This window comes from Streptoverticillium reticulum (genome assembly GCF_047456005.1).
GTDB classification, from domain to species: domain Bacteria; phylum Actinomycetota; class Actinomycetes; order Streptomycetales; family Streptomycetaceae; genus Streptomyces; species Streptomyces reticulum.
In genome coordinates this window covers 918,444-1,142,144 of sequence record NZ_CP179755.1, presented here as the reverse complement: position 1 = coordinate 1,142,144, position 223,701 = coordinate 918,444, and the positions used below count along the sequence as shown (strand labels likewise).

The window sequence follows — 223,701 nt, the reverse complement described above, 5'->3', positions numbered from 1 at the left end:
GTGGACGGGGCTGTGCAGGTGGCCCACGCTCTGACCACCCACGGCACCGACGTGGAGGTCGACTACTTCGCCGCGGTCGACGACATCACCGCCGATTGGCGCGACACCACCGGCAGCGCCCACATGGGCAGCACGGAGTTCAGCGCCGGCGTCTTCTACCGCTACGCCACGATCGACCTCGACGACCTCGTACGTAACATCGGCGGCGACCGTGCCGCGGCCCGCACTCTGGTCACCGCTTTCATCGAGGCGTTCCTGCTCTCGTTGCCCGAGGCCAAGAAGACCGCCACCGCCCCGCACACCATCCCCGACCTGGTCCACCTCAGCGTGCGCTCCGACCGCCCGGTCTCCTACGCCGCCGCGTTCGAAAAGCCGGTCACCGCAGGCAATCTGGGCGGTTACGCCGAGCCCTCACGCCGCGCGCTGGCCGACTACGCCACGGCCGCCACCCGCCTGCTCGGCACTCGCGGCGTGGTCACGGCCGGCTGGGCAGGCCTGGACGAAAAGGACCTGTCCGGCCTGGGCACCCGCACCGACTCCTTCGACGACCTCATCACCGCCTCCGTCGCAGCGGCACTCGGCGAGGACGGCGCAGCATGAGCACTGCTGAATCCTCTGCCCCGGGCCTGCTGCTGCACCTCTCCGGCCCGCTGCAGTCCTGGGGCACCCACAGCCGGTTCAACGAGCGTGACACCGCCCGGTTCCCGACCCGGTCCGGCATCATCGGGCTCCTCGCCGCCTGCCTGGGCCGGCGACGCGGTGAGCCCATGGACGATCTGGCCCGGCTGTCCCTGACCACCCGCACCGACCGCCCCGGCATCCTCCTGCGCGACCTGCACACCGTCGGCGGAGGCCTCCCCGCCAAAGCGACGGTGACCACGGCCGAGGGCAAGAAACGCCCCCCGGCACAAGGCACGCTGCTCTCACACCGCTACTACCTCGCCGACGCTGCCTTCACCGCCGCCCTCACCGGTGACAACCAGGCCCTGCTCACCGAGTGCGCCCAGGCCCTGAACTGCCCCCACTGGCCCCCCTACCTGGGCCGCCGCTCCTGCCCGCCCGAAGGCCCCCTGCTCATCGGCCTCCTCCCCAGCCCCCTGCACCACCTGCTGGCTCTCCCCCTCGCCCGCAGCCCCCACCGCAACGCCATAAGCGTCGACTTCCACTCCGACACCCCCCTGGACCACCTCCCTGGAGTGCCGTCCACGGCAGACGGCTCCGCAACGGCGAATGGTGCCGCGCCCGTCAGCGAAGTCACCGACGACCCCGTCGAGTTGTCACCCAACCGCCGCACCTACCGCGCCCGCCCCCTGTTCCGGCGCACCTTGGCCTTGCCGGCCACGCAATGCCAGGGGCTCGGCGCCGACTACCTGGGGGCCCTTGCCGACTACCTCGCCACTCACCGCACCGAAGGAGCGGCGCTATGACCGTCTGGCTCACCCGCATCCAACTCAACCTGCGCCACCGCGATGCCCGCCGGGACGTAACCAGCGCGGTCGGTCTGCACCACCGGTTGATGATGCTCTTCCCCGACAACGCGGGAGAGACCGCGCGCCAGAACATGGGCGTGCTCTTCCGCCTCGAAGACGCCACCAACACCGGCCCCCAGAGCCCCTACATCCTCATCCAGAGCCAGGTACAACCCGATCTGAACCGCCTGCCGAACGGCTACGGCACCACCGCGTCGAAAAACCTCACACCCCTGATCGACGCGCTCCGCGACGGACTTCCCGTGCACTACCGCATCGCAGCCAGCGCCGTACGCAAGTCAGGCCCCACCACCCGAGCCGCCGGCGCCAAAGCCATCATCGCCCTGCACGGCACCGAGGCCGACCAATGGTGGCAACGCCAAGCCGAACACAAAGCAGGGCTGACACTCACCACTACCCACTCCACGCCCCTCGACGCAGCCCGCGGCACACGAGTCCAGGACAAACACCACGTCAAACACCCCCGCACCCGCTTCGAAGGCACCGCCGTCATCACCGACACCGACGCCCTGCGCCAAACCCTCCTGTCCGGCGTAGGACGCGGCAAAGCCTACGGCTGCGGACTTCTCAGCATCGCCCCCGCCGCCCGGAAGCCTCGATGAACTCACACACGGACGCACGGCGCAGACTGGCTGCTCCTACCGTCGCCATGCTCCCGCGCATCGGCGACAGCCTCTCTTTCCTGTACCTGGACATCGTCCGCGTTCAGCAGGACGACACCGGTGTCTGCGCCGTCGTCACCTCCGAACAACGCGGCACCGAGCTCGTCTACCTTCCAACCGCCGCCCTCAGCTGTCTCCTCCTCGGGCCCGGCACCAGCATCACCGCCCGCGCCATGGCCACCCTCGCACGCCATGGCACCACGGTCGTCACCACCGGTTCCGGAGGCGTCCGCACCTACGCCGGCGTCACACCCGACTCCCTCAGCACCCGCTGGCTCGAGCGCCAGGCCCGCGCATGGGCCGACGACACCGAACGCCTCGCCGTCGCAACGCGCATGTACGAACAACGCTTCGGCGAAGGAACCGTCCCCCCAGACACCTCCCTGGCACAGCTGCGCGGCCTGGAAGGCCAGCGCGTCAAAGCCCTCTACAAAATCCTCGCCCAGCAACACCGCATTGGCAGATTCAAACGCGTCTACGACCCCAAAGCCTGGGACACCCAGGACCCGGTCAACCTCGCACTGTCCTCCGCCAACACCTGCCTGTACGGCATCGTCCACGCCGCCGTGCTCGCCATGGGCTGCTCACCCGCGCTCGGATTCGTCCACAGCGGCAACCAGCAGGCGTTCGTCTACGACATAGCCGACCTGTACAAGGCAGAGCTCACCGTCCCTCTCGCCTTCACACTGCACAACTCACCCCACCCCGAACAAGCAGCCCGGCGTAGCTTCCGCGAGCACCTACGCCTGTTCCGCCTCATGCCCCGCATCGTCACCGACATCCAGCGCCTCCTCGACCCCACCACCGTCGTAGAGGACATCGAGCTGGAAGAAGAACTGGTGGACCTGTGGGATCCCGTCTCCGGGCCGCTGCCTGCTGGCGTCAACTATGCAGGAGACCAAGGATGAACCCAGCCCAGAAAGACACACCGTGGCCTCGATGATCACCCTTGCCGCCACAGCCGTTCCCGACCACCTGCGCGGCGCCCTCACACGCTGGCTCCTCGAAGTCACACCGGAGTTGTATGTCGGCACCGTCTCAGCGAAGGTGCGCGACGAACTCTGGAACGCAGTCAGCAAGTGCACCGGCGACGGCATCGCAGTCCTCACCTACCCGGCACCCAACGAACAAGGCTTCCAAGTACGAACCGCAGGACACCGCCGACGCCGTCCCATCGACTTCGACGGCCTCACCCTCATCGCCTTCACCAGTCCGCCCACACTTGACGAAAGCGATAATGAATTGGCAAAGCCCATCTAACACCGCAGGTCGTGAAGGGTCCGCTCCGCGCAGGCGGAGGTGTCCCGTAGATCGAGGGGAACATGACGTCGGGCGCGCAGTCCGCTCCGCGCAGGCGGAGGTGTCCCGTCCGCGAGGAGGCGACGGTGCAGGGCATGGCCGTCCGCTCCGCGCAGGCGGAGGTGTCCCGCCCCGGCGCTGCGGGGCGGACGGGCGTGGCGTGTCCGCTCCGCGCAGGCGGAGGTGTCCCGGCGTTGCAAATGATTAGTCATGGCCACCGCCTGTCCGCTCGGCGCAGGCGGAGGTGTCCCGGAGGGCCAGGAGGAACAGCCCGATAAGGGTGGGTCCGCTCCGCGCAGGCGGAGGTGTCCCGTTCTGGTTCGTGCTCGCCTGGGTGACCGTGATGTCCGCTCCGCGCAGGCGGAGGTGTCCCGCACGGGATCGCCCGAGCAACCGCCTGCAAGGTGTCCGCTCCGCGCAGGCGGAGGTGTCCCGGAGTACGACCATGCCCAAGAATGTCCCTCCGTGTCCGCTCCGCGCAGGCGGAGGTGTCCCGCTGAACACGGTCATCGACGCCACGAACGTCGAGTCCGCTCCGCGCAGGCGGAGGTGTCCCGCACGTGACGGTCGACACGGATCCGCTCCTGGAGTCCGCTCCGCGCAGGCGGAGGTGTCCCGAGCTCAGCGGTGACGAGGAGGAGAAGGCGGCGGTCCGCTCCGCGCAGGCGGAGGTGTCCCGCCTCCATCGCGGCCTATGCCGGACGCTGGCACGTCCGCTCCGCGCAGGCGGAGGTGTCCCGGCCCGGCGTCGCGCCGGACGTTGGCGCCCCTTGTCCGCTCCGCGCAGGCGGAGGTGTCCCGGCTGCCGTGAATGATGTCACCGGTGCAGCCCTGTCCGCTCCGCGCAGGCGGAGGTGTCCCGGAACGGAGACCAGCATGCCCAGGAACTGGCTGGTCCGCTCCGCGCAGGCGGAGGTGTCCCGCTGGGATACGCCGAGACGCCGCGATGGGAACCATCCGCTCCGCGCAGGCGGAGGTGTTCCGTGGAACCGCGTCTCGGTGCCCAGGTTGATCAGGTCCGCTCCGCGCAGGCGGAGGTGTCCCGCTCACCAACGCCTCACTGGAGGACGCCACGCAGGAGCTGCCGAAGGAATCTACGACTTGCTCAAGTCAGTGCCCCGGTCCGGAGGGACCAGGGCACTGACTTTTCTGCCGCGCGTACCGACCGCGGAGCGGTACGAGCCGGTGCGTGACCATGCAGTCAGGGCAGGCGTAGACGGCGTGGGCCACCTGGTCGCCTTCGACGATGTCGATTGTTGTGGCCTTGGGTACGGGCGCCTTGCACCACGAGCAGAACCTGATCACCCCGTCCGGCCCTGGCGCTCTCGGGCCTTGCCGATGAGCGTGCGGATCTTCGCTGGGTCGCACAGCATGCGGTCGTCTTCCGGTGCGGGCAGGAGCCAGTACGCGCCTGGTGGTTCCCGGCGTGTGGGGACGGGCACACCGAGGTAGTTGACGGGGTGGTCGATGCCGATGCACTTGGTGCCTGGTTCCTTCCAGTTCTGGGAGGTGCCTGGTGGCACGAGCAGGCTGTAGGCGGTTTGTGAGCGGGAGGCGATGACGGCGCTGGTGATGCCGACCGCGCGGAAGTGGTTCTCGATGCCGTCCCGGTCTCTGATGCCGTGGATGCCTCGTTCCACGGTACCGGAGGGGAGTTGGACGACGTCGAAGTGCAGGCCGACCTTGAGTGTGGCGGTCATGCCTCTCGCCCACGACTCGCGGGCATCGCTCGGGCGCACTTCTCTCGATACGAGCCAGAGAGCCGCCTCGCAGTTGAGCGCAGTGGCCCTTTGACCGTGTTCTCCCATGACTGTTCCCTGCCTGGTCGGTGGGGCATTGGCACAGTGATGGTGATCGACGGCCAGGGCGGAAAGTACCCCTGTGAGGGGTAGTTGGGATCAGCCGATGGCGTGGCACCACTCGGCGAAGGCTGTGAGGGATTCGGCGTCGGTCCGCTTGAGGCGGCGCAAGGTGGCTGCGTCCTCTCGAACCCACTTGTGCTCTCGGGTGTGCTGAGGCGCAATGCGGCGGGCTGTCTTGAGAGACTCGAAGGCGTCGTCAGGGTGTCCGGACCAGAGCTGGGCGCGAGCGAGCTCGATATAGAAGCCGGATCGGCGTTCAGTCGGCAGATCCTGCGGGGGCGCCCACTCCTGGGCGAGGGCCAGCGCACGGCTGATATGGCCGTTACCGAGACTGACCGCCACAGAGACTTCATGGATGCGCACGGAGGAGGGACCGAACACTGTTCCGTGATAGACGCCTTCAGGGACGTAGTCTCCGAGCTTTCGGGCTTCGCCGAGGTGCATCCCGGCAGCTGTGGCGTCGCCCGCGCGGCCGGCGATGACGGCAGCCCGCATGTGCAGGGCACCCCTCGCAGCAACGGTTGCCCGACTGGTCGGGGGCGGGGTGGCATCGAGTGCGTCGACCAGGGTCCGCAGCCCGGTTGCGTGGGCTTTGGCGGCGAAGTAGGTCTCAGTGCGGACATAGGCGACGGAGGCATCGAGGAGCCGGTCGTCGGCGTGCCGGGCTGCCCAGCGCATGAGCTCGATCAGGCGGGCGGACAGATCGCGGGCACCGTATTTGTAGGCGATGGAGTCGGCGGCACGGTAGGCGGAGACGAGGAGTTGGGCAACTTGTGCTTGCTCAGATGCTCGTGCCGAGTGGAGTGCCCTGGAGAGCTCGTCGAGGAGCAATGGCACGTTGCGGCTGATGCGCACGTACTGTGCGCTGAGGCGCCATTGGGTTGCTTCAGCGACAGCTTGTTGAAGTTCTGAGACAGGGCGGACTGGGCCGTCAGGAGGCATGTCGTGGGTGGCGATGACTGCGGAGAGCTGAGGCATGGCCTGGTGTACGCGGTCGTTTGCGCGGTCTCGCTGTGAGAGGAGTTTGGCGGGGTCGATGCCGAGTGTTGCGGCGATGGCCTCGAGTACGGTTTCGCTTGCGCCGCGTTCACCGCGCTCGAGCTTCCGGATGGTGCCGAGGGAAACGCAGGCGGCGGTGGCGAGTTGTTGCTGAGTGAGTCGTGCGAGGCTTCGCTGGTAGGCGATACGGCGCCCTGTTTCTTGGTCTGATGGCGCTGGCATGCGTGCTCCGTTCGAGGCGTCGCTTCAAACGGTATCCGTTCCGTAACGGGGCGGATGCGGAGCTGTAGAACTGCCTTGTCCGAGGCTGGGTAAGGCAGTTCACGGCGGCAGTCGCTCGGCTATGCCGTCAGCAGTGCCGGGAGGTCGGTGAGTGCGTCGATGCGCCAGTCGGCGGCCCGCGCTTCGGCGGTGTCAGCCCAGAGGTGGCCGTAGGGCCCGCGTCTGAGGTGTGCGGTGCGAAGACCGACTGCTGCGGCGGGCGTGATGTCGTTCTGGGGATGGTCGCCGACGTAAACGGTGCGATGGGGCGCCGTACCTGCAAGGGTGATCACGTTGGCGAAGAATCGGGGGTCGGGCTTGGCGACACCCCACTCGCCAGAGGTCGCGATGGCGTCAGCGGGCAGGTCGAGGTCCCCAAGCAGTCCGCCCGCGCGGACAGTTTGGTTTCCGGCGATCACGACGCGCAGTCCGGCCTGTTGCAGTGCTGACAGGGCAGGTCTCACGTCGGGGTAGAGGTCGGTTTCGTCGAGGTGCTCGCCGCAGCCGACGGCTTCTCGGGCTTGATACTCGGCGCCGATGTCGATGCCGGGCCGAGCTAGGCGCAGGGCATCGGCGTTGTCCCGGCCCTGCGCGACGACGGCACCGACAAGGGCGGAGAGGGTATGTCTTGGAATCTTGAGCCAGTCTGCCCAGGCGCCCCATCCGCGATCGTCCTTGACGAGGGTCTCGCCGACATCGAAAACCACTGCCTCGATCATGAGTTCAGCCTAGAGGCGGCGAACAACTTCCGTTGCGCCGTGCACTCGCCCGTCCTGGCACTTCTCGCAGGTCGACCGAGCCCCGGCGGTGGAACGCGGGCGCAGCGGACGGAGAACCCGCTGCCGACGAAGTTCGACTGACCGGTGACGCCGGAGCCGCCGCGGGCGGCTGCTGCGCAGTGGCCTGTGGCTTCCACTGCCCTTTCCCTGGCGGCCGGTTCTTCAGAGCCGGTCGTTGAGAGACAGCAGGAGTTTGCGCAGCAAGGTGCCGAGAACGGCTTGTTCGTCCGGGGTCAGCCCCCCGATGAGGCTGAGTTCGTTGGCGATGTGCCCCTCGATGAGATCGTCGGCCAGGCGGCGCCCTTCCGTGGTGAGGGTGACGCGGACGAGGCGACGGTTGCCGGGGTCGGTGGCGCGGGTGACCAGTCCCTTGGCGGCGAGGCGGTCGATCCGGTTGGTCAGTGCACCGGGGCTGACCATCGCCGCTCCGGCCAGGTCGCCCATCCGCAGGGTGCTGCTGTCGCCGGCCCGCAGCAGGGTCGCGAGTACGTCGTACTCCCATGACTCCAGGCCGTGGGCCTCGAAGTAGCCCTTGATGCCTTGTTCGAGCAGACGGGAGGCGCGGAAGACCCTAAGCACCACGCCGATCGGCGTGGTGTCGAGGTCGGGCCGGATGGCGCCCCACCGCCCGATGATTTCGTCCACCGCGTCGTTCATGGTGCCAACCTAGCAGGAATCTTCGACGTCGAACTGTTTGACGTCGACGCCGGAGCGGCATAGCGTGAGCCTCGACGATCGCTTCGACGTCAAAAGATTCGTCATTGAAGGGTTGGCTCATGCCTCTGCACTACGTGATCATCACCCGCACCGACGACACTCCGGACAGCGCCCTTGTGCCCTACCTGGCCAACGTCGGCGCGACCCTGGAGCCCTACCGGGGACGGCTGTTGGCCTTCGGGCAGCCGCAACGACTTGAGGGCACCGGAAAGTTGACCCGGACGGCGATCCTGGAATTTCCGTCCGAGGACGCGTCCCGTGGCTGGTACGAGTCGGCCGCCTATCAGGAGCTGGCGGCCTGGCGCATCGAGACCATGGGCGGTCCGGTCGAGTTCAACCTGGTGAGCGGTATGGCGGCCTAGCTGCGGCTGTGACGACGGCGACGATCGGGCCGAGTGTGTCGGTGTCGACGGCCCGCACCGCCTCGCAGCGGAGGTCCGACCGGCCGCCGTGGCCGCAAATCGAGGTTTCTGCTGCCGGAAGCGCAAGAGCCAGGTCTTTTGCCCTCTTTCGGTCGGTATGCTGCCCGTCGATTGCCGGAATAGATCACTCCGGCAGCAGAAACCCTGAATCCGGCCTGCAAAGGTGCCGCTCGGCCGGCATGCCGCGTCGGCCTCAGTGGACGGAGAACCCGCCGTCGACGAAGATCGACTGACCGGTGACGTAGCCGGATGCGCCGCTGGCCAGGAACACGGCCGCTCCCGCGAAGTCCTCGGCCAGGCCGTTGCGTCCGACCAGGGTGCGTGCGGCCAGCGCCGCCACCTTCTCCGGGTCGGACGACAGCCGCTCATTGAGCGGCGTCATGACGAAGCCGGGCACCAGCGTGTTGCAGGTGACGCCGTGCGACGACCACGCCTCGGCCTGGGAACGGGCCAGCGACTCCAGGGCTCCCTTGGAGACTCCGTAGGCGCCGCTCTGGACGAACGCCCGGTGCGCCTGCTGGGAGGTGATGTGGATGATCCGCCCGAAGCCCCGCTCGGCCATGCCGGGTCCGAAGCGCCGGCCCAGCAGGAACGGCGCCTCCAGGTTCACCGCCATCGTGGTGTCCCACACCTCGTCGCTCAGCTCACCCATCGGCGGCCGCAGGTTGATCCCGGCGCTGTTGACGAGAATGTCGGGCTCGCCGAACACCGCGGCCGCCTGCTCCGCCGCCGCGCGCACCCCGTCGCGGGTGCCCAGGTCGGCGCTCACCCAGGCCGCCCGGCAGCCGTCCGCCGTCAACTCCTCGACCGTGGCGACGAGGTCCGGCTCCTTGCGTGCCACGATCACCACGCTCGCCCCCGCACGCGCGAGCGCCCCGGCGATGGCCCGGCCGATGCCGGAGCTGCCGCCCGTCACCACGGCGACCCGGCCGTCGAGCGAGAACAGGTCGGAGAGGTAGCTGTCTGAGCTCATGCCCGCACCCTAGACGGCGTGTCCGCGGTGGCGGCGACCGGGGTGGAACACGTGCTCAGGCGACCTGACGCCCGGTGATGTAGCCGAGCAGCGGGGCCGTGGAGTGGATCCGGACCTTGTCCACGTTCGCGCCGGCCGGGAGTTGCAGGACGAGCTTGCTGCCGGTGCGGGACACGGTGACGGCCGCGGCGGGGGCGTCCCAGTCGCCTCTTTCGTGGTGCAAGGTGGTGACCACTTGGCCGTCGGCGCCCTGCGGAGCCAGACAGATCCACAGCGGGCCGTTGTTGGTGCCGCCTTGGGGGGAGGCCAGGGTCCCCGCGGGTTCGACCGGTATGTCGACGGTCGTGTTCGCGGGGATCGGAGGCAGGTACGCGAGCATGTCGTCCTCCGCGTAGCGAGGGGTGGGGGGTGCGGGCTGCTGCTGGAAGGACAGTGACCAGTCCCGGAGGGCCGCTCTGCTGCCGAGGTGGCAGTAGTCGCGGTCGACGCCGTCGTCGCTGTACTGGTGGAAGAGCCAGGGGGCCTGTATGCCGGGGCTGCCGGCGGGACGGCCGGCGGTGGCGATCCAGAGGAAGTCGCCGCAGTTCGAGGTGGTGTCGACGTGCAGCCAGTAGTCGAGGTTGCAGTACATGCCGACTGCGTGATCGGCCATCCGGGACTTGACGTAGCTCAGCCAGTCGTCCCGGTAGGCGACTTGGCGGGCCTTGGAGACGCCGCTGTTGGCGTCGTCGTAGCCTTCCCAGTCGAGGACGACGATGTCACCCGGCTGCCAGGCGACCTGGGCGAGGAAGAAGTCGGCTTCATCGGCCGGACTGTTGGCCATGTGGGGGTAGTGGTAGGCGCCCCAGACCAGGCCGTGTGCCTTGGCATGGTCCCGCTGGGACGCCCACTTGGGGTTGATGTACGACAGGCCCTCGCTCACTTTGACGAACGCGAACGACAGGCCGCCGGTGTCCGGGGTTGACGACTGGTAACTGGCCCAGTCCTGGCCGTAGATCCCCATGCGGATCATTCCCTTCGGCCTCGGCGGTGCGCTTAGCAATTGCCCGGTCGGAGACGTTGTCAAGCGGGGGAGTGCCCATAGTTGAATGAGATGGGACGGGAACGGCAGGAACAGGGACGGATTTTGGCCGGATTTGATTCATCAGGCTCCGGGAGGCGGGGCGCCGGCCGTCCCGTGCTTCCATGGCTCCATGGTGTCCGGCGCCCGCATCCTGGCCTTCGCGGCCATGTCGTTCCTGGTCATCGTGATACCCGGACCGAGCGTGCTGTTCGTGATCGGTCGGGCGCTGGCGCAGGGGCGTCGTGCCGCCCTGACGTCCGTCGCGGGGAACATGCTCGGCGCCCAAGTGCTCATCGTGGCCGTGGCGTTCGGGGTCGGGTCCGTCGTGGAACGCTCGGTCCTCGTCTTCACCGCGGTGAAACTGGCCGGTGCCGTATACCTGGTGTGCCTCGGGATGCAGGCATGGCGGCAACGCCGGTCGTTGCAGGCCGCGTTCACCGGAGGAAGGTCCTCGCGAGGGGGTCTGCGCTCGGTGTGGGAGGGGTTCGCGGTGGGCGTGGCCAACCCGAAGACGATCGTGTACTTCACGGCGATGCTGCCGCAGTTCGTCGACCGCGAACGAGGACATGCCGCGGCTCAAATGCTGCTGCTCGGGCTGGTGTTCACCGGCATCGGTGTGGTGTCCGACAGCGTGTGGGGACTGGCGGCGGCCACCGCGCGGGACTGGTTCGCCCGTTCGCCGCGGCGGCTCGCCCTGGTCGGCGGCCTGGGCGGGCTCACGATGATCGGCCTTGGCGTCGGTGTCGCGGTGGCGGGGCGGAAGGACTGACAGGCTGACGGGGGGATCCCCCGGCCGTCGTTGCTTTCGGTTATCTTCTGTTGCCCCTTGACTGGTTGTGTTGGTTTTGGTTCGATCCCCCCGCGCTCAACGCAAGGCATCAGACCATGTTGTCCCTGACGCCACAGGAGAACCGATGCGAAGAACGTGGGCTGCTCTCATCGCTGTCGCGCTGGCAGCGGCACCCCTGGCGGCGCTGCCCGTCGCCGCCACCCCGGCCGCCGCCCTCGACAACGGTCTGGCCCGGACCCCGCCCATGGGCTGGAACGACTGGAACACCTTCGGCTGCAACGTGAACGAGAAGCTCGTCGAGGAGACCGCCGACAAGATCGTCACCAGCGGGCTGCGGGACGCCGGGTACACGTACGTCAACATCGACGACTGCTGGATGGCGGGCTCCCGCGGGGCCGACGGCCAACTCGTCCCGGACCCGGTCAAGTTCCCGCACGGCATCGCGGGCGTGGCCCGCTACGTGCACGACAAGGGCCTCAAGCTCGGCATCTACGAGAGCGCCGGCACGCTGACCTGCGCCGGCTACCCCGGCAGCCTCGGCCATGAGCAGCGCGACGCCGACTCCTTCGCCGCCTGGGGCGTCGACTACCTGAAGTACGACAACTGCCACAACCTCGGCGTCCCGTCCCGGACGCGCTACCGTGCCATGGGCGATGCCCTGGCCAGGACCCGTCGCCCGATCGTCTACAGCCTCTGCAACTGGGGCGAGGAGTCCGTGACGAGCTGGGCCCGTCCCGTCGGCAACCTCTGGCGCACCACCGGTGACATCGACGCGTCCTACGGCCGGATGCTGTCGATCTTCCACGAGAACGTGAAGCTCGCCGACGCGGCCGGGCCGGGAGCCTGGAACGACCCCGACATGCTGGAGGTCGGCAACGGCATGACCCCGGCCGAGGACCGCACCGAGTTCTCGCTCTGGGCCGAGATGGCCGCCCCGCTGATCTCCGGCGCCGACCTGCGCTCGGCACGGCCCGACACCCTGGCCGTCTACGGCAACAAGGAGGTCGTCGCCGTCGACCAGGACCGGCTCGGCAGGCAGGGCCGGCCGGTGAGCATGAAGAACGGTCTGGACGTGCTCGCCAAGCCGCTCGCCGACGGAAGCGTCGCGGTGACGCTGTTCAACGAGAACACCGCACCCGCCGTGATCTCCACCAGCGCCCGGGCCATCGGGCTGGGCCCCGCGCGCGGCTATGCCCTGCGGGACCTGTGGGAGCACCGCACCACCGAGAGCGCCGGCGCCATCAGCGCAGCCGTGCCCGGCCACGGCACCGTGATGTACCGCGTGTCGCCCACCGCCGCGCCGGGCCGGTACGCGCCGCACCTGGTGCTGGACACCACCGTGCCCGGCTGGACGGCCGGCAGCTCCGACACGGTGACCGCCACCCTGACCAACGAGGGCACACGGACCGCCACCGGCGTGCAGCTCGGCGTCGGGGCGCCCGCCGGGTGGACCGCGACCCCGCTCACGCCCATCCGGTTCAGTCAACTCGCCGGTGGGCAGCAGGCGGTGGCCAGGTTCCGTGTGACCGCCCCGGTCGTCCTCCCCGCGCCGATCACCCACGCCACGGTCAGTGGCACCGCATCCGTCCGGGGGCCGGGCGGTTCCCGGACGATCACTGCGCCGCACGCCGTGGAGCTCGCAGCCCCGGTCCGGGCCCCGCTGAAGACCTTCACCGACAACACCGCCGTCTTCGGCGCGCAGGGAGACCGCCTCGCGATCGACGGTGCGGGTGCCGACCTGTGGTCCGGCGTCGACCAGTACAGCGCGATCTACCGGCCGGGCGCGGAGCACGACGGCTCCACGACCGTCGTCAAGCTGACGGCCCAGGCATCCACCAACGAATGGGCCAAGGCGGGGCTCATGGTGCGCAACGACATCACCGGGTCCGGTTCCTCACCGGGTTACGTCATCCTCGCCGAAGCCCCCGGCAAGGGCTACGTCCTGCAGTGGGACAGCACCGGCAGCGGCCGCCTGGACTCCAACAGTGCTCCGTCCAACGAGGGGAGCGGTACGGCCGCCTACCCGACCTGGCTGAAGCTGACGCGCTCGGGGTCGACCTTCACCGGGTACCGCTCGGAGGACGGCGTGACCTGGACCCGGGTCGGTGCGGCAACCCTCCCGCGGGTGAACCCCGTTCAGGACGTGGGGGTGTTCACCAGTTCGCACAGCGAGGGTGCCCGTGGCGAGGCGGATTTCGTGGACTTCCGCCAGAACTGACGTCCGGCGATCGCCGCGGGCGCTGCACGGCAACCGGTCGGCAGGCCGCCGCGTCTCATCGGACAGCCGGTGGTGGCGCGGCGGCCGTCCCGGCCGAAGGGGGCGAGGCGAACATGACGGATGCGCAGTGGCGCCACGCGGCGACGGTGATCGACGCCGTCTGCTGGCTCACCTTTCTGACCGTGTGGGCCCTCGGCGCGCTCTACAACGCCCGCCGGTCCCCGGCCGTACGCAAACGCGGACAGCCGCTCCAGCGGTGGAGCATCGCCGCCGGGATCGTCGTGGCGGTGACGGTCAACACGCTGCTGCCGCACGGCACATGGGACCCGCTCACCGTGCACGTGCAGTGGCTGCGTGCCGTCGGCGCCGTCGTGCTGATCGCCGCGACCGCCTTCGCGATCTGGGCCCGCATCCGCCTCGGCCTGATGTGGACCTCGGCCCCCGTGGCCAAGCAGGGCCACGAACTGCGCACCGACGGCCCCTACGCGATCGTCCGGCACCCCATCTACACCGGAATCTTCGGCATGTTCATCGGCACCGCACTGCTGATGCTGCTCGGCGGCTGGGTGGTGGCCGTGCTGCTGGCCTTCGGCCTGATGCAGTGGAAGATCAACGTCGAGGAGAAGCTGATGACCGAGGCGTTCCCGGGCGCGTACGAGGAGTACAAGCGGCGCGTCCCGCGGGTGATCCCGCGACTGCGACGTCGCGGACGTGCTCCGGTGGCATGAGGCGGTGCGCAGTCGGCTGCCGGGGCCCGGTACCTGGTACGCAGCCGGCCTCTTCGCGAAGTCGCTCGCGCAGTAATCGGCAACCGCAACCGGCAGCCATGTCGGGAGGCCCGGCGGATACCGCCGGGCCTCCACGCGCGCGCCCTGGTCGCGTGCCCTAATGCTGATGGCCCAGGTGCCAGCGGTGACCGTGCCCGGTGCTCGGCGCGGCAGGCCGGGAGGTCCGGCCCAGGCGGGCGCGGAGCTGGATGCCGTGGATCGCCTCGATCAGTCCGAGGGCGACGAGCATGATGCCGGTGACCAGGGTGAGCACGGTGATCGAGTGGAAGGGGGCGCTGACCATCACGATGCCGGCCAGGATGCTGACGACGCCGAGGAACACCTGCCAGCCCCGGGCGGGCAGGGCCGCGGTGGACAGGGCCACCCCCGTCAGCATGACGCCCCGGAACAGCCAGCCGAAGCCGATCCAGAGTGCGAGCAGCAGGATCGACTGCGCCGGGCCGCGGAGGGCCACCAGGCCGAGCAGGACGCACAGGCCGCCGCTGATGAAGCCCAGGACGCGCAGGTGCCCGGGGATGTGGTCACCGAAGGCCCCTGCCAGCTGGAAGGCTCCGACGGCCAGCAGATAGATGCCGAAAAGGACGCCCACCACGGTGAGGCTGGCCTTCGGCCAGGCCAGGACGACGACGCCGAGGGCGACGGACGCCACGCCGGTGGTCAGCAGAATCTGCCAGCCGGCCCGGGCCAACGCTCCCGGGCCACCGCCGGGTTCGAAGCCCTGCGGCTCCGTGTCGTGGTGTTCGCCTGATGTATGCGGGGTTGCCATAGCACTCGCCTCTCCTGAAGCCGGGGAGAGCTCTTCAGCAGGCGGCCGACCGCTCCTTAATCCTCAGGCTTGCACAGGTCCCGGAGTCGCGGCAACCGGAGAAGTGTGCAGAGCTCTTTTGCGCCAGATCGCCGACCGGGCGGTTCAACGAAATCCGCTGAACCGAAGCGTATCGGTCCGTATCCGGAATCAACTGGCCAGTGGAGATCCTGCACCCGCGATGAAATGGGAATGAAATGCCGGGAAATGAAGTCGATCATTCCTCTGGCCGTTTCCGTGTGGCCCATGCACGGAGTGTCGGCAGGGCCGGGTCAACGAGCCTCTGCGGCGGCTATGTTGAGTGGCCGGGCAGGCCAGGTGACGGGCATGGATTTCCGGAAAGTGGGCGTACTCGTGGCGTACGACGATCGTGAATTCCCCGGTGAGGTCTCACTGTTTCCGGAGTGCGTCCAGGCTGCTCTTTCCCGTCACGGTGCAACGGAATGGCATGTCGGCCAGGGGGACTTCTGGTGTCATGTCGCGCCGCACGGCAGGCGCACCGGGATCCAGGGATGGAAGCTGCACCTTTCCGCGACCCCGCTGTCCGCGCCGCTCGTACTGGCACGGGCCGCAGACGTCCTGGTCGGCCGCCGTTGCCCGTTCAAGTTCGCCGGAACGCCGGCGATGGTGGCCGAACTGGTCTCCAAAGGTTACGACCGGGGCGGTGGCGGGAAATTCATCACCGCCTATCCCGACGGCGACGAGAGTCAACTCCGGGAACTGGCAGAAGAACTGCACCGGGTGACCCTGGGACTGCCCGGCCCCGGTATTCTCTCCGACCGTCCGTATCGCCCCGGCAGCCTGGTGCACTATCGCTTCGGTGTCCACGACGGAATTCCCGTCCTGGGCAACGACGGCTCCTACGAGGCCATGCTGCTGGCCCCGGACGGCACGCTGGCCCGGGACGAGCGCAACGCATGGTTCTCCCCGCCCCGTTGGGCACCCCGGGACCCGTTCGTCCCGCCGTCCGCCGCTCCCGACGGGACGATTGCCGGATCCGTACGGCTCGACGGCCGGTACACCGTACGGCAGGTGATCCGCCACGCCTTCACGGGCGGGGTGTACCGGGCAGTCGAGGACGACACCGGCCGCCTCGTCGTCATCAAGCAGGCCCGCCCGCACACCGGCGCCACCCTCACCGGACTGGACGTACGCGACGCACGGCGGCACGAAGCGGCGATGCTCGAACTGCTGGAACCGACGGGCATCACCCCGCGGCCGGTCGCCCTCTTCGAGCAGCAGGACGAGCTCTTCCTGGTCGAGGAGGAGCTGCCGGGCGTCACGCTCCGCAGATGGGTGACCGACAACATCACGCACGACGGCGCCACGTGGGGCCCGCCGACTGACGCCGTGGAACGGATCGCCCTGCGCCTGCTGGAACTCGTGGAGCACATCCACGGCAAGGGCCTCGTGCTGCGGGACTTCAACCCCGGCAACGTCATGGTGCTGCCGGACGAGGAACTCCGCCTGATCGATCTGGAACACCTCGCCCGCCGGGGCGATCCGGTCACCCGCGTGTACACGCCCGGCTTCGCCGCCCCCGAGCAGATCGCCTCCGCGTTCTTCGGCACGGCACCCGAGCCCACGGCCGACCTCTTCAGCCTGGGCGCCACCCTCTTCTACGCCGCCACCGGCGTCGACCCCCAACTGCCGCCCGACCGGCCGTCCGTACGCCCTCGGCACCGGCGGATCCGGGAGTGGCTCGGCGCCCTGAGCGCCGGCAACCCCGTCGCGCAACGCCTTGCCCCCGTCATCGTCGCCCTGATGCACGACGACCCCGCCCGGCGCCCCGCACCCGACGCCGTACCGGACCTCCTCCGCCGCGGCGCGCCCCCGCACAGGGCGGCTGCACCCCGGAGCCGGCCGGGCGACGCGGAGCCGAAGCAGATGATCGGCGACGCGTTGGACCACCTCCTCGCCACGATGGACCCGGCCGCGCCGCACCGCCTGTGGCCCGTCTCGCCGTTCGGCGCCACGACGGACCCGTGCAACGTCCAGCACGGGGCCGCGGGCATCCTGGGCGTACTGACCCGCGCGTACGCATCCGCCCCGGACCCCGCCCTGCGGGACGCCACCGCCAACGCGGCCCACTGGATCGGCCGCACGGCGGGGCGAGAACCCCGCGCGCTGCCCGGACTCCACTTCGGCCGTTCCGGCACGGCATGGGCGCTCCTCGCCGCCGGCAGGGCCCTCGGCGACGAGGAACTGGTGGCCCGTGCCCAGGAGTTCGCCGAGCGCGTACCGCTGCACTGGCCCAACCCCGACATCTGCCACGGCGCGGCCGGGGCGGGCATGACCCAGCTCCGCTTCTGGGAGGACTCGGGCAGCGACCGCTTCCTGAACAGGGCCCGTGAGGCGGCCGATGCGGTCGCGGCGGCACGCGAGCGCAAGGAGAACCTCTCCTACTGGCCGATTCCACGCGGTTGGGCGTCACGCCTGGCCGGCCTCGTCCACTACGGCTTCGCCCACGGCGTCGCCGGAGTCGGAGCGTTCCTGCTCGCCGCCGGCAGGGCCACCCACGACAGCAGCCACCTCGCCATGGCCGCCGACGCCGGGGAAACCCTCCTCGCGACGGCCCAGTCGAAGGACGGCGCCGCGTACTGGCCGGCCGGTCCCACCAGCCGGCCCCTCAAGACGCACTGGTGCAGCGGGTCATCGGGGATCGGCACCTTCCTGATACGCCTCTGGCAGGACACCTCGGACGACAGACTGCGCGAGGCCTGCCACCGGGCGGCCCTCGCCGTACGCCGCTCCCGGTGGCACGCCGGCACCTCGCAGTGCCACGGGCTGGCGGGCGACGGCGAGTTCCTGCTCGACCTCGCCGAGGCGACGGGCGAGGGCGAGTACCGCAGCTGGGCCGAGGAGCTCGCCGTGAGCATCCACGCCCGCCACGCCCTGCAGGACGGCCGCGTCCTCGCCCCGGACGAGACTGGCGCCGCCGTCTCCCCCGACTACAACACGGGGCTCGCCGGCGTCCTGGCCTTCCTGCTGCGCCTGCGGGACGGCGGCCCCCGCCTCTGGCTGCCCGACATTCTCACCGGCCCGCCCGGCGGCCGGTGACACCAAGCCCCTCCACCCCGGCCGCCCCCCGGTGTGGAGATCCACCGCATCCCGAGAGGAGGTGACCAAACATGGCGAACGACGTGAACGTGCTGCAGATGCTTCCGTCCGAGGAGGAGTTCGAGGAGAGCATCGACTGCCCGTCGAGCTGCTCGTGGAGCTGTTCGTGGAGCTGTTCCTGGACCAACATCTAGGCCGGTGAACAACGCTGGTCCGCCCCGTGGCCGTACGGGGCGGGCCGGCTTGCCGCTCGTGCCCCTTACGGGGCGCCGTGGTCCGATACTGGTGACATGCAACTGCGCATCGAAGGCCACACGTTGCCCGGCCGCCGCTGCGGGCCCGGGCCCGGTTTCCCCGGGGCCGCCGGGATCGAGGTCGCGGTCCAGCGCAAGGACCGCCCCGCCGAACTGCTCGACCCGCAGCCCGGCGACGCCCCGACGGTGACGTGGACGTTCCCCTGCACGTTCACCGCCGACGGCGAGCTGCGCGGCCCGTACGTGCAGAACCGGCTCGGCGGACGCTTCGTCTACCTCTCGTGGACCGGGAGGCAGCCGCAGGAGGAGACGCCCCGGATGTTCCGGCGCGCCAAGCTGATGCTGGCGGATGTTCCGCCCGAGGTGCTTGCCGAGGCGCGGCGGCGTGGTGCGCTGGTGGGTCGGCTCGCCCTCACCGACGCCGAGGGGTATCCGCTGTGCGGGCGGGTGGTGCCCCCGGTCGTCGAGTGGGCCGCGCACTAGCGCCCCGTAGGGGCGCGGGGAACTGCGCGACCAGCCCCCACCGGCCCGCAGCCGACGCACCACCCCGGGGGTCCGGGGCGAAGCCCCGAGAACCTCGGCCGCGGGCGCGTCGTGGCTGAGCGCGCCCACGCGGCGGAGCCGCATATGTCAACAGCCCCGCGCCCCTTACGGGGCGGCGGCGACCAACCGAGTGGCCGGGCCCCGCCGGACGGGCGACGTGGGCGGTGCGGGCGCTTGTCGGCGTGCACCCGTGCGCGGTGGCCTGGCCCGCGACCCCGTATCCCGTACCCGAGGAGATCCACCCATGTCCGTCTGCTCCGCCGCGGCCGCTGCGGCGACCGCCACCGCCCTGCTCGCCCTGCCGCTCGTCCCGGCATCGGCCGAGGAGCAGGAGGAGGGGCGGCTCCTGCTGACCGTCTCCGGTGCCGAGCACAGCTGGATCCGCGGTGTCCGGCTCGGCTGTCCCGGGGCGCACGGACCGCACCCGCACGGGGCCGAGGCCTGCCGGGACCTGATCGCGGCCGGCGGGCGGCCGGACGCGCTGCGCGGCGAGCCGCACGCGTGCACCCTCGAGGACGACCCGGTGATCGCCACCGCGAAGGGGGAGTGGCACGGGCAGGACGTCGACTGGCGGAAGGCCTTCGCCAACGCCTGTGCGCTCGACGCCGCCACCGGGCCCGTCTTCCGTTTCTGACCGGCCACAGCGCCCGCGGCGTCACGTTCTGCGGGCCACCGCGACGCCCACCGTCGCCAGCCCCAGCACCACCCACGTGAACCACAACCAGCCGTTGCTGCCGAGCGCGACGGAGTAGGCGGTCACCGCGATCAGCGCGCCCACCGTCAGTCCTGCCATCGCCTTTGTCGAGCCGGGCATCCCGCACCTCCTCAACTGCGGCCCGCCAGGCCGTACAAACGCGCGGACCGCGGCCAGGAGTCCATGGTCTCCTCGCCGCGGTCCGTCCGCCATAGGCCGGTGGCCTTCTCCTACTGCTGCTCGCGCGTCCTGAGCGAGGCCAGGTAGGCGTTGTACGCCGCCAGCTCCTTGTCACCGTCCCGGTCCGCGTTGCGGTCGATCCGCTTCGCCTGCCGCTGCTCGGAGCGGTACCACTGGTAGACCAGCGCGATCAGCACCACGACCGAGGGGATCTCGCTGAACGCCCAGGCGATGCCGCCCGCCGCCGTCTGGTCGGACAGGGGGTCGATGCCCAGCGAGGCCGGCGGGTGCATGTACGTGCCGATCATGGGCTGGGTCGCCATCATCAGCGCGATGCCGAAGAACGCGTGGAACGGCATGCCGGCGAACAGCTCCAGCATCCGCATCACATAGCCCGGCCGGTGCGGGCCCGGGTCCACGCCCATGATCGGCCAGAAGAACACCAGGCCCACGGCGAGGAAGTGGACCATCATCGCGATGTGTCCGGTCTTCGTCTCCATCAGGAAGTCGAAGAGCGGGGTGAAGTACAGCGCGTAGAGGCTCGCGATGAACATCGGGATCGTGAACGCCGCGTGCGTGATGACGCGCATGTAGCGGCTGTGCAGCAGGGCGACCAGCCACTCGCGCGGGCCCTTGCGGCCGCGGCCCGCCGCGGGCAGCGCGCGCAGCGTCAGCGTCATCGGCGCGCCCAGCAGGAGCAGGATGGGGGAGAGCATGCTGATGACCATGTGCTGGACCATGTGCACGCTGAACATGACCATGCCGTAGTCGTTGAGCTTGGTGCACATCACCAGGGCCACCGACAGCACGCCCAGGACCCACGCCACGGTCCGGCCGACCGGCCACCTGTCGCCGCGTCGCCGCAGCCGCACCACGGCCCAGCCGTAGAGTCCCAGCCCCAGCAGGCTGCCGATCATGAAGAACGGGTCGCCGCTGAACTCCAGGCCCCGTCCCAGCGTGAACGGCGGCATGTCCATCATCATCATGCCGTGATGCCCGCTGTGATCCATCCACTCTCTCCCAATTCGGACCAATGCGCCTCGACCAGAGTAGAGGCGCACTCGCGGGGGATCAGCCGCGGGGTCGGCTCACAGCACGCACTCGACCTCGGCGTACCGGTCCTCCGGCACCGTCTTCAACTGCTCGACCGCATCGGCCAGCGGCACCAGTGTGATGTCGTTGCCGCGCAACGCCGTCATCATGCCGAACTCCTTGCGGTGCGCGGCCTCCACGGCGTGCCAGCCGAAGCGCGTGGCCAGCACCCTGTCGTAGGCGCTGGGCGTGCCGCCGCGCTGCACGTGCCCGAGGATGACCGGGCGGGCCTCCTTGCCGAGCCGCTGCTCCAGCTCGACGGCCAACTGCCGTGCCACACCGGCGAACCGCTCGTGCCCGTAGACGTCCGTGCCGCCGGTCTCGAACGCCATCGTGCCCTCGCGGGGCTTGGCGCCCTCGGCCACCACGACGATCGCGAAGCGCTTGCCGTCGGCGAAGCGCTTGCCGACCACCTCGGTCAGCTCCTCGATGTCGAAGGGCCGCTCGGGCACGACGATGGCGTGAGCGCCCGCGGCCATACCGGAGTTGAGGGCGATCCAGCCGGTGTGCCGGCCCATCACCTCGACGATGAGGACGCGTTGGTGCGACTCGGCGGTGGTCTTGAGCCGGTCCAGGGCGTCGGTCGCCACCCCGACCGCGGTGTCGAAGCCGAAGGTCACATCGGTCGAGGTGATGTCGTTGTCTATCGTCTTGGGCACGCCGACGACGGGCAGCCCCGCGTCCGACAGCAGCCGGGCCGCCTTCAGGGTGCCCTCGCCGCCGATCGGGATCACGGCGTCGATGCCGAGGCCGACGACGTGCTCCTTGGCGCGCTCGACACCGTCCCGCAGCTGTGCGGGCTGCACCCGCGACGAGCCCAGGATCGTGCCGCCCGTGGCCAGGATGCCGGCCACGTCCTCCAGACCGAGCGGCCGGTGGTCGCCTTCGAGCAGGCCCCGCCAGCCGTCGCGGAAGCCGACGACCTCGTCACCGTGGTCGACGACCGCGCGGTGGACGACGGACCTGATGACGGCGTTGAGTCCGGGGCAGTCGCCGCCGGAGGTGAGTACACCGATGCGCATGACAGGGAACCTTCACAACAGGGCCGGAGACCGGACCCCGTCGTCCGGTTGGATCCCCGCCACCCTAAATCAGAAGGGGTGACGGGGACCGGGACCGTCCGTCATGCGGGCTGTGTCGCCGCCGCGATCCGCTCGTTGCGCAGCGCCTCGTACCAGCGGTCGTCCACCGGCGGCAGGGCGTTGACGTCCAGCGCCAGCTTGATCAGCAGGTCCGCGATGTGCGGGTTGCGGGCCATGACCGGGCCGTGCATGTACGTGCCGAAGACCGTGTCGTTGAACGCGCCCTCGGTGCCGTCGCCCGTGCCGTTGCCCTTGCCGAAGCGCACCCGGGCGAACGGGCGGGCCGACGGACCCAGGTGGGTGACGCCCTGGTGGTTCTCGAACCCGGTCAGCGGGGGCAGGCCCAGCTGCGGGTCGATGTCGGCGAGCACGTCGCCGACGCAGCGCTCGCCCTCGCCGCGGGTGCTGATCACGTCCAGCAGCCCCAGGCCCTGCTCGCGCTGGCCCAGGTCGTTGATGAACTCGTGGCCCAGGATCTGGTAGCCGGCGCAGACCGAGAAGACGATCGCGCCGTTGGCCACGGCCCGGTTGAGACCGCCGTCGCGGCGCAGCCGCTCGGCGGCCAGCCGCTGCGGGCGGTCCTCGCCGCCGCCGATCAGGTAGATGTCGCCCGAGGTGGGGATCTGCTGGTCGGAACGGACGTCCAGGCGCTGGACGTCCAGCCGGCGCTGCTGCGCCCGCCGCTCCAGGACCAGGGTGTTGCCCTGGTCGCCGTAGGTGCTGAGCAGGTCGGGGTAGACCCAGACCACGCGCAGACTGTTCTGGCTCATGCTCACAATCCTTCCGTGGTGGGTCTTCAGTTGCCGACGCGGCGGCGGACGTCCTGGAACGCCGTGTAGTTGGCGATCAGCTCGATCCGGCCGGGCGGCGCCGACTGCACGGCCTCGTCCACGGTCTCGCAGACCCGGAACTCCACGCCCGCGACCTCCAGGCGCACCGCCAGGTCGAGCTTGCGGTCGCCGATGACGAAGATCGGGTGCCCGGCGAGCCGGGTGTAGTCGACGTCCCACAGCCAGGAGGTGTCGGTGCCGTCCGCGCCGCGGGCGTTCACCGAGAGGATCACCGGGGCCGGGGGGCCGTCGATCAGGGAGAAGGTCTCCAGCCAGCCGGCCGGGTTCTTCGCCAGCAGCAGCCGGACGTCGCGGCCCAGGAAGCTCACGGTGTCGTACCGGCCGGCCACCGCCTGCACCTGGTACATCCGCTCCAGCGCCACCTGCGGCGGCACCCCGAAGGTGGCGGCCACGGCGGCGGAGGTGGTGGCGTTGGCCTTGTTGGCCCGGCCCGGCAGCTGCAGGTGGATCGGCCACGCCGAGCCGTGCGGGTCGAGCACGTAGTCGCCGGACAGCGCCCAGCTCGGGGTGGGCCGGCGGAAGCCGCACTCGCCGCAGAACCAGTCGTCGCCGGGGCGCTGCATCACGCCGCCGCACGACGGGCAGGACCAGGCGTCGTCCTTCCACTCCTGGCCGACCGCCACCCACACCACGTTCGGCGAGGAGGAGGCGGCCCACACGATCAGCGGGTCGTCCGCGTTGGCGATGATCACGGCCTTGCTGCCGGTCAGGCCCTCGCGCCACTTCTCGGCCAGCATGCGGGTCTCCGCGGCGCGGTCGAGCTGGTCGCGCGAGAGGTTCAGCAGCGCTATGGCCTTGGGGTTCACGTCACGCGCGACGCCCGCCAGGTACTTCTCGTCCACCTCGATCACGCCGTAGCGCGCATCCGAGCCGCCGGCCAGGGCGGAGGTGATGCCCGCGGGCATGTTCGCGCCCAGTGCGTTGGACACCACCGGTCCGCTGGCCCTCAGCGCCTCGGCGATCAGCCGGGTCGTCGTGGTCTTGCCGTTGGTGGCGGAGACCAGGACCACGTCCAGGTGGGTCGCCAGCCGGGCCAGCAGGTCGGGGTCGAGCTTGAGCGCGACCTTGCCGCCGATCACCGATCCGCTGCCGCGCCCCGCGGCCCGAGACACCGCCGCAGCAGCCTTGCCCGCCGTCACGGCCAGCTTGGCCCGCGGCGACAGTGGCCCCGTGTTGCCTGCCATCGTCCTAGATCCTCCTTGCATCCGCGCCGGGCCCGATCCTGGTCCGCCGGTGGAACGCTCCCCCCGTGCCGAATCGCCGGCCAGGAGGCCTCGGTCAAGGATCAGCCTATCGAGATCCCGGCGGGGGCCCGAACCGGCCGCCTGCAGGAACGTACTCTTGAGCCCATGCGCAGAGGCTCGATACCCGGCAGTTCCGGACAAGTCAGACCCATGAGGCTCCTCGGGGACCGAGGTCTGGGCACCTCCTGCGCCGAGGTCACAGAATTCGGCCCGGAGCTGACCCGGCTTGTCGAGGACATGTTCGCCACGATGTACGCGGCGAACGGGGTGGGGCTCGCCGCCAACCAGATCGGGGTCGGCCTGCGGGTCTTCGTCTACGACTGCCCCGATGACGAGGACGTGCGCCATGTCGGCCACATCGTGAACCCGCGGCTGGTCGAGACCGGGGGCATTACGGTGCGCGGGCCCGAGGGCTGTCTGTCGCTGCCGGGCCTCGAAGCGGGGACCGAGCGGTTCGACGAGGCCGTCGTGGAGGGCGTCACCGTCGACGGTGCGCCCGTGCACGTGCGCGGCACCGGGTTCTTCGCCCGGTGCCTGCAGCACGAGTGCGACCACCTGGAGGGTGGCCTGTACACGGACCGGCTGACGGGGTTGCGCCGGTGGCGCACCCTGCGCGCTGCGCGCAGGGCTCCGTGGGCGGGGCGTACGGAGCTGTTGCGGACTACGGCCTCGTAAGCGGCCCCGTAAGGGGCGCGGGGAACTGCGCGAGCAACCCAAGGCGGCCTGCAGCCGAACCGCACGCCCCCAAGGGGTGGCTCGTCGGCTGCGGGCCGTCGGTGGCTGGTCGCGCAGTTCCCCGCGCCCCTTACGGGGCCCGGTCAGAACCCCGGGCCCCCCGCCAGGTCGCCCGCCACCGCCAGGCGGCCCCACAGCAGATCGGCCAGGTGCCGTACGAGCCTCCCGCGAGGGAACGGCCGCTCGCGGAGCCACCAGTCGCCCGCGGCGTGCATCATTCCCACGATCCCGTGGCCCCAGGCGCGCGCCAGCTCCGCGCCGTCCGGGCCCAGGTCGACCCGTTCCGCTATCACCTCGGCCAGCTCCTCGCCGAGCCGCCGCAGCAGCGGTGCGGAGTGGCGTCCCACGTCGAAGCCCTGCTCCGTGGGCTGCTCCTCCTCCGCGGGGTGCATCAGGAAGCGGTACACCTGGGGTCGCGCCTCGATGGCCGCGAGATAGGTGTCGAGCGTCGACTCGACCCGCTCGCGCCGGCCGACGGGCGCGTCGAGCGCCGCGCGCAGCCCGTCCAGCAGCGCCTCGGTGTGCCGCGCGGCGAGCGCCCGGTAGAGCCCGCCCTTGTCGCCGAAGTGCCGGTAGAGGATCGGCTTGGTGATCCCCGCCTCGGCCGCGATGGCGTTCATGGACGCCCCCGGCCCGTCCCTCAGCACCACCCGGTCCGCGGCCTCCAGCAGCTCCCTGCGCCGCTGTTCCGCCGCCCGCTGCTGATCGTCCCGCTGGCTGGTCTCCATATGACGTGCCTCCCCGCCCCTGTGGTTCATGGCGTCACGACCCGTGGTGCATGACGCCTGCGCAACGTAACACCCGCTCCACGCAACGGATTCGAGGGGCGGGCGGAGGCAATGGCCTCTTGACGCCTCCTACCGACGGGTAACATACTCGTGTTACCGATGGTAACGATGGCTGGGAGGGGACATGGCCGAGTTCGCCCTGGAGCTGAACGACGATCAGAAAGCCGTCCGGGACTGGATCCACGGCTTCGCCGCCGATGTGATGCGGCCGGCTGCCGCCGAGTGGGACGAGCGCGAGGAGTTCCCCTGGCCCGTCGTGCAGGAGGCCGCCAAGATCGGCCTCTATTCGCTCGACTTCTACGCCCAGCAGTTCTTCGACCCCACGGGACTGGGCATCCCCATGGCCCTGGAGGAACTCTTCTGGGGCGACGCCGGCCTGGGCCTGGCGATCACCGGCACCGCCCTGGCGGCGGTCGGTGTCCTCTCCAACGGCACCGACGAGCAGATCGGCACCTGGATACCGCAGATGTACGGCGACGCCGACGACGTGAAGGTGGCCGCCTTCTGCTCGTCCGAGCCCGACGCCGGTTCGGACGTCGCGGCGATGCGCACCCGTGCCGTGTACGACGGGGCCAGGGACGAGTGGGTGATCGACGGCACCAAGACCTGGGCCACGAACGGCGGCATCGCCAATGTGCACGTGGTCGTCGCCGTCGTCGACCCGGAACTCGGCCCGCGCGGCCACGCCTCCTTCATCGTGCCGCCGGGCACGGCCGGGCTCTCCCAGGGGCAGAAGTTCAAGAAGCACGGCATCCGCGCCTCCCACACGGCCGAGGTCGTGCTGCGGGACGTCCGGGTGCCCGGCCACTGTCTGCTCGGCGGCAAGGAGAAGCTGGACGAGCGCCTGGCACGCGCCCGCGAACGCGCCGCCGCGGGCGGCGGCGAGCGCGTGAAGAACGCCGCCATGGCCACGTTCGAGGCCTCCCGCCCGGCTGTTGGCGCGCAGGCGGTCGGCATCGCCCGGGCCGCGTACGAAGTGGCCCTGGACTACGCGCAGACGAGGGTGCAGTTCGGTCGCCCGATCATCGACAACCAGGGCGTCGCCTTCCAACTCGCCGACATGCGCACGCGGATCGACGCGGCCCGGCTGCTCGTCTGGCGCGCGTCCTGGATGGCGACCGCGGGCAAACCCTTCACGGCGGCGGAGGGTTCGATGTCCAAGCTGTTCGCGGGGGAGACGGCGAAGTCCGTCACGGCGCAGGCGATGCAGATCCTGGGCGGCAACGGCTACACCCGCGAGTACCCCGTGGAGCGGATGCACCGGGATGCGGCCATTTACACGGTATTCGAGGGGACGAGCGAGATCCAGCGGCTCGTCATCGCTCGGGCGGTTTCCGGTGTGCCGATCCGTTAAGGCGGCTTTATCTCCCGGCAGTTGAACGCAACACGTTTCCAAATTGCCGTCGTTCAAAGGGGTTTGTAGTTACGCAGCAACGTTGCCTATCTCACACCTCCTCGTGAAGGTTTGATCTGAGCGTGTCAAGCCTGACAGGGTCGTGGGCACCCGGACGCGGATCATCCGCTGTTCCGGGTGTTGTTGCGCGTGCACCGCGCAATCCCCCACACAACCGCACGAGGAGGAACCCTCGTTATGGCAACCCACAAACGCACCGGGAAGCGGCGTCTCGTTCTGGCGATAGCCACCGCAACCGCCGCAACGGCCGGAGCCACGCTGCTGGTTCTGCCCGCCGGTGCATCGACGCCCAAGGAGGGCACCGTCTACGGGACGGAGTCCAAGGGCGCCGTCGACGGCAGCTACATCGTCATGCTGAAGGACGGCAAGGGCATGGCTGCCGCCCAGGCCACCGGCAAGGAGAGCAAGAACCTCGCCGAGCGGTACGGCGGCAAGGTCAACCGCACCTACAGCTCCGCGATCCACGGCTTCTCCGCCAGCGGGCTGGACCGGACCGCCGCCAAGCGGCTCGCCGCCGACCCGGCCGTCGCGAAGGTGGTCCAGAACCACCGCTTCACCATCAGCGCCACCCAGGAGAACCCGCCGTCCTGGGGCCTGGACCGGATCGACCAGGCCGACACCAAGGGCGACGGCAAGTACACCTACCCGGACAGCGCGGGCGACGGCGTCACCGCGTACGTCATCGACACCGGCGTGCGCATCAGCCACAAGGACTTCGGCGGACGCGCCTCCTACGGCTTCAACGCCATCGACAACAACGACAACGCGGACGACGGCAACGGCCACGGCACGCATGTCGCGGGCACCATCGCCGGCACCGAGCACGGCGTGGCCAAGAAGGCGAAGATCGTGGCGGTCCGGGTGCTGGACGCCCAGGGCTCCGGCTCCACCGAGCAGGTCGTCGCCGGCATCGACTGGGTCACCAAGAACCACAAGGGCCCCTCGGTGGCCAACATGAGCCTCGGCGGCGGCGCGGACGAGGCCCTCGACGCGGCCGTCTCCAAGGCCATCGCCTCGGGCGTCACCTTCGCCGTGGCGGCGGGCAACGAGTCCACCGACGCGGGCAACAGCTCTCCCGCCCGGGTGAAGGAGGCCATCACGGTCGCTTCGAGCACCAAGGACGACCAGCAGTCCGACTTCTCCAACTTCGGCAGCGTCGTCAAGCTGTACGCCCCCGGCACGGACATCACCTCCGACTGGAACGACAGCGACTCCGGCACCAAGACCATCTCCGGTACGTCCATGGCCACCCCGCACGTGACGGGCGCCGCCGCGGTCTACCTCGCCGAGCACAAGGACGCCACCCCGGCACAGGTCCAGTCGGCACTGGTCGCGGCCGCCACCCCCGACAAGATCTCCAACCCGGGTGCGGGCACGCCCAACAAGCTGCTGCGCGTCACCAAGTAGCACCCCGAGCAGTACCCCGGCCGGCCGCTGCGCCCCACCCCCACAAGGGCGCGGCGGCCGTGCCGTGCCGTACCCGGTGCACCGTCCGCTACGGTGTCACCACCCACGAACCGCCGACGTCTGGAGGACCGATGAGCACCGGCCAGCCGTGGACGATCGACAGGATCGGCCACGCCCTGCCGCACCCGGAGCTGCGGGCCACCTTCATGCGCGAGGTGTCCTTCACCGACGTGCGCGAGATCGGTGCCGTCCTCGACCGGTGGGTCGCCTTCGTCGAGGCCTTCGAGGCGGAACGGCCCCGCCTCGAGCAGCTGCGGGAGCTCGTCCACGAGAACGGCCGGCCGCCGGCCGCCTATACGGCGGGTCTCATCGACGTCGCGCCGGACGAGCTGCACTCCGCCGCCGACCGCAACAGCCGGGGTGCCGCGTGACCTACCGGCTCCGCATGGACCCGACGCTTCACCACTCCTACAAGGGCCTGCCCGACGAGCCGCGCCGCGACCTCGCCGTGTGTCTCCTGGACGCCCTGATCGACCCCGTCGCCCACTCCGCGCCGTACGGCGTGGACGACGGCATCATGCGGATCATTGCCCGTGGGCGGGTGGCGGGCGTCATTCTCATCGGTGCCGACACCATCACGTTGGTGCAGCTCACCCACGTCGGCTGAGGGGGGCTCCTTCCCGGGGCTTCGCCCCGGACCCCGGGTGGTGTGTCGGCTGCAGGCCGTTGGTGGCTGGTCGCGCAGTTCCCCGCGCCCCTTACGGGGCGCGGTCACCGGAGCGTCGGATTTATCGCGGACATGTCACAGAACGACGACAGGGCCCCCTCGTGGACGATCTTGGCTCGAAAGTGCCGTAAGAATTGAGCCCGTCACCAACGAACCACCCACGGGGGAAACATCATGCGCCGTCCGCTCGCAGCCGCTGCCGTCGTTCTCGCGATAGCAGTCTCGGCCACCGCCTGCGACGACAACACCAAGCCCGCCGACGACAAGGGCGCCAGCTCGCAGGCGCCGTCGAATCCGGCACAGGGGACCGGGGGCACCGCACAGGACCAGGGCAAGGGCGGCCAGTCCGGTGCCCTCGGGGTCAAGAAGACCATCAAGGGGACCAAGTCCGGCGAGCAGCTCGACGTGACGCTCAAGAACTGGGTGGATCCGGCCAAGAGCGACAACAAGTACACCCCGCCGAAGCCGGGCAAGAAGTACGTCGCCGCCCAGTTCGAGATCGTCAACACCGGCACGGCGCCCTACGCCGACAGCCCGACGAACAGCTCGCGGGTCATCGACGCCCAGAACGAGCGCTACAACGCCAGCGTGCTGTCCAGCATCGCCGAAGGGCCGTCCCTGGCCGCCGACCTGAAGCTGGCGACGGGTCAGAAGACCGAGGGCTGGGTCGTCTTCTCGGTGCCCGAGAACGCCACGGTGGCGTCCGTGGAGTTCTCGATGGACTCGGGGCTCTCCAAGGACGCCGCGCACTGGACCCTCAAGAAGTGACGCACAGCCCCTGCGGGCTCAGCCGCTTCACTTCGTAACGGCTGGTCAGCGGGCCGCGTACGGCGGCGGCCGCGTGGCCCGCACCGACCGGCACGTCGACGATGGTCCAGCCCGCGGGCCAAGGAGGTGTGCCGGGGCCGCCGTTGCCCAGGTAGTCGAGGTCGGGGGAGCGGCCGAGGCCGGTGCCCAGGCCCTTGAGGTAGGCCTCCTTGCGCACCCACAGCCGGGTGAAGACCGCCGGGCGGCGCACCGCGGGCGCGGCCATGACCTCGCGGTGCTCGGCGGGGTGGAGTGCCTGGGCCACCTGGTCGACGGTGCGCCCGGCGGCGAGCTGCTCGGTGTCGACGCCCACCGGGGCGGCGGCCACGCCGACGAGCACGAGGTTGCCGCCGTGGGACATCGAGAAGTGCGGTGCCCCGGCGGCCTGCACGGCGGGCCGCCCGTGCGGCTTGCCGCAGCACGGGCACGGCTCGCGGGTGAACTCCACCTCGCCGGGGGCGACGCCCAGATAGGCGCCCAGCACCCGGCGCAGCATGAGGTGTGCGGCCACGTACTTGGCGCGGTCGAGGTCGTGGACGAAGCCCTCGGCCCGTTCGCGTTCGTCCGCGTCCAGCGGGGAGCGGTCCGGGGCGGCGGAGCGCAGCCAGGCGTCGGGGGTGTGCAGCAGCCAGAGGTCCAGGGCCCCTTCGGCGGGCCGGGGCAGGGCCTCGGGCCAGGGCGCGACGGGGGAGGCGTCCGGACGGAGGGCGGCGGGGTCCAGGTGAAGCTGCACGGGTCGCTCCGGTGTTTCGGTGACGGTGCTTTCGGCGGCGGGGTCGTACCCGGCCGTGCGGGCAGAATGACGCAGCGTACCCGAGTCATATGTCCGGCGGATATCAGGTACGCCGAACACGAGTATTTTCGGGCTCAATTCGTCACGTCATGGTCACGTATGGACTCGGTGCAATCAGGGCACATCCCGGGCCCGGAGGGAACCTGGACGTCCGACTTCGGCCATAGGCCGTCTTTATTCTGGCTCAAACGTGGTGGGTGGCCACGAGTTCCCCTGTTACCGTCGTTTCCGATCTTGGTCGTGCAAGTCGGCTCTTTCGGGACCGACTTGCGGAACGTCGCCGGACAATCCGGCATCTTCCCCTACGACCAGGCGCCAGAGGTCGCGTGTGGCTTCATGAAAGAGGAAACACTGTGGCGGTCACTCACGAGACAGAACAGGTCTCTCCCCGGATCCCCGTAGGCCGCTCCACCGAACTGAACACCCTGCTGCGGCAGGCCGCCCGGGCCCGGGCGGGCTCCGCCCGCGCCGTCCTCGTCCGCGGCCCGGCCGGAATCGGCAGAACCAGTCTGCTGTCCGCCGTCGCCGACCGCCTGCAGGCGGACGGAGTGACCGTACGGCGCTTCGGCGGACGCCCCGACGACAACGACGGCACGGCACCCCGCCGCGCCGTCGACGTGCTTCTCGCCCCGCACTCCGACTCCGTCCCCGCCGACCCGCACGCCGACCGGCGCCGCCTCCACGGGCACCTCCTCGGCCTGCTGTCCGCCGGCCCGCTGGCCCTCGTCGTCGACGACGCCCAGTGGTGCGACGAAACCTCCCTGCGCTGCCTCGACTTCGTCCTGCGCCGGGCCGCCGCCCGCCCCCTGTTCGTCCTGCTCTCCCAGCGCACCGAGTGCGAGGGCCCCGGCGCGCCCGTCCTCGCCGAACTCCTCGCCCACGACCGCTGCGCGCTGCTCGAACTCGGCCCCCTGGACCGCTCCGAGGCGGCCCGCATGGTCGAGAGCGCCCTCGGCGGACCCGCCGACGACCTCTTCGTCCGGCGCTGCTCGGAGGTCAGCGGCGGCAACCCCCTCGTGCTCGGCCGGCTGCTCGCCGGGCTGCGCGGCGCCGGCGTCCGCCCCGACACCGCCGGACTGCGCCGGCTCGGGGCGGTGCGCGAGGGGATCCTCGCCTCGATGGTCCCCGACCTCCTGGCCGGACAGCCGCGCCACGTACGCCGGGTGGCGATCGCCCTGGCCGTCCTCGGCCGCGGCGAGGCCGACCTGCTCGGCGCGCTCTGCGGTGTGACCTGCACCCGCGTGGAGCCCGCCCTCGGCGACCTGCGCCGGGCCGAGGTCGTCCTGCCCGGCGCCCCCGCCGAGATGCGCGACGCCGTCCGCGAGGCCATCCTCGGCGGCATCGCCGCGCCCACGCTCCAGCAACTGCGCGTGCGCGCCGCCCGCGTCCTCAGCGACGCCGGACGGCCCGCCACCGAGGTCGCCGACCAACTCGTGCTCCTGGAGCGGCTCGACGAGCCCTGGATGCTCGCCGTGCTCCGCGACGCCATCGCCGAGTCCCCCAGCCGGGCCGCGACCCGGGCCGCCGTCCGCTGCCTGCGCCGCGCCCTGGAGTCGCGGCTGACGGCCGCCGAGCGCAAGGACGTCCACGTCGAACTGGCCCGGGCCTCCGTCCCGACGGCCCCCGCCACCGCCCTGTGGCACCTGCGCCAGGCCCTCGCCACCGCCGCCGGACCCCGCGAACAGGCGCCCATCGCCGTGGAGTACGGCATGGCGGCCCTGGGCACCCGCTGCGCCCCCGACGCCGTCCGCGCCCTCGGCCACGTCCTCGACGGCCTCACCGGCGAGATCGGCACCGCCCCCGCACCCGCCGACCGCGAGCTGCACACCACCCTCGCCTCCGCCCTGCTGGTGACCGCCGTCAACGACAGGACCGCGATGTCCGTGGCCCGCGAACGGGCCGCCTCCTGGCCCGTGCCGCAGGGGGACAGCCCCGCCGAACGCCAACTGCTCTCCGCCCTCAGCACGTTCGCCGCACTGGAGGGCCGCCCCGCCGAGCAGGCGGCCGCCCTCGCCCGGCGGTCCCTGCGGGTCGAGGAGGCCGCCCCCGCCGGGTGGTGGGTGCTGGGATCCTCCCTCGTCCTCTCCCTGGCCGACGCCGTCGACGAGGCCCATGCCGGCCTGGAGCGCTCGCTGACCAACGGCCAGGCGCGCTACGCGCCGTGGATGCAGGTCGCCGCCCTGGCCGGACGCTCGCACACCCTGCACGGCACCGGCGACGTCACCGGCGCGCTGCACGACGCACGGGCCGCCGTCGCGCTCGCCGAACAAAACGGGATGACCGGTTCGGTGCCCCTGGCCCACATCGCCCTGGGCAACGCCCTGCTCTCCCAGGGCGAGGCCGGCCCGGCCCGCACCGTCCTCGACCGGATCGCCCGCGCCGGCGACAACCTGGAGGCGCGCGTCTGGGAGTGGCACCAGTACCTCTACGCCCGCGGCCGGGTGCTGCGCGAACTCGGCGACCTGGACGGCGCGCTGGACGCCTGGCAGCGCTGCGGGGACAGCCTGGACGAGGCCGGGGTGGCCAACCCCGTGCTCGCCCCCTGGTGGCTGCCCGCCACCGACACCCTCGTCCGGACGGGCCGCACCGCGGAGGCCGCCGCCGTCGCCGAGCAGGCCCAGGTGCAGGCCCTGCGCTGGGGCACCCCGCGCGCCCTCGGCCTCGGCCTGCTCGCCGCAGCCGCCGTGGCCCGGGGCCGGGCCCGGCTGCAACTGCTCGGCGAGGGCGTCGACGCCCTCGCCGCCTCCCCGGCCCGCCTGGAACTCGCCAAGGCCGAGTACCTGCTGGGCCGCGAACTGCTCGGCCGCGACGACGCCCGCGGGGCCCGCCACCACCTGCGCCGGGCCATCGAACTGGCCACCCGCTGCGGCTACCACGTCCTCGCCGCGCTCGCCCGCGAACTGCTCGTCACCGCGGGCGGCCGGATGCCGCAGCTCGCCACCAGCCCGCTCGACTCCCTCACCGAGAGCGAACGCCGCGTCGCCGCCCTCGCCCAGGGCGGGGTCAGCAACAAGAAGATCGCGGAAGCGCTGTTCATCACCACCCGCACCGTGGAGATGCACCTGACCAACGTCTACCGCAAGCTGGCCGTCCGCGGCCGCGCCGACCTGCCCGGCGGCCTCGGCCTGGCCGCGGGCCACTGACCGTACGGGGGGACATGAGACGCACGACAGCGGCACCGCCGGGCGGCGTCCCGGACGGGAGGTCACCGCTCCCCGGACGCCGGGACGAAGAGGACCTGCTGCACTCCCTGCTGCAGGACCTGCGGCAGGGCCGGCCCGCCCTCGTCGGCGTGCAGGGCCCGCCGGGCATCGGCCGCAGCGCCCTGCTCGACCGCGCGGCCGTCCTCGCCGAACGGGCCGGCGTGCGGACCGTCGCGGCCCAGGCCTGCCGCGAGGAGACGGACCTGCCCCACGCCGTCGCCGAACAGCTGCACGCCGCCCTCGGCACCGGCCGGCAACCGGCCGAGCTCTGCGCGGCGTTGCTCGCAGCCGCCCGGGAACGGCCCCTGCTCGTCGTCGTCGACGACGTCCAGTGGGCCGACACACCCTCGCTGCACGCGCTCCAGGCCGTGGCCCGCCGGCTCGCCGGCACCTCCCTGATGCTGCTCACCGCCCGCAGCGACGCCCTGCCCCCGGGCCCGGACGACCGCATCGAACCCTGCCCGCTGGCCGACGGCCGCGCCGTCGCCCGGCACACCCTCGCCCTCGGCCCGCTCACCCAGGACGCCGTCGGCGAGGTCCTGGCCCGGGCCTGGAGCACGGTGGTGGACCCCGGCTTCCGGGAGGCGGCGGCACGAGCCGTCGGCGGCAACCCCGCCGTACTGCGCTCGGTCGTCCGCCGGTTCGGCCGGCACGGCTGGCGCCCGTGGATCGACCACCTGCCCCACCTGACCGACAGCGCCGCCGAGGCCGTCCGCGAACGCACGCTGCGCACCCTCGCCGTGCTCCCCGAGGAACTCCTGGACGTCCTGCGCGTCGTCGCCGTGGCCGGACAGGACTGCAGCACCGGCATGATCGCCTCCCTCGCCGAGCCCCGCACCACCGGCGCCGCCCGCGCCCTCACGCTGCTCTCCGGCACCGGCCTGCTCACCCCCGGCCCCCGGCCCGCCTTCCGCGAACCCAAGGCGGCCGAGGCCGTCCTGGGCCGGCTCAGCACCGAGCGGCGCGAGGAACTGCACGCCCGCGCCGCCGACTGGGCGCACCGGGTGGCCGTCCCCGACAGCGGCGTGGCGCGGATGCTGCTGGGCGCACGGGTGCTGGGCGCCGCCTGGGCGGTGGACGTCCTGCGCCGGGAGGCCGCCCGCTGCCGCATCGCCGGGCGGGGGACCGCCGCGGCCCGGCTGCTCCAGCGCGCCCTGCGCGAGCCGATGCCCCCGCCGCTGCGCGTGCGGCTGCTGACCGATCTGAGCGCGGCCGTCCTGCCCTCCGAGCCCGAGGCCGCCGACCGGCACCTGCGCCAGGCCCTGCTCGTCCCCGCCCACGCCGACGCCGGGCCCTCCTGGGTACGGGCCGCCGAACTCCTCGTGGCCCGCGGCGACGTCGTCGCCGCACAGCCGCTGATCGCCCAGTGCATCGGCCGGACGGAACCGGGCTCGGCGGACCGCGCCGCACTGCGCGCGCTGTACTGGCTCGCCGAGCAGAGCCAGCCCGAAGCCGTCCACGAACTGGACCGGCCCCCGGTCGACGAGCTCCCGGAGCTGCCCGAGCAGCCCGCCGAAGCGGCCGTGGCCGCCTGGCGCGCCGCCCTGCTCGGCCGCGACGTCACCCGCACCCGGCAGCTGGCCCGCGCCGCCCTCGCACCGGAGGCCCGGGCGGTCGTCCCGCCGACCCTCCAGGTGGCGGCCTGTCACGCGCTCGTGCTCAGCGGCGACTTCGCCGAGGCCCGCGCCGCCCTCGACCGGGTGCTGGTGTACGCGGAACACACCGACTCCCGCGCCGTCGCCGGGCTCGCCCTCCTCGTCGCGGGCCTCACCGAACTGCGCCGCGAGCGGCCCGACGCGGCGAGCGTCGCCCTGGACCGGGCCCAGGAGGTCATGCCCCCGCACTGCTGGCACCCGCTGATGACCCCGGGCCTCATCGCCCTCAAGGCCCTGCTGTTCCTGGAGCGCGGCGACCGGAGCGCGGCCGAACGGACCCTCGCCCTGGCCCGCCCGGCCGGCGCCGAGGGCGGCCTGGCCTGGGCCTACCTGCTCTACACCCGCGGCCGGGTGCGGCTGGCCGACGGGCAGCGCGAGCAGGCGCTCGCCGACCTGCTGGAGTGCGGGCGGCTGCTGCTCTCCCGCCAGGTCCTCAACCCGGCGCTGCTGCCCTGGCGTTCGGCCGCCGCCCTGGCCCACGGCCCGGAGCCGGACGGCCCGGCGGCCGCCGAACTGCTCGCCGACGAGCGCCGCCTCGCCCTCGTCTGGGGCGCCCCCGGCATCGTGACCGAGGCCCTGCTCGGCACCCTCACCGGCGGCCGGCTGCACCACCCGCACCCGGCCGCCGGGGCACCGGCCAGCTGGCAGTACCGGCAGGCGCTCGTCGCCCTGGGCACCGCACCCTTCTCCGGCCACCGCACCATCGACTCCCTGCTCGGCAGCGGAGCCACGGCCGCCCGCCCGGCCCCCGCCGCGGAACGGCCCGCCGCACCCGCGCCGGGCACGCCGCACGGGCTGACCGACGCCGAACTGCGCGTGGCCGCACTGGCCGCGGGCGGCCTGGCCAACCGCGCCATCGCCGCCGAACTCCAGGTCACCCTGCGCACCGTCGAACTCCACCTGACCAAGGCCTACCGCAAGCTGGGCATCCGGGGGCGCCTGCAGCTGGCCGTAGCGCTGGGCGACCCGGAGGGTGCCCGACGGGCCGGCACGGGCCCTGCGGCTCCCCCGGCCACCGCCGGGGGAGCCCCCGGCACGGCACCTCGCCACGCACAGACACAGCAGGGCCCGCACCGGCCCGTCGGGCACCCCCTACCCATGGAGACACCATGACCCCCCTGCTGTTCGACCGGCAGCACGAACTCGACCTGATCACCGCCGCGATGGAGGGCGCGGAGCGGGGCGCCGGATCCCTCGTCGTCGTCACCGGCGGCGTCGGCAACGGCAAGACCGCCCTGCTGCGCGCCCTGCCCGCGGCCGCCGAGCGGCGCGGGATGCAGGTCCTGACCGCCAGCGGCGCCGTGCTCGAACGGGACTTCCCGCTCGGCGTGGTGAGCCAGCTCCTGGACCCCCTGCTGACCGGAACGCCCGCCGACCCGCTCTGCGACCCCTCCGGCCCCGAGCGGCACGGCGAACTGCTCTCCCTGGTCGCCGAGCGCAGCGCACGCACCCCCCTGCTGATGCTCGTCGACGACCTCCAATGGGCCGACACGCCCTCGCTGCGCTGGCTCGGCCTGCTGGCCAAGCGGCTGGGCGGCCTGCACGTCGCCGTGGCCGCCACCGTGCGCGAGGGCGACCCCGGCGCCGACGAGCCCCGCGTCCACGACATCACCGACCGCGCCGCCCACGTCGTGCGCCCGGGCCCGCTGTCCCCGGCGAGCACCGCGGCCCTGGTCGCCGACCGCTTCGGACGGGCCGGCGACTTCGCCTATGTGACGGCCTGCCACGAGGCCACCGGCGGCAACCCGATGTTCCTCACCGCCACCCTGGCCGCCCTCGCCGGCACCGGCGAACCCGTGGCCGCCCGCGCGCACACCGTGCGCGAGCCCGGCCTGGCCTCCCTGCGCGAGCGGCTCGCCGTCGCCCTGCGCTCCCAGCCTGCGCCCGTGCGCGAACTCGCCAAGGCCCTCGCGGTCCTGGACGAGGCCGCCGACCCGGAGCTCGCCGGCCGCCTCGCCGGACTCGACGGCATCGGCCGCGAGGAGGCCGTCCGGGGGCTGCGCCGGCTCGGACTGCTGGCCGACGGGCCCGGCCTGCGCTTCGTCCACCGGGCCGTGCGCGACGCCGTCGAGGAGTCGATGACCCCCGCGGAACAGGAGGACATCCACGTCTACGCCGCGCTGCTCCTGCACAGCGCCGGCCACTCCGCCGAACTGGCAGCCACCCAGCTCCTCGCCGCCACCTCCTGCCACGACACCTGGGCCGTCGAGGTGCTCCGGGCCGGCGCCACGACCGCCGTACGGCGCGGCGCACCCCGGGACGCGGCCCGCTACCTGCGCCGCGCCCTGCTGGGCAGCGCACCCGCCGGGCCCGACCGGGCGGCCCTCCTGGTCGAACTGGCCACCGTGGAGCGCGCCTTCGACCCGCAGGCCGCCATGCGGCACCTCTCGCAGGCCCTCCTGCTGCTGCCCACCGCCGCCCAACGCGCCCTGGCGGCCGCCCGGATACCGCCCTCGCTGCTCGGCGGCTGCCCGCCGCCGGTCGTCGACGCGGTCGTCAAGCTGGCCGCGGAACTGGGCGACCCCGGGTCCCTGCGCGGCACCGAACGGCAGATGGCCCTGCGCATGGAGGCCAGGGCCCGCCACGTGGCCGTGGCCGGACCCGAGGAACTGGTCCTGAGCGCCGACCGGTTGCGCACCCTGGGCCCCGTACCCCGCCTGGACACCGCGGCCGAGCGGGAGCTCGTCACGGTGCTGCTGCACGGCGCCACCCTGACGCAGCGCATGACCGCGGCCGAGGTCGCCCCGCTGGCCAACCGCGTCCTGCAGTACGAGCCCGCCGCACCGGGCCACGTGCACACGGCCCTGCCGCTGCTCGCCCACGTGCTCGTCGCCGCCGACTCCGTCGAGGCCGTCGGCTCCTGGCTGGAGACCGCGCGCGAGCGCGCCCGCAGGGAGAACGCCACCGTCCCGCACGCCGTGATCTCCCTCGAACTGGCCCACGTCCTGCTCGCCCAGGGCCGGCTGGAGGAGGCCCGCGCCCGTGCCGAGGAGGCCCTCGACCTGGGCATCGCCGACTGGGCGACGCTCCAGGCCATGACCGCCGTCGTGCTGGTCACCCTGCAGACCCGGGACGCCGAGCTGGCGCGGCGGCTGCTCTCGCACCGCCGCGAGGGCGACGGGCACGGCTACCGGCCCTCCTCGCTCCAGCTCATCCGCGGCTCCAACGCGGCCGCCCGCGGCGACCTGCCCACCGCCCTGGAGTACTTCCTCGACTGGGGCCGCTCGGCGGAGCGCGCCGACTGGTGCAACCCCGCGGTCTTCCCCTGGCGTTCGTGGGCCGCCGGGCTGCACTACCGGCTGGGCCGGCAGGACCACGCCCACGACCTCGTGGACGAGGAGTACGAGCGCGCCGTGGCCTGGGGCACCCCCGTGGCCATCGGCCGCGCCCAGCGCGTCAAGGGCGCGGTCACCGAGGGGGAGCGCGGCATCGAGCTGCTGCGCGAGTCCGCCGCCACCCTGGAACATTCGGTCAACGCCATGGAACGGGCCCGCACCGCGCTGCTGCTCGGGCGGCGGCTGCAGACGGCGGACCGGCCCGCCGAGGCCGAGGTGCGGCTGCGCCAGGCCCGCGACCAGGCCCTCGCCTGCGGTGCGCCGTGGATCGTGGAACGGGCACGTCGCGAACTGCACGCCATGGCCTCCGGCCAGACCTCGCTGGCCGTCGAGGCCCTCACCCGCACCGAACGCCGGGTCGCCGGGCTCGCCGCCCACGGAGCGTCCAACAAGGACATCGCCGAGCAGCTGGAGGTCAGTTCACGGGCGGTGGAGAAGCACCTCACCCGCGCCTACCGCAAGCTCCAGGTGGCGGGCCGGGCGGAACTGGCCGCCGTCGCCCACCTGTTGCCCGGCCCGGCGGGGACGGCCCGAGGGTAGGGCCTGCCCCGGCCCCGGCGGTGCGGGACCGAACCGTACCGAAGCCCCGACCCACCGGTACCCCCGGTAACCGAACCCCGCGCCCGTTCCCGCAGGGTTAGCCTGCCGGGGACCGATCTCGTTGACAGTCCTCACATCGCCTTCATACGGTCATTTCGACGGCGCCGATCCATGGTCGTGCACCTCTGGAGCGCATGCACACAGGAAGAATGCCAACCCCGTGAAAGGGCCTACATGACCCAGGCCGCGCCGGTGACCTTCTCGACAGCCCGCGAGAAATACTTCGGTCCGCCGGCGGAAATGCAGTCACTGCGGCAGAAGGCCCCCCTCACGCGCATGGCATTCGCCGACGGCCGCCTCGGCTGGCTCGTCACCGGATATTCCGCCGCGCGCACGGTGTTATCCGATTCCCGTTTCAGCGCCCGCGGAGAACCTGACCACCCGCCCGTTCCCCGCGCCGCGACCCTGGAAGAACACCCGCACTGTCGCACGCTCCTCACCGGACAGTTCACCGCACCCCGGATGCGGCAGCTGACCGGGTGGACCGAGCGGATCACCCGCGAACACCTCGACGCCATGGAGACCATGGGCTCCCCGGCCGACCTCGTCGAGCACTTCGCCCTCCCCGTCACCTCGCTCGTCATCGCCGAACTCCTCGGCGTGCCCCGCGCCGACCGGGAGGAGTTCCAGCACGACGCCCGCCTGTGGAGCAGCTTCGGCCGGTCCACCGAGGAGGTCACCGCGGCCTTCGTCTCCCTCGGCGCCTACCTGCTCCGACTGGTGCGGCTCAAGCGCGCGGAGCCGGCCGACGACCTCCTCGGAGGCCTGGTCGCCGCCGACCCCGGGCTCACCGACGAGGAACTCGCCTCGATCGCCTTCCTGTTGCTGGTCGCCGGCCACCAGACCACCGCCCACCAGCTCGCCCTCGGCACCTTCCTGCTGCTCGAACACCCCGACCAGCTGGCCGCCCTGCGTGCCGACCCCTCCCTGGCGGAGAGCGCGGTGGAGGAGATGCTGCGCTACCTCAGCATCGTCCACCACGGTCCCACCCGGGCCGCGCTGGAGGACACCGAGATCGAGGGCACCCTCGTCAAGGAGGGCGAGGTCGTCGTGGTCTCGCTCAACGCCGCCAACCGCGACCCCGCACGCTTCGAGCGGGCCGAGGCCCTGGACGTCTCCCGTGCGGACACCGGCCACCTCGCCTTCGGGTACGGCATCCACCAGTGCCTCGGCCGGCAACTGGCCCGCATCGAACTGCGCGTCGGCCTCACCGCACTCCTCGAACGCTTCCCGCGACTGCGCCTGGCCTGCCCCGCGGAGGAGATCCCGCTCCGCCACGACATGCAGGTCTACGGCGTCGACCGGCTGCCGGTCGCCTGGTGACCGTCCCCGTCACCCCCCGAACCACCTTCCCCACCCCTGAAGTACCGTCTCGGAAAGGTCAGGTAGACCCCGCGTGACTGCACAACAGCACTTGTCCCGTCGCCGCATGCTCGGCATGGCCGCCTTCGGCGCCGCCGCCCTCGCCGGGGGCACCACCATCGCCACCCCGCGCGCGGCCGCCGCCGCCCGGTCCGCGGCCGACGACGGCGGATTCGTCCCCGCCGTCGTCATCGGCACCGGCTACGGCGCGGCCGTCTCCGCCCTGCGCCTCGGCGAGGCGGGCGTGCAGACGATGATGCTCGAGATGGGCCAGCTGTGGAACCAGCCCGGCCCCGACGGCAACATCTTCTGCGGCATGCTCAACCCGGACAAGCGCTCCAGCTGGTTCAAGAACCGCACCGAGGCCCCGCTCGGCAGCTTCCTCTGGCTCGACGTGGTCAACCGGAACATCGACCCCTACGCCGGTGTCCTGGACCGCGTGAACTACGACCAGATGTCGGTCTACGTGGGACGCGGCGTCGGCGGCGGCTCGCTCGTCAACGGCGGCATGGCCGTGGAGCCCAAGCGCTCCTACTTCGAGGAGATCCTCCCGCGGGTCGACTCCTCCGAGATGTACGACCGCTACTTCCCGCGCGCCAACTCCATGCTCCGCGTCAACCACATCGACACCAAGTGGTTCGAGGACACCGAGTGGTACAAGTTCGCCCGCGTCTCGCGCGAGCAGGCGGGCAAGGCCGGGCTGGGCACCGTCTTCGTCCCCAACGTCTACGACTTCGGCTACATGCAGCGCGAGGCCGCCGGCGAGGTGCCCAAGTCCGCCCTGGCCACCGAGGTCATCTACGGCAACAACCACGGCAAGCAGAGCCTGGACAAGACCTACCTGGCCGCCGCCCTCGGCACCGGCAAGGTCACCATCCAGACCCTGCACCAGGTCAAGCAGATCCGTCAGCAGAAGGACGGCAGCTACGTGCTGACCGTCGAGCAGAAGGACACCGGCGGCAAGCTGCTGGCCACCAAGCAGATCTCCTGCCGCTACCTGTTCCTGGGCGCCGGCAGCCTCGGCTCCACCGAACTGCTGGTGCGCGCCCGCGAGACCGGCACCCTGCCGAACCTCAACTCCGAGGTGGGCGCGGGCTGGGGCCCGAACGGCAACATCATGACCGCCCGGGCCAACCACATGTGGAACCCCACCGGCGCCCACCAGTCCTCGATCCCCGCCCTCGGCATCGACGCCTGGGACAACAGCGACTCCTCCGTCTTCGCGGAGATCGCCCCCATGCCGGCCGGTCTGGAGACCTGGGTCAGCCTCTACCTCGCGATCACCAAGAACCCCCAGCGCGGCACCTTCGTCTACGACGCCGCGTCGGACAGCGCGAAGCTCAACTGGACCCGTGAGCAGAACGCCCCCGCGGTCAACGCCGCCAAGGCACTGTTCGACAAGATCAACAAGGCGAACACGACGATCTACCGGTACGACCTCTTCGGCACCCAGCTGAAGGCCTTCGCCGACGACTTCTGCTACCACCCGCTCGGCGGCTGCGTCCTGGGCAAGGCGACGGACGACTACGGCCGCGTCGCCGGTTACCAGAACCTCTACGTGACCGACGGTTCGCTGATTCCGGGTTCCGTCGGCGTCAACCCGTTCGTCACCATCACGGCGCTGGCCGAACGGAACGTCGAGCGCATCATCAAGCAGGACGTCACGGCGTCGTAATTCCCGCCGACAGGCCAGGAATGCCGGGGGGTCACCCCGGCATTCCTGCATGCCCACCGCACCATCCCGGAAGGAACGCACCCATACCGTGAATGCCGACGACAACAGCCTGTGGATCCGCCGGTACCACCCGCGCCCGGACGCTGCCGTCCGGCTGGTCTGCCTGCCGCACGCGGGCGGTTCCGCGAGCTTCTACTTCCCCGTCTCGCGGTCGATGCCGGACTTCGCCGATGTGCTGTGCGTGCAGTACCCCGGCCGCCAGGACCGCCGCACCGAGCCGCTGATCGACAACATCCCCGACCTCGCCGACAAGGTGTACGCGGCCCTGCTGCCCTGGGCGGACCGCCCGCTGGCCCTGTTCGGCCACAGCATGGGCGCCATACTCGCCTTCGAGGTCGCCCGGCGCCTGGAGCGCGAGAAGGGCGTCGTCCCGGCCGCCCTCATCGCCTCCGGCCGCCGCGCCCCGTCCACACACCGCGACGAGACGGTGCACCTGCGCGACGACGAAGGCCTCATCGACGAGGTGAAGGAACTCAGCGGCACCGACACCCAACTGCTGGGCGACGAGGAGGTGCTGCGCATGATCCTGCCGTCCATCCGCGCCGACTACCGCGCCATCGAGACGTACGCCTACGAGCCGGGGGAGCCGCTGCGGTGCCCCGTGCTCGGCCTGATCGGCGACGACGACCCGAAGGCGACCGTGGAGGAGGCCGCAGCCTGGGAGCAGCACACCGAAGGCCCGTTCTCCCTGCAGGTCTTCCCCGGCGGGCACTTCTACCTCGCGCAGCACCAGGCGGAGGTCATCAAGGCGATGGCAGACGTGCTTCGGGCCCCGTAAGGGGCGCGGGGAACTGCGCGACCAGCCCAAGGCGGCCTGCAGCCGACCGACAAAGCCGTCAAGACGTCTGCAGGTCGCCGAGAGCCTTCCCGCTGAGGTCCACCCAGTCCCCGAACGCCACCGCTCCCGGGGCGCGGCCCCGAACGCTGCTGACCGTCCCGTCCAAGCCAAGTGCAACGGCAACGGTGCGCCCCTTGGCATCCTGGGCGAACCCGACGACACCCCGGTGAGGAACACCCGCGTCCTGCCAGGGACCCGGGCGCCCGGAGCCGGCCGAGAGCCGGACCAGCCCCTTGCCGTCGCGGGCGGCGAGCACGGTCGTCCGGCCCGCCTGCTCCAGCGCCACCCGGCCGTAGCCGCCGATCGCCTGGCACTGCGCGGTCACCCGCCAACTGCCGTTCTCCGGGCGGTCGGTGACGACCACGCGGGCGGTGAACGGCTCGCGCGAGGCCATCCGTACACCCCCGCCCGGCAGCGCGGCCAGGGTCAGCGGCCCGGTGGTGGCGGGCAGCCGGGTGGGCCCGGCGAGCCGCAGCGGGCCCCCGGACTCGTCGGACATCCAGTGCAGAACCGTCTTGGTGTCGGCGGCGACGAGATGGACGCGGCCCTTGGCGTCGAGCACCGCGTCGAGACCGTCCTCGACCTTCACGGGGGTGTCGTCCGTCTCCTGGTCGACCTGCTCCCAGTCGCTCCAGTCCCGGCCGTCCGCACCCCGGCGGGTGCTGATGCCGCCCGCGTAGTCCTTGACGAAGACGTGGACCGTGCCGTCCTTGGCCGCCACCGCGACGGGGTAGCCGACCTCCATCGACCGCTCGGGGTCGTCCTCGGGGGAGCCGAGGGACTCCCATGCGCCGAAGGCCGGGGTGCGGCCGGGGGAGACCGGGCCGGTCTGCCGGGAGGTGACGATCTCCCGGTGGTGCGGGGTGTCCTGCGCCGGCAGCACCGTCCGCACCGAGAACAGCTGCAGCGTGCCGTCGGAGTGGCGCAGGACCTGCACCTGGCCCTCCAGCATCGAGCCGTCGACCCGGGCGGGCCGGGACCAGACGCCGCTGCCGGCCCGGGTCTCGGTCCAGCACTGCGCCTGCCCGTCCAGCAGGGCGAAGGCGGCGAGCCGGCCGTCGGGGAGCGGCTGCACCCAGCGCTGGGTGCCGGTCGCCCGGTGGCGCAGGTTGTCCGACCAGCGGGTGTCCTTCGAGCGGTTGCCCACCTTGCGGTCGCCGCAGCCCGCCGGGTCGCCGCAGTCCTTGCCGTCCGCCCAGCCGTAGATGTCGAGGGCCTCCAGCTTGTGCCTGATCGCCGGCCGGTCGAGGTTGCTGGGCAGCAGGGAGACCTCGTAGCCCACGTAACTCTCCACGGCCGTGGGCCGGGAGTGCCTGCGTCCCCAGTACTGCGCCAGGGCGGCCTGGGTGAAGTAGGCGGACGTCGTGTGGTCCTGGTGGTCGTAGTGGGATATGCCCTGCAGGACCTGCGGCACGCCGGGAGGCAGGGCGCCGTGCGGCTGCTGCGCCCGGTGGGTGGGGTTGGGGTCCAGGGTGCGCACGACCGTGGGCCGGTAGCGCTCGAAGACGGCGGTGAGCGTGTCGACGACCTGCTGGCGGGTGTAGAGGTAGGGCCGGGTGACCGGGCTCGCGGTCGGCACGAGCGTCGTCAGCTTCGGGGTGGCCCCCAGCCACAGGCCGCGCAGGCTGTCCTTGCGCGGTGCCTTGATGAACCGCGCCTCGATCAGCTCCAGGAAGATCAGCTGGACCTGGGGCGCGGCTTTGAGGGTGTGCAACTCGGCCTGGAAGCCCGGCAGGAGGGTGGTCGCCTCCACGGTCCACGGGCTGAGCCAGTCGCCGGTGGCCATGTGGGCGGTGGCCTCGCGGAGTCCGTTGATGCGGGCGCGGACGAAGTCGGCGCGCTTCTCCGGGAGCCGGGCGTAACCGGGGCTGTGGGACAGGGCGTTGCGGCCGTCCGACTCACCGCCCGTCATGCAGACGGTCACCGTCGGCGCCCCGCTGGTGACGGCCTGCTCCAGCTCCGGGTTCATGAAGTACAGGGAGTCGTCCGCGTGCGCGATGACGTGCACGAAGGACTCCGTCGTCGCGGCCTTGGCAGGGCGTGCCGAGACCTCGTCGGCGCGGTGCGGCTTCCCGCTCCCGGGCGCCGGCCACTGCCAGACGCCCACTCCGCCCGCCGCCCCGAGGACGAGTCCTCCGCCGGTCACCTGCAGAACGCGTCGGCGCGCTATTCCCCCCGGCACAGGTGTCTCTCCCATCTCCTGCGCCAATTGAGCGCGGTAGTGCAATGAAAATGGACAATTAGCGCCAATCAGGTACCAATTGCCCGGCGGGCCATGCAGTCGATCCTATGATCCGCACCCTCCGGTTTTCCGACTGTTGTGTAACAGCCATGCGTCGGCAAGACATAGATTCCGAGGCGGTCGCGCGACGGGGCCCGGACACACACCGCCGGTGTCCGGGTCCCGTCGCACCGTGATCAGCCCGCCGGCTGCCGGTCGTTGAGGATGCGCTGGAAGAGGACGTGGTCCCGCCACTCCCCGTCGATGTGCAGGTACTGCCGTGCGTGGCCGATGAGTTCGAACCCGCACTTGGCCAGCACGCGCTGCGAGGCCGCATTGGCCGTCACCGTGCCGGCCTCGATCCGGTGCAGCCCCAGCCGCTCGTCCGCCGCCCGGCACACCGCCGTCACCGCCGCCGTCGCCAGCCCCCGGCCCGCGTGGCCGGCGGCGATCCAGTAGCCGAGGTTGCAGCTGCGCCAGGCCCCCTGGACGATGTTGTTCAGGTTGACCACCCCGACGATGCCGTCCTGCTCGTCGGCCACCACCCACGGCGCGACCCGCCCGGCACCGCGCATCGCCAGCAGCTCGCCCACCCGGGCGGCCTGGCCCTCCTCGGTGAAGAACGCCTCGTCCCGGCGCGGTTCCCACGGCCGCAGGTGGTCACGGTTGCGGCCGTAGGCGAGGGCCAGGGCCCCGGCGTCCTCGGCCGCGAGCGGGCGCAGCAGGACGCCGGGAGCCAGGGGGCAGGGCGGGATGTCGTACGCGTCAGCGATCATCCGCCCACCGTAGAGCGGCCGTCAGTCGAGTTCCTGCGGGGGCTTGTCCTTTCCGGGGACGTCGTTGGGCCCGAGGATGCGCGCATCCCCCGGGTAGGGGCGGCGCCAGCCGGTGGACTCGTACCAGTCGATCCTGTTCAACTGCGCCGGATTGACCTGGTCGAGCTGCGGCCGGTTGCCCCCGGTGGGCTGCTGGGCGCTCCACAGCTCCCACTGCCGTGCGACGGCCGCCATGCCGTGCGGGACGTCGAGCGGCTCCGCCGACGGGGCCGCCGCCTGCGCCTTCTTGAGCCCGTGGTCCAGCGGCACCTGGTTGGGCAGCGCGCTGAACGGGGCCGTGTCGGGACGGGCGGTGAAGGCGTCGGACATCGGCTCGGCGGCCCGGTCCAGCTGGTTCATCGGCGGGACGCCCAGGATCTGCTCGATCGTCCGGACCACGTTGAGCTGCGAGTAGTACGTGCTCACCACGGCCCCGCGCCGGGCGTAGGGGCTGGCGATCCACACCGGCGCCCGGTGCCCGTCGACGTGGTCGACGCCGTCCTGCGAGTCGTCCTCGACGACGAACACCGCCGAGGACTTCCAGAACCGGCTGTGCGAGACCGCGTCCACGAGCCGCCCGACCGCGAGGTCGTTGTCGGCCACCATGGCGGTCGGGTACGGGTCCTTGCCGCTGCTGCCCGCCGTGTGGTCCTGCGGCAGCGTCATCAGCGTCAGGTTCGGCAGCTTCCCGCTCTTCTCGGCCTGCCGGAAGTGCTGCAGCCACACGTCGACGCGGTACTGGTCGGGGATGTCGGTGTCGAAGGTCGGGAAGTCCGGCCGGTTGACCGCCGTCAGCGAGGGAATGTCCGAGGTGCTGGGGTACTTCCCGGTCGGCACCGGCAGTTGCCCGCTCTCCTTGCCCTCCAGGATGCGCGAGGTCCTGTACCAGTCGGACCAGGACGGCACCGCACCGGTCGCCGGCAGCTGGAGGTTGACGTACTCGCCGTAGTTCTCCACCGAGCGCCCAGCCCGCCGCGCGGCGTCCCACAGGAAGCCGTTGCGCTGGTACGCGAGCGCGTCCGCGCCCTGGGACGGGTAGCTGCGGTAGAAGGCGCCGAACTCCTTCTCGATGTAGTCGTTGGCGTCGGCCTGCGTCAGCCAGTTGTGGCCGTCGGCCGACAGCGTCCCCTCGTCGTAGAAGTTGTCGAACAGCCCGAACCGCTCGGCCAGCGCATGGTGGTTGGGCGTGACGCGCCTGCCGAACTGGGCGAGCGAGGGATCGCCGTCACCCTTGCCCATGTCGCCGAGCACCTGGTCGTAGGTCCGGTTCTCCTTGACGATCAGGAAGACGTGGTCGATCGTCGACCGCTCCCCGAGGCGGGCCGGCACCGGCACGGGCGGGGCCTTGCGGTCGGGGCCGCCGCCGCGCGCCAGCAGCTTCTCCCAGTCGTTGTCGGCGAACACCTGGTGGGTGAGCCTGCCGAGCTGCGCCCGGGTGGGCGGGGCGAAGGTGGTCAGGGTGCCGGTGTCGTCGTAGGTGTTGTGCCCGGTCGCGGGCTCGGTGTCGGGGCCGTCGTGGACGGTGGAGGCGGGGCCGCGCGCGCCGATGCCCCGGGCGTTGGTGACGACGACCTTGCGCACGGCCTTGTCGTACTGGACGGTGACCGGGTACCAGTCGGTGGGGATCAGCCCCTCGTAGTGGACGGGCGAACGCGGCCCGTCCCAGCGGTACTGGGCCAGCGCGTTGTCCCGGCCGAGGGAGACCAGCACGTGGTGCGCGTCCGGCATCGTCAGCCCGTTGGGGTGGCTGCCGACCTCGGAGCCGGGCAGCGGGTTGGTGTTGAACGTCTGGGTGACGCGCTGCCTGACGGTGTCGACGACCGAGACGGAGTCGTCGTTGCTGTTGGCCACGAGCAGCGAACTGCCGTTCAGATACAGGGCGGTGGGCTGCAGGCCCACCTTCACCGTCGCCGTCTCCTTCTCCGCTGCGAGGTCGACGACGGAGACGGTACCGGTGCTCGCGGCGCCCGTCGTGCGGTCGGCGACGAGCGGGGTCCCGTCGGAGAGGTTGGTGAAGTCCCGTGCCGTGGCCGGGCGTCCGCCCTCGTTGGAGACGAAGGCCTTGCCGCCGGAGAGGACGACCTGCCGGGGCGCATTGCCGACCTTGATCTCCTTCACCAGCTTGTTCGTCCTGGTGTCGACGACCCCCAGGGTGTTGCTCCCGTTGAGGGCGGCGTAGAGCCGGGAGCCGTCGGGGGAGAGGGCCATGCCGCCCGGCAGGGCACTGCCGTGCGCACCGGTGAGTTTGACGACCACCGGCTTCGAGACCGTGCCGTCGCGGCCGACGGTGAACCGCACCACGTCACTGGCCTGCGGGAACCACAGGGTGCGGCCGTCGGGCGAATACAGCGGCGCGTCGGTGCCGGCGGAGCCGTCGCCGAACCGCTGGTCCTTGCCCTGCCCGGTGCCCGTCTGCTGGACGACCTTGCCGGTGCGGGCGTCGAAGACGGTGAGGAAACCGGTGAAGCTCTTCCAAGTGACGGCGGCGATACGGGCGCCGTCCGGGCTGACGGTGCTCGACAACAGCCGCCCGCCGTCGATGCGGTGGCGAACGCCGAAGGGGGTGATGCGCTGGTTGGAGGGGAGCAGGATGCCCTTGGCGGTCTCGGTGCCGACCTTGTCCTTGCCGAATCCGCCGCTGATACCGACGGCGGTGGCGGCGGCCGTGGTGGCAAAGGCGGTGGCAACGGCGAGGGCGGCGACGGCGGTGGATCTGTGTCTTGTACGGGTGGCGCCCCGCAAGGGGCGCGAGGAACTGCGCGACCAGCCCAGGACGGCCCGCAGATGAAGAACTGCACTTCCAGCGGAGCGCTTCGTCATGGCGAAAACCGTACGGCGGCAACGTAGTTGACGGAAGTTAACGGGAGACGTCGAAACACCCGTCAAACGCATACAGCGGATTGGTATGCCGTTCGCCGTCGGCACCGACAACCCGCTGCTGCCCCACCAGCCCCGCCGGCCCCTGCGCCACGAAACAGCCGTTCGGCTTGACCTCCACCTCATAGCTGATCGGCCTGGTGATGCCGCCCCCGGAGGGCCACCGCACCACGCACACCCAGTCGTCGCCCGCACCGCGGTCCGCTGTGTCCGGCCCGCCCTTCTTGCAGCGGGCCCAGGCGTCTGGGGTGACCCCGTTGTGCTCGCTGTGCAGCACGGTCTGCTGCCGGACGTAGAGATTGCGGAACTCCGGCCCGACGGCGGCCTCCAGCCGGGCCGCGGTGATGTCGCCGTCACCGCAGCCGGCGGCCGTCAGGGCCAGGGCCGCCACGGCGGCCGCGGCCGCCCCGGTCCGTGCACGCCTGCTGCCCACTGCTCACCCCTTGCCGAAGTCGCGCCGCCGGAACAGGACATACGCGGCCGCCAGGCACGCCAGGGCGTAACCGGCGCTCACCGCGCACCCCTCCACCAGCGGCCCGTAGTACGGACGCGCCGTCGCCAGCCCGTGCCAGGCGTCGAACGGCGTGGTTAGCAGGGCGTGCCGGACCGCGTCCACCCCGTTGACGTACGAGGACAGCTGCATCAGCAGCCCCACGACCACCGGCCCCAGGATCCCGGCGGCGCTGTGCCGGGCCGCCACCGAGAACAGCACGCCCAGGGCGGTGAACCCCAGCACCGGGGGCAGGGCCGTCAGCCACGCCCACACCGCCAGCTCCGCGGCCCGGCCCGAGGTCAGTTGCGAGCCGTCCAGTGCCACCAGCGGCTGATGCCCGATCAGGAGCACCCCGGCCGCGAGCGAGGCCGCTCCCGCCAGTGCCACGACGACCAGCGCGAAGACCGCCGCCGCCAGCACCTTGCCGCCGAAGATCACCGCGCGCGACCGGGACCGGGTCAGGATCGTCTTCCACGTGCCGTGATGGTCCTCGGACGCGAAGATGTCGCCCGCCACCAGGCAGGTCAGCAGCGGAAACGCCCACTGTCCGGCGAAGCCGAGCACCACCAGCGGTACCGCGTACCCCGAGTCGTGCACCCACCGCCCGAAGAGCGTGTCCGAGGGAACCGCCGACTGGGACCGCAGGGCCAGCGCGAAGGCGAACGGGGCGAGCAGGCACACCGCGAGCACCGCGCGCACCCGCCACTGGGCGACGAGCTTCTCCAGCTCCCACAGGCCCACGGTTCTCATGCGTCCTCCGCGGGCACGTCTTCGGTGGGCGCGGCTTCGGTGAGCCGGAAGAACAGCGACTCCAGCGGGGTGGCCTCCAGCCGCAGCGCGCGCACCGCGACCCCGGCCCGTCCCAGCGCCACCGCGAAGGCGTCGAGGGCCGGTTGCTCCGCGTGCACCGTCAGCCCGCCCCCCGAGTGCGGCCCCACCCGTACTCCCGGCAGTCCGCCGGCCAGGGTGAGCGCTTCGGCGTCGTCGCTCGTGCGCAGCCGGTGCGCGGGGTCGGGGGCCCGGCCGCGCAGCTCCTCCACGGTGCCCGAGTACACCACCCGGCCCGAGCACATGATGGTCACGGTGTCGCACAACTCCTCGACCTCGGCCATGTGATGGCTGCTGAGCAGCACCGTCCGCCCGTCCCCGGCGAGTTCGCCGACGAGCGCGCGCATGGCGCGGATACCCGCGGGGTCGAGCCCGTCCGCCGGCTCGTCCAGGACCAGCAGCTGCGGCGCGCGCAGCAGCGCCGCCGCGATGCCCAGCCGCTGCCGCATGCCGTGCGAATAGCCCCCGGCCTTCTCCCTGCGGCGCTCGTCGAGCCCGACCCGCTGCAGGGCGCCGTCGATCCGGTCCGCCGCACCGCCGCCGTCCAGGTCGGCCAGGAGCGCGAGGTTCCGCTCGGCGCTGAGATACGGGTAGAAGCGCGGGCTCTCCGCGAACCCGGCCACGCTCTCGCGGACCCGCAGCGTCCCCGCGTCCGGGCGGACCAGGCCGAGGAGCATGCGCAGGAACGTGGTCTTCCCCGCGCCGTTGGGCCCCAGCAGACCGTGCACCCCGCCCGCGGGCACGACCAGGTCGATGCCGTCGGCCGCCACGACGTCCCCGTACTTCTTGGTCAGACCTCGCGCCTCGACCGCCGTCACGTCCGGCACCTCCTTCGCGCAGGGAGCATCCTCCTGCTGCGCCACGGGCGCAACACCGCCTGTGCGGGGACCGGACCGTGTTCAACTGCCGAGAAACCTTCGCGAAAATCTCTTTGCGAAGAACTCTTCGCAATCTAGGCTCCCGCCCATGACCACCGAACACCCGCGGCACAGCGCCCCGTTGCACCCGGACCCCGCAACGGACGTCGTCCTGGACGCCAAGGGCCTGCGCGCCCTCGCGCACCCCGTGCGCGTCCAGCTCGTCAGCCTCCTCCGCACCCACGGCCCCTCCACCGCCACCCGTCTCGCGGAGCGCCTCGGCGTCGGATCCGGCGTCACCAGCTATCACCTCCGCCAGCTGGGCGCAGCCGGCTTCGTCGAGGAGGACCCGGAGCGCGGCAACGCCCGCGAGCGCTGGTGGAAGGCGGCCCACCGGGCCACCTGGTTCAGCGACAAGGAGCTGATGGACCAGGAGCCCGAGGCCACCGCCGCCTACTTCGGCTCCATCGCCACCCTCCACGCGCTGCGCACCCAACTCGCCCTCAGCCAGATGCCGTTCATGCCCCGGCCGTGGCGTCACACCCTCGGCCTGGGCGACCACCGCCTGTTCCTCACCCCGGAGGAGACCGAGCGCCTCAAGACGGAGCTGCGCGAGGTGATATCCCGCTACCGCACCGAGGCGCCGGAGGACGCGGAACAGGTCCTGCTGGTGACGCACTTCCTCCCCGAGCCCAAGGCGCTCGACGAGGACCCGTCATGACGGTCGCCGAACGCGGGGCCGCGCCCGCGGCGCCCGGACGGCTGCGCAGAATCCGTCCGCTGGCCGGCGTGCTCGCCGCCATGACCGTCTCCCTCACCGGTACGCGGGTCTCGGCCATCGCCATCCCCTGGTTCGTCCTGGTCACCACCGGCAGCGCCACACAGACGGGCCTGGTGGCCTGCTGCGAGCTGGCGCCCTACGTGGTGGTCAAGACGCTCGTCGGCCCGCTGGTCGACCGTGTCGGACCGCGCCGGGTCTCCTCGGCCGCGGACTCGCTGAGCGCGGTCGCCGCCCTGCTCGTCCCGCTCTGCCACGCCCTGGGCGTGCTCCCTCTCTGGCTGCTGCTGGTCCTGGTCGCCCTCGTCGGCTCGGTGCGCGGGCCGGGCGACCTGGCCAAGGACGTCATGGTCCCGGAGGCGGCCGAACGCGCGGGCGTTCCGCTGGAGCGCGCCACCGGGTGCGCCGGGGTCATCGAGCAGCTCGCCGCCACGGTCGGCCCGGCCGTCGGCGGCGCGCTCGTCGCCCTGGCCGGCCCGCTCGGCGCGCTGTTCGTCAACGCGGCCTGTTTCGGCCTCGGTTCGCTGATCGTCGCCTGCTCGCTGCCACGCGGCATGGGACGCAAGGCGCCGGACGCGGAGGAGCGCGACGGCTACGGGCAGCAGCTGCGCCAGGGCTACGCCTTCCTGCGGGGCGAGCCCCTGCTGCTGACCATCGCCGTGGTCGTCGGCTGCACCAACATGCTGAACGCGGCCTTCTCCCAGGTGTTCATGCCCGTCTGGGCACGGGAGTCCGGCCACGGGCCGGCCGCGATCGGGCTCAACAACAGCATGTTCGGGGCCGCGGCGGTCTGCGGAAGTCTCATCGCGGCGGCGGTGGCCCACCGGTTGCGGCGCCGCCCGGTGTTCTTCGCCGGTTACGTGCTCTCGGGCCCGACGATGTTCGTCATCCTCTTCTCCGGAATGCCGTTGTGGGCGGTGGCGGCGCTCCTGGCGGTGGCGGGGTTCGGCGCGGGATTCCTCAATCCGATCCTGGGGGCGATCTCCTACGAGCGGGTGCCGCGGCCGATGCTGGGCCGCGTCAGGGCGCTGAGCGGCGGACTGGCCTGGGCGGGCATCCCGTTCGGGGGCCTGCTCGCGGGCGGGGCCGTCGCGGCCGTCGGACTCGGACCGGCCCTGCTCGCGGCTGGTGGTCTCTATTTGCTTACGATCTCTGTCGCCGGACTCCGCCCCGAATGGCGGGAGATGGACGAATAAACGGGTGCGGAGGCCGCCGCCCGACAATTGTTGATCTTGGTTCAGAGGCAGAACCGATTTGTATGATCGATGCCGTCTCCTATTGGATCTGCCGCGTGAGCAATTACCAGCAGCCTCCGCAAAACCCCTACGGCTACGGCCCCCCGCAGCCGCCCCAGTACCCCCAGGCCCCGCCGCCCGGCATGCCGCCGATGGGCGGCGGCTACCCGATGGGCCACCCCACGCAGGGCCCGCCCGAGCAGGCCCTCGCCAGCCAGGGCACCCGGCTCGGGGCGCGTCTCCTCGACGGCCTCATCATCATGGTGCCGCTGATCGTCGTCGGCGTGATCAACGGGATGGTGGCGTCGTCCAACAAGAGCGCGGGCATCGTCACCGCCATCGTCTTCTTCGTCGCCCTGATCGCGGCCCTCGTGTTCTACGAGCCGTACATGAACTCCCAGTACGGGGCCACCTTCGGCAAGCGCATCTGCGGCCTGCGCGTCGCCCGGCTCTCCGACGGGCAGAACCTGTCCTTCGGCGCCGCCCTGGGACGTGTGCTCATCACCTATGTCCTGATCTTCGTGCCCTTGGGCAACCTGCTGAACGTCCTGTGGTGCACCTGGGACAAGCCCTACCGCCAGTGCCTGCACGACAAGGTCGTCAGCAGCGTCGTGGTGAAGGCCTGACCCCGGCGTCCGCCCCTCAGAGGCGCCGCTCCACCAGGAACGCGGAGAGCTCTCCGAGCTCGGCGACCGCGCCCGGTGCGAGCGGCGCGCTCTCCAGGCACCGGCGCGCCGTCGCCACCGCGCGGCGCGCCTCCGCCAGCACCGCCTCCCGGCCCCCGGCCTCCTCCACCAGCCGTGCCGCGCCCGCCGCTTCGACGGCCGGCAGCGGGCCCCCGCCGAGGAGCCCGGCGAGCCGGTGACCCGCCTCCGTCCCCGAGGCCAGCGCCGTGAGCACCGGGAGTGTCTTCTTCCCCCGCAACAGGTCGCTGTGCACGGGCTTCCCGGTGACCTGCGGATCGCCCCAGATGCCCAGCAGGTCGTCCACGGCCTGGAAGGCCGCCCCCAACTGCCGCCCCGCCTCCGCCAGGGCCGCCGCCCGGCCCGGTGCGGCGCCCGCCAGTACGGGGCCGAGGGACAGGGCGCAGCTCAGCAACGACCCCGTCTTGCGCACCGCCATGTCCCGGTACTCGGCGGCGCCCACCGCCTCCGGGCCCGTCCACGGCCGGGTCTCGAAGAGCAGGTCGTCGGCCTGGCCGTGCACCAACTCGCCCAGCGCTCCGGACAGTTCGCGCACCGCTGCGGCGGTGTGCGCGCCCCCGGCCCCGGCCAGCGTCTCGACGGCGAGGGCGTACAGCGCGTCCCCGGCCAGCACCGCGGGGCCCGTGCCGAAGGCCTTCCACACGCTCTCGCGGTGCCGGCGCCGCTCGTCGCCGTCCATGATGTCGTCGTGCACCAGCGAGAACGCATGCACCAGCTCGACCGCGACCGCCGCCGTGACGCCGTCGGACGCGGGCGCGCCCACCGCCTCGGCGCCCAGCACCGCGAGGGCCTGCCGGACGCCCTTGCCGCCGCTGCCGCCGGCGGACGGGGTGCCGTCCGCGTCGCACCAGCCGAACGCGTAGGCGGCCATCCGCTGCGGCCAGGGGTGCAGCCGTGCCACGGCCGCGCGCAGGGCGGGTCCGACCGTGTCCCTGCTGCGGACCAGGGCCGGGGGAGGGGTGTGCGGGAGGGTGAAGACGGTCGTCATCTCAGGCCGCCGTCCTCGCATCGGCGGCCACGAGCCCCAGCTCGGCGCGCGCCTTGTCGACCATCTCCCGTGCGTGCTGCAGCCCGAACCCGCCGAGCGTGCGCGAGAGTTCGTCGAGCTCGGCCGCGGTCTCCGCACCGTCCCGGCCCAGCCGGGCGCGGGACTTGACCAGGCCGAGGCGGGCGAGGGCCTCGCCCCGCGGCTCGCCCATGGCCCGGAACTCCTCCAGCGCGCCGCCGTAGCAGTCGCGCGCCTCCTCGTAACGGCCCGCCCGGAAGAGCACGTTGCCGCGCATCTTGTGGTTGTAGGCCAGCGCACTGGCCAGCCGCATCTCCCGGCAGGTCCGCTCGGCGCGGGAGAGCAGCTCCAGCGCCCGCTCCGTCTCGCCGCGCAGGGACACCACGTCGGCTATGCCCCGCAGGGCCCAGGCGTGGCCGCGGGCGTCGTCCGCCCGTTCCGCTATGACGGCCGACTCCTCGAACATGGCCAGGGCGGTGTCGTACGAGCCGGTGTTGCGGTGCATCTGCGCGATGCCCTCCAGCGCCCACACGGTGTGCCGGGCCTCGCCGCGCCGCCGGGCCTCGGCGAGCAGCTTCTCGTGCAGTTCGCCGACGGCCTGGTAGTCGCCCTGGATGCGGCCGGTCTCGGCGAGTCCGGCCAGCGAGTAGCCGCGGGCCACGATGTCCCCGCCGCGCTCGGCCAGTTCGGCGGCCAGGGCGAGCAGGCGGCGGGCGAGGGCGAGGGCGCCCCGCTGCCGGGCCAGCGTGCCGCCGCTCCATACGGCCCACGCCATGGCGCCCTGGTCCCCGGCCCGGCGTGCCGCCCGGTAGCTCTCCCGCCAGGCGTCCTCGGCCTCCGTCACCCGGCCGAGCCGTCGGCTCGCCTCGGCCACGGCGAGTCCCGCGTGCGCCGACTCCAGGGCGTTGCCGTCCCGTTCGGCCCGGTCCCGTTGCTCCAGCGCCTTCTCCAGGACCTCCTCCAGCGAGGAGTTGACCGAGAGCTCGCCCAGAGCGCCGCGGTATTCGGGAGCGAATGCCTTGCCGTACATGCAGTTGCCTCTTTTCGTGACCGTTGATCACGAAGCTATGGCCAGGGATGTGGGCGGGTCATCCGTCTCCGAGGCCGTCCGCCGTCCCTCTGTGGACTGGTGCGGGAGCGGCATGTCATACGCGAGATGTACGGGTGATGGCCGGAATGTCGTGGCTGAAACTGGCGCATGGCAACCCGTAGCCGCGGAACATCACCTTCCGGCAAGATGATCAACCTATGGCCGTCTATGGCCGTAAACCATCAGGTTCCTATCAACTTCGTTCAAAAAGGAAGTATCTTGGTCCGCAACCGACTCCGCCGTCCTGGCCGTCCCGCGCTCCGCGTGACGGCCTCGGCCGTGGTCCTCGCCGTGCTGCCCGCAGCCCCCGCGTTCGCCGACGGTTCCGCCACCCCGCACCTCGACTCCATCGAGCAGACGCTGCGTCAGGTCTCGCCCGGTCTCGAGGGCACCGTGTGGGAGCGCACCGAGGGCAACAGGCTGGACGGCTCCGACGCGGACCCCGCGAGCTGGCTGCTGCAGACCCCCGAGTGCTGGGGCGACGCGTCGTGCGCCGACCGGCCGGGCACGAAGAGGCTGCTCGCCAAGATGACGGAGAACATCTCCAAGGCGAAGCGCACGGTGGACATCTCCACCCTCGCGCCCTTCCCCGACGGCGCCTTCCAGGACGCCATAGCCGCCGGCCTCAAGGCCTCGGTCGAGGCCGGGAACAAGCCCAAGGTCCGCGTGATGGTCGGCGCCGCCCCGGTCTACCACCTCAACGTGCTGCCCTCGTCCTACCGGGACGACCTCAAGAAGCGGCTCGGCAAGGCCGCCGACAGCATCACGCTCAACGTCGCGTCGATGACCACCTCGAAGACCGGCCTGTCCTGGAACCACTCCAAACTCCTCGTCACCGACGGGGAGTCGGTGATCGCCGGCGGCATCAACGGCTGGAAGGACGACTACATCGACACCGCCCACCCGGTGTCCGACGTCGACCTCGCCCTGAGCGGCCCCGGCGCCGCCTCGGCCGGCCGCTACCTGGACACGCTCTGGACGTGGACGTGCCAGAACAAGAGCAACGTGGCCAGTGTCTGGTTCGCGGGGTCCAACGGCGACTGCATGCCCACCATGGAGAAGGACGCCAACCCCGCCGCCCCCAAGCCGGCCGGAAACGTCCCCGTGATCGCCGTCGGCGGCCTGGGCGTCGGCATCAAGGACAAGGACGCCTCGTCGGCGTTCAGCCCCGACCTGCCCACCGCCTCGGACACCAAGTGCGTCGTCGGCGTGCACGACAGCACCAACGCCGACCGCGACTACGACACGGTCAACCCCGAGGAGAGCGCCCTGCGCGCCCTGGTGGCCAGCGCGACCGACCACGTCGAGATCTCGCAGCAGGACCTCAACGCCACCTGTCCGCCCATCGCCCGCTACGACATCCGCCTCTACGACGCCATCGCCGCCAAGATGGCCGCCGGCGTGAAGGTGCGGATCGTCGTCAGCGACCCCGCCAACCGCGGCGCGGTCGGCAGCGGCGGCTACTCGCAGATCAAGTCCCTCAGCGAGGTCAGCGACACCCTGCGCAACCGCCTGGCCCTCGTCACCGGGAGCCAGGACAAGGCCAAGGCGGCCATGTGTTCCACCCTCCAGCTCGGCACCTTCCGCAGTTCCGACAGCGCCAACTGGGCCGACGGCAAGGCCTATCGCCTGCACCACAAGCTGGTCTCCGTGGACGGCTCCGCCTTCTACGTCGGGTCCAAGAACCTCTACCCGTCGTGGCTGCAGGACTACGGCTACATCGTCGAGAACCAGGACGCGGCCAAGCAGCTGCAGAACAAGCTGCTCGACCCGGAGTGGACGTACGCCAAGGCGACGGCCACCTTCGACTACGAGCGCGGCGTCTGCCAGGGCTGAACCCCGCCGCACAGCACCGCAGATGCCCGTACCGCGAGGTGCGGGCATCTCCGCGTTCAGACGATCGTCTTTCACTCTTTAGTGGCCGTAATTTCTCCCCGACCGGCACCGGGTGCAACCATGCCGTCCCTCAACCCATGCCACGGCAACTCATGCCGCTGCACGAGGAATTCGGGAGAACCAATGGAACGACGTGGGGGAAGTGCGGTCCGCCGCTGGGGAGCGGCACTGACCGCGTCGACGGCAGTCGTCGCCGTCGCCCTCCCGACGGCCACCGCCGGGGCCGCGGACGGCCCGGCGGGGATCGACGCCAAGGGCGCGTACCTGCTGGACAGCAAGGCCGGACAACTGTGGGGCAAGGAGGCCGACACCGAGCGGCCGATGGCCAGCACCACCAAGATCATGACCGCGGTCGTGGTCCTCGACGACCACGCAGGGGAGCTGGACCGGCAGGTCACCATCCAGCAGTCCTACCGCGACTACGTCGCCCGCACCCAGGCGAGCACGGCCGACCTGCGCACCGGTGACAAGCTCACCGTGCGGCAACTGCTCTACGGCCTGATGCTGCCCTCCGGCTGCGACGCCGCCTACGCCCTCGCAGACACCTTCGGCACCGGCGACACCGAGGCGGAGCGCACCGAGTCGTTCATCGCGCGGATGAACGAGAAGGCGGGCGAACTGGGCCTGCACCACACCCGGTTCGACTCGTTCGACGGCAACTCCTCGCACGGCGGCAACGTCGCCTCCCCGCGGGACCTGGCCGTGCTCTCCCGGCACGCGCTCGGCAACCGGACCTTCACCGAGGTCGTGAAGTCCGTGCGCAGCGAACAGAAGGCGAAGAACGTCAACCGCCTCTACACCTGGTACAACACCAACAAGCTGCTCGGCTCCTACGACGGAGTGATCGGCGTCAAGACCGGCTCTACCCGCTCCGCGGGCCCCTGCCTGGTGTTCGCGGCGAAGCGCTCCGGCCGGGAGGTCGTCGGCGTCGTCCTGAACGACCGGACGAGCCGCTTCCCGGACGCCGCCAGGATGCTGGACTACGCCTTCCGCACCCGCACGGCGCTGAAGCTGCGCCGGCTGCCCGCCTCGGCGCACGAGGACTGACGCGCACGGGGAACCGGCGGAGCCCGGCCCTCACCAGGAGGGCCGGGCGCTCAACTGCCGTGCGAGGGACGGGGGGAGGGCAGCGTCCCGCCCGACTGCTGCCGCAGATACTCGACCGGGTGACAGTAGTCGAGACCGGCGAGGGACTCGCCGGAGAAAAAGCGGATCAGCAGATCCACGATCTCCGTGGGCCGTTCGAGATGGACGAGATGGTCCGCGTCCTTGAGCGTGGTGAACCGGGCGTCCGGGCACCGGGTTGCGGCCTCCCGGCTCAGCGCCGGAGTGGTCAGCGGATCGTGCTCGCCGGTTGCGACGAGCACCGGGGCGCGGACGGCATAGCCACGGGGGAGCTCCGCATGCATCAGCAGCCGCAGGGTGTTGTCCCGGTATTTGGCGACGTCGTCGGCGGTGAGCTCGTTGAGCGCACGGGTCAGGCACCGGACGACGGTGGGCCGGCGCAGCACCGTGGCCCGCGGCGAGAAGCACACCATCGTGTGCAGCACGCTGTTGACGAACTCCGTCCGGCTGCCGTGCTCCGCCAGCCGCAGCAGGTGCGACACCCGCGCCCGCGCATGGTCCGTCAGATGCGCCATGGTGCCCACGAGCGCCACCCGCTCGGCCCGCCCGGGGTGTTCGCACGCCCACTGGTGAGCCACCGCACTGCCGTACGAGGTGCCCAGGACGTTCACCGGGCCGGGAGCCACCTTGGACAACAGCTGGTCGAGCGCCTCGGCCAGGAAGTCGAATCCGTACCGCGCGGGCAGCCGGTCCGCACTGCCCCAGCCCGGCAGGTCCACGGTGATCACACTCGCCGCCTCCAGGAAGGCCCGCTCCACCCGGCCCCACCCGTTCTGGTGCTGGAAGGCCCCGCCCACCAGGACGATGGGCGCCACTCTGGCGTCCGGACGGTGGACGATGCGGCCGCTGTACGCGTAACCGTGGAGGGTGAGCGGGATGACCTCTTCCAAGAGTGCGGTACGCGTCGTCACGGCCGGTCTCCGTTCGTGGGGGGATTCACCAGGGGGAACGAGAGCCGGTGGCTTGACGTTACTGCCCATGTGCCGCCCGCAGCCCGGGTTTTCGGGGAACGGACGTCCGGCTCAGCCGCGCAGCGCATCGATCTCCTCCCGGATGAGACCGGGCAGCCGCGCCGCCAGGTGGCGGTGACCGTGATCGGTGACGACCGTCACCACCGCGGTCTCGTCGTGCAGCAGCATCGACATCGCGAGGGGGTGACCCGGGCTCAGCGGGGGCAGCCCCGCCAGCGCGGTGAACCGCGCGGGCCCGAGCGTCAGCTGTCCCGCATAGCTGGCCGCGCTGGTGCACAGCAGCGAGGAGAACAGCGGGGAGTCGGCATAGCGGCCGAGCAGGGCGTCGAAGCGGCCGTGCCGCTGCGGCCGGGAGGCCACCAGCCGCGCCTGGGCCTGCGCCCGCTGCTTGAGCGCCGCGCGCCGGGTGAAGCCGTCCACCGAGGCGAGCCGCTGCCGCGGACCCCCGCCCGCCGGGAGCGGCACCCGGACCGTCGCGTAGTGGTTGCCCAGCACCACCGGCCCGGAGCCGTCCCGGACGTCCACCGGCACCATCGCGCACACCCCCGGCAGCCGGGACACCCGCCCGGTCAGCCCCGCGGTGCGCAGGGCGCCCGCGGCCGCGGCCAGGAAGACCGCGTTGGCCGAGGCCCGCCCGGAGGCCAGGGCATCGCGGGCCGTGCTCAGTTCGGACACCGGCACCCGGCTCCACGACACCGCGCGCCGCGCGTCCACCGGACCGTGGAAGGGCAGGGGCCGCGCCCGCGGCAGCACGTCCAGCACCGCCCGCACCCGGTCCAGCCGGGACGGGACGGGGGGCGCCGCACCGCCCGGGGAGCGCGGCCGGGGCACCGCCGCCGGGGCGTCCAGCAGCGAGCGCAGCAGCGTGACCAGCGACACCCCGTCGAGCAGGGCGTGATGGGAGAGGAGGAAGAGGGCGAACCCGCTCTCGGCGGGCAGCAGATGCAGCTGCCAGGGCGGCCGGGCCGGGCCCAGGGGGTGGGCGAGCAGCTGGGCCGCGAGGGTCTCCAGCGCGGCGGGAGAGGTGTCGTGGGCGGCCACGTGGTGCGCGGGATCCCACTGCGGGCCCGGCACCCACTGCGGCCACGCGGGGGTCTCGACGGCCGTCAGGCGCAGCCGTTCGTGCACCGCCCAGCGCTGCCGCACCCGCGCCCGGAGTTCGTACAGCGTCGGCGGAGGGCCCTCGAACCAGGCCAGGACGGCAGCGGTCATGCAGATCGCGCCGCCGCTCTGATGCCGGAACAGCCAGGCGTCCAGCGGCGGCATGTCCACCGCGGCCTGCCGTGCGGCACCGGCTGCCACCAGGGCGGGCAGCTGGGTTGGGGATGTCACGGGTCTCCTCGTCTCGCGGTTCTCCGGCTGCCGCGCGACCGTGGGCCCGACAGCCCGTGCTCCGTCACCGGGCCGTCTCCGCGACGGCCCGGGCGACGGCTCCCGCCCCGTCCTCCCGGCCCAGCCGGCCGGCCAGCCCCACCGCCCGCCGGGCGAACCGGGGTTCGGCCGTCACCCGCCGCAGCGCCTCCGCCAGCCGGGCGGCCGTCAGCCGCTCGTACGGCAGCACCCCCGGGCTCACGCCCAGCCGGGTCAGCCGCGCGGCCCACCACGGCTGGTCCGTGAAGACCGGCACCGGGACCGCCGGCACCCCGGCCCGCAGGCCCGCCGCCGTGGTCCCGGCGCCCGCGTGGTGCACCACGGCGGCCGTGCGCGGCATCAGCCAGCCGTGCGGCAGCGCGCCGACGGTGAGGACGTCGTCCCCCTGCACCGAGAGCCCGGCCCAGCCGGACTGCACGATGCCCCGCAGCCCGGCCCGGCGCAGCGCGGCCGACGCGACGGCGCCGAGCCGCTCGGGATCGCCGGGCATCATGCTGCCGAAACCGATGAACACCGGGGGCGGGCCGGCCGCCAGGAAGTCCGCGACCTGCTGCGGGGGCTCCCAGCCCGGGCACTCGTGCGGCCACCAGTAGCCGGCGACCTTCAGCCCGGGCCGCCAGTCCGCGGGGCGGGGCACGACCGACGGGCTGTACCCGTGCCAGATGAGCCACCGGCTGCGCTCGCGCTCCTGCCGCAGCCGGTGACCGCTGCGGTGCGCCAGCCCGAGCCGGGCGTGCAGATTGCGGTGGGCGGCGGAATAGAGGGCGTCCAGCACGGCGTTGGCGGCGCGCCCGCGCAGCCGGTTGCCGTACCCCGGCGGCCGCCAGGGGCTCGTGCACGGCGGGAACGCGGCCGTGGGGACGTCGGGCTGCAGGAAGACGCCCATGCTCGGCACGGAGTGGTACTGGGCGACCACCCGGCCGATCGGCGCGGCCAGTGTCGACAGCAGGAACACGTCGGCCTTGGGGTCCGCCGCCGCGAGGATGCCGTCGACGAGCGCCAGCGCGGCCCGCTCGGTCGCCCGGGCGAGCCCGAGGACCGCGCCCGGTGAGCGCTGCGCACCCCGGAACCGGCTGTGCGCGCCGATCAGTTCCTCGAACGGGTCCGCCTCCAGGGCACGCATCCGCAGCCTGCCGCAGCACGTCACCATCGGCGCGAACTTCGGATGCGTGGCGATCTCCACGTCGTGCCCCTCGGCCACGAGCCGGTGGCCGAGGCCGGTGTACGGAGCGACGGATCCCGTGGTGCCCGCCGTGATGATCTGGATGCGCATGTCCGGCCCTCCCGCTGCCCTGACCAAGTCAACGAGGCGGCCCCGCACCGGATACGGTGCGGGGCCGCCTCGTCGGCGCCGGGCCCGGCTACTTCGCCGCTGCGCCCGCGGGAACGGGCAGCGGCTTGGTCTCACAGGTGGTGTCGTGCGCCGGGGCCTTGCCGTTGAGGAGGTAGTCGTCGACGATGCCGTCCACACAGGCGTTCTTGTTGAGGAACTGGCCGTGGTCGCCGCCGCCGGTGACCGTCACCAGACGGGAGTTGCGCAGCGCACGGTGGGCCCGCACCGCGCCCTCGTAGTAGGTGGCCGGGTCGTGCACCGAGTTGAGCATCAGCGTGGTGGGCAGCCCCTTGCCGGTGACCTTCACCTCGGGCGCGTGCGACGTGGGCCAGTACGCGCACACCGAGGCGAAGGTGAGCGAACGTGCGCCCATGAGCGGCAGGTTCTTCGTGTCCTTGGCGCTGCGGTCGACCCAGTACTGCATGTTCTTCGTCCACGGAGTGTCGTTGCAGGTCACCGAGAAGAACTCGGCGAGGAAGCCGGGGTTGAGGTACGAACCGAACAGCCGTCCCACCAGCTTCTGTTCGCCCGCGTTCGCGGTGTCCCAGTGGTCGAGGGCGGCGAGCGACGAGGCCAGCGCGGGGAAGCCGTCGTCGGCCGAGTACATCGCCTGGATCGTGCCGCTGTCGAACTGGTTGGCGCCCAGCGTCAGGGAGCCCACCGTCAGCGGGTGGTCGTGCAGCGCCTGCCGCCGCTGCTCCCACTTCGCCTTGGCCTCGGCTGCCGTCCGCCCGTAGTGGTACACGTTGTCGTACTTGGCCAGCCACGGCAGGAAGTCCTGCTCGAAGCGGCGCTGGAAGCTCGCGGGCTGGCCCTTCTCGAACTCCTCCCAAGTGCCCTGGAAGGCTATGTTGCTGTCCAGGACGGCGCGTTCGACGTGCTGCGGGTAGAGCGTCGCGTAGTAGGCGCCGATCATCGTGGCGTAGGAGGGCCCGTAGTAGGAGATCTTCTCCTCGCCGAGCAGGGAGCGGAAGAGGTCCATGTCGCGGGCCGTCTGCTCGGTGGTCAGGTAGGGCAGCAGCCCGTTGCTGCGCTGCTCGCAGTCGTTCACGAACTTGCGGGAGGAGTTCAGCACCCGCTGGACGTCGGCGGGGGAGCGGTCCCGGAAGTCGCCGGAGAAGAACTCCTTGAACTCCGCGTCCGTCTGGCAGGTCGCCTTGGTGCTCTCCCCGACGCCGCGCTGGTCGAAGCTCACCACGTCGTAGGCGGCGCCCAGGGCGGGCGCGCCCTTGACGAAGCCCGCGGGCCGCATCAGACCCGTGCCGCCGGGCCCGCCGGCCGCCATCATCAGCACGCCGCGCCGCTTGGCCGGGTCGTCCGCCCGGTGCCGGGAGACCTTGATGGTGAGGTCCGGGCCGGCGTCCGGGTGGTGCCAGTCGCGCGGGACGGCCATCGAGGCGCACTCCAGGCCCTGGTCGCAGGACTGCCAGTCCAGCTTCTGGGACGCGTAGCGGGAGGGCACGGAGGGGGCGGCGGGCGTGCGGGCGAGTGCGGCGGACGCCGGAAGGACGGCGGCCGCCACGGCCGCCGTGACCACGCCCGACACGGCGGCAGCGGTACGCCGGGACTTCCGGATCTTCAACATCGTTCCTCCTGGGACGGTTTCGGTTGCAACACCGATCCTTCCGTCCGGGGGACTCCCGATCGATCCCGCCAGTATCCGTTCCGGGGGTGGTACCAGTGCCACCCCTCAGCCGGTGTCAGGAGCGCTGCGCCCGGTCGTACACCTGACGGGCCGTCGCACCGAGGACCGGGCCGGACATGGTCGTGCTGTGCTCCAGCGCATCGCCGTGGCTGTTGACGGACACCAGCGTGCCGAGGCCGGACGCGGCGTCGAAGTCCGCCAGCCAGGGGCCGCCGCTGGAGCCGCCCGTCATGTCGCACGGGATGCTCATCTCGTCGTCCGGCGCGGCCTTGGTGTGGCCCGCGCAGTACAGCAGTTCCTCACCACGCTGCGGGGTCGAGGCCGGGTAGCCGAAGGCGGTGACGTCGCCGCCGGGCCTGTGGCCGAACGCCACCGGCCGGCCGCCGACCGCGTCCGTGAGCGCCTTGCCCTGCACCGGGTCCACGGCCAGTGCGGACACGTCGTTCACCGAATTCTGCGCCCACGAGGCGGGCGTCACCGTGGCCCGCACCGGGAACACCCCGTACGGCGCCTTCCCCTTGGCGTAGCCGGGGGCGAACACCAGGTTCATGTAGGTGTTGTACGGAGAGGACCCGAGGCGCACGCAGTGCCCGGCCGCCATGACGACCGAGCGGTTGCCGCTCTTGACGGCGGTGGCCGTGCACCAGGTGTCGGCGCCCTTGGCGTTGACGAAGAACAGCCGCCCGACGGTCTTCACCGGCGCCCCCTTCCAGGTCTTCGTCAACGGCCCGGTCGGCCCCAGGTCCACGGTGCCGCCGACCTCCTTCATCCGCTCCGGCGTCCAGTAGGAGAGAGCCTCCTGGCGTTCCTGCGCGGTGTAGGAGACCTCGGCGGTGACCGGCGCAGGGGACGGCGGGGCCGCTCCGAGCGTCATCGCGGCGGCGAGGGCCGGGGCGGACAGTCGACCGCATGTACGTATGGCGAGCATGGTGAACCAGTCCCTCCGAAAACGGTGTTGTCCGGTGCATTCTCGCCGCCGCCCCGAAACCTCCTGCGACCGGCGGCGCGTCGGGGTGCCCGCCCCCGTGGAGCACCCGGCATGGTCGGTGCATGGACATCGCCGCACTGCGCCGTGACACCCCCGGCTGCGCCCACCGCGTGCACCTCGACAACGCGGGCAGCGGCCTGCTCTCCCGCCCGACGCTGGAGACCGTGGTCTCCCACCTCGAACTCGAGGCCCGCATCGGCGGATACGAGGCCGCCGCACAGGAACGGCGGGCCGTCGAGGCGACGTACGAGGACATCGCGGCCCTCGTCGGCGGGCGCCCCGAGGAGGTCGCGCTCTTCGACAACGCCACCCACGCCTGGCAGGCCGCCTTCTGCGCGCTCTCCTTCGGCCCCGGCGACCGGATCCTCACCGGCCGCGCCGAATACGGCAGCAACGTCCTGGCCTACCTGCAGACCGCGCAGCGCACCGGGGCCGAGGTCGTGGTGGTCCCCAACGACTCCTCCGGCGCTCTGGACACCGCCGCGCTGGCCGCCCTCGTCGACGAGCGGGTGAAGCTCGTCGGCGTCACCCATGTGCCCGCAGGGGGAGGCCTGGTCAACCCGGTCGCCGAGATCGGGGCGATCACCCGCCGGGCCGGGGTGCCGTTCCTGCTGGACGCCACCCAGTCGGTGGGGCAGTTCCCCGTCGACGTCGGTGCGATCGGCTGCGACATGCTGGCCGCCACCGGCCGCAAGTTCCTCCGCGGCCCGCGCGGCACCGGCTTCCTGTGGGTGCGCACCGGCATGCTGGAGCACCTCGCCCCGCACGTCGCCGAGATCGGCTCCGCCACCTGGGACGGCGCCCGGGGCTTCAGCTGGCACCAGGGGGTCCGGCGTTTCGGCACCTGGGAGATGAGCCACGCGAACGTCCTCGGACTGGGCAGCGCGGTCCACCAGGCACTGCGGCTCGGGCCGGAGAACATCGGCCGGCGCACCGCCGCCCTCGGCGAGCACCTGCGCCGCCGCCTCGCCGCCGTGCCCCGGGTGACCACGCACGACCTGGGCAGCCGGCGCTGCGCCATCGTCACCGCCAAGGTCGACGGCATCCCCACCGAGGACGTCGCCACCGCACTGACCCGGCACGGCGTCAACGTGAGAACGACGGTGCCCGCTTCCGAGCCGTTCGACACCGAGGACCGCGGCGTGCACCCGCTGGTGCGGTTCTCACCGCACTACTACAACACCGAGGACGAACTCGACCGGGCCGTCGAGGTGTTGACGCTCTTCCTGGAGAAGGGTCAGCCCAGGTAGTCGATCTGATAGATATGCAGGGTCTTCGTCTGATGACCCAGATAGATGACGACGAAGACCTCGTCGAGGACGAGCATGCGCATGATCCCGTCGTCCTCGCCGTACGGGACGGTCGCGGTCAGCGGATCCGCACAGGCCGCGGCGAGACCGTCGTTCAGCTGCTCGCTCACGGCCTGCGGCAGCGCGTCCCAGACGGCAGCTATCGTCGCGTCGTACTTGAGCGCGTACACCGTCCCAGGGTGTCAGCCGCAGGCCGCTCCGCGGGAGCGAATCAGCGCAGCTTCCTCCTGCACCTTCCGGGTGATGTCGATCCACTCGCCCGGCACCTCGCGGCCCGCCGCCTCGGCCGCGGCGGCCTGCCGGCCGCGCTCGACCGCGACCAGGGTGCGCTCGGCGATGCCCTGCCACTTCGCGAACACGGCCAGTACCCGGTGCGCCGGGGCGCTGCCGATCTCGTCGGTGAAGCGCTGGGCGAGATCGGGGCTGCCGAGGGCCTCGCGGATGCGCTCGATGCTCCACGGCCGGCCAGTGCTCATGGGTCCCTCCCGCGTAGGCGGCTCGGCCGACCAGATTAGCGAAAGGGGTAGTGCGATTTCAGCGGAACGCGGTGCGGCCGCGCACGACCGGCGTGCGGTCCGCGCACCGGGCCACGAACATGACGCTGTGGAAGGTCTCGTACCCGTACCAGCGGGACGGGAAGTACACGGCGGCGCCGCGGCAGCCCTCCGTGTCGTAGAGGTAGGCGTCGTGGTCGGTCTCGTTGCCGGTGACGCCGGCCGCCTCGCCGACCGGGTAACACCGGCCGTCCACCGGGTCGGTGAGGGAATGCCGCTCCGTGCCCTGCTTCGTGGAGTAGACGAACGTGCCGCCGGCCGCGCGGGCGTCCGCAGGGGTGACGGCGGTGAGCAGGCCGGCGAGGGCCAGGGCCTCCAGGGCCCGGATGGGACGTCGCATGGCTCTCCTCGGCTGCCGCTCCGCTGCCCGGTCCGCCGCGACGCTACGGGCGGACGGCGGCCGGGCGGGGCCGTTCGGCGGGGGCTTCACCCGAACGACGGCGTGCGCCCGTCAATCGTCCAGGCCGTACAGGCGCCGGGCGTTGCCGCCGCCGGCCATGGCCGCCACCCGCTCGGCGTCGGCCGCGGACCAGGCGCCCTCGGCCGTCCACTCGGCCAGCAGGCCCGTCAGCCCCCGGCGGAAGAGCTCGGTGCCGACGACGAACAGTTCGGGCAGGCCGTGGGCGTCGGTGGAGAACAGCAGCTTGCCGAAGGGCGTCAGCTCCAGCGCCTCGGCCAGGACCGCGCGCGCCCGGGCCCCGGTGTAGCTGAGGGACAGCCCGACGTCGGCGTACACGTGCGGGTACACGTGGGCGAGGTATCCCGAGCTGCGCAGGTACGGGTAGCCGTGCAGGAGCACCACGGAGCAGCCCGTCGGGCGCACCGCCCGGATGAAGTCGGTGAGCAGCAGCGGGTCGCAGCGGTGCAGCCGCAGGTCCGGGTCGCCGAATCCGGTGTGCAGCTGGAGCGGCAGTCCGGTCTCCGCGGCCGACCACAGCAGGTGCCGCAGCAGGACGGGGTCGGTCAGGCGGCCGCCCGGCGCACGGCCGGCGAGCCAGCGGCCGGCCGCTGCGCGGACCTCGGCCCCGGACGGGGGAGCGGGGTCGAGGTCGAGGCCGTGGCGGTACGCGGCGATGGACTTGAAGCCGACGGCGGTGCGGGCCGCCTCCCGGACGACGCCGGCCAGGCCGTCGGCGAAGGCCTCGGCGCTGCCGGCCGTGTCGGCGGTGCGCTCCGCCAGGCTCTCCAGCCGGGCGATCTCGTGGACGGCGGCGCCGCCGGCCGCCGCGAACCCGGGCAGGTCCAGAAGACCGCCGTCCAGTCCCGTGTCTATCAAGTAGTCCGTGATCCCGGTGGACCCCAGCAGCCGGCGGTTGACCTCGTGGGCGCCCAACTCCCGCCTGCGGTCGAGGTAGTGGCCGGGCGGGCAGTGCGGTTCGAGACCGAGCAGCGGCGGGCACCAGCGGCGCACCGCGAAGCCGAGCTGGGTGTCGAGGTGGGTCGTGCCGGGCGCGGGAGGCGCGTCGGACTCGGTCAGGTACGCGGCGAAGGTGTCCGCGGTGGGGTCGTCGCGGAGCACGCTGTGGCAGTGCTGGTCCACCAGGGGGGACGGGTGCGGCGTGGTCATTCAGTACCGCCGGAGGACGGCGTCGGCGATGTCCTGCGGGGCGGCGCCGGCGTACTGTTCCGCCTCCGCCCGGCGCACGGCGAGGATGGCCTGGAACAGCGGTTCGCCGAGGGTCTCGCGCAGCAGTGACGAGCGTTCGAAGTGCTCCAGTGCCTCGTCCGGCGTGGCCGGCAGGCGCTGCTGCCCTTCGGCGGCGACGGGGTCGCCCGCGACGGGCGGCGGCAGGGTCAGTGCCGCGTCCATGCCGGCGAGCCCGGCGGCCGTCACGGCGCCGGCCACCAGGTACGGGTTGGCGGCCGCGTCGAAGCACTTGACCTCGGCGTTGGCGCCCGAGGCGTGGTCCGGGGCGCCGGTGATGAAGCGCAGGGCGGCCTCCCGGTTCTCCAGCCCCCAGCACTGGAACACCCCTGCCCAGCGCGAGGGTTCGAGCCGCAGGTGGCTGGCGGGCGACGGGGCTCCGAGGAGCATCAGGGCGGGCAGTTCGGCGAGCACGCCGGCCATGAAGGACTCGCACACCTTCGTCATGCCGTACGGGCCGTCCCCGCCCCGGCACAGGTTCCGGCCGTCCTCCCAGAGGCTGAAGTGCAGATGTGCGCCGTTGCCGACCTTGCCCACCTCGACCACGGGCGCGAAGCCGGCGTCCAGGCCGTGCCGGGCGGACACCGCCCGGATCGTCTCGCGGACGAGGACCACGAGGTCGGCCGCGCCCACCGGGTCGGCGGGGGCGACGGAGACCTCGAACTGCCCGGGGGAGTACTCGGGATGGAGCTGCAGCACGTCGATGCTCTGTGCCGCGAAGGTTTCGAGCAGGTCGCGCAGGTAGTCCGAGAGCTCCACCATACGCGCCATGCTGTAGGCGGGGCCGGTGCCCGCGTAGGCGGGCCCGGGGCCCGGTGCGCCGGCGCGGGTGACGACCCATTCGGTCTCGAAGCCCATGCTCAGCCGCAGTCCGCGCTCCGCCGCGCGGTCGGTCATCCGGCGCGCGAACTGCCGCTGGCACGCGGCGTACGGGCGGCCGTCCTGCTCGTACCGGTCGACGGGCGCCCAGGCCCAGCCCGGCTGCCCGGCCAGCAGGGTGAGCCGGTCCAGGTCGGGGAAGAGCCGCAGGTCCCCGTCGGGGCCGCCGATGTGGGGGCTCATGACGGAGGAGTCGTCGGTGAGGTAGACGTCGAAGACCGGTGACATGCCCACGCCCCACCGGGCGGTGTGCGCGAGCCGGGAGACGGGGACGGCCTTGACCCGCGTCAGGCCCGAGTTGTCGACCCAGGTGAGGGCGACACCGTGCACGTCCTGCGCGGTGAGCTGGGCGGCCTCCTGCCGTGCCGCCGACTCCGCCCGCTCCCGCTGTGCTCTCTGCATACCGGCTCCTCCGCAACACTCCGCCCAGAGATTCTGGACCGTCGCTCTTCCGATTACACATTGATCGGGCCGACGGGCGGTGTCTCCCGTCGGCCCGTGCCGCCCGTCGCCGGGGTCAGCGCAGTGCGGCGAGCCGGTTCAGGGCGCTGCGCGTCGCGCCCGCGTCGGCCGGTTTCGTCGTGCCGCAGTACTCGGCCAGGAGCATGCCGGTGGTGTCACCCGTCCAGTCGCCGTTGAAGTTGAACGCGGCGGTGTGGCGGCCGTCCGCGCTGGAGGCGGCCATGGAGGTCGAGCCGTGGATGCCGCCGCCGTGGAACCAGAGGACCTTTCCGCAGGGGAGCGTGGCGGAGGAGACGCCGAGCCCGTAGTGCCCGAGGTTCTTCTCGTCCGTGGGCACGGTGGTCGTCAGCTCCTGCTGCTGCTTCTCCGGCAGCAGCTTGCCGCCGAGCAGCGCGTGGTAGAAGCGGTTGAGGTCGCCGGTGGTGGAGATGATCTCGCCCGCGGACCCGCCCCAGGAGGGGTTGAGCTCGGTCACGTCGTAGATCTTCGCGTCGGGCTTCGGGTCCAGGAGCTTGCTGTAGGCCCGGCCGTGCGGGCCGGGCATCCGGGGCGAGGTGCCGGGGAGCGCGGTGCCGTTCAGGTGCAGGGGCCTGATGATGCGCTCGCGGATCTCGGTGGCGTAGGAGCGGCCGGTCACCTTCTCGACGATCATTCCGGCGAGGATGTAGTTGGTGTTGGAGTAGTGCCACTTCTCGCCGGGCGCGGCGTACGGCGCGTGGGCGACGGCGATGTCCACCAACTGCCGTGGCGTGTAGGTGTCGTAGCGGAGCTTGAGGAAGTCCTTCGAGATCCGGGTGAGCATGGCGGGATCCTCGGTGTAGTTGAAGATCCCGCTGGTGTGGTTGAGGACTTGGCGGACGGTGATGCGGCTGCCGTCGTTGCCGTTGCCGTCGACCACGCCCGGCAGCCACTGTTCGACGGTGTCGTCCAGGTCGATCCTGCCCTCGCTCTCCAATTGCAGCAGGACGGTCGAGGTGAAGGCCTTGCTGATGCTGCCGACCCGGAAGCGGTCCTGGGCGAGGCGCGGGCGGTGCGTGGTGAGGTCGGCGACGCCGGAGGAGCCGTGCCAGGCGTCCCGGCCGTTCCGGGTCTCCCCGAGGACTCCCGGCACACCGGCTGCGACCTGGGCGTCCATCGCGGCCTGGGTGGCGTCGTGCGAGCCGGCCGGCGCGGCCGAGGCCGTGGTGGTCAGGGTGGTGGCGGTCAGCGCTGCGGACACCACTGCTGCGGCCAGGGCTCGGCCTACGGTCTGTTTGCGCATCGATGCGGTCCTGCCTCTCCGATCGCGGTGACACATGGGTGTGCCGTTACAGCAGACACCGCCAACTGCCCGTGGGTTGAGCGGGATTCGGCGCGTGGGTGAGATCCGGCCACGGGTGCCGGACTCACCCGGACTCCGCTTCGGTGACTCACTCTTTCGGTGGAATGCACCCAAGGTGATCGGTCGACTACTCTGGGTGTGTGCGGCTCGGGGGTGCCGCAGACGACCCCAGGGGTGTTCCGCGTCCCGGGAGGGTGGGGGCGGCCGGCGGGCGGTGGGGTCCGCCCGCCGGCACGTACGCGGACATGCGGATGCGGACATGCAGATCCCGATATGTGCTCATAGGGTGGGCCTGCCCTCGTCACCCTCTTCGAGGAGGGGCACATGCCCACGCACACGCTCAAGGACAAGGTCGTCGTCATCGGCGGCGCATCGAGGAACCTCGGCAGTCTCATCGCGAAGGAAGTCGCGGCGGACGGCGCCAAGGTGGTCGTCCACTACAACAGCCCGTCCTCCAAAGACGGCGCGCAGCGCACCGCCGAGGCCGTCAAGGCGGCGGGTGGCGAAGCGATCGTCCACGAGGCCGACCTGACCAAGGTGTCCGAGGTCGAGGGGCTCTTCGAGGTGGCGGTCGGCGCCTTCGACAAGGTCGACTGCATGGTGAACACCGCCGGCATGGTGATCAAGAAGCCGATGACGGAGGTCACGGAGGAGGAGTACGACCGGATGTTCGCGGTCAACTCCAAGGCCGCGTACTTCATGATGCAGGAGGCGGCCAAGCGGATGGAGGACGGCGGCAAGATCGTCACCATCGTCACCTCGCTGCTCGCCGCCTACACCGGCCTCTACTCCGTGTACGCGGGCAGCAAGTCGCCCGTTGAGCACTTCACGCGCGCCCTGTCCAAGGAGCTGTTCGGCCGCAACATCTCGGTCAACAACATCGCGCCGGGCCCGATGGACACCTCGTTCTTCTACCCCGCCGAGAGCGACGACTCCGTCGCGTTCCACAAGTCCTCGTCCATGAACGGCGAACTGACGAAGATCGAGGACATCGTGCCGTACGTGAAGTTCCTGCTCACCGACGGCTGGTGGCTCAACGGACAGACCCTCTTCGTCAACGGCGGCTACACCACCCGCTGATCCCGCACATGGCGCGAACGCCGTATGGACACCGCGGTGCGCGGTGTCCAGGGTCGAGGCATGCGCCCTGCCGCAACTCGCCGACCCGACGCCCTTGATGTCGCCCTCGCCGTGCACGGGGGCGCGGGCACCGCCCTGCGTCGCGGGACCACCGACGCCCGGACCGAACGGGCCTACCGCACCGGGCTGGCCGACGCCCTGCAGGCAGGCTGGGCAGTGCTGCGCCGCGGCGGCAGCAGCGTGGACGCCGTCGAGGCGGCGGTGCGCGTGCTGGAGGACGACGAACTGTTCAACGCGGGCCGCGGCTCGGTGTTCACCGAGGACGCCGCGCACGAGCTCGACGCTTCCGTCATGCGCGGCACGGACCTGGCCGCCGGGGCGGTCGTGGGCGTGCGGCACGTGCGCAACCCCGTCTCCGCGGCCCGCCTGGTGATGGAGCGGACGAGACATGTGATGCTCGCGGGGCGCGGCGCCGACGAGTTCGCCGAGCGCAGCGGCCTGGCGCCCGTGACCCAGGACTACTTCAGGACGCAGAAGCGCTGGGACGAGCTGATGAGGGCGAAGGCGGGGGCGGCGGCGGACCGCAGCATCACCGGCACCGTGGGCGCCGTCGCCCTCGACGACGCACAGGGCCTCGCCGCGGCGACGTCCACCGGGGGCATGACCGGCAAGCAGGCCGGCCGCGTGGGGGATTCGCCCGTCATCGGAGCCGGAACGTACGCGCAGGACGGCACGGCCGCCGTGAGCGCCACCGGCAAGGGCGAGGGTTTCCTGCGTGGCGCGGCGGCCGTGGCCGTGGTGCACCTGGTGGAGTTCGGGGGCAGGGACGTGGCATCGGCCGCGTACGAGGTCGTCATGGAACGGCTGCCGCCGCTGGGCGGCACGGGCGGGGTCATCGCCCTGGACGCGCGCGGTGCGCTGGCGGCTCCGTACAGCAGTCAGGGCATGGTGCACGGCCATGTGACGCGGGACGGCACGGTCGTCACCCGGGTGTTCCCCGACGAGTCACCCATGTGACACAGGTCATCCGCCGAGGCGTGAAGTTACCGCCCCACCTGGTTATTTGAGTTCCGTGCAATCCTCGTTTGCCTACCTTGCACTGGAGTCATGCCTCCCCGCGGCCGAAGATGACCGCATGACCCCCAACACGCCGCACAACGGCACCACTTCCGCACCCGGACGCGACCTGCTGGCCGTCGTCAGCCAGACCGGACCGACCGTCACCTTCTTCGACGCCGTCACCCATCAGCGGCTGGACGTCGTCGAAGTGCCCTCCAACCCCCACGAGTTGTGCTTCGACCCGGACCAGCGCCTGCTCTACTGCGCCAGTACGTACGTCTCCGGCTACTACGGCGCCCATGAGGGCCGCGCCCGGCAGGTCAGCGTCATCGACGTCGCTACCCGCACGGTCGTGGACGTCCTGGACACCGCCCCCGACCACGCACCGCACGGCCTCGCCCTCGACCGCGCCCGCTGCCGGCTCTACGTCAGCGTCGAGGCGACCGCGGACGCCCCCGGCGGCGTGCTCGTCTTCGACACCCGCACCCGGCAGCGGATCGGCCGGATCCCGGTCATGGCCGACGGCCCGCACTGGTTCGCGGTCACCCCGGACGGGCGCCGGGGGTACGCGACGAACAAGGAGGCGCCGTTCGTCTCCGTCGTGGACCTGGAACGCGACGCCTTCGCCGGCCGGATCCCCGTGGCCGGAAGCGAGGGGCTGGACGTCTCCCGGGACGGCGCCCACGTCTACGTCGCCGCCCCCAAGGGCGACTTCGGCTCCCCGCCCGCCGTGCAGCCGGGCATCCGGGTCGTCGACACCGCCACCGCCGAGGTCGTCCGCACGATCCCCACCGAGGGCATCGTCTTCCCCGTCCACACCACGGCGACCGGCGCGCTCCTCGCGGGCGAGCTGCGCGTGGCACCCGGGAAGGGCGGCGTCCTGGGGGCGCAGACCGACGGCGTGCTCACCTGCTTCGCACCCGGCACCCTCGAGCCCGCCGGGCAGGTCCCCGTCGGCCGGTTCCCCCTCACGATCACCTCGTCCCCCGACGGCACCCGCGCCTACGTCTCCGCCGTGCTGTCCTCGACCGTGACCGTGGTCGACCTGGTGGACCTGCGCGTGCTCGCCACCCTCGACATCGACCGCAAGGGCGAGGCCGGGGCCCACGGCCTCGCGTACATCCCCGCCGCCGCGCCCCCCGGGACCGCTGCCTGACGATTCCGCTGTCTGACGATTTGTCGCCTTGTCACCCGACACGCCGAACAGGCCACCCGGGCGGCCCAGCGACGCACGGGCCCGCGGTTGCGCGGGGCGGCGGCTGCCGGGAGTGTGGGGGCGAAGATCACCCAATCTGCTCGGTGTGTCTGCCCGGGCACGGCGCCCCGTCCGTGCCCGGGCGCCCCGGGTGCGGTGCGGACCGAGCGCCTGGCGGTCCGTCACCCGTGAGGAGTCGCGCATGTCCGGATACCGTGCAGCCCTTCGGAGAGGCAGCGGACGGCACCGGCGCCGCCGGCGCCCGCCGGTGAAGTCGGCCGCCGCCTTCACCGTGCTGGTCACCTGCTCCGCGTTCGCGGCCACCTCGCTGGACGATCCGCCGCCCGAGTGCGGCAAGAAGGGCCCGGGAGCCGCCTGCACCGGGCGCAACGCCCAGCGGGCGGCCGGCATACGCAGGACGGGCGGTCCGGACGACGCCCCCCGCAACGGCTCGGACCAGAACGCCACGGAACCGGACGGCGTCTACGACCGCGAACGCTGCGGCAACACCTCCAACCGGATCCTGCTGACCCTGGACGACTGGGCCTACAACGACCCGGACCGCGCCGTGCGCGTCGGGGCGCAGCTGCAGTCGCAGGGCATCCGCGCCGCCTTCTTCCTGATCAACCAGTTCGCCGCCAGGTACCCGCAGATCGTCGCCACCCTGCGGCAGCAGGGGCACTGGGTGGCCAACCACTCCTTCTCGCACGCGAAGCTGACCTCGCTCTCCGACCAGGCGCTGAAGGACGAGATCACCGGCGGCCTGCCCAGCAACGTGCTCCGCCCGCCCTACGGGGACGCCGGGGAGCGGGAGCAGGACGTCGCCGCCGACATGGGCTACCGGATCTGCAACTGGACCATCGACACCCACGACTGGGAGAAGCCGGGCGGCAACTTCACGAGCGTGGACGCCATCCGGAACAACGTGCGCAACGCCACCCCAGAGGAGAAGCACAACGGCGTGATCCTCGGCCACCTCTTCAGCAACTTCCCCGACGCCCTCCCCGGCGTCATCGGGGACCTCCACGACCAGGGCTACCACCTGTGCCGCAACACGGGGCCGGTCGGAGACCGGGTGCCGTATCCGCTGCAGTGCTGAGGCGCCTCGTAGGGGCGCGGGGCTGTGACATTGTGCGGCTCCGCCGCGTGGGCGCGACCAGCCCCCACCGGCCTGCAGCCGACGCACGACCCAGGGGTCCGGGGCGAAGCCCCTGGGGGCACCTCCTGGGGGTACCCCCAGGAGGTGCCTGGGGGAGGTAGCTGGGAGACCTCGACTGCAGGCGCGTCGTGGCCGATCGCGCAGTTCCCCGCGCCCCTACGGGGCGCGAAGATCCGCCGGGCACGCCCTAACGGTCGGCCGCACGCCTGAGGAGCAGCAGCGCCGGTACGAGCCAGCAGGCGGCGAACAGCCAGCCCGCGGCCACGTCGGTGGGCCAGTGGACGCCCAGGTACACGCGCGTGGCCCCCACCCCGGCTGCCCACAGCCCGCAGCACACGGCGGCGGCCCGGCCCGCACTCCCCGGCAGCGCCCGGAGCACCGCCCAGGCCAGCAGCCCCGCGACGAGCGCGCTCGTCGCGGAGTGCCCGGAGGGGTAGGCCGCGCCGGAGGCCTGGGTGACCCAGTCGGCGGCGGCCGGCCGCGGCCGGGAGACCGCGTCCCGCGCGGCCATGCGGGCCAGCTGACCGAGCAGCAGCACCCCCAGCGCGGCGCACACCACCGGCACCCGGCGCCGCGCCGCAGTGTGCGGCCGGCACGCGATCCAGCCCGCAACCGCCGTCAGCAGGTACGGCACCGCGCCCGTGCCGGTCGAGGTGAGGGCCTTCGCCGCGGTGTTCACGGCGCCGCTGCGGTGGGCGAGCGCCGCACGGTGCAGGGCGGTGTCCACGGCCAAGGGGGCGCCGTGCGCGACGGCCACCGCCGCCGTCAGGGCGGCCAGACCCAGGGCCGCACATGCGAAGGCCACGGCAGCCGGGGCTGCCGTGGCCGGGGGACGCGTCACGCCGTGGCGGTCAGCAGAGGCCGCAGCGGTCCGCCGCGCGCCCGCTCGACCCAGGGCGCGGCCCGCGTCGCCAGCAGCGTCAGGATCGGCGCCAGGACGATGCCGACCAGCGCGCCGGCGACGACGTCGTGCGGGTAGTGGGCGCCCACCCACACCCGGGAGAAGCCCATCGCCACGGCCGCGAGCAGTCCGATCGCCCCGAGCCTGCGGTCGATCATCCACAGGGCCGCCGCCGCGGAGAAGGCGATCACCGAGTGGTTGCTGGGGAAGGACCAGTCACCCGGCGCGGGGCAGGCCTCCAGCGTGAAGCTGCCCGGCAGGGACCGGCACGGCCGGTCCTCCTGCACCAGCGACTTGAGCACCATGTCGACCCCGAACACGGCGACCACCACCACGGGCACCGCCAGCGCCCGGGCCATCACCGGGGCGTCCAGTCGCCGTGCGCGCCACCAGGCCAGGAGCATCAGCACGGCGAACAGGGCCAGGCCGTAGGAGGTCCAGGCGGAGATGACGTCGTTCAGTACCGCGGGGGCGTGCCGGGCCTCCTCGGTGACGTCCGTGTAGATGCTGCCGTCGATACCGGAGCCGTCGAAGGCAGGCGCAGTGCCCGCCGCCAAACCGATGCTTGTTGCAGTCATTCCCGTCATTTCTGTCGTTACTGTCCGTCCGTGCTCCCCGAGGCGGCCGACGCCGCCCCGGCTGCGGCCCGGCGACGGCCGCGCAACAGCTCGATGCCGACCGGCAGCAGTGACAGCAGCACTACAACGCCGACGACGGGGAGCAGGTAGCGGTCCACGTTCGGAATGGCCGAGCCCGCTGCGTAACCGCCCAGGACCAGCCCGACCGTCCAGACCGTACCTCCGGCCACCTGCCACAGGGCAAACGTCCGGGGGGCGATGCCGAGTGCCCCGGCCAGCGGATTGAGCACCGTGCGCACCACGGGCACGAAGCGCGCCAGCACGATCGCGCGGGCGTGTCCGTACCTGCCCAGCAGTTCCTCGGCCCGCTCCACGCCCTCGTGCAGGCGCTTGTTGCGGGAGCGGGAGAGCAGCGTCCGGCCGCCGCGCCGGCCGAGCACGTAACCGCACTGGGCACCGGCCAGCGCCCCGACGACGGCCGCGGCCAGCACCTGCACCAGGTCCAGGTGCGGTCCGGAGTGCGCTCCCGGCCGGCACAGCAGGCCGGCGGTGAACAGCAGCGAGTCGCCGGGCAGGAAGAAGCCGACGAGCAGCCCGGTCTCCGCGAAGAGGACGACGGCGATGCCGAGCGCCCCGAAGGCCGCCAGCAGCGAGGACGCATCGAGGACATTGACGGCCAAGGTGGCCACGGGGGGTGCGGGCACGAGCGCGAGGCCTCCCATAATCGAGGGCAGGGCCGAACGGCCCCGACTGTCTACAATCCCGTAGACGGTCTACGTGACTGTAGACGATTCCAGGGAGGGAGCGGTTCCCGTGACCGAGTCCATACGCCGCCCGGCGGGCGAACTCGAGGCCGCAGTGCTCTCCGCACTCTGGGCGGCCGACGGCCCGCTGACCCCGCCCGAGGTCCAGCTGGCGCTCGGCGGCCCGCTGGCCCGCACGACCGTGGCGACGATCCTGGCCCGGCTCCACGACAAGGGAACCGTGCGGCGCATCCGCAGCGGGCGCGCCTACGCGTACAGCCCGGCCGTCGAGGACCACGCGGCCCTCGCCGCCCACCGCATGCACAGCGAGCTGGACAAGGAGGCCGACCGGCCCGGCGTGCTCGCCCGCTTCGTCTCCCGGCTCTCCACCGACGACGAGGCGCTCCTGCGCGACCTGCTGCGCCGGGCCCACGGCTCCGGGGAGCCGGGATGATCTGGGCCGTCTGGGCGCCGCTGCTCGCGCCCTTCCTCGCGGTTCCCGCCGCCCGCAGGCTGGCGGGACTGCTGCCGCCGCGCGCCGCGGCCCTGCTGCTGGCCGCCTCCGCGGCCGCCCTGGGGGTGTTCGGCGCCGCGGCCCTGGCCCTGCTGACCGTGGCCGCGCTGCTGCACCTGCCGTTCGTGGCCGCGCTCGGCCACGTCAGGGCGGCCCTGCTGCCGCACGACCCCGCCTTCGCCGTCCCGCTCGGGCTGGCCGCGACCGCGGCCGCCATCGCCGTGGCCGTGGACACCGCCCGCACCCTCCTGCGCCACGTCCGGCAGCTGCTGCGCGCCGGGGCGGAGACGGCGGGCCGCTCCAGCGCGGGCGACCTGACGGTGCTGCCCGACGAGGCCGCGGACGCCTACGCCCTGCCCGGCCGGCCCGGCCGGGTCGTCGTCACCGCGGGGATGCTGCGCAGCCTGGACGCCGACGAGCGCGCGGTGCTGCTGGCCCACGAACGCGCCCACCTCGCGGGGCGGCACCATCTGCTGCTGCTCTGCGCGGAGCTCGCCGGGTGCCTGCATCCGGCCCTGCGTGCCCTGCGCGCGCCGCTGGCCTTCCAGCTGGAGCGCTGGGCGGACGAGGCGGCCGCCGCCGCGGTCGGCGACCGAAGCCTGGCCGCCCGCGCGGTCGGCCGCGCGGCCCTGGCCGCCTCCGCAGCCCCGTCCCGCCACCGCCCCGCGACGGCCCTGGCCGCGACGGCGGGCCCCGTGCCCCGCCGCGTCGCGGCCCTCCTGGCGGCTCCCGCCGCGACCCGCACCATCCCGGCGGGCCGCACGGCTCGGGCCGTGGCGCTCCTGCTGGCCGCCTGCCTCCTCGCCTCCGGCGCCGCGGCTGCGGATGCGACGCACGACCTGCACGACAACATCGAGTCGGCGCAGCACGCCGGTCCGCAGGGCACGTGAATAAGCAGGGCACATGAAACAGGGCACATGAAAAAAGGGGTCCGGGGTTCACACCCCGGACCCGTTCAGCCCTGTCCCCGCCGGAACCGGTCCCCGATCGCGCCCTGGTCGGTCTCCCACCACGGCCGCATCATCTCGGGCCCCGGCGCTGCCGCCTCGGCGGCCTCGGCGCCGGCATCCGCCGCCGCGGGCTGAGGGGCGGCCGCAGCGGCCAGTTCCTCGTCCAGCCTCCGGTCCAGCGCCGCCGTGGCGCCGCGTTCCGCGCGCACCCACTCCACGAACACCACGATCAGGAACGGCAGCCCCACCAGCTCCGCGATCGTGAGCATCAGCCCGCCCCCGATCGCCTGGTCCCGTTCGGCCCCCGGCCCCCACTCCGGCGCGTGCGCCCGGTACCAGCCGCCCGCGATCAGCGTGCTGCTGGTCATCACGACGATGCCCGGCACCGCGTCGACGAGCCCGTCGACGAAGACGAACAGCGCCCGCACCGGATGCCCGCACCACGAGGGCAGCATCTCCTCGTGCGAGAGCATCGGCAGCACGAAGAGGCACCCGGTCAGCACGAGCTGCAGGTACATCACCTGGTGCACGGCCTCGTGCCGCAGGGCGGCCTCGAAGTACGGGGTGAAGTAGATGCTCAGCTCGCTGGCCAGGACCAGCACCGTACTGAGCACCGGGAAGGTCAGCGTGCGCACCGGCCGGCTGCGCAGCGCCCGCTCCAGCCGCTCCCCGGACCGCGCGGGCAGCGCCCGCCGGGCCAGCGCCAGCGGGTCGCCGAGGGCCAGGCCCAGCGGGGCGATCAGATCGAGCAGGATGTTCTGCACGGCGGCGGGCCAGAACAGCACCCGGTCGTACACCGCGAGCGCGGACATGGTCGCGACGGCCGTCGTCCCCAGGCCCAGCAGCGCGAAGGCGAGCGTCCGGGCGACCGGCCAGCGCTCCCCGCGCCGCGTCACCCGGGCGACGCCCCACGCGTACAGCCCGCCCAGTACGACGACGGCCACGAGTCCGAACGGATCGGCCTGCCACGTCCCGAGCATGCGCCCGGGCGTGAGCTCAGGAAGGTTTGCCACTGCCACGGACGTTCAGCGTAGGGGCGGCGAAAAAGGATCACTCGGCGGGTTCGTTCTCTTTGCCAACGCACAAGAAAAGGCCGTATTCGGCCAAGTTCACGCCAAGGGGAAACCATGGAAACACCCTCTGGTGGTGAAGTTTGGTCAAGTCCCCTGACGGGCGCGGGAGCATGAGGCAGGGGTGCGACGCGGGGGCGTGCACCGGGAGGAGGACGACAGGTGACGCACGAGCAGGGACCGGTGCCCGCTCCGGGGGTACGGCACAAGAAGCGCCGGCTGCAGTACGAGCTGATCGGGTGCGGCCTGCACGGGCACAGCCTCGTCGGCACCGACGCCGCACAGGTGGGTCCCGAAGACGCGCTGCTGGTGCGTGAGACGGCCGACGGAATGCGCTGGCACCGCTGCCTGCGCTGCGACGCCTGGCTGCCGTTGCCGACCCCGGACCGCCCCGTGGCGCAGACCGTGCCGGAGCGGCACACGATCGAACTCCCGCTGCGCGGCCGTCCGCTGCGCGACCGCTACGTCCTGCGGCTCATCGCCATCGACCGGCTGGTGCACTTCCTGGTCCTCGGCGTGCTGGCCGTTGCCGTCTTCGCCTTCGCGCGCGAACGGGAGCGGCTGCGGGGCCCGTTCTACCGGATCATCGACGCCGTGCAGAACGGCGTCGGCGGCCCGAGCGGAACCGGCCGCCACGGCTTCCTGGGGGACCTGGACAAGGCCTTCGCCGCCCACACCTCCACGCTGTGGGTGATCGGCGCGGTCGTCGCGGCGTACGCGCTGCTCGAAGGGATCGAGGCGATCGGCCTCTGGCTGGCGAAGCGGTGGGCCGAGTACCTCACCTTCGTGGCGACGGCCGTGCTGCTCGCGCCCGAGATCTACGAGCTCACCGGGCACATCAGCGCCACGAAGATCCTCACCCTGCTGATCAACGTCGCGGTCCTGGTTTATCTGCTGTTCGCCAAGCGGCTGTTCGGGGTGCGCGGCGGCGGGCGCGCGGAGGAGGCCGCGCGGGAGCGCGACATGGGCTGGGAGGCCCTGGAAAGGGTCCACCCGGGCCCGGTGCGGAACGGCTCCTGAATGACGGTGCAGCGAGCGGAGAACCGTCCGGCGGACCTGCTGCGGCGGCTGCCTGCGACCACGGTGTACGTGGCCGTGCTGCTGGCCACCGCCGGCTGGATGGCCACCGAGTCCAGATCCGGGCAGGCGCGGTTCATACGGCACATCAGCAGCAATGTGCACCACCTGAAGGTGGGCAAGTGGTGGACCCTGCTCGCCAGCGGGCTCGTCGTGGACGGCGTCCCCGCGCTGCTGGGCATCGCCGCGGTGGCCGCGGCCGTGGGCCTGGCCGAGTGGCGCTGGGGAACACTGCGCGGGATGGGCATCTTCCTCTTCGGCCACCTCGTGGCGACCCTGCTCACCGAGGGTGCCATGTGGCTGATGCGCCTGGCCCACCTGCCGGGCGCCCTCAGCCGGGCCCGGGACGTGGGCATCAGCTACGGGCTGGTGGCCACCGTCGCCTGCCTGCTCGCCGTCGGCGGCGAACGGTCGCGGCGCTACGGGCTCGGCCTGCTCACCGCGGCGCTCACGATCGCCTGGACCGTCGACCACGAACTGGCCGACGCGGGCCACCTCGTAGCCCTCGGCCTCGGCGTCCTGGCCGCCCGCAGCCCCTGGCTGTCAGCGCACCCGGACCGTGGTGACGGGTGAGGTCCGCAGCACACTGGGGTGCCTGTCGTCGGGTCCGGCCATCTTGTACAGCACGCCACGGAACTGCACCGTCCCGCGCCGCTGCGGCGTGATGCGAGTGTCGACCCTGGCCCCCGCGCCCGAGCTCGCCGGGTTGCCGCACGACACGATGCGCCAGGCATCCTGGCCGCCGTCGCGCTCCTCGACGCAGGCCTGCAGATAGTGCGCAGCGTCGTCGTCGCCCGCACCGCTGACCCGCACGGCCTGACCGGAGCGCACGGTGTGCGCGGCGGCGCTGATCTCCATAGCGCCTTTGGCAGCGGCAGGCCCCGCAGCCAGCACCACCACCACGACGGCGACGAGTACGTGCCGCATGAGCGTTCCTTTCACCAGGCGCCGTACCAGGCGCCCCCGAAGGGGCGCGAGGCTGTACTGCATATGCGGCTCCGCCGCGTGGGCGCGACCAGCCACAACGAACCCGCACCCGAACAACCCCGAACCCCAGTGGAACGCTAACCGCTACGCGGCCGTCTGGAGTCGATCCGGATGGACTGCAGGAGTCCGACGGCCCCGCAGACGGCGAACATCGACGAGCCTCCGTAGGAGACGAACGGCAGCGGGATGCCGGCGACGGGCATGATGCCCAGCGTCATCCCGATGTTCTCGAAGGACTGGAACGCCAGCCAGCACACGACGCCGACGGCGAGCAGCATGGCGAACATGTCCCCGGCCCGGCGGGCGATGACGAGCGCGCGCCACAGCACCACGCCGACCAGGGCGATGATGGCGCCCGCACCGAGGAAGCCGAGTTCCTCGCCGGCGACGGTGAAGATGAAGTCGGTCTGCTGCTCGGGGACGAAACCGCCGTTGGTCTGGTTGCCGTGGAAGAGGCCCTGCCCCACCAGTCCGCCGGCCCCGATGGCGATCCGGGCCTGATGGGTGTTGTAGCCGACGCCGCCCGGGTCCAGCCCGGGGTCGGCGAAGGCGGCGAAGCGGTTCAACTGGTAGGCGCTGAGCAGGTGCAGGGAGAAGACGGCCGCGACCACGGTCGCCGCCACGCCTCCCAGCGCGGCCAGGTACCGGGCGGGGACGCCGGCGGCGAACAGTATCCCCGCCGTGACCGCAGCCAGCACCAGACTGGTGCCCAGTTCGTGGCTGGCCATGATGACCAGGGCGGGCACCCCGAACAGGGCCAGGGCCGCCAGCATGTGCCGCGGCCCCGGCGCGGGCGTGTCGCGCGCGTCCTTCGCCTCGGCCAGCAGTGCCGCCAGCATCACGACCAGGGCGAGCTTGACGAACTCCGAGGGCTGCAGGGAGAAGCCGCCGCCGATCACGATCCACGAGTGGGCGCCGTTGATGGTGCTCGCCAGCGGGGTGAGCACCGTGGCGAGGAAGAGCAGTGCGGCGCCGTAGAACACCGGGGCGTAGCCGCGCAGCCGGCGGTAGTCCACGATGCTGAGGGCGAGGCACAGGACGAGCCCGATGAGCAGGTTGAGCAGGTGCCGTTTGAGGTAGGTGTGCGGGTCCGTGCCCGTGACGTCCTCGCGGTGCATGGTGGCCGACCAGGTCAGCAGCCCGCCGATCGAGCCGAGCGTCACCACGGCGCCCAGCAGGATCCAGTCCAGGCGCCACAGCGGCGAGGCGCGGCCGAAGGCCCGCAGGGCGGGCCGACGGGCAGCGGCCTGTGCATGCACGAGCGAGGTTCTCACGGTCACGCCCTCCGGATTCGCCGCGGGGAACAGCCAAAGCGGTGGGGCAGACTCTACAGTTAACGACTTGCGCAACCGTTAAAACTATTGTCGTTCAAATGGGTCCGTTGCGTCCGTGCCGGTGAAGGGCGCGAAGGCGTGGCTGAAGTCCCAGGTGCCCTGCTGCAGTCCGGAGCAGGTGTCCGACCCCTTGGTGCCCGGGCAGCCGCCGTTGTCCCGCTGGAGCGCCCAGAACGACAGGGTGTTGACGCCGTGTGAGGCGGCCCAGTCCGCCACCTTGGCCGCGTTCTGGACGGTGAAGGTCTCGGCGGGCCCGTAGTCGTCGATGCCCGGCATCTCCGTCACGCCGGTCATGGCCCACAGTGCGTCCGAGGACTTGTCCGGGTAGAGCTGCGCCAGCTGGTCGTGCAGCCCGTCGGCCGCCGAGACGGTGTCGGCGGCCATGTCGTGCGTCGCACCGTCGTAGTAGTCGAAGGTCATGATGTTGACGACGTCGACGCGGGCGCCGTTGGCTACGGCGTTGTCGAGCACCGCGAGGCCGCTGTCGGCCAGGCCGTGCGTGGTTGTCGGCAGGGTGTAGGAGAACTGCACGGTGCGGCCCGTGCTCGCGGCCCAGTCCTGCACCTGCTTGACGGCCTTGTTGCGACGGTCGATTCCGGCCGTGTTGGTCAGGGAGTTGTCCTCGATGTCCAGGTCCAGGCGGGTCACCCCGTAGGTGGTGATCACGTTCTCGTAGGCCTGGGCGATCCTGTCGACGTCCGTGCAGCTGTCGGCGAGTTCGGTGCCGCCGTTGTCGGCGGCGTATCCGCCGAGGGACGGGATGACGTCGCCGCCGTTCGCGCGGATGGTGCTCACGTCGGAGCCGAACACGGCTTGTGACACGGGCTTGTTGGTGTCGCCGTTCCAGTACGGGGTGCACGAACCCCGGGCCTCGGTCTGCAGGAACGCCAGTGTCAGGTACTTCGCCCCCGACTGGGCGGAGAGCGCGGCGGGGCTTCCCGGCGTGTAGGTCTCGTAGTAGGGCGCGAAGACGTGCGGCGGCAGCGAAGGTGCGGCTGCCCGCGCCGTGCCGCTGCCGCCGCCCAGGACCAGACTTGCGGTTGCGGCCGTGGTGGCCACTGCGGCCGTCACGGTACGGAGGGATATGAGTCGTCTCACGGAGGCTCCCGGTGGCCGATGTCGTGCACTGAGGTGGGGGCTCTTGCGCGGGGAACATCGTTGGACCAGACCAATGCGGTGTCAAGATGGGGAACGCACCGCGTGCGCGGACGAGTTGAGTGCCGGACGGCATGGGGGTGAATCTCCGTGAGCGCAGAAGAATCCCCCCGCTCCGGGTGCCCGTACACCCGGAGCGGGGGGAATTCCGTCCGACTACTGCGATCGTCAGCCGTTGGCCGAGCCGTTGCCCGACAGGATCGGGATCTCGTCCAGGATGTGCGACAGCGCGTCGTCGCCGTCGTTGATCGTGGAGTTGTCGGTGCACTGCTGCTGCTGCTGCGAGGTGAGGATCGGGATGTCCTGGAGACCGATGTTGATGAGGCCGATGACCGACTGGATCTCGGCCTTGCCGATGGCGATGCAAGGCTTGTTGAGCGTGCCCTGGATCAGGCTCATCTGCGGGCTCTCCTGGCCCCCGGTCTTGGTGTTGCCGTAACCGGTCTTGGCGCCGTTCGCGTTGGCCACGTCGGTGTCGTTGCCAATGGCCATCGCCGGGGCGGCCATCGTGCCGACCGCGGTAGCCGTCAGGGCCGCCGTGGCGAGTACCTTCTTGAGCACTTCTCTAGCCTTTCGATCGATCGAGCGTTTCCCGCTGGGAAGTGATCTGAGTAACTCCGGGCAAATTAAGAAGTTCCGGACTTTCACTCATTCGACCCATTGCCCCTCGCGCCGGTTTGGCGCAGCGTGTCCCATCCGGCGTGTCCCGCCGGGCCGTTCGGCCACGGATCGCGACAAGAGACCGCGCGCTTCGCCATGCTGGGGCGTATTCCGGCCGAATCCGGTGGACCCGATGGAGGCGCACCCATGACCGTCGAATACGTCCGCTACCGCATTGCGGACCCCGAGCGCCGCACCGCCTTCGAGAAGGCGTACGCGGCCGCGGTGCAGCACCTGTACTCCGCGCCCCAGTGCCTGGGCTACGAACTCTCCCGCGGAGTGGAGGAACCCGAGCGTTACGTCCTGCGCATCGAATGGACCTCGGTGGAGGACCACGAGAACGGGTTCCGCCGCGGTCCGCACTTCCCGCCGTTCCTTGCGGAGATCCGGCCGTTCACCGGCGACATCGAGGAGATGAAGCACTACGAGCGGACGCTGGTGGTCGACAAGGGGAGGGGCTGACCGGGAGGTGTGACCTGTCCCACCCGTCCCGGGGGTTCGATCGCGGCGCGAACGTATTACCCTCAGGGATGTGAATACGCTCGTCAAGCGCCGCCACGTGGACTTCGTCCGCGTCACGACCATGTCCTGTCGCCGCTCCGCCTGACGCTTCACGCTGCCGCCCGGTACCTCTGCTGCCGTGGCCTCTTTGTGCTCTTCCTGTCTGCGTTTTTCTGCATTCCGAGCTCTGCCAGCTTTTGCTTTCCTAGCCGCTTCCCGGCCCCGCGCTTCCGCACACCTGCGGCGGCTTCGCGGGCCACCCGGTCACCACCGGGTGCGACCGGGCCTTCACGCTGTGGGACACCCCATGATCAACGAGCTTCCCGTCATCGACCTCTCCGCCGCCTCCGGTGGGCCCGACGCCCGCGCCCGCCTCCACGACGCGCTGCACACCGCCGCCCGCGACGTGGGCTTCTTCCACCTGACCGGCCATGGCATCACCCCCGCCGAGACCGATGCACTGATGAGCGCCCTGCGCGCCTTCTTCGCCCTGCCCGAGGCCGAGCGGCTGGCCATCAGCAACCTCAACTCCCCCCATTTCCGCGGCTACACGCGCATCGGCGACGAGCGCACCGGCGGCAGCCGGGACTGGCGCGACCAGCTCGACATAGGCGCCGAGCGGACCCCGCGCATACCCGCCGGCGACGAGCCCGGCTACTGGTGGCTGGAGGGCCCCAACCAGTGGCCCGCCTCGCTGCCCTCCCTGCGCGCCAGCGCCCTGCACTGGATCGACCGGCTGAGCTCCGTGGCCCGGCAGCTGCTCCACGAGCTGCTCACGTCGATCGGCGCCCCGGCGGACTTCTACGACGAGGCCTTCGCCGAGCGTCCCCACCTGCACCTCAAGCTGGTCCGCTACCCCGGCAGCGCCCCCGACGGCGCGGGGCAGGGCGTCGGCGCCCACAAGGACTACGGCTTCCTGACCCTGCTGCTGCAGGACCAGGTCGGCGGCCTCCAGGTGGAGAACCCGGACGGCACCTTCATCGACGTGCCGCCGCTGCCGGGCGCCTTCGTCGTCAACCTCGGCGAGCTGCTCGAAGTGGCCACCAACGGCTACCTCAAGGCCACCAACCACCGGGTGGTGAGCCCGCCCGGACAGCGGGAGCGCTTCTCGGTCCCGTTCTTCTACAACCCGCGGCTGGACGCCCGGATCGCGCCGGTGCCGTTCCCGCACGCCGACCGCGCCCCCGGCGTCACCCAGGACGCGGCCAACCCGCTGTTCGCCGAGTACGGTCGCAACGAGATCAAGGGCTGGCTCCGGGCGCACCCCGAGGTCGCGCGCCGCTACCACAGGGACCTGGTCGGGGCAGGGGCCGCCGCCTGACGGGAGGATCCCGGCGGAAGGACCTCGAAGCAAAGATCACACACGGATCCCGTTTCACCCCCTCGGTCAAGGGTTAGTAAAGTGCGGGGAGGGGAATCACTCTCCGTACAGGGCGCCGGGCGCCACGGGGGAGCACGAGGGGCGGGATCATGAAAGTGCTGGGGACGGGCATCGGCTGGCGGCCGCAGATCGCCGAAGCCGTCGAAGGGCTGCCGGGAGTCGACTGGGTGGAGGTCGTGGCGGAGAACATCTGCCCGGGCCACCTCCCCGACTCCCTCCGGCGGCTGCGCGAGCGCGGTACGCCCGTCGTCCCGCACGGTGTCTCCCTCGGCCTGGGCGGCGCCGACCGCCCCGACCTCGGCCGCCTGGTCGGGCTGGCCGAACGGGCCGAGGCGCTGGAAGCGCCGCTGGTCACCGAGCACATCGCCTTCGTCCGGGCCGGCACGCCGCGGGTGGAGGCCGGGCACCTGCTGCCGGTGCCCCGCACCCGCGACGCCCTGGACGTGCTCTGCGAGAACGTGCGCATCGCCCAGGACGTGCTCCCGGTCCCCCTGGCCCTGGAGAACGTCGCGGCCTTCCTGACATGGCCCGACGAGGAGTTCACCGAAGGACAGTTCCTGGCCGAACTGGTGGAGCGGACCGCCGTGCGGCTCCTCGTCGACGTCGCCAACCTCCATACCAACCACGTCAACCGCGGCGAGGATCCCGCGTCCGTCCTGGACGAACTGCCCGTCGAGGCCATCGCCTACGTCCACGTGGCAGGCGGCTTCGAGCGCGAGGGCCTGTGGCACGACAGCCACGCCCATCCGGTGCCGCGGCCCGTGCTGGACGTCCTGGCCGCACTGTGCGAACGGGCCACGCCCCCCGGCGTATTGCTGGAGCGGGACGACAACTTCCCCGAAGCGAGCGTGCTGTCGGCGGAACTCGACGCGATACGGTCCGTGGTGGCCGGGGGAGCGCCCCACCGTGTCTGACCCCGGCGCCACGGCGGCACGGCAACGGCTCGCCCAGGCGCAGTCCGCGCTGCTCTCCTCCCTGGTGGCCGGCGCCCCACCTCCGGCCGGCTTCGACCCCGGGCGGCTGGGAGCGCAGCGGCGTGCACTGCTCGACAAACGGGCCGGGGTGGCGGCCAGGACGGCCCCCGCGCTGCGGGAGATCCTGGGCCGGGACTTCCGGCGCCTGTTCCTCGCCCACACCCAGGGTCGGCCCATGGCCGACGGCTACCGCCGGGATGCGCTCGACTTCGCCCGCGCGCTGCTGAGCACGCCCGACGCCGTCCCCGAACCGGACCGGCGCCGCCGCCTCGCCACCTGGGTTGCGGAGCAGACGGCTCCGCCCCCGCCCCCCGGACTTCTTCGCCGCCTGGCCACGGCACTGCGCTTGAGCGCCTGACGCCTGCCGCGCGCTGAACGAAAGGCAACCGACCGATGATCTTTGCTGCCCTCGGGGCACTGCTGTGCCTGCTTCTCCCTTCCGCGTGGCTGCTGCGGATACGGCGGCAGGCGCGGGGAGCAGGCTTCCTCGACCCCGAACCGAACCTTGTGGAGGTGGCCTATCTGTGCGGCGGCGCGGGCAGGGTCGCCGACACCGTCATCACCAGGATGTACGCCGACAAACGCATCACGGTGAAGAACGACAAGGTCATGGTGGTCGAACCCGTCACCCACAACGCCATGGAGCGCGCGCTGTTGAAGCGCTGCTCCACCTGGAGTAACACCCTGCGCGGGGTGCGCAGGGCCATGCGGCGCGACCCTGCCCTGGAAGCCGTGCACGACGTGCTGGTGAAGCAAGGACTGTTGCTGACCGCGAGGGCATGGCGCATATGGCGCCGGGTCGTCGTCCTGCAGCGGGCAGGGCTCTTCGTCGCGGGCTTCATTACATTCGTGCTGCTGTTCAACACCCGTTCCTACCCGGCACCGTTGATCCTGCTGCCGCTGGTGGTCGCCGGGATCGTGGTGCAGATGACGTGCCGACCCGGCAAGGGCTGGATCCCGTACACCGATCGCGGTCGTGCCGTGGCCCAGGACCTGAGGAGGAAGGATCCCTGGCAGGAGAGCGACCCGGCAGTCCACCCCGAAGGCCTCGCCGGGGTCGTCGCCGTGCGGGGGTTCGGGGCCCTGACCGACGACGACCTGCGCAAGCAGTTCGAGAAGGCGGCGGAACAGAGCGAGGCCGCACGTCGTGCCGCCCGGAGCCGCCGGGCGAGCACCTACGGCTCCTCGTCCTCAGTCTCCTCATCCTCCTCCTGCTCGACGGTCGTCGTGGGGGCCTCCTGCGACGCCGGTGGCGGATCCGGCTTCGGCTGCGGTTCCGGCGACGGGGGCGGCTCCAGTTGTTCGAGCTCCTCCAGCTGCTCCACCAGCAGCTGTTCCTCCAGCAGTTGCTCCTCCTCCAGCTGCAGCAGCAGTAGCTGTTCCTGAGCCTCCCGCACCGCCGATCGCCCGCAGAGCCGGCGCCGCCAGGTGCCACCGCCGGGTCAGCAGGATCGCCGCGAGGGCCAGGTACAGGTACGTCAGGACCGGGCGGGCACTCTCGGACGGCAGGAGGAACTGGGTCACGAACAAGCCGAACAGGCCTGCCGCCTCCCACGCCCGGAAGCGGAGGTCGAGGAGGACGACCACGGCCAGGACGGTCTGCGCCGCCGTCAGGGCGACCTCGTCGACCTGGCGCTCGACGAGGGGGAGGCCGCCGGGGGAGCCCCCTCCGGCGAGGTAGGCGACGGGGAGCAGGCCGACCAGCAGGGTCCACTGGTTGACCTTGCTGCTCAGCAGTGCCCCGAGGCCGTCGTCGCCGCGCAGGCGCCATGCGAAGACGACGGCGACGAGGAGTTCGGGCGCCTCGGTCGCCAGTGGCGCCACCCACTGGACGAGGAGGAAGCGGTCGACGCCCAGCGAACTGCCCGCCCCGACGAGGGAGTTCGCAAAGGGCTCGGCCGAGGCGAAGACGGCCACGGCGGCCGCCGCGAAGAGCGCGGCCGTCACCGGCCGGCGCCGGGACGCGGGCAGTCCGGCCAGCCGGGCCGGGACGCCCACCGGCTCCTCGTCCGTGTCGGCGCCGCTGCGGCCGATGCGCCACAGGTAGAACCCGTACCACGGCACCAGGAACAGCGGTACGTACCAGGCGATCTGCCGCGTGAGCGGCATGACGAAGGCGAACACGGCGGCCACCGCGAGGAAGCCGATGTCGATCCGGCGGTGCGGGCCCAGCACCACGTCCGGCGGGACCCGCCGCCCGCGCCGGCCGGTGCGGCGCGCCGCGAGGAACCCCGCGAGGGCGACCAGCGGCCAGCCGACGCCGATGAGGAGCCGGTTGGCGCCGGTCATGTTGGCCGCGGCATAGGCGGCGTTGCCGGGCGTGCCGGCCGCGCTGTAGGCGAAGTACAGGTCGACGGCGTACTCGGGCAGCACGGCGACGAAGGCCAGCAGGGACAGGGCCAGCGCGCCGGGCATGTCGGCGCGGGCGGTCTCCGCCGCCCACATCAGCAGGACGGCCGCCGCGAGGACCCCGAGGCCGAAGACGAGCATGCCGCCGACGGCCCCGGGATCCGTATCGGTCAGCCGCAGGGCCAGGGCCGGGACGGTGGCGAGCAGGGCTGCCCCCAGGCGTCTGCGGACGGCCGCGGTGCCGGGCGGCACCGTTCCTGTCGTGGTGGCCATGGCGCTCTCCTCCCGTGCCTTCCGGATCTCCACTCTGCGGGGGCGGGTGAACGGTGTGCGAGGTATGTTCGGGCATGGCCATGGTCGAAAACGGACATACGGCGCCGATCGTCGACGTCGGCTACCGGAATCCGCACTGTCCGGCGCTCGGTATGGACGTCGGGACCCTTGCCGACGCCCGCCGCCGGGTGCCGCCGGGCGAGGAGGGCGCTCCGCAGCGGCTCGACTTCCATCTCCTCGTCCTGGTGACCCGCGGCCGGGGGACGCACATGATCGATTTCGTCGGGCACGACTGCCGGCCCGGCACGCTGCTGTGGATCCGTCCGGGCCAGGTCCACCGGTACGCCCCCGAGCCGGGGCTCCGGGCCCGTCTCGTCCTCTTCACCCCGGACTTCCCGTCGCCCTCGACGGCCCGGGGCCTGCTGGACGACCCCCACGGCCCCGCGCACTGGCGGCTGTCCGGGCCCGACCGGGCCGAACTCGCCCTGCACACCGACCTGATCGCCGCCGCCCACGCCGCGCACGAGCAGCAGCCGGCCACCGAGCTGCTGCGGCACCTGCTCACGGCCCTGCTGCTGAGGATCGCCCTGCTGCCCGGCCCCGAACGCGGGCCGGCCCCCGCCGGGGCAGCCGAGCTCTTCGCCCGTTTCCGGGCCGCGCTGGAGGAGACGTACGCCGACCACCGGTCCGTCGCCGCCCATGCCGCCGCCCTGGCCACGACGCCCAAGACCCTCACCAGGGCCTGTCACCGGGTGGCGGGGATGTCCGCGAAGGCCGTCGTCGACGCCCGGGTGGCGCTGGAGGCCAAGCGTCTGCTCGCGCACACGGATCTGTCCGCCGCCGCGATCGGGCGGCGCCTGGGCTTCACCGAGGCGGCCAACTTCGGCAAGTTCTTCACGCGCGCCACGGGGCAGTCGCCCGGGGACTTCCGGCGCGACCCCTTCGTCGCAGAGGCCGGCCCGGTGCCGTCGAGGATTGGGCCGTCCGGCTGAATATGGTCCGCGAGCGTTTGGCCTTCTGTGGGTTGCCGAGACCGGGCGGGACAACCACGGCAACGATACGTCCTGGACCAACAGGCGGACCGGCGAGGAGCGTCGTGAAAAGACTCGGGCAAGCGGTGAGCTTCACCGGGGCATGCGGTCTGGTGCTGTTCGGCAGCGGCATCGCGCAGGCACAGACCACCAATCCGTCCAGTCCGGGATCCCTGCTGGGCGCCGTGGCGGGCGCCGATCTCGGTACCGTTACGCAAATGGTGTCGGGAGTGGTCTGCAACAACCGCCTCGTCGAGTACAACTACTACTCGCCGAGGATCAAGTCGCCGCATCCTTGCATCAACGGTCCGGTCGACAGCGGAAACAACGAGAACTCCAACAATTTCCTCAACCACGGAAACCCGGTGGACAGCGGCAACATCAAGAACGCCGCCGGTTCCACCAACAGCCTCAACGAGGTCAACGGCCCGAGGTCCAACAGCAGCAACGACACCTCCCTGGGGCACCCGATCCTCCCCTGGTGATGATCCGGACGCTGCCCGGACCCCGAAACGCCTCGGCCCCCGGGTGACCGGGGGCCGAGGCGTTTGCGGATGCCGTGGCGTCGGCGTCGGTTCACGTGAACTGGCCGCCGCCCCCGCCGGTGTGGTCCAGGTGGTTGGAGCTGTGCGACGAGGAGCCAGTGGAGGACGAACCGGAGTTGACGGACCCGTTGCTGCTCGTGGGACTGCCGCTGCTGGTGGGAGTCCCGGTCAGCCGGACGTTCTGCGCGTTGTTGGTATTGCCGCTGTTCATGGGCCCGTTGATGCAGGTCCGGGCCGCCCTGCCCTCGCAGGAGAATCCGGCAGAGATATGGACGTACGTATTGCCGTCGTCGCCGTACCGCCCGTGACCCCAGGCCATGGCGGGCGACGCCGTGCCCCCGGCCAGCAGCAGGCCGAAAAGACCTGCGGCCGCCATCTTCGTGCGACTGGTTCTCTTCACTGTGTGGTCCTGACCCTCGCGGTTGGTGAATCCCGCAGCCTTGCTACCGGGAGCGCCGGTGCAGGCCAAGTCTGCAGAGCGCCCGGTTCGCCACGTTCACCCTCTCCGACCACCGCATTCACCGTGACGGCCCTTCTGCGGAAGGGACAACGGGGCCTTCAGGCCGCGGCCGCCTCCACGATCGAGGCGAAGCCAGGCGTGGGCAGAATGCGGACGGGGCGCAGTCCGGAGCGGGCGAAGAGGGCGTCGAGTTCGGCGGGGCTGCGGGTGCTGCCGCCGAGGGCGGTCATCATCAGGAGGTCGAGGTCCTTGCCCGGGTGCGGTGCGTTGCCCGGCGGCGGGACGGCGTCGACGACCAGGACCCGTCCGCCCGGGGCGAGGGCCCGCCGGCAGGACCGCAGGATGCGGACGCAGTCCTCGTCGCTCCAGTCGGGCAGGACGTGCTTGAGGAGGAGGACGTCGCCCTCCGGGACGGCGGCGAAGAAGTCCCCCGGTTCGGCCCGCCAGCGTCCGGACAACTCCTCTGTGGCGAGCAGCGGTTCGCGTACCGCCGCGGCCCGGTCGAACAGGACGCCCGACAGGCCGGGGTGGCGCAGCAGGACGGACCGGAGCAGCCCGCCCCGCCCGCCGCCGACGTCCACGACCGTGCCCCGCTCCGGGAACGGGTAAGCGGCCGCGACCACGTCGTCGAGCGGGCCGGAGAAGGCCGCCATCCCGGCGTCGAAGACCTCCCTCGCCGCGCCGTCGGTTTCGAGGTGCTGGAAGAAAGGGGTGCCGAAGACCCGGGGGAAGGCGGATTCCCCGGTGCGCACGGTCCCGGCGAGGTCGGCCGCGGAACGCTGGAACATGTCGTCGGTGAGCAGCAGCACGGCGGAGTGCAGTGAGCCCGGGACGTCGGTGCGCGGGGCGTACGCGGCGGGCGTCAGCCCGAACGCGCCTGCGTCGTCCTCCTGGAAGACGCCGCGCGATGCCAGGTGCCGCAGTAACCGTTGCAGTGCAGCGCCGTCGGTGCCGGTGTCCGCGGCGAGTTCGGCGGCGGTGCGCGGTCCGTCGGCGAGCCGGTCGGCGAGTCGGAGCGAGGCGGCGGTCCGCAGGGCGGCGGAATGGAGGAACCCGAAGGTCTCCTCCATCAGCCGCAGGGCTCCAGAGGCGTCGGGGGCGGCGGCCGGGTGACGGCTGGACGAGGGCTCCACGATGATCTCCCCGGGTCGGCTGGGGGTACGGACGATCAACCCTTCCAGCCGACGGCCGGGCCGCGGCACCGGCGCTGTGCGGATCTCCGGCTAGGACTTCCGTCCTACAGCCTTCCGTCCTACAGCCTTCCGTCCGACGGCGCTCACAGCAGCCGGTAGGCCGAGTCCCTCGCGTCGGTGATGAACATGTGCCCGGGCGCGTGGGTGACGGCGAACGGCGGGGCCGAGGCCATGAGGGCGGCCTGGGGCGTCACTCCGCAGGCCCAGAAGACGGGGACCTCGCCGCTGCGGATCTCGACCGGGTCGCCGAAGTCGGGGGCACCCAGGTCCTCGATGCCGATCGCGGCAGGGTCGCCGACGTGCACCGGTGCGCCGTGGACGGCGGGCATGAGGGCGGTCAGCCGGCGGGCCTCGGCCACCTGCCCCGCGGGGACGGGCCGCATGGAGACCACCAGCGGGCCGTGCAGCCGGCCGGCGGGCCGGCACGGGCGGTTGGTGACGTACATGGAGACGTTGCGGCCCTGTTCGATGTGGCGCAGCGGGATGCCCGCCGCGCTCAAGGTCGCCTCGAAGGTGAAGCTGCAGCCGATGAGGAACGCCACCAGGTCGTCGCGCCACAGACCGGTGACGTCGCCGGGTTCCGCCACGAGCCGGCCGTCCTCCCACACGCGGTACTTGGGCAGGTCGGTGCGCAGGTCGGCGCCGGGCGCGAGCGGTGTGCCGGGGATGCCGGGCTCGGTGACGTCGAGGACGGGGCAGGGCTGGGGGTTGCGCTGGGCGAACAGCAGGACGTCGTAGGCCCAGTCCTGCGGCACGGCGATCAGGTTGGCCTGGGTCCGGCCGTCGGCCCAGCCGGCGGTGGGCCCTGCCGTGCCGTCCCGGAAGGCCGCGCGGGCCTCGGCCGGGGTTGCGGACGCCTGCGGTCCGGGCAGGCGTGGGGCGATGGTTCCCATGCGCACCTCGCGGAGGTGAGGGTGGAGGGCGGCGAACGGCCGCCGGATACGGCAGCCTAGGGATTGTTGAACAAAATCACAAGGTCTCGTCGGTTCAACTCCCTTTGAAGCGAAGCTGGTTGGTGATCGGCTGCTCACAGTGCAGCGCGGACGACCTCCAGCGGATGCCAGGCCCGCCGCCCCGTCCCGTGGAGGATCTGCTGGCGGCACGAGGTCCCCGTGGCGACGATCACCGTGTCGTCGGGCTCGGCCCGTACCGCGGGGAAGAGCCGGTCCGCCCCCACGGTCATGGAGAGTGCGTAGTGCTCCGACTCGTAGCCGAACGAGCCCGCCATGCCGCAGCAGCCCGCGTCCGGCTCGACGACCTCGGTGCCGGGCACGGCCCCGAGCAGGGCGACGGTGGCCGCGGTGCCGACCTCGGCCTTCTGGTGGCAGTGGCCGTGGTGGAGCAGGCGCCGGCCGGCGGGCCAGGAGTCGGCGCGCAGGCGGAGCCGGCCGTCGGCAACCGCTTCCAGGAGCAGATCCTCGACCTGGCGGACCCGGCCCGCGAGGTCGGTGACGACGGGGTCGCCGGGGTGCAGGGCGAGGTGTTCGTCCCGCAGGGTCATCAGGCAGGAGGGTTCGCAGCCGACGACCGGTGAACCCGGGGGCGAGGAGGCCGCGATGCGGTGGGCGAGGGCGCGGGACTGCTCCTTGGCGGCGTCCACCAGGCCCTTGGAGAGCGCGGCGCGGCCGCAGCAGCCGCCGCTCTCCAGGCGGACCTCCCAGCCGCAGTGTTCCAGCAGCTCCACGGCGGCGCGGCCGATGCCCGGCTCGGTGTAGGTCGTGAACGAGTCGGCGAGGAAGGTGAGTTGACCTCGGGGCGCGGGATGTGCCGTGAGCCTCCGCCGCTGCGCCCAGCGGACGAGGTTGCCGCGGGCGAAGACGGGCAGCGGCCGGTGCGGGGTGATGCCCAGGGTCCGGTCGAGCAGGGTGCGCAGGAGGGGGATCCGGCCGGGGAGGTTGGACAGGGGAGCGGTGGCGGAGCCGAGCCGGTTGAGGGTGCGGGCGCCGGCGAAGAGGCGGGAGCGGGCCGGGACGCCGTACAGGTCGTGGCGGTGGGAGAGGGCCTCGGCCTTGAGGGTGGCCATGTCGACGCCGAGCGGGCATTCGCTCTTGCACGCCTTGCACATCAGGCACAGGTCGAGGATCTCGTGAAGGCGCTCGTCGCCCAGGGCGTGCCGGGGGTCGGGGGAGGAGAGCGCCTTGACCAGGGCGCCGGCGCGGCCGCGGGTGGAGTCGTGTTCCTCGCGGGTGGCCATGTAGGACGGGCACATGGTGCCGGTGCCGGTCTTGCGGCAGGCGCCGATGTTCATGCAGCGGTCGGCGGCGCCGCGCATGCCGTCGACGACGGGGAAGGAGAGCCGGGTGCGCAGCGGTGCGGCGGGGGCGAGGGCGGCGTCGCGCAGGTGGTCGGTCATGGCGGGGGCGTCGACGATCTTGCCGGGGTTGAACCGGTTGTCGGGGTCGAAGAGCCGTTTGACCTCGCGCATGGCCTCGTACAGACGCGGGCCGAAGACCTCCCGGTTGAACTCGCTGCGGGCCAGACCGTCGCCGTGCTCGCTGGAGTTGACGCCGCCGAACTCGCCCACCAGGTCCTTGATCTCCTCGGCGACGGCGCGCAGGATGCGGACCTGGGCGGGGTCGGCGAGGTCGACGAAGGGCCGGATGTGCAGGCAGCCGACGGAGCAGTGCCCGTAGAAGCCGGCGGTGAGGCCGTGCCGGTCGAGGACGGCGCGGAAGCGGCGGGTGTAGGCGGCGAGTTGCGAGGGGTGGACGGCGGTGTCCTCGACGAAGGCCAGGGGCCGTCGGGTGCCCTCGCCGGCGGCCATCAGCAGGCCGAGTCCCGCCTTGCGGACCTTGAGGAGCGCGGCCTGCCGGTCGGGGGTGAGGGCGTGCAGGGTGTGATAGCCGTGGCCGTGGCGGGCCCACAGGGCGGTGAGTGCGTCGAGGCGGCCGCGGAGTTCGTCCGCGTCGTCGCCCGTGAAGGCGACGAACAGCAGGGCGCCGGGGTCGCCTTCGAGGAGGGCGGACAGCGAGGCGTATGCGATCTTCTGCCGGGAGAGTTCGAGGATGGTGCGGTCCAGGAGCTCGACGGTCGCGGGGTCGCAGGCCAGGGCGTCCTCGGTGGCCGCGACGGCGGCGTCGACGGAGGTGAAGTGCCCGACGGCGATGACGGTCCGGGCAGGGGCGGGCACGAGGGCGACGTCGGCGCGGGTGGTGAGGGCGAGGGTGCCCTCGGAGCCGACGAGGAGCTGTGCGGGGTCGAAGGGGGAACTGTCGGCGAGCCGGTCGAGCCGGTAGCCGCAGGCGCGCCGCCAGAAGGCGGGGAAGTCCTCTGCGATCGTCCGGGAGTTGGCGGCGAGGAGGCGCGGGAGGTCGCGGTGGATGCGGCCTTCGAGGGTGGACGGGCCGGCGCGGCGGGCGCGTTCGGACTCGGTGACGGGTGCGAGGCGGGCGCAGGTCGCGTCGGAGAGGACGACGTCCAGTGCGCGGACGTGGTCGACGGTCATGCCGTGGCGCAGGGAGCCGCTGCCGGCGGAGTTGTTGCCGATCATGCCGCCGATGGTGGCCCGGTTGCTGGTGGAGGTGTCGGGCCCGAACATCAGCCCGTGCGCGGCGGCGGCCCGGTTGAGCTGGTCCTGGACTACTCCGGGCTCCACCACGGCGGTACGGGTCCGGGGGTCGAGGTCGACGATGCGGTGCATGTGGCGGGAGAGGTCGAGGACGAGCCCGGCGCCGACGGTCTGTCCGGCGAGGCTGGTGCCCGCGCCGCGTGCGGTGACGGACACGCCGTGCTCGGCGGCCGCGGCCACGGCCGCGCGGACGTCCTCGGCGTGGCGGGGGAAGGCGACGCCGAGCGGGGTGATGGCGTACATGCTGGCGTCGCGGGAGTACAGGTGGCGGGTGTAGTCGTCGAAGCGGGCCTCGCCGTCGAGGTCGCGGCGGAGCCGCCGGGCGAGGCCGTCGGCCGTGCTGCTGCCGGGAGCCGATGTCACGGGCGTCTCCGTTCAGGGGGCGCGGAGCAGGTCGAGGGCGGCGTCGAGTCCGCGCGGGTCGAGGGGCACGCCGGCGAGCTGGAGTCCCATCTGCACGCCGGCGAGGGTGCCGGCGAGCGTCAGGTCGCCGATCCGGCCGAGGTGTCCGATGCGCAGGACGCGGCCGGCGAGCCGGCCCAGCCCCGCGCCCAGGGACATCCCGAAGCGCTCCAGGATGACGGCACGTACGTGATCGGCGTCGTGGCCGTCGGGCAGGACGACCGCGGTGAGGGTGGCGGAGTACTCGCGTTCGTCGGCGCACAGGACGTCGAGTCCCCAGCCGCGCACGGCGGCCCGGGTGGCGGCGCCGTGCCGGGCGTGCCGGGCGAAGACCTGCGGCAGGCCCTCGGCGTGCAACAGGCGCAGGGCCTCCTCCAGCCCGTAGAGGAGGTTGGTGGCGGGGGTGCTGGGGAAGAGGCCGTGCCGGTTGGCCTCGATGACGGGGCGCCAGTCCCAGAAGGACTTGGGCAGCCGGGCGGTGCGGGCGGCGTCGAGCGCCTTGCGGCTGACGGCGTTGAAGCCCAGCCCGGGCGGAAGCATGAGGCCCTTCTGCGAGCCGGCCACCGTGACGTCGATGCCCCAGGCGTCGTGCCGGTAGTCGATCGAGGCGAGCGAGGAGACCACGTCGACGAGCAGTAGCGCGGGGTGCCCGGCGGCGTCGAGGGCCTGCCGGATCCCGGGAACGCGGCTGGTGACGCCGGTGGAGGTCTCGTTGTGCACGACGCACACCGCTTTGATCAACCGGCCGCTGTCGGCGTCGAGTTCGCGGCGCACGGCATCCGGGTCGGCGCCGTGGCGCCAGTCACCGGGCAGGACGACGACGTCGAGACCGAGGGAGCGGGCCATCTGCTGCCAGAGGGCGGCGAAGTGGCCGGTCTCGCAGAAGAGCACCCGGTCGCCGGGGCTGAGCGTGTTGACCAGGGCGGCCTCCCAGGCGCCGGTGCCGGAGGCGGGATGGATCACGACGGGACCGTCCGTGCCGAACACCGGCTTGAGGGCGTCGAGCAGCCGGAGGACGAGAGCGGCGAACTCGGGGCCCCGGTGGTCGATCGTCGGTGCCGCGATGGCGCGCAGCACCTGGTCGGGGACGTTGGTGGGGCCGGGGATCTGGAGGAAGTGCTGTCCGATGCGGGAGGCCATGAACGATCAACTCCCAAGCCGTTGTGCCGTGTTACGGCACGCCGTACCGTGAAGAGGCATGCCGGAGGGTAGGCGCGGCGAGCGGAAGGAGTCAACGGATGCAGAACGTCCTCAACGCCCTGCGGACCCTGGAGGAGGTCGCCGCCCGCCAGCCGGCCGGCGTGGCGGAGCTGGCCAGGGCGCTGGGCCTGCCGAAGAGTTCGGTGCAGCGCGCGCTGGTCACCCTGCACGGCGCGGGCTGGATCCGGCCCACCGGGGAGCTGGTCACCCGCTGGGCGGTCACCACCAAGGCGCTGCAGGTCGGCCGGAGCGCCACCGGCGAGCTCGGGCTGCGCGACGTTGCGCTCCCGGTGCTGGAGGAGCTGCGCCGGCGCACCGACGAGACCGTCCACCTGACGGTCCCGGAGGGCGGCAAGGTCGTGCTGATCGAGCGGCTGGAGACATCCCAACCCGTGCGTATCGTCCTGCCGTTGGGGCAGCAGCTGCCGCTCCACGCCTCCTCGAACGGCAAGGCCGTGCTCGCCGCGAGCCCGCCGGAGACGATCGAGCGCTACCTCGCCGAGGGCCTGCCCCGCTACACCGACACCACGATCACGGACCCGGAACGGCTGCGGGCGGAACTGGCCGTCATCCGGGCGCGGGGCTACGCGGTCAACGGCGGCGAGTGGCGCTCGGACGTCTCGGCGGTCGCGGCGGCGGTCGTCGCCGCCGGTTGCGGACCGCCGGTGGCCGGCATCAGCGTCAACGTCCCCACGAGCCGGATGAGCGAGACCTCGCGCACGGCGTTCGGCGCGCTGGTCGCGGAGGCGGCGAAGACACTGGGCGCGGCACTGGAGGGCCACTGAAAGGCCGCTGAAAGGCCGGGCGCGGCCGGGCACTTGACGCCGGGACACCGGCGCCCCATGCTGCCGACTACCGAAAGTGTGCTTCCGCATGGCGGAACTTTCTCGCGGCCAGACCGCCCCTCGGCACCGGAGAAAGCGAGACGCATCCGTGTTCCGGCAAGTCCCCGACCCCCTCGGGCACCCCGCCCTCAGCGCACTCCTCGCCTCCCTCCCCCTGCTGGTGCTCCTCACCCTGCTCGGCGTGCTGCGCACCGCCTCCCACCGCGCCGCACTCGGCGGCCTGGCCACCGCCGCCCTGATCGCCGCGACCGTCTACCGCATGCCGCTGCCCCAGGTCGTCGACGGCGCCGCCGAAGGAGCGGCCTTCGGACTGTTCCCCATCGTCTGGATCGTCCTCAACGCCGTCTGGATCAACCGGCTGCAGCGCGTCGGAGGCCACTTCGACATCGTGGGCAGGACGTTCTCCTCGCTCTCCGGCGACCTGCGCGTGCAGGCCGTCCTCATCGCCTACTGCTTCGGCGCCATGATCGAGTCCCTCTCCGGCTTCGGCACCCCGGTCGCGATCACGTCCCTGCTGCTGCTCTCCCTCGGTCTGGGGCCGCTCAGGGCGGCGACGGTCGCCACCTTCGCCAACACCGCACCCGCGGCCTTCGGTTCGGTCGGCAACCCGATCCAGACGCTGGCCAAGGTGACCGCGTACCCGGCGCACGACCTCGGCGCCATGGTCGGCCGGCAGTCCGCCGTCATCGCGGCACTCGTACCGTTCGTCCTGCTGCTCATGCTCGACGGCCGCAGGGGCCTGACGGAGGCGTGGCCCGCGGCGCTGACCGCCGGCGTGGGCTTCGGCGCGGGACAGTTCCTGTGCTCGAACTACTTCGCCTACCAACTCACCGACATCGTCGCGGCGTTGTGCTCGACGGCCGCGCTGATCGCGCTCTTACGGGTCTGGAAGCCGCGGGGCCGACTGCCCGCCCCCGACGCACCGGACACATCGGAAGACTCCCCGCCCCCCGACCGCCCGTCGGAGGTCGCCCGGGCCTTCTCCCCGTACGCGCTCCTGATCGCCCTGTTCGCCCTGACCTCGTACCACGGCCCCGTACAGCGCTTTCTCGCCTCCCAGGACGTGACCTTCTCCTGGCCCGGCCTCGACGTCCACGGCACGGACGGCCGCCCGGTCACCGTCACCGTCTTCGACTTCGCCTGGCTCGGCGCCTCCGGTACGCTGCTGCTGATCGCCGGAATCCTCACCGCCGTCATCCTGCGCGTACCGGCCCGCCGGGCGGTGCGCTGCTACGCGCAGACCGTGTACGGCCTGCGCCGGGCCGCCCTCACCATCGCCTGCGTCCTCGCCCTGTCCTACGTCATGAACCTCTCGGGCATGGCCGTCTCCCTGGGCACCTGGCTGGCCGGCCTCGGCCGCGCGTTCGCCCTGCTCTCCGGCTTCCTCGGCTGGTTCGGGGTGGCCCTGACCGGTTCGGACACATCCTCCAACGCCCTGTTCGGCGCCATGCAGGTCTCCGCCGCCCGGCAGGCGGGCCTGAACCCGCTGCTCATGGCCGCGACCAACAGCACCGGCGGCGTTCAGGGCAAGGCCGCCGCCATGCAGAACCTGGTGATCGCCGCGGGTGCACTGGGGATTTCGGGGCGCGAGGGCGAGATCCTCCGCAAGGTGATCGGCTGGAGCCTCGGCGTGCTCGCCGCGCTGTGCCTGCTCGCGTGGCTGCAGTCCACGTCGGTCCTGGGCTGGACGGTGCCGGGCGGGTGAACGGCCGCCGGGCACCGCCGTGTGACATGAGGTGTCAGTAGCTGGTGACCCAGCCCCGCTTCACCTCGGTGCCCGCCGGGCAGTACACCCACACCTCGCGGAAATTGGTCATGGGACCGGCGTTCTGGAAGCTGCCGTCCGAGCAGGCGGCGTTGGCGTACCAGGTCGCCTGCCCGATGACGCCGCACTGGACGTGGTAGAAGGGCTGGCCGTTGTTGAAGCCGATGTACTCGTTCACACAGTTGAGGTTCGGGGCCCCCGCAGTGGCGGCCTGAGCGGACGGAACGGCCCCGAACAGGGCTCCGGCAAGGGCGAGTCCGGCCACCAGGCCGCCCGTTATGCGTCGACGCATGTGCTGAATCCGATCTGTGATGGTCCAGGGGGATACGACGGCGTTGATCATTACAGGGGGATACGGCGGGGACGAGGGGGGTTCCGGTCACATGATCCGGAGTGTGGCCCGTTTCGGTGCCATGCCGTGTTCAGGACGGTAACTTCGGCTACGGGGCCGGGACTTTCGGCCCAACGCGTTATTTTTCGCGCCGTGGTAATTGGCGAATGCGGTGCGTGATCGCGCCCCAAAGGGGCGCGGGGCGATGACATATGCGGCTCCGCCGCGTGGGCGCGACCAGCCACGACGAGCCCGCAGTCGACGTACTGCCCATCCCGCGGGGCGCTCAGCCGAGTGCGAGAGGCAGCTGCGCATCCAATTCACCGAGTCCGACCTTCTCCGCATCGGTCGGGACCCGGCGCCCCGTGCCGATCAACAAGGCATCCTTGTCGGAGAACGACGCCGGGAACGCGGCCCCGGCAATCTCCTCCAGCATTGCGCGGGACCGGGACAGGCTCTCGGCGGGCGGCTCTGCCGCGTCCGGGAGATGGGCGATCAGGTCGAGATGGTGCAGCGTCCATTCCATGACGTACGCGCAGAGATAGTCGTCGACGGTGAGCACTTGGTCGCGGGTGCTCACCCGGGCGCCCGGATCCGCGAGTTCGGCAGCGCGCCCGGCGGCCGAACCGACGTCGTCGAAGTGGTGCTTGAGCAGCGCCGGGTCCTCGTACGCGGCGGCCAGCCGGACGGTCAGCGGGTCGAGCGGGTCGTCGCCGGTCGGGGGTTCGCCGACCTCCCAGTACGTGATCGCGTCCCTGGTCGGCTCCGTTGCCGCAGGGGTCACCAGGGTGATCAGGACGTCCTGCGCGTCGATGATCAGGTGGCACACCAGGTCCCGCACGAGCCAGCCGGTGCAGCCGGACGGCCGCTCGAAGTCGTCGTCCGCGAGCGCGGCGACCGCTGCGCGCAACGCCGTCCACGAACGCGAGAAGAGGTCCACTGCTGCACGCTAGCGTCCGCCTAGGAGGAGCGCCATGTCCCAACGGCCGGCCGGCCGGCGGCCGGTTGCGTAGGTGTGCAGGGCCAGCGCGTTGCCCGCGGCGCCGAGGAGGAAGCCGGGCTCGTCCTGGCGGCCGTGGGGGAGGCCGAGGTCGGTGCGGAAGCCGAAGGGGGCGGCCGGGTCGTACCGGTCCAGGAGGCGCTCGGCGAGAGTGTCGGCCAGGGCGGACAGTTCGGGCTCCGGGCTGTCCGGGTTGTCGACGCGCAGGACGATCTGGAGGAGTCCGGCCCAGCCGTGGCACAGGTGGGGTTCCGTCACGCGCGCCAGGTCGTCGGTGTTGCGGAAGGCGTCCAGGAGTACGGCCGTGGCGCGGCGGGCCCAGTCGTCCCGGCCGAGGGCCCGGGCCGCCTGGTGGAGGGCGGCGGCGACGCTGGCGCTGCCGTAGCACCAGCCCAGCAGGGTGGCCGGGTCGGTGGGGGCGGCCTGTCCCGTCGCGTCGATCTCGAGCAGTCGGGGCCAGGCGGGACGGCCCTGGCTGTCGTCCCTGAGCTGGGTGAGACACCATTCGGCCAGGCCTTCCACGGACCGGCTCAGCCCTGGGCGCTGCACACCGTGGAGGAGCGCGGTGGACAGCAGGGCCAAGGGGCCGGCCACACCGTGGGCGAGGCCCAGGCTCACGTAGCCGTGCGGGGACGCGGGTGTCCTCTGGCCCACGGTCCACGCGGGGATGGGGATGCCGTCGGCGTCCCGGGTGCCGTCGACGTGTCGCAGGGTGTCGAGGACGGAGTGGAGGGTGGCGTCGTCGGAGGATCCGGAGCCGGATTCGGATCCGGAGCCGGATTCGGCGAGGAGGTACACGCCCAGGCCCGTCAGTCCGTAGAGCAGGTCGTAGTCGAGCATCTGGAGACCGCCCGCACCGCGCAGGCGGTCGCGGACGGTCGTGCTCAGGCGCAGGGCCGCCGGGTCCACGGCGGATCGGATCTTGTCACGCAGCGCGGCATGCCGGGCACCGCCTCCGTCGGCGTCCACGGCGCCGCAGGCGAAGCCGAGGCCCGCGAGTCCGCTGAACAGGCCGACCCGGGCTGCCGTGCTCTTCAGGCTGCCGGCGCATACGGCCAGGTGGGCGTCTGCCATCGGCCTCAACCGGTCGTCCTCGTGCGCCAGTTCCGCGAAGAGCAGGGCCACCCCCGCGTGGCCGCCGGCGAGGAGGGTTCCCGTCAGGCCCGGAGGGACGGGCGTGGTGTGGCCGGCGACGTAGCGGGGGTCGGCCAGGCGCTCGGCCACGTCCTGGACGACATCACGGGCGCGGGCGCGCATCCGGCCCGTCTGATCGGATTTCACAGGTCCACCATGCCAGGAGAGGACAATCCGTTTGTCGGGCGGAAGTTGATGCCTTTTCAGGCGCATGGCGAAGGTGTCTCCGATTGGCGACTCCGGCAGTCAACCATCGGCCGTAGTGGGCGCTGCACCCGTGTTGATGTGCTCTCTGCGGGAGCGCGGCAGACCCCCTCCGCCGGGCTCCGGACACTCCATCCTCTGTAACTCGCATGAAAGGCAGGATTATTATGAGCACCGAGGATCTGATGGCCGGTTTCTCCTTCCACGTGGACGCCGAGGAGTTCGCGGCGGACGCCTGGGCCGCGCAGGACATGGCCAGCGGCAACCCGCTGACCACCACCTTCTGCTGCTCCGTGCAGTGCGGCTGACGCCTCGCGCGTAGGCACTGAACCTTTCGGTGCCGAGCAATTCCCCGTGTGGGCCCGCTGGTTGCGGCGGGCCCACACCCCCTTGCAGTTTCCGGGAGGAACCCCGTGCACACCTCCGCCCGTCATCCGGATTCCTACGGCGTCCCGCAGGCCGGTGCGTTGCTGGCCCGCCTCGGCCTCGGGGAGTTCGTCCCCGGACGCATCCGGGCCCTGCCGGGGCGGAACGCGAGCTGGTCCGGTCCCACCTTGTCCGGCAGGCATGTGTTCGTCAAACAGCTCCAGGGGCCTGCGGAGGACAGCCTGCAGCGCTTCCGCCGGGCACTCGCCTTCGAGGAGACCGCCGTGCGGGCCGTGCAACCGCGGCTGTGCTCGCCGCCCCTGCTCGGGCACTGCGAGTCGGAGCGGTTGCTGGTCCACGCCTGTCTGGACGCGCGCTCCGGCGCCGACCTGCTGGCCGACCGTGCCTGGGACGCATCCCTTTCGCAGGCGCTCGGCCGGACCGTGGCAGCCGTGCACATGCTGCCTCTGCAGCCGGACACCGCCGGGGATGCCGCACCTCCGTTGCTGCCCCCGCTCCATCTTCTCGATGCTCTGCCCGAGCAGGGCTACCTCATGGCCAGTCAGGCGGAACTGGAGTTGTGGGGCCTGCTCCAGCGTGACACCGAACTCGTCGAGAGTCTGCGCAGGTTGAGGGAGAGCGAGCGCCGGGCGCCACGGCGTCCGTCCCACTGCGATCTGCGGCTCGACCAAGTGCTCGTCCACGAGGGAAAGCCCATCCTGGTGGACTGGGAGGAGTTCCGCTGCGCCGACCCGGCGCGGGACATCGGCAGTGTCGTCGGCGAACTGCTGTGGACCGCCGTGACCCGCATTCCCGCCGCACGTGATGACACAGCAGCGGCTTCCGAGATTGTCTCCGGGCCCGTCTCCGCGCACGATATCGCGGCCGCAGGCGCCCGCGAGTGGCAGCGGCTGCGTCCGCTCGCCACGGCCTTCTGGCACGGATACCGGCACACGGACGAAAGCCGCCGCCCCGAGCCGGACGAGCCACGCAAGCCGGACGAGCCGGACCCTCATCTCGCCGAACGCGCCTGCGGATTCGCCGGCTGGCACCTGCTCGACCGCGTCCTGGCCCACGCCGGCGAGCAGGCCCGCCTTCCGGCGACCGGGCGGGCCGCCGTCGGCATCGGCCGCCGCATCCTGACCGCACCGCACGACACCATCGCCGTCCTCGGCCTCACGGAAGCCTCATGACTCGTGACATCGCGGCAGCAGCTCCCCTCCTGCCGCTGCTGCCCTGCGCACTGACCAGCGCCCTGGCGGACGTCCGCCTCGACCTCCCGGCGCTCCGCGCACAGGTCGGGCAGGAAGACGTGAGCGCACAGAGCCTCGAAGACCTGCGGAGCAAACTGGCCTCCGCCCTCTACCGCACCCTGCACACAGGCGCCCCGCCGGCGGACGAGGCCCCCCGCGCCCGCTCCCGGTGCGACCCGGACCTCGAACTCCGCTTCCGCGTCGGCATGCCGCACCGGCGCACCGTCAGTCCCGTACGCGTCCTGGAACGCCGGCCGGCGGCGGACGGAACCGTGCTGGTGGAACTCGACGGCGTGCGCGTCCGACTGCCCGAGGCGCGCCTGACGTCCGCAGGACCGCGCGACCTGGCCGCGCACGAGGCGGCACGGCCCGCCCTGTCACCCGGCTTCTTCTTCGCCCACGGCTCGCGGGGACGACCGCCGCGGGGTCCCGTCCTCCGGCTGTACGTCCACCTCCGGCACCCCGACGCCGCTGTCGCCGCATGGGCGGCTGCCTTGCGCGTCCTGGAACGGCAGACCCTGCCCTATCAGGCGAAGGTCCTTTCCGCCCCGCAGCACTACCCCCGGCGCGACGCCCTCGTCCTGTACCTCACGGCCGCCCACCAGGCCGTCGCCGACGAAGTGGCAACGGCCGTCTCCGACGTCGAAGGGCTCGGCACGAGCACCTCCGCCCTCGCCGAACCGCTCGCCCCCGGCGTCGCCATCGCCTGGGAGCCGGCCGACGCCCGGCCCGGCATGCAGGGCCTCAGCTTCGGCCAGCACCGCGCCCATGCCGTCGCCGAGGGACTCCTCGCGCACGCCCAGGACCCGCGGACACCGCAGCAGTCGGCGATCGCCCGGGCCATGCGGGCCGCATCGATCGATCCCGCGGCTCCCCACCGGAACCTGCCGGCCTGAGAACACCGGCCGGACAGGGGAGACGCAGGTCACATTCCTCCATGTCACAACGTGCCGGGCTCGCTCCGTCCTGGTTGTGCAGCCAACGACCTCCACGAAGGAGCACACCATGAACGCCCGTCTGAACGCCTTCGCCAGCCCGACCACCGGCAAGGTGCTGAAGGGTCTCAACTCGGCAGGCAAGGCGGTCTCGGACTCCGCCCTGCCGGCCGCGACGCAGGAGCTGGTGAAGATCCGTGCCAGCCAGATCAACGGCTGCGGTTTCTGCCTCGACATGCACACCAAGGAGGCCGCCGCGGCCGGTGAGACCTCGACGCGCCTCCACCTGGTCGCGGCGTGGAAGGAGGCCACGGTCTTCACCGACGCGGAGCGCGCGGCGCTGGAGCTGACGGAGCAGGGCACCCGCATCGCGGATGCGGCCGGCGGGGTCACGGACGAGGCCTGGGCGAACGCCGCCAAGCACTACGACGAGGAGCAGCTCGTCGCCCTGGTGTCCCTGATCGCCCTCATCAACGCCTACAACCGGATGAACGTCATCGTCCAGCAGCCCGCCGGCGACTACCGGCCCGGCCAGTTCGCCTGACGACGCGTGTCTGCGGGGCTGCCTGCGGCAGCCCCGGGACCGCGTTGCCGCACCCGCCGTCCGATCCGCGCAACGCCTGCCAACACCACGCGTGGAGAGCGGCAACGGCGGCCGATGTTGCCGATTGGTCACTCGCCTGGCGCAACGCCTTCGCTTCCCACCATCCTGTGGCTCACCTTCTGGAGACCGGCTTGGGGCGCTGTTCCGCCCCCAGTTCGACCAGGTGATGAAAGAGGAGCCATGGACCGTTCACTGCTGTCGACGAGAGCGACACTGGTGCTGTTACTCGCCGTGCTGGCCGGAGCGGCAGTGGGCCTGCTGTCGGCGCTCGCGGGGGACGGGACGGCGCGCTGTGCGCTGTGCGGGCTCGCCGCGGCGGGCGGTGCCCTGCCGGTGATCAACCAGGTGATCACTCCCGACCGCACCGGCGGTGAACCCCGCTTGCAGCCGTCGGGGGACGACCATGGGTGAGCTCAGGCCGTTGGCTCAGGAACTCACCCCGGAATCCCGTGCGTTGGCGCTGGCACTGCGGGAGCTGTTCGAGGGCCTCGAGGTGTCGGTACGCCGGTACGCGGCACGGCGGGTCCGCGACGCCGGCACCTTCTCCCGCTATCTCGGCGGCACCCGCGTCCCCCCGTGGGAAGTGGTGATGGACCTGCTCACCGACGTGGCCGAACACCGCGGCACGGCCGCCACTCCGGAGGCCGTCGAGCTCGTCCGCCGCCTGCACCGGGCCGCCGTCGAGACCGGCGCCGCCCCGCGCCACGCGGTCGAGGTTCTCGAGCAGCAACTCGCAGAAGCCGACCGGGTCTCACGGCGCTCCACCGCACGCGGCGACGCCCTGGGGGACGCTCTGCTGGACCGCAAACACCGCATCGCGGACCTGGAGGTCCGCCTGAGCCAGCTCGAAGCGGAGTGGAGCGCGGAGCGGGAACGGGCCGACCGCCTGGCTGCGGCCAACCCCGACGTCACCGAGCTCCTGCGCGAGCGCGACGTGCTCCAGGGCGAAGTCGCCCGGCTGTCGGCCGACTTGCACGCTGCGCAGAAGCAGCGCGAGGACGCCGAGGAGCGGTGCGCCCTGCTCGAACGCCAGCTGTCGGCCGTCGAGCAGACCCGGCAGACGGCCGGTGCCCTGCCCACCGCGACGCCGCAGGCCATGCCCAAGGTCCTCATCGTCGACGACCAGTCGGACAATCTGCTGGCCATGACCGCCGTACTGTCCACCCTCGAACAGGAGTTGGTGGCGGTCTCCTCCGGTCAGGAGGCGCTCAAGGCGCTGCTCGACCACGACGACTTCGCCGTGATCATCATGGACGTCCAGATGCCGGACATGGACGGCTACGAGACCGCGGCCCACATCAAACGCCGCCCGCGCAACCGTGATGTCCCCATCATCTTCCTCACCGCCATGGGCGCCGACCCCGAACACTCCGCCCGGGGCTACGCCGCGGGCGCCGTCGACTACATCGGCAAGCCCTTCGACCCGTGGGTGCTGCGCGCCAAGGTCGCCGTCTTCACCGGGATTTACCTGGAGCGGCGGCGTGTGGAGGGCCGGTAGGCCGGACGAACCGGCCCGTCACCCCTCCCCGTCCGGACGGACCCCCGGCGCACCCGCCCGGAGTCCGTCCGTAACGAGGTCGAAGAGGCGCTGGGCGCGCTCGTGCGCGTCGTCGTGCGCGCTGATGTGCCACAGTCCGGAGATCGCGAGCAGGAGGTCGTCGGGGGTCACCCCGGGGCGGATGGTGCCGGCCGTCTCGTTGGCCTCCAGGAGGAGTTCGATGGCGTCCGTGACCGGTGTGTGACCCCAGCGCGCCGGCGTGGCGGGTGCGCAGGTGGCCTCGCGCATCGCGTCGGCCAGGCCCGCCTTGGCCGATGCGTACTGGGCAAGGCGGTCCAGCCATTCGCGCAGGGCCTGTTCGGGCGGGCGGGTGTCGAGCAGGTGGCGGGCGGCCTCGAAAACCTGTTGCACCTCGAAGCGGTAGACCTCGAGGATGAGTGACTCCCGGTCGGGGAAGTTGCGGTAGAGGGTGCCCTGTCCGACGCCGGCCTTCCTCGCGATCGTGCTGAGCGGCACGGAGGGTGAGCGGGTCAGCTCGGCGAGGGCCGCTTCCAGTATGCGCTCGCGGTTGCGCAGGGCGTCCGAACGCCGGGGCAGGGGCTCGTCGTTGTGCTGTGCCGCCTTCGTCCGCACCTGTTTCCCTCGCCCTCGGTTCGTTCCGGGTCGTCGACCCTTGCTGAGCGGACAACTGTCCGCTAACTTCGGAGACTCGGACACATTTTCCGGACAACCGTCCGCTTGAGCTCACTCTAGTAGCAATCGCTGTCGCAGTGCGAACCCCTCACGCCGAAAAGGGCCGTTCATGACCGCCTCGACGTCCAGCGTCATCACCTTGCACGTCAACGGAAAACCCCACACCTTCACCGTCGACCACCGCACCACCCTGCTCGACGCCCTGCGCGAGCACCTCGACCTGACCGGCACCAAGAAGGGCTGCGACCAAGGACAGTGCGGCGCCTGCACCGTGCTGCTCGACGGCCGCCGCACCGTCGCCTGCCTGCAGCTCGCGGTCGCGGCCGAGGGACGGGCGATCACCACCATCGAGGGCGTCGCCGACGGCGACCGACTGCACCCGGTGCAGGAGGCGTTCCTCGAACTCGACGGCTACCAGTGCGGCTACTGCACCCCGGGCCAGATCTGCTCGGCCCTCGCGGTCCTCCGGGAGCACGCCGCCGGCTGGCCGAGCGCCGTCACCGCGGACGTCCGCCCCGAGGCGGGCCCGCCCGCCCTCACCGACGACGAGATCCGGGAGCGGATGAGCGGCAACCTGTGCCGCTGCAGCGCGTACCCGGCGATCGTCCGGGCCGTCGCACAGGCCGCCAAGGCGGTGTCCGCGTGAGGGAGTTCCGCTACGAGCGCGCCACCGACATGGCCGGTGCACTCGCCCTGCTCGGGGCCGAACCCGACGCCCGCCCGCTCGGCGGCGGCACCAACCTCGTCGACCTGATGAAGAGCGGCGTCGAGCGGCCCGCGCTCCTCGTCGACCTGCGCGAACTCCCCCTCGACCGGATCGAGCCCACCGCCGACGGCGGCCTGCACATCGGTGCGACCGTCACCAACAGCGACCTGGCCGCACATCCCCATGTACGCAGCCACTACCCGGCCCTGGCGCAGGCCGTCCTCGCCGGCGCCTCGGGCCAGCTGCGCAACATGGCCACCGTCGGCGGAAACCTGCTGCAGCGCACCCGCTGCGGCTACTTCACCGGTGCGGCCGATGACGTCGCACCGTGCAACAAGCGCGTCCCGGGCAGCGGCTGCGCCGCCCTCGCGGGCGAGCACCGCAACCATGCCGTCCTCGGCGCCTCCCCGCACTGCGTGGCCGTGCACCCCTCCGACATGGCGGTGGCCCTGGCGGCCTTCGACGCGGTCGTCGCCTACGAAACCCTGGACGGGCCCGGCGAGTTACCGCTCGCCGAGTTCTACCGGCCGGTCGGAAAAACCCCGCAGGCGGAGACCGCCCTGCCATCCGGCGCGCTGATCACCGGCATCGTCCTGCCACCGGCACCGATCGCCGCAGCCTCCCGCTACCGCAAGGTGCGCGAGCGCGCCTCGTACGCCTTCGCCATCGGCTCGCTCGCCGCCGCCCTCGACGTACGGGACGGCATCGTGCACGAAGTGCGCCTCGCCTTCGGCGCGGTCGCCTCCCGCCCGTGGCGGGCCCGGCAGGCCGAGCACGCCCTGACCGGGGGCCCGGCCGAAGCTGCGGCGTTCGCGGCCGCAGCCGACGCCGAACTGGCCGCCGCCCGGCCCCTACCGCACAACGCCTACAAGCTGCCGCTCATGCGCAACCTGGCCGTCAGCGTCCTGACCGAACTCGCCGAGGAGGCCGCCCGATGACCCCGGCAACGACCACGGCAGTGACCACGGGAACGACCACGGCAACGACCGCCGGGCTCGCGCCCCGGGCCGTCGGCACACCGCACGTCCGCCGGGAAGGCCGCGACAAGGTCACCGGCACCGCCCGCTACGCGGCCGACTTCCCCGCCGACGGACTCGCCCACGGCTGGATCGTGGTGTCCACGGTGGCCCGCGGCCGCATCCGCTCCGTCGACGACATCGCCGCCCTGAAGATGCCGGGCGTGCTCGCCGTCCTGCACCACGACAACGCACCCCGCCTGAAAGAGGACTTTGCCGGCACCTTCGGACCCGACGCCACCACACAGGTCCTCCAGCACGACCGCGTGCCCTACGCGGGCTGGCCGGTCGCCTGCGTCGTCGCCGAGACCCCCGAGCAGGCCAGGGAAGCCGCGGAGACGCTCGTGGTCACCTACGACACGGCACCGCACGACGCGGACTTCCGCCCCGGACACCCCGACGCCTACACACCGGAGGCGGCGGGCATGGGACCGGCCCGCACGGACAAGGGCGACGTCGAGGCCGAACTCGCCGCCTCCGACGTCGTGGTGGACGCCCGGTACACCACCGCGGAGGAACACCACAACCCGATGGAGCCGCACGCGGCCATGGCACGCTGGGACGCCGGCCGGCTCGAAGTCGTCGACACCACTCAGGGCGCGTACGCGACGGCACAGGACCTCGCCCGGCTCTTCGGCCTCGACCCCGCCTCGGTACACCTGCGGTCCGAGCACGTCGGCGGCGGCTTCGGCTGCAAGGCCCAGGTCCGCCCGCACCTCATCCTCGCCGTCATGGCCACGACCCTGCTCGAACGGCCCGTCCGCATCGCACTCACCCGGGCCCAGACGTTCACGCTCATCGGCCACCGCAGCCCCACCGCCCAGCGCGTCCGGCTGGGCGCCGGCACCGACGGCCGGCTGCGCGCCCTGGAGCACACGTCGCTCAGCGCCACCTCCACGGTCCGTGATTTCGTCGAACCGAGTGCCACGTACGCGCGATCCATGTACGACGCGAACGGCCACCGCACGGTCCACAGCGTGGTGCGCCTCGACGTCCCCACACCGACCTACATGCGTGCGCCGGGCGAGGCCCCCGGGTCGTTCGCCATGGAGTGCGCGCTCGACGAACTGGCCGAGCGCTGCGGCCTGGACCCGATCGTCCTGCGCACCCGCAACGAACCCGCCGCCGGCCCCGTCTCCGGCCTGCCCTTCGCCGGGCGCCGCCTGCTCGACTGCTTCGCCGAAGGAGCCCGCCGGTTCGGGTGGTCCGAGCGCGACCCGCGGCCCGGCGTCCGCCGTGACGGCCGCTGGCTCGTCGGCACCGGCACGGCCGCGTCCACCTTCTTCACAGGCGCCTTCCCGGCGACCGCCGCCGTGACGGCCTGCGCGGACGGCACCTTCACCGTGCGCATCACCGCGGCGGACATCGGGACGGGCGCACGCACGGCCCTGGCCCAACTGGCCGCGGATGCCCTGGAGGTGCCCGAGGACCGGGTGCACGTGCTCATCGGCGACAGCGACTTCGGCAACGCATGGCTGGCCGGCGGCTCCATGGGCACCCGCTCCTGGGGCTGGGCGGTCATGCTGGCGGCCCGCGAGCTGCGGGAGCGTCTCGCCCTCGGCGCGGACATCCCGGCGGACGGCATCACCGTACGCTCCGACACGGAACAGGCGGTGCGGGCCCTCGCCGCATACGAACGGCACGCGTACGGGGCCCAGTTCGCCGAGGTCGCCGTGGATCCCGGCAGCGGCGAGATCCGCGTGCGGCGCATGCTCGGCATCTTCGCCGCGGGCCGCATCGTCAACCCGCTCACCGCCCGCAGCCAGCTGACCGGCGGCATGATCTGGGGCCTGTCCATGGCCCTGCACGAGGAGGCCGTCCGCGACACCGCCTCGGGCAGCCTGGTCAACGCCGACCTCGCGGGCTATCACATCGCGGCCCACGCGGACGTGCCCGCCATCGAGGTGGACTGGCTGGACGACGCGGACCCGGACGACCCGGTGGGCCTCAAGGGCATCGGCGAGATCGGCACGGTGGGGTCCGCGGCGGCGGTCGCCAACGCCGTCTGGCACGCGACCGGCGTACGCCACCGGGACCTGCCGATCCGGCCCGACCGAGTCCTGATGTCCGCCGCACCGACGGGGCAGGACCGTGCTGGACGTCGCTGAGGAACTGGCCCGGTGGACCGCAGAAGGGCGGGACTTCGCCGTCGCCACCGTCGTGGCCGTGAGCGGCAGCGCCCCGCGCGGCCCCGGCGCCGCCCTGGCCGTGGACGGCCGCGGCGAGGCCGTCGGCTCGGTCTCCGGGGGTTGTGTGGAAGCGGCGGTGTACGACCTGTGTGTCCGGGCGCTCCAGGACGGGACGGTGCTCCGGGAGCGGTTCGGCTACAGCGACGAGGACGCCTTCGCGGTGGGGCTGACCTGCGGCGGCACCCTCGAGGTCGTGGCCGCCCCGTTTCCCGTGGCCGCACCGGGCCGGGCCGTGCTCGCCCGGGCGCTGACGGCAGCCGCCGGCGGCGGGGCGGTGGCCCTGGCCCGGGTCGTCCGCGGCCCGGCCGAACTCCTGGACGGGATCCTGCTCGTCCGGCCCGACGGCTCTTCCGAGGGCGGCCTCGGCGGCCGGCCGGAGCTGGACCGTACCGCCGTGGCCGAGGCGCGGGCGCTGCTCGCCACGGGCCGCACCGGCACCGTCGAGCTGTCGCAGGAGGGAGCGCACTGCCCCGGCGGGGTGACGCTCCTGGTCGAGCCGGCTCTCGAACCACCGCGCCTGATCGTCTTCGGGGCGGTCGACTTCACGGCGGCGCTGGTCCGGGTCGGCAAGTTCCTCGGCTACCACGTCACCGTGTGCGACGCGCGCCCCGTGTTCGCCACGGCAGCGCGCTTCCCCGAGGCGGACGCCGTCGTGGTCGACTGGCCGCACCGCTACCTGCGCCGCACCACCGTCGACACGCGCACGGTGCTGTGCGTCCTCACCCACGACGCCAAGTTCGACGTGCCGCTGCTGCGGGACGCCCTGCGCCTGCCGGTCGCCTTCGTAGGAGCGATGGGCTCACGCCGCACCCATCGCGACCGCGTGCGGCGGTTACGTGAAGTGGGCGTCAGTGAAGCCGAGTTGGCGCGCTTGCGCGCCCCGATCGGCCTGGACCTGGGCGGCCGCACACCGCAGGAGACGGCCCTGTCCATCGCGGCGGAAATCGTCGCTGCCCGGCACGGCGCCACGGGCCTCCCGCTCACCGGGACCCGCACGGCGATCCACCACGTCCCCGACCCGCCGGCACGGGCCGCAGGCTGAGCGGCGGGACTCCGGTATGTGGGTGCCTCTGCCCCCCCGACGGCAGAGGCACCACGACCCGGCGCTTGCTTCGGCTACTTCGGCGACGTCACGTACGACGTCATCGTGCACGGCCAGTAGCCCGTCTCGGGCTCCTCCTCCAGCAACAGCTGCAGAGCAGTCACGTCACGCTCCATCCCATGTCACCCCCTCTCGTGTCCGGTCGCGGTGCTGTTCACCTGGCCGGTCCGGCCCGGTGAAGACTCGGGGCAGCCACATGCGGGGGCCGCCGTCGCGCAGGCGCAGCAGGAAGGCGAGGACTCCGGCCAGCCCGGTGCCGTAGGCGGGGCCGGCCGAGAGGCCGGTCTCGTCCGGTGCGAGCATGCGCCCGTCCCGCAGGGTGTGGCGCACCTGGATGGCGGTGGCGAGTTCCTCGGCCCAGTGGTGATAGCGCTGCTGTCCGCTCGCCTGGGCGAGGTCGAGGAGGAACTCCCCGTCGCCCGCCAGTCCGTGGCACTGGGCGGTTGCGGTGTGCCAGCGCGAACGGCGGACGGCGAGCGCGGCCTGTCCGGCGGCTTCCTGCAAGCCTTTCTGCAGGCCTTCCTGCAACTGGGGATCGTCGCTGTCCTGCCCTGCGCGCAGCAGGAAGGTGCCGACTCCCGAGGAGCCGCTGCACCAGTTGGTTCTGCGGACGCGGGACGAGGGGCCGGAGGTCCAGTAGGCGGCGCCGTCGTCGAGCTCGACCTGTGCGAGGAGGGTGCGTGCGGCGGCGTCCGCCGTCTCGTGGCAGGCGGGGTCGTCGGTCGCGCGGCCCGCGGCGAGCAGGAAGGCACCGATGCCCGCGATGCCGTGGGCGAAGCCGTGATGGACGAGCCCTGCGAGGCCGGACGGCCAGTTCCGCGGGATCTGCCAGTGGACGAGCCCGTCGTGGCGGACGGCCGCCGACATCACCGCGGCGGCGGCCTCGCGCGCCCGGTCGAGGAAGTCGTCCGCACCGGTGGCCTCCCAGAAGCGGAGCTGGGTCATGCCCGCTCCGGCGGTGCCGTGGCAGATGTCCGGGTTGGGCCAGCACATCGGGACCCGGCGGGCCAGTTCGGCCGCACGGTCCGCCAGTTCGCCGTCGGCGAGGACCTCGGCCGCGTCGAGCAGGGCCCACGCCGTGCCCGACCGGCCGAAGTACAGGCCCGGCAGCACCCGTGGCTCGCGGCCGCAGCGCTGCACGATCCAGTCGGCGGCCGTGGCGACGGCCTCGCGCAGGGCCGGGTCCGGTGCGGTGCGGCAGGCGCGGGCGAGGACGCCGAGAATCCCGGCGGCACCGTTCTGGACGGTGAAGGGATCGTCATTCGTGCCGGAGTTCGTGCCGGAGGGCTGCGGCGCCCAGAGCCACTCCGCGGCGTCGCGGTCCATCGTGGCGAGCAGGTGGTCGAGCGAGTCGTCGGTCAACTGCTTGAGACCGGCCGGGGCGGCCGCCAGCACCACCGCTGCCCCGGGGCCGTCTGCCACGGCGCGCCGTACGTCGGCCAGGCCTGGGCGCCGGGCGGGCTCCTCGTGCAGCAGATCGAGGACGACCGGGGCGAGCTCCCGCGCGGCGGGATTGCCCGGGCACACGTGGCCCAGCCAGTGCTCGATCCGTTGACGGTCCGGGCGAACAGGAGGTTCGTCCGGCGCGAGCAACGGGTCGGCGCCGGTGAGGAGATGGAAGAACGTGGCGCCGAGACCGTGGAGATCGGCGGCCGGCCCGGGCGCCGCGCCGGTCACGGGCGCGTGCACCTGCTCGGGCGCCGCGTAGCCCGGCGTGTACGCGCGCAGGACCTGCTCCCCGGGGCGCGCGAGCAGTTCGAGGTCGATCAGGCGGAGCTCGCGGTCCTCGGTGACCATGACGTTGTTGGGGGTGAAGTCCCTGATGACGAAGCCCTCGCGATGGACGAGCTCCACCAGGTCGACCAGCCGGGCGGCGAGATGCCGGGCGGTGTCCGGGGACAGGCCCCAGGTTCCGCCGTCGTCCGGCGCGATGTGCCGGGCGACCCACTGCCGGAGGGTGACACCTGCCACGGCCTCCTGGACCAGAAAGAGATCGCCCTGCTGCTCGAAGAGCGCAACCGGGCGCGGAGTGAGACCGGAGGACGCGAACAGCTCCAGCATGGCGGCCTCGTGCCGACGCGTGTCGCGCGCGTCCTGCCCGGCCAGGGTGTTGCCCGTGTGGGGGCGTGCCTGCTTGACGATGACGGGCGCGGCGGTGCGCGTGTCCGTCGCCCGGTACACCCCGCCGGTGAACGCGTGCCGGATGACCTCGTCGACGACGTACCGGTCGTCGAGCCGCACCGGCTTGGGGCGCTCGGGGTCCGTTCCGTCCGCGGCCGGGGGAGCGGTGCGCTGAGCAGTGAAGGGATCCTCCGGCGCCCACGGCGGCGGGGAGAACCATGCGGCGCGCCGGTCCAGGACCAGCGAGCCGTCGGGTGCCATCAGCATGGCCTCGTACGTCGCCTCGTTGCCGAGCACGGTGACGCCCCGGTACACGCCGAAGCGGTAGTGCACGAGGCTGCCGGGGCGGTACGGGCGGTCCGAGAGGATGCCCGGGCCGGGCAGCCCCCGGGTGGCCTCGTCCAATTCCTCGGCCAGCTCGCGCAGTTCGCGGTCGCCGCATTCCGGGTAGACGGTGATGAACTTGCCGCCCGCACCGCGGTCGGCCTGCCGGGAGGTGAGTTCGGCGACGCGGCCGAGCGTGGAGGCGAACTTGAACGTGCACCGGCGGCGGGCCAGCACCTCGGCCGACCGGGCCAGCACCAGCACGGCGGAGAGGGGAGTGGCGGACAGGTGCAGCTTCCACCCCTGGACCCGGGTGGACGTGCCCGCCGGCCTGACCTGGCACCAGAACTCGCCCGGTGAGACCTGCCAGTCGTCGGGTGCGTGCCGGGCGAGGACGGACCGGACACAGTCCTCGAGGAGCGAGCCGTCGTCCATCTGCCTGCCTTTGTCGAAGTCGGGTGCGTACCGGCGCCCCGAAGGGGCGCGGGGCTGTGTCGATATGCGGCTCCGCCGCGTGGGCGCGACCAGCTCAAGACGGCCCGCAGTCGCCAGACCGCCTTCCACCGCAGCGCTGAGCGTGGAGCGTTCAGAGGCGGAAAGCGGATCGGCGCCCGATCCTGGCGAGGTCCTCGGCGGAGCCGAAGTGGCGGTCGATGCGACGGACGGCCTGCGCCCAGTCCCGCATGGTCACCACCGGAGCCAGCGTCTCGACGACGAAGGGATCGCTCCTCCTGGCGAGCGCCCGCTCCCACAGCACGTGCGGGGACTCGTCGAGCACGTTGCCCACGCTGCCCTCGTAGATCGGCATGGCATGCACGTCACCGTCCGGGGTCACATGCATGACGGGCAGGGCCTCCCCCTTCGCGACGGAGTCGGGGTGCATCATCTCCCGCCGGTTGTCCTCGACCGCGACGCGCAGCCCTGTCGGGGCAAGGGCCTTGAGGAAGGTGAGCGTCCCCGGGTCGCACAGCCGGCGCACCTGCTCGTCGTCGAGGAGCTCGTGGTCGACGAAGCCCTCGCGGCTGGCCAGACCGGCGGGGATCGTCACGCCGAAGACCAGGTGCCGCATCTCGGGAAACCTGGGGGCGATGTCCGAGCAGAACGCCTCGACCTGGTGGTGGTTGCTGCGCATGACCGCGACCTCGACACCGAACACACCGGGCGTCTCGCCCCGCGCCTTCAACGCACGGGACGCCTCGTCCAGTAGCTCCAGTGCCCTCACGGCGCGCTCGAAAGAGAACATGCGGCCCCTGATCCGGTCGTGCACCTCGGCCGTCGCACCGTCCAGGCTCACCGCGACGCCGTGGACCGTCCTGAGGAGTTCCTCCGCCAGTGCCGCGTCGACGGTCCAGCCGCTGGTGTAAAGGACGACGGGGCTGCCCACGCGCGAGAAACGCTCGATGATCTCGAAAAGGCCGCGCACGAGCAGGGGTTCGCCGCCGGCTATCGCGACTTCCTGCGCGCGCAGGGACGCCAGCGCCTCGGCTATGCGAAGGAGCTCGCCGTGCGAGGGCTGCCGGGACGGTCGCCGTCCGGACTCCGAATAGCAGTGCATACATCGCAGCGGACACGCATAAGTAATGTCCCAGATGACGCCCGCAGGACCGTTCTGCATGTTCACCGGACCCCCTTCCGCGAGGGACGTTGGCGCAGCGACGTTCACCGTAGCTTTGCCGCGACGGGCGGACGAACCCGTGTTCCGCTGAGCGGACCGCTCAACTACAGGCGCGACACGCCTAGTTGTCATTTACACGCCGTTTATTGCGGTGCTGTTGACTTAATTCCGATGACGGAAAGGGGGGCGTCCATGCCCGGTTCCGCGGGGCGGGGTGTGCTGGACGGGGCTTTCGCCCTGCTGGAGGCGATACAGGAGGCCCGGGAGGCCGGGCTCACCGCGCTGGCGGCAGACAGCGGGCTGCCGAAGACGACGGCGCACCGGCTGCTGGAGCAGCTGGTCGAACTGGGTGCCGTCGAGCGCCACGGTGTCAACTACCGCATGGGACCGCGGATGTTCCGGCTGGGCCGGGAGTGGCAACCGCACCCGGGGCTGCGAGCCGCCGCCACGGGCCCGATGCGGCGGCTGGCCGCCGCCACCGGCGCCACGGTCGCCCTGTGCGTCCTGCGGGAGGGCAGGACCCTGGCCGTCTCCGGAGTGCCGGGCGTGGTCGACGACGTGGCCCCGGTGCAGCCGGGGACGAACTGGCCCTGGAGCACTGCCGCAGGCAAGGCACTGGTCGCCGTGGCCCCGTCCGGCACGCCCCTGGACCCGCTGCCGGGCTCCTGGCGGCACGAGGCCTCGGCGATCCGCGACAGCGGGGTGGCCCTGGACCGGGAGGCGCTGATCCCCGGCGTGTGCTGCGCGGCCGTGCCGGTGACCGTCGGCCGCGGCAGGGCCGTCGGCGCGCTGTGCGCGATGGTGGATCCCTCCCACGACGTACGGCGCCTTGCCCGCGCCGTCGAGCGCGCGGGACGGGCCGTCGACGCGGGGCTGCGCGGTGCGTGACCTTCCTAGGGCAGGAACTTCACCTCCGGGAAGGCCGGGGACGGACCGTCGAGCAGCTGCCCCCGGCGGTGCTGCAGGTGCCGGTCGAAGAAGGCGAGCGGGTACGCCTGCTGGATCCGCACCGCCCGTGCCGGATCGAGGGTGCCGATCCAGCCCCGGAGCTCCTCGTCGCTCATCCCGACCGCCTTCGCCAACTGCGGTATCAGCACCTGGTTGTCGCCGTACGAACTGTGGATCGCGCCGTCGGCCTGTACGTTGAGCCGCCACCCCCGCAGGTGCGACCAGAACTCGGCGACGGCAGGCTCCCCGGCCCGGGTGAACTGGGCCGTCATCATCATGAACGGCCGGTCCAGGTCGGCGGTGATCGCCGGCAGCATCGGGCCGTCGAGACTCAGCCCGGCCCGGACGCGCCGGTCCTCGACCATGAGGCGGGCGGTCGCCGTCCCGCCCTTCGACCAGCCGAACATGCCGATGCGGTGCAGGTCGAGAGCCCCGCACAGGCCATCCGGCAACGGCCGCTGTGCGGCGTCGGGATTGCGCCCGGCATCGAGATCCTCGATACAGTCGAGGACGAACCGGATATCCGCGGCGAAGTCCGCAGGCCCCAACGCGTACTTCGGGTCCCTGAGTGGGACGACGACCCGGTTGTCGGGGAACTCGCTGAACGCGTCGTGCGTGTGATCCACGGTGACCACCACGTAGCCGTGGCTGGCGAGTTCCTGAACCATGACGGTGTGATCGGCGCGATGGCTGTGCGCGCCGTGCGAGTACACGACGACGGGCAATCCACGGCCCGTTCGCCGCACCGGAGCACCCTCGTGACCGGCCGTGAGCGGCGCCACCATGGCGTCGGCCTTGAACCCCGCGGACGTGAGGAGCGCTTGCAGGGCACCGGCGGGCATCCAGGGTGCTTGCGGATACCGCCCGGTGTCCCGGGCGGGGTACCAGACGCCGGCCATCAACTCGCGGTGCTGCCCGGGCCCTGCCACGGGATCCGGACGTGAGGCGTCGACGAGGTGCAGCGCCGCCGTGCCCACCGGGTACGGCCCGGTGGGCACGGGGAGGGTGAGCTGCGCCGGGCCGGGGGCCGTTGCGGCCGCCCACGCGGGGCGAGCGACGCCGAGCGGCACGGCGACACCGGCGGCCAGCGCGGCTCCCAGCATGCGACGGCGGGAGAATCCAGTTCGGCCGGTGATTCGGTCCGTGAACGGCGTGGTGGTCATGGAGAGAACGTTGTCATGCGACGCACGCGAGCACATCCAACCGCCGAGCTAACTCTGCAGGGTGACGCGGTCGGTTCAGCAGTCCCACAGCCCGGGCCGGGGGCCGGGCTGGTTAGAGTGGCCGCGTGAACGATCATCCCGGACCTCGGCCCCCGTCCCCGGTTCGGCTCGGCGCGGGTGGCAGCGAGGGCGACTGGATGCCCGTCGCTGCAGGCGAGTCGGGAGCCGCCGTCTTTCGCAACGCGGACGCCACTCGGTATGCCAAGTGCGTGCCCGCTGCGGAGGCAACCGCCCTGGAGGCCGAGCGCGACCGGGTTGCGTGGCTGGGCGATCAGGGGATTCCGGGGCCCCGGGTGCTGGACTGGCACTTCGGCGACACGGGCGCCTGCCTGGTGACCAGTGCCGTCTCCGGCGTACCTGCCGATCAGGTGTCCGCCGCCGACCTGCAGGCCTCCTGGGGACACATCGCGGAGGCGGTCCGCCGGCTGCACGAACTGCCCGTGCCACAGTGCCCGTTCCTCCGGGACCTGGACACCATGATTGCCATGGCACGCGACGTCGTGGCCCGTGACGCGGTGAACCCGGAGTTCCTCCTGGCGGGATTCCTCGATCTGGGCCGCCTCGGGTCGGCCGACCGCCACGCCGATCTGGCGCTGCTCCTCGCCAATGCACGGGAGACGTGGAACGACGAGGAGCCGGCGCGGGCCGCGGATGCCGCGTTCGCCGAGACGTACGGCATCGCCCTCGATCACGACCGCCTGCGGTTCTACCTCCATCTCGATCCGCTCACCTGGGGCTGACCAATGAAGAAGGGACGGCAAGCATGGCCAACAACAACGCACTCCTGGTGATGGACGTGCAAGAGGACATCGTGGACATCGTCGACGACGGCGGTTCCGGATATCTGCCGCGCCTGCGCAGGGCGATCGACGGTGCCCGGGCGGCGGGCATCCCCGTGATCTACGTGGTCATCGCGTTACGGGCGGGCCGGCCGGATGTCGGCGCGTGCAACAGGGTGCTCACCAGCGCCGTGCAGTCCGGCCTCTTCACCGAGGGCGCTCCCGGCACCGGAATTCACCCCGACGTCGCGCCCGAGCAGGGGGAGATCGTGGTCACCAAGAGACGGGGGAGTGCGTTCTTGGGCAGCGACCTCGACGTGGTGCTCAGGGCTCGCGGCATCAACAACCTTGTCCTCGCGGGCATTTCCACCAGCGGCGTCGTGCTGCACACCGTGTGCCAGGCCAACGACATGGACTTCGGCCTCACCGTTCTGGCGGATGCCTGCCTGGACACCGACCCCGAGGTGCACCGGGTCCTCACCGAGAAGCTGTTCCCGCAGTGGGCAGATGTCGTCACCGTCGAGGACTGGCTCACGGCCATCACGCCGCAGTAGAAGGAGATGTCCCTCCGAATGGACAGCGACAGTGGCAGCGTGCAGGCACCGGACTAAGTGCGCGACCTCGTGGCGGCCAAGGCGGCGGCCGAGCACGGGCACCTGTCCACGCTCGACGGCGCCCCCTCGCACGAGCGGCTGACGGTCGACATCGAAGCCCTCCACGCGGCGCTGGACGAGGCCGAGCAGTCGACGGCGCTGCCGGACCGGACCGATGCCGGGGCCGACTTGAACGGGCTGGTGGTCCAGACACGCCTGCGGTCGGCCGGCGTGCCCATATCCGTGGCGTGACGCAGCGGTCTCTCGTTGTTTCTCTCGACGGCAAACGTTTTACCTGTGCAAGAAGGGGCTTGCGGTCGGCCCGCCCGGGTAAGCGCGCGGCTGGCCCGTTTCGCTCGGGCCACAAAAAGCGTCAAACCGTGCATAGGGATTGAATAGGTATATGGATGCCGACCGCAGGAAGCCCCCGAGGCCTGGCCAGGTCATGTCGCCGCGGGAGAGCACTCCCGCGACCGACCGGCTGGTCCGCATCGCGCTGCGCCGCCGCAAGAACGCGCTGAGCATCGACGAGGTCGTGGTCACCGACCGCCCCGAGGTGCGGAGGGCCGTCTCGGCGGCGGCGCTCGGCAACATGATGGAGTGGTTCGACTTCGGGGTGTACGCCTACCTGGCGGCCGTGCTCGGCAAGGTGTTCTTCCCCGGCAGTTCCCCCGGCATCCAGGTGATCGCGTCCTTCGCCACCTTCGCCGTGGCCTTCCTGGTGCGTCCGCTGGGCGGACTGGCCTTCGGGCCGCTGGGCGACCGCATCGGACGGCAGCGGGTACTGGCCGCCACCATGATCATGATGGCGGTGAGCACCTTTGCGGTCGGTCTGCTGCCCGGCTACGGGACAGTAGGCCTGCTGGCGCCCATCCTGCTGCTGGTGTGCCGGCTGGTGCAGGGCTTCTCCACCGGCGGCGAGTACGCGGGAGCCACCACCTACATCGCCGAGTACTCCCCGGACGAGCGCCGGGGCTTCCTGGGCAGCTGGCTGGACTTCGGCACCTTTGTGGGATACGTCCTCGGATCCGCGCTCGTGACCACGCTCACCGCGACCCTGGGCGAGAGCACCATGGTCGACTGGGGCTGGCGGCTGCCCTTCCTGCTGTCCGGGCCGCTCGGCCTGATCGGGCTCTACATGCGCATGAAGCTGGAGGAGACGCCCGCCTTCCGGGCCGCGGCCTCGGTCGGCACGGCCGGCATGGCCAAGGACCCCGACGAGTCCCCCGAGGCCCTGGCAGGGCACGCCGAAGAGGGCCGGCAGTCCGGGCGCGGACGGCTGAAGGAGACGTTCACCAAGCACTGGCACGCGGTGCTGATCTGCATGGGCCTGGTGGTCGTCTACAACGTGACCAGCTACCTGGTCACCTCCTACCTGCCGACCTACATGACCGAGACACTCGGCAAGGACTCCACCACCTCACAACTGCTCGTCCTGTGCACCATGATCGTCGTCGCGCTCACCATCACCACGGTGGGCCGCTACTCCGACATCTGGGGACGCCGGCCGGTCTTCATGACCGGCAGCGCGGCCCTAATGGTCCTGGCCGTCCCCGCCCTGCTGCTCATCCGCGCCCAGGGCGTGGTGCTTCCGGCCATCGGCTGCCTCATCCTGGCCCTGCTGCTCGTCTCCTTCGCGGGCACCGCCGCATCCACCCTGCCCGCGCTCTTCCCCACCCGGCTGCGCTACGGAGCGCTCTCCGTCTCGTACAACATCTCCGTCTCGCTCTTCGGCGGCACCACCCCGCTGGTGGTGTCCGCCCTGATCGAGAACACCCGCAACCAGATGATCCCGGCCTACTACCTGATGGCGGCCGGTGCCATCGGCTTCGTCTCCGCCTTCTTCCTGCACGAGACGGCCGGCCGCCCGCTGCGCGGCTCCGGGCCGATGGTGGAGAGTGAGGAGAAGGCCCGCGAACTCGTGGCCCGCAGCCGGGTCGAGGCCGGACGCGGGGCCCGCGACGTCTGGGTACGGCTGCGTCACCCGTGGCACCGGCACCACACGCAGCAATGAGGGGGCTCATGGACATCGAGTGGCCGGTCGAACTCGGCGATCAGCTGCACAGGTACTGGCAGGAGCGGCTGCGGCCGCGGCTGGACGGGCTGACCGACGGCGAATACTTCTGGGAGCCGGTTCCCGGCTGTTGGACGGTCCGGCCGCGCCGCACCGAACAGGAGGCGGGCGGGGGGACGTTTACCGTCGACTACGCCTTCCCCGCCCCCGAACCGGCACCGGTCACCACCATCGCCTGGCGGCTGGCGCACATCACCGTCCACGTCCTGTCCAAGCGCGCCGAGATGTGCTTCGGCGGACCGCCCACCGACTACGACACCCACGTCTATGCCGGCACCGCGGCCGAGGCGTTGGACCAACTCGACCGGGCATACGAGGCGTGGTCGTCCGGCATGCAGTCACTCGGCCCGATGGATGCGGCCCGGCGTCGCGGCCCGGCCGCAGGCCCGTACGCCGACCGCCCATTGGCGGCGCTGATCCTGCACATCAACCGCGAGGTGATCCACCACGGCGCGGAGATCGCGCTCCTGCGCGACCTGTACCTGCGCCGATCGTGAGGGAAACCCCTTCCCCTACAGCCCTGCCCCCACCCGCGCCCCCGACGTCCCGAGCCCCTCCGGCGCCCCGAACGGCCCCGGAGGGGACGGCGCCAGAGACGTCACGGCCGCCCCGTGATGCCGCAGCAGATCCGCCTCCCCGTACCGATGGCAGTCCCGGTGCCACACCAGGATTCCCGACATCCAGTTCTGCAGGTCCTCGGCGTACTTCTCCACCGCGGCACGCGCCCGCTCGTCCAGGTCGAACTCCCTGAAGAGGGCGGGGAGCTGGGTGGTGACGACGTGCTCGAACTCGCGCATGCGGGAGTTCATCAGGTCCGCGACGATGTCGCGGGCCGTCATGCGGTCGCAGTCGAAGAAGTTCTCCACGACCAGGACCGCGTTGTGGAGCTCGCCCTGGAACTGGATCTCCTTCTGGTAGGAGTGGAGGTCGTTGGTCATGCAGCCGTAGTCGGCCGCGGCGTTCTCCATGGCCCGGACCGGGCGGCTGCGGGCGAGTTCGGGTGGTAGCCGGTGCTCGAAGCGGCTGAGGACCATCGTCAGGTCGGAGCCGAAGGTTTTGCGTCGCATCTCGATGTAGTCGACGGGGTCCGGGATGCGGTGCTGCTGTTCGTTGCCCAGTTCCCACACCCAGGCATCGAGCATCGTCCGGACGGCGGCGCGGAGTTCGCGGCGTGCCTCGACGGGCATCGGGCCGACGGTGCGGGACCACAGGTCCGCGAGGCCGCGTTCCATGGCGTACTGCGGTTGCGGCATGACGCCGAGGAGCAGTGGCATGAAGGTCAGGAGCCGTTCGTTGTGGAGCTTGGCCGCGGCCGGGCCGCCGGGTGTGCGGCCGAAGGCTGCGGGGTAGTAGTCGTCCCCGTACGTTCCCCATGCGAGCCAGTCCGAGGCGAGGTCGAGCGCGCGGGGAGAGCCCTTGGGGTGCAGGCCTGCGGCGCACAGGGGGAAGTCGTAGTCCCTGAGCTTCGCCTCCGTCCAGTGGCCGGAGGCGGGGACGCCCGGCTGCGGCTCCAGGAGCCCCGTGCGGCGGCTCCAGGCCACGGTGTGCTCGCGCGAGCGTTCCAGGTGCGGGTTGAGGCGGGCCTCGTACGGCATGTGGAGTTCCGGCAGCGGGAGATGGCCCGTCACCTGGAACGGCACGTGGCTGAAGCTGCGCAGGCGTGCCGGCATCGAGGCGATGAGGGACGGGACGATGCGTGCCGCCGATGTGCCCAGCCCGAGGGGGCCCGCGGGCAGCGGGGTCGAAGGGGAGGAGGGGGTGCCCTGCACGGTGCCGTTCATGTAGCGGCTGGAGCGCATGTGCCACTCGTGTCCGCCGGCCTGCCAGTCCTGGAGTCCCCGGATGTAGGTGAGGACGTCGGCGGCAGCCTGCGGGCCCAGGGCGTGCTCCTGGAGGAGCGGGGCGATCTCGGTGAGGGCGGTGTGCTCGAACTGCTGCAGCCGGGAGGTGAGCAGGTCGTTGACGCGGTCGGCCGCCTCCTGCGTCGGGCAGCCGAGGAAGCGCTCCAGCACCAGGACGGCGTTGGCCAGTTCGCCCTCCTCCTGGGTCTCCCGCTGGTACGAGAAGAGGTCGTTGCGCAGGTGCACCCCGTCGGCGAAGGTGTCCTTGAGGACCCGCATCGGGCGGCTCGCCGCGATGGCGGCGGGGACCTCGGCCTGCACGGCGTGCTCGACCAGGTGGGCGGACCAGGGGGCGCCACCGACCTTGCGCCGCATCTCGATGTACTCGACGGGGTTGGCGACGCGCTCGTCGTTGATGTTGGCCAGCTCCCAGAGGGACTCCTCCAGCAGGTGCCGGGTGCTCTCCTTGAAGCGGTGCTGCCAGTCCTCCGACATGCCGGGGACCGTGCGCGCCCACAGGTCCGCCAGGCCCGCCTCGACCTGGTTGGCCGGCTCGTCCGGAGCCGTCCCGCCCGGGCCGACCGGCATGAAGGCGGGGATCCGGTCCAGGTAGGCCTTGGCCCCGGTGGTGTCACGGGTGCGCTTGAAGACGTCCAGGAAGTGGTCGTCGAAGAAGAAGACCCACACGTACCAGTCGGTGACGAGCTCCAGCTCCTCGGCCGATGCCTCGGGGTGGGTGTAGGCGCACAGCAGCGCGTAGTCGTGGGAGTCGAGGTCCTTCTCGTCCCAGATGCCCGAGCCCTCGAGCATCCCCATCTCCCTGGCCCACGCCTTGGAATGCGCCCGGGCCCGCTCCAGATGGGGGTTGAGGCGCGCCGGGTGCGGCATGTAGAAGCGGGGGAGCTCGAAGGGGTTCGCCATGGCGTGCGCGGCCTTTCGCCGGGGCCGGGGGAGGGGCGGCGACCGCCGCAGCCGGATCACACACCACGCTAGGCGAGTGGGCGGCAGGGCTTCGGTCCGGCTGTCGCCCTTCCCCTCAATATGATGAAAACCAAGGGGAGTTCGATTAAAGATCTCCCTCTCGATGGCGTGCTTCCGCCGGGCCGGACGGACCACTTCCGCACAGAAGGCCGCACGGATGCACAACCGGGTCGGCGCGGTCGCCTGTCCCGGGTGACGGGTATCGGACAGCCCGCGCCCTCACCGTCCGTTAATCGCCCCTGGACGTACGGGAGTTGCCACGCACGCGCACCTCCGTGACCTCCGGTGCTCCCGAGTGGAATCGAAGGCGGCGGGCCCGCGGCGCGCGATCGTGTGCGACCGGATGTGTTCTTGTGGGGTGCCGGGGCCGGTCCGATACTCGATCGCACGACTCTTGGCATGGACGCGACGTTTTTCGGTCGCTTGTGTCGCGTACCAGGCCGCCACGTCCTCCGGGCCCGCCGACCACGACGGGCACACCCCCCTCACAGGAGGCCCGAGTTGAAGGACTCAACGATACCCAGGAGGCGCACGGCCCTGGCCGTCGCCGGCGCCGTGGCCCTGGCCACGGCATCCTCCCTCACCCTCCAGACCGCCCACGCCGCTCCGGCGTCCGACACCGCCGCCATGTCCCCGGCCCGGGCTGCACAGGTCGGGCAGCAACTGGCCGCCGGCCTCGGGGCCGGCGCGGCGGGCTCGTACTACGACGCATCGGCGGGCACGCTCGTCGTCGACGTCACCGATGCATCAGCCGCCGCGAAGGTGCAGGCGGCAGGCGCGGAGGCCCGGTACGTCCAGTACTCGGCCGCCCAACTCGCCTCGGCCAGACGGACACTGGAACAGCAGGCCGCCATCCCCGGCACCGCCTGGTCCGTCGACCCCAGGACCAACAAGGTCGTCGTCAAGGCCGACAGCACCGTCAAGGGCGCCAAGCTCGCGCAGCTGAACAAGGTCGTCGCCGGGCTCGGCGGCAAGGCCACCCTCAAGCGGGCCTCCGGCACCTTCCGGCCGCTGCTCGCCGGCGGCGACGCCATCTGGGGCAGCGGAGTGCGCTGTTCGCTGGGCTTCAACGTCACCAAGGGAGGCCAGCCCTACTTCCTCACCGCCGGGCACTGCGGCAACGCCTCGGCCACCTGGTCCGACTCCCAGGGCGGATCCCAGGCCGGCTCCACCGAGACGTCGACCTTCCCCGGCAACGACTTCGCCCTCGTGGCCTACACCGGGAACGTCGACCACCCCAGCGCGGTCGACCTCTACAACGGCAGCCTGCAGACCATCAGCAGGGCCGCCGATGCGACCGTAGGCGAGAACGTCCAGCGCAGCGGCAGCACCACCCAGGTCCACGGCGGCCAGGTCACCGGCCTCAACGCCACCGTCAACTACGCGGAGGGCACGGTCAACGGCCTGATCGACACCACCGTCTGCGCCGAGCCCGGCGACAGCGGCGGCCCGCTCTTCGACGGCGAGAGCGCGCTCGGCCTCACCTCCGGCGGCAGCGGCGACTGCACCAACGGCGGCGAGACCTTCTTCCAGCCGGTGCCCGCGGCGCTGAGCGCCACCGGAGCCACGATCCCGTAAACCCTGTAAACCCCGTAATTCCCGTAAGAACTCCCCTGAACGCGCCACCGGCAGGCGCACAGGCGCGGCCCCTGGATCTTCCCCCGGATCCAGGGGCCGCGCCGCGTCCGCCTACGCGCACTACGCGAAAAGTCAGGAGGAGCGCGCCGGAACCTCCGGCGCCGTGCCGAGCGTCCAACTGGCCAGCAGCCGCAGCGACTCGGCGGACTCCGAACCCGGCTCCGCGTGATACGTGACCAACTGCTGGTCCAGGTCGGTCGGCAGCACCAGCGTCTCGCACGCCAGCGTCAGCGTGCCCACCACCGCGTGGTGCAGCTGCTTCACCCCGTAGCACTTGTCCCGCACGTTGTGCGCGGCCCACAGGCTGCGGAACTCCTCGCTCTTGACGGAGAGTTCGCCCACCAGCGCGGTGAGCCGGGGGTCGTCGGGGCGGCGGCCCGCCTCCAGCCGCAGCATCGCGACGAGGTCGGCCGCCTTGGACTCCCAGTCCACGTACAGCTCGCGTGTGGCCGGCTCCAGAAAGGCCTGCCAGGCCATGTTGCGCTGCGCGGCAGGCATGGCGGCGAAGTCGCCGAGCAGGGCGCAGGCGAGCCGGTTCCAGGCGATGATGTCCATCCGGCGCCCGAGCACGTACGCCGGCACGTTCTCCATGGTGTCGATCAGGTTCTGCACGGCCGGGCGCACCCGCTGCGGGCGGGCGGCCGCGGTGCGCGAGCGGTGCCCGGCCGGTCTGGCCAGGTGCGTGAGGTGGTCCCGCTCGGCCCGGTCCAGCCGCAGTGCGTCGGCGATCGCATTCAGTATCGAAGCCGACACGTTCTGCCCCCGGCCCTGTTCGAGCCGCGTGTAGTAGGCGACGCTCACACCGGCGAGCTGCGCCAGCTCCTCGCGCCGCAGCCCCGGCACCCGCCGCCGGGCCCCGTACGCCGTCAGCCCCACGTCCTCCGGCGTCAGCCGGGCGCGACGGGAGCGGAGGAACTCGCTCAGTTCGGTGCGCTGGTCCATACCCACCAGTATGCGGGTGCCCACGGACCCCGAGGGTGGTCCTGCCAGTGGTAGGAACGGCAAGCGTAGGCACGGCCGGGTCCTGGCTGCGATCTTCCGGCTGCCGCAGGATCGAGGACATGACGCACACCACTGCCCACGCTTACGCGGCCCCTGCCCCCAAGGCTCCCCTGGAGCGCATCACCATCACCCGTCGCGCGCTGGGCGAGCACGACATCCTGATCGACATCAAGTTCGCCGGCATCTGCCACTCCGACATCCACACCGTGCGCGGCGAGTGGGGGCACGAGACCTTCCCCATCGTCCCCGGCCACGAGATAGCAGGCATCGTCGCCGAGGTCGGCCCCGGCGTCACCCGCTACGCCGTCGGCGACCGCGTCGGCGTCGGCTGCTTCGTCGACTCCTGCCGCGAGTGCGACAACTGCCGGGCCGGACTGCAGCAGTACTGCACCGGCGAGCCCGGCATGGTCGGCACCTACGCGGACACCGACCGTCACGGAGCCTTCACGCACGGCGGCTACTCCACGAACATCGTCGTCGACGAGAACTACGCCCTGCGCATCCCCGAGAACATCCCGCTCGACGCCGCGGCCCCGCTGCTGTGCGCCGGCGTCACCCTGTACTCGCCGCTCGCCCACTGGCAGGCCGGCCCCGGCAAGAAGGTCGCCGTCATCGGCCTCGGCGGGCTGGGCCACATGGGCGTGAAGATCGCCCACGCCATGGGCGCCGAGGTCACGGTGCTCAGCCAGTCCCTCCGCAAGAAGGACGACGGCCTGCGGCTCGGCGCGGACCACTACCACGCCACCTCCGACCCGGCCACCTTCGAGGCCCTGGCCGGCACCTTCGACCTGATCCTCAACACCGTCTCGGCGGACCTGGACCTGAACGCGTACTTCGGGCTGCTGAAGACCGACGGCACCCTGGTCCAGCTCGGCGCCCCCGAGAACGCGCTGACCGTCGCCCCGCCCGCCCTCTTCCGCCAGCGGCGGTCCATGGCCGGGTCGATGATCGGCGGCATTCCGGAGACCCAGGAGATGCTGGACTTCTGCGGCGAGCACGGCATCGCCTCCGACATCGAGCTGATCCGCGCCGACCAGATCAACGAGGCGTACGAGCGCGTCCAGGCCAGCGACGTGCGCTACCGGTTCGTCATCGACACCGCGACGATCTGACGCGCACCAGCCCCATGACCGCTCCGGCGCCCGGCCCCTCCCCTGTGGGCCGGGCGCCGGAGCTGTGGGCGGTCTTCACCCCAGGTTCTTCTCCAGCGCGGCGATGTAGTTGCGCATGAAGTGGTCCCGCACCCCGGCGCCCGCCGGGGCGAACGCATCGGCCGTCAGGCCCTTGGCCCGGTCGGTCATGCCGTCGAAGAACGAGACCGTCTCGTGGACCTTGCCGCCGGAGTCGATGTACCGCAGGGCGTCGACGTGCGTGTACGCGGGCTCGGGCGGCAGCTGCGGCACGATGTCGTTGTTGTTGACGAACCGGAACATGCGCTGTTTGAAGCCCTTGTTGTACGCGGCGGCCAGCAGACGGTCGCAGGTGCGGGGCTGACCGTACGTGTAGACGCCGTCGGCCAGCAGCTTCGGATCCTCCAGATAGAGCCGCGCACCGGCGAGCATGGCCAGGGCGCCGCCGAGGCTGTGACCCGTGAACCACAGGGTCTGGCCATTCGTCCGGAACTCCCGGACCGCGTCCTCGATTTCGGGATAGATCGATGCGAGGGCCTCGCCGAAGCCGTAATGGACGTATCCCGTCTCCGCCGGACCCGGCCACGGCGGGGTCTCGGCATCGGAGAGCCAGTCGCGGATCTCCGCCGGCTCCGTGCCCCGGAAGGCGGTGATGATCATGTCGTCGCTGGCCATGGTGTACGCCTGGGTGTCCTGCACCGGGAACGGCGGCGTGAACCGCGTCTCGTGATGCCGTACCCGGTCGAACCCCCAACTGCGCGCCTGCTTCTCGATGGTGGGCCGGTCCTTGTAGGCGAGGTCGGACGCCTGCGCCAGCCAGTACGCCTGGGCCAGGCTGTAGCCACGGGCCTTGTGGTTGAGGGCGGAGGATACAGGCACGGGGGACTCCCTTTTCGGGTGGCAGATTCTTGGGCGGCAGATTCTCGGGCGGCAGATTCTCGGGTGGTTGAGGCGTGGATGCACCACAAGTCGTTACCGAGGGCTCCGCGGTCCAAAGAACCGGCCGATGACATTCACCCGAACGGACGGGCAGTCCTAATCCGGCCGCGCGAAGCGCCGTGCCGCCACGGTGAGTGCCGCCACGGCGATCAGCGCTGTCACGGCGAGTTCCACCGCGGCCGACGGCCGGTGGCCGAGGGGCCAGGCGGAGAGGGTGGACCCGCCGTGCGGCGCGTGGTGGGCGATCGCCTGGCGGAGCGGGTCCAGGGCGTACGTCAGCGGGTTGACGAGGCAGAGCAGGAGCAGCCAGTGCGGCAGACCGGAGAGCGGGAACATCGCGCCGGAGAGGAAGAGCATCGGCATGAGGGCGAAGCTCAGGACGGCCTGGAAGGTGTGGAGGCGGGTGATGCAGACGGCGGCGAGGGCGGTGAGCGAGGTCAACGCCAGTGATGCCAGGGCGAGTTCGGCGGTGAGGGCGGCGAGGAGGAGAGGGTCGTAGGGGATGCCGGCGGTGCGGGCGAGGGCGAGGAGCAGGGCGCCCTGGCAGGTGGCGACGGTGGCGCCGCCCGCGCACTTGCCCAGCAGGAGGGTGGCGCGGTGCACGGGGGCGACGAGCATTTCGCGCAGGAAGCCGGCCTCGCGGTCCCACACGAGCGAGGCACCGGCGGCGATCGCGGGCGTCTGGACGGTCATGAGCAGGACGCCGGGGAAGAGGAAGGTGCGGTAGTTCCCCGGGATCAGGGCGCCCAGGCCGGTGCCGAGGACGAGGAGGACGAGCAGCGGCTGCAGCAGGGTCAGGGCCACGCGGGTCCGGCCGCGCAGGAGGTGGATCATCTCGCGCTTCCAGACGACGTGCGCGGCACGCAACTCCCCGCCGAGCCAGGTGAGTCGGGCGATTCGGTGCCCGGTCATGGCGATGCTTCCCCGGCGGCGCGCAGGGTGCGGCCGGTGCAGCGCAGGAAGACGTCGTCCAGGCTGGGCCGCGTGACGGTGACGGACAGCAGTGGCACGCCGAGTCCGGCACAGAGGGCCGGGACGAAGGCGGCGCCGTCGGGGACGTGTATGCGCAGGCCTTCGGCGGCCGGGACGGCGGCGAGGCCGAAGCGGTCGCGGAGCCGTGCGGCCGCTGTGCGGTCGTCGGCGGTGCGCAGGTCGACCCGGTCGGCGCCGATGGCGGCCTTGAGGGCGGCCGGGGTGCCCTCGGTGACGATGAGGCCGTCGTCGATGACGGCGATCCGGTCGCAGTGTTCGGCTTCGTCCAGGTAGTGGGTGGTGAGGAACAGGGTGACCGCGTGCCGGGTGCGGACGTGGTGCAGGTGCTCCCAGACCTGGGCGCGCGAGCGCGGGTCGAGGCCGGCGGTGGGCTCGTCGAGGAAGAGCACCCGGGGGCTGTGGAGCAGCCCCCGGGCGATCTCCAGGCGGCGCTTCATTCCGCCGGAGAAGGTGCGCACGAGCCGGTCGCGCTGGGCGGTCAGACCGACGAGGGCGAGCATGTCGGCGGTGGCGGTACGGGCGGTGGCCCGTGGCAGGGCGTGGAGCTCGGCGTGGAAGCGCAGGTTCTCGGCGGCGGTGAGGTCGGGGTCGACGGTGGTCTCCTGGAAGACCAGGCCGATGCGGCGGCGCACGGCGCCGGGGTCGGTGGTGACGTCGGAGCCGCCGACGAGCGCCCGCCCGGCAGTGGGCCGGGCGAGGGTGCAGAGCATGGCGATGGTGGTGGTCTTGCCGGCGCCGTTGGGGCCGAGGAAGCCGAAGGTCTCTCCGGGGTGCACGGTCAGGTCCACGCCGCGCACGGCTTCGGTGCCGCCGGGGTAGGTCTTGCGCAGCCCGCGGGTGAGGACGGTCGGCCGGTCGTCGGTCACGGGCGGGTGTGCGGCAGGCTCGGTACGGTCATCATCGTGCGGTACGAACCGGCGGCGTACGGCTCGCCGATCGGCTGCCCGTCCACCTCGACCCAGGCGTGGGCGCGGAACGGGCCCGTGCGCACCCCCGTGCACCAGGTGGGCCAGGTGCCGCGCAGTCGGCACAGCAGTGCGGTGGCCACGGAGCGCTGGAGGCAGCCTTCTCCGGCGCAGCGGGCGCTGACGGCGACGACGGCGTTGCGGGCGGCGAGGGCCTGGTCGGCGGTGGCCGCTCCGGCGCCGCGCCGTGCCAGCCCGAGCATGCGGCGCAGGCGGCGGGGCGAGAGCCGGATGAGCAGCCGGGCGGTCGCGACGGCGAGGAGAACGGGCGGGCGGTGGAGCAGGGGAACGCTCTCCCGGGCTTCGGCGACCATCTGCTGGCTCATGCCCGCACCACCAGGCGTGCGTCGAGGAGCGAGCGTACGAGGGCATCCACGTCCTGGTCTCTGCGCTCGGCGGTGAGTTGTGGGTAGCGGTCACCGAGCCGGTGTGCCGTCTGCTGGGGGGTCGCTCCGCCGAGGAGGGTGCGCAGGATGAGCGCGGCGGTCGTATTGAGCTGCCAGTAGCGGCCGTTGGCCTCGTCGAGCAGCACCATGCCGTCGTCGGTGTCGGTCGCGCAGACGTCGGTGCGCAGGGTGAGGGTCATGGGCGTTCTCCGGTGGGGACGGCGGCGCGCGGAGGCGCGAGGGGGTCGGGGCGGGAGCGGAGCCAGGCCTCACAGGCCAGGGTGGGCTCCATGAGGCGCTGTGCGTCCGGCCCGGTCTGCGGGCCGATCAGGCTCGCACGGACGGCGTCGGCGTCGATCAGGCCTGCTCGGGCGAGCCGGGAGTCGTCGAAGAGCCGCAGGAGAGCGGCCTTGTTCGCGCGCAGCCCGGCGTGGAAGTCGGCGGTGAAATCGCCCTTGGTGCGGCGTTCCAGGAGGGGATCGGGCATGATGCCGCGCATCGCAGTGGCGAGGACCGGCTTGAAGCGGTGAGGCGCGTTGCGCTCGTGGACGCGGACGGAGAGTGCGGCTTCGATGACGTTGTCGTCGAGGTAGGGGGCGGCGTACTCCAGGCCGAGGCCGGTGGTCACCTGGTTCATGTGGCGGATACCGCGCCCGCCCGTCTGGACGTAGGTGAGGGCGGCGTGCTGGCCGCGCTGCGGCGCGAGCGGCTCGGCGCCGTCGGCGGCCTCGCGGAGCAGGCGGTGCACCAGGTCGACGGCTTCGGGGCTCGCCCACGGGGGCATGCGGAGCTCGGGCCCCCAGGCCGGGGAGGGGAGCTCTCGCCCGCGCGCGGACGGTGGCGGTACGGCGAGCCGTCCCGCCTCGGCGGTCAGCCACCGCGCGTACGTACTCCGGTCCGCAAGCTCGCGCAGGACGGGCCACAAGGGCGCCGATTCTGCCGCCCGTTGACGTTGCATCCGGCCGATAGCTGCCAGGGGGTGACTCCTGATGTAGTCGTGCAAGTGCGGGGGGAGCGCGCAGAACAGCTCGTCGCCGCCGATGCCGACGAGGTGCAGTCGCGAACCCCGGCCGACGAGAAGGGGGATGAGGGCCGCGCACCGGCCGACGTCCCGTACCCAGCCGCCGGGCTCGTCGGTGGAGACGTCCAGGCTGCCGATCCCCGCGAGCCACGTGGGCAACTGGGCGTGCTCCGGCCGCAGATGCTCGCTGTCCGGCAACGCGGCGGCGGCACCTGTGGCCCACGTGGTGTCGTCGTTGTCCGGATCGACGCCGGTCAAGTGCAGCGTGACGAGCCGTGCCGGGCCCCGGGCGGCGAGGAAGCAGAGGCTGGTGGAGTCCATGCCGCCGGACAGGTCCGCGCTGATCGTGCCGCCGCCCGTGGTGCAGCTCTCCACGGCATCGACCAGGGCCCGGCGCACCGCCGCCGCGCCTTCGGTCCGGGAGAGCACCGGTTGCGGCGGCTGCCACCATCTGGCGGTGCGCGCCCGGCCGTCCCTCTCGATCAGCAGGCACTGGTCGGGTCCGAGTGCCTGGACGCCCCGCCACACGCACCGATTGTCCAGGGGGTGGAAGACCGGTACGGACAACAGGGAGAGCGCCAGCACCGACTCGTCCATTTCCGCCCCGGTCAGCGACGCGAGTCTGGACGGACTGCCGGCCGCCACCGTTGCGCCGTCGATCCGGGCGTGGAACACCCGCCGCACCGCGGACGCGCTGCCGCGCACGCGCACGCGGCCGGCGACCGAGGCGACCACGTGGAAGCTGCCCGCCAGACCGCGGACCGCCTCTTCCACGTCCGAGACCTCCCGCACCGGCCGCAGCCGCGCGGCCAGCGCACCGGCGGTGACCGGGCAGCGCCCGACCACCGCCAGCCGCGCCTCCCCTGCTGCTGCCACGGTCACCTGGCCGTCCGGCCAGTCGCCCATCAGCCACGGCCGTCCCGATGCGTGCGGGATCACCCGGGAGGCCTGGGGAAGCAGCGCTCGCGCCGCGGCGAGGCCCGCTTCACCGTCCGGCAGAACCGCGAACCACACCTCGCCTGTCACGCGCGCTCAGCCTTGTGCGGTCATGAAGTAGTAGCCGTACACGTCGGGGTGGCCGTAGGCGATGGGCCCGCGGGTCAGCTCGGCGAAGTCGCCGATCTCCACGACGGCGGGGGCCTCGTAGATTTCCTGCTGTTCCATGGAAGCTCCTTTTCCGGTGGTCAGCCTCGTGCGTTCGCGAAGTCGTACCAGTACAGGTAACCGTCGTTGCTCCTGCCGAAGTTGGAGGAACGGGTCAGCTCGGTGAAGTCGCCGAGCTCCACTGCGACAGGGGGCTCGTAGATTTCCTGTTGTTCCACGAGAAATCCTCAGGGCTCAGCCCCGTGCATTGTCCCGGTAGTACCAGCCGGTGTAGTAACCGTCCGCGTACGTCCCGTAGTTGCTGCTGCGGGTCAGCTCGGCGAAGTCGCCGGTTTCCACGATGGTCGGAGGCTCGTAGACCTCGGTCTTTTCCATGGGAGTTCCTCTTTCAGGTGGCCTTCTCCTGATGCGGTGCGGGATTTCGCACCCATCTGGAGACGTAAGGATGTCAACTCGCCAAGCCGTGAGGCCAGCTATTCCACTCCAGTGAGTGATAAGTCGTATTGAAGTCCTGCTTCGTCACCGAAGTCCGGCGGAATGCCCCTCATCCAGCCCCAGACGCCGCACGACCCGCCCGTGCACCCGCCGCAGCGGCCCCGGCGCCCACCAGTTGACCCGTCCCAGCAGTGCCAGGTACGCCGGTACGAGCACGCCGCGCACCAGCACCGCATCGACGAGCACCGCCGTCGCCAGCCCCGTGCCCAGCAGCTTGAGCACCGTCACTCCCGACGTGGCCAGGGCGCCGGTGACGACGGCCACCGCGAGGGCGCTCGTACTCACCAGCCGCCCGGTGCGGGCCACGCCCTCCACGACCGACGCGCGGTTGTCGCGCGTCCGTACGTAGTGCTCCTTCACCCGCGACAGCAGGAAGATCTCGTAGTCGACCGCCAGCCCGACGGCGATGGCCGACATCAGCAGCGGCATCGTCATATCGAGCATGCCGGTCACGGCGAACTGCCCCAGCACGCCGCGCAGATGACCGTCCTGGAAGATGAACACCATCGCCCCGAAGCTCGCTCCGAGGCTCAACGCCCCGATGCCCAGGGCCTTCACCGGCAGCAGCACGCTCCCGGTCAGCAGGAACAGCACCCCCCAAAGCGCGACCCCTGCGACCGCCACCACGAGCGGCAGCCGTGCGCGCACCGCGGCGCAGGTGTCGGCCAGCACCGCCGCACGCCCCGTCACCAACTGCCCACCGCCCGGCCCCGGCAGGGCCCGCAACCGCCGCAGCAGGGCCCGGCTCGCCGCGGACTGCGGGCGGGCGTCGGGACCGGTCACCACCAGGGCCGCGCCCCGCGTTCCGGGCAGGCGGGAGGTGCGGGCGACGCCCGGCAGGTCCGTCACCGCCCGTTCATAGGCCTGCAGCGCCGCGCGGTCGCGCACCGGGTCCGCCGCCGGCAGAACCACCGTCAGGTTCCGCTCGGTGCGCACCGCGAAGTTCTCGCGGACGTCCTGGGAGGTGCGGTACGACTCGGCCTGCGCGGGCAGGATCCGCTCGTCCGGCAGGCCGAAGCGCACATGGCCGAAGGGCGCGGCGAGCACCAGCAACAGGGCCGCGCAGCCCGTCCCGTACCACAGCGGCCGGGCGGTGACGGCACGGGCGACGGCGCGCCAGGCGGGGCTGTCCGGCCGGGGAGCCCGGGACGGGCGCAGGACGGCCAGCGGATCCCAGCGGTCGACGCGCGTGCCCAGCAGGACCAGGACCGGCGGGACCAGGACCGTCGCCGTCACGGCCGCGAACACGGCAACACCCGTTCCTGCGCACGCCATCGAGCGCAGGAACGGCAGCGGCAGCACCAGCAGCGCCGACATCGACAGCCCCACCGCCCCGGCGGACACCGCCACCGTGCGCCCCGCGATGCGTGCGGTGCGCCGCACCGCCGCGTCGACGGGCAGGCCGGCGCGCAGCTCCTCCCGGTAGCGGGTGACGAGGAACAGCCCGTAGTCCACGGCGAGTCCGAAGCCGAGGGCGCTGGTGAGGTTGACGGCGAAGACCGACACCGGCATGAAGAAGGTGAGCAGTCGCAGCAGCGCGAAGGTGCCCACGACGGCGACCGCCCCGATCACCAGCGGGACCAGCGCGGCCACCAGCGAGCGCAGCGCGACCACCAGCACGAGCAGCGTCAGCGGCGCCGCGACGAGTTCGGCCCGCACCAGGTCCCGCTCCCCGGCCCGCCCGGCCTCGACGCTCACCCAGGCCGGGCCGGTCGCGGACACCCGCAGCACGCCGTGCCGGCCGGTGAACCGCGGCACCAGGCGGGCGGCCGTCCGCGCCGCGTCCCGGTCCGCTCCGGCGAGGTCCGCCGTGACGAGCGCCGCCGAGCCGTCGGCGGAGCGCAGGACGGGGTTCCGGCCGGTGTCCCCGGTCCAGTACGCGCGCACCCTCGTCACCCCTGGCGAGCGCGCGAGCCGCTGCGCGAGCGCCAGCCCTTGCGCGGCAGCCGCGTCGTCGTCCACATCACCGTCGTCGGCCCGCACGAGCAGCGTCAGGTCGGTCCTCCCCGTGCCGAAGCGCTCGGCCAACAGGGCGTCGGCGCGGTCGGATTCGGTGCCGGAGGCGGTGTAGCCGCCGTTGGCGAGGCGGCCGGAGGTGCCGAGCCCGGCCGCGCCGAGCAGGACGGTCAGCACGGCGGCCAGGACGGGGACGAGCCAGGGGCGGGCCCGGCCGGTGCGCGCCGCGGCGGCCGGGGGAGCGGGGGCCGGGGCCGTTGCGGAGTCCGGCGGCGTCGTCACGCGGTCCGGAACAGGAGTACGGCGTTCTGCCCGCCGAAACCGAAGGCGTTGCTGACCACGGTCTCCATCCGGTGCTGCCGGGGCCGCTTCGCCACCACGTCCAGCTCCATGCCCGCGTCCAGCCGGTCGAGGTTGGCGGTGGGCGGGATCAGCTGCCGCTGCAGGGACAGCACGGAGCACGCGGCGTCGACCGCGCCCGCCGCGCCCAGGGCGTGCCCGATGACGCCCTTGAGCGAGGTGACCGGCGGCGCGGTGCGGAAGACCTCGGCGAGCAGGTCGGCCTCCACCCGGTCGTTGAGCGCGGTGGAGGTGCCGTGCGCGTTGACGTGATGGACGTCCTGCGGCTGCGCGCGGGCGTCGGCGAGTGCGGCCAGCAGGGCGCGGCGGGCGCCCGCGCCGTGCGGGTCGGGCCGGGTGGCGTGGTAGCCGTCGCCGGAGGCGCCGTAGCCGCAGAGCCAGCCGCGCACCCGCGCCCGGCGGGCCCGGGCGTGCTCCGGCCGTTCCAGGACGAGCACGGCGGAGCCCTCGCTGAGGACGAAGCCGTCGCGGTCGGCGTCGAACGGGCGCGAGGCGCCCGCCGGATCGTCGCGGCGCGTGGACAGCGCCTGCATCCGGTGGAAGGCGGCCGATCCCATGGGCACCCGTGCGCAGTCGGTGCCCCCGGCGAGGGCGATGTCGCAGGCGCCCGCGCGGATCAGGTCGCGGGCGGTGCCGATGGCGGTGGCCCCCGAGGCGCAGGCGGTGGAGGTGGTGAGGCAGGGGCCCAGCGCCTGCAGGTCCGCGGAGATCTCGCCGGCGACCATGTTGGGCAGCGAACGCAGCAGCGCGGTGGGGGAGATGGCCGAGACCCGGCCCTCGGCCAGGTTGCGGTACTCCTGGGGCCAGCGGTCGCCGCCGTTGCTGGCGGAGCCGAGGACGACCGCGACGCGCGGGCCGTCCCAGGCGGCCGGGTCCAGCCCCGCATCGGCGACCGCCTCGCGCGCGGCGACGAGCGCCAGCTGGATGAACCGGTCGTTGCGCCAGGTGATCTTCCTGCCCAGCAGGGCGTCCCCGTCGAAGCCGGGGACCGCGCAGGAGAAGTCGACCGGCAGCCCGGCCAGGGCCGCGTCCCGGGCCCCGACGCCGACGCCCGCGCACAGGCCGTCCCAGGTCGCCTCCCGGCCGAGCCCGGCAGGGGTGACCATGCCGATGCCGGTGACGGCGACCTCGCGTTCGCTCACAGGAGAGGGCCGGGCAGCGAAGCGGGCCCCGCCCCCGGCGGGGGACCCGCGGCCGCCGCCGCGCCGCCGGTGCCGCCCGCCAGCAGCCGCTCGACCTGGGTGGCGGCCTCGCCGAGCGTGGTGCCCCGGGGTTCCTGATCGAGGGTCACCTTCAGCCGGTCCTCCACCACGGCGAGCATCTCGACCCGGGCGAGGGAGTCGATGTCGAGCTCCTCGAAAGTGGCGTCCGGGTGGATGTGCTCCTCGGGGACGCCGAAGTGCTCGCTGAGGGTGGTGGCCATCATGTGGTAGACGGATTCCATCGACCGCTCTCCTCGATCGGGGCCGGAACCGGGCACCCGGCACATCGCATTGCATGCTTGTCGGGTTAATCCGGTTATCGCGTGCGTAGCAGCCTCCCCCCGGCGTGCACCCGAGGAGGCCCGACACGCGCGCCGCCGCGGGCACTGTCACCCGCCTGCCCCCTGCCGCCAAGTTCCGCCCGCAGCGGCCCTCATGACGGGGCCCGGGGCCGGGAGTGTCCGGGGCCGGTGGCATGCTGGTGGTGTGAACGGACCCGAGATCGCCATCAGCTTCGCCCCCGGCCTGCAGGTCTTCGTCGAACCGGGGCGGCGCCACCGGGCCCGCACCACCGTGGTCACCGACGGCGCGTCGACGCTCGGCCACGTGGTGGAGTCGCTCGGCGTCCCGCTCACCGAGGTCGGCCGGCTGCTGGTCGACGGCCGGGAGACGGCCGTCTCCCACGTACCGGGCGCGGGGGAGACCGTCGAGGTCGAGGCGGTCGCCCGGCCCCAGGAGCTGCCGGGCGCGCCCCTGCGGTTCCTGCTCGACGTGCACCTGGGCACGCTCGCCCGCCGGCTGCGGCTGCTGGGCGTGGACGCCGCCTACGAGAGCGAGGACATCGGCGACCCCGCCCTCGCCGCACTCTCCGCCTCCCAGCGCCGGGTCATGCTCTCCCGCGACCGCGGGCTGCTGCGCCGCCGCGAGCTGTGGGCGGGCGCGTACGTCTACAGCGACCGCCCGGACGAACAACTCCGCGACGTGCTCGGCCGGTTCGCCCCGGCCCTCGCCCCCTGGACCCGCTGCACCGCGTGCAACGGTCCGCTCCGGGACGCCGACAAGGACGCGGTCCGCGAGCAGCTGGAGCACGGCACGCAGCGAACCTACGACGTCTTCGCCCGGTGCACCGCGTGCGGGCGCGTGTACTGGCGCGGCGCCCACCACGCGCGGCTGCAGACGATCGTCGACGACGCGGTCCGGGAATTCGGGGCAGCGGCCGTGCGGTAGCGCCCCGAAGGGGCGCGGGGCTGTGCTGCATCATGCGGCTCCGCCGCGTGGGCGCGACCGGCCACTTGTGGTCCGCAGCCGACGCACCACCCTGCGGTCCGGGGCGAAGCCCCGGACTGCGACTGCGGGTGCGTCGTGGCTGGTCGCGCAGTTCCCCGCGCCCCTTACGGGGCACGGTGGTGCCGTGCAGACGGTCTGGCCCGTGGGCTGGTGCCCGAGAACACGGCCCTGCGCGAGGGCGGGCCCTGGCAGAGCACCTGGCGCTCGGCGAGCGCACGCGGGGCCTGATCGGCGAGGCGGAGCTGAAGGCGATGCGCCGCACCGCCTTCCTGGTCAACACCTCCCGCGCCGCGATCGTGGACCAGGAGGCGCTCGCGACGGCGCTGCGCGAAGGCTGGATCGCCGGTGCGGGCGTCGACGTCTTCGACATCGAGCCGCTCCCCGCGGACCATCCGTACCGCTCGCTGCCGAACCTGCTGGCCACGCCCCACCTCGGGTGTGTGACGCGGCGCAACTACGAGGGCTACTTCGGTCAGGCGGTGGAGGACATCGAGGCGTTCCTCGCGGGCGAGCCGGTGCGCCGGGTGGGGTGAGGAGCCGCCGCAGTAGACCGTTCGGGTGATGCCGGGAGCGGCGACTGCGCTGGTCAGGGGCATGTCGACGGGGGAGGCAGGGGTCGGGTCTCCGCCGTCCCCTGCGAGAATCCGCGCCGCGCGCCACCGTCCCCGTACGGTCCCCACGGTCCCCCCTTGAGGAATCGCATGAGCAGCCCGCACGTCCTGCTGACCGGTGAACGTCTCGCCCTGGGCATGCCCCGCCCCGAAGCGCTGCCCGATTACCACGCCTGGGAGAGCGACCCGACCACCATCCTCGGCTACGGCGGCCGCTTCCCCCAGCCCTGGGAGGCCCGCCTGGCCACGTGGGAGCGGCGGCGCGTCGACCGGGACCACGTCCAGTTCGAGCTCCTGCGCCTGAAGGACCGGCAGCCGGTCGGCCTCACCTGGCTGCAGATCAACTCCGTCGCCGCGACCGCAGAGTTCGCGATCCTCATCGCTCCCGTCATGCGCGGCAAGCGCTATGCGGAGGAGGCCACCCGGCTGACTCTCGACTGGGCCTTCCATCTGGGGGCGCTGCGCTCGGTGTGGCTGAGGGTGCTGGAGCCCAACCGTGCCGGGCTGGCCGCCTACGAGAAGGCCGGGTTCCGGTTCGCCGGGCGGCTGCGCAGGTCGGGGCACTGGCTGGGGCAGTGCGTGGACGAGCTGCTGATGGACGCCCTTCCCGAGGACTTCCCCGGCCCGTCGGCCCTGTGCGGCGTCCTCGGGAAGTGACGTTTCTCGGGGAGCGGGGAGCTGCGCGCGTCAACAGCCCTGGACCGGCTGCTCGTTGACGGCGACGGCCTCCGTCGCGAGGGGGTCGGCCGCGCGCCAGGCCTCGTCCGCGAAGCGTGCCGCCTGCGGGTGCGCCCCGTGCGAGGGGTAGGCGAGGTAGGCGCGGACGACGGGGGCGTCGTCGAGGGGGATCATCCGGACCGCGGGATGGGTGTAGCGCCGCGCGGCGGCCGCGGGAGCGGAGCCCACGCCCAGGCCGGCGGCCACCTTCTCCAGCCACTCGTCGTAGTTGCGGCACTCGGCGCCCACCGTGGGGCGCCGGTTCTCCGGCCACATCGCCGGGAAGGTGACGCCGCTGACGGTGTTGACGACCAGCGGCAGGTCCGCCAACTCGGCCCAGCCCAGCCGGGACCGGGCCGCGAGGGGCCAGTGGCCCGGGACGGCGGCGATGCGGGTGTCCTCGCAGAGCAGGACCCCGCGCAGCCCCCTCGGCAGCGGATCGGCGCGCAGCAGGGCGATATCGACGGCGCCCGTGTCCAGCCCGGCCATCGGGGTGTCGGTGCGGACGAACTCCACCGTCACCCCGGCGTCGTCCCCGAACCGGGCCGCCACGCCCGAAAGCCCTTCGGGCAGCCCCCAGTTGAAGCCGACGCGCAGGGACTCGCCCTTGCGCAGTCCGGTGAGCGCGGTGTCGAGCTGGTGCAGCAGCGGGACGAGGGAGCTGCGCAGCTCCCGGCCCTTGTCGGTGAGTGCGGTCCTGCGGGTCGTGCGGTCGAAAAGGCGGACTCCCAGGGTGTCCTCCAGGGCCCGGATGCTTCTGGTCAGGGTCGGCTGGGCGAGGTGCAGGCGCCGGGCGGCGGCCGTGAAGCCGCCCTCCTCGGCGACGGCCAGGAAGTTGCGGAGATGGCGGAGGTCGACATCCATGACTCCAGAGCATAAGTGATCCGGTAAAGGCATATCCCGTCCCGTACGCGATTCTTACGAGGCGGTGTCGCCGGTGTGAATGCCGGTGGCTGTCAAGTCCCGTGCCGTGCAATTGAACAGGGGTCACACTGCATCAATACCACAGGCCTGCATGGATGTTGAGGTCTCAACGACGTTCTTTGGTGACATTCCCAGGGTCCGCCGGAAGCTGTTTCATATTTGCCGGTGACTGTGCGCCGCTTTACCCCAGTCATTTTCCGCACCCGACCGAGAAAGGCATTGATGTGCCGATAGCCGAGACCCGAAACGGCCCCGTCGAGCATGTATTCCTCGACGGCGACCCCGACCTGGCGCCGCTCGTCTTCCTGCACGGCGGGCTCGGCTGCATCGCGAGCTGGGGACGCTTCCCCGCCCGCCTCGCCGCGGCCACCGGGCGGCGCGCGCTGGTGTACTCCCGCCTCGGCCAGGGCGGTTCGGGACCCGCCGTACGCCCCCGCACCCCCCGCTACATGCACGAGCACGGCCAGGAGGACCTGCCCGAGCTGCTGGACCTGCTCGGTGTCGACAACCCCGTCCTGGTCGGGCACAGCGACGGCGCCTCCATCGGGCTGCTGTACGCCTCCGTGCGTCCCGCCACCGCCGTCGTCGCCCTCGGCCCGCACCTGTACTTCGAGGAGCAGAACCGCCAGGGCATCGAGGCCGCCCGGGTGTCCTTCGAAGGCGGGCCGCTGGCACAGAAGATGGCCCTGGTGCACGACGACCCGCGGGGCGTCTTCGAGAGCTGGAGCGGAGTCTGGCTCTCGGACGGCTTCCGCGACTGGAACATCGAGAAGGACCTGGACGTCACCGCGCCGGTCCTGCTGATCCAGGGCGACCGGGACGAGTACGGCACCCTCGACCAGCTCGACTCCGCCGAACGCGCCGTGCGTGGCCCCGTGCGGCGGGTCGTGCCGGAAGGCGTCGACCACTACCCCCACCTGGTCTGCCCCGACCTCGTCATCGACGCCACCTGCGCCTTCCTCGACGAACACGCCCCCGGCCGCCCGATTCCCGCGGAGACCCTGCAGTGACCCCCACCCCCACCGCCACCGACGGCACCACCGAGACCACCGAGACCCTGCGCCTGGACGGCCTCCTGGCCCGCTCCGCCCGCCGGTACCCCGACCGCCCCGCCCTGTCCGGCGCGGGCGAGACCTGGACGTACGCCGAACTCGACCGGGCCGTCGACGCATTGGCCAACCGGCTGGCCGCCGACGGCCTCGTCCCCGGCGAACGCGTAGGCGTCCACGCCCCCAAGACCCCCTCCACCGTGATCGCCCTCTACGCCGCCCTGCGGGCCGGCGCGGTCGTCGCCCCCCTCGACATCGCCGACCCCCCGGCCCGCACGGCCCGGATGGTGCGCAACGCCGGCATCTCGCTGCTGCTCACCACCGACCGGGCCCTGCCCGTGTGCCGCAAGGCCGCGGCCGAGGCCCGCGACGGCGTCGAGCCGGACGCGGAGCCGCTGGAGCGCGGACTGCACCGGCTGCGCGTCCTGGACGGGGACGGCCGCCCGGCCCCGCTGCCCGCGCCGGCCGACCGCGGCGGGTACATCCTGTTCACCTCCGGCAGCACCGGCTGGCCCAAGGGCGTCCTGCTCTCGCATGCCAACGTCGCCCACTACGCCCAGTGGGCCGCCGCCGAGTTCGGCCTCACCGAGCACGACAGGATCGGCTCGCAGGCCGCCCTCACCTTCGACCTGACCACCTTCGACCTGTACGGCGCGGCCGCCGCCGGATCCTGTGCGGTGCTCATGCCGGACATGCTGCGCGCCTTCCCGCGCGACGTGGTCGCCTGGCTCGACGAGCAGCGGATCACGGCCTTCATGGCCGTCCCGTCCCTCTACCACAACATGCTCCAGCAGGGCGGCTTCGCCGACGCCGTGCCGCCGACCCTGCGCGTGGCCTTCTTCGGCGGCGAGGCCTTCGCGCCCCAGCTGCTGGAGGAGTACCTGGGCCTGCTGGGCGACGTGCCCTTCTACAACCTCTACGGGCCCACCGAGACCAACGCCTGCACCTACTGGCTGATGCCGCGCGACTGGACCGCCGACCAGGAACTGACCATCGGGCGCGGCATCGGCGGCGTCGACATCGAGGTCCTGGACGAGGACGGCCGGCCCACCGACGGGGAGGGCGAGATCCACATCGCCGGACCCACCGTCTTCCAGGGCTACCTGCGCAACGGCGAACTCACCGACCCCACCGTCACCGTGGCCTTCCGCGACGGCGCACCCCGCCGCGCCTACGCCAGCGGCGACATCGGCCGGATCACCCCCGACGGGCGCGTCTTCCTGCGCGGCCGCCGCGACTCACAGGTCAAACGCCGCGGCCACCGCATCGACCTGCTCGACGTGGAGAGCGCCGTCCTCGACCTGCCCCAGGTCTCCACCGCGGCCGTCGTCGCCAAGGACGGCGGCGACCACGCGGGCGAGATCTGGGCCTACGCCCTGACCGACGCGGGCGAGCGCGAGCTCCTCGCCGAACTGCGCGGCCTGCTGCCCAAGCGCATGCTGCCCGACCGGGTCGTCCCGGTCGCCTCGCTGCCCACCACCACCAGCGGCAAGGTCGACCGGCGCGCCCTGAGCACCCTCGCCGACACCCCTGACGGCACCCCCGGCACCACCTCCCACACCCCTGAGGAGAACCGCACATGAACACCGTCGAAGACCTCTGCGCCCTCATCAGCAGCAAGATCACCTGGGCCCGGGGCGAGGACCCGCAGAGCCTGACCCCCGACACCCCGCTCCTCGAACTCGGCCTGCTGGACTCGCTGGCCATCATGGAGATCGTCTCCGCCCTGGACAAGCAGGCCGGCATCGCGCTCCCCGAGACCGAGATCGTCGCGGCCAACTTCCGCAGCCCCAAGGCCCTGTGGAGCGCCATCGAGGACATCGCCGGCGGGGCCCGCAAGTGAGCACTCCCACCGACCGCCTGCTGCGGTCCGGCCCCGCGCCGGCCGAGGAGCTCGTCGACGCCTGGCGCGAACGGGCCCGGCCGGCCGTGGAGCAGACCGAGGGCAAGGACTTCCGCACCCAGTGGCAGGCCCTGGCCGACCTCGGAGCGCTGCGCATGGCCCCGCCCGGCAGCGAGAACCCCGGCCCGGTCACCCGCGCCCTCGCCGCGATCGAGGGCATCGGCCTGGCCGGCGCCGACCCCGGCATCTGCTACGCCCTGGCCTCCCAGCTCTTCGGCATGCAGTTCCCGCTGCGCGCCACGCTGCCGGAACGGGCCTGGCAGTCCCTGGCCCACATCCAGGACGGGCGCACGATGCTGTGCCACGCCCTCACCGAACGCACCGCGGGCAGCGACCCGCTGTCCATGGACACCCGCGCCCGGCGCGACGGCGACGGCTACGTGCTCGACGGCGCCAAGACCTTCATCACCGCCGCACCCATCGCCGACCTCGCCATCGTCTTCGCCCGCACCGCGGAAGGCCGTTCGCCGTTCGCGCTCTCGGCCTTCCTCTTCCCCGTCGGCACACCCGGCGTGAGCCTCGGCGAGACCTTCGACAAGACCGCCCTGCCCACGGTCCCCATGGGCGAGCTGCTCTTCGACGGCGCCCGGCTGCCCGCCACGGCACTGATCGGCGAGGAGGGGTCCGGCCTGGCGGTGATGTCCTCCACGACCGCCTGGGAGCGCGCCGTCGTCCTCGGCTACGCGCTCGGCCCCATGCGCCGCACCCTGCAGCGCACCGCCGAATGGGCCGGAACCCGCGAGCACTTCGGCCGCCGCATGGGCGCCAGCCACCAAGTGGCCGCCCGCATCAGCGACATGGCGCTCGCACTGCACCGCTCCCGCGTCCAGCTCTACGCGATGGCCGCCCGGCTCGACGCCGGAACGCCCGCCCGGCAGCTGGCCGCCGAGGCGGCCCTCACCAAGATCTCGGTTGCCGAGGACTACGTACGCCTCAGCGAGCACGCCACCGCGCTCGCCGGCGTCCGCGGCTTCCTCCCCGGATCCGGTCTGACCGCCGACCTGCACAGCCCGATGGCGGCCCACGTCTACGCGGGCCACAACGACCTGCTGCGCGTCGGTGTCGCCCGCCAGTTCGGCCTGCCGGTCGAGAACTGACACGAGGAAGGACCCCATGACCACCACCGCCACTCTGCCGGCGACCCTCGACGACCTGCTCAAGCTCGCCGAGGAGACCGGCCGGATCCTGGCCCCCCTCGCCGCCGACGTCGACGCCCAGCGCGCGAACGGCCACGAGGCCTACCGGATCCTCCGCGACAGCGGCCTGCTCGGCCTGCTCGTCCCGCGCGAGGCCGGGGGAGCCGGGCTCGGCTTCGCCGACTACTCCCGCGTCCTGGCCGCGCTCGGCGCGCACAACGGTGCCGCCGCCCTCGGCTACAACATGCACAACGTCGTCATCGGCGCGCTCTCCGAGTCCGTCGGCGCCCAACTGCCCCCGTCCGCCGAGGCCTTCCGGGCCTGGATGTTCGACGAGGTCGTGAACGGCCGCAAGCTCTTCGCCTCCGCCACCTCCGAGGCGGGCACCGGCGCCAAGCTGCGCGGCATCCGCACCAGTTACCGGCGCTCCGCCGACGGACAGCACTACGTCCTCAACGGCGAGAAGTCCTTCGTCTCGCTGGCCGGCGCCGCCGACTACTACATCGTCGTCGCCCGTGCCGAGGGCACCGAGGGCAGCAGCGAGGTCTCGCACTTCGTCGTCGCCGCCGACGACCCCGGCGTCAGCTTCGGCGAGGTGCACAACCTGTCCGCGCTGTACGGCACCAGCACCGCCGCCATGAAGCTCGACGAGGTCACCGTGCCGCGCTCGCGCCTCTACCTCGGCGTCGAGGGCATGTCGCTGTTCAAGCTCGTCCGCGAACCGCACTGGATGGCCGCCGGCTACACCGGCGCCTACCTGGGCATCGCCGAGGCCGTCTACCGCTACACCGTCGACTACGTGGCCGCCTCGCCCAAGCGCGCCGACTCCCCGGTGCTCCAGCGCGACCTGGGCCGGATGTCCGCCCGGCTGCGCGCGGCCCGGGCCCTGGTGCACGAGGCGGGCGAGTACGTCGACACCCAGCGCGGCAGCCTGGAGGCCAACGCCATGGTGCACGCCGCCAAGTACATCGTCGGCGAGGTCGGCCCCGCGCTCGCCCAGGACGCCGTGCGCATCTGCGGCTCGGCCGCCGTCAGCCGCGCACAGCCGCTGGAACGCTACATCCGCGAGGTCGCCTTCTCCGCCGTGATGCCCGCCAAGCCCGACGAGTGTCTGGAGTACGTCGGCAAGGCCGCCCTCGGCGTCAACCTCTACAACGCCCAGGCGTTCGAGTGGTGAGCCCCGTGTCTGTCATCGGAACCGCCCCCGTCGAAACCGCCCCTGTCGATACCGCACCCACGGTGACGCCCGAGGCGTTCCGCGCGCTGATGGGTTCCCACCCCGGCGGCGTCGCCGTCATCACCACGACCGACGCCCTGGGCGACCCGCACGGATTCACCTGCACGGCCTGGTGCAGCGTCTCGCTCGATCCCCCGCTGCTGCTGGTGTGCGCGGCGAACACGAGCAGGACGCTGCCGGTGATCGCCGAACGCGGGGCGTTCGCCGTCAACCTCCTGCACGGCGCCGGGCGCCGGGCGGCCGAGGCCTTCGCGGGCCGCGCCGCCGAACGCTTCACCACGGTGCCGTGGCAGGCGTCCCCCGAGACCGGACTGCCGCTGCTGCCCGAGGACGCCCACACCGTCGCCGAATGCCGCGTCGTACGCCTCGACCGGGCCGGCGACCACACCATCGTGCTCGGCGAAGTGATCCGCACCGACACCGCCGAGGGCCCCGGCCCCGGCCCCCTGCTCTACGGAATGCGCCGCTACGCCACCTGGCAGGCGTGACCAACCCCCCTTTCCTTACTGGCGATTACTGCCGATTACTACCGATTCCGAGGTCGCACCATGTACCGCACCATGATGAAGTCCAAGATCCACCGCGTCACCGTCACCCAGGCCGATCTGCACTACGTGGGCTCGGTGACCGTCAGTGCCGATCTGATGGAGGCCGCCGACCTGCTACCCGGCGAGAAGGTGGACATCGTCGACATCGACAACGGCGCCCGCCTGTCCACCTACGTCATCGAGGGCCCCCGCGACTCCGGAGTCATCGGCATCAACGGCGCCGCGGCCCGCCTCATCAGCCCCGGCGACCTGGTCATCCTCATCGCCTACGCGTCGGTGACGGACGAGGAGGCCAAGGTGCTGGAGCCGCGCGTGGTCTTCGTCGACGAGCACAACGCCGTCAAGACCCTGGGCACCGACCCCGCGGACGTCCCCGCGGACTCGGGCCTCAAGCGCGGCGACATCCTCGCCGGATGACGCCGACCGCCGTGGTGAGCGGCGGCACACGCGGCATCGGCCTGGAGCTCGCCCTGCGCCTGTGCGCACTGGGCCACCGCGTGACCGCCCTCTACCGCACCGACGAACAGGCCGCCCGGCAGGCCGAGAAGGAGGGTGCCGGACGGCTCCGCACCCTCCGGGCCGACCTCGCGCGGCCCGCGGAGATCCGCGCGGTGTGCGAGGAGATCCTCGCCGCGGACGGCGCACCCGCCGTCCTGGTCAACAACGCCGGCATCAACCGCGACCGGCCCTTCCTCGACCTCACCGGAGACGACTGGGACGACGTCCTCGCCACCAACCTCTCCGCCCCCTTCCATCTCGTCCGCGCACTGGCCCCCGCCATGATCGAGGCCGGCGGCGGGAGCATCGTCAACATCGGTGCCACCACCGCCATCCGCCCCCGGGCGAACGGCGCGAACTACTGCGCCAGCAAGGCGGGGCTGCTGCAGCTCACCAAGTGCATGGCCCTCGAACTGGCCCCGCACCTCCGCGTCAACGCCCTGATCCCCGGCTTCACCGACACCCCCGAGGTCACCGAGCGCTACCGGCTGGACGACCCGGACCGGCGCGCGGCCGTCCTCGCCACCATCCCCGCGGGCCGGATCGGCACCCCCCGGGACATCGCCGACGCCCTGGAGTTCCTCGTCACCTCCCGCAGCGCCTACCTCACCGGGCAGCAGCTGATCGTGGACGGCGGCAACTTCATGGGCTGACCCGGGCCCGCCCGCGAACTCCCCTACACACCATGGAGTACTGCACCATGCACCTGACCCAGGAGCAGCTCGACCACTACCACGACAACGGCTACCTGCTCATCGAATCCCTGCTGGACCCGCGGGAGGTGACGGCCCTGCGCGAGGCCTTCGCCCGCGACTGCACCGTCCCCGGCCCCCACCTCGTCACCGAGGACGCGGGCGAGGAGGTCCGCGCGGTCTACGCCTCCCACCACCGGCAGCCGGAGTACGCCGGACTGATCCGCGACCCCCGCGTGCTGGGCCCCGTCCGTCAGCTGCTCACCGACGACGTCTACGTCTACCAGTTCAAGATCAACGCCAAGCCGGCCTTCGGCGGCGACAAGTGGGCCTGGCACCAGGACTACCTCGCCTGGCGCATCGCCGACGCCCTGCCCGCACCCCGGCAGGTCAACATCGGCGTGTTCCTCGACGACGTCACCGAGTTCAACGGACCGGTCATCTTCCTGCCCGGCTCCCACCAGGGCGGCATGGTCCGCGACGGCCGCAAGTCCGGCGCCCGCTCGGAGCAGCACCTCGACCCCGACGACATCGCCCTGACCCCCGGGCAACTCGCCGAGCACGTCGACCGGTACGGCATGTCCAGCCCCAAGGGCCCGGCCGGATCCGTGGTGTTCTTCTCCCCGGAGATCGTGCACGGCTCCGCGCCCAACATGTCCCCCTTCGCCCGCCGCCTGCTCATCGCCACCTACAACGACGTCACCAACCTGCCCAGCTGGTCCGGCGAACCGCGCCCCGAGTACGTCGTCTGCCGCGACAGCGAGCCGCTGCGCCCGCTGTCCGAGCCGTTCCTCGACGCCCTCGAAGGGGTGACGGCATGACCGCCCGCACCGGAAAGGCCGTGGTCCTGGAGGAGTTCGGCGAGCCGCTCGCCCTGCGCGAGTTCGGCATCCCGCAGGCCCCCGCCGGCGGCATGATCGTGGCCTGCGGCTACGGCGGCATCTGCGGCACCGACCTGCACCTCCAGCAGGGCCACCTGCCCATCCCCACCCCGCTCGTCCTGGGCCACGAGGGCTACGGCGTCATCCGCGAACTCGGCGCCGGGGAGCACCGGGACGCCACCGGCGCACCGCTGGCCGAGGGCGACGCGGTGATGTGGGCCTCGTCCATCGCCTGCGGCGAGTGCCCGCCCTGCCGGCTGCACCGCGAACCCACCCTCTGCGAGAACCGCCGCACCTACGGCGTCAACCGCCCCCTGACGGGCGATGCCGAACTGTCCGGCTCCTGGGCCGACCACATCGTGCTGCAGCCCGGCACCACCGTCGTCAAGGCGGCCGAGGGCGTCGACCCGCTGGCCGCGATGTCGCTGGCCTGCGCCGGTCCCACCGTGGTCCACGCCCTCTTCGAGCGCCGGCCCGTACGGCTCGGCGAGACCGTCGTGGTCCAGGGCAGCGGCCCCGTCGGCCTCGCGGCGGCGGCCTTCGCCCACCTCGCCGGCGCCGCCAAGGTGATCCTCATCGGCGGCCCGGCCGAGCGGCTGGCCCTGGCGGCCAAGGCCGGCATCGGCGACGTGCACATCGAGATCGCCGGGGCACAGGACGCCGGGCGCGTCCTGCAGGAGGTGCGCGACGCCACCGGCGGCTACGGGGCGGACCTCGTCATCGAGTGCGCCGGGGTGCCCTCCGCCGTCGCCCAGGGCCTCACCCTGGCCCGCCGCGGCGGCTCGTACCTGGTCATCGGCCAGTACTCCGACGCGGGCGACACCCTGCTCAACCCGCACCAGATCGTCCACCGCCAGCTCGACGTCATCGGCTCCTGGGCCTTCACCGGCGCCCATCTCACCGAGTACGTGCGGCTGTTGCCCACGCTGGCCGCCCGCTTCGACCTCGCCGGACTGGTGACGGCGTTCCCGCTGGAGCAGCACGCCGAGGCGATGGCGGCGGTCGCCGCCGGAGCGGTGATGAAGGCCGTGCTCACCAGCTGACCGTTCAGCGAGAGTCAGGGAGCCGCCCGCAACGAAGCGGGCGGCTCCTTCTCGTACCGTCTTACGCCCCTCCGGTCAGGCGCCGCACGGCCGTTGCCGTGTCCGGGTCGTCCGGCACATAGGCCAGGAAGTGGTGGCCGGGCTCGTCGACGGCCGCCAGCTTCACGTACCGCAGGTGCAGATCGCCCGCCACCGGATGACGGAAGTGCCGCACCGCCGGGTGGAACGCCGCCGTCTCCCGCTGCCCGTACCAGCGGGCCGCCTCCGGATCGGCCAGCAGTTCCTCGACGATCTCGGCGTACCGCCCGTCCCCGGGATGCCGCGCCGCGTGCGCACGGAACTGGCCCAGCAGACTGCGCGCTTCGGGCTCCCACTGCGCCAGCAGCGAGCGGCTCGGCGGCCAGCGGAACACCAGCCACAGCAGATTGCGCTGCTTCGGGGGCAGCCGCGCCGGGTCGGTGAGCAGCGCCGCGTAACCGGCGTTCCAGGCCAGCAGGTCCCAGTGCGGGTCGATCACCACCGCCGGGTTCGGGTCCGTCGCCTCCACCAGCGACAGCAGGTTCCGTGAGACCCAGCCCGGCGCCGCCGCCGCGGCCTCCGGGGCGTCCTCGGTGAACGACAGCACGTGCGCCGTCTCGTCCGCATCCAGCAGCAGGGCCCGCGCCACCGAGCGCAGCACCTGCTCCGAGGTGCGCACCCGGCCCTGCTCCAGCCACGCGTACCAGGAACTGCTGATCCCGGCCAACTCGGCCACCTCGCCCCGGCGCAGACCGGGGGTGCGCCGCCGCGGCGAACCCGGCAGGCCCACGTCGGCGGGGGAGAGCCGCTCCCGGCGGGAGCGCAGGAAGGCTCCGAGTTCCCGACGCGGCGTGCTCGTCGTGGTGTGCCCGGCGCCCATCGCCCCCCCGCTTCTCCCCGTGCCTGTGTGCCTGTCATCGAGCCTGTCAGCGATGGTAATCGCTTGAGGTGATCACGGCAGGCCGCAGGGCGGTGAGATGGAGGCATGGGTGAAGAGAGGAGAACCTCCCCATGACTACTGTCGCGTCCCCCGTTACCGCCCCGCCCACGGCCGGGCTTCCCAAGAACTCGCTCCGGATGCTGAGCGCCGCCGGCTTCGTCAGCAACTTCGACCGCTTCTGCATCGCACCGATGCTCGTGCTGATCGGCACGCACCTCGGTGTCTCCCTCTCGACCGTGGTCCTCGCGGCCAGCGGCTACTACCTCTGCTACGGGCTCATGCAGCCGGTGTGGGGGGTGGCCAGCGACCGGCTGGGGCGGGTGCGGGTGATGCGGTTCTCCCTCGCGGGAGCGGCCGTTGCCGCGTTCTGCTCGGCTGCGGCGCCCGACGCGACCGTGCTGATCGGGGCACGGGCCGTCGCCGGGGCCTTCTTCGCGGCGTCGATCGCCGCCTCGCTCACCTACGTCGGCGACACCGTCCCGGCGCCGGTGCGGCAACGCCCGCTGAGCTCGCTGATGACGGCCTTCGCCCTGGGCACGGCCGTGGCCACCGTGGTGGCCGGAGTGGTGGCGCTGTACGTCAGCTGGCGACTGGTCTTCGCCCTGCCGGGCCTGTTCGCCGTCTACCTCGTGTTCGCCCTGCGCCGCCTGGATGAGCCCGAACGGGAGCCCGTCGGCTCGCTGTTGGCGCCGATGCGCGATGTGCTGCGGTCGGGCTGGCAGTGGTACGTCATGGCCGTGGCTGCGCTGGAGGGCGCGGTGCTGCTGGGCTTCCTGACGTACATCGCCCCGGCCCTGGAGTCACGGGGCGTGCCGACCGCGCTCGCGGGAGCGGTGTCGGCGCTCTACGGCGTGGGCTCCATGTCCGCCGCGCAATGGGTCAAGCGCCTGGTGGGCCAGTGGGGCCCGGTCCGGCTGATCGTCGCGGGCGGGGTGCAGATGGCGGCCGCCTACGCGGTCGCGGCGGTCAGCCAGTCCATACCGGCGCTGGTGGTGACGGCGCTGCTGCTGGGCGGTGGCTGGTCGTTCATGCACTCCACGATCCAGTCGTGGGCGACCGGTCTGTCCGCGACGGCGCGGGCGACGGGCGTGGCGATGTTCGGGGTGGCCCTGTACGTCGGCAGCGCGGTGGCCAGCGCCGTCTCGGCCGGCGCGGCCGGGGCGCACCACTACGGGACGCTGTTCACCGTCGCGGCGGTACTGACGGTGCCGCTGACGGTGGCGGCGGCGGTGGGGCGGTCGCGGTACGGGAAGTAGGGGGTGGCGTGCGGTTGGCGCTGCTTCTGCCGGGAGATGTCGTCCTGGCAGAAGCAGCGTTCGTTTTACGGTCGTACCGGGAGGTCGGAATGACGACTGTGGTGCACATGTCCGAGCAAGTAGTGGGAGTCGAGCGGGGACAGTTCGCCCTGTGCGACGCCTCGGCGCCGTTCGGCGAGCAGCCGTGGCAGCTCCCGGCGCTCGGCGGGCGGCAGGTCGCCGTCAACGGCAGCGGGTTGACGGTCGCCAGCACCGTTGCGATGCATGATGCCGACGTGCGGCTCGAGTTGTGGGACGGGCCGCCGCCGGAGCAGTCGGCCGGGCAGCCGGTGGGTCAGTGTGTGCTCGACGTGCCGTCCGGCGCGGTGACGGCCTGGGCGATGGCGCACGGTCCGGCAGGGGAACCGATGGAACTGGGCGGGCCCGGACCGTACGCCGTGCGCCTGTACCGGCACGGAGGGGGGCCGGAGGCGCGGGCGCGGCAACAGGCCGCGGACCCGCCGTTGTTCACCGGTCTGGAGCGGTACGTCATCCAGCTGTGGGCCTGTGTATCAGGTCAGTGGATGACGACGTAGAAGGCGTCCTTGTGCAGGATGCGGTCGGCGATGTACCAGTTGTTCAAGTCGGTTCCGGCGTTGCCGTTCTGCGTGCCGTCGACGTACTTCACGGAGAAGTTGCCGTCGCCCTTGCCGGCGCCCTCCCAGGACGATGCGAAGGGGTACTCGTCGCACTCCTCGCCCGCCTTGTGCGGCAGGTGGGCACAGTTGCTCTGGACCACGCTGCGGTTCTTGTTGTACGCAGCGGTGGCTGTCGCGTCCCAGTTGGACACCAGCCGGTGCAGCGGCCTGCCGGAAGCGACGCCGCCGGGAATGGACTTGGTGTGTCCCGCGGGGGCGGGCGGATAGGTGGCCGCCGGGTTGGTCTGGGCGAGCTGGATGTGGCGGGCGACCGCGCCGTTGCGCGTGCTGCGGACGCTGTACTGGCCCATCGTCGGCATGACCCGGTCGAATATCCCCGCGCCCTTGGCTCCGAGGTAGGTCGCGGAGTCGAACCGGACGCCGTTGTCGAGCACCGTTCCGGTGCCGCCATTGTTCGTCACGGACGAGCGGATCGCGCAGCGTGCCACCTTGTCGCGGCCGTAACCGTCGTTCGCTGCCGAGGAGATGGTGTGGATGGCGGTGCCGCCCGCCTGCCACTCGCTCAGCAGGTTGGGCCCGGAACCGAAGACGTCGCACGCCTTGTTGCTGCCGTCCGGCCCGCGGTAGCCGCTGGTGGACCACCCGATGGAGAGCAGTCCGTCGGTCGTCACCCCGACCCGCCGGAATTCGTCCATGCCGGTCGTGAGGCGGATCACGCGCGATCCCTTGGTGCCGTCCCCGGCCGTGGTGTTCCGCCACGAGACGGTGCCGATCACCTTGCCGCCGCTCACGACGGAGTATGCGAGCGGGGTGACACGGCAGTACGCGTAGTGGTTGAGGATCTGCTCACCGGACGTCGGCAGCAGGCGCCGACAGGTGGCCAGGTCCGCACCGGCAGCGAGTGCGGATGCGCCCCGGGCCGTGGCCGTGGACGTGTAGGTGATTCCCAGCCGCTGCGCGGTCACGTCACCGTGCTCGCGCAGCGCGGCCGGCGGCTGCGGTACGGAATTGCGCCACTGTGCGGCCCGGTTCTGCACTCCGGCGTCCCATCTGCTGCCGACGGCAGGCAGCGGGTGCGCGGCGTCGACGACCTGGATGGGCGTCGTGATGACGTCGGTTCTTGCGGCTGTGCTCGGTTGTGCCATCGCCGAGGTGGCGGGGAGGGCGGTGCAGGCGGCGCCGACCAGGGCGGCGGTCAGCGCACGGCGTATCGGCCAGTGCATGGGCGCTCCTCGAGTCGCTCCTCGCGGCCTGTTGGCCACGAGAGGGCGACGCTAGGCACGTCGAACGCATGAACCAATGGTTCCGGCCGAAACCGCTCGCAGCCGGGGGCGATTTTCGGCCATGGGATGCAGTCCGTGCGTCACCACCCCACCGGCATCGACCGCGGACCGCGGACCAGCATCTGGGTCTTCCAGACGATGTCACCGGCCACATGGAGGCCCGGGAGTCGCAGGGAGAGGGCTCGCAGGGCCTCCTGCAGTTCGACCCGGGCCAGGGGTGCCCCGAGGCAGTGGTGCACGCCGTGGCCGAACCCCAGGTGCTGGTTGCCGGTTCGGCTCAAGTCGAGCGCGTCCGGCGCGGCGAAGCGCCGGTCGTCGCGGTTGGCGGCACCCATCGACACCAGGACGGCCTCGCCCTCGCGCACCAGCGTCCCGCCCACCTCGACGTCCTCGGTGGCGTAGCGGGGGATGCCCGCCGCCATGCCCATGGGGACGAAGCGCAGCAACTCCTCGACCGCAGCCGGGATCAGGGCCGGATCGGCGCCCAGGCGCGCGAGCTCGCCGGGGCGGTCGAGGAGGGTGTGCACGAAGTTGGGGATCTGCGTGGCCGTGGTCTCGTGCCCCGCGACCAGCACCGCCACGCACAGGTCGATCAACTCCTCCTCGGACAGCCGGTCCCCCTGGTCGCGGGCCTCGATCAGGGACGTCATCAGGTCGTCCGCGGGCCGCACCCGGTGCCCGGCGATCAGCTCCGCCATGTAGGCGCGCAGCTCCTGCCGGCTGGCCTCGGCCTCCTCGGCCGTGAGCGAGCTCGTGGAGAGCGCGTCGTCGCTCCACTTGCGGAAGAGGGGCCGGTCCGCCTCGGGTACGCCGAGCATCCGGCAGATGACGGAGACGGGCAGCGGCAGCGCGAAGGCGTCGACCAGGTCGGCGGGTTGGCCCGCCGCCACCATCTCGTCCAGCAGGCTCCCGGCCAGGGCGCGGATGTCCGTGCGCAGCCGCTCCATCCGCTGCACGGTGAACGCCCCGGCCACCAGCCTGCGCAGCCGGGAGTGGTCGGGCGGGTCCATGGAGAGGATGCCCGTGTTGTTCTGGCTCTCCGACTGCCGGGGCTCGTCGTGCGCGACGCAGGCGGCGCGGCTGAACCGCTGGTCGCCCAGGACGAGCCGGGCGTCCGCGTACCGCGTCACGAGCCAGGCCGGCTCGCCGTAGGGCAACTGGACGCGCGGCAGGCCCTCGTGGGCGCGCACCTCGGCGTACTGCTCGGACAGCTCCAGGCCGGCGGCTTCGTTGAACGGATAGGCGGCGGGCTCGGCGGGGGTGACGGACATCCGGACTCCTCGTTCCTTGTTCCTTCGCAGGGGCTAAGGTCTCGCGACGGTGCAGGAGCATGATGTAAGCAGGTGCTTACATCGACCGTAGGGCGGGACGGAACAGGCGTCAACAGGGCCTGTCGGTCGGGCGCTTGAGGAGGAAACGGAATGACAGCAGAGAAGGCCTCAGAGAAGGCCTCAGAGAAGGCGGAGAAGGCAGAGAAGCCGGCGCGCCGACGCGACGCCGAGGCCACCCGCAAGTGCCTCGTCGAGGCGGCGGCGGAGCTCTTCGCCGAACGCGGCTACGACCGCACGACGGTGCGTGCGATCGCCGACCGCGCCGGTGTCAACCAGGCTCTGCTCTTCCGCTACTTCGGATCGAAGACCGCGCTCTTCGGCGAGGTCGTGGCGATGAACGGCCGCCGGCAGCTGGAGGAAACCCCCGCCGAGCACCTGCTGCAGACCGCCCTGCGCAACCTGCTCGCCCCTGACGGCACGTCGACCGCCGACCGCTCGCTCGAAGTGTTTCTGCGCTCCGCCGGAAGCGACGACGAGGCGGCACAGACGAACCGGCGCCTGACGGAGGAGTACACCGCGGCGCTGACCGGCCTCACCGACGCCGACGATGCCGAACTGCGCGCCGGACTGGTCCTCGCCTGGCTGCTCGGCATCGGACTCACCCGCGTCGTCGTCCGCCAGGAACCCCTGGCCAGCGCCGATCCGGAGCACGTGAGCCGACTGATGCTGGACGCGGTCCGCAGGCTGCTGGAACGGCTGCCATGACCGGCTGCCATGACTGGCTGTGGCCGTAGGTGCTTCAGTCGACCCACACGCGGGCCAGGCACCTACGGGCGTACGGGCCGGGCGAGTCGGTGAAGGCGGTGCGGCCGTGCAGCACGACGGTGTTGTCCAGCCAGAGAAGGTCTCCCGGGCGCAGGGAAATGCGCAGGACGGCGAGCGGGTCGGACAGGATCCGGTCGACGGCGTCGAGGGCCGCCTGCTCGTCAGTCGTCAGGGGCTCGTCGGCTTCGTGCTGGGCACGTTCGATCCCGCGCCGGTTGTAGTACACGCGCAGGTCGGCGCCGCACCGCTGGAAGACGGGGCGGAGCCGGTCGAAGCCGGTTCCCCGGCCGAAGCGGAAGTCCTGGTAGAGACGGGGCAGGGCCCAGGGGCTGTCGCTGAGCAGCCTGTTGTGCACGGTATGGCCGCTGGCCAGCAGCGTCTCCCCGCCGTGCGCTGCCTGTCGCACGCACAACAGCCCCAGCAGTCTCGGAGGCTGGAGCGCCGGGGTCCGGTCGGTGTGCAGGCCCAGGGCGAGGTCGGTCTTGCCCAGCCCGGCGTTGTCGGCCACGGTGACGAGGTCACCGGAGTCCGCCGGCCTCGGGGTGCCCAGCAAGGCGGCGAGTTGCCGACACATCGCGACGCACTCCTGGTCGGCGCGGCCGGCTACCGGAAAGCCGCGGATCACGACGAACCCGCGGCCGTTCCGCAGGCGCTGGGTGACGGGCCTGGCCAGGTCCGCCAGCGCCGTGTCTTCTCCCCGGCCGTCCAGTGCGCGCGAGCAGGCGGGCGGTAGCGGGAGCAGCCAGTCCGCCTCGCCGAGGGAGTGGCCGTTCCACGCCGTGAGTGCTTCGACCGGGGCGGGCTGGGTCATCTGCTCACCTTTCCACGGCGGTTGCCTGCCGACGGGTTCCGTCACCGTCCAGGAACGTACCGGACGGTGGAGGCCGGGTGCAGCCCCGATGGGCAAAGCACTCCACACGCAGAGCCGTCCATGGCTCTCGGCCTGCGGAGCGGTTGCCTCCGACAGTGGAAACCCTCGGTTCTGCGTCCGGAAGTTCGGGGTTTCTGCTGTCGGAGTCACTGGTAGTCGGGGGAGTGTCACGGGGCCCGTGCTGACCCACCGGACACGCCCTGGAATTTGATGCTGGCGCGCCTTGCAAGCCGGGTCAGCCCCCACCCCTGCCGGAGCCGGATACGCCGCGGGACCCATGTATCAGCAGAGGCTTCTCGAATTGCGGAGGCAGGACGCTCAATTCAATCAATTCAATTGAAGCCCCCCGTCAGCCCCCGACATACGCCGCCAGATGCTCCCCGGTGAGCGTGGACCGGGCGGCGACGAGGTCGGCCGGTGTGCCCTCGAAGACGATGCGGCCGCCGTCGTGGCCCGCGCCGGGGCCGAGGTCGATGATCCAGTCGGCGTGGGCCATGACCGCCTGGTGGTGCTCGATGACGACGACCGACTTGCCGGAGTCGACGAGCCGGTCGAGCAGGCCGAGCAGGTGCTCGACATCGGCGAGGTGGAGACCGGCGGTCGGTTCGTCAAGGACGTAGATGCCGCCCTTCTCGGCCATGTGCGTGGCCAGTTTGAGCCGTTGCCGTTCGCCGCCGGACAGTGTGGTGAGCGGCTGGCCGAGGGCGAGGTAGCCGAGCCCGACGTCGGCGAGCCGTTCCAGGATCCTGTGCGCGGCCGGTGTGCGGGCCTCGCCGGTGGCGAAGAACTCCTCGGCCTCGGTCACCGGCATGGCGAGCACCTCGCTGATGTCGCGCCCGCCGAGGCGGTACTCCAGCACCGACGCCTGGTACCGCCTCCCCTCGCACTCCTCGCAGACGGTGGCGACGCCGGCCATCATCGCCAGGTCGGTGTAGACCACGCCCGCGCCATTGCATGTCGGGCACGCACCCTCGGAGTTGGCGCTGAACAGCGCCGGCTTCACATCGTTGGCCTTCGCGAACGCCTTGCGGATCGGGTCCAGCAGCCCGGTGTACGTCGCCGGATTGCTCCGCCGGGAGCCGCGGATCGCGGTCTGGTCGACGGACACCACCCCCGCGCCGAGCGCCCCCGACTGTCGGCACAGCGACCCGTGCACGAGCGAGCTCTTGCCGGAGCCGGCGACGCCGGTGACGACGGCGAGCACGCCGAGCGGGATGTCGACGTCGACGCCGCGCAGGTTGTGCGTCGTCGCGCCGCGGATCGGCAGTTTGCCGGTGGGCTTGCGCACCGTCTTCTTGAGGGCGGCCCGGTCGTCGAGATGCCGGCCGGTGACGGTGCCGCCCGCCCGCAGCCCCTCGACGGTGCCCTCGAAGCAGACGGTGCCGCCCGCCTGGCCGGCTCCGGGGCCGAGGTCCACGACGTGGTCGGCGATCGCGATCATCTCCGGCTTGTGCTCCACGACGAGCACCGTGTTGCCCTTGTCCCGCAGCCGCAGCAGCAGTTCGTTCATCCGCTGGATGTCGTGGGGGTGCAGGCCCGTGGTGGGCTCGTCGAAGACGTAGGTGACGTCGGTGAGCGAGGAGCCGAGGTGGCGGATCATCTTGACACGCTGCGCCTCGCCGCCCGACAGCGTGCCCGTCGGCCGGTCGAGGGCGAGGTAGCCCAGGCCGATCTCCGTGAACGAGTCGAGGGTGTGCAGCAGTTTGGCGAGCAGTGGGGCCACCGACGGCTCCTTGAGGCCGCGGACCCAGTCGGCCAGGTCGCTGATCTGCATCGCGCACGCGTCGGCGATCGTGATCCGTTTGATCTTCGACGACCGGGCGCCTTCGCCGAGCCGGGTGCCGTTGCAGTCGGGGCAGGTGGTGAAGGTGACCGCTCTCTCGACGAACTCCCGGATGTGCGGCTGCATCGCCTCCTTGTCCTTGGCGAGCATCGACTTCCGGATCCGGGGAATGAGCCCCTCGTAGGTCATGTTGATGCCTGCGATCTTCATCCGGACCGGCTCGTGATGGAGGAAGTCGTGGAGTTCCTTCTTGGTGTACTTGCGGATCGGCTTGTCCGCGTCGTAGAAGCCCGAGTCGCTGTAGAGGCGGTGGTTCCAGCCACCCGCCTTGTAGCCGGGGACCGTGATCGCGCCCTCGGACAGTGACTTGGAGTCGTCGTAGAGCTGGGCGAGGTCGAGGTCGGTGACCGTGCCCCGGCCCTCGCAGCGCGGGCACATGCCGCCGGTGCGGGAGAAGGTCGCCTTCACCGTCTTCTTCGTGCCGCGCTCGACCGTGATCGCACCGCTCGCCCTGACCGAGGGGACGTTGAAGGCGAAGGCGCTGGGCGGGCCGATGTGGGGTTTCCCGAGGCGGCTGAAGAGGATGCGCAGCATCGCGTTGGCGTCGGTGGCGGTGCCGACGGTGGAGCGGGGGTCGGCCCCCATCCGCTGCTGGTCGACGGTGATCGCGGTGGTCAGGCCGTCGAGGACGTCGACGTCGGGCCGTGCGAGGGTGGGCATGAAGCCCTGGACGAAGGCGCTGTAGGTCTCGTTGATCAGCCGCTGCGACTCCGCGGCGATCGTGTCGAACACCAGGGAGCTCTTGCCCGAGCCGGAGACGCCGGTGAACACCGTCAGCCGCCGCTTGGGGATCTCGATGCTGACGTCCTTGAGGTTGTTCTCGCGCGCACCGTGCACGCGGATCAGCTCGTGGCTGTCGGCAGCGGGTGTCTTGCTCATCGTGTCTCCGTCCGGGTGGGCCTTCGCCCCGGCATCTGCGGGCGCGTCGTGGCTGGTCGCGCAGTTCCCCGCGCCCCTTCGGGGCGCTGGGTGTCGCTACTGCCGGGGCTGGGTGAAGCGGAGCATGTTGCCGGCCGGGTCGCGGAAGGCGCAGTCGCGGACGCCGTAGTGCTGGTCCATCGGCTCCTGGAGGACCTCGCCCCCGGCGGCCCGGATGCGTTCGAAGGTGGCGTCGCAGTCGTCGGTGGAGAAGATCACGCCGCGCAGCATGCCCTTGGCCAGCAGTTCCGCCATCGCCTGCTTGTCTGCCGGCGAGGCGTTGGGGTTGGCGAGCGGCGGCTCGAGGACGATCTGCACGTCCGGCTGCTCGGGCGACCCGACGGTCACCCAGCGCATACCCTCGAACGCGACGTCGCCGCGCACCTCGAGGCCGAGGACGTCGCGGTAGAAGGCGAGTGCCTTGTCATGGTCGTCGACTGCGATGAAGCACTGGGAAAGCTTGATGTTCATGCCCCCGACGCTACGAGGCGGCGGCGGATTCCGCTTCTCCGATCCTGACCGGTTCGCCGTTCCTGCGCGGCCGCGTGAAGATCTTGGCCACGCACGCCGGGATCACGGCCGCCGCCTCGTGGTCGCGGGCCCGGTAGGCGCTGGGGCTCTCGCCGACCAGCTCGGTGAAGCGCGAGCTGAACGATCCCAGCGAGGTGCAGCCGACGGCGAAGCAGACCTCCGTCACGCTCAGGTCGCCCCGCCGCAGCAGCGCCTTCGCCCGCTCGACGCGGCGGGTCATCAGATAGCTGTAGGGCGTCTCCCCGAAGGCGGCGCGGAAGCTGCGCGAGAAGTGCCCGGGCGACATGAGGGCGACGTTCGCCAGCGCCGGAACGTCCAGCGGCTGTGCGTAATCGCGGTCCATCGCGTCCCGGGCGCGGCGCAGCCGCACCAGATCCTCCAGGTTCATGCGCTCAGCATCGCACGCGGCACTGACACGCCTTCGCGGCCCAAGGTCATGGCCTGCGCTTGACGAGCCGGGCGCCGGGCAGGAAACTCACCGCGTGATGAATTATGGCGAGGGGCCCGCCCCCGCGATCCGTGCCACCGGCCTGACGGTCGTCCGCGGTGGCCGTACCGTCCTGCACGGTCTCGACCTCGACGTCCCGCGCGGCTCGATCACCGGACTGCTCGGCCCCAGCGGCTGCGGCAAGACCACGCTGCTGCGCTCGGTCGTCGGCGTGCAGCGGGTGGCCGGGGGGCGGGTGGAGGTGCTCGGCAGCCCGGCCGGAAGCGCTGTGCTGCGCGACCGGATCGGGTACGTCACCCAGGCGCCCTCCGTCTACGACGACCTCAGCGTCGCCGAGAACCTCCGCTACTTCGCGGCCGTCCTCGGCGCACCGCCCTCCGACCCCGACCGCGTGATCGCCCAGGTCGGCCTCACCGCCCACGCGCACGCCCTGGTCGCCCGGCTCTCCGGCGGCCAGCGGGCCCGCGTCTCGCTGGCCGCGGCCCTGCTCGGCACCCCCGAACTGCTGGTCCTGGACGAGCCCACGGTCGGTCTGGACCCGGTCCTCCGCCAGGACCTCTGGCGGCTGTTCCGGCAACTCGCCGACGCAGGAGCCGCGCTGCTGGTCTCCAGCCATGTCATGGACGAGGCCACCCGCTGCGACCGCCTCCTGCTGATGCGCGACGGACGGCTGCTCGCCGACGACACCCCCGTGGAACTGCTGCGCAGGACCGGGGCGCCCGACGTGGACAGCGCCTTCCTCTCCCTCGTCGCCCAGGGCCCGGGCGCAGCCGCCGCCGTCCCCACCGGAGAAGCCCCGTGAACGCCACCCGCACCGTCGCCACCGCCCGCCGGGTCCTGGCCCAACTCCGGCACGACCCGCGCACCGTCGCGATGCTGCTCGTGGTGCCCTGCGTGCTCCTCGCCCTGCTCCGCTACATGTTCGACCAGCAGCCCGAGCTCTTCGACCGCGTCGGAGCGGCGCTGCTGGGGATCTTTCCGCTGCTGGTGATGTTCCTCGTCACCTCGGTCGCGATGCTGCGCGAGCGCACCACCGGCACGCTGGAGCGGCTGCTCACCATGCCCCTGGGCCGGCTGGACCTGCTGCTCGGGTACGCCCTCGCCTTCGGCCTGGTCGCCCTGGTGCAGGCGGTGCTCGCCTCGGCGCTGACCCTCGGGCTGCTGGGGCTGAAGGTGGCGGGCCCGGCCTGGCTGCTCTTCGCGGTGGCGGTCGGCGACGGCCTGCTGGGCATGGCGCTCGGCCTGCTGGTATCGGCGTTCGCGGCCACCGAGTTCCAGGCGGTGCAGTTCCTGCCGGCCGTGATCCTGCCGCAGCTGCTGCTGTGCGGACTCTTCGTCCCGCGCGCGAGCATGGCGCCCGTGCTGCGCCGGGTCTCGGACGTGCTGCCGCTCTCGTACGCGGTCGATGCGATGACCAGGCTGACCGCCACCACGGGCGTCGGCGCCCTGCTGGTACGGGACTTGGCCGTCATCGCGGGCGCGGCCCTGCTCGCGCTGGCACTCGGTGCGGCCACGCTCCGCCGCCGCACGGCTTAGCGCCTGCCCGACGGATCTTGCAGCGCCCCGTCAGGGGCGCGGGGAACTGCGCGACAAGCCACGACGCGCCCGCAGTCGAAGCTCCCGGGGCTTCGCCCCGGACCTCCAGGGTGGTGCGTCGGCTGCGGGCCGAGGGGGCTGATCGCGCAGTTCCCCGCGCCCCTGACGGGGCGCCGCGGCATGTAAAACAATCACAGCTCGACCTAAAGGTCGCGTAAAATCCCCGCATCCTGATTTTTCTCGATGTGGGGGTACTCCGCCCTGTGGGCACTTCTCCGCGCGCGCTGCGCGCACTTGTGCTGCTGGCCGGCTTCTATCTGCTCGCACTGGTCGTGCTCGGCGTGTTCGTCGGCGTCGACGTGGTGGTGTGGATGCGGGCGCCGGCCGTTGCAGCCGTCAAAATCACCGCGGTCACCGTGGTGTTGGGCCTCCCCGTGCTGAAGGGCGTCCTCGCGCTCGGCACGGCCAAGGGCGAGGAGGAGCACGGACTGCCGGTGACCGAGGCCGCGCAGCCCGAACTGTGGCAGGCCGTACGGTCGTTGGCCGCACGGTCGGGGACGCGGGCGCCGGACGAGATCATCCTGACCGGGGAGGTGAACGCGTCCGTCTCCGAGGACACCCGGATGCTGGGCCTGCTGCCCGGCCGGCGCCGCCTGTACCTCGGCGTACCGCTGATGACGGGCCTGACCGAGCCGCAGTTGCACGCCGTCGTCGCGCACGAACTCGGCCACTACGGCAACGCGGACACCCGGCTCGCCGGCATCACGCGGCGCGGCCGCGACGCCGTGGCCCGGACGGTGGAGGCGTTCCAGGAGCGCGAGCAGAGGGCCGTCGAGGACGAGCGCTCACGGCAGGAGCGGGTGGCCGCCAAGCGGCTGCGCAAGGGCAAGAAGCCCCGGAAGGTCAACACCGGCGGTGCCGGGTTCGGTTACCGGATGATGGCCAAGCCGTTCCAGGCCTACGCACGCTTCTACCTGCGCGCCACGCACCGCGTCGGCCGGCAGCAGGAGCTCGCGGCCGACCGGCTGGCGGTCCGGGTCGCGGGCCGCGACGCCACGGCCTCGGCACTGCGGGCGACCGCCGTCCTCGACGCGGCGCACGACCACTACCTGGACCGGTACGCCATGCAGGGCGTCCCGGCGGGCCTGCTCCCGCCGCAGGGCGAGGTCTTCGGCGGCCTGCGGCACCTGCTCGCCGACCCGCACCGCCAGGCGAACCTGGCCGGGCTGCGCGACGAGTTGCCGCCCGGCGAGGCGTCCCCGTACGACTCGCACCCGCCGGTCGCCGAGCGCGTACGGCTCATCGAAGAGCTGCCCGACGACGGCATGGCGGCGGAACCGGCACGCCCCGCACTGCAGCTGCTGCGCGACCCCGAGCGGGTGCTGGTGGAGCTGGAGGGCGCGGTCCTCACTCCGGAGGCGCTGGCCATGGAGCGGGTGGCATGGCCGGAGTTGACGCACCGCGCCGCACACGCGCTGGTGCAGAAGGCCGCGCAGCCGCTGCGTTCGGCGATCTCGGAGGCCGGACTCGCGGCAGGCCTCGCAGCGGACGACCTGAACGCCCTGCTGGACGCCGCCGACGCCGGCCGGTTGTGGCAGATCGCCGATCACCTGCCCAAGTCGCCGGAGGCGGCGCAGGCGACGGGCCGGGCCGCGCGGGAGTTCCTGCGGCCCTCGGTGGAGGCCGGCGTGACCCGGCTCGCGGAGCTGGCCCTGGTGGAACGGGCCGGTGCGCACTGGGAGTTGTCCTGGTCCCGGCCCGCCCGGCTGGTGCTGCCGGGGGCCGGGGACGTGGAGGACGCGATGGCGGCGGCCATGCGGAGCGCCGTCGCGGACGTACCGGACACGCTGCCCCTGCGCACGCTCCTCGCTGACTGACCCGCGTCACCGACCCGACACCCAACGACTCCGGAAACCCATACCTGTGAGAATCTTCCCCATCCTCGTCCTCGCCGTCATGCTCTTCTTCTGGCTGCGGAACCGGCGACGCACGGCACAGCTCGCGCGCGAAGCGGCCGCCGCCGGTGCGGACCTGCTGCCGCAGGAGCGCCAGAACACGGAACGGGCCGCCGCGGACCCCGAGGCGGACACCGTGACGGCGGCCCTCGCCCGGGGCGCATGGGAGCCCGCCGCCCGGGCCCTCGCCGCCGTGGGCACGGACTGGGAGCGCCGCTCCTACCTCGTCGGCATCATCTCCGCACGCGCCGTCGAGGACGACGCCTGGCTGCGGGCCTGGCAGGCGGCACGCCCCGACGACCCGGACGCGGCCGTCGTCGACGCGTCCGCAAAGGTGCTGCTCGCCTGGGAGCTTCGCGGCGGGCGCTGGGCCAAGGACACCACTGCCGAGCAGTTCGCGGGCTTCCATCGCGTCCTGCGCCAGGCCCGGGAGGACTTCGAGCGGGCCGCGACCCTGGCCCACCCCGACGACCCCACCCCGTACCTGCTGCAGATCCCGCTCTACATGGGCCTCGGCGCACCGCACGACGCCCTGCGCGAGCTGTGGGCCGAGGTCACGGCCCGCGCCCCGTACCACTACGAGGCGCACTGGCGCGCCCTGAACTACTGGTTCGCCAAGTGGCAGGGCTCCGCCGAGCTCTCCCGCGACTTCGCGCTCCGGGCGGCGGCAACCGCCCCCCGCGGCAGCCTGCTCACCATGTTCCCGCTCCTCGACTGGTACGAGGCCAACGACGACGAGGCGCCCGCCGAGGCCTACGGCCGGCCGGAGGTCACCGCCCTCGTCGACGCCGCCCTGGCCGACGTGGCGGCGGCTCGCCCCGACCACCCGCGGCTGGCCGAAGTCCGGCACCTGCTCGCGTACTTCCTCGCCAAGGCCGGCCGCCACGAGGCGGCCCTGATCCAGTTCCGGCTGGTGGACGGCCACGTGGGCGCCGTGCCGTGGCGCTACTACAAGAACCCCGCGAAGGTTTTCTGCGCCGTCCGCGACAAGGCGCTCAAGGGGGCCCTGAGCGAGAGCCGCTCGTAACTGCCCGTCCTCGACCGGCTTGTCCTGACCGGCCATTGATGTGCCCGCCGTGCGGTATCGCACGGCGGGCACGGTCGTATCGGCTCAGCCGGTGACGTCAGCCGGTGAAGGCGGTCAGGCCGTTGGGCGTTCCCCAGCCGGTCGGGCCGTCGAAGCCGGGCCCGGCGGTGCACAGGTAGGAGGGGGAGCACGTGGTCGTCGAGCCGTCGGTCACGTCATTGAGCGCGCCCGTGTGCGCGTACGGGAACGAGGCGGGGTACGAGCCGGCGGACGGGGTGCCGGCGTCGGCGTACACGCTCGCGACGATCGGCGAAGCGGCGCTGGTGCCGCCGTAGACGCTCCAGCCGGAGCCGCCGTAGGTCTGGTACACGGCGACTCCGGTGGCCGGGTCGGCGACGGCGGCGACGTCGGCGACCGTGCGCTGGGCGCAGCCGCTGTCCGTCTGCCAGGCGGGCTTGGTGTCGTAGGCCGAGCAGCCGGAGCCGCCGCCCTCGGTGGCGCTGGTGCTCCAGACGCTCTCGCTCCAACCGCGGCTGCTGGAGTCGCGCTTGAGGGCGGTGCCGCCCACGGCGGTGACGTACTGCGAGGCAGCCGGGTACTCGACGCCGTAGCCGCCGTCACCGGAGGAGGCGGTGATGGCGACGCCGGGGTGGTTGTAGTAGCTCTCGTCGTAAGAGGCGTCCGAGGCCGACTCGGGCCCGCCGTAGCTGTTGGAGACGAACTTCGCGCCGAGCCGCACGGCGGTGTTGACCGCCGTGCCCAGGTCGGCCGTGCTCGCGGTCCGCGCCTCGACGAGGATGATGTGGGCGTTGGGCGCGATCGCGGAGACCATGTCGAGGTCGAGGGAGATCTCCCCGGCCCAGCCCGTGTTGTTGCGCGGGTAGCTGGTGCCGCCGTGCTCGTCGACCTTCTGGAAGCACCCGTTGGCCGTGGTGCAGGCGGGCAGCCCGTACTGGCTGCGGTAGGTGGCCAGGTCCGACTCGGCGTTGGGGTCGTTGTAGGCGTCGACGATGGCGATGGTCTGCCCGCTGCCGCCGCCGGACGGCAGGTTGTAGGCGCTCAGCAGGTCGGCGGGGCCGTAGCCGGAGGGAGTGGCGTCGGCGGTGACGCCGAGCGGCCTGACGTGCTGGTGGGCGTTGGTCACGCGCAGGGCGTTGCAGGCCATGGTGCCCGATGCGGTGGCCTTCGCGCAGGAGCGGACCCATGCGGCGCCGTGCGAGAAACCGGAGGCGGAGGCGGTCTGGGCCTCGGCGGGGGCCGAGGCGACGAGGCCGGAGAGGGTGAGCGCGGCGGCTCCGAGGATGGCGAGGGCGGTGCGGCGGGGGGCGTCGGATCTGTGCCGTGCCGATATGCGGTAGCGCAACGTACGTCCTCCTGAGGCTGATTGACCCGGTGGGCGGGTTGCGCAGACCGTAGTTTTGTCGGTGAACGGTCAACAAGGGGAAGGGGTGGATCCTGGGGAATCCTTGATCGGTTCATGACCATCGGTGGGTGTGTGCGGATCTGCCGCCTGCCGGCGAGCCCCCTGCGTCCAGGACCCGGTCGGGGTGATGGAAGATGATCATCCGCGTGCCGGACCGCTCCCGTGGGCCGGCGCGAAGGGTGAATTCTGGGACAGGCAGGTGGAAGTGACGCATCATTACCTCGACGACCGCGGTTGCAGACCCGGACTCAGGGCGGCGGGCGACCGCCCCGCCGCGCGCCGCGGGCGGGCAGGGGGAGGCCGGTGAACCGGGACCTGACCCTGCACGACGCCGTCGTCGCTGGCATCGCGGTGGCCGCGGGGCTGGTCGCCGCGCTCGTTCTGCGGGTGATCCTGCGCTGGCTCGCCGAACGGGCCCGCAGGACGCGGTGGAGCGGGGACGACATCATCGTGGACCTGCTGCGCACCTCCGCGCCGTGGGCCGCGGTGGCGGCCGGCGTCGCGGCCGGGGCTGCGGCCCTGCCGCTGAACCGCACCGTCGGACACACGGTCAACCAGGTCCTGACGGTCGTCGTGATCTTCACGGTGACCCTCACCGTGGCCCGCGTCGTCGCCGGGCTGGTGCACTCCGTGGCGCAGTCCCGCTCGGGCGTGGCGGGATCGGCCACGATATTCGTCAACATCACGCGGATCGCGGTGCTGGCGATGGGCTTCCTCATCGTCCTGCAGACGCTCGGCATATCCATCGCCCCGCTGCTCACCGCCCTCGGCGTGGGCGGCCTGGCGATCGCACTGGCGCTGAAGGACACGCTGGCCAACCTCTTCGCCGGGGTGCACATCCTCGTGTCGAAGACCGTCCAGCCCGGCGACTACATCCGGCTCAGCAGCGGTGAAGAGGGCTACGTCGTCGACATCGACTGGCGCAACACCATGGTGGAGCAGCTGGCGAAGAACATCGTCATCATCCCCAACGGCAAGCTCGCCGGCACGAACATGATCAACTTCAGTCGGCCCGAGCAGAAGCTGTCCGTCACGGTGCAGGTGGGCGTCGCCTACGACAGCGACCTCGAAGAGGTCGAGCGGATCACCATCGAGGTCGCCGAAGGCGTGATGAAGGACGTCTCCGGAGCCGTCCCCGACCACGAGCCGGCCGTCCGCTTCCACACCTTCGGGGACTCCCGGATCGGCTTCACGGTGATCCTCGGGGTGGGCGAGTTCAGCGACAAGTACCGCATCAAGCACGAGTTCATCAAGCGCCTGCACCAGCGCTACCGCGCCGAGGGCATCCGCATTCCCGCTCCGGAGCGGACCGTCTCGCTGCTGCAGGGCTGAATCAGCAGGCGGGGGCGGACGGCCCGTTCTGGCGCGTGAGGTTGTCGTTCGACATCCAGCCCGAGGTGTTCGTGCCGGCCACGCGGACCCAAGTCCACGTGTTGCCGTAGGCGTTGACGACGGAGCAGTGGTACCAGAGCTTCGTGCCGGACCTGGCCAGGGTCACGGACGGGCACGCCTGGTACGGCCCGGTCTGTATGTGGTTGCTGCCGGCCATGAAGCCGTAGGTGCCCGGCTTCGGGTCCGCGTGACTCCAGCCCGCGCAACTCGTCGACACCGGGCTCGGCTTCGCCTTCTGCGAGGGCGACGCGGACGGGGCCGCGCTGCTCGCCGCCGGGCCGGGCTGCTGCGAGAGGGCGGCGGACGGCGAGGCCGTCGCCCGGCCGCCGCTGGGGGAAGGGGACTCGCCCCCGGACCGCACCGCGTGCAACGCGTCGGCGCCGGAACCGTCGTGCCCGCCCGCCAGGGCGTAGGTGACGCCGCCGCCGGCGAGCACGACCGCGGCGGCCGACGCCGCGATCACGACGCGGCGCCGGCGCCGAACACCATCGCCGGGCGGCGGGGGAGTCGGGGACGGCTGGGGGACCGGCGCGGGGCCGAACCCGGGCCCGGGAGCGGGAGCCGAGACGACGGTGGGCGTAGCGGGCCGGCTGGGAGCCGGGGCCGGCGCCGCGTTGCCGGCCACCCCGCCTGCAGCGACCTGCTCCAGCATCCGCCGCGCCTGATCGGCGGTGGGCCGCTGCCCCGGCTCCTTCGCCGTCAGCGCCTGCAGCACCGGCGCGAGCGGTCCGGCCCGGCGGGGCTCCGGCAGCGGCTCCTGGACGATCGCCGTCAGCGTGGACCACACGGACGTGCGGCGGAACGGCGAAGCGCCCTCCACGGCCGCGTACAACGTCATGCCGAGCGACCAGATGTCGGACGCGGGACCGGGCTCCCTGCCCTGCGCCCGCTCCGGCGGAAGGTAGTCGAGGGAGCCGACGATCTCACCGCTGCGGGTCAGCCTGTCCATGGCGTCGTCGCCGGAGGCGTCCATGGTGGCGATGCCGAAATCGGTCAGCACGACCCTGCCGCCGTGCTCCAGCAGCACGTTGCCGGGCTTGACGTCCCGGTGCAGCACACCGGCCCGATGGGCGGCGTCGAGCGCGTCCGTCAACTCGGCCCCGATGGCCGCGGCCTCGTGCGGCTCCAGCGTGCCGCGCTCGGCGAGCACGTCGTCGAGCGAGGGCCCGTCGACGAGCTCCATCACGATGACCGGCAGGCCCTGTTCCTCGGCCACGTCGTGCACGGTGACCACGCCACTGTGCCGGATACGGGCGGCGGCCTGCGCCTCCCGCTGCATCCGGGCCCGCAGATCGGCCAGTTCGGCCGCGGAGGCGTCGGTGTACGCCCGCAGGACCTTGACGGCGACCTCACGGTTGAGCAGCTCGTCCACGGCCCGGGCGACCACGCCCATGCCGCCGCGGCCGATCACCGCGGTGACACGGTAGCGCCCGCCGAGTACCTGCCCGACCAGTTCTCCGCCGTTGGCCTCCCCCGCTGTCACGGCATGCTCCGTTCCTCGTGCTCCATGCGTCCCGACTTGGCGCGCACCAGGGTAGAGGCACGGGTCGGTCGCGATCGGGGCGGGCTGTGGAAGCGGTGGGTGGGGTCTGACCATGCGGTCACGTCGTACCTCCTGCGATGCCTACCGCACCGCCCAGCCGGTGTACGGGGGTCGGGGTTACGCGACCGAGGCGGTGCGCGCAATCGCCGAGCCGGCCTTTGCCGGAGTCACTCGCTCCGCACGGCAGGCCCCATGATCCGCAAGCGGTGGACGTCCGGTACCTTGATCCGCTGCCGGCGGGTGTCGCACCGACGACCGCTGCCTTCTGCTGCGCCGGACCTCAAGGCATGGCGCAGCACCGCACTGTCACCATTCGGGGGAAATACAGCCATGCGTTCTCTGCGCCTCATCGTCGCGGCCTGCGTCCTCGCGCCGGTCGCCCTCACCGCCACCGCGTGCGGTCCCAAGAGCGACGACAAGTCCAGCGCCACGGCCACCGCCGCGCCCACCGGGGCCGCTGCCAAGGCCTTGACGCAGGACCAGCTCGTCAAGGCCCTGCTCCCTGTCAAGGAACTCCAGTACGACGAGCACCGGTCGTCCCTGGGCCCGACCAAGACGGAGTTCAGGTTCACCGCGGACAAACCCGCCTGCCAGCCCCTGCTCGACCTGTCCGACATCCGCAACGCGGCCACGCCGCCGCCCGCCTCCGCCACCGGCGCGTACTACGGCACCAACGGCCGTGAGTACTCCGTCATCCAGCTCACCCAGTTCGGCACCGGGCAGGCGGCCAAGGCCATGACCTCCGCCGAGTCCGCACTCGGATCCTGCGCGGCCTTCAAGGCCACCGGGTCGGGCCACGCCGCCACCAAGGTCACCTTCAGCAAGGCCGCCTTCAAGGCGAAGGGTGACGCCACGCTGGGGCTCATGGCGACTTTCAGCTCGCCCGAGTGCGGCGAAGGCGTGTGCGAGACGCGCAGCTACGTCGTCGTCCGCACCGGCGACGTCATCACCCTGGTCTCCAACTCGGCCCTCAAGGACCCCGGCATGCCCGAAGAGGGCATCGTCGACAAGCAGCTCGACAGGCTCCGCACCGCCGCCAAGTAGGGCCGGCACCCGGGCGGCGCAGGAAGCCGGGCCCGCCGGCTTCCTGCGCCGGGGGCGCGTGCTGCCACCTGAGGCGTGCCCTGGCGGTCGCCGGAACGCTCTGGCCGTTGGCACGTGTGCCGAGTCGGCTATGTTGAGCGGAAAAGGTGAGAAGGAGGCACATCGGTGCCATCAGGACAGCAGCGGGCACGCGCGCGGTCGTCTGCGATCACGCCGGGCAGGCGGCCCGCGCACGCGGAGCCGCCGCCCGCCGACAAGGTCCGTGCCTTGTTCGGCGGCCACCGGCTGTCTCCTGCTCAGCGGCGCATCGCGCAGTACATCACCGACCACCTCACCGAGGCCGCGTTCCTGTCGATCACGGACCTCGCGGAACGCGTGGGCGTGAGCCAGCCGTCGGTGACCCGCTTCGCCGTCTCCCTGGGTTTCAACGGCTACCCCGCACTGCGGGAGGCCCTGCAGCCCCTCGCCCTGAGCGCGGTCGCGGGCACCCCTGAGGCCAGGGCGGACAGCCGCCGCAACGAACTCCAGGCGGCCGTCGACGCCGAGATCGAGAACCTGGAGAGCCTGCGCCGGGTGTTCGCCGACACCGACCAGGTGCTCGACATCGGCCGCGAGCTCGCCCGCTCGGTCCCGCTGACCGTCCTCGGCCTGCGGATCTCCCTCTCACTGGCGGAGTACTTCGCATACGCGGCACAACGGATCCACCCGGACGTACGCCTGGTCTCCCGCGGCGGCAGCGTGGCCTATGACGCGCTGCTCCAGGCGCGGGAGGCGGGCGGGACGTGGGTGCTGGCGTTCGCCATGCCACGGCATGCCAAGGAGACGCTGGCGGCGATCCGGGCCGCGCGGAGCACGGGGCTGCGCGTCGCGCTGATCACGGACCTGACGCTCGGGCCGCTGGTGGACGAGGCCGATGTGACGCTCACCGCCGGCACCGGCTCACGGCTCGTCTTCGACTCGTACGCGGCGCCCGGCATCCTCTCCGCAGCCCTCCTCCAGGCCATGGCCGACGCGGATCCCGAGCGCACCCAGCTGAGGCTGGAGAAGTACGAGCAGGCCGCCGAGCAGCACGATTTCTTCCTCGAGGACTGACGGGCCGGTTTCCCGGGCCTGAACAGGGCGCTCACGGCGCTCCGGGCCCGCATGAATTTTTTCATGTCCTTGCATAATCGGCGGTATATATGTTTACTGCACGTGGCGCCTGGGCCAGACAGGGCTGGAGCTGGCTACAGCGCTCGTGACGGCGAGCCCCTGCGCCAAGAGGGCGGGCACCAAAGGGCGACAACCTCCTCATCGCCCCCTCCGTGTTCCGTTCAGGTCGTCCGCTCCCCTCGGACACCGTCCGGCGGGCCGGTCTACCCCCTGGGCCGGGCCCGCCGGTCACACCCCAGGGCGTCCAGTACCTGCTCGACGTCGGCCACGGTGTTGTAGAGGTGGAAACCGAGCCGGGTCTTGCCCGCTCGGGTGCTGGCGATGACTCCCGCAGCCGCCAGCTTCTCGGCATCGGCGTCCAGGGCCACGATCGCGCTGCCCCGTGCGGGCAGGCCGAGGGCCGTGAGAAGGGTGTCGGCCAGGCCCGCGCAGTGGGCGTGGACGGCGGCCGGATCCAGGGAGGCCAGGTACGGCAGTGCGACGGCCGCGCCCAGGTGGGCCAGCCAGACCGGTGAGAGGTCCAGGCGGCGTGCCCCCTTCGCCAGTCGCAGGGGCATGTCGTAGACGGTCTGCAGGGGGACTTCCCCGGCATACCATCCGGCGACGACCGGAACAGTGCGCTCAAGGGCCCGCGGGTGTACCGCTATCCAGGCGGCTCCGCGCGGCGAGAGCAGCCACTTGTATCCGGCGGCGACGACCCAGTCCGCCCAGTCCAGCCGCAGCGGCGTCCAGCCGGCGGCCTGCGTGACGTCCAACGCCACGGGAACACCGCTGCGTTCGCGCGCCTCGCGCAGCGCGTCGAGGTCCACGCGGGTGCCGTCCGCGGACTGCACGACGCTCACGGCGGCCACGTCGTGGTGGGGGAGGGCCGAGGGCAGCGCGGCGAGCTCCACCTCGGTCACCGTCACGTCACGGTGCGCCTGCGCCGCGAACGGGAAGGTGGTGCTGGTGAACTCCCCTCCGGCGACGAGCACCTTGGCCCCGTCGGGCAGACCGGCGGCGACCGGGGCCAGCAGCTGGGACACGGCCGTGCCCACGGCCACGCGCTCGACCGGGACGCCGACGAGGTCGGCATAGCCCTGCCGGGACAGGGCCACGGCCTCGTCGAAGTCGTCCGGCGTATCGGCCCCGCGCCGCCACCGGTCCACACCGGCAGCCACGGCATCGGCGACCGCGCCGGGCGGAATGCCGATGCTCGGCGTGTTCAGGTATCCGCGGGGAACTTCGAATTCCGCTCCGAAGGCGTCACGCATGCCGCCATTTCTATCAAATCCGCCCGGGATCCGGGGTGTTCGCCGTTTCTCCCGCGGCCCCGACCGGGCGGGCGGACCCCGTTGCGAGTCTGCCTCCGCCCGATGTCATCATGTGATGACATCGCTTGGTGACATGAACTGGGGGCAACCGTGGAGTACGGGGAACTACGGGGGACGACCTCCCCCTCCGCATGGCGGCAGCGGGCTCTGGTGCCCGTGCTCGTCTATCTGGGCATGGTCGTGGCCATGGTCAGCAGTCTCGGCGCGCCGCTGGTGCCGCGCATCGCCGTCGTCGACCACGTCTCGCCGGCCACCGCCCAGTGGTCGCTGACCATCGCCCTGCTCGTCGGCGCCGTCGCCACCCCCACCATGGGGCGCCTCGGCGACGGGCCCCGGCGCAGGGCCGTGATCCTCGGCGCGGTGGCCGTCGTGCTGGCCGGCAGTGTGCTGGCGGCGCTGCCGCTGGGATTCGGCGCGCTGCTCACGGGCCGGGCCCTGCAGGGCGTGGGCCTCGGGCTGATACCGCTGGCCATCGCCACCGCGCGGGAGAGCCTGCCCGCCGAGCGCTCGCGGCCGGCGGTCGGGGTGCTGTCGATCACCCTGGTCGCCGGAGTCGGCCTCGGCTACCCGGTCACCGGGCTGCTCACCCAACTCTTCGGCCTCCACGCCGGGTTCTGGCTCGCGGCCGTCATCAGCGCCGTCGCGCTGGCCGCCGCCGCGCTCGTCCTGCCGCCGACGCGGCACCTGACGCCGCAGCCGCTGGACGTGTTCGGCGCGGTGCTGCTCGGCGTCGCGCTCGCCGGAGTCCTGCTGGTCCTCGGCGAGGGGGAGTCCTGGGGCTGGGCCTCGGCCCGCCTGCTCGGACTGGCCGGGGCGTCGGTCGTCCTGCTGCTGTGGTGGACGGTGCACGAACTGCGCACCCCGCACCCGCTGGTGGACCTGCGGCTCGTCCGGCACCCGGTGGTCCTCACCGCCGACGTGACGGCCGTGATCGCGGGCCTGGGCATGTACGTCCTGATATCCCTGGTGACCCGCTACGCGCAGACCCCGGCGACGACGGGCTACGGCTTCGGCGCCTCCGTCGTCGTCACGGGCCTGATCCTGCTGCCGTTCTCGGCCGCCAGCGTCGTCTCCAGCAAACTGGCAGCCGTCCTCGCGCGCCGGGTGTCGACCCATGCCGTGCTGCCGGTGGGCTGCACGGTGTCCCTGCTGGCCATGGCGGTCTTCGGCTTCGCGCGCGACAGCCTCTGGGAGCTGTTCCTCGCGATGGGCATCGCCGGGCTCGGCGTGGGCTGCACGTTCGCTGCCATGCCCGGCCTCGTCGTCGGCGCGGTCCCGGCGCACGAGACGGGCAGCGCCATCAGCTTCAACCAGGTCCTGCGCTGCGTCGGCTACTCCGCGGGCAGCGCGCTGAGCGCGACCGTCCTCGAGGCGCACACCCCCGTGGGCCGGACGCTGCCCACCGCCGACGGCTACCAGACCGCCGCCCTGCTGGGATGCGCCGTGTGGCTCGTGACCATCGTGGTCACCCTCGTCCTGCCCGCGCGCTCCCGAGCAGCAACAGTGCAGGTGACGGCGGGAGAACAGACCGTCGCCGGTGCGGTATCGCACAACGACAACCCCGCGCCCGTGGCCGGCCCGGCGCGGTGCGCACCCGACGAGCGGAGATCCCCATGAGCCCCGAGCACCAGGCGCCGTCCGGGGGCCGGAAGACGGCGGCGGCCGCCGCCCCGCAGCGGCGCCGCGACGCCGTCCGCACCCGCGAGCGGCTGCTCGACGCGGCACGGGAGCTGTTCGCCGAACGCGGCTTCGACCGCACCACGACCCGCGAGATCGGGGAACGCGCGGGCGCGGACCCGGCGTTGATCGCCCGCTACTTCGGCGGCAAGCCCCAGCTCTACCTCGCGTCGCTGCGCGCCGAGTCCGACCGGGCGGTCCCCGCCGACCTGCTCGACGAGGAGCGGCTGCTCGGCCTGCTGCGCAGGATCACCGACCACGGCCCCGGGCCGGTGACCCGGGCCACCGTGGTGCCCTACAGCGACCCCGTCGTCCAGGAGGCTGCCCGCACCCAGCTGTACGAGCGGCTGGTCGACCCGCTGAGCGAGCACTTCGCCCAGGACCGCGTCCCCCGGGCGCAGTTGCGGGCGGAGCTCGCGGTGGCGGCGCTCACCGGCATCGTCCTCGCCCGCGACGCGGGCGCGCTCACGGAACTCTCCGCCGCCGACCCCGGCGAACTCCTCGGCCTCGTCCGGACCTTGCTGGGCGCGGCGGCGCAGCCTGCCGGCGACGCCACAGCCTGATCGAAAACCAGGTGCGGTGGTACGGGACCGCCACGGATACTCGTGCGAGCTCACGGAGGGCGGGAGGAGGAGACCATGAAACTTGCCGAGGCACTGGCCGAACGCGCCGAGGCGACGCGGCGCGTGGAGCAGCTGCGAGCGCGCGTCGTCGGCAGCGCGCGGTACCAGGAGGGCGAGACGCCCGCCGAGGAGGCGTCCCGGCTGCTGGCCGAGGCCGGTGAGGTGCTGGACACCCTGGAAACGCTGATCCGGCGGATCAACCGGACCAATGCGGCAGTGCAGATGGGGGAGGACGGCACGCTCACCGACGCGCTCGCGCGCCGGGACGTGCTGCGGCTGCGCCACGCGGTGGTCACCGCGGCGGCGGACGCGGCGGCGGGCACGGGCGAGCGGGGATACGGCCGGCAGCTCCGGTCCGAGCTGATGATGCTCTCCGCGCTCCCGGTGGCGGAACTGCGTGCCCAGGCGGACGTCCTCGCACGGGAGATCCGCGAGATCGACACACGGATCCAGCGGACGAACTGGGAGGCCGACTTGCTGGACTGACCGTTTCCGGCAAGTTCAAGCGCAAGCGCAGGACGATGTGGAGCAGGTAGCCGTTTCCGGAGGCGTGCACACACCGAGGGCCGGCGGTTTTCCGGTCCACTCCTGGTGCGTGAAGAGCAACGCGGGGGTTCGACTCCCCACCGACAACGCAGCTCAGCAACGCGTACAGGTAATGGTGCACACCGCACAGCACATCACCACGTGCAGATCCGGGGCGGCGAGGGTGGGTTCGGGGCTTTCCACATCGCAACGAGGGGCGGGCGGGGCATGACCATGACCAGAGCGATACGGGCACGGCTCGGGGCGGCGCTTTCGGCGACGGCGCTGGCCCTGCTGGCAGCCGGGTGCGGAACGCAGCGGCAAGGGGAGGACACTGCTGCGGCCGCGCCGTCGCGCACCGTGACGAACTTCCCGTGCCCCGAGGAGAGTCCCACGTCCGCGCAGCTGCCGACGATCCCGGACACGCCGCCCACCGACCACTACGCCGAGAACCACGGCTTCATGGTTCCCCTCCCGCTGCACGGCCGACGCCGCTGCGAAGGGCTGGCGGCCGTCGCACGCGTCAAGGACGCGCTCGAACCACTGCGCAAGCGCAGTGACTTCGCCCCGGAGAGCACGCGCACCGCGCTCGGCGGCCTCGGTTACGCCGCCGGGAAGGTGCAGGTGTACCAGGACGGCCCCACCGGGGTCGGATTCCTCATCGACGCCTCGCCGTTGTGCGTGGAGGGCACGATGAGCCGCGACGCCACCCGGGCGGACGCCTTCGGCGGCTACCCCGACCACTCCGGCTGTGACCAGCCCACCGGCGGCCACTGAACGCCGCCGTCCCCTTCCCGGTCGCGAATCCTCTCTCACGCCCTCGGGCTGCGCGTCAATCGTCTGTTGATTCACGGGTGGTGCACTGCTCGGCGGTCACTCCGGCCACGAGCACGGCCACGAGAGAGGAAACGTTTCATGACCGTACGATCCGCATCACCCGCGCACCTCCGCCATCGGCTCTGGGCCGCCGCCGGACTGGCGGGTGCCGTGACCGCGGGCGTGCTGGCGACCCCGGCCGCTGCGGCGACGACCGCGCCGTCGGCAGCGGGAGCAGCCGCGGACTACCCGTGCGTGCAGTACCTGACGGCCTTCCAGGGCCAGACCGTCCGCGCGACATGGACCTACCACATCGACGCCCAGGGACGGCCCGAGTGGGCACGGGCCGGCACCCTTTCCGCCGGTACCTCGCCGCGCACGAAGTGCGAGACGACGGTGGGGAACATGGGCGGCACGGGCTATGACGGCGGCCATCTGATAGCCAGCACGCTGAAGGGCGTCAGCAAACGCATCAACCTGGTGCCGATGCGGCACTCGGTCAACATCGGCATCTACAAGATGTTCGAGAACGGTGCGAAGAAATGCCTGAAGGCCCCGGGCATGCAGGTCACCAACTACAGCGCCGTGGCGCACTACCCGGCAGGGCCGTCCGTGGTACCCGACAGCTTCACCGTGTCGATGCTGCCGAGGAAGAAGGGCGCGGTGAACAGCACGATCAAGCTGGACATCCCCAACAAGGATCTCTCCCCGCAGAAGGCCGCCGGACTCAAGAGGGTGCTCAACACCGGCCTCGCGGCGAACAAGTGCGGCACCGTCTCCTGAACATGTCGAAGCCGAACGGGGGTGGGGTGCTGCCCGGAACGTTCCGGGCAGCACCCCGGCGCGGAGCGCCTGTTCCCGGATGCGTCAGTGTTGGGTCACCCAGGTACGGACGACCTTGGGGTTGACGCGGACCGGGATCGAGTACGCATGACCGGACCGCACCGCGGCCTGCGGCACAGGCTTGTTCCAGTCCGGGAGCGGAACCGGGGCGTCGACCGTCACCGCGATGTCCGCACCCGTGACGGTCCGGTACGTGCCGACACCCGGAACCGAGACCGAGTGGTGGCCGCTGATGCCGAACCCTTCCGGCAGGTTCCCGTAGGTGCCCCCGTGGGAAGCGGCTATGGCCAGGTCGAACACCGAGTAATTCTTGCAGTCCTTGTTCCCGTCCTGGTCGTAGCCGTGCTCCATCCCCCACGTGATCCAGGAACCGTCGGGCTTCTGGGGGGGGGGACGAGTGAATGCACTGCGTGAAGTTTCCGTTCAGGTCTCCCTTGATGTCGACCTTCCCGGTGCGGACGGTGCGGGTCATCGTGCCGTACACCTTGACAGAGGAATGAGGCGGTACGGGAATTCCCGTCTGGCTGGGGATGGTGACCTCTATTTCTTCGCTCTTCGTCGTGGAATTCGACGTCCCCCACGTGAATGTCGTGCTGAGCACATCGCTGACGTTGACCAACGGGCCGATCTTGATCTCGGCACTGGCCGTATTGCCCGTGCTGACCTGTCGGGTCACCTCGCTCGTGACGGAGTTGGTGTACCTCCTCGTCAGCGGACCGCTGTTCATCTGGAGTGTCTTGTCGGTCTTGTTGATCAGGGTTGTGGAGACGTCGTCCGTGATCGGCACTCCGTCCTGCACCGACATGACGGCCGGAGGGCCGTCCGGTGTCACCTCAAGGTTGGTGAAGGTGACACCGGAGGTGTTGGTCCCGATTCCGTCGTACCGGGCTCCGATGCCGCGCGGTCGGCAGCCGGCCTTGTCGCAGACCTGTCCGTACGGTTCCGGCGAACCCCAGTGCTGCGCGTGATCGGCCTGCTTCGCCGCCCACTCGGCCGGGTGTCGGCGTGCGCGGTGCCCGGCACCGCAACGACGGCCATTGCCGCCGCGATTGCGGCAGCCGTCGAGAAACGGACCGTCTGCTTCTTGGATATGTGAAGTCTCATCTGTTTTCCCCTCGCTGCATTCGCAGCGGGAAACGCATCCGGCCGTAATCGGCGGATACGTCGAGCGAATTGACACAAGAGAAAGATAGTGTGCAGATCGCCGACCTTCGGGAGGGCTTGGCGGCGACTTATGGGGCTTTAGCGAATACCCTTCCGGTATTTACGCGCCATAGTCGTCATGGGCTCTTCCCTGCCCCAACCACCTGAAGCTCCCCGCTTGTCAGCGCTTCAAGGCCAAGGACCGCGACCAGTACTGCGCATCGCGGAGGGAACGCTGTGGATCACCGGCGCGACAGTATCAGTGCGGGATCCCCTCGATGATGTCCCGCGCCCCCTGCCGCAGCAGTTCGGCGCAGACGCGGGTGCCGAGGGTCGCGGGGTCGTTGTCCATCTCGCCCCAATAGTGGGCGTGGACAAACTTGGAGCTGTCGCGGGAGAACACCATGCCGCGAAGGGAGAGCTGGCCGTCGGGATCGGTGGCGCAGTGCCCGGCGATGGGGCTGTTGCAGTGCCCGCGCAGACCGTGCAGCATCACGCGCTCGGCAGTGGTCTCGGTCATGGTCCGTTCGTGGTTGAGCTCGGACAGCAGACCGGCAACGGCTCCGTCGTCTTGACGGCACTCCAGACCGAGTGTGCCGGCGCCGACTGCAGGCAGCATTTCGTCCACGGTGAACACCTGACGGCCTCGGTGGGCAATACCCAGCCGCTCCAGTCCGGACGTGGCGAGCACCATGGCGTCGAGCCTGGTGTCGGTCTTGCGCGTCCCGTCGAGCTTCTCGACGCGGGAGCCCACGGCGCCACGGACCCGTACGACGCTGAGGTCGGGGCGTACACGGTTGATCTGCGCTTTGCGGCGGACGGCCGAGGTGCCGACGACGGCTCAGGGCGGAAGGTCGTCCAGCATCTGGCGCTCGGAGCCCTCCGGGAAGAGGAGGACGTCGCGGACGTCATCGCGGGGAAGGTACGCGGCGAAGATCAGCCCTTGCGGCAGCGGCCGGTCCCCCGGCACGTCCTTGACGCAGTGCACCGCCATGTCGACGGCACCGCGTTGCAGCATCTGATCGATTTCCTTGACGTACAGGCCCTTCCCGCCCAACTGGGCCAGGTCGCCCTGCCACTTGTCCGCTTCGGTGGTGACGGGCAGGACCTCGATGTTCAGGTCGGGCTCGTGCTTGCGGAGAAGTGCGGAGACCTGCTCGACCTGGGCGAGCGCCATGGGGGAACTGCGGGTGCCGATACGCAAGGGACGGTCGGGGAAGTCGGTCATGGTGTCCTCTCCTGGGGCCTGGTCTCAAGGTAAGTAGTCGGACGGGGGTACTGGAGCGGCCCCACGATGCGTGCGGCGATTCGCGGGTGCAGGAGTTGCAGCGCGCTGGTCGGCGGCTCCCACCGCCACGCGTCGATCTCGTCGTATTGCAAGGTGATGCGGTCGTGGTCAGCCGGGCTCAACTGCGGGCCGGCAAAGATGAAAGCGAGCCGATCGCGTCGCCCGGGCCCGGTGGCTTGCAGCCACTCGACGGCGAACAGATCGTGCGTCTGCACATCGAGGACCAGGCCGAGCTCCTCGCGGACTTCCCGGCGGGCCGCGTCGAGAGGCGATTCCCCGAGTTCGACCGCGCCGCCTGGCAGCGCCCGAGGTGCTTCCGGCTTCGTGGGGTGAACGATCAGCAGTCGGTCTTGGCGGTCCGTGATGAGCACGGAAGCCGTGATCGGGTGTCCCGGTGGCGGCGTGTTCGTCATGGCGCCAACCCCACCGACTCTCGCCGGTCCACGGCAGCGGTCGCCCCCATGCGGATGCGGTTGTGCGACAGCCCGTGGCCCAGGTACTCCTGCGTCGCCCTCTCATCGGTGTGCGGCGGGATGGGATCGAGCCCCAGCAGGATGCACACCGGGGTGCCCTCACTGACCATGCGCGACCATTCAGCGCCGACCGGTGGCAGACGCAGCGAATACGGGGCGCCTGCGATGGTGAGCAGAGCACCCGAGGCGCCCAGGAGTATCACGCGGTTGCCTACGTGGCGCAGGGTTTCGCACGGTTCGGTGAGGTCGAGCGCGGCGGACAGGCCGAGCATCTGCTGTTCGATGCTCTCGGCTGTCTCCCCTTGGCGACGGGCAGGCGGGTGTCCGATCAGCAGGAACGCCACGGGCCCGGCAGCGGTGTCTTCGACCCACGTGGACACCACCACAGAGCAGAGGAGACCGGGCGTGACGCCAGAGGCGCGGCCCGACGGCTCCGCAAGTGTGCCGTTCATCGTGTGCCCTCCCTCCGCACGCCCGACAGAACAACGAGGCGACGAACCACGAAGCGCACGGGCGGCCGGGTACACAGGGGCGTCTCACGGTCCTCCAGCGCGATGCTGATCACTTGGCCACCACCGGGTGACTGTTCTCCCGCGGGCGGCGTGCACACCGTGCGGAACACGCCTTCGTCGAGCACGGCGTCGCCTTTCCGAATGCGATCGGCCCGCACGAAGGCGAAGTAGCGCGTTTTACGGTCCTTGACCGTTCTTCCTGGCGGCATGGCTCCAGCCAACCCCCATCACTCGTCCGAGTCGGGAGCCTGGACGGGGGCCAGTCGGGGGCCACTATGGGGGCCAGCAGCCAACTGCCGGGAGGGCAACGGATGGCCGAGACAGGCATCGGGGCGCTGCTCGCTCAGCTGCGCGATGACCTCGGGTGGTCACAGCAGCGCGTCGCCGAGGAGTACAACAAGGCCGAAGGCCGCTCGGCCATGACCGGCAAGGAGATCGGACGGTACGAACGTGAATCCCGTGTGCCAACCTCCCGGACGCGGGGCTTCCTTGCCGTCGTCTTCGAGGTTGATCCACTGACGCTCGACCGCGCAGCAGGCATCACCAAGCGACGCAAGGCAGAGGGCCAGAGCCTCAACGTGCCAACGCCCCGGGACCGTCTGCTTGCCCCGCCTTCACGCCGCGCACTGGCAGCGGACGCTTCTGCGTCAGCCAGATTTTCGCGCTTCATCGCCTCGCGGAACACGGACGCCTGTGCGGTCGAACAGCTCGATGCCGAAGTCTTCTCCCTGGCCCGCCTATACGTCAGCCGTCCGGTCTCCGAGATGTACGCCGGAATCCGCGGCCTGCGCGACGAGGCGTTCGATCTGCTGAGAGGACGGCAGCGGCCACGGCAGACTTCGGATCTCTACGTGACGGCGGGACGCCTGTGCGGGCTTTCGGCCCACGTGTGCCTCGACTTGGGGGACTACGCGTGCGCCATGACCCACGCCCGCACGGCCTGGGCCTGTGCCGAAGAAGCGGACCACAACGGGCTCCGCGCATGGGTACGGGCGGTGCAATCTCTGATCAGCTTCTGGGACGGCGACCCGAGAACCGCCGCTGACTTCGCGCGTGCCGGCCAGTCCTTCCCGGCCCCCGGGACCGCAGGGGTCCGACTCGTCAGTCTGGAAGCCCGCGCCCTCAGCATGGCCGGAGACCGCGACGGAGCAACGGCCGCATTACGTCGAGCCGAGCACGCACGGGACTACCTGCGGAACGAGGGCGAGATGCCCGGCATGTTCGGCTTCCCGCACGCCAAGCAGTTGGCCTACGCCGGAACCACACACCTCTCGTTGGGTGACAGCGGCAACGTACGTCAGGCGATCACCTGCGCCGCTGCTGCTGTCGATCTCTACCGCGGCGCAGCCGCCGACGATCGCTCGACCGGAGACCTACGTGCGGCTCACCTGGACCTTGTCCGTGGTCACATGCTTGCGGGAGACGTCGACGCGGCCGAAGCCATGCTGACGTTCGTACTCGACAGCCCGCCCGCACTCCTCTCGGCAAGCATCCGTCGTCGGCTGAGCGGCCTTGCCGACGACCTCGCTGCAACCCAGTACCGTGGTTCGTCACGCGTCGCGCACCTGCGCGAACGCATCAAGAGCACGGCCGCGTCCACCGCACTGCCCGCCAACGACCCTCCGGAGCCGATGACGTGACTGACGCACCCGTACGGCACAACGCCGCCGTCACCAACCGCTCGCTCCTGTCCGGCAGCGCCTACAAGAGCGGACAGGACCTGTCGGCCCGGCAGTCGTTGTACAAGTGGCAGTCACCGCGCTACGACCTGCCCGGTCTGGTGACGGAGCAACTGCGGGAAATCCGCGGGACGGTGGTGGACGTCGGCTGCGGAAACGGCAAGTTCATCAACCGTCTCCGGCAGGACCGGCCCGACCTCCGACTACTGGGCCTCGACATCTCGGCCGGCATCCTCGGCGAAGTGCCCGGCCCCGTGGCCGTGGCAGACGCCGCACGGCTGCCACTCCGCGACGCCGGCACAAACGCCGTACTGGCCCTGCACATGCTCTACCACGTGGAAGACATCCCCGCAGCGGTCGCCGAACTCGGCCGGGTCCTGGCCGAGGGTGGAACCGTCGTCGCATCGACCAACAGCGACCACGACAAGTCGGAACTCGACGACCTTTGGCAGCGCGCATCCGGAGACGTCCTCGGCCGTCTCGGCCGTGATCGAGGCCCATCACGCATTTCGCTCAGTGCCCGGTTCTCACTCGAAAAGGCCCCGTCGGTACTCGGCGCCGCCTTCAGCGCTGTGCGCGTGGTCGAGCTGCCTGGAACCATCGCCGTGACGGACCCCGCGCCGGTCGTTGCGCACATGGCGTCGTACCGAGCATGGGCAGACCAGTACGAAGTACCCTTCGACGAAACGATCCAGCGTGCAGAGCGGATCGTCTCCCAACAGATCGAGGAGCAAGGCCGATTCGAGATCACGTGCCTCGGCGGCCTGCTGATCTGCCGCCGCTGAGCTGACCTGGGCTACCTTTCGAATTCCCCGCGTCAACGGGAATCGTAGAGGTCAGCATCACCTGTCATATGTGGCTCCGGCAACTGCCTGCCGGGCTCAACTGGCCTGAGCAGAACCCGAGTCAGGGACGGTGTCGACCGGCCAGAGGGTGTCGGGGAAGGCGGCCTCGTCGGAGTCGGTGTCGGGCATGAGGGTGGCGAGCATCTGCTGGGCCGTCTGCGCGTTGTCGACGGCGCGGGGCAGCATGACGCTCTCGTAGGCGTCGAGGGCCTCGTCGACGGTGCGATGGCCGATGACCGCCTGGGCGAGTTCGGCCCCGTCGAGCAGGGCGAGGTTGGCGCCGACGCCGGCGGGTGGCATCAGGTGGGCGGCGTCGCCGAGCAGGGTGATGCCGGGGACGCGCTGCCACGTATGAGGAACGGGAAGGACGAACATGGGCCGGTTGGTGAAGCCGCCCTCGTTGTCGCGCAAGACGTCCAGCAGGCTCTCGTGCCAGCCCCGGTACTGGGCGAGGAGGCGGGCGCGTACGGCTTCGGTGTCCGCGAGGTCGAGGCCGGCGTGCCAGTCCTGGGGGCCGCGGAAGCTGAAGTAGGCGCGGACGTGTCCGTTGCTGTTGCGCTGCAGGAAAAGGCTTCGGCGGCCCGCCTTCGCCGACATGGTGCCGTGGCCGACCAGGCGGGCGATGCCGGGGTGACGGTCGTCGACGTCGTCGAAGAGGGCTTCCACCATCGTGACGCCGGCGTAGGCGGGCTGGGCGTCGGAGAGCGCGGGGCGTACCCGGGACCAGGCGCCGTCGGCGCCGACGACCAGGTCGAAGTCCTCGGCGGTGCCGTCGTGGTGATGCAGGCGGACGGCGCCGTGGGCGAGCGGGGTGACGGACTCCACGGGGTGACCCCAGCGGACCGTGCCGGGGGCGAGGGAGTCCAGCAGGAGGGCGCGCAGCCGGCCTCGGTCGATCTCGGGCCTGCTCAGGTCGCCCTCGCCGGCCCGGTCGTGACGTATGAGGGTCGCGTGACGGTCGTACATGCGCCACTCCTGGCCCTCGGGCCGGGACAGGGCGAGGAACCGGTCGAGCAGTCCGGCTGCGCGCAGGGCGACCTGGCCGGTGTCCTCGTGGATGTCGAGGGTGCCGCCCTGCGAGCGGGAGTCGGGGTCGGTCTCGCGCTCGAAGACCGTGACCGGCAGGCCGTGCTGCTGCAGGACACGCGCGCAGACGAGGCCGCCGGGACCGGCGCCGACGATCGCGATGCGAGGGGTCGTAGGGGTGGTGGACATGAGGGCCACGCTCCGTTCTACGGAGGAAGAGGGTGAGTGCCTGGGCTGTGCCCGGGGTTCCACAGAAACACAGCCGCTCCAAAAGTGCAATCGCTCCGACTTTCCAGTCGATCCGTTTTACGATCGAATCCGCGCAAGGGGGTAGGGTGAGGGCATGACCGAGACGACGACAGGACGCCGCGAGCGCAAAAAGGCCCGTACCAGGCAGGCCCTGGCGGATGCCGCCATGCGGCTGTTCACCGAGCGCGGTTTCGACGACGTCGGCGTACGCGAGGTCGCGGAGGCGGCCGACGTCTCGCTGAGCACCCTCTTCAAGCACTTCCCCAGCAAGGAAGCCCTCGTCTTCGACCTGGACGAGGACGTCGAGAACGCCCTGGTCGCCGTCGTCCGTGACCGGGAGCCCGGCCTGTCCGTGCTGCATGCCTTGCGCGACCACATGGTGAACACCCATGCCACCGTCCGGCCCGACGACCCCTTCTTCGTCCTCGTCGAATCCACGCCCGCACTGCGGGATCACGCCCGGCGCATGTGGTCGCGCCACGAGAAGACACTGGCCGCCGCCCTCGCCGAGGCCACCGGCCTCGACCCGGACGCCCCCGCCGTCACCGGCCTGGCCCGCTTCGCCCTCGAAGCCCCCGGCATCGCGCGCGCGAGCGAGGATCCGGAGCGGACGGTGCGCGAACTGTTCGCGCTGTTGGAGAACGGCTGGGGCGCCACCCCATTGGCACGCGGCCAGGGCAGCGCCCTGTAGGGGCGCGGGGCTGTGTCGATGTGCGGCTCCGCCGCGTGGGCGCGATCAGCCAGGACGCATCCGCAGTCGAGGTTCCCCCAGCTACCTCCCCCAGCTACCGCTGGGGGTACCCCCAGGAGGTGCCCCCAGGGGTTGCGCCCCGGACCCCCGGGCTGGTGCGTCGGCTGCGGGCCGGTGGTGGCGGGTCGCGCCCACGCGGCGGAGCCGCACATCGACACAGCCCTGCCCCCTACCGGGCCCCCAACCGCCTCACCCCCGGCGCCAAAAGCGCCCCCGTCGTCGCGAGGACGACCACGTCCGCGCACCCCAGCAAGGCCACGTCCGCCCCGGCCGCCGCGGCGAGCGGACCGGCTGCGTACAGTCCCACCGGCGCGAACGCCAGGGAGCCGAACCAGTCGTAGGAGCTCACGCGCGACAGGGCCGCCGCCGGTACCTCCCGTTGGAGGGTCGTCGACCACAGCACCCCGAACACGTCCCCCGACACCCCGGCGAGGAACGCCGCCACGGCGGTCGGCCAGAGGGGGGCGTGCAGGCCCAGCAGCAGCATCGGCACCGCCGCCGGGAAGGTGGCCAGCACCGCGACGAGCATCGGGCGCCGTGGGCGCAGCCGTGCCGCCAGGGCGGCCCCCGCGATCGTGCCCGCCGCCTGTGCCGCCATCACCGTGGACCAGGCCCGGGCCCCGCCCAGGCCGTGCTCGCTCACCAGCGGGCCCAGTACCCCCGTCTCCGCGCTCATCGCCGCCACGACGAACGTGTACTGCAGCACCACCACCCACAGCCACTGGTGTGATGTGAACTCCCGCCATCCTTCGCGCATATCGGCCCATCCCGAGCCCCCACCCGTCCGCAACGGCCGTGGTGTGCGGATGCGGATGCGGATGCCTGCGATCAGTCCGGCTCCCGCGAGGAACGAGGCCGCGTTGGCCGCCAGCGCCCAGCCCGCGCCCACCACGCTGACCACCGCGCCCGACAGCGCCAGCCCCAGCAGCATGGCGGTGTTCATCCCCATGCGCAGCACCGCGTTCGCCTCCGTCAGCCGGTCCGCGGGCACGATCTCGGGGACCACGGCCGTCATCGCCGGGAAGAACAGCGCGGTCGCCAGCCCCGCCACCGTGGCCAGCCCGGCGAGCGCGGCCAGGGGCGCATGCCCCGTCAGTGTCATCGCCGCGAGCCCCGTGTAGGCGGCGGCACCGGTCAACTCCGCTGCGGTCAGCAGCCGGACGCGGGGGACCCGGTCGGCGATCACCCCGCCGACGAGGACGAACAGCAGCTGGGGGAGTGCCTGGCAGGCCAGGACCAGGGACAGTTCACCGGGCGTCGCCCCGGGCAGCCCCAGGACGGCGAAGGACAGTGCCACGCGTGCGAAGCCGTTGCCCAGCACGGAGACGGTGCGGGCCCAGGAGAGGCGGACGAAGTTGCGGTCCCGCAGCAGTGACGGGGGACCCGTGGGGTCCGCGGCCGGCAGGGACCGGAGGGAGGAGCGGCTCACGCCGTCAAGTGTCCGGCGGGGCACGGCGGACACGGCATCGGATACCGCCGCCGGAGGGCCCCGCAAGGTGGCCGGTAAATATCTGCAGGAACCGGAAATTCCGGAGATACACTCGACCACCGCACGCCCTCGGGGGACGGCTGATCTCGGCGATGCCGAGCCTGCCGGAAGGACGGAAGCGGGCCCATGGCGCCACGCAGGCGAGCTGTTCTGGACAACGCGATCGCCCACTACTACGACCGGATCCGGTCGGCGCTCGACCACGTCCGCGAGCACGGCACGGAGGGCGACGGGCCGGAGCAACGGCTTCCGCAACTCGACGACATCACACGGGAGTTCTTCGCCGTCTCCGGGATGGCCTCCGTCGTCCTCGGCACGCACCACGGCGTGCGGCTCACCCTCCTCGACCTCATGCGCAACCCCGGCACCCGCACCACCAAGACCTTCGCCTCCCTGGTCATCGTGGCGCGCGCCGTGCGCCACATCCGCGAGACGGGGGAGCGGCTGATGCTCCTCACCCCGTCGTCGGCGAACAAGGCCACCGCCCTGCGCGACGCCGTGCTGCGCGCCGTCGACGCCGGCCTCGTCACCCGTGACGAGCTGCGCATCGCCTGCGTCGTCCCCCGGGAGTCCGTCGGCAAGGTGTGGCACTCCCGTCTGGCCGCCGATCCCGGACTGCGCGAGCGCAACCCCGTCGTCGTGCACGACGGCCCCGGCGCCGCCGTGAAGGCCCTGGCACAGGAAGGCGCCGAAACCTGTGCTGCAGAGCTCCGGCGGGTGGCCGGAGTGCGCATCTGGCATACGCTCGACCTCGACAACTACCGTGCCGCGGACACCGTACGGGCCTTCTACGAGGCCGAGTTCCTCCCGCTGCCCGACGGCAGGATCCGCTGGCACTCGCACGCCGTCTCCAGCGCCTTCGGCCTGTTCGGCCACCACCTGGGCACCCGGCTCCTCGCCGCGGAGCCCGGCGCGCGGGACGACCCGCCCGGCTATCTCCTCGTCCAGCACCTGCGGACCCCCGACATGGTGCAGGACCTGTACGCCGGTGCCGCGTCACCCCCGTACCGCCGGCACCCGGTGAGCGGCCTGTACGTCCAGAACGCCAACCCGGTGTTCCCCGCGGCCGCCTTCGACCCCCGCGAGAGCATCGACCCCACCTTCTACACCGAGCAGCCGGCCACGGCGCCGCGGATGAGCGCGCTCATCCGGGAGCAGGGCGGCAGCGGCATCGTGGTCTCCCTCCACGAGTGCCTCGGCCGCTACGCGCAGGTGCGGGCCCTGGTGGCGCAGGCGGACGTGCACCTGCCCGCGGATCCACGGAAGTTGCGGGAGTGGTCGCTGGTGATGGTGGTGACGGGCACGCTGCTCGCCGTCGAGCGCGGACTGGTCCGCGCCGACGAGGTCGTCCTGCACGGCTCCGGCTCGTACGACGCCGACGACTACACCCCGCTGCCCCCCGACGCCCTCCGGCCCGCCGGACAGCTGGGCGAACTGTCCGACGCGCTGCACAAGGCCGCGGGCGTCCAGGACACGTGAGGCGGCCCGATGCGCACGGGAGTCGTCATCCTTCCCGAACACCCGTGGCCGCAGGCCCGGGAGATCTGGCAGGGCGCCGAGGAGGCCGGCTTCGACCACGCCTGGACCTACGACCACCTGACCTGGCGGTCGCTGCGCGACGCGCCGTGGTTCGGCTCGGTCCCGCTGCTGGCCGCCGTCGCCGCGGTCACCCGCCGGATCCGCATCGGCCCCCTGGTGGCCACCCCGAACTTCCGGCACCCCGTCGTCCTGGCCAAGGAGCTGATGACGCTCGACCACATCGCGGGCGGGCGCATCACCGCGGGGATCGGCGCGGGCGCCGACGGCTTCGACGCCCAGGCCCTGGGCGGTCCCGTGCTGCCACCGCGCGAACGCACGGGCCGCTTCGAGGAGTTCGTCGACCTCCTCGACCGCCTCCTGCGGCAGCAGGCCACCGACCACGACGGCGCGTACTACGCCGCCCGGGAGGCACGCACGGTGCCCGGCTGCATCCAGCAGCCCCGCATCCCCTTCGCGGTCGCGGCGACCGGGCCGCGCGGCATGCACCTGGCGGCGCGCCACGGTCAGGCCTGGATCACCGCGGGCGACGCGGCCCGGCCGGGCGAGCTGCCCGCCTCCGGCGTCCTGCCGCTGCTGGCACGGCAGACCCGTGCCCTGGACGAGGCCTGCACGCGGGCGGGCAGGGACCCGGTGACCCTGGACCGCATCGTCCTCGGCAGCCGTCTGCTCCCCGGCCTGACGGACTCGGCCGACCGGCTCACCGCCTTCGCCGCCGACTGCGCGGCGCTGGGCTTCACCGACCTCGTCCTCCACCGGCCCCGCCCGTCCGGGGTGTTCGCCGGACAGGCCGGGACGTTCGACGCGGTCGTCGCGGCCGCCCTGCCGCACCTCGCACGGCTCCGGCCGGCGCACGACGGGAACGGAGGCACCGCCGGTGGCGACGCACCACGATGACGACTACGGCAGGACGTTCGGCGACGTCTACGACGACTGGTACTCCCTGGACTTCGACGACGGCGCAGGGGCCGTCGAGGTCCTGGCCCGCTACGGGCGCGACGGCGGCGCCCTCGAACTCGGCGTCGGCACCGGCCGCATCGCCATCCCCCTCGCCGCGCGCGGCATCAGCGTCCACGGCGTCGACACCTCGCCCGACATGCTGCGGCGGCTCCGCGCCAAACCCGGCGCGCAGCTCGTCCGCACCGAACTCGCCGACATGACCGACTGCGACCTCGGCCGCCGCTTCGCGCTCGTCTACTCCGTCTTCAACAGCCTCTTCTGCGTGCCCGACCAGCGCCGCCAGACCGCCTGCTTCGCCGTCGCCGCCCGCCACCTGGCCGGCCCCTGCGGGCGCTTCGTCGTCGACCACCAGATCCCCGACGCCGTCGGCAGCGGCTCCTCCGTGCGCCACCTGCACACCGGGCCGGACCGCTTCCGCTTCTCCGTGGTCCGCTGCGACCCGGTCACCCAGATCATGGAACGCCAGACCATGGTCGTCGAGAACGGCGGCGTCACTCCGTACCGCTCGGTCATCCGCTACGTGTGGCCGTCCGAGATGGACCTGATGGCCGCGGCCGCCGGGCTGACCCTCGAAGACCGCTGGCCGGGCTGGCAGGGCGGCGCCGTACGGCCCGACACCCGGCGCTGCATCTCCGTCTACCGGCCCGTGGTCCAGGGGGCGCCGTGAACTCCCCGGCGCCGCCCCGCGCCCCGCTGCCCTCCCGCACCGCCCTGCACGCCCGGTACGCGTGGGACACCGGCCGCCGCCTGGCCCCCGTCCGCTGCGGCTGGGACGGCGCCCGCGGCCGCCACCGGCCCGTGCGCGCCCGCTCGCTGCCCGCCGGCCCCGTACGCCTGAGCTACGCGGGGCTGGGCGAAGGGCCGCGCCACGTCCTGGAGTTCCTGCGGCAGCAGGGCGTCCCCACCGCGGCAGCCGGCACCGACGACGCGCCCGCCGACATCCTGCTGCGCGGCACGACGGCCCGGACCGTGCCCGACCTGCCCCCGGCCACGCTCCTGCTGCCCTTCCGGGTGCGCCTCGTCGTCCCGGTCGGCGAGGGCACCGAGGCGCTGCACGCGCGGATCTCCCGGCGGGAGCGGCGCAGCTTCGCCGTCCACCGCCGGGAACGGGGCTGGACCTGGGAACGGGCCACCGGCCCCTGGGCGTTCGACCACTTCTACGAACGGATGCACCTGCCGACCATGCGCCGCAGGCACGGATGCGCGACCCGCAGCCTGCCGCCCGACCTCGCCTACGAATGCCTCTTCCGGCGCGGGGCGCTCTTCTTCGTCGTCGAGAACGGCACCCCGGTCGCCGGAGTGCTGTGCGCCCGCCCGGCGCACTCCCGGACCCTGACCATGCGGCTGCTCGGCGTCCTCGACGGGGCCGAGGAGCACTACGCGAGCGGCGCCGCCAGGGCGCTCACGCACTTCGCCCTGGAGTGGGCCTGCACGCACGGGATGACGCACGTCGACCTCTCGGGCTGCGAACCGTTCCTCAGCAAGGGCATCTTCCAGTTCAAACAGCGCTTCCACCCCGAATGCCGACTGCCCGCCGACCACTTCGGCGGCAAGCGGCTCGTGCTGCGCGTCGTCCGCGACACCCCGGGCGTGCGGGACCTCCTCGTGGCCAACCCGGTCGTCGCCCTCGCGGCGGGCGGCTTCGAGGCGGGCGGCTTCGAGGCCCTGTACTTCCATGACGCGGACCGGCCGCCCCGCACCGACCTGGCCTGGCAGTGCCCCGGCATCCTCCGCGCCCGGCACCTCGGACTGGACGCCTTCCTTCAGATGGTGTCCCGATGACGGGCCGTCATCCATGGTTCGGCACGGATGAGTTGCCTCCCCCCGCCCGGATCGGCGCCGAGGAGCTCCGGCAGACCTTCGTGCATGCGATGCGCGACGTGGGGTTCAACGGCGCCCAGGTCGCCACCCGGCCGCTGACCGTGCCGCCCGCCTCGGCCGCCGAACTCTACGCCGCCTCGGCCCGGTTGACGGCCCTCCTGCGCAGGGCGATCCTCGCCGCCGGCCGCAACCGTGAGGAGCGCATGGCCGCACTGGCGGTGGACGAGACCCTGCACCCGCTGTTCATCGACGACCGCAGGGAGGAGCGCCACTGTGCCTGCATGGCCCGCCCGGACGTGGTGATCGGGGCCGACGGACCGCAGTTCCTGGAGGTCAACGTGGGCGGCGCGGTCGGCGGCGCCGTGCACACCCACGTGCTCACCCGCACCTGGCGCCGCCTGCACGCCGACGGCCCGGACGGCGGGCGGCTCCCCTTCCGCAGCCACTCCCTCTTCGCCGAGCGCAGGCGGCTCTTCGAGTCCGTCTGCGCCGAGTCGGGCGCCGAACGCGGCGTCGCGCTGCTCGGCACCGTCCGCGACCTGCCGGGCGTGCACGGCACCCGCTACTTCGACCTGGAAGTGGAGCACCTGCGGCGGCACGGCTTCGCCGCCGAGTTCTTCGAACCCGAGGACCTGTACCACGGCCACGGCGCCGACGGCCGCTTCCGGTACCCCGTCGGGCTGCGGCACTTCACCGTCGCCGAGTGGCGGCACCACGGCATCGACCTCGCCCCGGTGCGCCGTGCCCTCGACGCCGGGTGCCTCTTCCTCGCCCCGCAGACCGCCTACCTCGTCTCCAACAAGAAGGTTCTCGGCTGGGTTTCGGAGGGACGGCCATGGATGACCGGCGCGGAACGGGAGTTCGTGCGCCGCTACCTGCCGTGGACCCGGGTCACCGGGGACCGCGAGGTCGTCTGGCACGGGCGGACGTACGGCCTGGGCGAACTGCTGGTGCGCAGGCGGGAGTCGTTCGTGCTGAAGAAGGCCGTGGGGATGTGCGGCGACGGCGTGCTCCTGGGTCCGTCGACCGACCCTGCCGTCTGGGCCGATGCCGTCGAGTCGGCCGTGCGGGAGGAGGACAGCGTTGCGCAGGAATACGTCGAGCCCGGCCGCTGTGCGGCCGGGCTCACGGACGGAACGGAGGCGGGGACGCGCCAGACGACGATCGCCCCGCTCCTCGGCCCGTACATCGTCGCCGGTCGGCCCGCCGGCTGCCTCGTCCGCTTCTTCGCCTCCGGCGAGAGCGGGATCGTGAGCATGTACGGGCACGGGGCGCTGGTCAACGTGCTGGTCAGTTCCTGACCGGCTCGTCGAGCGAGCTCAGGTCGTGGGCGTAGGTGCCGACGGCGTGCGCGATGACGTCGATGTTGGTGTCGAAGGCCTTGAGGTCCAGGTTGCGGAGGGTGTCGCCGGTGGCGTGGTAGTGGGGGTCGTAGGCGGTGCCGGCCGTGCCGCCGTAACGCCGGGCCTGCTCCTCGGTCTTGATGCCCTCGGCGCCGGTGAAGGTGCCGCCGGCCGGGATGCCGGCCCCGATGAACGGCCCGTAGTCGGACCGGCCGTCGAAGTCGGTGCCCTCGTGCGGCTGGTGGCGGCGGTCCAGATAGCCGTTGATCAGCCGCTCGATCTGCGCGGAGCCCTTGGGGCCGGGGCCCGAGCCCTTGTGGTCGGAGTCGTCGCCGTCGTAGACGAACTCGACCGGGTTGGGCGAGGCGATCATGTCGAAGTTGAGATAGAGGGCGATCTGCTTCCGCTGCTCGGCGTCGAGGTGGGATACGTAGTAGTCGGAGCCGAGCAGGCCGAGTTCCTCGCCGGACCACCAGGCGAAGCGGACCTTGTTCGCCGGCTGCCGGCCGGGCTTGCGGGTCTCCTTCGCGAGCTTGAGCGCGACCTCCAGCAGGCCCGCGGAGCCGGAGCCGTTGTCGTTGATGCCGGGGCCCGCGGGCACCGAGTCGAGGTGGCTGCCGAGGGCGACCACGTGGTCGGCGCTGCCGCCCCTGGTCTCGGCGATGACGTTGCGGGTCTGCTTCCTGGAGTGCTCCTGCCGGATGTCCAGGTGCACCGTGACCCCGTCCTTGGCGGCCGCGGCCAGGGCCTCGCCGTCCGCCCGGGAGACGCCCGCGGTGGGGATGCGGCCCTCGGCGGGGCTGCCGAAGGTGCCGTGCACGGCGCCCTGGCCGTCGTTGTCGTAGATGACGGCGCCGACGGCCCCCGCCCGGGCGGCGGCGGCCTGCTTCTCGGCGAAGGTGCAGCCGCCGCGCTCGACGAGGGCGATCCTGCCGGTGAAGGCGCCGGTCGCGTAGTCGTCGGGGGAGCAGCCGGGGTCCTTGTCCGCGCGGGCGACGGCGACGGGGGCGTCGATGCCGCCCTCGGGCGTGGACGGGGAGAAGGTGAACGCCGACACCGTGAGGTCGCGCGGCTGCGGGGAGACGACCGAGAGCTTCTCGGTGAGCGTCTTGGCCTGCCAGATCTCGAAGTTCTGGTACGAGACGTCGTAACCGGCCTTCTTCAGCAGGGAGGAGACGTACGCGGTGGAGGCCTCGTGGCCGGAGGTGCCGGCGGCGCGGTTGCCGCCGTTGGCGTCGGCGAGCTGCTGGAACTTCTGCAGATGGCGGTAGGCGCTCCGGGCCGAGGACGTGTGGACCAATCTGTCCGCCAGCTGCCGGGCCTGTCTGTGCTGACGGTCCGCCGTCGTGGGACGCGCCTCGGCGGACGGGGCGGCGGCGAGCAGCAGGGGGGTGGCGACGGCGGAGGCGACGAGGGCCGCTATCGCCCGGCGGCGGTGGGGTACGCGCACGGGGGTCCTTCCGGGCAGGGGATCGCCGCGGCCGGGTGCGCCGCGGCTGGAACCGACCGTACCCAGGTGTGTGTAGGTCGCATCCGGATCGGGGGCGCCTGACACGGGATCGCCACATGGCGGACACGCTCGCGCCTCGTAGAGGGGCGCCCCGTCAGGGGCGCGGGGAACTGCGCGACCGGCCACGACGCGCCCGCAGCCGAGGTCCCCGGGGCTTCGCCCCGGACCCCTGGGGTAGCGCGTCGGCTGCAGGCCGGTGGGGGCTTGTCGCGCAGTTCCCCGCGCCCCTTACGGGGCACGCCCCCTGACGGGGCGTCACGTACCCGGCAGTCGCGGCGGCGAAGCCAGGGTCGCGTCCACGACGCGGCGGACCGTCTCCTCGTCGAGGCTCTTCTCGGAGAACAGGCTGCGGAAGAGCATGGTGCCCGCCCAGGAGTCGAGGACGAGGGAGACGTCCGTGTCCGGTGGGAGCAGCCCGCGTTCGACTGCGCGGACCACGACCTCGCGGGAGGCCGCCTTGCGGCCCTCGATGAGGTCCTCCTTCAGGTGCCGCCCGAGTTCGGAGTTGTCGGCCGAGTCCGCGACGAGGGCGAGGAGCACCGCCCGCAGCTTCGAGGAGCCGAACAGCTCGGCCAGCGTGCCCGCGACGGCGAGCAGTTCGGCCCGGCTGTCGTCGGTGGCCGCGCTCGGCACGGCGGGCAGCTGGTCGCGGACCGCGTCGAGCACGAGGGCGGCCTTGTTGGGCCAGGACCGGTAGATCGTGGCCTTGCCCACGGAGGCCTCCGTGGCCACGCCGCCGATGGTCAGCTTGGTGTAACCGTGCTGGGCGAGCAGGCGCAGCGTGGCGGCGAGGATGCGCCGGCGGGCGTCGAGGTCCCGCCGGTGTTCGCCGGTGAAATCGGTTACTTGCTGGAGAATCCTCTTCTGTCCCATCAGCGCTGCTCTCTCATGCTGGTGCCACGGGCCGTCGAGGCCTCGCCGGATGTGAACGATACGGATCGTTCTGTTGCGGATGTTAACACCGGCGCAACGTTGGCATGTTGCAGGTGTTCAAATTTTCAAGTGCCGGAATGCCGGAGGTCAGCGCGGTGCCGCAGACGGTGCCCTGGTCGGCGCCCCACTGCAGCACCCAGCGGCCGGCGTGCTGTACGGGGATGTCGGCCGGAAACAGGCCGGACGGTGTCTCGATGTGGTGCAGGGTGCCGAGGGAGGCCTCGCCCAACTTGACGATGCACTCCTTGTACGTCCAGCGCAGGGCGAATGCGACACCCGGCCGGGTGTCCGCGACGACGGCCGCCGCTTCCGCGGCGGTGAGCGCCTGACGGCACACGGCGGCAGAGGGCGCGCCCGGCCGCACCGCCTCGGCGTCCACCGCGACGTCGCCCTCCCCGGCGACGGCCGCAACATGGCCGCGCGTATGGCTGAGACTGACCGAGATTCCGGGCAACTCCGGAACGTAGGGCCGCCCGTGATCCGATCCGCCGCACCCCGGGCACAAGTGACGCAGTGTCAGTGAAGTCGGAGGCACTCCGGCGACCCGCGCCGCGCAGGACCGCACCAGCAGGTGCGCGGCGACGTAGTCGTCCCGGGCGGCGGGGGAGCGGAAGCGCCCGGCGCGGGCGTGCTCGGCGGCGGTGAACGCGGCACGGACGTCCTGCAGCCGGTCCAGCACGGCGGCGGATTCCCCGGCCAGCACCAGGGCGCTTCCCAACAGCCCGTTCCTATCCGTCCGTTCGTTCGGCGATCCATTCGCCGATGCGTGCGGCGAGCGGACCGCCGGCCCGGGCCCAGCGCACGTGGTCGACCCGCGCGCCGTCCTCCGGGGCGAAGTGCCAGCGCTCGACGGAGCACGACGCCAGCTTGGCGCACAGCCGCTCCACCGCACCCACCGGCGCGAGCGTGTCCCCCGCGACCGAGACGGCCAGCACCGGCAGTTGCACCTGTGCCATCCGCTGCTCGTACGCGATGTCGGCACCGGACGGCCGGAAGCGGCCCGTGCGGCCGATCCTCGCCCAGTCCCGGATCAGCCGGCCCGGCTGCCGCCCCGCGAATCCCAGCCGGTGGCCCGGGAAGTAGCCCCACAGCGTGGCGACGGCCGCGGCGAACTGGGTGCTCAGCAGCACCCGCAGGGCCCCGGCGCCGGGGAAGCCGCGGAAGTGCACCGACCCCGCGGCCACGAACAGCAGCCCGGCCACGCCCTTGGGTTCGCGCGCCGCGTACAGCGCCGTCACCTGGCCGCCGATGCTGTGGCCCAGCACGAACAAGGGCACATCCGGGCCGAACCGCTCCCGCGTCGCGGCCACCACGGCCGGCCAGTCCCGCGTGGCCAGTTCCTGGTAGCCGTACCGGGAGCCGCGCCCCGGACGCGGCCCGCTCTCGCCCTGGCCGCGCAGGTCGGCGGCGACCGTCGCGATGCCCAGCCCCGCCAGTTCGGCGCAGAACGGCGCGTAGTACGACGCCTTCACGGCGAACGCCGGCCACAGCACGACCACCGCCCGCGGCTCCGCGGCGGGCACGGTGACCTGCGCCACCACCCGGGCCGCGGCGCCGCCGGGCAGCGGCACCACCAGCCGTTCCGGCTCCTGCGGCGCGGCGTTCACCGGGCGGCCCCGTCCAGCAGCATGTACGCCAGACGCGCGTCCTGCGTCTCGCGGGACCAGCGGTCGGCCGCCTCCATCCGCTCCTCGACGCCGGTGTCGACCAGCCTGCGGCCCGGCCAGATCTCGTAGTCGCCGACCAGGTGCCCGTGTTCGGCGAGGCCCTGCTGGAAGAGCGTCTCCCGGCGGAACAGCACCTCGGCCATGGGCAGCTTCTCCCACAGCCGGCGCCCCTCCTCGATGATCTCCAGCAGTCGCGGCCGCTCCCCGGGACGCTCCGTCAGGTACTGCCGCACCACGGAGCTGCCGACCGCGAGATGGCGTATCTCGTCCATGTTGGCGCCCCGCTCGACCAGGGCCGCGGACGGGTCCAGCGGGCGCCACTTGCGCTCGCTCAGCTCGGCGGCGGGGGCCAGGATCCCCTCGACCAGCACGGTCAGCACCAGCACGCCGCCGTGGAAGTCGCCCTGGTCGCGCAGCACCCGGAGGCCGAACTCCTCCAGCGGATCGAGCACGGCGGCCGCCGAGGTCGCCGCCGTCCGGGCCACCTCCGCCGCCAGCTCCTCCTCGGAGACGTCCACCCGCAGCAGGTGGTCCCGGAACGCCCGGGCGTGCCGCGCCTCGTCGACCAGCTGCGTGGCGAAGAACTCCAGGCAGTCCCGCCCGGGGGCGTGGTACACGAGGAACGACAGCGCGCGGGTGGCCTTCTCCTCGGCCAGGTGCCGGAAGGTGAACTCGTCCACGAGCGCCTCGCGCAGCGGCCCCGGACGGCGCACGGCCTCCGTCGGACCCGCGTCCGCCACCGAGCCGTCCGCGAGGCGGCGCAGCATCGTCCCGGCGACGTGCTCGAACCAGTACGGCAGGGCGCACTGCTGCGCGGTCAGCTCCAGGGTGCGGGCGCCCTCGAGCACGCTCGGGGCGCGGTCCCAGTCGGCCTCGACGGGGAGTTGGGTCATGGTGTGCCTTCCTCGGAATCGGGGTGGTCGGTGGCGGGGCTGTGCCGGTCACACGGCGCCGGTGGTGCGCAGCAGGTGCCAGACGGCGGACGGGCGGACGCCGCCCTGGAAGGCGGCGTACTCGGGATCGACGGTGTGCGGCGCCCACTTGAGCTTGAACGCCTCCTGGGTGCGGGCCGGGTAGACGGCCCGCCCGTGCTGGGCGACCAGCCGCAGCGCCCGTGTCAACAGTGGACCGGCGGCGGGCGGTTCGTGCACGTCCGCCAGCCCGGCGAACGGGGTCAGCCCCAGGTGCAGCCACTGCGCGCCCTCCTCCCGGAACCGGGTCAGGGCGGTGAGGTTGACCAGCTCGACGGTGCCGACCGGGGCCTGCGGGGAGCGGCGGGTCAGGTCGTACAGCCAGCCGGGCCGGGCACCCCACACCGGGGAGTAGGTGAGGTACCCGACCGTCCGGCCGTGCCGCCGGGCCAGGAACGTGCGGCGCAACGGCCCGGCGGGGCCGCCGCGTTCGCCGACGAGGAACGCCAGCTCCTTCACGTGCCGGCCCTTCGCCCGCAGCCACGCGGTGTCGACGGCGTCCAGCTCCCGCCGGTCGCCCGGGTCGCCGGGATCGGTCTCGACGACGGTGACCCCCTCGCGGCGGGCCCGGTTGACGTTCTGCCGCACCTTGGCCAGCGCCTTGCCGCCCAGGGTGAAGCGGCCCAGGTCGATCCCGTACGTGCTGCCGATCTGGTTCACCGAGAAGCCGCGCTCCGCGTACAGCGTGACGTCGTCCCGGCCGACCTGGGCCGCGGTCAGCAGCGGCGGGCGCCGCCCGCCCCCGGACAGGTGCGCCAGGAACTCGTCCAGCAGCGCCCCCCGTTCGCCCGGTGCGGCGAACGGGCCGCCGAACTGCACCACATGACGCCGCCCGGGCCGGTAGGCGATCAGACCGGGCACCTTCCGGCCCGTATAGCGACCGGTGTCCCGGTTCAGGGCGAGGGCGGCGCTGGGGTGGTCGGCGTGGGCGCTCAGCAGGTCCACCGCGCGGGCCGTGGCCGACGGCGCGGGCGGGGCGCTCACCCGCGGCTCCCGGCGGGCCGGCCGGCCAGGGCCGCCTCGAAGTCGGTGAACGCCGGGTGCGCCTTGGGCTCGAACTCGACGGAGAACGGCTTGAGGAAGTTGCCCAACAGGCCGCGGTCGCCGCACAAGTGCACCGGCACGGCCAGCAGCGCCCACTCCCAGCCCCACAGCGACACCCACAGCCCCACCACCGCGGCGGCCGTCAGCCAGCTGTGCATGGTGTTGTAGAGGACGTAGTAGACCCGGGAGATCTCACCGCCCTTGGCCCGGTGGTGGGCGACGGCGCCGGGCAGGTAGCCGATCACGTCGATGTAGGCGAAGAGCGCGGCGGCGGCAGGCCAGTTCACGTCCCGCCAGTGCCACAGCAGGAGCCCCGCGCTGATCGCCAGCCCCACGGTGTACTCGGCGCGCAGCAGCCGGTAGGTGACCGGTGACTCGAACCGGTTCGCGGCGTCCATCAGTCGGCCTCCCGGTCCAGCAGGGCCCGGAGGATGCCGGTGATGGTCTCGCGCAGCACCCGCTCGGCCACCGGGTCGATGATCCCGGCCAGGCTCGGCAGCCCGAAGTCGAACTTCGCGGAGAAGCGCACCACACTCGCGCCCGCGCCGTCCGGACGGATCTCCCACTGGCCGTCGAACGTCTCGAAGTCGCCCTCGGTCTGGCCGAAGGTGATCGTCAGCGCGGTGTCGTCGAAGACGTCCTCCTCCGACCAGCACAGCACGCCGTTGCGGAAGTCCACCTCCCAGTCGCTCAGCAGGGGCCTGCCGGCCTCGGCCGGGTGCACCGTCACCTTCCGCACGGCGGCCACGAGTTCGGGGTAGCGCGCGAAGTCGCGCACCCGGTCGTAGGCCTCCTGGGCGCTCGCGCCCACGGCCCGGAATTCCAGCTCGACCGATCGCATCTCAGTTGCTCCTCGTCCGTGCCGCCGGCACACGGGATGGTTCGGGGAAGCGCTCGCCGAGCGCCCGGGCGGCGCCCGCGACCGCCTCCGTCAGTTCGCCGGCCTCCGCATCGGTGAGCACGGCGGGAGGGGTGAAGCGCACCACGGAGTGCGCGTTGAGGGAGTGGTTGACGATGACGTTCCGCTCCAGCAGCTCCAGCAGGAACTCCCCGGCACCGCCCGCATCATGGAACTCCACCCCGATCAGCAGACCCACCCCGCGGACCTCGCGGACCAGGTGCCCGCAGTGCTCCGCGACCAGCGCGCGCAGCCGCTCCAGCAGCAGGGCGCCGAGCCGCTGCGACCGTTCCACCAGGCCCTCGTCCTCGATGACGGCTATCGCCGCCGCTGCCGCGGCCATGGCGATCGGGGCCGCCGAGAAGGTGGAGGTGTGCACGAAGGGGTCCCGGTCGAAGGCCGCGAACGCCTGCGGGGTGGCGATGGCCGCGGCCACCGGCACCACGCCGCCGCTGAGCGACTTGCCCGCCAGCAGCACGTCCGGGACCACGCCCTCGCGGTCCGCGCCCCACCAGCGGCCCAGCCGGCCGAGCCCGGTCATCACCTCGTCCAGGACGAAGAACGCCCCGGTCGCCCGGCACACCGCGGCCACCTCCCGCAGATAGCCCTCCGGCGGGACCACGACCCCGGCCTCGCCCTGCACCGGCTCCACGATCACCACGGCGTCCGAGCCGTCGTCGCCGATCACCCCGGCCAGCGCGGCCGCGTCCCCGTAGGGCACGTGCACCGTGTCCGGCAGCAGCGGCAGGAACGGGTCCTGGTAGAGCGGCTTGCCGGTGGCGGACAGGGCGCCGAGCGTCTTGCCGTGGTAGCCGCCCACCGTCGAGACGATCCTGCGGTGGCCGCGGCTGCGCGCCAGCTTCAGGGCCGTCTCGACGGCCTCCGCTCCCGAGTTGGTGAAGTGCACCCGCTCCAGGCCCTCCGGCGCGACCCGGGCCAGCGCGGCGGCGGCCCGGGCGGCCACCGGCTCCAGCAGCAGCCGGGTGGCCAGCGGATGGGTGCGCACCTGGTGCTCGACGGCCGCCACGACGCGCGGATGGCAGGCGCCGGTGAGGAACACGCCGTAGCCGCCCGCGTTGAGGAACTCCCGCCCGTCGGAGGTGCGCACCCGCGAGCCGGACGAGGCGACCTCGACGTGCCCGCCGAACATCTCGCCGAGCTTGCCCCGGCCCCGGCTCAGGTGGGCCTTGTACATGCCCGCGACCGACGCACCGGTCACGGAGTTCTGTGCTGTCACTGCCGATCTCCTCCGTTGTTCACTGCACCCGCAGCGGTGCGCCCGCGTGGTGGTCGACCAGGGCCTGGGCGGTGCTCGACCGGGACGGCGGGTGGAAGGCCAGGGCCCGGCTGACGGCGAGCAGGTGCCCGATGTCGGGGGCCGTGGCGAAGGCGAGCCCGCCCAGCAGTTCGGCCGCCCGGTCGGCGGTGTCCACCAACAGCTCCTGCACCGCGTAGCGGGCGGTGAGCGAGGCGGCCAGCTCCTCGTTGCCCACCCGGCCGTCGTCGACCCTGCGGGCCACGTGCTCGGCCAGGGCCGCGGCCGCCTCCATGCCCGTGATCAGCGCCGCGCGGTCCGTGGCGGAACCGCGCCCGGCGGCCAGCGCGGTCTCCGTGAGCCGGGCGACCGCGCCGGTGTAGGCCGAGGTCACCAGCAGCTCGAACCAGACGAAGCCGACGGTCTGCAGGGTGTCCAGGCCGGTGCCCAGCTCCGTCTGCGTGCGCAGCATCAGCTCGCCGGGGACGAACACGTCCTCCAGCAGCACCTCGTCGCTCTCGGCGCCCGCGAGGAACGGCGCCTCCCAGAACGGCCGCCTGCTGATGCCGGGGGAGTCCGCCGGAACCAGGGCGACCCCCAGTTCGCTCCCCTCCCCGCCGTCCGCGGCGGGCAGCGCGACGCCCGCGGTGAGCAGGTTCATCGAACGGGTCAGGCTGCACGGCTTCTTGGAGCCGTTGACCAGGAACCCGCCGTCGACGGGCCGCGCCGTCACCGACGCGTCCAGGATGCCGGACCCGGTGCGGCCCTCGGCGAAGCCCGAGGCGACCAGCAGCCGGTCCCGGGCGATGCCCTCGATGAGCATCCACTCCAGGCCGCTCGCATCCGCCGAGCCCACCAGCGCGACCAGGCTCGCCACCGAGAAGTTGTGCATGGCCGTCGCCACCCCGAGCGAGGGCGACAGCGCACCCAGCGCCCGGCCCACGCGGACGGCCTCCAGCGCGCCCGCCCCGCCGCCCCCGTACACGCCCGGGATCAGCAGCCCCGGGCCGCCGGCCCGGCGGAAGGCGTCCAGCCCCGGCCCGCCGGGCGCCTCCAGCACCGGCAGCGGCACACCGCCCAGTTCCCCGGCCAGGCCGGGCAGGAACTTCTCGCACGCCTCGCGTGCGCTGTCCATGGTCCGCATCAGACGGTCGCCTCCTCGGCAGGGTCCCCGAACACCGCGGCGCTCGGCCGCCGTACGTTCCGCGCCACGCTCACGCCCTGCAGGTGCGAGGTGCGCAGCACGGGGTAGTTGGCCTCGCCGCCGGGGCCGCCGGTCAGGCCGGTTCCCCCGTGCGTGGGCAGGACGGGCAGGAAGCCCACGTGCGAGTCGTTCACCTTCAGCAGGCCCCCGTTGCGCACCCCGGCGAGCCACCGGTCCACGACCGAGTCGTCCGAGGTCCACAGGGAGTTGCGCAGCCCGTACGCGTTGCCGTTGACGAACGCCACGATCGCGGCGAGCAGTTCGTCGTCATCGGTGCCGTCCTCGGGGACGACGACGGGCAGCAGCGGGAAGAACGTCTCGTGCCGCACGGCGTCCAGGTCGCGGGAGCCCTTGAGCCCGTCGACGCGCAGGACGGTGGGTTCGAGGAACAGCCCGCCGGTGTCGTCCTGTTCGCCGTCGACGTCCAGCCTGCGCCCGCCGGCCACGAGCCGGGCACCGCCCGCCAGGGCCTGGTGCAGGACGTCGAAGAACCTGTCGGTGCGCAGCACCGGGGACAGCAGGGCGTCGGCGGCCTCCGGGAAGCCCGGGCGGATGCGGCGGGCCCGCTCGCACAGCTTCTCCAGCAGCGCGTCGGCGATCCGCGGGTGCACCACCGCGCAGTTGGGCACCATGCAGATCTGGCCGGAGCCCAGGAACGACTCGGCGAGCGCCTCGGCCGCCAGGTCCAGGTCCGCGTCGTGCCACACCACGCAGATGTCGTTGCCGGCCAGTTCGAGGACCGGCTTCTTGCCGTGGGCCACGCACGCGGCCCCGAAGGCGATCCCCTGCTCGCTGCCGCCGAAGTACATGATGTCGTCCACCAGCGGGTCCTCCAGCCACTGGTCCAGCGTGGCCCGCGCATCGGAGCAGAGGACGGACAGGGCCGCGGCGGGCGCGCCCACCGCCTCCAGCGCCGGTGCGATCAGCTCGCGCAGGACGTGCATCACCCCCAGGGGGGCACTGCGCGGCGCCCGGACCACCAGGGCGTTGCCCGCGGCGAGCACCCACACCCCCAGCAGTGCGTTGGCGACCGTGGCGTTCTGCGGCGGGTTGAGGCACACGACGCCGTCGGCCACCCGGCGCACGGTCAGCTCCCGTTCGGCGGTGCGCACCCGGTGCTCCAGCTGCCCGGCGAGGAACTCCCGGGTCTGCGCACCGGTGTTGGCGATCATCCCGGCCGCCTCCCAGCGGGCCAGGGACCGGGGGTGGCCCTCGGCGATCATCAGCTCGACGATCTCGTCGTGCTTCTCGCGGACGAGGTCGTGGAAGACCTCGATCAGACTCATCCGGGTGGCGAGCGGTGCCGTGGACCACTCGGCGGCGGCGCGGGCGGCGGAGCGGACCGCCGCCTCGACGTCGTGCCGGTCGGCCACCGCGCAGCGGCCGATCACCTCGTCCCCGGCCTCCTCGGGCCGGATCCGGCCCTGCTCCAGGCCGCGCTTGAGGCGGAAGGAGCCGAAGAAGTCGCGGAGCATCGCCGAGGCCCGCACGGTGTAGACCCACTGCTGCGCGGGGTGTTCCCGCCCGTCGATGTACGAACCGTAACTCAGCACGGCGTTCTCACCGCTCTCCGTCGTAGCGGGCCACGGCCTCGTCGAAGGCCGCGCCGAGGCGGGTGATGTGGTCGCCCTCGTCGAACATCGTGAAGTGGTCGCCCGGGACCTTGGTGACCGACAGCTGTCCCGTGATGTGCTGCTGCCACAGCGACTTGTCGCGCGCCGTGATCCGCAGCGCGTCCAGCAGCGCGGCGCCCTCGGCCTGCTCCGCCTGCAGCAGCACGATGTCCCCCGTGAACCTGCGGTCCGGGTAGTAGCCCTTGAGCAGGTCGTGGTTGTGCTGCCACACCGCGAGGAAGCCCCGGTCGAGCAGCGTCTGCGGGTCGGTGCCCCGCAGCGCGGCCGACTCCAGCAGCAGCGGGAACGCCGCCTCGAAGTCCTCGGCGTCCACGTGCCCGCCCACGTAGCTCTCCGGCACGTGGGCGTCGAGCAGCACCAGGTGCTCCACCTCCTGGCCCGCCTGCTGGAGCTGCAGCGCCATCTCGAAGGCGACGTTGCCGCCGAAGGAGTACCCGCCGATGCGGTACGGGCCCTCCGGCTGCTCGTCGCGGATCCGCGCCACGTACAGCGCGGCCAGGTCCCGCAGGGTGCCGGGCTGCCGGGCGGGGTCGGACGGAAAGGACAGCGCCGCGAGGGGCGGCGTGGAGCGCGAGTGGGCGGCGAGCCTGAAGTAGAGGAAGTTGGTGCCGCCCGCGGGGTGGACGAGGTAGGCGGTGCGGCCCTCGCCCTCCCGGATGCGGGTGATGCCGCTGTGCCGGGACGCGCCGCCGGCGAGCGCGGTGCGCAGCTGCCCGGCCATCTGGTCGGGGGTGCGCAGCTGCTCGAACTCGTCGATGTCCAGCGCGACGCCGAACAGGTCGCGCAGCGAGCTGACGATCTCGACGGCGAGCATGGAGTCGCCGCCCAGGTCGTAGTAGTCGTCGTCGGGCGCGATCCCCTCCATGCCCAGGTGGGACTCCAGGACCTCGATGACGCGCTCCAGCAGCCCGTCCTCGGCCCCGTCCGCCACCGGGACGGCGGCGGGTCCGGGCTCCGGGGCGGCCGGTGCCTCGCGGCGGGGCGCGTCCGGTGCGATCCAGTGCCGCTCCGGCCGCAGCGGGTATCCGGGCAGGGAGACCTTGCGGGCGGGGCCGGACTCCCAGGCCGTTGCGGGCAGTTCGCCGTCGCGTGCGCCGCCGTCGAGCAGGGCGTCCAGGCCGGCGCGCAGTTCGTCGCCGGTCGCGGCGGTGAAGACGTGCCCGAAGGTCATCCGGGACCGGCCGGTGTGCAGCGTGTACGCGATGTCGCGCACCGCGGCCGCGCCTTCCGCGCCCGCCACGGCGTCCCGCAGTGCACGGGCCGAGGCGGTCAGCGCCTCCTCGTCCTTGGCCGAGAGCACGACCGGGAACCGCGTGCCGGGCTCCGGGTCGGGCAACTCGCCGGCCGGGGGCGCCGCTTCGAGCACGGCGTGGGCGTTGGTGCCGCCGAGCCCGAAGGAGCTGACGGCCGCCGCGCGCAGCGGCTCCACGGTGCGGTCCACGGCCGTGGCCGGCACGGTGAAGGGCAGGTCGGCGGCGTTCAGCAGCGGGTTGGGCTCGGTGAAGTTGATCTGCGGCGGCACCGTCCGGTGGTGCAGGGCGAGAGCCGCCTTGATCAGCCCGGTCACCCCGGCCGCGGCGTCCAGGTGACCGATGTTGGCCTTGACGCTGCCGATGAGGCAGCCGGGGGCGGGGCCGCCCGCCGCCCGGTAGGCGGCGGCCAGGGCGCCCAGCTCCAGCGGGTCGCCGACGGCGGTGCCCGTACCGTGGGTCTCGACGTACCCGACGGCGTCGGCGGGCACGCCGGAGGCCGCCAGGGCGGCCTCGATGCAGGCCCGTTGGCCGGCCGGACCCGGCGCGGTGAAGCCGATCTTGTCGGAGCCGTCGTTGTTGACGGCGGTCCCGCGGACGACCGCGTAGACGCGATCGCCGTCGGCCAGGGCGTCCTCCAGCCGCTTGAGGACGACCACCCCGCAGCCGTTGCCCTTGACCGTGCCCGCGGACCGGGCGTCGAAGACCCGGCAGTGACCGTCCCGGGAGAGGATGCCGCCCTCCTGGTAGGCGTAACCCGACGTCTGCGGGAAGGTGATGCTCACCCCGCCCGCGAGCGCGGCCCGCACCTCGCCGCGGGCCAGCGCCGCGCACGCCAGGTGCACGGCGGTGAGAGAGCCGGAGCAGGCGGTCTGCACACTCATGCTCGGACCGCGCAGGTCGAGCTTGTACGACACCCGGGTCGCCAGGAAGTCCTTGTCGTTGCCGAGCAGCACCGGGTACGACAGCGCCGCATCGGCGTACTCGGCGGAGCGCAGCACGTTGGCGAGCAGATAGGTGCTCAGGCTGCCGGCGGCGAACACCCCCACCGGTCCGCTGCCGGCGCCCGGTGCCAGCCCGGCGTCCTCCAGGGCCTGCCAGGCGCAGGTCAGGAAGACGCGGTGCTGCGGGTCCATCAGGCGCGCGTCGCGCTGGGTGACGCCGAAGAAGCCGGCGTCGAAGAGGTCGGCATCCGCCAGATCGGCGCCGTAGGGAACCCGGTTCGGCGCGGCCGCCTCCTCCTCGGACAGCCCGGCATCCGCCAGCTCCTGCGGGGTGAAGCGGCGGACCGCCTCCGCGCCGCCCGTCAGCTGCTCCCAGAAGTCCCCGATGTCCGCGGCGCCGGGGAAGCGCCCGGCCATGCCGACGACGGCCACCGGGCCGTGCCCGGTCGGTGCCTGCTCAGTCATTGATCGTCCCCCGTGCGGTGTCGATGTGTGCGGCCAGCCGCCGCACCGTGGTGTGCGAGAAGAGCTCGATCATTTCCAGCCCCGGGGCGGCCAGCGCCTCGCGGAGCAGCCGGTGCACCTCGACGACGTGCATCGAGGAGCCGCCGATGTCGAAGAAGTTGTCGTCCGGCCCGAACGCGACGCCCGGCAGCACCCGGTTCCACACCGCGCGCACCGCCTCCTCGGTGGACGCCGAGCCGGAGGCTGTCCCTTGCTGCCCTTCCTGCACAGCTTCCGCGGCTGCGGCGGGCCAGGGCAGGGCCGCCTCGTCGACCTTGCCGTTGATGGTCAGCGGCAGCGCGGCGGTCCGCACGATGCGGGCGGGCACCATGTACGCGGGCAGCCGCTCGCGCAGCATCTGCCGGACCGCGGCGTCGTCCGGCACGGCCGGGCCGGCCGCGAAGGCCACCAACTGCGGGTGCTCCGGGTCGCGTTCGTCCAGCCGCACCGTGCACTCGCGGATCCCGTCGACCGCCAGCAGGGCGGTCTCGATCTCGCCCAGCTCGATCCGGAAGCCGCGCAGCTGCACCTGCTTGTCGATCCGCCCGAGGTGGACGAGCGTCCCGTCGGGGCGCACGGCGCCGAGGTCGCCGGAGCGGTAGACCCGCTCGCCGCCCCGCAACGGGAAGCGCTCCGCGGTCAGTTCGGGGCGGCCGAGGTAGCCCGCGGTCACGCCGGCGCCGCCCACGACCATCTCGCCGGGCACCCCGGGCGGGCAGACGTTGCCGTCCTCGTCGACCACGGTGACGGTCAGGTCGGGCAGCGGGCGCCCGATGGCCGAGGCGGTCTCGCCGCGGGCGTACTCCGGGGTGACGGCGTGGTGGGTGACGTGCACGGTGGTCTCGGTGATCCCGTACATGTTCACCAGCCGCGCCCGCTCGCCCATGATCTCGTACCAGGGCAGCAGGGCGGAGTAGCGCAGCGCCTCGCCGCCGAAGACCACGGTCCGCACGGCCAGCCGCCCGGCGTCCTCGGGCGTGAGGACCTTGAGCAGCTGGGAGAAGGCGGACGGCGTCTGGTTGAGGACGGTGACGTGCTCCCGGACCAGGAACTCCTTGAACGCGTCGGGCGACTTGGCGCAGGTCTCGGGCACCACGGCGAGCGTGCCGCCGTACAGCAGTGCGCCGAAGATCTCCCACACGGAGAAGTCGAAGGCGTAGGAGTGGAACAGGCTCCAGGTGTCCCCCGGCCCGAAACCGAAGTGCCGCTCGCTGCCGCGCATCAGCCGCATCACATTGCGGTGGGTGACCTGGACGCCCTTGGGGCGCCCGGTGGAACCCGAGGTGAAGATGACGTACGCGCAGGTCTCCGGGTCGTCCCCGGCGTTCCCGGCCGCAGGGCGCTCCCCTCCGGCGCCCGGGGCCAGGAGTTCGCCGGAGGCGAGGGAGCGCAGGCCCGAGGACGGCCAGTGCACCTCGTCCTCGACGACCGCGATGCCCTCGGGGAAGGCCGTCAGGATCTGTTCGATCCGGGCGGCGGGGGAGTGCGGGTCCAACGGCACATACGTCTTGCGGGCCTTGAGCGTGCCGAGGATGACGGCCACGAGGTCCGTCCCGCGGCGCATGGCGATGCCGACGTGGCTGCCCGGCACCTGTTCCGTGAGCCGCCGGGCCACGCGGTCGGCGCGCTCGTCGAGTTCGGCGTAGGTGAGCGAGCCGTCCTCGGCGCGGACGGCCGTGCGCCCGGGGTGCCGGCGCGCGGTCTCCTCGAACCAGGCGGCCAGCGAGGCCGGAACGGCGAGCGGCTCCTGCCCGGCCTCCGGGTTGACCAGGGCGAACAGCCGTGCCTGTGCCGCGGGCGGGAGCGCGGGGATGTCCTCCAGGCGGCGCTTGGGGTCCTCGGCGGCCAGCTCCACGACGTGGTGCATCACGGCCAGCGGGTCGGTGGCCCACTGCTCGTCCGAGCACTCGACGTTGACCGCGAAGGCCGCACCGTAGTCCTCGACGTTCATCGACAGGGGGTACTTCACCAGACGGCGCGGCAGCGGCAGCGACTCCACCGTGCTGCCGGGCAGCCGGATCTCCAGCGGCTGCTTGTAGTAGGTGAAGGCGTTGTCGGTGGCCAGCAGCCCGCTGCCGATGCGCGGGGCCGCCTCACGGGCGGCGGCACTCAGGTCGAGGTCCTGGTGGCGCAGCATGCCGACGCTGGCGGACTGCACGGTGCGCAGCAGGTCCTCGAAGGTGCCGTGCGCACGGAGGTCCACGGCCAGGGGCAGGGTGTTGACGTAGTAGCCGAACGCCTGCCGCTGGCGCAGGCCGCGGCGGTTGGCCAGCGGGATCCCGGCGACCAGGGTGCGGCCGCCGGTCACGCGGGCGTAGGTGACCAGGTAGGCGGCGAGGAAGAAGGCGAACGGCGTGCAGCCGAGCTCCTTGGCCCGGGCGCGGACGGCGGCGCTGAGCTCGTCGCCCAGCTCCAGCCGGCGTTCCTCGCCGCGCAGGGCGCCGCCCGTGGTCCGGCGGCCCCGGAGGCGGTCGTCGCCGAGCGTGGTGAGGTGGCCCAGCCGCTCGCGGAAGAACTCCACGGCCGCGGGCGAGGGCGCGGAGGGCTGCACCAGGGCGGCCGGGTCGTCCTCGCACGCGGGGGAGAGGGCCGCCTGCGGCTCGGCGTAGAGGCGTTCGAGTTCGGCGACGAAGTTGAAGAAGCTGTAGCCGTCGTTGACCAGGTGGGAGAAGAGCAGCGTGAGGTAGACGGCCTCGTCGTCCCGGTAGATGCGGAAGTCGTACTGCCGGGGTGCGTCGGGCGGCAGCGGGGTGTCGGCCTGCTCGGTGAGCAGCCGGGCGACCTCCGTGCGGGCGTCGCCCGCGAGCACGGTGACCGGTACGGCCGCGGCGGGGTCCGCCGGGTCCTCCGCGGGGCGGCGGTGCACGGCCCGTACGGTGCCGGCGTGGTGCTCGAAGGCGGTGTTGAGGGCGCGGATGCCGGCGCCGAGGCGGCCCAGCACGGTGCGCAGGCGCTCGACGTCGACGTCGCCGGTGATGCGGAACGCGCCGCAGAGGTTGAAGGACGCGTCGTCGGGGAAGAGCTGGGCGTGCGTGTGCAGCTTGAGCTGTGCCGGGGTGGCCGGCGGGGCGGCAGAGACAGCTGTCATGAAAAGTCCCCCATGAAATGGTTCTTCTGTGCCGTGGTGCGATGACCCGTGGTTCAGTGCGCAGGCCCGCTGATGTCCCACGCGAACTTCCGTGAGAGCGCGCGCGGCAGGTGCCGCAGCCCCCAGGCGGCGATCTTGTAGCGGGAGCTGGGGATGCTGAGCACCTTGCCCCGGCGCAGGTCCTGCAGCGCCGTGCGGGCTACGTCGTCGGCGTCGAGCCAGAGCCAGGCGGGCGGGAAGGTGGTGGGGATGCCGGCGCGCTGGTGGAACTCGGTCCTGGTGTAGCCGGGGAGCAGGGCCGTCATCCGGATGCCCGCGGAGCGGACCTGCCGGGACGTGGCCAGGGACTCGGTGAAGCCGATGATCCAGGCCTTGCTCGCCGGATAGGTGGAGCTCAGCCAGGCGGGGCCGAGCCCGGCGACGCTGGCGACGTTGAGGATCGCGCCCGAGCGGCGCTTCGTCATCTGCTCCAGGGCGGCGTTCGTGAGCCGCAGCACCGCGCGGACGTTGAGGTCGAGCAGTCTCTCCTCGGCCTCGATCCCGGTGTCGAGGAAGGGGCGTTCGTAGCCGATTCCGGCGTTGTTGACGAGGAGGTCGACGGCGGGGTCCCCGGCGAGCCGGGCGGTGACGGCGGCGCAGCCCTCGTCCGTGGTGAGGTCGGCGGGGAGCACGTCGACACGGGTGCCGTGGCCCAGGGCCAGGCGGGCGGCGTGCCGTTCGAGGTCGGTGCCGGACCGGGCGACGAGCACCAGGTCCCAGCCCTGTTCGGCGAGGGCCCGGGTGAAGGCCTTCCCCAGGCCTGCGGTGGCTCCGGTGACGAGTGCGGTGGGCATGCTTCAGCTCCGGTGGGTGGGGCCCCGTAAGGGGCGCGGGGAACTGCGCGACCAGCCGAAGACGGCCTGCAGTCGACGCACTACCTGGTGGCTCGGGGCGCCGTGCCTTGGCCGGGCACGCCCAGCACCCGCTCCCGGACCGCGGCGAAGCCGCGGAGGGCGCGGTCCAGCTGGGCGCGGGTCTGCACCGCGGTGTAGCTGGTGCGCAGGCGCGGGGAGGCGGCGGGCGGCAGCACGGCGTTGACGTACACGCCCTGGTCGACCAGGAGTTGCCAGGCCCGCAGGGTGGCGAGCTCGTCCCCGGAGCCGACGGGCACGATGGGCGTGGTGCTCGCGCCCACCTCGTAGCCCAGCGCGGCCAGTTCGCGGCGCATGAAGTCCGCGTTGTCCACGACGCTGCTGCACCGCCAGGGTTCGGCGCGCAGGATGCGCAGCGACTCCAGGGCGGCCGCGGCGTTGGCGGGGCTCGCGCTCGCGGAGAACATCAGGCTGCGGGCGTTGTGGCGCAGGTAGTCGATGACGTCCTCGTCGCCGAGGACGGCCCCGCCGATGGAGCCGAAGGCCTTGGAGAAGGTGAGGGTGATCAGCGGCACCCGGTCGGTGAGGCCGAAGTGCGAGCAGGTGCCGCGGCCCTTGTCGAGCACGCCCGCCCCGTGGGCGTCGTCGACGAGGAGCGTGGCGCCGTACTCCTCGCAGACGCGGACCAGTTCGGGCAGCGGGCAGAGGTCGCCCTCCATGCTGTAGACCCCGTCGACGATCACCATGCGGCCGCCGCGCCCGGGGAGCCGGTCGAGCTTCGCGGCGAGGGCCGCGGTGTCGTTGTGCGCGAACCACTGGATCCGGGCACGGCTCATCCGGGCGGCGTCGATGAGCGAGGCGTGCGCCTCCTTGTCGACGAACAGGGTGTCGCCCGGGCCGCACAGGCCCGCGACGGCAGCGAGGTTGGCCTGGTAGCCGGTGGTGAGCATCAGGGCGGCCGGCTTGCCGAAGAAGGCGGCCAGCTCCCGCTCCAGGCGGTCGTGCAGTTCGAGGTTGCCGTTGAGGAAGCGCGACCCGGTGCAGCCCGCGCCGTGCCGCAGGGCGGCCTCGGCGGCCGCCTCGGTGACCCGTGGGTCGGTGCTCAGTCCGAGGTAGTCGTTGGACCCGCACATGACCACTTCCCGGCCGTCCGCCAGGCGTGCCGTGCCCGCGTCGCGGCCGTCGAACGCGAGGAAGTACGGATACAGCCCGCTCTCCCGCGCCGTACGTGCCCTGGTGTAGGCCGCGCACTTGTCTATGACGCTCAACTTCTCACCTTTCGGTGGTCTGGGAAAAAGGCATGGAGGTGCCCTGGCGAGGAATACGGACGACGATTTCCTGAACGACCCTGCCGAGAATGTCGGACAGTGTGGTCAATTCCCGTTCGGCCGCCGCGCCGGGCGGCGGGGAAAAGGTGTCGTGGTATTGCCGGGGCCCCACGGATTCCTCGTGGAGTGGCGCCATCAGTGTGCCCGGGCGCCCTGACGGCGACGGAAGGCGGGTGCGGCGCAACAGCGCGCAACGGAGATCGCAGCGGCGACCTTGATCATTATTTCCCCCATGTGTGACTCGCCCGCGCCGGCAACGTTGCAGATCACACCAGTTGCCCCCGTTGGCAGCGGGCCGACCGCCCCGGAGCGGCCACCCTGGGGGCGGCCACTCGGAACGATCCGACTCGTTCCAAACCTACGGTCGGGCCGGGAGCCCGTCAAGTGAAGATCGCGTGAACGGGGCGACAGGAAAAGGCTGTTGCGGATTCCGGTTACCGCCGGATATTTTCTGCGGGCGCCGAACGGAACATGACCGGCCGTCAAGGAACCGGAGGTTATCGATGGCACGTCGGTGGACGGTGGAGGAAAGTATCCTGGTGAACGCCCCGCGGGAGCGGCTCTATTCGGCCGTCGCCGATGTGCGGGCGATGGGGAGATGGAGCCCGGAATGCCGCGCGGTCTGGGTGCCGCGCCCGCCCGTTCGCACCGGCCGGGGATTCGTGGGCTTCAACAGGAAGGGCCCGTTCGTCTGGTTCACCTGGTGCCGCGTCGTCCGTGCCGAGCACGCGCGGGAGTTCGCCTTCGACGTGAGCACCTTCGGGCTGCCGGTGGCCCGCTGGGGCTACCGCTTCGAGCCCGTGGCGGACGCGGGCGCCGAGGGCGCCGGGGGCGGGGGAACGAAGGTCACCGAGTACTGGCAGGACCTGCGCACCGGCCCCGGCGCCCGGTTCACCGAACTCCTGGGTCTGGTCTTCACCGGCACCCCGGCCGGCCGCCGGGCCGACGCCAACCGGACCGGCATGCGCACCACTCTGCGGCGGATCAAGGACGCTGCGGAGCGCTGACACACGTCACGAGAGGGGCAGCAGCCCATGGTTTCCACTCCCGGTGCGGAGTCCTTCGCCCCGCTCCAGGCCGCCGTGCGCGAGGCCGGGCTGATGCGGCCCCGGCACGGCTGGTACGCCGCGAAGTTCGTCACCAACTCCGCACTGCTCGGCGGCTCCTGGGCCCTGTTCGCCCGGCTCGGCGACTCCTGGTGGCAGCTCGGCACGGCGGTGCTGCTGGCCTTCGCCTACGGGCAGACCGGGCTGCTCGGCCACGACGTCGGCCACGGCCAGGTCACCCGCAGCCGCCGGGCGATGGACGTGCTCGGCCTGGTGCACGGGAATCTCTTCCTGGGCTTCAGCTACGGCTGGTGGATGAACCACCACACCCGCCACCACAGTCACCCCAACCACCTCGACCTCGACCCGGACATCCTGCGCCGGGTGGTCGCCTTCTCCCCGCGCCAGGCCGAGGGCGCATCCCGCCTGCGCGCATGGGTGATCCGCCATCAGGCGGCCCTGTTCTTCCCGCTGTTGAACCTGGAGGGGCTGGGCCTGCGGATCGGATCCGTCCTCGCCATCCGGCGCGGGACCGTCCGCCGGCCGCGCACCGAGACCGTCCTGCTGGCCGTGCACGCCGTGCTCTATGCCGCAGCGGTCCTCGCCGTCCTCGGCCCGCTGCGCGCCGTGCTCTTCGTCGCCGTCCACCAAGGGCTGTTCGGGGTCTACCTGGGCTGCGTCTTCGCGCCCAACCACAAGGGGATGCCCGTGCGCGACGGTGCGGACGAGCCGGACTGGCTGAGCCGGCAGGTGCTCACCTCGCGCAACATCCGCAGCACCCGCCTGCACGACTTCTGCTACGGCGGGCTCAACTACCAGATCGAGCACCACCTCTTCCCTGGCCTGCCGCGTCCCGCGCTGCGCGCGAGCCGCCCGATCGTCAGGGCCTACTGCGCCGAACGCGGCCTGGACTACTACGAGGTGTCCGCCGCCCGCTCCTACCGCGAGGTGCTCCGGCACCTGCGCACGGTCAGCGACCAGGCCGGGCGGAGCGCTGCGCCGCCTGCCCGACCCCGTCCGTCAGCAGTCCGATGAGGTGGTCGGTGAAGGACGCGGCCACCGGCTCGCGCCGCACCAGCACCCGCATCCACAGCGCCCCGGCCATGGCGTCCACGAGCGGCGCCGGATCGAAGTCCGGTGACAGCTCGCCGCGCTGCACGGCGCGCTCGAAGACCGGCCGGTGGCGGCCGAAGCGGTCGTCGAGGAACGAGACCACCAGCTCCCGCATGGCCTGATGGCGGACCGCCCCCACCAGAGCCGACTCCACCACGGCCCGCCTGCGTTCGTCGCTCAGCAGCCCCTGCACCTGACCGGCGATCGCCTCCAGGTCGCCGCGCAGGCTCCCGGTGTCCGCGTCCTCGAACTGCATGGCGGGCGCGTGCAGCAGGGCGTCCCGCAGCAGTTCGGACTTCGAGGGCCACCAGCGGTAGATGGTGGTCTTGTTCACCCCGGAGCTCTGGGCCACGCCCTCGATCGTCAGCGCGTCGTAGCCGCGTGCGGCCAGGAGCCCGAGGGTGGCCGTGAAGATCTCGGCCTTGCGGCGGGGGCCGCCGCCGGCCGGTGCCGGGTTCCTGGTCATGGCTGTGCGCTCCGTTCTCGCTCCGGTGGGTCTCTGCTGCATCCTCCCGGCTTCCCGCGCGGAAGCGAAAAGCAACGCAACGTTCTGTTGCGAATCTAGCCCGGCGCTCTCTACGATCGCAACGCACCGTTGCGTTGCCTTGTTGTGGAACGGCCGGCACTCGGGAGACGGAGACACGATGACGAACGGGTTGAGCCAGGCCCCGGGCCTCCCCGGGATCTGGACGGCAGGACCGGACGACGCCCCGCCGCTGGTGCTCGTCCACGGCATCCGGCTCTCCGCCCGGATGTGGGACCCGCACGCCGCCCGGCTCACCCCGCGGTTCCGCATCACCGCACCCGACCTCCCGGCCCACGGGGCCCTGCAGGGCGAGCAGTTCACCCTGGAGGACGCGGTGGCCCGCGTGGACGCCGCCGTGACGGAGGCCTCCACGGCCACCGGGCGGCGCCCCCTGGTCGCCGGCACCTCCCTGGGCGGATACGTCGCCCTCGCCTACGGCGCGGCACACCCCGACCGCACCGCCGCGCTGCTCGTGCACGGCGCCACCGCCCGGCCGGAGCGCTTCACGGGCCGGGTGTACCGCACCGCGGCCCGGGCCTTCGAGAAGCTGGGCCCGGAGCGCACCGCGCGCCTCTCCGACCGGGCACTGCACCGGCGGCTGCCGCCCGACAGCTACGCGGCCGTCATGTCGGGCGGCCTGGCCGTCCGCGCCTTCCCCGAGGTCGTCGGGGACCTCACCCGCCGTGACTTCCTCGCGGTCGCGGCCCGCGTCCGCGTCCCCCTCCTGCTCGTCAACAGCCGCAGCGACCGGCTGTTCCGCGCCCAGGAGAAGACGTTCCTGCACGTCGTGCGGGAGTCGGGCACCTATGTCCGGCTCTGCCACGTGAACGGGCACCACACGCTGTCGATCAGCGACCCCGTGACGTTCGCCCGACTGCTGGAACGCGGGCACCGTCACCTGTCGGAGGCGGTGCCCGCGGCGTTCGACCGCCCGGCCCGAAGCTGACCCGCCCCCGTCCTCCACCGACGTCCTCCACCGACCGAAAGGCGGCCCCGCAGTGCGGGCAAGCACTCTCTGGAAACAACCCCGTACCTGGGTTGTCGTCGTCATCGGCGGCCTGCTGGCCGCCCTCAGCACCATCGCCTACCTCGGCCCCGCCTCCGACCCCCAGGGCCGGCTGCACGACCTGCCCCTGGTCCTCGTCGACCAGGACCAGGGCGCCCGGCTCCCCGGCGGCACCGACGTCCGGCTCGGCCAGGACGTCACCGCACGCATCCAGGCGGCCGGCCACCAGGACGGGCGCGTCGCGTGGCGCACCGTGCGCTCCCGCGAGGAGGCGCAGAGGATCCTCACCTCGGGCGACGCCTACGCCGCGCTCGTCGTGCCCCAGGACTTCAGCCGCGCCGCGCTCTCGCTCGTCGCCCCCGGCGGCCGGCCCCAGCGCCCGGCCATGACCGTCCTCACCAACGAGGGTTCCGGCGGCCTCGCCTCCTCGATGGGCGAGAAGGCGGCCCGCCAGGCGGCCGCCGCCGCATCCGCCGGACTTGGCACGACCCTCGCGGAGCGCGCCCGCTCCGGCCCGGCCGCACCCGGCGCCGACCGCCTGGTCCTGCTCCAGGACCCGGTACGGGTCCTCGCCGAGCCCGCCCGGCACATCTCCGGCGCCACGGCGGGCGGCTCCATCTCCGTCTACATCACCATCGCCCTGCTCATCTCCGGCCTGCTGCCCGCGATCCTGCTCACCACCGCCGTCGACGCGGGCCTCGGCTACGCCCCGCTGGAGGTCGGCCCGCGCCGCGTGATGAACCCCGTGATCGGCATCGCCCGCTCCACCACCTTCCTCGCCAAGGCGGGCACCGGCGTCGTCATGGGCTTCGTGGCCGGCAGCGCGGTGGACGCCGTCGCGGTGTGGGGCGTCGGCGTCGAGCCCGACCGGCCCGTGCAGCTGTGGCTGTTCTGCGGCGCCGCGTGTGCGGCGGTCACCCTGCTGACGCTCGCGCTGTTCGCGGTCTTCGGCACACCGGGACAGGTCCTCGCGCTGCTGCTCGTCACCCTGTTCGGCATCCCCATGTCCGGCGGCACGATCCCGCTGGAGGCCCAGCCGCGGTTCGCTGACGCGGTGGGTGGGGTGCTGCCGGCCCGTCATGTGACCGACGGCATCCGCTCGTTGGTCTTCTTCGACGGCCGCGGATCGGGCCTCACACAGGCCTGCGCGGTGCTGGGGGCCTACGGGCTCGGTGCGCTCGTCGTGGGCTATGTGGTCTCGCGGCTGTACGACCGGCGGGGCTGGACCCGGGCCACTGAGCACGAACTCGCCCACCCCGAGGCGGTGGTGGCCGTGGCGGGCTGACGCCCCGTCCGGCCCCGCGCCGGTGACGGTCCTGCCCGCGGCGCGAAAGCATCGAAACATTATTGCTGGATTGCGCAAAGGTGCAATCATTGCTGCGGGGCGCAAGTCGATGCGCCTGGCTCGATGAGTTCCCCGGTCGACGGCGGAGAGGTGCGCGGCATCCGGAGCGACCCATGTCGGGCGAATACGGGCGAAGGAAGGTGCCGCAGGTGCCGCGGGGCAGCACACCGTCAACAGGCAGCAGGAACATCCGGATCGGCGCGGCCGTGGCCGAGATCGAGGGCCTCTACACCGCGCTGCGGTCCGCGGGCCAGGGCGGGCACCGCGACCGTCTCCTCACCGAGCTCGCCCAGGCCGGGCGGCGCCTGACGGAGCTGGCCCTGAGCCAGCCGTCGGACCGGACCGTCATGGTGCCGTCCCGCTCGCGCTGGCGCCGCCGCCGGGTCCTCGCCGCCAAGGGGGCGGGCTGGATCGCCGCCCGGACCTCCCGACGGACGGGCTGATCCCGCGCCGGCCCGTCCGGCATAATCGGCAGTCGAGGAGGCCAGGTGAGGACGAAGCACGGTGCCCGATGGGCCATGGCGGCAGCGGTCGTGTGTGCCCTGACGTCATGTTCCGGCCATGATCCAGCACCTGCGTCGTCCCCGGCCGCCGGCGCGGGCACCCCGTCGCCGAGCGCCGACCCCGGCAAGCCGCGGGCCAACGAGGATCCGTCCCACTACGCCGCGCCCGTCGCCAAGTACGCGGCGCAGGCGGGGATCCACCCGCAGCTGCTGATGGCCGTCCTCTACAACGAGTCCTACAAACCCCACGACCCCGACTTCCAGCGCGCCTGGCAGAAGATCAAGCCGGACGCCGCGTTCGGGATCGCCAACATGCACAAGGCCGCCTTCGACGAGACCAAGCAGGGACGGGACTTCGCGCACCGCGACTGGCAGGAACTGCCCGACGACACGAACCTGGCCGTCGAGGCCGCCGCGTGGTTCCTGCACGACCTCGCAGGGCAGCTGCCCGACCACTGGTCCGGCTCCTACACCAAGGACGAGCTGCTCGCCCTCGGCTACAACGCCGGCGGGGGCAACATGGCCGCCTTCGCCCGCGGGGCGAAGCCCGGCGCGGACGCGCAGACGTATCTCGACCGGCTCCGCACCAACTGGTCCACGGCGGCCGCGGCCCTCAAGAAGTCCTGAGAAGCCCCGAGGAGTCCCGAGGAGTCCTGACGGCGCGGCGGCGGACGCGGAGTGCGGCCGTCCGGCGGCGGAGCGCACTCGGTTAGCCTGAGGGCACAATGAACTGCTTCACGACGCCCTGGGGCGAACTCGACCTCGCCCGCTTCCCCGAAGACCCCCGCGACACGCTCCGCGCCTGGGACGCCGCCGACGAGTACCTGCTGCGGCACCTGAAGGGAATCGACGGGGACCCGGTGGACCTGTCGGGCACCGTGGCCGTCGTGGGCGATCGCTGGGGCGCCCTGGTGACCGCGCTCGCCGCGCACCGCCCCGTGCAGATCACCGACTCGTACCTCGGGCAGCAGGCCACCCGCGCCAACCTGGCCCGCAACGGCGTCGCCCCGGACACGGCGCGGCTGCTGACGACGCAGGACACCCCGCCGGACCGGATCGACGTGCTGCTCGTGCGCGTCCCCAAGAGCCTCGCGCTCCTGGAGGACCAGCTGCACCGCCTCGCCCCCGCCGTCCACGAGGGCACCGTCGTCGTGGGCACCGGCATGGTCAAGGAGATCCACACCTCGACGCTCCGGCTCTTCGAGCGCATCCTCGGCCCCACCCGGACCTCCCTGGCCGTGAAGAAGGCGCGCCTGATCTTCTGCACCCCGGACCCCGCGCGCACCCCCGGCACCAACCCCTGGCCGCACACCTACACCCTGCCCGCCGGCATCGGGGCGGCCTCCGGGATGACCGTCACCAACCACGCGGGCGTCTTCTGCGCCGAACGTCTCGACATCGGCACCCGGTTCTTCCTGGGCCACCTGCCGCACCGCCAGGGCCCGGACCGCGTGATCGACCTCGGCTGCGGCAACGGCGTGGTCGGCACGGCGGCGGCGCTGGCCAACCCCGCCTCCACGGTGACGTTCGTCGACGAGTCCTTCCAGGCGGTGGCCTCCGCGGAGGCCACCTTCCGCGCGAACGCCGGGGCCGCCGCCACGGCGGAGTTCCGGGTGGGCGACGGCCTCGCGGACGTTCCGGCGGGCTCCGCGGATCTGGTCCTCAACAACCCGCCGTTCCACTCGCACCAGGCCACCACCGACACCACGGCCCGGCGCATGTTCGCCGACTCCCGCAGGGCGCTGCGCCCCGGCGGCGAACTCTGGGTCGTCGGCAACCGCCACCTCGGCTACCACGTGACGCTCAAGCGCATCTTCGGCAACTGCGAACTCGTCGCCGGCGACCCCAAGTTCGTCGTCCTGCGCGCCGTCAGACGCTGACCCCCAACTGCCGCAGCAGGCCCAGCCGGTCGTAGGTCCACCAGGCCTCCTCGATCCGGCCGTCCCGGAAGCGGAACTCGGTGACACCGGTCATCTCCACCTGGCGGCCGGTCGGCGGGACATCCATGAACGTGCCCCGGTGGGTGGCCCGCCAGGTCCAGCGGATGCAGACCCGGTCGGCCTCGGCCAGCTCGCTGTCCAGCGTGAACCGGAAGTCGAAGGCCTGCCGCCAGTCGGCGATGTCGCTC

At 72.2% G+C, this 223,701-nt stretch carries 207 protein-coding genes, 6 pseudogenes and 1 CRISPR repeat array (2 of these 214 running past the window's edge); of the genes and pseudogenes, 108 read left to right on the top strand and 105 right to left on the bottom strand.

Annotated elements, in window-relative coordinates; genetic code table 11:
• The 5 genes in view from cas7e to cas2e are tightly spaced (at most 22 nt apart) and all read left to right on the top strand, a layout consistent with a single transcriptional unit that may run on beyond the window.
• A protein-coding gene (gene cas7e, locus ACMATS_RS05160) for a type I-E CRISPR-associated protein Cas7/Cse4/CasC (RefSeq protein ID WP_414167042.1) crosses the window boundary here: on the top strand, window positions 1–600 show its 3' portion. 579 nt of this gene lie to the left of the window's left edge; the window shows 600 of its 1,179 coding nt (coding positions 580–1,179); the start codon falls outside the window, past its left edge; it ends in the stop codon at window positions 598–600.
• Window positions 597–1,427, top strand: a complete 831-nt coding sequence (cas5e, locus tag ACMATS_RS05155; RefSeq protein ID WP_414167041.1) for a type I-E CRISPR-associated protein Cas5/CasD — start codon at window positions 597–599, stop codon at window positions 1,425–1,427. Before cas7e ends, cas5e begins: the two co-directional genes overlap by 4 nt.
• Window positions 1,424–2,092: a type I-E CRISPR-associated protein Cas6/Cse3/CasE gene (gene cas6e / locus ACMATS_RS05150; RefSeq protein ID WP_414167040.1), complete on the top strand. Its 669-nt coding sequence runs from the start codon at window positions 1,424–1,426 to the stop codon at window positions 2,090–2,092. Before cas5e ends, cas6e begins: the two co-directional genes overlap by 4 nt.
• Window positions 2,089–3,060, top strand: coding sequence for a type I-E CRISPR-associated endonuclease Cas1e (gene cas1e, locus ACMATS_RS05145; RefSeq protein ID WP_414167039.1), 972 nt, complete (start codon window positions 2,089–2,091; stop codon window positions 3,058–3,060). Before cas6e ends, cas1e begins: the two co-directional genes overlap by 4 nt.
• Before the next feature lie 22 nt (window positions 3,061–3,082).
• Window positions 3,083–3,412 carry a type I-E CRISPR-associated endoribonuclease Cas2e gene (gene cas2e / locus ACMATS_RS05140; RefSeq protein ID WP_414170658.1) on the top strand — a complete coding sequence of 110 codons (330 nt, stop codon included), beginning with the start codon at window positions 3,083–3,085 and terminating at the stop codon, window positions 3,410–3,412.
• Between the two features lie 18 nt (window positions 3,413–3,430).
• Window positions 3,431–4,496: direct repeats of the CRISPR family, unit length 29 nt; unit sequence GTCCGCTCCGCGCAGGCGGAGGTGTCCCG.
• A gap of 256 nt (window positions 4,497–4,752) precedes the next feature.
• Here cas2e and ACMATS_RS05135 read toward each other — a convergent pair.
• From ACMATS_RS05135 to ACMATS_RS05120, 4 genes are all read right to left on the bottom strand, one after another.
• Window positions 4,753–5,151, bottom strand: a complete 399-nt coding sequence (locus ACMATS_RS05135; protein ID WP_414167038.1) for a hypothetical protein — start codon at window positions 5,149–5,151, stop codon at window positions 4,753–4,755.
• A 198-nt stretch (window positions 5,152–5,349) separates the two neighbouring features.
• Entirely contained in the window at window positions 5,350–6,534 is a 1,185-nt protein-coding gene (locus ACMATS_RS05130) for a helix-turn-helix domain-containing protein (RefSeq protein ID WP_414167037.1), read from the bottom strand.
• A 119-nt stretch (window positions 6,535–6,653) separates the two neighbouring features.
• Window positions 6,654–7,292, bottom strand: coding sequence for an HAD family hydrolase (locus ACMATS_RS05125; RefSeq protein ID WP_414167036.1), 639 nt, complete (start codon window positions 7,290–7,292; stop codon window positions 6,654–6,656).
• A 222-nt stretch (window positions 7,293–7,514) separates the two neighbouring features.
• On the bottom strand, window positions 7,515–8,009 hold the full coding sequence (locus tag ACMATS_RS05120) for a MarR family winged helix-turn-helix transcriptional regulator (RefSeq protein ID WP_414167035.1): 495 nt from the start codon (window positions 8,007–8,009) through the stop codon (window positions 7,515–7,517).
• Between the two features lie 119 nt (window positions 8,010–8,128).
• Between ACMATS_RS05120 and ACMATS_RS05115 the strand changes: the two genes are divergently transcribed.
• Window positions 8,129–8,431, top strand: coding sequence for a DUF1330 domain-containing protein (locus ACMATS_RS05115; protein ID WP_414167034.1), 303 nt, complete (start codon window positions 8,129–8,131; stop codon window positions 8,429–8,431).
• A 253-nt stretch (window positions 8,432–8,684) separates the two neighbouring features.
• Here the strand turns inward: ACMATS_RS05115 and ACMATS_RS05110 are convergent, their stop codons facing one another.
• Both ACMATS_RS05110 and ACMATS_RS05105 read right to left on the bottom strand, forming a co-directional pair.
• Window positions 8,685–9,464 (bottom strand): SDR family NAD(P)-dependent oxidoreductase, encoded by a 780-nt coding sequence (locus ACMATS_RS05110; protein ID WP_414167033.1) that lies wholly within the window; start codon window positions 9,462–9,464, stop codon window positions 8,685–8,687.
• A 55-nt stretch (window positions 9,465–9,519) separates the two neighbouring features.
• The gene (locus ACMATS_RS05105) at window positions 9,520–10,467 is read right to left on the bottom strand and encodes a glycoside hydrolase family 25 protein (protein WP_390778626.1); all 948 of its coding nucleotides are present in this window, start codon (window positions 10,465–10,467) and stop codon (window positions 9,520–9,522) included.
• A gap of 190 nt (window positions 10,468–10,657) precedes the next feature.
• On the opposite strand from ACMATS_RS05105, the gene ACMATS_RS05100 reads away from it, so the two are divergent.
• The 3 genes from ACMATS_RS05100 (at window position 10,658) to ACMATS_RS05090 (ending at window position 14,263) form a co-directional block, all read left to right on the top strand.
• Window positions 10,658–11,296: a LysE family translocator gene (locus ACMATS_RS05100; RefSeq protein ID WP_390778627.1), complete on the top strand. Its 639-nt coding sequence runs from the start codon at window positions 10,658–10,660 to the stop codon at window positions 11,294–11,296.
• Window positions 11,297–11,441: 145 nt separating this feature from the next.
• Window positions 11,442–13,535, top strand: a complete 2,094-nt coding sequence (locus tag ACMATS_RS05095; protein WP_414167032.1) for an NEW3 domain-containing protein — start codon at window positions 11,442–11,444, stop codon at window positions 13,533–13,535.
• 113 nt (window positions 13,536–13,648) lie between these two features.
• Window positions 13,649–14,263: a methyltransferase family protein gene (locus tag ACMATS_RS05090; protein ID WP_414167031.1), complete on the top strand. Its 615-nt coding sequence runs from the start codon at window positions 13,649–13,651 to the stop codon at window positions 14,261–14,263.
• Between the two features lie 157 nt (window positions 14,264–14,420).
• Here ACMATS_RS05090 and ACMATS_RS05085 read toward each other — a convergent pair whose 3' ends face one another.
• On the bottom strand, window positions 14,421–15,089 hold the full coding sequence (locus ACMATS_RS05085; protein WP_414167030.1) for an HdeD family acid-resistance protein: 669 nt from the start codon (window positions 15,087–15,089) through the stop codon (window positions 14,421–14,423).
• A gap of 366 nt (window positions 15,090–15,455) precedes the next feature.
• Between ACMATS_RS05085 and lanL (ACMATS_RS05080) the strand changes: the two genes are divergently transcribed.
• The 4 genes from lanL (ACMATS_RS05080) to ACMATS_RS05065 all read left to right on the top strand — a co-directional run bounded on the left by lanL (ACMATS_RS05080) (window position 15,456) and on the right by ACMATS_RS05065 (window position 19,619).
• A complete protein-coding gene (gene lanL, locus ACMATS_RS05080) occupies window positions 15,456–18,188 on the top strand; it encodes a class IV lanthionine synthetase LanL (RefSeq protein WP_414167029.1) in 2,733 nt (910 codons plus the stop codon).
• 71 nt (window positions 18,189–18,259) lie between these two features.
• Window positions 18,260–18,382: an ALQxL family class IV lanthipeptide gene (locus ACMATS_RS05075; RefSeq protein ID WP_390778632.1), complete on the top strand. Its 123-nt coding sequence runs from the start codon at window positions 18,260–18,262 to the stop codon at window positions 18,380–18,382.
• A gap of 96 nt (window positions 18,383–18,478) precedes the next feature.
• Window positions 18,479–18,925 carry a DUF5990 family protein gene (locus ACMATS_RS05070; RefSeq protein ID WP_414167028.1) on the top strand — a complete coding sequence of 149 codons (447 nt, stop codon included), beginning with the start codon at window positions 18,479–18,481 and terminating at the stop codon, window positions 18,923–18,925.
• A gap of 304 nt (window positions 18,926–19,229) precedes the next feature.
• Entirely contained in the window at window positions 19,230–19,619 is a 390-nt protein-coding gene (locus tag ACMATS_RS05065) for an SSI family serine proteinase inhibitor (protein ID WP_390778634.1), read from the top strand.
• Between the two features lie 21 nt (window positions 19,620–19,640).
• Here the strand turns inward: ACMATS_RS05065 and ACMATS_RS05060 are convergent, their stop codons facing one another.
• From ACMATS_RS05060 to ACMATS_RS05040, 5 genes are all read right to left on the bottom strand, one after another.
• Window positions 19,641–19,799 carry a hypothetical protein gene (locus ACMATS_RS05060; RefSeq protein WP_336417235.1) on the bottom strand — a complete coding sequence of 53 codons (159 nt, stop codon included), beginning with the start codon at window positions 19,797–19,799 and terminating at the stop codon, window positions 19,641–19,643.
• 110 nt (window positions 19,800–19,909) lie between these two features.
• Window positions 19,910–20,869 (bottom strand): cytochrome c oxidase assembly protein, encoded by a 960-nt coding sequence (locus ACMATS_RS05055; protein WP_390778635.1) that lies wholly within the window; start codon window positions 20,867–20,869, stop codon window positions 19,910–19,912.
• 78 nt (window positions 20,870–20,947) lie between these two features.
• Entirely contained in the window at window positions 20,948–21,973 is a 1,026-nt protein-coding gene (locus tag ACMATS_RS05050) for a 6-phosphofructokinase (protein ID WP_390778636.1), read from the bottom strand.
• A 101-nt stretch (window positions 21,974–22,074) separates the two neighbouring features.
• Window positions 22,075–22,803: a type 1 glutamine amidotransferase gene (locus ACMATS_RS05045; RefSeq protein WP_336417238.1), complete on the bottom strand. Its 729-nt coding sequence runs from the start codon at window positions 22,801–22,803 to the stop codon at window positions 22,075–22,077.
• A 26-nt stretch (window positions 22,804–22,829) separates the two neighbouring features.
• The gene (locus ACMATS_RS05040) at window positions 22,830–24,068 is read right to left on the bottom strand and encodes a MurT ligase domain-containing protein (RefSeq protein ID WP_390778637.1); all 1,239 of its coding nucleotides are present in this window, start codon (window positions 24,066–24,068) and stop codon (window positions 22,830–22,832) included.
• Between the two features lie 165 nt (window positions 24,069–24,233).
• Here ACMATS_RS05040 and def point away from each other — a divergent pair, with 165 nt between their 5' ends.
• Complete coding sequence (gene def / locus ACMATS_RS05035) at window positions 24,234–24,803, top strand: peptide deformylase (protein WP_390778638.1); 570 nt, start codon at window positions 24,234–24,236, stop codon at window positions 24,801–24,803.
• Between the two features lie 143 nt (window positions 24,804–24,946).
• On the opposite strand, the gene ACMATS_RS05030 is transcribed toward def, so the two are convergent.
• Window positions 24,947–25,591 carry a TetR family transcriptional regulator gene (locus ACMATS_RS05030; protein ID WP_391149243.1) on the bottom strand — a complete coding sequence of 215 codons (645 nt, stop codon included), beginning with the start codon at window positions 25,589–25,591 and terminating at the stop codon, window positions 24,947–24,949.
• A gap of 184 nt (window positions 25,592–25,775) precedes the next feature.
• On the opposite strand from ACMATS_RS05030, the gene ACMATS_RS05025 reads away from it, so the two are divergent.
• From ACMATS_RS05025 to ACMATS_RS05005, 5 genes are all read left to right on the top strand, one after another.
• Complete coding sequence (locus ACMATS_RS05025) at window positions 25,776–27,005, top strand: acyl-CoA dehydrogenase family protein (RefSeq protein WP_390778640.1); 1,230 nt, start codon at window positions 25,776–25,778, stop codon at window positions 27,003–27,005.
• 237 nt (window positions 27,006–27,242) lie between these two features.
• Window positions 27,243–28,472, top strand: coding sequence for a S8 family serine peptidase (locus ACMATS_RS05020; RefSeq protein ID WP_414167027.1), 1,230 nt, complete (start codon window positions 27,243–27,245; stop codon window positions 28,470–28,472).
• Between the two features lie 131 nt (window positions 28,473–28,603).
• On the top strand, window positions 28,604–28,903 hold the full coding sequence (locus ACMATS_RS05015; protein WP_336412320.1) for a hypothetical protein: 300 nt from the start codon (window positions 28,604–28,606) through the stop codon (window positions 28,901–28,903).
• 14 nt (window positions 28,904–28,917) lie between these two features.
• Window positions 28,918–29,139: a hypothetical protein gene (locus ACMATS_RS05010; RefSeq protein ID WP_336412319.1), complete on the top strand. Its 222-nt coding sequence runs from the start codon at window positions 28,918–28,920 to the stop codon at window positions 29,137–29,139.
• 234 nt (window positions 29,140–29,373) lie between these two features.
• Window positions 29,374–29,967 (top strand): DUF4352 domain-containing protein, encoded by a 594-nt coding sequence (locus ACMATS_RS05005; RefSeq protein WP_414167026.1) that lies wholly within the window; start codon window positions 29,374–29,376, stop codon window positions 29,965–29,967.
• Here ACMATS_RS05005 and ACMATS_RS05000 read toward each other — a convergent pair.
• Window positions 29,957–30,739 carry a 4'-phosphopantetheinyl transferase family protein gene (locus ACMATS_RS05000; protein WP_414167025.1) on the bottom strand — a complete coding sequence of 261 codons (783 nt, stop codon included), beginning with the start codon at window positions 30,737–30,739 and terminating at the stop codon, window positions 29,957–29,959. The genes ACMATS_RS05005 and ACMATS_RS05000 overlap by 11 nt on opposite strands.
• A 413-nt stretch (window positions 30,740–31,152) precedes the next feature.
• Between ACMATS_RS05000 and ACMATS_RS04995 the strand changes: the two genes are divergently transcribed.
• From ACMATS_RS04995 to ACMATS_RS04970, 6 genes are all read left to right on the top strand, one after another.
• Window positions 31,153–33,942, top strand: coding sequence for an AAA family ATPase (locus ACMATS_RS04995; RefSeq protein ID WP_414167024.1), 2,790 nt, complete (start codon window positions 31,153–31,155; stop codon window positions 33,940–33,942).
• Between the two features lie 14 nt (window positions 33,943–33,956).
• A complete protein-coding gene (locus ACMATS_RS04990; RefSeq protein WP_414167023.1) occupies window positions 33,957–36,770 on the top strand; it encodes an AAA family ATPase in 2,814 nt (937 codons plus the stop codon).
• On the top strand, window positions 36,767–39,532 hold the full coding sequence (locus ACMATS_RS04985) for an ATP-binding protein (protein WP_414167022.1): 2,766 nt from the start codon (window positions 36,767–36,769) through the stop codon (window positions 39,530–39,532). Before ACMATS_RS04990 ends, ACMATS_RS04985 begins: the two co-directional genes overlap by 4 nt.
• A gap of 336 nt (window positions 39,533–39,868) precedes the next feature.
• Window positions 39,869–40,915, top strand: a complete 1,047-nt coding sequence (locus ACMATS_RS04980) for a cytochrome P450 (RefSeq protein WP_391149260.1) — start codon at window positions 39,869–39,871, stop codon at window positions 40,913–40,915.
• A gap of 106 nt (window positions 40,916–41,021) precedes the next feature.
• Window positions 41,022–42,629, top strand: a complete 1,608-nt coding sequence (locus tag ACMATS_RS04975) for a GMC oxidoreductase (RefSeq protein ID WP_390778906.1) — start codon at window positions 41,022–41,024, stop codon at window positions 42,627–42,629.
• Window positions 42,630–42,678: 49 nt separating this feature from the next.
• Window positions 42,679–43,467, top strand: a complete 789-nt coding sequence (locus ACMATS_RS04970; RefSeq protein WP_414167021.1) for a thioesterase II family protein — start codon at window positions 42,679–42,681, stop codon at window positions 43,465–43,467.
• Window positions 43,468–43,525: 58 nt separating this feature from the next.
• Here ACMATS_RS04970 and ACMATS_RS04965 read toward each other — a convergent pair whose 3' ends face one another.
• The 6 genes from ACMATS_RS04965 to ACMATS_RS04940 all read right to left on the bottom strand — a co-directional run bounded on the left by ACMATS_RS04965 (window position 43,526) and on the right by ACMATS_RS04940 (window position 51,624).
• Complete coding sequence (locus tag ACMATS_RS04965; protein WP_414167020.1) at window positions 43,526–45,673, bottom strand: PIG-L family deacetylase; 2,148 nt, start codon at window positions 45,671–45,673, stop codon at window positions 43,526–43,528.
• A 272-nt stretch (window positions 45,674–45,945) separates the two neighbouring features.
• Window positions 45,946–46,524 (bottom strand): GNAT family N-acetyltransferase, encoded by a 579-nt coding sequence (locus ACMATS_RS04960; protein ID WP_414167019.1) that lies wholly within the window; start codon window positions 46,522–46,524, stop codon window positions 45,946–45,948.
• 21 nt (window positions 46,525–46,545) lie between these two features.
• On the bottom strand, window positions 46,546–49,383 hold the full coding sequence (locus ACMATS_RS04955) for a bifunctional YncE family protein/alkaline phosphatase family protein (RefSeq protein ID WP_414167018.1): 2,838 nt from the start codon (window positions 49,381–49,383) through the stop codon (window positions 46,546–46,548).
• 37 nt (window positions 49,384–49,420) lie between these two features.
• Entirely contained in the window at window positions 49,421–49,873 is a 453-nt protein-coding gene (locus ACMATS_RS04950) for a hypothetical protein (protein ID WP_414167017.1), read from the bottom strand.
• A 3-nt stretch (window positions 49,874–49,876) separates the two neighbouring features.
• Window positions 49,877–50,683: an ABC transporter permease gene (locus ACMATS_RS04945; protein WP_414167016.1), complete on the bottom strand. Its 807-nt coding sequence runs from the start codon at window positions 50,681–50,683 to the stop codon at window positions 49,877–49,879.
• Window positions 50,680–51,624: an ABC transporter ATP-binding protein gene (locus ACMATS_RS04940; protein WP_414167015.1), complete on the bottom strand. Its 945-nt coding sequence runs from the start codon at window positions 51,622–51,624 to the stop codon at window positions 50,680–50,682. The genes ACMATS_RS04945 and ACMATS_RS04940 overlap by 4 nt, the downstream gene beginning before the upstream one ends.
• Window positions 51,625–51,727: 103 nt before the next feature.
• On the opposite strand from ACMATS_RS04940, the gene ACMATS_RS04935 reads away from it, so the two are divergent.
• The 3 genes from ACMATS_RS04935 (at window position 51,728) to ACMATS_RS04925 (ending at window position 54,257) form a co-directional block, all read left to right on the top strand.
• Window positions 51,728–52,339, top strand: a complete 612-nt coding sequence (locus ACMATS_RS04935; protein ID WP_414167014.1) for an ArsR/SmtB family transcription factor — start codon at window positions 51,728–51,730, stop codon at window positions 52,337–52,339.
• Window positions 52,336–53,592, top strand: coding sequence for an MFS transporter (locus ACMATS_RS04930; RefSeq protein WP_414167013.1), 1,257 nt, complete (start codon window positions 52,336–52,338; stop codon window positions 53,590–53,592). The genes ACMATS_RS04935 and ACMATS_RS04930 overlap by 4 nt, the downstream gene beginning before the upstream one ends.
• Window positions 53,593–53,654: 62 nt before the next feature.
• A complete protein-coding gene (locus ACMATS_RS04925) occupies window positions 53,655–54,257 on the top strand; it encodes an RDD family protein (protein WP_414167012.1) in 603 nt (200 codons plus the stop codon).
• A gap of 16 nt (window positions 54,258–54,273) precedes the next feature.
• Here ACMATS_RS04925 and ACMATS_RS04920 read toward each other — a convergent pair whose 3' ends face one another.
• Complete coding sequence (locus ACMATS_RS04920) at window positions 54,274–55,323, bottom strand: polyprenyl synthetase family protein (protein WP_414167011.1); 1,050 nt, start codon at window positions 55,321–55,323, stop codon at window positions 54,274–54,276.
• A gap of 1 nt (window position 55,324) precedes the next feature.
• Window positions 55,325–56,371 (bottom strand): tetratricopeptide repeat protein, encoded by a 1,047-nt coding sequence (locus ACMATS_RS04915; RefSeq protein WP_414167010.1) that lies wholly within the window; start codon window positions 56,369–56,371, stop codon window positions 55,325–55,327.
• Between the two features lie 279 nt (window positions 56,372–56,650).
• On the opposite strand from ACMATS_RS04915, the gene ACMATS_RS04910 reads away from it, so the two are divergent.
• Together ACMATS_RS04910 and ACMATS_RS04905 are read left to right on the top strand one after the other, a co-directional pair.
• Window positions 56,651–58,267 carry a phospholipase D-like domain-containing protein gene (locus ACMATS_RS04910; protein WP_414167009.1) on the top strand — a complete coding sequence of 539 codons (1,617 nt, stop codon included), beginning with the start codon at window positions 56,651–56,653 and terminating at the stop codon, window positions 58,265–58,267.
• A gap of 183 nt (window positions 58,268–58,450) precedes the next feature.
• Complete coding sequence (locus ACMATS_RS04905) at window positions 58,451–59,374, top strand: D-alanyl-D-alanine carboxypeptidase family protein (RefSeq protein WP_390778662.1); 924 nt, start codon at window positions 58,451–58,453, stop codon at window positions 59,372–59,374.
• A gap of 50 nt (window positions 59,375–59,424) precedes the next feature.
• Here the strand turns inward: ACMATS_RS04905 and ACMATS_RS04900 are convergent, their stop codons facing one another.
• From ACMATS_RS04900 to ACMATS_RS04880, 5 genes are all read right to left on the bottom strand, one after another.
• Window positions 59,425–60,363 (bottom strand): alpha/beta fold hydrolase, encoded by a 939-nt coding sequence (locus ACMATS_RS04900; protein WP_414167008.1) that lies wholly within the window; start codon window positions 60,361–60,363, stop codon window positions 59,425–59,427.
• Between the two features lie 111 nt (window positions 60,364–60,474).
• Window positions 60,475–61,755 carry a wax ester/triacylglycerol synthase domain-containing protein gene (locus ACMATS_RS04895; protein WP_414167007.1) on the bottom strand — a complete coding sequence of 427 codons (1,281 nt, stop codon included), beginning with the start codon at window positions 61,753–61,755 and terminating at the stop codon, window positions 60,475–60,477.
• A gap of 64 nt (window positions 61,756–61,819) precedes the next feature.
• The gene (locus ACMATS_RS04890) at window positions 61,820–63,067 is read right to left on the bottom strand and encodes a glycosyltransferase (RefSeq protein WP_414167006.1); all 1,248 of its coding nucleotides are present in this window, start codon (window positions 63,065–63,067) and stop codon (window positions 61,820–61,822) included.
• Window positions 63,068–63,155: 88 nt separating this feature from the next.
• Complete coding sequence (locus ACMATS_RS04885; RefSeq protein ID WP_390778666.1) at window positions 63,156–64,712, bottom strand: alpha/beta hydrolase; 1,557 nt, start codon at window positions 64,710–64,712, stop codon at window positions 63,156–63,158.
• 115 nt (window positions 64,713–64,827) lie between these two features.
• Entirely contained in the window at window positions 64,828–65,700 is an 873-nt protein-coding gene (locus tag ACMATS_RS04880; RefSeq protein WP_414167005.1) for a trypsin-like serine peptidase, read from the bottom strand.
• A 122-nt stretch (window positions 65,701–65,822) separates the two neighbouring features.
• Here ACMATS_RS04880 and ACMATS_RS04875 point away from each other — a divergent pair, with 122 nt between their 5' ends.
• Window positions 65,823–67,010, top strand: coding sequence for an aminotransferase class V-fold PLP-dependent enzyme (locus ACMATS_RS04875; RefSeq protein ID WP_390778668.1), 1,188 nt, complete (start codon window positions 65,823–65,825; stop codon window positions 67,008–67,010).
• Here the strand turns inward: ACMATS_RS04875 and ACMATS_RS04870 are convergent.
• The 6 genes from ACMATS_RS04870 to ACMATS_RS04845 form a co-directional block, all read right to left on the bottom strand.
• Window positions 66,998–67,240 (bottom strand): hypothetical protein, encoded by a 243-nt coding sequence (locus ACMATS_RS04870; RefSeq protein WP_390778669.1) that lies wholly within the window; start codon window positions 67,238–67,240, stop codon window positions 66,998–67,000. The genes ACMATS_RS04875 and ACMATS_RS04870 overlap by 13 nt on opposite strands.
• 12 nt (window positions 67,241–67,252) lie before the next feature.
• A complete protein-coding gene (locus ACMATS_RS04865; RefSeq protein ID WP_390778670.1) occupies window positions 67,253–67,546 on the bottom strand; it encodes a hypothetical protein in 294 nt (97 codons plus the stop codon).
• 58 nt (window positions 67,547–67,604) lie between these two features.
• Entirely contained in the window at window positions 67,605–67,964 is a 360-nt protein-coding gene (locus tag ACMATS_RS04860; RefSeq protein WP_414167003.1) for a hypothetical protein, read from the bottom strand.
• A gap of 111 nt (window positions 67,965–68,075) precedes the next feature.
• Complete coding sequence (locus ACMATS_RS04855; RefSeq protein ID WP_414167002.1) at window positions 68,076–69,191, bottom strand: amidohydrolase family protein; 1,116 nt, start codon at window positions 69,189–69,191, stop codon at window positions 68,076–68,078.
• A complete protein-coding gene (locus ACMATS_RS04850) occupies window positions 69,192–70,550 on the bottom strand; it encodes a glutamine synthetase (RefSeq protein WP_391149306.1) in 1,359 nt (452 codons plus the stop codon).
• A 115-nt stretch (window positions 70,551–70,665) separates the two neighbouring features.
• Window positions 70,666–71,871, bottom strand: coding sequence for a serine hydrolase domain-containing protein (locus ACMATS_RS04845; RefSeq protein WP_414167001.1), 1,206 nt, complete (start codon window positions 71,869–71,871; stop codon window positions 70,666–70,668).
• A 384-nt stretch (window positions 71,872–72,255) separates the two neighbouring features.
• Here ACMATS_RS04845 and ACMATS_RS04840 point away from each other — a divergent pair, with 384 nt between their 5' ends.
• The 4 genes from ACMATS_RS04840 (at window position 72,256) to ACMATS_RS04825 (ending at window position 76,364) form a co-directional block, all read left to right on the top strand.
• Window positions 72,256–73,011, top strand: coding sequence for an SDR family oxidoreductase (locus ACMATS_RS04840; RefSeq protein ID WP_336412286.1), 756 nt, complete (start codon window positions 72,256–72,258; stop codon window positions 73,009–73,011).
• 60 nt (window positions 73,012–73,071) lie between these two features.
• The gene (locus tag ACMATS_RS04835) at window positions 73,072–74,028 is read left to right on the top strand and encodes an isoaspartyl peptidase/L-asparaginase family protein (RefSeq protein ID WP_414167000.1); all 957 of its coding nucleotides are present in this window, start codon (window positions 73,072–73,074) and stop codon (window positions 74,026–74,028) included.
• Window positions 74,029–74,146: 118 nt separating this feature from the next.
• The gene (locus ACMATS_RS04830; protein WP_414166999.1) at window positions 74,147–75,226 is read left to right on the top strand and encodes a YncE family protein; all 1,080 of its coding nucleotides are present in this window, start codon (window positions 74,147–74,149) and stop codon (window positions 75,224–75,226) included.
• Window positions 75,227–75,467: 241 nt separating this feature from the next.
• Window positions 75,468–76,364 carry a polysaccharide deacetylase family protein gene (locus ACMATS_RS04825; RefSeq protein WP_414166998.1) on the top strand — a complete coding sequence of 299 codons (897 nt, stop codon included), beginning with the start codon at window positions 75,468–75,470 and terminating at the stop codon, window positions 76,362–76,364.
• 247 nt (window positions 76,365–76,611) lie between these two features.
• Here ACMATS_RS04825 and ACMATS_RS04820 read toward each other — a convergent pair whose 3' ends face one another.
• From ACMATS_RS04820 to ACMATS_RS04810, 3 genes are read right to left on the bottom strand one after another with little or no spacing between them, the layout of a single operon-like run.
• Entirely contained in the window at window positions 76,612–77,265 is a 654-nt protein-coding gene (locus ACMATS_RS04820; protein ID WP_390778678.1) for a phosphatase PAP2 family protein, read from the bottom strand.
• Window positions 77,262–77,903, bottom strand: a complete 642-nt coding sequence (locus ACMATS_RS04815) for a phosphatase PAP2 family protein (RefSeq protein ID WP_390778679.1) — start codon at window positions 77,901–77,903, stop codon at window positions 77,262–77,264. The genes ACMATS_RS04820 and ACMATS_RS04815 overlap by 4 nt, the downstream gene beginning before the upstream one ends.
• Before the next feature lie 17 nt (window positions 77,904–77,920).
• Window positions 77,921–78,625, bottom strand: coding sequence for a DedA family protein (locus ACMATS_RS04810; protein ID WP_390778680.1), 705 nt, complete (start codon window positions 78,623–78,625; stop codon window positions 77,921–77,923).
• Between the two features lie 91 nt (window positions 78,626–78,716).
• On the opposite strand from ACMATS_RS04810, the gene ACMATS_RS04805 reads away from it, so the two are divergent.
• Together ACMATS_RS04805 and ACMATS_RS04800 are read left to right on the top strand one after the other, a co-directional pair.
• Entirely contained in the window at window positions 78,717–79,100 is a 384-nt protein-coding gene (locus tag ACMATS_RS04805) for a BlaI/MecI/CopY family transcriptional regulator (protein ID WP_336412279.1), read from the top strand.
• Window positions 79,097–80,050: a M56 family metallopeptidase gene (locus tag ACMATS_RS04800; RefSeq protein ID WP_390778681.1), complete on the top strand. Its 954-nt coding sequence runs from the start codon at window positions 79,097–79,099 to the stop codon at window positions 80,048–80,050. Before ACMATS_RS04805 ends, ACMATS_RS04800 begins: the two co-directional genes overlap by 4 nt.
• A 65-nt stretch (window positions 80,051–80,115) precedes the next feature.
• Here ACMATS_RS04800 and ACMATS_RS04795 read toward each other — a convergent pair whose 3' ends face one another.
• Complete coding sequence (locus ACMATS_RS04795) at window positions 80,116–81,123, bottom strand: cytochrome c oxidase assembly protein (protein ID WP_414170657.1); 1,008 nt, start codon at window positions 81,121–81,123, stop codon at window positions 80,116–80,118.
• Window positions 81,124–81,342: 219 nt separating this feature from the next.
• On the opposite strand from ACMATS_RS04795, the gene ACMATS_RS04790 reads away from it, so the two are divergent.
• On the top strand, window positions 81,343–82,200 hold the full coding sequence (locus ACMATS_RS04790; protein ID WP_414166997.1) for a DUF2127 domain-containing protein: 858 nt from the start codon (window positions 81,343–81,345) through the stop codon (window positions 82,198–82,200).
• Window positions 82,201–82,830, top strand: coding sequence for a rhomboid-like protein (locus ACMATS_RS04785; protein ID WP_390778683.1), 630 nt, complete (start codon window positions 82,201–82,203; stop codon window positions 82,828–82,830). It begins immediately after the preceding gene.
• On the opposite strand, the gene ACMATS_RS04780 is transcribed toward ACMATS_RS04785, so the two are convergent.
• The 4 genes and pseudogenes from ACMATS_RS04780 to ACMATS_RS04765 all read right to left on the bottom strand — a co-directional run bounded on the left by ACMATS_RS04780 (window position 82,801) and on the right by ACMATS_RS04765 (window position 86,294).
• The gene (locus tag ACMATS_RS04780) at window positions 82,801–83,184 is read right to left on the bottom strand and encodes a hypothetical protein (protein ID WP_390778684.1); all 384 of its coding nucleotides are present in this window, start codon (window positions 83,182–83,184) and stop codon (window positions 82,801–82,803) included. The two genes, ACMATS_RS04785 and ACMATS_RS04780, sit on opposite strands and share 30 nt — an antisense overlap.
• Window positions 83,185–83,321: 137 nt before the next feature.
• On the bottom strand, window positions 83,322–84,518 hold the full coding sequence (rodA, locus tag ACMATS_RS04775) for a rod shape-determining protein RodA (RefSeq protein ID WP_390778685.1): 1,197 nt from the start codon (window positions 84,516–84,518) through the stop codon (window positions 83,322–83,324).
• A gap of 117 nt (window positions 84,519–84,635) precedes the next feature.
• A pseudogene (locus ACMATS_RS04770) lies at window positions 84,636–85,637 on the bottom strand (chitinase); the annotation flags it as partial.
• A 264-nt stretch (window positions 85,638–85,901) separates the two neighbouring features.
• Entirely contained in the window at window positions 85,902–86,294 is a 393-nt protein-coding gene (locus ACMATS_RS04765) for a rodlin (protein ID WP_414166996.1), read from the bottom strand.
• A 246-nt stretch (window positions 86,295–86,540) separates the two neighbouring features.
• Between ACMATS_RS04765 and ACMATS_RS04760 the strand changes: the two genes are divergently transcribed.
• From ACMATS_RS04760 to ACMATS_RS04745, 4 genes and pseudogenes are all read left to right on the top strand, one after another.
• Window positions 86,541–86,855 carry a putative quinol monooxygenase gene (locus ACMATS_RS04760; protein WP_390778687.1) on the top strand — a complete coding sequence of 105 codons (315 nt, stop codon included), beginning with the start codon at window positions 86,541–86,543 and terminating at the stop codon, window positions 86,853–86,855.
• Between the two features lie 346 nt (window positions 86,856–87,201).
• Window positions 87,202–88,215 (top strand): isopenicillin N synthase family dioxygenase, encoded by a 1,014-nt coding sequence (locus tag ACMATS_RS04755; protein ID WP_414166995.1) that lies wholly within the window; start codon window positions 87,202–87,204, stop codon window positions 88,213–88,215.
• 149 nt (window positions 88,216–88,364) lie between these two features.
• Window positions 88,365–89,607: pseudogene (locus ACMATS_RS04750) on the top strand (DUF692 domain-containing protein).
• A gap of 35 nt (window positions 89,608–89,642) precedes the next feature.
• Window positions 89,643–90,323: pseudogene (locus ACMATS_RS04745) on the top strand (TIGR04222 domain-containing membrane protein); the annotation flags it as partial.
• A gap of 126 nt (window positions 90,324–90,449) precedes the next feature.
• On the opposite strand, the gene ACMATS_RS04740 reads toward ACMATS_RS04745, so the two are convergent.
• Complete coding sequence (locus ACMATS_RS04740) at window positions 90,450–91,871, bottom strand: sodium/calcium exchanger protein (protein ID WP_414166994.1); 1,422 nt, start codon at window positions 91,869–91,871, stop codon at window positions 90,450–90,452.
• Window positions 91,872–91,945: 74 nt separating this feature from the next.
• Between ACMATS_RS04740 and ACMATS_RS04735 the strand changes: the two genes are divergently transcribed.
• Both ACMATS_RS04735 and ACMATS_RS04730 read left to right on the top strand, forming a co-directional pair.
• A complete protein-coding gene (locus ACMATS_RS04735; protein WP_414166993.1) occupies window positions 91,946–92,863 on the top strand; it encodes an AraC family transcriptional regulator in 918 nt (305 codons plus the stop codon).
• A 104-nt stretch (window positions 92,864–92,967) separates the two neighbouring features.
• Entirely contained in the window at window positions 92,968–93,387 is a 420-nt protein-coding gene (locus tag ACMATS_RS04730) for a hypothetical protein (RefSeq protein ID WP_390778691.1), read from the top strand.
• A 91-nt stretch (window positions 93,388–93,478) separates the two neighbouring features.
• On the opposite strand, the gene ACMATS_RS04725 is transcribed toward ACMATS_RS04730, so the two are convergent.
• From ACMATS_RS04725 to ACMATS_RS04705, 5 genes are all read right to left on the bottom strand, one after another.
• The gene (locus tag ACMATS_RS04725; protein WP_390778692.1) at window positions 93,479–93,847 is read right to left on the bottom strand and encodes a hypothetical protein; all 369 of its coding nucleotides are present in this window, start codon (window positions 93,845–93,847) and stop codon (window positions 93,479–93,481) included.
• 158 nt (window positions 93,848–94,005) lie between these two features.
• Entirely contained in the window at window positions 94,006–95,040 is a 1,035-nt protein-coding gene (locus ACMATS_RS04720) for a methyltransferase (protein WP_414166992.1), read from the bottom strand.
• Window positions 95,041–95,183: 143 nt separating this feature from the next.
• Window positions 95,184–95,993 (bottom strand): putative hydro-lyase, encoded by an 810-nt coding sequence (locus ACMATS_RS04715; protein WP_414166991.1) that lies wholly within the window; start codon window positions 95,991–95,993, stop codon window positions 95,184–95,186.
• Window positions 95,994–96,127: 134 nt separating this feature from the next.
• A complete protein-coding gene (locus ACMATS_RS04710) occupies window positions 96,128–99,031 on the bottom strand; it encodes an FAD-binding and (Fe-S)-binding domain-containing protein (protein ID WP_414166990.1) in 2,904 nt (967 codons plus the stop codon).
• A gap of 12 nt (window positions 99,032–99,043) precedes the next feature.
• Entirely contained in the window at window positions 99,044–100,210 is a 1,167-nt protein-coding gene (locus ACMATS_RS04705; RefSeq protein WP_414166989.1) for a pyridoxal-phosphate-dependent aminotransferase family protein, read from the bottom strand.
• Window positions 100,211–100,308: 98 nt separating this feature from the next.
• On the opposite strand from ACMATS_RS04705, the gene ACMATS_RS04700 reads away from it, so the two are divergent.
• Together ACMATS_RS04700 and ACMATS_RS04695 are read left to right on the top strand one after the other, a co-directional pair.
• Window positions 100,309–101,055 (top strand): IclR family transcriptional regulator, encoded by a 747-nt coding sequence (locus tag ACMATS_RS04700; protein WP_414166988.1) that lies wholly within the window; start codon window positions 100,309–100,311, stop codon window positions 101,053–101,055.
• Window positions 101,056–101,203: 148 nt separating this feature from the next.
• Window positions 101,204–102,820 carry an L-lactate permease gene (locus ACMATS_RS04695; RefSeq protein WP_414166987.1) on the top strand — a complete coding sequence of 539 codons (1,617 nt, stop codon included), beginning with the start codon at window positions 101,204–101,206 and terminating at the stop codon, window positions 102,818–102,820.
• A gap of 34 nt (window positions 102,821–102,854) precedes the next feature.
• Here ACMATS_RS04695 and ACMATS_RS04690 read toward each other — a convergent pair whose 3' ends face one another.
• The 3 genes from ACMATS_RS04690 to ACMATS_RS04680 form a co-directional block, all read right to left on the bottom strand.
• Window positions 102,855–103,172, bottom strand: coding sequence for a hypothetical protein (locus ACMATS_RS04690; protein WP_414166986.1), 318 nt, complete (start codon window positions 103,170–103,172; stop codon window positions 102,855–102,857).
• 325 nt (window positions 103,173–103,497) lie between these two features.
• Complete coding sequence (locus ACMATS_RS04685) at window positions 103,498–104,151, bottom strand: maleylpyruvate isomerase N-terminal domain-containing protein (protein ID WP_414166985.1); 654 nt, start codon at window positions 104,149–104,151, stop codon at window positions 103,498–103,500.
• A 9-nt stretch (window positions 104,152–104,160) separates the two neighbouring features.
• On the bottom strand, window positions 104,161–105,492 hold the full coding sequence (locus ACMATS_RS04680; protein WP_414166984.1) for a lanthionine synthetase C family protein: 1,332 nt from the start codon (window positions 105,490–105,492) through the stop codon (window positions 104,161–104,163).
• Window positions 105,493–105,716: 224 nt separating this feature from the next.
• On the opposite strand from ACMATS_RS04680, the gene ACMATS_RS04675 reads away from it, so the two are divergent.
• From ACMATS_RS04675 to ACMATS_RS04650, 6 genes are all read left to right on the top strand, one after another.
• Window positions 105,717–105,857, top strand: coding sequence for an LxmA leader domain family RiPP (locus tag ACMATS_RS04675; RefSeq protein ID WP_390778702.1), 141 nt, complete (start codon window positions 105,717–105,719; stop codon window positions 105,855–105,857).
• Window positions 105,858–105,962: 105 nt separating this feature from the next.
• A complete protein-coding gene (lxmK, locus tag ACMATS_RS04670; protein WP_414166983.1) occupies window positions 105,963–107,108 on the top strand; it encodes a class V lanthionine synthetase subunit LxmK in 1,146 nt (381 codons plus the stop codon).
• A complete protein-coding gene (locus ACMATS_RS04665) occupies window positions 107,105–108,064 on the top strand; it encodes a T3SS effector HopA1 family protein (RefSeq protein WP_414166982.1) in 960 nt (319 codons plus the stop codon). Before lxmK ends, ACMATS_RS04665 begins: the two co-directional genes overlap by 4 nt.
• 109 nt (window positions 108,065–108,173) lie before the next feature.
• A complete protein-coding gene (locus ACMATS_RS04660; RefSeq protein WP_390778705.1) occupies window positions 108,174–108,647 on the top strand; it encodes a carboxymuconolactone decarboxylase family protein in 474 nt (157 codons plus the stop codon).
• 240 nt (window positions 108,648–108,887) lie between these two features.
• Window positions 108,888–109,118 carry a hypothetical protein gene (locus ACMATS_RS04655; RefSeq protein WP_414166981.1) on the top strand — a complete coding sequence of 77 codons (231 nt, stop codon included), beginning with the start codon at window positions 108,888–108,890 and terminating at the stop codon, window positions 109,116–109,118.
• Window positions 109,111–110,205, top strand: a complete 1,095-nt coding sequence (locus ACMATS_RS04650) for a response regulator (RefSeq protein WP_390778707.1) — start codon at window positions 109,111–109,113, stop codon at window positions 110,203–110,205. Before ACMATS_RS04655 ends, ACMATS_RS04650 begins: the two co-directional genes overlap by 8 nt.
• 18 nt (window positions 110,206–110,223) lie before the next feature.
• Here ACMATS_RS04650 and ACMATS_RS04645 read toward each other — a convergent pair whose 3' ends face one another.
• Entirely contained in the window at window positions 110,224–110,838 is a 615-nt protein-coding gene (locus tag ACMATS_RS04645) for a TetR/AcrR family transcriptional regulator (RefSeq protein WP_390778708.1), read from the bottom strand.
• A gap of 169 nt (window positions 110,839–111,007) precedes the next feature.
• Here ACMATS_RS04645 and ACMATS_RS04640 point away from each other — a divergent pair, with 169 nt between their 5' ends.
• From ACMATS_RS04640 to ACMATS_RS04625, 4 genes are read left to right on the top strand one after another with little or no spacing between them, the layout of a single operon-like run.
• Window positions 111,008–111,544, top strand: a complete 537-nt coding sequence (locus ACMATS_RS04640) for a (2Fe-2S)-binding protein (protein WP_390778709.1) — start codon at window positions 111,008–111,010, stop codon at window positions 111,542–111,544.
• On the top strand, window positions 111,541–112,542 hold the full coding sequence (locus ACMATS_RS04635; RefSeq protein ID WP_390778710.1) for an FAD binding domain-containing protein: 1,002 nt from the start codon (window positions 111,541–111,543) through the stop codon (window positions 112,540–112,542). Before ACMATS_RS04640 ends, ACMATS_RS04635 begins: the two co-directional genes overlap by 4 nt.
• On the top strand, window positions 112,539–114,728 hold the full coding sequence (locus ACMATS_RS04630) for a xanthine dehydrogenase family protein molybdopterin-binding subunit (protein ID WP_414166980.1): 2,190 nt from the start codon (window positions 112,539–112,541) through the stop codon (window positions 114,726–114,728). The genes ACMATS_RS04635 and ACMATS_RS04630 overlap by 4 nt, the downstream gene beginning before the upstream one ends.
• Entirely contained in the window at window positions 114,712–115,851 is a 1,140-nt protein-coding gene (locus ACMATS_RS04625; protein ID WP_414166979.1) for an XdhC family protein, read from the top strand. Before ACMATS_RS04630 ends, ACMATS_RS04625 begins: the two co-directional genes overlap by 17 nt.
• 74 nt (window positions 115,852–115,925) lie before the next feature.
• On the opposite strand, the gene ACMATS_RS04620 is transcribed toward ACMATS_RS04625, so the two are convergent.
• From ACMATS_RS04620 to ACMATS_RS04610, 3 genes are all read right to left on the bottom strand, one after another.
• Window positions 115,926–116,015: a hypothetical protein gene (locus ACMATS_RS04620; RefSeq protein WP_336412250.1), complete on the bottom strand. Its 90-nt coding sequence runs from the start codon at window positions 116,013–116,015 to the stop codon at window positions 115,926–115,928.
• A gap of 1 nt (window position 116,016) precedes the next feature.
• A complete protein-coding gene (gene lanL / locus ACMATS_RS04615) occupies window positions 116,017–118,791 on the bottom strand; it encodes a class IV lanthionine synthetase LanL (RefSeq protein WP_414166978.1) in 2,775 nt (924 codons plus the stop codon).
• Window positions 118,792–118,942: 151 nt separating this feature from the next.
• Window positions 118,943–119,971 carry a radical SAM protein gene (locus ACMATS_RS04610; RefSeq protein WP_414170656.1) on the bottom strand — a complete coding sequence of 343 codons (1,029 nt, stop codon included), beginning with the start codon at window positions 119,969–119,971 and terminating at the stop codon, window positions 118,943–118,945.
• Window positions 119,972–120,163: 192 nt separating this feature from the next.
• On the opposite strand from ACMATS_RS04610, the gene ACMATS_RS04605 reads away from it, so the two are divergent.
• Window positions 120,164–120,859 (top strand): IclR family transcriptional regulator, encoded by a 696-nt coding sequence (locus tag ACMATS_RS04605; protein ID WP_390778716.1) that lies wholly within the window; start codon window positions 120,164–120,166, stop codon window positions 120,857–120,859.
• Window positions 120,860–120,864: 5 nt separating this feature from the next.
• Here the strand turns inward: ACMATS_RS04605 and ACMATS_RS04600 are convergent, their stop codons facing one another.
• Window positions 120,865–122,082 (bottom strand): alpha/beta hydrolase family protein, encoded by a 1,218-nt coding sequence (locus tag ACMATS_RS04600; RefSeq protein ID WP_391149377.1) that lies wholly within the window; start codon window positions 122,080–122,082, stop codon window positions 120,865–120,867.
• Window positions 122,083–122,207: 125 nt separating this feature from the next.
• Here ACMATS_RS04600 and ACMATS_RS04595 point away from each other — a divergent pair, with 125 nt between their 5' ends.
• From ACMATS_RS04595 to ACMATS_RS04575, 5 genes are all read left to right on the top strand, one after another.
• The gene (locus ACMATS_RS04595; protein WP_414166977.1) at window positions 122,208–122,882 is read left to right on the top strand and encodes a phosphotransferase; all 675 of its coding nucleotides are present in this window, start codon (window positions 122,208–122,210) and stop codon (window positions 122,880–122,882) included.
• Window positions 122,883–122,905: 23 nt separating this feature from the next.
• A complete protein-coding gene (locus tag ACMATS_RS04590) occupies window positions 122,906–123,475 on the top strand; it encodes a cysteine hydrolase family protein (RefSeq protein WP_390778719.1) in 570 nt (189 codons plus the stop codon).
• Between the two features lie 57 nt (window positions 123,476–123,532).
• Window positions 123,533–123,766 (top strand): hypothetical protein, encoded by a 234-nt coding sequence (locus ACMATS_RS04585; protein WP_414166976.1) that lies wholly within the window; start codon window positions 123,533–123,535, stop codon window positions 123,764–123,766.
• Window positions 123,767–123,917: 151 nt separating this feature from the next.
• Window positions 123,918–125,528 (top strand): glycine betaine/L-proline transporter ProP, encoded by a 1,611-nt coding sequence (gene proP, locus ACMATS_RS04580; RefSeq protein ID WP_414166975.1) that lies wholly within the window; start codon window positions 123,918–123,920, stop codon window positions 125,526–125,528.
• A gap of 8 nt (window positions 125,529–125,536) precedes the next feature.
• Window positions 125,537–126,085 (top strand): DinB family protein, encoded by a 549-nt coding sequence (locus tag ACMATS_RS04575; protein ID WP_414166974.1) that lies wholly within the window; start codon window positions 125,537–125,539, stop codon window positions 126,083–126,085.
• A 15-nt stretch (window positions 126,086–126,100) separates the two neighbouring features.
• Here ACMATS_RS04575 and ACMATS_RS04570 read toward each other — a convergent pair whose 3' ends face one another.
• Window positions 126,101–128,350, bottom strand: coding sequence for a terpene synthase family protein (locus tag ACMATS_RS04570; protein ID WP_391149393.1), 2,250 nt, complete (start codon window positions 128,348–128,350; stop codon window positions 126,101–126,103).
• 459 nt (window positions 128,351–128,809) lie between these two features.
• Between ACMATS_RS04570 and ACMATS_RS04565 the strand changes: the two genes are divergently transcribed.
• The gene (locus ACMATS_RS04565) at window positions 128,810–129,988 is read left to right on the top strand and encodes a S1 family peptidase (protein ID WP_390778725.1); all 1,179 of its coding nucleotides are present in this window, start codon (window positions 128,810–128,812) and stop codon (window positions 129,986–129,988) included.
• 132 nt (window positions 129,989–130,120) lie between these two features.
• On the opposite strand, the gene ACMATS_RS04560 is transcribed toward ACMATS_RS04565, so the two are convergent.
• Window positions 130,121–130,990, bottom strand: a complete 870-nt coding sequence (locus ACMATS_RS04560) for a helix-turn-helix transcriptional regulator (RefSeq protein WP_390778726.1) — start codon at window positions 130,988–130,990, stop codon at window positions 130,121–130,123.
• 119 nt (window positions 130,991–131,109) lie between these two features.
• Between ACMATS_RS04560 and ACMATS_RS04555 the strand changes: the two genes are divergently transcribed.
• Entirely contained in the window at window positions 131,110–132,162 is a 1,053-nt protein-coding gene (locus ACMATS_RS04555; protein ID WP_414166973.1) for an NAD(P)-dependent alcohol dehydrogenase, read from the top strand.
• Between the two features lie 75 nt (window positions 132,163–132,237).
• Here ACMATS_RS04555 and ACMATS_RS04550 read toward each other — a convergent pair whose 3' ends face one another.
• The 12 genes from ACMATS_RS04550 to ACMATS_RS04495 all read right to left on the bottom strand — a co-directional run bounded on the left by ACMATS_RS04550 (window position 132,238) and on the right by ACMATS_RS04495 (window position 141,843).
• Complete coding sequence (locus ACMATS_RS04550; protein ID WP_414166972.1) at window positions 132,238–133,059, bottom strand: lipase family protein; 822 nt, start codon at window positions 133,057–133,059, stop codon at window positions 132,238–132,240.
• Between the two features lie 156 nt (window positions 133,060–133,215).
• The gene (locus ACMATS_RS04545) at window positions 133,216–134,031 is read right to left on the bottom strand and encodes an ABC transporter permease (protein WP_414166971.1); all 816 of its coding nucleotides are present in this window, start codon (window positions 134,029–134,031) and stop codon (window positions 133,216–133,218) included.
• Window positions 134,028–134,978: an ATP-binding cassette domain-containing protein gene (locus ACMATS_RS04540; protein ID WP_414166970.1), complete on the bottom strand. Its 951-nt coding sequence runs from the start codon at window positions 134,976–134,978 to the stop codon at window positions 134,028–134,030. Before ACMATS_RS04540 ends, ACMATS_RS04545 begins: the two co-directional genes overlap by 4 nt.
• Window positions 134,975–135,403 (bottom strand): lasso peptide biosynthesis B2 protein, encoded by a 429-nt coding sequence (locus ACMATS_RS04535; RefSeq protein ID WP_414166969.1) that lies wholly within the window; start codon window positions 135,401–135,403, stop codon window positions 134,975–134,977. The genes ACMATS_RS04540 and ACMATS_RS04535 overlap by 4 nt, the downstream gene beginning before the upstream one ends.
• Window positions 135,400–135,663 carry a lasso peptide biosynthesis PqqD family chaperone gene (locus ACMATS_RS04530; RefSeq protein ID WP_336412236.1) on the bottom strand — a complete coding sequence of 88 codons (264 nt, stop codon included), beginning with the start codon at window positions 135,661–135,663 and terminating at the stop codon, window positions 135,400–135,402. The genes ACMATS_RS04535 and ACMATS_RS04530 overlap by 4 nt, the downstream gene beginning before the upstream one ends.
• Window positions 135,660–137,510, bottom strand: a complete 1,851-nt coding sequence (locus ACMATS_RS04525) for an asparagine synthase-related protein (RefSeq protein ID WP_414166968.1) — start codon at window positions 137,508–137,510, stop codon at window positions 135,660–135,662. Before ACMATS_RS04525 ends, ACMATS_RS04530 begins: the two co-directional genes overlap by 4 nt.
• Window positions 137,511–137,516: 6 nt before the next feature.
• Window positions 137,517–137,648, bottom strand: coding sequence for a lasso RiPP family leader peptide-containing protein (locus tag ACMATS_RS04520; RefSeq protein WP_390778733.1), 132 nt, complete (start codon window positions 137,646–137,648; stop codon window positions 137,517–137,519).
• A gap of 20 nt (window positions 137,649–137,668) precedes the next feature.
• Window positions 137,669–137,806 (bottom strand): lasso RiPP family leader peptide-containing protein, encoded by a 138-nt coding sequence (locus tag ACMATS_RS04515; RefSeq protein ID WP_390778734.1) that lies wholly within the window; start codon window positions 137,804–137,806, stop codon window positions 137,669–137,671.
• A gap of 16 nt (window positions 137,807–137,822) precedes the next feature.
• Complete coding sequence (locus ACMATS_RS04510) at window positions 137,823–137,963, bottom strand: lasso RiPP family leader peptide-containing protein (RefSeq protein WP_390778735.1); 141 nt, start codon at window positions 137,961–137,963, stop codon at window positions 137,823–137,825.
• A 144-nt stretch (window positions 137,964–138,107) separates the two neighbouring features.
• On the bottom strand, window positions 138,108–140,321 hold the full coding sequence (locus tag ACMATS_RS04505; protein WP_414166967.1) for an MMPL family transporter: 2,214 nt from the start codon (window positions 140,319–140,321) through the stop codon (window positions 138,108–138,110).
• Entirely contained in the window at window positions 140,318–141,541 is a 1,224-nt protein-coding gene (locus tag ACMATS_RS04500) for a beta-ketoacyl-[acyl-carrier-protein] synthase family protein (protein ID WP_414166966.1), read from the bottom strand. The genes ACMATS_RS04505 and ACMATS_RS04500 overlap by 4 nt, the downstream gene beginning before the upstream one ends.
• Window positions 141,538–141,843, bottom strand: a complete 306-nt coding sequence (locus ACMATS_RS04495) for an acyl carrier protein (protein WP_390778738.1) — start codon at window positions 141,841–141,843, stop codon at window positions 141,538–141,540. The genes ACMATS_RS04500 and ACMATS_RS04495 overlap by 4 nt, the downstream gene beginning before the upstream one ends.
• A 244-nt stretch (window positions 141,844–142,087) precedes the next feature.
• Between ACMATS_RS04495 and ACMATS_RS04490 the strand changes: the two genes are divergently transcribed.
• From ACMATS_RS04490 to ACMATS_RS04480, 3 genes and pseudogenes are all read left to right on the top strand, one after another.
• Window positions 142,088–142,828 carry a Mut7-C RNAse domain-containing protein gene (locus ACMATS_RS04490; RefSeq protein ID WP_414166965.1) on the top strand — a complete coding sequence of 247 codons (741 nt, stop codon included), beginning with the start codon at window positions 142,088–142,090 and terminating at the stop codon, window positions 142,826–142,828.
• A gap of 254 nt (window positions 142,829–143,082) precedes the next feature.
• Window positions 143,083–143,421: pseudogene (locus ACMATS_RS04485) on the top strand (NAD(P)-dependent oxidoreductase); the annotation flags it as partial.
• Window positions 143,422–143,589: 168 nt separating this feature from the next.
• Window positions 143,590–144,156, top strand: coding sequence for a GNAT family N-acetyltransferase (locus ACMATS_RS04480; protein WP_414166964.1), 567 nt, complete (start codon window positions 143,590–143,592; stop codon window positions 144,154–144,156).
• A 30-nt stretch (window positions 144,157–144,186) separates the two neighbouring features.
• Here the strand turns inward: ACMATS_RS04480 and ACMATS_RS04475 are convergent, their stop codons facing one another.
• Window positions 144,187–145,080 (bottom strand): LysR family transcriptional regulator, encoded by an 894-nt coding sequence (locus tag ACMATS_RS04475; protein ID WP_414166963.1) that lies wholly within the window; start codon window positions 145,078–145,080, stop codon window positions 144,187–144,189.
• Window positions 145,081–145,364: 284 nt separating this feature from the next.
• Here ACMATS_RS04475 and ACMATS_RS04470 point away from each other — a divergent pair, with 284 nt between their 5' ends.
• The 10 genes from ACMATS_RS04470 to ACMATS_RS04425 are packed head-to-tail and all read left to right on the top strand — an operon-like array spanning window position 145,365 to window position 154,127.
• Window positions 145,365–146,150: an alpha/beta fold hydrolase gene (locus ACMATS_RS04470; protein WP_414166962.1), complete on the top strand. Its 786-nt coding sequence runs from the start codon at window positions 145,365–145,367 to the stop codon at window positions 146,148–146,150.
• Window positions 146,147–147,772, top strand: a complete 1,626-nt coding sequence (locus ACMATS_RS04465; RefSeq protein ID WP_414166961.1) for an amino acid adenylation domain-containing protein — start codon at window positions 146,147–146,149, stop codon at window positions 147,770–147,772. The genes ACMATS_RS04470 and ACMATS_RS04465 overlap by 4 nt, the downstream gene beginning before the upstream one ends.
• A complete protein-coding gene (locus ACMATS_RS04460; RefSeq protein WP_414166960.1) occupies window positions 147,769–148,032 on the top strand; it encodes a phosphopantetheine-binding protein in 264 nt (87 codons plus the stop codon). The genes ACMATS_RS04465 and ACMATS_RS04460 overlap by 4 nt, the downstream gene beginning before the upstream one ends.
• Complete coding sequence (locus ACMATS_RS04455; RefSeq protein WP_414166959.1) at window positions 148,029–149,189, top strand: acyl-CoA dehydrogenase family protein; 1,161 nt, start codon at window positions 148,029–148,031, stop codon at window positions 149,187–149,189. Before ACMATS_RS04460 ends, ACMATS_RS04455 begins: the two co-directional genes overlap by 4 nt.
• A 16-nt stretch (window positions 149,190–149,205) precedes the next feature.
• Window positions 149,206–150,405, top strand: coding sequence for an acyl-CoA dehydrogenase family protein (locus ACMATS_RS04450; RefSeq protein ID WP_414166958.1), 1,200 nt, complete (start codon window positions 149,206–149,208; stop codon window positions 150,403–150,405).
• Window positions 150,406–150,410: 5 nt separating this feature from the next.
• Entirely contained in the window at window positions 150,411–150,953 is a 543-nt protein-coding gene (locus ACMATS_RS04445) for a flavin reductase family protein (protein ID WP_390778747.1), read from the top strand.
• 60 nt (window positions 150,954–151,013) lie between these two features.
• A complete protein-coding gene (panD, locus tag ACMATS_RS04440; protein ID WP_390778748.1) occupies window positions 151,014–151,430 on the top strand; it encodes an aspartate 1-decarboxylase in 417 nt (138 codons plus the stop codon).
• On the top strand, window positions 151,427–152,164 hold the full coding sequence (locus tag ACMATS_RS04435) for an SDR family NAD(P)-dependent oxidoreductase (RefSeq protein WP_414166957.1): 738 nt from the start codon (window positions 151,427–151,429) through the stop codon (window positions 152,162–152,164). The genes panD and ACMATS_RS04435 overlap by 4 nt, the downstream gene beginning before the upstream one ends.
• A gap of 47 nt (window positions 152,165–152,211) precedes the next feature.
• Window positions 152,212–153,024 carry a phytanoyl-CoA dioxygenase family protein gene (locus ACMATS_RS04430; protein WP_414166956.1) on the top strand — a complete coding sequence of 271 codons (813 nt, stop codon included), beginning with the start codon at window positions 152,212–152,214 and terminating at the stop codon, window positions 153,022–153,024.
• Window positions 153,021–154,127: a zinc-binding dehydrogenase gene (locus tag ACMATS_RS04425; protein WP_391149444.1), complete on the top strand. Its 1,107-nt coding sequence runs from the start codon at window positions 153,021–153,023 to the stop codon at window positions 154,125–154,127. Before ACMATS_RS04430 ends, ACMATS_RS04425 begins: the two co-directional genes overlap by 4 nt.
• Before the next feature lie 61 nt (window positions 154,128–154,188).
• Here the strand turns inward: ACMATS_RS04425 and ACMATS_RS04420 are convergent, their stop codons facing one another.
• Entirely contained in the window at window positions 154,189–155,025 is an 837-nt protein-coding gene (locus tag ACMATS_RS04420) for a helix-turn-helix domain-containing protein (RefSeq protein WP_390778752.1), read from the bottom strand.
• A 131-nt stretch (window positions 155,026–155,156) separates the two neighbouring features.
• Between ACMATS_RS04420 and ACMATS_RS04415 the strand changes: the two genes are divergently transcribed.
• Both ACMATS_RS04415 and ACMATS_RS04410 read left to right on the top strand, forming a co-directional pair.
• Entirely contained in the window at window positions 155,157–156,341 is a 1,185-nt protein-coding gene (locus tag ACMATS_RS04415; protein ID WP_414166955.1) for an MFS transporter, read from the top strand.
• Window positions 156,342–156,430: 89 nt separating this feature from the next.
• Window positions 156,431–156,916: a hypothetical protein gene (locus ACMATS_RS04410; RefSeq protein WP_414166954.1), complete on the top strand. Its 486-nt coding sequence runs from the start codon at window positions 156,431–156,433 to the stop codon at window positions 156,914–156,916.
• On the opposite strand, the gene ACMATS_RS04405 is transcribed toward ACMATS_RS04410, so the two are convergent.
• Window positions 156,898–158,202 carry a NucA/NucB deoxyribonuclease domain-containing protein gene (locus ACMATS_RS04405; RefSeq protein ID WP_414166953.1) on the bottom strand — a complete coding sequence of 435 codons (1,305 nt, stop codon included), beginning with the start codon at window positions 158,200–158,202 and terminating at the stop codon, window positions 156,898–156,900. The genes ACMATS_RS04410 and ACMATS_RS04405 overlap by 19 nt on opposite strands.
• A gap of 140 nt (window positions 158,203–158,342) precedes the next feature.
• Window positions 158,343–159,533: a cytochrome P450 gene (locus ACMATS_RS04400; RefSeq protein WP_414166952.1), complete on the bottom strand. Its 1,191-nt coding sequence runs from the start codon at window positions 159,531–159,533 to the stop codon at window positions 158,343–158,345.
• A gap of 150 nt (window positions 159,534–159,683) precedes the next feature.
• Between ACMATS_RS04400 and ACMATS_RS04395 the strand changes: the two genes are divergently transcribed.
• A complete protein-coding gene (locus tag ACMATS_RS04395) occupies window positions 159,684–160,298 on the top strand; it encodes a TetR family transcriptional regulator (RefSeq protein ID WP_414166951.1) in 615 nt (204 codons plus the stop codon).
• 34 nt (window positions 160,299–160,332) lie between these two features.
• Here ACMATS_RS04395 and ACMATS_RS04390 read toward each other — a convergent pair whose 3' ends face one another.
• The 4 genes from ACMATS_RS04390 to ACMATS_RS04375 all read right to left on the bottom strand — a co-directional run bounded on the left by ACMATS_RS04390 (window position 160,333) and on the right by ACMATS_RS04375 (window position 164,909).
• Window positions 160,333–161,169, bottom strand: coding sequence for a TauD/TfdA family dioxygenase (locus tag ACMATS_RS04390; RefSeq protein ID WP_414166950.1), 837 nt, complete (start codon window positions 161,167–161,169; stop codon window positions 160,333–160,335).
• 409 nt (window positions 161,170–161,578) lie between these two features.
• A complete protein-coding gene (locus tag ACMATS_RS04385) occupies window positions 161,579–163,951 on the bottom strand; it encodes an ATP-binding cassette domain-containing protein (RefSeq protein WP_414166949.1) in 2,373 nt (790 codons plus the stop codon).
• Between the two features lie 96 nt (window positions 163,952–164,047).
• Complete coding sequence (locus tag ACMATS_RS04380; RefSeq protein ID WP_414166948.1) at window positions 164,048–164,461, bottom strand: VOC family protein; 414 nt, start codon at window positions 164,459–164,461, stop codon at window positions 164,048–164,050.
• 10 nt (window positions 164,462–164,471) lie between these two features.
• Window positions 164,472–164,909, bottom strand: coding sequence for a helix-turn-helix domain-containing protein (locus ACMATS_RS04375; protein ID WP_414166947.1), 438 nt, complete (start codon window positions 164,907–164,909; stop codon window positions 164,472–164,474).
• A gap of 97 nt (window positions 164,910–165,006) precedes the next feature.
• On the opposite strand from ACMATS_RS04375, the gene ACMATS_RS04370 reads away from it, so the two are divergent.
• From ACMATS_RS04370 to ACMATS_RS04355, 4 genes are all read left to right on the top strand, one after another.
• Window positions 165,007–165,771 (top strand): ABC transporter ATP-binding protein, encoded by a 765-nt coding sequence (locus ACMATS_RS04370; RefSeq protein WP_414170654.1) that lies wholly within the window; start codon window positions 165,007–165,009, stop codon window positions 165,769–165,771.
• Entirely contained in the window at window positions 165,768–166,505 is a 738-nt protein-coding gene (locus ACMATS_RS04365) for an ABC transporter permease (protein ID WP_414166946.1), read from the top strand. The genes ACMATS_RS04370 and ACMATS_RS04365 overlap by 4 nt, the downstream gene beginning before the upstream one ends.
• Window positions 166,506–166,768: 263 nt before the next feature.
• Window positions 166,769–168,382: a M48 family metalloprotease gene (locus tag ACMATS_RS04360; protein WP_414166945.1), complete on the top strand. Its 1,614-nt coding sequence runs from the start codon at window positions 166,769–166,771 to the stop codon at window positions 168,380–168,382.
• A 46-nt stretch (window positions 168,383–168,428) separates the two neighbouring features.
• Window positions 168,429–169,487, top strand: coding sequence for a hypothetical protein (locus tag ACMATS_RS04355; RefSeq protein WP_390778764.1), 1,059 nt, complete (start codon window positions 168,429–168,431; stop codon window positions 169,485–169,487).
• Window positions 169,488–169,584: 97 nt separating this feature from the next.
• Here ACMATS_RS04355 and ACMATS_RS04350 read toward each other — a convergent pair whose 3' ends face one another.
• Complete coding sequence (locus ACMATS_RS04350) at window positions 169,585–170,850, bottom strand: peptidase S8 (protein ID WP_414166944.1); 1,266 nt, start codon at window positions 170,848–170,850, stop codon at window positions 169,585–169,587.
• A gap of 363 nt (window positions 170,851–171,213) precedes the next feature.
• Here ACMATS_RS04350 and ACMATS_RS04345 point away from each other — a divergent pair, with 363 nt between their 5' ends.
• On the top strand, window positions 171,214–172,242 hold the full coding sequence (locus ACMATS_RS04345; protein WP_390778766.1) for a mechanosensitive ion channel family protein: 1,029 nt from the start codon (window positions 171,214–171,216) through the stop codon (window positions 172,240–172,242).
• A 1-nt stretch (window position 172,243) separates the two neighbouring features.
• Here the strand turns inward: ACMATS_RS04345 and ACMATS_RS04340 are convergent, their stop codons facing one another.
• Entirely contained in the window at window positions 172,244–173,785 is a 1,542-nt protein-coding gene (locus tag ACMATS_RS04340; protein WP_414166943.1) for a serine/threonine-protein kinase, read from the bottom strand.
• Between the two features lie 390 nt (window positions 173,786–174,175).
• On the opposite strand from ACMATS_RS04340, the gene ACMATS_RS04335 reads away from it, so the two are divergent.
• Together ACMATS_RS04335 and ACMATS_RS04330 are read left to right on the top strand one after the other, a co-directional pair.
• Window positions 174,176–174,889 carry a hypothetical protein gene (locus ACMATS_RS04335; protein ID WP_414166942.1) on the top strand — a complete coding sequence of 238 codons (714 nt, stop codon included), beginning with the start codon at window positions 174,176–174,178 and terminating at the stop codon, window positions 174,887–174,889.
• Window positions 174,890–175,054: 165 nt separating this feature from the next.
• Entirely contained in the window at window positions 175,055–175,981 is a 927-nt protein-coding gene (locus ACMATS_RS04330) for a MurR/RpiR family transcriptional regulator (RefSeq protein WP_390778769.1), read from the top strand.
• A gap of 263 nt (window positions 175,982–176,244) precedes the next feature.
• Here the strand turns inward: ACMATS_RS04330 and ACMATS_RS04325 are convergent, their stop codons facing one another.
• The gene (locus tag ACMATS_RS04325) at window positions 176,245–177,294 is read right to left on the bottom strand and encodes an aminotransferase class V-fold PLP-dependent enzyme (protein ID WP_414166941.1); all 1,050 of its coding nucleotides are present in this window, start codon (window positions 177,292–177,294) and stop codon (window positions 176,245–176,247) included.
• A gap of 150 nt (window positions 177,295–177,444) precedes the next feature.
• On the opposite strand from ACMATS_RS04325, the gene ACMATS_RS04320 reads away from it, so the two are divergent.
• The 5 genes from ACMATS_RS04320 (at window position 177,445) to ACMATS_RS04300 (ending at window position 181,778) form a co-directional block, all read left to right on the top strand.
• Complete coding sequence (locus tag ACMATS_RS04320; protein WP_414166940.1) at window positions 177,445–178,971, top strand: MFS transporter; 1,527 nt, start codon at window positions 177,445–177,447, stop codon at window positions 178,969–178,971.
• Window positions 178,968–179,594, top strand: coding sequence for a TetR/AcrR family transcriptional regulator (locus tag ACMATS_RS04315; RefSeq protein ID WP_390778772.1), 627 nt, complete (start codon window positions 178,968–178,970; stop codon window positions 179,592–179,594). The genes ACMATS_RS04320 and ACMATS_RS04315 overlap by 4 nt, the downstream gene beginning before the upstream one ends.
• Window positions 179,595–179,669: 75 nt before the next feature.
• A complete protein-coding gene (locus ACMATS_RS04310) occupies window positions 179,670–180,140 on the top strand; it encodes a DIP1984 family protein (RefSeq protein ID WP_336412195.1) in 471 nt (156 codons plus the stop codon).
• Between the two features lie 267 nt (window positions 180,141–180,407).
• A complete protein-coding gene (locus ACMATS_RS04305; protein WP_414166939.1) occupies window positions 180,408–180,956 on the top strand; it encodes a hypothetical protein in 549 nt (182 codons plus the stop codon).
• 138 nt (window positions 180,957–181,094) lie between these two features.
• Window positions 181,095–181,778, top strand: a complete 684-nt coding sequence (locus tag ACMATS_RS04300) for a DNA/RNA non-specific endonuclease (protein WP_414166938.1) — start codon at window positions 181,095–181,097, stop codon at window positions 181,776–181,778.
• An 84-nt stretch (window positions 181,779–181,862) separates the two neighbouring features.
• On the opposite strand, the gene ACMATS_RS04295 is transcribed toward ACMATS_RS04300, so the two are convergent.
• The 6 genes and pseudogenes from ACMATS_RS04295 to ACMATS_RS04270 all read right to left on the bottom strand — a co-directional run bounded on the left by ACMATS_RS04295 (window position 181,863) and on the right by ACMATS_RS04270 (window position 185,463).
• Entirely contained in the window at window positions 181,863–182,189 is a 327-nt protein-coding gene (locus tag ACMATS_RS04295) for a hypothetical protein (protein ID WP_414170872.1), read from the bottom strand.
• 106 nt (window positions 182,190–182,295) lie between these two features.
• Window positions 182,296–182,565 (bottom strand): annotated as a pseudogene (locus ACMATS_RS04290) (ETX/MTX2 family pore-forming toxin); the annotation flags it as partial.
• 675 nt (window positions 182,566–183,240) lie between these two features.
• Window positions 183,241–184,209, bottom strand: a pseudogene (hemC, locus tag ACMATS_RS04285) (hydroxymethylbilane synthase).
• Complete coding sequence (locus tag ACMATS_RS04280; RefSeq protein ID WP_414166937.1) at window positions 184,206–184,682, bottom strand: NUDIX domain-containing protein; 477 nt, start codon at window positions 184,680–184,682, stop codon at window positions 184,206–184,208. The pseudogene hemC and the gene ACMATS_RS04280 overlap by 4 nt, the downstream one beginning before the upstream one ends.
• Entirely contained in the window at window positions 184,679–185,194 is a 516-nt protein-coding gene (locus tag ACMATS_RS04275) for a hypothetical protein (protein WP_414166936.1), read from the bottom strand. Before ACMATS_RS04275 ends, ACMATS_RS04280 begins: the two co-directional genes overlap by 4 nt.
• A complete protein-coding gene (locus ACMATS_RS04270) occupies window positions 185,191–185,463 on the bottom strand; it encodes a hypothetical protein (RefSeq protein WP_414166935.1) in 273 nt (90 codons plus the stop codon). Before ACMATS_RS04270 ends, ACMATS_RS04275 begins: the two co-directional genes overlap by 4 nt.
• 102 nt (window positions 185,464–185,565) lie before the next feature.
• On the opposite strand from ACMATS_RS04270, the gene ACMATS_RS04265 reads away from it, so the two are divergent.
• Together ACMATS_RS04265 and ACMATS_RS04260 are read left to right on the top strand one after the other, a co-directional pair.
• Window positions 185,566–186,894: a helix-turn-helix domain-containing protein gene (locus ACMATS_RS04265; RefSeq protein WP_414166934.1), complete on the top strand. Its 1,329-nt coding sequence runs from the start codon at window positions 185,566–185,568 to the stop codon at window positions 186,892–186,894.
• Entirely contained in the window at window positions 186,891–187,718 is an 828-nt protein-coding gene (locus ACMATS_RS04260; RefSeq protein WP_414166933.1) for a class I SAM-dependent methyltransferase, read from the top strand. Before ACMATS_RS04265 ends, ACMATS_RS04260 begins: the two co-directional genes overlap by 4 nt.
• Window positions 187,719–187,814: 96 nt before the next feature.
• Here the strand turns inward: ACMATS_RS04260 and ACMATS_RS04255 are convergent, their stop codons facing one another.
• Window positions 187,815–188,993 carry an FAD-dependent oxidoreductase gene (locus ACMATS_RS04255; protein ID WP_414166932.1) on the bottom strand — a complete coding sequence of 393 codons (1,179 nt, stop codon included), beginning with the start codon at window positions 188,991–188,993 and terminating at the stop codon, window positions 187,815–187,817.
• Between the two features lie 154 nt (window positions 188,994–189,147).
• Between ACMATS_RS04255 and ACMATS_RS04250 the strand changes: the two genes are divergently transcribed.
• Window positions 189,148–189,744, top strand: coding sequence for a TetR/AcrR family transcriptional regulator (locus ACMATS_RS04250; protein ID WP_390778776.1), 597 nt, complete (start codon window positions 189,148–189,150; stop codon window positions 189,742–189,744).
• Window positions 189,745–189,973: 229 nt separating this feature from the next.
• Here the strand turns inward: ACMATS_RS04250 and ACMATS_RS04245 are convergent, their stop codons facing one another.
• A complete protein-coding gene (locus ACMATS_RS04245) occupies window positions 189,974–191,233 on the bottom strand; it encodes an MFS transporter (protein WP_414166931.1) in 1,260 nt (419 codons plus the stop codon).
• A 186-nt stretch (window positions 191,234–191,419) separates the two neighbouring features.
• On the opposite strand from ACMATS_RS04245, the gene ACMATS_RS04240 reads away from it, so the two are divergent.
• Genes ACMATS_RS04240 through ACMATS_RS04220 form a run of 5 tightly spaced genes read left to right on the top strand, consistent with a single transcriptional unit; the run spans window position 191,420 to window position 196,911 of the window.
• Complete coding sequence (locus tag ACMATS_RS04240) at window positions 191,420–192,772, top strand: DUF6002 family protein (RefSeq protein ID WP_414166930.1); 1,353 nt, start codon at window positions 191,420–191,422, stop codon at window positions 192,770–192,772.
• 9 nt (window positions 192,773–192,781) lie between these two features.
• A complete protein-coding gene (locus ACMATS_RS04235; protein ID WP_414166929.1) occupies window positions 192,782–193,726 on the top strand; it encodes an LLM class flavin-dependent oxidoreductase in 945 nt (314 codons plus the stop codon).
• Window positions 193,707–194,456 (top strand): class I SAM-dependent methyltransferase, encoded by a 750-nt coding sequence (locus tag ACMATS_RS04230; protein ID WP_414166928.1) that lies wholly within the window; start codon window positions 193,707–193,709, stop codon window positions 194,454–194,456. The genes ACMATS_RS04235 and ACMATS_RS04230 overlap by 20 nt, the downstream gene beginning before the upstream one ends.
• Entirely contained in the window at window positions 194,453–195,571 is a 1,119-nt protein-coding gene (locus ACMATS_RS04225; protein WP_414166927.1) for a hypothetical protein, read from the top strand. The genes ACMATS_RS04230 and ACMATS_RS04225 overlap by 4 nt, the downstream gene beginning before the upstream one ends.
• Window positions 195,568–196,911: a hypothetical protein gene (locus ACMATS_RS04220; RefSeq protein ID WP_414166926.1), complete on the top strand. Its 1,344-nt coding sequence runs from the start codon at window positions 195,568–195,570 to the stop codon at window positions 196,909–196,911. The genes ACMATS_RS04225 and ACMATS_RS04220 overlap by 4 nt, the downstream gene beginning before the upstream one ends.
• On the opposite strand, the gene ACMATS_RS04215 is transcribed toward ACMATS_RS04220, so the two are convergent.
• The 15 genes from ACMATS_RS04215 to ACMATS_RS04145 form a co-directional block, all read right to left on the bottom strand.
• Window positions 196,901–198,403, bottom strand: a complete 1,503-nt coding sequence (locus ACMATS_RS04215) for a M28 family metallopeptidase (protein ID WP_414166925.1) — start codon at window positions 198,401–198,403, stop codon at window positions 196,901–196,903. The genes ACMATS_RS04220 and ACMATS_RS04215 overlap by 11 nt on opposite strands.
• Before the next feature lie 315 nt (window positions 198,404–198,718).
• Window positions 198,719–199,336, bottom strand: a complete 618-nt coding sequence (locus ACMATS_RS04210) for a TetR/AcrR family transcriptional regulator (RefSeq protein ID WP_390778784.1) — start codon at window positions 199,334–199,336, stop codon at window positions 198,719–198,721.
• Between the two features lie 82 nt (window positions 199,337–199,418).
• Window positions 199,419–200,114 carry a 4'-phosphopantetheinyl transferase family protein gene (locus tag ACMATS_RS04205; RefSeq protein ID WP_390778785.1) on the bottom strand — a complete coding sequence of 232 codons (696 nt, stop codon included), beginning with the start codon at window positions 200,112–200,114 and terminating at the stop codon, window positions 199,419–199,421.
• Between the two features lie 10 nt (window positions 200,115–200,124).
• Window positions 200,125–201,003 carry an alpha/beta fold hydrolase gene (locus ACMATS_RS04200; protein WP_414166924.1) on the bottom strand — a complete coding sequence of 293 codons (879 nt, stop codon included), beginning with the start codon at window positions 201,001–201,003 and terminating at the stop codon, window positions 200,125–200,127.
• On the bottom strand, window positions 201,000–201,956 hold the full coding sequence (locus ACMATS_RS04195) for a VlmB-like protein (protein WP_414166923.1): 957 nt from the start codon (window positions 201,954–201,956) through the stop codon (window positions 201,000–201,002). Before ACMATS_RS04195 ends, ACMATS_RS04200 begins: the two co-directional genes overlap by 4 nt.
• Window positions 201,957–202,004: 48 nt before the next feature.
• Window positions 202,005–203,018, bottom strand: coding sequence for a bifunctional lysylphosphatidylglycerol flippase/synthetase MprF (locus ACMATS_RS04190; RefSeq protein ID WP_414166922.1), 1,014 nt, complete (start codon window positions 203,016–203,018; stop codon window positions 202,005–202,007).
• On the bottom strand, window positions 203,015–203,476 hold the full coding sequence (locus tag ACMATS_RS04185) for a hypothetical protein (RefSeq protein ID WP_390778789.1): 462 nt from the start codon (window positions 203,474–203,476) through the stop codon (window positions 203,015–203,017). The genes ACMATS_RS04190 and ACMATS_RS04185 overlap by 4 nt, the downstream gene beginning before the upstream one ends.
• A complete protein-coding gene (locus ACMATS_RS04180; protein WP_414166921.1) occupies window positions 203,476–203,919 on the bottom strand; it encodes a type II toxin-antitoxin system RatA family toxin in 444 nt (147 codons plus the stop codon). The genes ACMATS_RS04185 and ACMATS_RS04180 overlap by 1 nt, the downstream gene beginning before the upstream one ends.
• 1 nt (window position 203,920) lies before the next feature.
• Entirely contained in the window at window positions 203,921–205,171 is a 1,251-nt protein-coding gene (locus ACMATS_RS04175; RefSeq protein WP_414170653.1) for an aspartate aminotransferase family protein, read from the bottom strand.
• 61 nt (window positions 205,172–205,232) lie between these two features.
• Window positions 205,233–206,375 carry an acyl-CoA dehydrogenase family protein gene (locus tag ACMATS_RS04170; protein ID WP_414166920.1) on the bottom strand — a complete coding sequence of 381 codons (1,143 nt, stop codon included), beginning with the start codon at window positions 206,373–206,375 and terminating at the stop codon, window positions 205,233–205,235.
• Window positions 206,375–207,988, bottom strand: coding sequence for an aldehyde dehydrogenase family protein (locus ACMATS_RS04165; RefSeq protein ID WP_414166919.1), 1,614 nt, complete (start codon window positions 207,986–207,988; stop codon window positions 206,375–206,377). The genes ACMATS_RS04170 and ACMATS_RS04165 overlap by 1 nt, the downstream gene beginning before the upstream one ends.
• A 7-nt stretch (window positions 207,989–207,995) precedes the next feature.
• Window positions 207,996–210,728, bottom strand: a complete 2,733-nt coding sequence (locus tag ACMATS_RS04160) for a beta-ketoacyl synthase N-terminal-like domain-containing protein (protein WP_414166918.1) — start codon at window positions 210,726–210,728, stop codon at window positions 207,996–207,998.
• Entirely contained in the window at window positions 210,721–213,855 is a 3,135-nt protein-coding gene (locus tag ACMATS_RS04155; protein WP_414166917.1) for a non-ribosomal peptide synthetase, read from the bottom strand. The genes ACMATS_RS04160 and ACMATS_RS04155 overlap by 8 nt, the downstream gene beginning before the upstream one ends.
• Window positions 213,856–213,908: 53 nt before the next feature.
• Window positions 213,909–214,688: an SDR family NAD(P)-dependent oxidoreductase gene (locus tag ACMATS_RS04150; protein WP_390778795.1), complete on the bottom strand. Its 780-nt coding sequence runs from the start codon at window positions 214,686–214,688 to the stop codon at window positions 213,909–213,911.
• Window positions 214,689–214,768: 80 nt separating this feature from the next.
• Window positions 214,769–215,974, bottom strand: a complete 1,206-nt coding sequence (locus tag ACMATS_RS04145; RefSeq protein WP_414166916.1) for an aminotransferase class I/II-fold pyridoxal phosphate-dependent enzyme — start codon at window positions 215,972–215,974, stop codon at window positions 214,769–214,771.
• Window positions 215,975–216,537: 563 nt separating this feature from the next.
• Between ACMATS_RS04145 and ACMATS_RS04140 the strand changes: the two genes are divergently transcribed.
• On the top strand, window positions 216,538–217,041 hold the full coding sequence (locus ACMATS_RS04140) for an SRPBCC family protein (RefSeq protein ID WP_390778797.1): 504 nt from the start codon (window positions 216,538–216,540) through the stop codon (window positions 217,039–217,041).
• Window positions 217,042–217,068: 27 nt separating this feature from the next.
• Complete coding sequence (locus tag ACMATS_RS04135) at window positions 217,069–218,115, top strand: fatty acid desaturase family protein (protein ID WP_414166915.1); 1,047 nt, start codon at window positions 217,069–217,071, stop codon at window positions 218,113–218,115.
• On the opposite strand, the gene ACMATS_RS04130 is transcribed toward ACMATS_RS04135, so the two are convergent.
• The gene (locus ACMATS_RS04130) at window positions 218,051–218,659 is read right to left on the bottom strand and encodes a TetR/AcrR family transcriptional regulator (RefSeq protein ID WP_414166914.1); all 609 of its coding nucleotides are present in this window, start codon (window positions 218,657–218,659) and stop codon (window positions 218,051–218,053) included. The genes ACMATS_RS04135 and ACMATS_RS04130 overlap by 65 nt on opposite strands.
• A gap of 178 nt (window positions 218,660–218,837) precedes the next feature.
• Between ACMATS_RS04130 and ACMATS_RS04125 the strand changes: the two genes are divergently transcribed.
• The 5 genes from ACMATS_RS04125 (at window position 218,838) to ACMATS_RS04105 (ending at window position 223,453) form a co-directional block, all read left to right on the top strand.
• Window positions 218,838–219,665 (top strand): alpha/beta fold hydrolase, encoded by an 828-nt coding sequence (locus ACMATS_RS04125; protein ID WP_390778800.1) that lies wholly within the window; start codon window positions 218,838–218,840, stop codon window positions 219,663–219,665.
• A gap of 52 nt (window positions 219,666–219,717) precedes the next feature.
• A complete protein-coding gene (locus tag ACMATS_RS04120) occupies window positions 219,718–221,010 on the top strand; it encodes a YhgE/Pip domain-containing protein (RefSeq protein WP_414166913.1) in 1,293 nt (430 codons plus the stop codon).
• Window positions 221,011–221,183: 173 nt separating this feature from the next.
• Window positions 221,184–221,513 carry a hypothetical protein gene (locus ACMATS_RS04115; RefSeq protein WP_390778802.1) on the top strand — a complete coding sequence of 110 codons (330 nt, stop codon included), beginning with the start codon at window positions 221,184–221,186 and terminating at the stop codon, window positions 221,511–221,513.
• A 75-nt stretch (window positions 221,514–221,588) separates the two neighbouring features.
• Window positions 221,589–222,200, top strand: coding sequence for a transglycosylase SLT domain-containing protein (locus ACMATS_RS04110; protein WP_414170652.1), 612 nt, complete (start codon window positions 221,589–221,591; stop codon window positions 222,198–222,200).
• A gap of 98 nt (window positions 222,201–222,298) precedes the next feature.
• Window positions 222,299–223,453, top strand: coding sequence for a methyltransferase (locus ACMATS_RS04105; protein ID WP_414166912.1), 1,155 nt, complete (start codon window positions 222,299–222,301; stop codon window positions 223,451–223,453).
• On the opposite strand, the gene ACMATS_RS04100 is transcribed toward ACMATS_RS04105, so the two are convergent.
• Window positions 223,443–223,701, bottom strand: the end of a protein-coding gene (locus ACMATS_RS04100; RefSeq protein WP_390778804.1) for an ester cyclase. It continues 437 nt past the right edge of the window; 259 of the gene's 696 nt are visible here — the last part of the coding sequence; its start codon lies beyond the right edge, outside the window; the stop codon is at window positions 223,443–223,445. The genes ACMATS_RS04105 and ACMATS_RS04100 overlap by 11 nt on opposite strands.

What these genes read in the sequence shown, in the direction of transcription:
- ACMATS_RS04915 (WP_414167010.1), bottom strand. Translation starts at nt 56,371, where the DNA reads ATGTACGGCAAGGCATTCGCTCCCGAATACCGCGGCGCTCTGGGCGAG.
- ACMATS_RS04835 (WP_414167000.1), top strand. Translation starts at nt 73,072, where the DNA reads ATGCGCCCTGCCGCAACTCGCCGACCCGACGCCCTTGATGTCGCCCTC.
- ACMATS_RS05050 (WP_390778636.1), bottom strand. Translation starts at nt 21,973, where the DNA reads ATGCGCATCGGTGTACTCACCTCCGGCGGCGACTGCCCCGGACTCAAC.
- ACMATS_RS04150 (WP_390778795.1), bottom strand. Translation starts at nt 214,688, where the DNA reads ATGCCCACCGCACTCGTCACCGGAGCCACCGCAGGCCTGGGGAAGGCC.
- cas6e (WP_414167040.1), top strand. Translation starts at nt 1,424, where the DNA reads ATGACCGTCTGGCTCACCCGCATCCAACTCAACCTGCGCCACCGCGAT.
- ACMATS_RS04970 (WP_414167021.1), top strand. Translation starts at nt 42,679, where the DNA reads ATGCCCACCGCACCATCCCGGAAGGAACGCACCCATACCGTGAATGCC.
- ACMATS_RS04405 (WP_414166953.1), bottom strand. Translation starts at nt 158,202, where the DNA reads ATGCACTGGCCGATACGCCGTGCGCTGACCGCCGCCCTGGTCGGCGCC.
- ACMATS_RS05075 (WP_390778632.1), top strand. Translation starts at nt 18,260, where the DNA reads ATGGCGAACGACGTGAACGTGCTGCAGATGCTTCCGTCCGAGGAGGAG.
- ACMATS_RS04875 (WP_390778668.1), top strand. Translation starts at nt 65,823, where the DNA reads ATGGACATCGCCGCACTGCGCCGTGACACCCCCGGCTGCGCCCACCGC.
- ACMATS_RS04295 (WP_414170872.1), bottom strand. Translation starts at nt 182,189, where the DNA reads ATGGAGCACGGCTACGACCAGGACGGGAACAAGGACTGCAAGAATTAC.
- ACMATS_RS05095 (WP_414167032.1), top strand. Translation starts at nt 11,442, where the DNA reads ATGCGAAGAACGTGGGCTGCTCTCATCGCTGTCGCGCTGGCAGCGGCA.
- ACMATS_RS04840 (WP_336412286.1), top strand. Translation starts at nt 72,256, where the DNA reads ATGCCCACGCACACGCTCAAGGACAAGGTCGTCGTCATCGGCGGCGCA.
- ACMATS_RS04325 (WP_414166941.1), bottom strand. Translation starts at nt 177,294, where the DNA reads ATGCGTGACGCCTTCGGAGCGGAATTCGAAGTTCCCCGCGGATACCTG.
- ACMATS_RS05115 (WP_414167034.1), top strand. Translation starts at nt 8,129, where the DNA reads ATGCCTCTGCACTACGTGATCATCACCCGCACCGACGACACTCCGGAC.
- ACMATS_RS04815 (WP_390778679.1), bottom strand. Translation starts at nt 77,903, where the DNA reads ATGACTGCAACAAGCATCGGTTTGGCGGCGGGCACTGCGCCTGCCTTC.
- ACMATS_RS04390 (WP_414166950.1), bottom strand. Translation starts at nt 161,169, where the DNA reads ATGACCCAGCCCGCCCCGGTCGAAGCACTCACGGCGTGGAACGGCCAC.
- ACMATS_RS04545 (WP_414166971.1), bottom strand. Translation starts at nt 134,031, where the DNA reads ATGACCGGGCACCGAATCGCCCGACTCACCTGGCTCGGCGGGGAGTTG.
- panD (WP_390778748.1), top strand. Translation starts at nt 151,014, where the DNA reads ATGTACCGCACCATGATGAAGTCCAAGATCCACCGCGTCACCGTCACC.
- ACMATS_RS04665 (WP_414166982.1), top strand. Translation starts at nt 107,105, where the DNA reads ATGACTCGTGACATCGCGGCAGCAGCTCCCCTCCTGCCGCTGCTGCCC.
- ACMATS_RS04700 (WP_414166988.1), top strand. Translation starts at nt 100,309, where the DNA reads ATGCAGAACGTCCTCAACGCCCTGCGGACCCTGGAGGAGGTCGCCGCC.
- ACMATS_RS04185 (WP_390778789.1), bottom strand. Translation starts at nt 203,476, where the DNA reads ATGGACGCCGCGAACCGGTTCGAGTCACCGGTCACCTACCGGCTGCTG.
- ACMATS_RS04650 (WP_390778707.1), top strand. Translation starts at nt 109,111, where the DNA reads ATGGGTGAGCTCAGGCCGTTGGCTCAGGAACTCACCCCGGAATCCCGT.
- ACMATS_RS04930 (WP_414167013.1), top strand. Translation starts at nt 52,336, where the DNA reads ATGACGGTCGCCGAACGCGGGGCCGCGCCCGCGGCGCCCGGACGGCTG.
- ACMATS_RS04315 (WP_390778772.1), top strand. Translation starts at nt 178,968, where the DNA reads ATGAGCCCCGAGCACCAGGCGCCGTCCGGGGGCCGGAAGACGGCGGCG.
- ACMATS_RS04130 (WP_414166914.1), bottom strand. Translation starts at nt 218,659, where the DNA reads ATGACCAGGAACCCGGCACCGGCCGGCGGCGGCCCCCGCCGCAAGGCC.
- ACMATS_RS05100 (WP_390778627.1), top strand. Translation starts at nt 10,658, where the DNA reads ATGGTGTCCGGCGCCCGCATCCTGGCCTTCGCGGCCATGTCGTTCCTG.
- ACMATS_RS04180 (WP_414166921.1), bottom strand. Translation starts at nt 203,919, where the DNA reads ATGCGATCGGTCGAGCTGGAATTCCGGGCCGTGGGCGCGAGCGCCCAG.
- ACMATS_RS05110 (WP_414167033.1), bottom strand. Translation starts at nt 9,464, where the DNA reads ATGAGCTCAGACAGCTACCTCTCCGACCTGTTCTCGCTCGACGGCCGG.
- ACMATS_RS04275 (WP_414166936.1), bottom strand. Translation starts at nt 185,194, where the DNA reads ATGAACGGCACACTTGCGGAGCCGTCGGGCCGCGCCTCTGGCGTCACG.
- ACMATS_RS04240 (WP_414166930.1), top strand. Translation starts at nt 191,420, where the DNA reads ATGGCGCCACGCAGGCGAGCTGTTCTGGACAACGCGATCGCCCACTAC.
- ACMATS_RS04135 (WP_414166915.1), top strand. Translation starts at nt 217,069, where the DNA reads ATGGTTTCCACTCCCGGTGCGGAGTCCTTCGCCCCGCTCCAGGCCGCC.
- ACMATS_RS04160 (WP_414166918.1), bottom strand. Translation starts at nt 210,728, where the DNA reads ATGACTGAGCAGGCACCGACCGGGCACGGCCCGGTGGCCGTCGTCGGC.
- ACMATS_RS04475 (WP_414166963.1), bottom strand. Translation starts at nt 145,080, where the DNA reads ATGGATGTCGACCTCCGCCATCTCCGCAACTTCCTGGCCGTCGCCGAG.
- ACMATS_RS04400 (WP_414166952.1), bottom strand. Translation starts at nt 159,533, where the DNA reads ATGTCCGTCACCCCCGCCGAGCCCGCCGCCTATCCGTTCAACGAAGCC.
- ACMATS_RS04630 (WP_414166980.1), top strand. Translation starts at nt 112,539, where the DNA reads ATGACCCCGGCAACGACCACGGCAGTGACCACGGGAACGACCACGGCA.
- ACMATS_RS04530 (WP_336412236.1), bottom strand. Translation starts at nt 135,663, where the DNA reads ATGACCCTCACCCTGCGCACCGACGTCTGCGCGACCGACACCGACGAC.
- ACMATS_RS04850 (WP_391149306.1), bottom strand. Translation starts at nt 70,550, where the DNA reads ATGCAGAGAGCACAGCGGGAGCGGGCGGAGTCGGCGGCACGGCAGGAG.
- ACMATS_RS04210 (WP_390778784.1), bottom strand. Translation starts at nt 199,336, where the DNA reads ATGGGACAGAAGAGGATTCTCCAGCAAGTAACCGATTTCACCGGCGAA.
- ACMATS_RS04565 (WP_390778725.1), top strand. Translation starts at nt 128,810, where the DNA reads ATGGACGCGACGTTTTTCGGTCGCTTGTGTCGCGTACCAGGCCGCCAC.
- ACMATS_RS05015 (WP_336412320.1), top strand. Translation starts at nt 28,604, where the DNA reads ATGAGCACCGGCCAGCCGTGGACGATCGACAGGATCGGCCACGCCCTG.
- ACMATS_RS04605 (WP_390778716.1), top strand. Translation starts at nt 120,164, where the DNA reads ATGCCCGGTTCCGCGGGGCGGGGTGTGCTGGACGGGGCTTTCGCCCTG.
- ACMATS_RS04255 (WP_414166932.1), bottom strand. Translation starts at nt 188,993, where the DNA reads ATGTCCACCACCCCTACGACCCCTCGCATCGCGATCGTCGGCGCCGGT.
- ACMATS_RS04640 (WP_390778709.1), top strand. Translation starts at nt 111,008, where the DNA reads ATGACCGCCTCGACGTCCAGCGTCATCACCTTGCACGTCAACGGAAAA.
- ACMATS_RS04170 (WP_414166920.1), bottom strand. Translation starts at nt 206,375, where the DNA reads ATGCGGACCATGGACAGCGCACGCGAGGCGTGCGAGAAGTTCCTGCCC.
- ACMATS_RS04250 (WP_390778776.1), top strand. Translation starts at nt 189,148, where the DNA reads ATGACCGAGACGACGACAGGACGCCGCGAGCGCAAAAAGGCCCGTACC.
- ACMATS_RS04375 (WP_414166947.1), bottom strand. Translation starts at nt 164,909, where the DNA reads ATGAACCTGGAGGATCTGGTGCGGCTGCGCCGCGCCCGGGACGCGATG.
- ACMATS_RS04125 (WP_390778800.1), top strand. Translation starts at nt 218,838, where the DNA reads ATGACGAACGGGTTGAGCCAGGCCCCGGGCCTCCCCGGGATCTGGACG.
- ACMATS_RS04785 (WP_390778683.1), top strand. Translation starts at nt 82,201, where the DNA reads ATGACGGTGCAGCGAGCGGAGAACCGTCCGGCGGACCTGCTGCGGCGG.
- ACMATS_RS04380 (WP_414166948.1), bottom strand. Translation starts at nt 164,461, where the DNA reads ATGAACATCAAGCTTTCCCAGTGCTTCATCGCAGTCGACGACCATGAC.
- ACMATS_RS04520 (WP_390778733.1), bottom strand. Translation starts at nt 137,648, where the DNA reads ATGGAACAGCAGGAAATCTACGAGGCCCCCGCCGTCGTGGAGATCGGC.
- ACMATS_RS04935 (WP_414167014.1), top strand. Translation starts at nt 51,728, where the DNA reads ATGACCACCGAACACCCGCGGCACAGCGCCCCGTTGCACCCGGACCCC.
- lanL (WP_414166978.1), bottom strand. Translation starts at nt 118,791, where the DNA reads ATGGACGACGGCTCGCTCCTCGAGGACTGTGTCCGGTCCGTCCTCGCC.
- ACMATS_RS04975 (WP_390778906.1), top strand. Translation starts at nt 41,022, where the DNA reads ATGCTCGGCATGGCCGCCTTCGGCGCCGCCGCCCTCGCCGGGGGCACC.
- ACMATS_RS05045 (WP_336417238.1), bottom strand. Translation starts at nt 22,803, where the DNA reads ATGAGCCAGAACAGTCTGCGCGTGGTCTGGGTCTACCCCGACCTGCTC.
- ACMATS_RS04675 (WP_390778702.1), top strand. Translation starts at nt 105,717, where the DNA reads ATGAGCACCGAGGATCTGATGGCCGGTTTCTCCTTCCACGTGGACGCC.
- ACMATS_RS04220 (WP_414166926.1), top strand. Translation starts at nt 195,568, where the DNA reads ATGACGGGCCGTCATCCATGGTTCGGCACGGATGAGTTGCCTCCCCCC.
- ACMATS_RS04860 (WP_414167003.1), bottom strand. Translation starts at nt 67,964, where the DNA reads ATGCGACGTCCCATCCGGGCCCTGGAGGCCCTGGCCCTCGCCGGCCTG.
- ACMATS_RS04395 (WP_414166951.1), top strand. Translation starts at nt 159,684, where the DNA reads ATGACAGCAGAGAAGGCCTCAGAGAAGGCCTCAGAGAAGGCGGAGAAG.
- ACMATS_RS04810 (WP_390778680.1), bottom strand. Translation starts at nt 78,625, where the DNA reads ATGGGAGGCCTCGCGCTCGTGCCCGCACCCCCCGTGGCCACCTTGGCC.
- ACMATS_RS04430 (WP_414166956.1), top strand. Translation starts at nt 152,212, where the DNA reads ATGCACCTGACCCAGGAGCAGCTCGACCACTACCACGACAACGGCTAC.
- ACMATS_RS04570 (WP_391149393.1), bottom strand. Translation starts at nt 128,350, where the DNA reads ATGGCGAACCCCTTCGAGCTCCCCCGCTTCTACATGCCGCACCCGGCG.
- ACMATS_RS04435 (WP_414166957.1), top strand. Translation starts at nt 151,427, where the DNA reads ATGACGCCGACCGCCGTGGTGAGCGGCGGCACACGCGGCATCGGCCTG.
- ACMATS_RS04140 (WP_390778797.1), top strand. Translation starts at nt 216,538, where the DNA reads ATGGCACGTCGGTGGACGGTGGAGGAAAGTATCCTGGTGAACGCCCCG.
- ACMATS_RS04885 (WP_390778666.1), bottom strand. Translation starts at nt 64,712, where the DNA reads ATGTTGAAGATCCGGAAGTCCCGGCGTACCGCTGCCGCCGTGTCGGGC.
- ACMATS_RS04735 (WP_414166993.1), top strand. Translation starts at nt 91,946, where the DNA reads ATGGCCATGGTCGAAAACGGACATACGGCGCCGATCGTCGACGTCGGC.
- ACMATS_RS04610 (WP_414170656.1), bottom strand. Translation starts at nt 119,971, where the DNA reads ATGCAGAACGGTCCTGCGGGCGTCATCTGGGACATTACTTATGCGTGT.
- ACMATS_RS04865 (WP_390778670.1), bottom strand. Translation starts at nt 67,546, where the DNA reads ATGAGCACTGGCCGGCCGTGGAGCATCGAGCGCATCCGCGAGGCCCTC.
- ACMATS_RS04115 (WP_390778802.1), top strand. Translation starts at nt 221,184, where the DNA reads ATGTCGGGCGAATACGGGCGAAGGAAGGTGCCGCAGGTGCCGCGGGGC.
- ACMATS_RS05055 (WP_390778635.1), bottom strand. Translation starts at nt 20,869, where the DNA reads ATGGATCACAGCGGGCATCACGGCATGATGATGATGGACATGCCGCCG.
- ACMATS_RS04655 (WP_414166981.1), top strand. Translation starts at nt 108,888, where the DNA reads ATGGACCGTTCACTGCTGTCGACGAGAGCGACACTGGTGCTGTTACTC.
- ACMATS_RS04105 (WP_414166912.1), top strand. Translation starts at nt 222,299, where the DNA reads ATGAACTGCTTCACGACGCCCTGGGGCGAACTCGACCTCGCCCGCTTC.
- ACMATS_RS04280 (WP_414166937.1), bottom strand. Translation starts at nt 184,682, where the DNA reads ATGACGAACACGCCGCCACCGGGACACCCGATCACGGCTTCCGTGCTC.
- ACMATS_RS04925 (WP_414167012.1), top strand. Translation starts at nt 53,655, where the DNA reads ATGATCGATGCCGTCTCCTATTGGATCTGCCGCGTGAGCAATTACCAG.
- ACMATS_RS04855 (WP_414167002.1), bottom strand. Translation starts at nt 69,191, where the DNA reads ATGACCACGCCGCACCCGTCCCCCCTGGTGGACCAGCACTGCCACAGC.
- ACMATS_RS04660 (WP_390778705.1), top strand. Translation starts at nt 108,174, where the DNA reads ATGAACGCCCGTCTGAACGCCTTCGCCAGCCCGACCACCGGCAAGGTG.
- ACMATS_RS04450 (WP_414166958.1), top strand. Translation starts at nt 149,206, where the DNA reads ATGACCACCACCGCCACTCTGCCGGCGACCCTCGACGACCTGCTCAAG.
- ACMATS_RS04410 (WP_414166954.1), top strand. Translation starts at nt 156,431, where the DNA reads ATGACGACTGTGGTGCACATGTCCGAGCAAGTAGTGGGAGTCGAGCGG.
- ACMATS_RS04890 (WP_414167006.1), bottom strand. Translation starts at nt 63,067, where the DNA reads ATGCGCATCCAGATCATCACGGCGGGCACCACGGGATCCGTCGCTCCG.
- ACMATS_RS04480 (WP_414166964.1), top strand. Translation starts at nt 143,590, where the DNA reads ATGAGCAGCCCGCACGTCCTGCTGACCGGTGAACGTCTCGCCCTGGGC.
- ACMATS_RS04705 (WP_414166989.1), bottom strand. Translation starts at nt 100,210, where the DNA reads ATGGCCTCCCGCATCGGACAGCACTTCCTCCAGATCCCCGGCCCCACC.
- ACMATS_RS04495 (WP_390778738.1), bottom strand. Translation starts at nt 141,843, where the DNA reads ATGGAATCCGTCTACCACATGATGGCCACCACCCTCAGCGAGCACTTC.
- ACMATS_RS05105 (WP_390778626.1), bottom strand. Translation starts at nt 10,467, where the DNA reads ATGGGGATCTACGGCCAGGACTGGGCCAGTTACCAGTCGTCAACCCCG.
- ACMATS_RS05090 (WP_414167031.1), top strand. Translation starts at nt 13,649, where the DNA reads ATGACGGATGCGCAGTGGCGCCACGCGGCGACGGTGATCGACGCCGTC.
- ACMATS_RS05040 (WP_390778637.1), bottom strand. Translation starts at nt 24,068, where the DNA reads ATGGCAGGCAACACGGGGCCACTGTCGCCGCGGGCCAAGCTGGCCGTG.
- ACMATS_RS04110 (WP_414170652.1), top strand. Translation starts at nt 221,589, where the DNA reads ATGGCGGCAGCGGTCGTGTGTGCCCTGACGTCATGTTCCGGCCATGAT.
- ACMATS_RS04535 (WP_414166969.1), bottom strand. Translation starts at nt 135,403, where the DNA reads ATGAGCCAGCAGATGGTCGCCGAAGCCCGGGAGAGCGTTCCCCTGCTC.
- ACMATS_RS04335 (WP_414166942.1), top strand. Translation starts at nt 174,176, where the DNA reads ATGCGTTCTCTGCGCCTCATCGTCGCGGCCTGCGTCCTCGCGCCGGTC.
- ACMATS_RS04780 (WP_390778684.1), bottom strand. Translation starts at nt 83,184, where the DNA reads ATGCGGCACGTACTCGTCGCCGTCGTGGTGGTGGTGCTGGCTGCGGGG.
- ACMATS_RS04945 (WP_414167016.1), bottom strand. Translation starts at nt 50,683, where the DNA reads ATGAGAACCGTGGGCCTGTGGGAGCTGGAGAAGCTCGTCGCCCAGTGG.
- ACMATS_RS05065 (WP_390778634.1), top strand. Translation starts at nt 19,230, where the DNA reads ATGTCCGTCTGCTCCGCCGCGGCCGCTGCGGCGACCGCCACCGCCCTG.
- ACMATS_RS04715 (WP_414166991.1), bottom strand. Translation starts at nt 95,993, where the DNA reads ATGGGAACCATCGCCCCACGCCTGCCCGGACCGCAGGCGTCCGCAACC.
- ACMATS_RS05135 (WP_414167038.1), bottom strand. Translation starts at nt 5,151, where the DNA reads ATGACCGCCACACTCAAGGTCGGCCTGCACTTCGACGTCGTCCAACTC.
- ACMATS_RS04960 (WP_414167019.1), bottom strand. Translation starts at nt 46,524, where the DNA reads ATGATCGCTGACGCGTACGACATCCCGCCCTGCCCCCTGGCTCCCGGC.
- ACMATS_RS04590 (WP_390778719.1), top strand. Translation starts at nt 122,906, where the DNA reads ATGGCCAACAACAACGCACTCCTGGTGATGGACGTGCAAGAGGACATC.
- ACMATS_RS04310 (WP_336412195.1), top strand. Translation starts at nt 179,670, where the DNA reads ATGAAACTTGCCGAGGCACTGGCCGAACGCGCCGAGGCGACGCGGCGC.
- ACMATS_RS04830 (WP_414166999.1), top strand. Translation starts at nt 74,147, where the DNA reads ATGACCCCCAACACGCCGCACAACGGCACCACTTCCGCACCCGGACGC.
- ACMATS_RS04560 (WP_390778726.1), bottom strand. Translation starts at nt 130,990, where the DNA reads ATGGACCAGCGCACCGAACTGAGCGAGTTCCTCCGCTCCCGTCGCGCC.
- ACMATS_RS04265 (WP_414166934.1), top strand. Translation starts at nt 185,566, where the DNA reads ATGGCCGAGACAGGCATCGGGGCGCTGCTCGCTCAGCTGCGCGATGAC.
- ACMATS_RS04300 (WP_414166938.1), top strand. Translation starts at nt 181,095, where the DNA reads ATGACCGTACGATCCGCATCACCCGCGCACCTCCGCCATCGGCTCTGG.
- ACMATS_RS05010 (WP_336412319.1), top strand. Translation starts at nt 28,918, where the DNA reads ATGGACCCGACGCTTCACCACTCCTACAAGGGCCTGCCCGACGAGCCG.
- ACMATS_RS04955 (WP_414167018.1), bottom strand. Translation starts at nt 49,383, where the DNA reads ATGACGAAGCGCTCCGCTGGAAGTGCAGTTCTTCATCTGCGGGCCGTC.
- ACMATS_RS04880 (WP_414167005.1), bottom strand. Translation starts at nt 65,700, where the DNA reads ATGCTCGCCATACGTACATGCGGTCGACTGTCCGCCCCGGCCCTCGCC.
- ACMATS_RS04420 (WP_390778752.1), bottom strand. Translation starts at nt 155,025, where the DNA reads ATGGGCGCCGGGCACACCACGACGAGCACGCCGCGTCGGGAACTCGGA.
- ACMATS_RS04460 (WP_414166960.1), top strand. Translation starts at nt 147,769, where the DNA reads ATGAACACCGTCGAAGACCTCTGCGCCCTCATCAGCAGCAAGATCACC.
- ACMATS_RS04920 (WP_414167011.1), bottom strand. Translation starts at nt 55,323, where the DNA reads ATGACGACCGTCTTCACCCTCCCGCACACCCCTCCCCCGGCCCTGGTC.
- ACMATS_RS04760 (WP_390778687.1), top strand. Translation starts at nt 86,541, where the DNA reads ATGACCGTCGAATACGTCCGCTACCGCATTGCGGACCCCGAGCGCCGC.
- ACMATS_RS04510 (WP_390778735.1), bottom strand. Translation starts at nt 137,963, where the DNA reads ATGGAAAAGACCGAGGTCTACGAGCCTCCGACCATCGTGGAAACCGGC.
- ACMATS_RS05060 (WP_336417235.1), bottom strand. Translation starts at nt 19,799, where the DNA reads ATGCCCGGCTCGACAAAGGCGATGGCAGGACTGACGGTGGGCGCGCTG.
- cas1e (WP_414167039.1), top strand. Translation starts at nt 2,089, where the DNA reads ATGAACTCACACACGGACGCACGGCGCAGACTGGCTGCTCCTACCGTC.
- ACMATS_RS05085 (WP_414167030.1), bottom strand. Translation starts at nt 15,089, where the DNA reads ATGGCAACCCCGCATACATCAGGCGAACACCACGACACGGAGCCGCAG.
- ACMATS_RS05025 (WP_390778640.1), top strand. Translation starts at nt 25,776, where the DNA reads ATGGCCGAGTTCGCCCTGGAGCTGAACGACGATCAGAAAGCCGTCCGG.
- ACMATS_RS04575 (WP_414166974.1), top strand. Translation starts at nt 125,537, where the DNA reads ATGGACATCGAGTGGCCGGTCGAACTCGGCGATCAGCTGCACAGGTAC.
- ACMATS_RS04800 (WP_390778681.1), top strand. Translation starts at nt 79,097, where the DNA reads ATGATCTGGGCCGTCTGGGCGCCGCTGCTCGCGCCCTTCCTCGCGGTT.
- ACMATS_RS05070 (WP_414167028.1), top strand. Translation starts at nt 18,479, where the DNA reads ATGCAACTGCGCATCGAAGGCCACACGTTGCCCGGCCGCCGCTGCGGG.
- def (WP_390778638.1), top strand. Translation starts at nt 24,234, where the DNA reads ATGCGCAGAGGCTCGATACCCGGCAGTTCCGGACAAGTCAGACCCATG.
- proP (WP_414166975.1), top strand. Translation starts at nt 123,918, where the DNA reads ATGGATGCCGACCGCAGGAAGCCCCCGAGGCCTGGCCAGGTCATGTCG.
- ACMATS_RS05030 (WP_391149243.1), bottom strand. Translation starts at nt 25,591, where the DNA reads ATGGAGACCAGCCAGCGGGACGATCAGCAGCGGGCGGCGGAACAGCGG.
- ACMATS_RS04370 (WP_414170654.1), top strand. Translation starts at nt 165,007, where the DNA reads ATGAATTATGGCGAGGGGCCCGCCCCCGCGATCCGTGCCACCGGCCTG.
- ACMATS_RS04555 (WP_414166973.1), top strand. Translation starts at nt 131,110, where the DNA reads ATGACGCACACCACTGCCCACGCTTACGCGGCCCCTGCCCCCAAGGCT.
- ACMATS_RS05130 (WP_414167037.1), bottom strand. Translation starts at nt 6,534, where the DNA reads ATGCCAGCGCCATCAGACCAAGAAACAGGGCGCCGTATCGCCTACCAG.
- ACMATS_RS04415 (WP_414166955.1), top strand. Translation starts at nt 155,157, where the DNA reads ATGACTACTGTCGCGTCCCCCGTTACCGCCCCGCCCACGGCCGGGCTT.
- ACMATS_RS04175 (WP_414170653.1), bottom strand. Translation starts at nt 205,171, where the DNA reads ATGTACAAGGCCCACCTGAGCCGGGGCCGGGGCAAGCTCGGCGAGATG.
- ACMATS_RS05125 (WP_414167036.1), bottom strand. Translation starts at nt 7,292, where the DNA reads ATGATCGAGGCAGTGGTTTTCGATGTCGGCGAGACCCTCGTCAAGGAC.
- ACMATS_RS04385 (WP_414166949.1), bottom strand. Translation starts at nt 163,951, where the DNA reads ATGAGCAAGACACCCGCTGCCGACAGCCACGAGCTGATCCGCGTGCAC.
- ACMATS_RS04690 (WP_414166986.1), bottom strand. Translation starts at nt 103,172, where the DNA reads ATGCGTCGACGCATAACGGGCGGCCTGGTGGCCGGACTCGCCCTTGCC.
- ACMATS_RS04740 (WP_414166994.1), bottom strand. Translation starts at nt 91,871, where the DNA reads ATGGCCACCACGACAGGAACGGTGCCGCCCGGCACCGCGGCCGTCCGC.
- ACMATS_RS04425 (WP_391149444.1), top strand. Translation starts at nt 153,021, where the DNA reads ATGACCGCCCGCACCGGAAAGGCCGTGGTCCTGGAGGAGTTCGGCGAG.
- ACMATS_RS04985 (WP_414167022.1), top strand. Translation starts at nt 36,767, where the DNA reads ATGACCCCCCTGCTGTTCGACCGGCAGCACGAACTCGACCTGATCACC.
- ACMATS_RS04155 (WP_414166917.1), bottom strand. Translation starts at nt 213,855, where the DNA reads ATGACAGCTGTCTCTGCCGCCCCGCCGGCCACCCCGGCACAGCTCAAG.
- ACMATS_RS04905 (WP_390778662.1), top strand. Translation starts at nt 58,451, where the DNA reads ATGGAACGACGTGGGGGAAGTGCGGTCCGCCGCTGGGGAGCGGCACTG.
- ACMATS_RS04270 (WP_414166935.1), bottom strand. Translation starts at nt 185,463, where the DNA reads ATGCCGCCAGGAAGAACGGTCAAGGACCGTAAAACGCGCTACTTCGCC.
- ACMATS_RS04845 (WP_414167001.1), bottom strand. Translation starts at nt 71,871, where the DNA reads ATGCGCAAACAGACCGTAGGCCGAGCCCTGGCCGCAGCAGTGGTGTCC.
- ACMATS_RS04600 (WP_391149377.1), bottom strand. Translation starts at nt 122,082, where the DNA reads ATGACCACCACGCCGTTCACGGACCGAATCACCGGCCGAACTGGATTC.
- ACMATS_RS04755 (WP_414166995.1), top strand. Translation starts at nt 87,202, where the DNA reads ATGATCAACGAGCTTCCCGTCATCGACCTCTCCGCCGCCTCCGGTGGG.
- ACMATS_RS04195 (WP_414166923.1), bottom strand. Translation starts at nt 201,956, where the DNA reads ATGACCCAACTCCCCGTCGAGGCCGACTGGGACCGCGCCCCGAGCGTG.
- ACMATS_RS05005 (WP_414167026.1), top strand. Translation starts at nt 29,374, where the DNA reads ATGCGCCGTCCGCTCGCAGCCGCTGCCGTCGTTCTCGCGATAGCAGTC.
- lanL (WP_414167029.1), top strand. Translation starts at nt 15,456, where the DNA reads ATGGATTTCCGGAAAGTGGGCGTACTCGTGGCGTACGACGATCGTGAA.
- ACMATS_RS05020 (WP_414167027.1), top strand. Translation starts at nt 27,243, where the DNA reads ATGGCAACCCACAAACGCACCGGGAAGCGGCGTCTCGTTCTGGCGATA.
- ACMATS_RS04980 (WP_391149260.1), top strand. Translation starts at nt 39,869, where the DNA reads ATGGCATTCGCCGACGGCCGCCTCGGCTGGCTCGTCACCGGATATTCC.
- cas5e (WP_414167041.1), top strand. Translation starts at nt 597, where the DNA reads ATGAGCACTGCTGAATCCTCTGCCCCGGGCCTGCTGCTGCACCTCTCC.
- ACMATS_RS04235 (WP_414166929.1), top strand. Translation starts at nt 192,782, where the DNA reads ATGCGCACGGGAGTCGTCATCCTTCCCGAACACCCGTGGCCGCAGGCC.
- ACMATS_RS04825 (WP_414166998.1), top strand. Translation starts at nt 75,468, where the DNA reads ATGTCCGGATACCGTGCAGCCCTTCGGAGAGGCAGCGGACGGCACCGG.
- ACMATS_RS05120 (WP_414167035.1), bottom strand. Translation starts at nt 8,009, where the DNA reads ATGAACGACGCGGTGGACGAAATCATCGGGCGGTGGGGCGCCATCCGG.
- ACMATS_RS04990 (WP_414167023.1), top strand. Translation starts at nt 33,957, where the DNA reads ATGAGACGCACGACAGCGGCACCGCCGGGCGGCGTCCCGGACGGGAGG.
- ACMATS_RS04305 (WP_414166939.1), top strand. Translation starts at nt 180,408, where the DNA reads ATGACCATGACCAGAGCGATACGGGCACGGCTCGGGGCGGCGCTTTCG.